239 protein-coding genes, 3 tRNA genes and 2 pseudogenes (1 of these 244 only partly in view) are annotated in these 213,216 nt (G+C 66.4%); 139 read left to right on the top strand and 105 right to left on the bottom strand.

What is annotated here, in order from left to right:
* Window positions 1–183: 183 nt before the first annotated feature.
* A complete protein-coding gene (gene hisA, locus IEY28_RS16615) occupies window positions 184–921 on the bottom strand; it encodes a 1-(5-phosphoribosyl)-5-[(5-phosphoribosylamino)methylideneamino]imidazole-4-carboxamide isomerase (protein WP_189000401.1) in 738 nt (245 codons plus the stop codon).
* 116 nt (window positions 922–1,037) lie between these two features.
* On the opposite strand from hisA, the gene IEY28_RS16610 reads away from it, so the two are divergent.
* The 7 genes from IEY28_RS16610 (at window position 1,038) to IEY28_RS16580 (ending at window position 7,415) form a co-directional block, all read left to right on the top strand.
* Window positions 1,038–1,700, top strand: a complete 663-nt coding sequence (locus IEY28_RS16610) for a hypothetical protein (protein WP_189000398.1) — start codon at window positions 1,038–1,040, stop codon at window positions 1,698–1,700.
* A 72-nt stretch (window positions 1,701–1,772) separates the two neighbouring features.
* Window positions 1,773–2,939: an inorganic phosphate transporter gene (locus IEY28_RS16605; RefSeq protein ID WP_189000395.1), complete on the top strand. Its 1,167-nt coding sequence runs from the start codon at window positions 1,773–1,775 to the stop codon at window positions 2,937–2,939.
* 91 nt (window positions 2,940–3,030) lie between these two features.
* Window positions 3,031–4,227: an inorganic phosphate transporter gene (locus tag IEY28_RS16600; RefSeq protein ID WP_189000392.1), complete on the top strand. Its 1,197-nt coding sequence runs from the start codon at window positions 3,031–3,033 to the stop codon at window positions 4,225–4,227.
* 83 nt (window positions 4,228–4,310) lie between these two features.
* Window positions 4,311–4,700: a ferredoxin Fer1 gene (fer1, locus tag IEY28_RS16595; protein ID WP_166967542.1), complete on the top strand. Its 390-nt coding sequence runs from the start codon at window positions 4,311–4,313 to the stop codon at window positions 4,698–4,700.
* 107 nt (window positions 4,701–4,807) lie between these two features.
* Entirely contained in the window at window positions 4,808–5,836 is a 1,029-nt protein-coding gene (locus IEY28_RS16590; RefSeq protein WP_189000388.1) for an A24 family peptidase, read from the top strand.
* 104 nt (window positions 5,837–5,940) lie between these two features.
* Window positions 5,941–6,303 (top strand): phosphoribosyl-AMP cyclohydrolase, encoded by a 363-nt coding sequence (hisI, locus tag IEY28_RS16585; RefSeq protein WP_166967544.1) that lies wholly within the window; start codon window positions 5,941–5,943, stop codon window positions 6,301–6,303.
* A complete protein-coding gene (locus IEY28_RS16580) occupies window positions 6,303–7,415 on the top strand; it encodes a DUF7118 family protein (RefSeq protein WP_189000386.1) in 1,113 nt (370 codons plus the stop codon). Before hisI ends, IEY28_RS16580 begins: the two co-directional genes overlap by 1 nt.
* Before the next feature lie 6 nt (window positions 7,416–7,421).
* Here IEY28_RS16580 and glmM (IEY28_RS16575) read toward each other — a convergent pair whose 3' ends face one another.
* Window positions 7,422–8,795: a phosphoglucosamine mutase gene (gene glmM, locus IEY28_RS16575; protein ID WP_189000383.1), complete on the bottom strand. Its 1,374-nt coding sequence runs from the start codon at window positions 8,793–8,795 to the stop codon at window positions 7,422–7,424.
* A gap of 228 nt (window positions 8,796–9,023) precedes the next feature.
* Between glmM (IEY28_RS16575) and pyrE the strand changes: the two genes are divergently transcribed.
* From pyrE to IEY28_RS16560, 3 genes are all read left to right on the top strand, one after another.
* Window positions 9,024–9,563: an orotate phosphoribosyltransferase gene (gene pyrE, locus IEY28_RS16570; RefSeq protein WP_189000380.1), complete on the top strand. Its 540-nt coding sequence runs from the start codon at window positions 9,024–9,026 to the stop codon at window positions 9,561–9,563.
* 109 nt (window positions 9,564–9,672) lie between these two features.
* On the top strand, window positions 9,673–11,109 hold the full coding sequence (locus tag IEY28_RS16565) for an NCS2 family permease (RefSeq protein WP_189000377.1): 1,437 nt from the start codon (window positions 9,673–9,675) through the stop codon (window positions 11,107–11,109).
* A gap of 67 nt (window positions 11,110–11,176) precedes the next feature.
* Window positions 11,177–11,434: a glutathione S-transferase N-terminal domain-containing protein gene (locus tag IEY28_RS16560; protein ID WP_189000374.1), complete on the top strand. Its 258-nt coding sequence runs from the start codon at window positions 11,177–11,179 to the stop codon at window positions 11,432–11,434.
* A gap of 112 nt (window positions 11,435–11,546) precedes the next feature.
* On the opposite strand, the gene IEY28_RS16555 is transcribed toward IEY28_RS16560, so the two are convergent.
* Complete coding sequence (locus tag IEY28_RS16555; RefSeq protein ID WP_189000371.1) at window positions 11,547–12,515, bottom strand: transcriptional regulator; 969 nt, start codon at window positions 12,513–12,515, stop codon at window positions 11,547–11,549.
* 126 nt (window positions 12,516–12,641) lie between these two features.
* On the opposite strand from IEY28_RS16555, the gene IEY28_RS16550 reads away from it, so the two are divergent.
* From IEY28_RS16550 to IEY28_RS16540, 3 genes are all read left to right on the top strand, one after another.
* On the top strand, window positions 12,642–13,907 hold the full coding sequence (locus IEY28_RS16550; protein WP_189000368.1) for a tRNA(Ile)(2)-agmatinylcytidine synthase: 1,266 nt from the start codon (window positions 12,642–12,644) through the stop codon (window positions 13,905–13,907).
* 136 nt (window positions 13,908–14,043) lie between these two features.
* Window positions 14,044–14,256, top strand: coding sequence for a DUF7511 domain-containing protein (locus tag IEY28_RS16545; RefSeq protein ID WP_166967561.1), 213 nt, complete (start codon window positions 14,044–14,046; stop codon window positions 14,254–14,256).
* Between the two features lie 58 nt (window positions 14,257–14,314).
* The gene (locus IEY28_RS16540; protein ID WP_166967563.1) at window positions 14,315–14,518 is read left to right on the top strand and encodes a DUF7511 domain-containing protein; all 204 of its coding nucleotides are present in this window, start codon (window positions 14,315–14,317) and stop codon (window positions 14,516–14,518) included.
* A 146-nt stretch (window positions 14,519–14,664) separates the two neighbouring features.
* Here the strand turns inward: IEY28_RS16540 and IEY28_RS16535 are convergent, their stop codons facing one another.
* The gene (locus tag IEY28_RS16535) at window positions 14,665–15,621 is read right to left on the bottom strand and encodes a succinylglutamate desuccinylase/aspartoacylase family protein (protein WP_166967565.1); all 957 of its coding nucleotides are present in this window, start codon (window positions 15,619–15,621) and stop codon (window positions 14,665–14,667) included.
* Between the two features lie 150 nt (window positions 15,622–15,771).
* Between IEY28_RS16535 and IEY28_RS16530 the strand changes: the two genes are divergently transcribed.
* Window positions 15,772–16,023: a DUF7536 family protein gene (locus IEY28_RS16530; RefSeq protein WP_229783171.1), complete on the top strand. Its 252-nt coding sequence runs from the start codon at window positions 15,772–15,774 to the stop codon at window positions 16,021–16,023.
* On the opposite strand, the gene IEY28_RS16525 is transcribed toward IEY28_RS16530, so the two are convergent.
* Entirely contained in the window at window positions 16,020–17,240 is a 1,221-nt protein-coding gene (locus IEY28_RS16525) for a potassium channel family protein (RefSeq protein ID WP_189000365.1), read from the bottom strand. The genes IEY28_RS16530 and IEY28_RS16525 overlap by 4 nt on opposite strands.
* 234 nt (window positions 17,241–17,474) lie before the next feature.
* On the opposite strand from IEY28_RS16525, the gene citZ reads away from it, so the two are divergent.
* Window positions 17,475–18,620 carry a citrate synthase gene (citZ, locus tag IEY28_RS16520; RefSeq protein ID WP_189000362.1) on the top strand — a complete coding sequence of 382 codons (1,146 nt, stop codon included), beginning with the start codon at window positions 17,475–17,477 and terminating at the stop codon, window positions 18,618–18,620.
* Between the two features lie 235 nt (window positions 18,621–18,855).
* Here the strand turns inward: citZ and IEY28_RS16515 are convergent, their stop codons facing one another.
* Both IEY28_RS16515 and IEY28_RS16510 read right to left on the bottom strand, forming a co-directional pair.
* Window positions 18,856–19,344, bottom strand: coding sequence for a DUF6789 family protein (locus IEY28_RS16515; RefSeq protein WP_189000359.1), 489 nt, complete (start codon window positions 19,342–19,344; stop codon window positions 18,856–18,858).
* Window positions 19,345–19,447: 103 nt separating this feature from the next.
* Complete coding sequence (locus IEY28_RS16510; RefSeq protein ID WP_189000356.1) at window positions 19,448–21,082, bottom strand: potassium channel family protein; 1,635 nt, start codon at window positions 21,080–21,082, stop codon at window positions 19,448–19,450.
* 290 nt (window positions 21,083–21,372) lie between these two features.
* Between IEY28_RS16510 and ilvA the strand changes: the two genes are divergently transcribed.
* The 4 genes from ilvA to IEY28_RS16490 all read left to right on the top strand — a co-directional run bounded on the left by ilvA (window position 21,373) and on the right by IEY28_RS16490 (window position 23,311).
* Window positions 21,373–22,584, top strand: a complete 1,212-nt coding sequence (gene ilvA / locus IEY28_RS16505) for a threonine ammonia-lyase (RefSeq protein WP_189000444.1) — start codon at window positions 21,373–21,375, stop codon at window positions 22,582–22,584.
* A gap of 36 nt (window positions 22,585–22,620) precedes the next feature.
* A complete protein-coding gene (locus IEY28_RS16500; RefSeq protein ID WP_189000340.1) occupies window positions 22,621–22,998 on the top strand; it encodes a Rid family detoxifying hydrolase in 378 nt (125 codons plus the stop codon).
* Complete coding sequence (locus tag IEY28_RS16495) at window positions 22,998–23,201, top strand: DUF7981 family protein (RefSeq protein ID WP_189000338.1); 204 nt, start codon at window positions 22,998–23,000, stop codon at window positions 23,199–23,201. Before IEY28_RS16500 ends, IEY28_RS16495 begins: the two co-directional genes overlap by 1 nt.
* Before the next feature lie 28 nt (window positions 23,202–23,229).
* Window positions 23,230–23,311, top strand: a tRNA-Ser gene (locus IEY28_RS16490).
* 261 nt (window positions 23,312–23,572) lie between these two features.
* On the opposite strand, the gene IEY28_RS16485 is transcribed toward IEY28_RS16490, so the two are convergent.
* The gene (locus tag IEY28_RS16485; protein ID WP_189000335.1) at window positions 23,573–23,836 is read right to left on the bottom strand and encodes a DUF7577 domain-containing protein; all 264 of its coding nucleotides are present in this window, start codon (window positions 23,834–23,836) and stop codon (window positions 23,573–23,575) included.
* A gap of 39 nt (window positions 23,837–23,875) precedes the next feature.
* On the bottom strand, window positions 23,876–24,247 hold the full coding sequence (locus tag IEY28_RS16480; protein WP_189000331.1) for a VOC family protein: 372 nt from the start codon (window positions 24,245–24,247) through the stop codon (window positions 23,876–23,878).
* A gap of 114 nt (window positions 24,248–24,361) precedes the next feature.
* Between IEY28_RS16480 and IEY28_RS16475 the strand changes: the two genes are divergently transcribed.
* On the top strand, window positions 24,362–25,756 hold the full coding sequence (locus IEY28_RS16475; protein ID WP_189000328.1) for a PAS domain-containing sensor histidine kinase: 1,395 nt from the start codon (window positions 24,362–24,364) through the stop codon (window positions 25,754–25,756).
* A 184-nt stretch (window positions 25,757–25,940) separates the two neighbouring features.
* Here IEY28_RS16475 and IEY28_RS16470 read toward each other — a convergent pair whose 3' ends face one another.
* Complete coding sequence (locus IEY28_RS16470) at window positions 25,941–26,981, bottom strand: TrmB family transcriptional regulator sugar-binding domain-containing protein (protein WP_189000325.1); 1,041 nt, start codon at window positions 26,979–26,981, stop codon at window positions 25,941–25,943.
* 172 nt (window positions 26,982–27,153) lie between these two features.
* Between IEY28_RS16470 and IEY28_RS16465 the strand changes: the two genes are divergently transcribed.
* Entirely contained in the window at window positions 27,154–27,603 is a 450-nt protein-coding gene (locus IEY28_RS16465; RefSeq protein ID WP_189000321.1) for a hypothetical protein, read from the top strand.
* A 75-nt stretch (window positions 27,604–27,678) separates the two neighbouring features.
* Window positions 27,679–28,347 carry a DUF47 family protein gene (locus IEY28_RS16460; RefSeq protein WP_189000318.1) on the top strand — a complete coding sequence of 223 codons (669 nt, stop codon included), beginning with the start codon at window positions 27,679–27,681 and terminating at the stop codon, window positions 28,345–28,347.
* Window position 28,348: 1 nt separating this feature from the next.
* Here the strand turns inward: IEY28_RS16460 and IEY28_RS16455 are convergent, their stop codons facing one another.
* Window positions 28,349–29,389: a TrmB family transcriptional regulator gene (locus IEY28_RS16455; RefSeq protein ID WP_189000316.1), complete on the bottom strand. Its 1,041-nt coding sequence runs from the start codon at window positions 29,387–29,389 to the stop codon at window positions 28,349–28,351.
* A 269-nt stretch (window positions 29,390–29,658) separates the two neighbouring features.
* Here IEY28_RS16455 and IEY28_RS16450 point away from each other — a divergent pair, with 269 nt between their 5' ends.
* Window positions 29,659–30,108: a PaaI family thioesterase gene (locus IEY28_RS16450; protein ID WP_189000313.1), complete on the top strand. Its 450-nt coding sequence runs from the start codon at window positions 29,659–29,661 to the stop codon at window positions 30,106–30,108.
* Here IEY28_RS16450 and IEY28_RS16445 read toward each other — a convergent pair.
* Both IEY28_RS16445 and IEY28_RS16440 read right to left on the bottom strand, forming a co-directional pair.
* Window positions 30,105–32,051: a cation:proton antiporter domain-containing protein gene (locus tag IEY28_RS16445; RefSeq protein WP_189000310.1), complete on the bottom strand. Its 1,947-nt coding sequence runs from the start codon at window positions 32,049–32,051 to the stop codon at window positions 30,105–30,107. The genes IEY28_RS16450 and IEY28_RS16445 overlap by 4 nt on opposite strands.
* 90 nt (window positions 32,052–32,141) lie before the next feature.
* Window positions 32,142–33,044, bottom strand: a complete 903-nt coding sequence (locus IEY28_RS16440; protein ID WP_189000307.1) for an MBL fold metallo-hydrolase — start codon at window positions 33,042–33,044, stop codon at window positions 32,142–32,144.
* A gap of 193 nt (window positions 33,045–33,237) precedes the next feature.
* Between IEY28_RS16440 and serS the strand changes: the two genes are divergently transcribed.
* Complete coding sequence (serS, locus tag IEY28_RS16435) at window positions 33,238–34,620, top strand: serine--tRNA ligase (RefSeq protein ID WP_189000304.1); 1,383 nt, start codon at window positions 33,238–33,240, stop codon at window positions 34,618–34,620.
* Between the two features lie 3 nt (window positions 34,621–34,623).
* On the opposite strand, the gene IEY28_RS16430 is transcribed toward serS, so the two are convergent.
* From IEY28_RS16430 to IEY28_RS16420, 3 genes are all read right to left on the bottom strand, one after another.
* Window positions 34,624–35,100, bottom strand: coding sequence for an NUDIX hydrolase (locus IEY28_RS16430; protein WP_189000300.1), 477 nt, complete (start codon window positions 35,098–35,100; stop codon window positions 34,624–34,626).
* 207 nt (window positions 35,101–35,307) lie between these two features.
* Window positions 35,308–35,655, bottom strand: a complete 348-nt coding sequence (locus IEY28_RS16425) for a nuclear transport factor 2 family protein (RefSeq protein WP_189000297.1) — start codon at window positions 35,653–35,655, stop codon at window positions 35,308–35,310.
* Window positions 35,648–37,042 (bottom strand): redoxin domain-containing protein, encoded by a 1,395-nt coding sequence (locus IEY28_RS16420; RefSeq protein WP_189000294.1) that lies wholly within the window; start codon window positions 37,040–37,042, stop codon window positions 35,648–35,650. Before IEY28_RS16420 ends, IEY28_RS16425 begins: the two co-directional genes overlap by 8 nt.
* A gap of 89 nt (window positions 37,043–37,131) precedes the next feature.
* Between IEY28_RS16420 and IEY28_RS16415 the strand changes: the two genes are divergently transcribed.
* On the top strand, window positions 37,132–37,647 hold the full coding sequence (locus IEY28_RS16415) for a DUF367 family protein (protein WP_166967604.1): 516 nt from the start codon (window positions 37,132–37,134) through the stop codon (window positions 37,645–37,647).
* A 148-nt stretch (window positions 37,648–37,795) separates the two neighbouring features.
* Here the strand turns inward: IEY28_RS16415 and IEY28_RS16410 are convergent, their stop codons facing one another.
* Window positions 37,796–38,863: an enolase-like domain-containing protein gene (locus IEY28_RS16410; RefSeq protein WP_189000291.1), complete on the bottom strand. Its 1,068-nt coding sequence runs from the start codon at window positions 38,861–38,863 to the stop codon at window positions 37,796–37,798.
* 81 nt (window positions 38,864–38,944) lie between these two features.
* Here IEY28_RS16410 and IEY28_RS16405 point away from each other — a divergent pair, with 81 nt between their 5' ends.
* A complete protein-coding gene (locus IEY28_RS16405; RefSeq protein WP_166967608.1) occupies window positions 38,945–39,094 on the top strand; it encodes a 50S ribosomal protein L40e in 150 nt (49 codons plus the stop codon).
* Window positions 39,095–39,152: 58 nt separating this feature from the next.
* Here IEY28_RS16405 and IEY28_RS16400 read toward each other — a convergent pair whose 3' ends face one another.
* Window positions 39,153–39,764 (bottom strand): MBL fold metallo-hydrolase, encoded by a 612-nt coding sequence (locus tag IEY28_RS16400; RefSeq protein ID WP_189000288.1) that lies wholly within the window; start codon window positions 39,762–39,764, stop codon window positions 39,153–39,155.
* A gap of 110 nt (window positions 39,765–39,874) precedes the next feature.
* Here IEY28_RS16400 and IEY28_RS16395 point away from each other — a divergent pair, with 110 nt between their 5' ends.
* The 5 genes from IEY28_RS16395 to hisH all read left to right on the top strand — a co-directional run bounded on the left by IEY28_RS16395 (window position 39,875) and on the right by hisH (window position 43,057).
* Window positions 39,875–40,594, top strand: a complete 720-nt coding sequence (locus IEY28_RS16395; RefSeq protein ID WP_189000285.1) for a ThuA domain-containing protein — start codon at window positions 39,875–39,877, stop codon at window positions 40,592–40,594.
* 118 nt (window positions 40,595–40,712) lie between these two features.
* Window positions 40,713–40,904, top strand: a complete 192-nt coding sequence (locus tag IEY28_RS16390) for a DUF5786 family protein (protein ID WP_166967614.1) — start codon at window positions 40,713–40,715, stop codon at window positions 40,902–40,904.
* Complete coding sequence (locus tag IEY28_RS16385; protein WP_189000282.1) at window positions 40,901–41,452, top strand: endonuclease dU; 552 nt, start codon at window positions 40,901–40,903, stop codon at window positions 41,450–41,452. The genes IEY28_RS16390 and IEY28_RS16385 overlap by 4 nt, the downstream gene beginning before the upstream one ends.
* 44 nt (window positions 41,453–41,496) lie before the next feature.
* Window positions 41,497–42,084 (top strand): uracil-DNA glycosylase, encoded by a 588-nt coding sequence (locus IEY28_RS16380; protein ID WP_189000279.1) that lies wholly within the window; start codon window positions 41,497–41,499, stop codon window positions 42,082–42,084.
* Between the two features lie 271 nt (window positions 42,085–42,355).
* Entirely contained in the window at window positions 42,356–43,057 is a 702-nt protein-coding gene (hisH, locus tag IEY28_RS16375) for an imidazole glycerol phosphate synthase subunit HisH (RefSeq protein ID WP_189000274.1), read from the top strand.
* 31 nt (window positions 43,058–43,088) lie between these two features.
* Here the strand turns inward: hisH and IEY28_RS16370 are convergent, their stop codons facing one another.
* The gene (locus IEY28_RS16370; RefSeq protein WP_189000272.1) at window positions 43,089–43,385 is read right to left on the bottom strand and encodes a hypothetical protein; all 297 of its coding nucleotides are present in this window, start codon (window positions 43,383–43,385) and stop codon (window positions 43,089–43,091) included.
* A gap of 313 nt (window positions 43,386–43,698) precedes the next feature.
* Window positions 43,699–44,046 (bottom strand): hypothetical protein, encoded by a 348-nt coding sequence (locus IEY28_RS16365; protein WP_189000269.1) that lies wholly within the window; start codon window positions 44,044–44,046, stop codon window positions 43,699–43,701.
* Window positions 44,047–44,141: 95 nt separating this feature from the next.
* On the opposite strand from IEY28_RS16365, the gene IEY28_RS16360 reads away from it, so the two are divergent.
* Window positions 44,142–45,827 carry a histidine kinase N-terminal 7TM domain-containing protein gene (locus tag IEY28_RS16360; protein ID WP_189000266.1) on the top strand — a complete coding sequence of 562 codons (1,686 nt, stop codon included), beginning with the start codon at window positions 44,142–44,144 and terminating at the stop codon, window positions 45,825–45,827.
* Window positions 45,828–45,871: 44 nt separating this feature from the next.
* On the top strand, window positions 45,872–46,975 hold the full coding sequence (locus IEY28_RS16355; RefSeq protein ID WP_189000263.1) for a tRNA (guanine(26)-N(2))-dimethyltransferase: 1,104 nt from the start codon (window positions 45,872–45,874) through the stop codon (window positions 46,973–46,975).
* A gap of 5 nt (window positions 46,976–46,980) precedes the next feature.
* Here the strand turns inward: IEY28_RS16355 and IEY28_RS16350 are convergent, their stop codons facing one another.
* Window positions 46,981–47,400, bottom strand: a complete 420-nt coding sequence (locus IEY28_RS16350) for a hypothetical protein (RefSeq protein WP_189000261.1) — start codon at window positions 47,398–47,400, stop codon at window positions 46,981–46,983.
* 89 nt (window positions 47,401–47,489) lie between these two features.
* Here IEY28_RS16350 and IEY28_RS16345 point away from each other — a divergent pair, with 89 nt between their 5' ends.
* From IEY28_RS16345 to IEY28_RS16335, 3 genes are all read left to right on the top strand, one after another.
* On the top strand, window positions 47,490–48,926 hold the full coding sequence (locus IEY28_RS16345; RefSeq protein WP_189000258.1) for an MATE family efflux transporter: 1,437 nt from the start codon (window positions 47,490–47,492) through the stop codon (window positions 48,924–48,926).
* Window positions 48,927–48,992: 66 nt separating this feature from the next.
* The gene (locus tag IEY28_RS16340; protein WP_189000255.1) at window positions 48,993–50,237 is read left to right on the top strand and encodes a YihY/virulence factor BrkB family protein; all 1,245 of its coding nucleotides are present in this window, start codon (window positions 48,993–48,995) and stop codon (window positions 50,235–50,237) included.
* The gene (locus IEY28_RS16335; protein ID WP_189000252.1) at window positions 50,234–51,124 is read left to right on the top strand and encodes a phosphatase PAP2 family protein; all 891 of its coding nucleotides are present in this window, start codon (window positions 50,234–50,236) and stop codon (window positions 51,122–51,124) included. The genes IEY28_RS16340 and IEY28_RS16335 overlap by 4 nt, the downstream gene beginning before the upstream one ends.
* 13 nt (window positions 51,125–51,137) lie before the next feature.
* Here IEY28_RS16335 and glnA read toward each other — a convergent pair whose 3' ends face one another.
* Entirely contained in the window at window positions 51,138–52,493 is a 1,356-nt protein-coding gene (gene glnA, locus IEY28_RS16330) for a type I glutamate--ammonia ligase (RefSeq protein ID WP_189000235.1), read from the bottom strand.
* Between the two features lie 126 nt (window positions 52,494–52,619).
* On the opposite strand from glnA, the gene lrp reads away from it, so the two are divergent.
* The 4 genes from lrp (at window position 52,620) to IEY28_RS16310 (ending at window position 56,751) form a co-directional block, all read left to right on the top strand.
* Entirely contained in the window at window positions 52,620–53,078 is a 459-nt protein-coding gene (gene lrp / locus IEY28_RS16325; protein WP_166967637.1) for an HTH-type transcriptional regulator Lrp, read from the top strand.
* Window positions 53,079–53,155: 77 nt separating this feature from the next.
* On the top strand, window positions 53,156–53,752 hold the full coding sequence (locus tag IEY28_RS16320) for a TetR/AcrR family transcriptional regulator (RefSeq protein WP_189000231.1): 597 nt from the start codon (window positions 53,156–53,158) through the stop codon (window positions 53,750–53,752).
* Window positions 53,749–55,233 (top strand): MATE family efflux transporter, encoded by a 1,485-nt coding sequence (locus tag IEY28_RS16315; RefSeq protein WP_189000228.1) that lies wholly within the window; start codon window positions 53,749–53,751, stop codon window positions 55,231–55,233. The genes IEY28_RS16320 and IEY28_RS16315 overlap by 4 nt, the downstream gene beginning before the upstream one ends.
* A 135-nt stretch (window positions 55,234–55,368) precedes the next feature.
* Window positions 55,369–56,751, top strand: coding sequence for a protein kinase domain-containing protein (locus IEY28_RS16310; protein WP_189000226.1), 1,383 nt, complete (start codon window positions 55,369–55,371; stop codon window positions 56,749–56,751).
* Between the two features lie 21 nt (window positions 56,752–56,772).
* Here the strand turns inward: IEY28_RS16310 and IEY28_RS16305 are convergent, their stop codons facing one another.
* The 8 genes from IEY28_RS16305 to eif1A form a co-directional block, all read right to left on the bottom strand.
* Window positions 56,773–57,063: a hypothetical protein gene (locus IEY28_RS16305; protein ID WP_189000223.1), complete on the bottom strand. Its 291-nt coding sequence runs from the start codon at window positions 57,061–57,063 to the stop codon at window positions 56,773–56,775.
* A gap of 46 nt (window positions 57,064–57,109) precedes the next feature.
* On the bottom strand, window positions 57,110–58,060 hold the full coding sequence (locus IEY28_RS16300; RefSeq protein WP_189000220.1) for an AEC family transporter: 951 nt from the start codon (window positions 58,058–58,060) through the stop codon (window positions 57,110–57,112).
* A 66-nt stretch (window positions 58,061–58,126) separates the two neighbouring features.
* Window positions 58,127–58,279 carry a hypothetical protein gene (locus tag IEY28_RS16295; protein ID WP_189000218.1) on the bottom strand — a complete coding sequence of 51 codons (153 nt, stop codon included), beginning with the start codon at window positions 58,277–58,279 and terminating at the stop codon, window positions 58,127–58,129.
* A 553-nt stretch (window positions 58,280–58,832) separates the two neighbouring features.
* Window positions 58,833–60,515, bottom strand: coding sequence for a thermosome subunit alpha (gene thsA, locus IEY28_RS16290; RefSeq protein WP_189000441.1), 1,683 nt, complete (start codon window positions 60,513–60,515; stop codon window positions 58,833–58,835).
* A gap of 353 nt (window positions 60,516–60,868) precedes the next feature.
* On the bottom strand, window positions 60,869–61,864 hold the full coding sequence (locus IEY28_RS16285; protein ID WP_189000438.1) for an ATP-binding protein: 996 nt from the start codon (window positions 61,862–61,864) through the stop codon (window positions 60,869–60,871).
* 138 nt (window positions 61,865–62,002) lie between these two features.
* Window positions 62,003–62,551 carry a KH domain-containing protein gene (locus tag IEY28_RS16280; protein ID WP_166967649.1) on the bottom strand — a complete coding sequence of 183 codons (549 nt, stop codon included), beginning with the start codon at window positions 62,549–62,551 and terminating at the stop codon, window positions 62,003–62,005.
* A gap of 249 nt (window positions 62,552–62,800) precedes the next feature.
* Window positions 62,801–63,739 (bottom strand): serine/threonine-protein kinase Rio1, encoded by a 939-nt coding sequence (rio1, locus tag IEY28_RS16275; protein ID WP_189000215.1) that lies wholly within the window; start codon window positions 63,737–63,739, stop codon window positions 62,801–62,803.
* A 42-nt stretch (window positions 63,740–63,781) separates the two neighbouring features.
* Complete coding sequence (gene eif1A / locus IEY28_RS16270) at window positions 63,782–64,069, bottom strand: translation initiation factor eIF-1A (RefSeq protein ID WP_166967653.1); 288 nt, start codon at window positions 64,067–64,069, stop codon at window positions 63,782–63,784.
* Between the two features lie 106 nt (window positions 64,070–64,175).
* Between eif1A and IEY28_RS16265 the strand changes: the two genes are divergently transcribed.
* Complete coding sequence (locus IEY28_RS16265; RefSeq protein WP_189000212.1) at window positions 64,176–64,589, top strand: SCP2 sterol-binding domain-containing protein; 414 nt, start codon at window positions 64,176–64,178, stop codon at window positions 64,587–64,589.
* 38 nt (window positions 64,590–64,627) lie between these two features.
* Window positions 64,628–64,825 carry a DUF7470 family protein gene (locus IEY28_RS16260; protein WP_166967657.1) on the top strand — a complete coding sequence of 66 codons (198 nt, stop codon included), beginning with the start codon at window positions 64,628–64,630 and terminating at the stop codon, window positions 64,823–64,825.
* A gap of 113 nt (window positions 64,826–64,938) precedes the next feature.
* Here the strand turns inward: IEY28_RS16260 and IEY28_RS16255 are convergent, their stop codons facing one another.
* Together IEY28_RS16255 and IEY28_RS16250 are read right to left on the bottom strand one after the other, a co-directional pair.
* Window positions 64,939–66,912 (bottom strand): DUF460 domain-containing protein, encoded by a 1,974-nt coding sequence (locus tag IEY28_RS16255; protein WP_189000209.1) that lies wholly within the window; start codon window positions 66,910–66,912, stop codon window positions 64,939–64,941.
* 66 nt (window positions 66,913–66,978) lie between these two features.
* Window positions 66,979–67,683, bottom strand: a complete 705-nt coding sequence (locus IEY28_RS16250; RefSeq protein ID WP_189000206.1) for an enoyl-CoA hydratase/isomerase family protein — start codon at window positions 67,681–67,683, stop codon at window positions 66,979–66,981.
* A 60-nt stretch (window positions 67,684–67,743) separates the two neighbouring features.
* On the opposite strand from IEY28_RS16250, the gene IEY28_RS16245 reads away from it, so the two are divergent.
* Window positions 67,744–68,400: a DUF7114 family protein gene (locus tag IEY28_RS16245; RefSeq protein ID WP_189000204.1), complete on the top strand. Its 657-nt coding sequence runs from the start codon at window positions 67,744–67,746 to the stop codon at window positions 68,398–68,400.
* A 65-nt stretch (window positions 68,401–68,465) separates the two neighbouring features.
* A tRNA-Thr gene (locus IEY28_RS16240) sits at window positions 68,466–68,537 on the top strand.
* Window positions 68,538–68,670: 133 nt separating this feature from the next.
* Here IEY28_RS16240 and IEY28_RS16235 read toward each other — a convergent pair.
* Window positions 68,671–68,871, bottom strand: a complete 201-nt coding sequence (locus tag IEY28_RS16235; protein ID WP_189000201.1) for a hypothetical protein — start codon at window positions 68,869–68,871, stop codon at window positions 68,671–68,673.
* A 156-nt stretch (window positions 68,872–69,027) separates the two neighbouring features.
* Here IEY28_RS16235 and IEY28_RS16230 point away from each other — a divergent pair, with 156 nt between their 5' ends.
* Window positions 69,028–69,615, top strand: coding sequence for a winged helix-turn-helix transcriptional regulator (locus IEY28_RS16230; RefSeq protein ID WP_189000199.1), 588 nt, complete (start codon window positions 69,028–69,030; stop codon window positions 69,613–69,615).
* 82 nt (window positions 69,616–69,697) lie between these two features.
* Here IEY28_RS16230 and IEY28_RS16225 read toward each other — a convergent pair whose 3' ends face one another.
* Both IEY28_RS16225 and IEY28_RS16220 read right to left on the bottom strand, forming a co-directional pair.
* A complete protein-coding gene (locus IEY28_RS16225; protein WP_189000196.1) occupies window positions 69,698–71,059 on the bottom strand; it encodes an MATE family efflux transporter in 1,362 nt (453 codons plus the stop codon).
* A gap of 64 nt (window positions 71,060–71,123) precedes the next feature.
* A complete protein-coding gene (locus tag IEY28_RS16220) occupies window positions 71,124–71,951 on the bottom strand; it encodes an MBL fold metallo-hydrolase (RefSeq protein WP_189000193.1) in 828 nt (275 codons plus the stop codon).
* Window positions 71,952–72,490: 539 nt separating this feature from the next.
* Here IEY28_RS16220 and IEY28_RS16215 point away from each other — a divergent pair.
* Window positions 72,491–72,745 carry a DUF2798 domain-containing protein gene (locus IEY28_RS16215; protein ID WP_189000190.1) on the top strand — a complete coding sequence of 85 codons (255 nt, stop codon included), beginning with the start codon at window positions 72,491–72,493 and terminating at the stop codon, window positions 72,743–72,745.
* 335 nt (window positions 72,746–73,080) lie between these two features.
* Here IEY28_RS16215 and IEY28_RS16210 read toward each other — a convergent pair whose 3' ends face one another.
* From IEY28_RS16210 to IEY28_RS16200, 3 genes are all read right to left on the bottom strand, one after another.
* Window positions 73,081–73,524 carry an acyl-CoA thioesterase gene (locus tag IEY28_RS16210; RefSeq protein WP_166967666.1) on the bottom strand — a complete coding sequence of 148 codons (444 nt, stop codon included), beginning with the start codon at window positions 73,522–73,524 and terminating at the stop codon, window positions 73,081–73,083.
* A gap of 42 nt (window positions 73,525–73,566) precedes the next feature.
* A complete protein-coding gene (locus IEY28_RS16205) occupies window positions 73,567–74,235 on the bottom strand; it encodes an AIM24 family protein (RefSeq protein ID WP_166967668.1) in 669 nt (222 codons plus the stop codon).
* 116 nt (window positions 74,236–74,351) lie between these two features.
* A complete protein-coding gene (locus tag IEY28_RS16200) occupies window positions 74,352–75,326 on the bottom strand; it encodes a DUF5784 family protein (protein ID WP_189000149.1) in 975 nt (324 codons plus the stop codon).
* Between the two features lie 158 nt (window positions 75,327–75,484).
* Here IEY28_RS16200 and IEY28_RS16195 point away from each other — a divergent pair, with 158 nt between their 5' ends.
* A complete protein-coding gene (locus tag IEY28_RS16195) occupies window positions 75,485–75,658 on the top strand; it encodes a DUF5786 family protein (protein ID WP_220617700.1) in 174 nt (57 codons plus the stop codon).
* Here IEY28_RS16195 and IEY28_RS16190 read toward each other — a convergent pair.
* The 3 genes from IEY28_RS16190 to IEY28_RS16180 form a co-directional block, all read right to left on the bottom strand.
* Window positions 75,645–76,379, bottom strand: a complete 735-nt coding sequence (locus IEY28_RS16190; RefSeq protein WP_189000146.1) for a DUF7530 family protein — start codon at window positions 76,377–76,379, stop codon at window positions 75,645–75,647. The genes IEY28_RS16195 and IEY28_RS16190 overlap by 14 nt on opposite strands.
* Window positions 76,369–77,412 carry an NAD(P)H-binding protein gene (locus IEY28_RS16185; protein ID WP_189000143.1) on the bottom strand — a complete coding sequence of 348 codons (1,044 nt, stop codon included), beginning with the start codon at window positions 77,410–77,412 and terminating at the stop codon, window positions 76,369–76,371. Before IEY28_RS16185 ends, IEY28_RS16190 begins: the two co-directional genes overlap by 11 nt.
* A gap of 85 nt (window positions 77,413–77,497) precedes the next feature.
* The gene (locus tag IEY28_RS16180; RefSeq protein WP_189000141.1) at window positions 77,498–78,358 is read right to left on the bottom strand and encodes a YkgJ family cysteine cluster protein; all 861 of its coding nucleotides are present in this window, start codon (window positions 78,356–78,358) and stop codon (window positions 77,498–77,500) included.
* A gap of 66 nt (window positions 78,359–78,424) precedes the next feature.
* On the opposite strand from IEY28_RS16180, the gene IEY28_RS16175 reads away from it, so the two are divergent.
* A complete protein-coding gene (locus IEY28_RS16175) occupies window positions 78,425–78,640 on the top strand; it encodes a DUF7561 family protein (RefSeq protein ID WP_189000138.1) in 216 nt (71 codons plus the stop codon).
* A 113-nt stretch (window positions 78,641–78,753) separates the two neighbouring features.
* On the opposite strand, the gene IEY28_RS16170 is transcribed toward IEY28_RS16175, so the two are convergent.
* The gene (locus IEY28_RS16170) at window positions 78,754–78,948 is read right to left on the bottom strand and encodes a cold-shock protein (RefSeq protein WP_166967680.1); all 195 of its coding nucleotides are present in this window, start codon (window positions 78,946–78,948) and stop codon (window positions 78,754–78,756) included.
* A 168-nt stretch (window positions 78,949–79,116) separates the two neighbouring features.
* On the opposite strand from IEY28_RS16170, the gene IEY28_RS16165 reads away from it, so the two are divergent.
* Both IEY28_RS16165 and IEY28_RS16160 read left to right on the top strand, forming a co-directional pair.
* Entirely contained in the window at window positions 79,117–80,844 is a 1,728-nt protein-coding gene (locus IEY28_RS16165; RefSeq protein WP_189000135.1) for an ATP-dependent DNA helicase, read from the top strand.
* A gap of 175 nt (window positions 80,845–81,019) precedes the next feature.
* Entirely contained in the window at window positions 81,020–82,171 is a 1,152-nt protein-coding gene (locus IEY28_RS16160) for a tubulin/FtsZ family protein (protein ID WP_189000132.1), read from the top strand.
* On the opposite strand, the gene IEY28_RS16155 is transcribed toward IEY28_RS16160, so the two are convergent.
* The 3 genes from IEY28_RS16155 to IEY28_RS16145 are packed head-to-tail and all read right to left on the bottom strand — an operon-like array spanning window position 82,168 to window position 85,269.
* Window positions 82,168–83,064, bottom strand: coding sequence for a flagellar hook protein FlgE (locus IEY28_RS16155; protein WP_189000129.1), 897 nt, complete (start codon window positions 83,062–83,064; stop codon window positions 82,168–82,170). The genes IEY28_RS16160 and IEY28_RS16155 overlap by 4 nt on opposite strands.
* A gap of 41 nt (window positions 83,065–83,105) precedes the next feature.
* Window positions 83,106–84,143, bottom strand: a complete 1,038-nt coding sequence (locus tag IEY28_RS16150) for a class I SAM-dependent methyltransferase (protein ID WP_189000126.1) — start codon at window positions 84,141–84,143, stop codon at window positions 83,106–83,108.
* A complete protein-coding gene (locus IEY28_RS16145) occupies window positions 84,136–85,269 on the bottom strand; it encodes a 60S ribosomal export protein NMD3 (protein ID WP_189000124.1) in 1,134 nt (377 codons plus the stop codon). Before IEY28_RS16145 ends, IEY28_RS16150 begins: the two co-directional genes overlap by 8 nt.
* 151 nt (window positions 85,270–85,420) lie before the next feature.
* Between IEY28_RS16145 and IEY28_RS16140 the strand changes: the two genes are divergently transcribed.
* On the top strand, window positions 85,421–87,634 hold the full coding sequence (locus IEY28_RS16140; RefSeq protein WP_189000121.1) for a histidine kinase N-terminal 7TM domain-containing protein: 2,214 nt from the start codon (window positions 85,421–85,423) through the stop codon (window positions 87,632–87,634).
* Between the two features lie 136 nt (window positions 87,635–87,770).
* Window positions 87,771–89,807: a thiol-activated cytolysin family protein gene (locus IEY28_RS16135; protein ID WP_189000118.1), complete on the top strand. Its 2,037-nt coding sequence runs from the start codon at window positions 87,771–87,773 to the stop codon at window positions 89,805–89,807.
* Between the two features lies 1 nt (window position 89,808).
* On the opposite strand, the gene IEY28_RS16130 is transcribed toward IEY28_RS16135, so the two are convergent.
* On the bottom strand, window positions 89,809–90,702 hold the full coding sequence (locus IEY28_RS16130) for an NAD-dependent epimerase/dehydratase family protein (RefSeq protein WP_189000115.1): 894 nt from the start codon (window positions 90,700–90,702) through the stop codon (window positions 89,809–89,811).
* 123 nt (window positions 90,703–90,825) lie between these two features.
* On the opposite strand from IEY28_RS16130, the gene htpX reads away from it, so the two are divergent.
* From htpX to radA, 4 genes are all read left to right on the top strand, one after another.
* Window positions 90,826–91,710, top strand: coding sequence for a zinc metalloprotease HtpX (htpX, locus tag IEY28_RS16125; RefSeq protein ID WP_189000112.1), 885 nt, complete (start codon window positions 90,826–90,828; stop codon window positions 91,708–91,710).
* 201 nt (window positions 91,711–91,911) lie between these two features.
* Window positions 91,912–92,529 (top strand): PspA-associated protein PspAB, encoded by a 618-nt coding sequence (pspAB, locus tag IEY28_RS16120; RefSeq protein ID WP_189000108.1) that lies wholly within the window; start codon window positions 91,912–91,914, stop codon window positions 92,527–92,529.
* A gap of 3 nt (window positions 92,530–92,532) precedes the next feature.
* The gene (locus tag IEY28_RS16115) at window positions 92,533–92,973 is read left to right on the top strand and encodes a hypothetical protein (protein WP_189000106.1); all 441 of its coding nucleotides are present in this window, start codon (window positions 92,533–92,535) and stop codon (window positions 92,971–92,973) included.
* A gap of 151 nt (window positions 92,974–93,124) precedes the next feature.
* Window positions 93,125–94,171 (top strand): DNA repair and recombination protein RadA, encoded by a 1,047-nt coding sequence (radA, locus tag IEY28_RS16110; RefSeq protein ID WP_189000103.1) that lies wholly within the window; start codon window positions 93,125–93,127, stop codon window positions 94,169–94,171.
* A gap of 384 nt (window positions 94,172–94,555) precedes the next feature.
* On the opposite strand, the gene IEY28_RS16105 is transcribed toward radA, so the two are convergent.
* The gene (locus tag IEY28_RS16105; protein WP_189000100.1) at window positions 94,556–95,608 is read right to left on the bottom strand and encodes an aldo/keto reductase; all 1,053 of its coding nucleotides are present in this window, start codon (window positions 95,606–95,608) and stop codon (window positions 94,556–94,558) included.
* A gap of 73 nt (window positions 95,609–95,681) precedes the next feature.
* Window positions 95,682–96,695 carry a CPBP family intramembrane glutamic endopeptidase gene (locus IEY28_RS16100; RefSeq protein ID WP_189000097.1) on the bottom strand — a complete coding sequence of 338 codons (1,014 nt, stop codon included), beginning with the start codon at window positions 96,693–96,695 and terminating at the stop codon, window positions 95,682–95,684.
* 192 nt (window positions 96,696–96,887) lie between these two features.
* Between IEY28_RS16100 and IEY28_RS16095 the strand changes: the two genes are divergently transcribed.
* The 6 genes from IEY28_RS16095 (at window position 96,888) to IEY28_RS16070 (ending at window position 100,326) form a co-directional block, all read left to right on the top strand.
* Window positions 96,888–97,790: an acyltransferase gene (locus IEY28_RS16095; RefSeq protein ID WP_189000094.1), complete on the top strand. Its 903-nt coding sequence runs from the start codon at window positions 96,888–96,890 to the stop codon at window positions 97,788–97,790.
* A gap of 94 nt (window positions 97,791–97,884) precedes the next feature.
* The gene (locus tag IEY28_RS16090; protein ID WP_189000091.1) at window positions 97,885–98,133 is read left to right on the top strand and encodes a DUF7577 domain-containing protein; all 249 of its coding nucleotides are present in this window, start codon (window positions 97,885–97,887) and stop codon (window positions 98,131–98,133) included.
* Window positions 98,134–98,163: 30 nt separating this feature from the next.
* Entirely contained in the window at window positions 98,164–98,871 is a 708-nt protein-coding gene (locus tag IEY28_RS16085; protein ID WP_189000088.1) for an Nmad3 family putative nucleotide modification protein, read from the top strand.
* A gap of 73 nt (window positions 98,872–98,944) precedes the next feature.
* Entirely contained in the window at window positions 98,945–99,631 is a 687-nt protein-coding gene (locus IEY28_RS16080) for an RAD55 family ATPase (RefSeq protein WP_166967702.1), read from the top strand.
* Window positions 99,628–100,038 (top strand): DUF8057 family protein, encoded by a 411-nt coding sequence (locus IEY28_RS16075; protein ID WP_166967704.1) that lies wholly within the window; start codon window positions 99,628–99,630, stop codon window positions 100,036–100,038. Before IEY28_RS16080 ends, IEY28_RS16075 begins: the two co-directional genes overlap by 4 nt.
* A gap of 48 nt (window positions 100,039–100,086) precedes the next feature.
* Complete coding sequence (locus IEY28_RS16070) at window positions 100,087–100,326, top strand: DUF7120 family protein (protein WP_189000084.1); 240 nt, start codon at window positions 100,087–100,089, stop codon at window positions 100,324–100,326.
* Between the two features lie 67 nt (window positions 100,327–100,393).
* Here the strand turns inward: IEY28_RS16070 and IEY28_RS16065 are convergent, their stop codons facing one another.
* Window positions 100,394–100,681, bottom strand: a complete 288-nt coding sequence (locus tag IEY28_RS16065) for a DUF5789 family protein (protein WP_189000081.1) — start codon at window positions 100,679–100,681, stop codon at window positions 100,394–100,396.
* Window positions 100,682–100,827: 146 nt separating this feature from the next.
* Here IEY28_RS16065 and IEY28_RS16060 point away from each other — a divergent pair, with 146 nt between their 5' ends.
* The 5 genes from IEY28_RS16060 to IEY28_RS16040 all read left to right on the top strand — a co-directional run bounded on the left by IEY28_RS16060 (window position 100,828) and on the right by IEY28_RS16040 (window position 103,149).
* A complete protein-coding gene (locus IEY28_RS16060) occupies window positions 100,828–101,601 on the top strand; it encodes a PHP domain-containing protein (protein WP_189000078.1) in 774 nt (257 codons plus the stop codon).
* 54 nt (window positions 101,602–101,655) lie between these two features.
* Window positions 101,656–101,820 carry a DUF6757 family protein gene (locus IEY28_RS16055; RefSeq protein ID WP_166967712.1) on the top strand — a complete coding sequence of 55 codons (165 nt, stop codon included), beginning with the start codon at window positions 101,656–101,658 and terminating at the stop codon, window positions 101,818–101,820.
* A gap of 96 nt (window positions 101,821–101,916) precedes the next feature.
* Window positions 101,917–102,384, top strand: a complete 468-nt coding sequence (locus IEY28_RS16050; RefSeq protein ID WP_189000076.1) for a cupin domain-containing protein — start codon at window positions 101,917–101,919, stop codon at window positions 102,382–102,384.
* Between the two features lie 32 nt (window positions 102,385–102,416).
* On the top strand, window positions 102,417–102,557 hold the full coding sequence (locus tag IEY28_RS16045) for a hypothetical protein (RefSeq protein ID WP_166967716.1): 141 nt from the start codon (window positions 102,417–102,419) through the stop codon (window positions 102,555–102,557).
* A gap of 100 nt (window positions 102,558–102,657) precedes the next feature.
* Entirely contained in the window at window positions 102,658–103,149 is a 492-nt protein-coding gene (locus IEY28_RS16040) for an HPP family protein (protein ID WP_229783170.1), read from the top strand.
* On the opposite strand, the gene IEY28_RS16035 is transcribed toward IEY28_RS16040, so the two are convergent.
* The 4 genes from IEY28_RS16035 to IEY28_RS16020 are packed head-to-tail and all read right to left on the bottom strand — an operon-like array spanning window position 103,146 to window position 105,697.
* The gene (locus IEY28_RS16035; protein ID WP_189000073.1) at window positions 103,146–103,859 is read right to left on the bottom strand and encodes a type 1 glutamine amidotransferase; all 714 of its coding nucleotides are present in this window, start codon (window positions 103,857–103,859) and stop codon (window positions 103,146–103,148) included. The two genes, IEY28_RS16040 and IEY28_RS16035, sit on opposite strands and share 4 nt — an antisense overlap.
* Before the next feature lie 59 nt (window positions 103,860–103,918).
* Window positions 103,919–104,374: a DUF2085 domain-containing protein gene (locus IEY28_RS16030; protein WP_189000070.1), complete on the bottom strand. Its 456-nt coding sequence runs from the start codon at window positions 104,372–104,374 to the stop codon at window positions 103,919–103,921.
* The gene (locus tag IEY28_RS16025; RefSeq protein ID WP_220639412.1) at window positions 104,367–104,894 is read right to left on the bottom strand and encodes an NINE protein; all 528 of its coding nucleotides are present in this window, start codon (window positions 104,892–104,894) and stop codon (window positions 104,367–104,369) included. The genes IEY28_RS16030 and IEY28_RS16025 overlap by 8 nt, the downstream gene beginning before the upstream one ends.
* A 26-nt stretch (window positions 104,895–104,920) precedes the next feature.
* Window positions 104,921–105,697 (bottom strand): alpha/beta fold hydrolase, encoded by a 777-nt coding sequence (locus IEY28_RS16020; RefSeq protein ID WP_189000067.1) that lies wholly within the window; start codon window positions 105,695–105,697, stop codon window positions 104,921–104,923.
* An 83-nt stretch (window positions 105,698–105,780) separates the two neighbouring features.
* Between IEY28_RS16020 and IEY28_RS16015 the strand changes: the two genes are divergently transcribed.
* Window positions 105,781–107,643: a cation:proton antiporter domain-containing protein gene (locus IEY28_RS16015; RefSeq protein ID WP_189000065.1), complete on the top strand. Its 1,863-nt coding sequence runs from the start codon at window positions 105,781–105,783 to the stop codon at window positions 107,641–107,643.
* Here IEY28_RS16015 and IEY28_RS16010 read toward each other — a convergent pair.
* From IEY28_RS16010 to IEY28_RS15995, 4 genes are all read right to left on the bottom strand, one after another.
* The gene (locus IEY28_RS16010) at window positions 107,631–108,530 is read right to left on the bottom strand and encodes a DUF4013 domain-containing protein (protein ID WP_189000062.1); all 900 of its coding nucleotides are present in this window, start codon (window positions 108,528–108,530) and stop codon (window positions 107,631–107,633) included. The two genes, IEY28_RS16015 and IEY28_RS16010, sit on opposite strands and share 13 nt — an antisense overlap.
* An 88-nt stretch (window positions 108,531–108,618) precedes the next feature.
* Window positions 108,619–111,402, bottom strand: coding sequence for an alanine--tRNA ligase (alaS, locus tag IEY28_RS16005; protein ID WP_189000059.1), 2,784 nt, complete (start codon window positions 111,400–111,402; stop codon window positions 108,619–108,621).
* A gap of 47 nt (window positions 111,403–111,449) precedes the next feature.
* The gene (locus IEY28_RS16000; protein WP_189000041.1) at window positions 111,450–112,073 is read right to left on the bottom strand and encodes an archaellin/type IV pilin N-terminal domain-containing protein; all 624 of its coding nucleotides are present in this window, start codon (window positions 112,071–112,073) and stop codon (window positions 111,450–111,452) included.
* Window positions 112,074–112,162: 89 nt separating this feature from the next.
* Window positions 112,163–113,140, bottom strand: coding sequence for a replication factor C small subunit (locus IEY28_RS15995; protein ID WP_189000037.1), 978 nt, complete (start codon window positions 113,138–113,140; stop codon window positions 112,163–112,165).
* Window positions 113,141–113,483: 343 nt separating this feature from the next.
* On the opposite strand from IEY28_RS15995, the gene samp2 reads away from it, so the two are divergent.
* From samp2 to IEY28_RS15975, 4 genes are read left to right on the top strand one after another with little or no spacing between them, the layout of a single operon-like run.
* A complete protein-coding gene (gene samp2 / locus IEY28_RS15990) occupies window positions 113,484–113,684 on the top strand; it encodes a ubiquitin-like small modifier protein SAMP2 (RefSeq protein WP_189000034.1) in 201 nt (66 codons plus the stop codon).
* A gap of 58 nt (window positions 113,685–113,742) precedes the next feature.
* Entirely contained in the window at window positions 113,743–114,144 is a 402-nt protein-coding gene (locus IEY28_RS15985; RefSeq protein ID WP_189000031.1) for a peroxiredoxin family protein, read from the top strand.
* Between the two features lie 3 nt (window positions 114,145–114,147).
* Complete coding sequence (locus tag IEY28_RS15980) at window positions 114,148–114,579, top strand: GNAT family N-acetyltransferase (protein WP_189000028.1); 432 nt, start codon at window positions 114,148–114,150, stop codon at window positions 114,577–114,579.
* Window positions 114,580–114,624: 45 nt separating this feature from the next.
* Entirely contained in the window at window positions 114,625–115,188 is a 564-nt protein-coding gene (locus IEY28_RS15975; protein ID WP_189000025.1) for an RDD family protein, read from the top strand.
* A 22-nt stretch (window positions 115,189–115,210) separates the two neighbouring features.
* Here IEY28_RS15975 and IEY28_RS15970 read toward each other — a convergent pair whose 3' ends face one another.
* The 5 genes from IEY28_RS15970 to larB form a co-directional block, all read right to left on the bottom strand.
* The gene (locus IEY28_RS15970) at window positions 115,211–115,663 is read right to left on the bottom strand and encodes a pyridoxamine 5'-phosphate oxidase family protein (RefSeq protein WP_189000022.1); all 453 of its coding nucleotides are present in this window, start codon (window positions 115,661–115,663) and stop codon (window positions 115,211–115,213) included.
* A 24-nt stretch (window positions 115,664–115,687) separates the two neighbouring features.
* Complete coding sequence (locus tag IEY28_RS15965; RefSeq protein WP_189000019.1) at window positions 115,688–117,076, bottom strand: phosphoglucomutase/phosphomannomutase family protein; 1,389 nt, start codon at window positions 117,074–117,076, stop codon at window positions 115,688–115,690.
* A 43-nt stretch (window positions 117,077–117,119) separates the two neighbouring features.
* Complete coding sequence (locus tag IEY28_RS15960) at window positions 117,120–117,407, bottom strand: GIY-YIG nuclease family protein (RefSeq protein WP_189000017.1); 288 nt, start codon at window positions 117,405–117,407, stop codon at window positions 117,120–117,122.
* Window positions 117,408–117,434: 27 nt separating this feature from the next.
* Window positions 117,435–117,584, bottom strand: coding sequence for a DUF7563 family protein (locus IEY28_RS15955; protein ID WP_166967749.1), 150 nt, complete (start codon window positions 117,582–117,584; stop codon window positions 117,435–117,437).
* Window positions 117,585–117,689: 105 nt separating this feature from the next.
* Window positions 117,690–118,463 carry a nickel pincer cofactor biosynthesis protein LarB gene (gene larB, locus IEY28_RS15950; protein WP_189000014.1) on the bottom strand — a complete coding sequence of 258 codons (774 nt, stop codon included), beginning with the start codon at window positions 118,461–118,463 and terminating at the stop codon, window positions 117,690–117,692.
* 254 nt (window positions 118,464–118,717) lie between these two features.
* Here larB and IEY28_RS15945 point away from each other — a divergent pair, with 254 nt between their 5' ends.
* A complete protein-coding gene (locus IEY28_RS15945; RefSeq protein ID WP_166967753.1) occupies window positions 118,718–118,885 on the top strand; it encodes a DUF1931 domain-containing protein in 168 nt (55 codons plus the stop codon).
* Between the two features lie 42 nt (window positions 118,886–118,927).
* On the opposite strand, the gene rpiA is transcribed toward IEY28_RS15945, so the two are convergent.
* Window positions 118,928–119,608 (bottom strand): ribose-5-phosphate isomerase RpiA, encoded by a 681-nt coding sequence (gene rpiA, locus IEY28_RS15940; RefSeq protein ID WP_188999994.1) that lies wholly within the window; start codon window positions 119,606–119,608, stop codon window positions 118,928–118,930.
* Window positions 119,609–119,667: 59 nt separating this feature from the next.
* Between rpiA and IEY28_RS15935 the strand changes: the two genes are divergently transcribed.
* Together IEY28_RS15935 and glmM (IEY28_RS15930) are read left to right on the top strand one after the other, a co-directional pair.
* Window positions 119,668–119,838, top strand: a complete 171-nt coding sequence (locus tag IEY28_RS15935; protein WP_227015706.1) for a hypothetical protein — start codon at window positions 119,668–119,670, stop codon at window positions 119,836–119,838.
* 49 nt (window positions 119,839–119,887) lie between these two features.
* Window positions 119,888–121,210, top strand: a complete 1,323-nt coding sequence (gene glmM, locus IEY28_RS15930) for a phosphoglucosamine mutase (RefSeq protein ID WP_188999991.1) — start codon at window positions 119,888–119,890, stop codon at window positions 121,208–121,210.
* An 82-nt stretch (window positions 121,211–121,292) separates the two neighbouring features.
* Here glmM (IEY28_RS15930) and IEY28_RS21030 read toward each other — a convergent pair whose 3' ends face one another.
* The 3 genes from IEY28_RS21030 to IEY28_RS15920 form a co-directional block, all read right to left on the bottom strand.
* Complete coding sequence (locus IEY28_RS21030) at window positions 121,293–121,451, bottom strand: DUF7563 family protein (RefSeq protein ID WP_044952319.1); 159 nt, start codon at window positions 121,449–121,451, stop codon at window positions 121,293–121,295.
* A gap of 90 nt (window positions 121,452–121,541) precedes the next feature.
* Window positions 121,542–122,120: a DUF7090 family protein gene (locus IEY28_RS15925; RefSeq protein ID WP_188999988.1), complete on the bottom strand. Its 579-nt coding sequence runs from the start codon at window positions 122,118–122,120 to the stop codon at window positions 121,542–121,544.
* Window positions 122,121–122,165: 45 nt separating this feature from the next.
* Window positions 122,166–122,609, bottom strand: a complete 444-nt coding sequence (locus IEY28_RS15920) for a DUF2391 family protein (RefSeq protein ID WP_188999985.1) — start codon at window positions 122,607–122,609, stop codon at window positions 122,166–122,168.
* A 93-nt stretch (window positions 122,610–122,702) separates the two neighbouring features.
* Here IEY28_RS15920 and IEY28_RS15915 point away from each other — a divergent pair, with 93 nt between their 5' ends.
* Together IEY28_RS15915 and IEY28_RS15910 are read left to right on the top strand one after the other, a co-directional pair.
* Window positions 122,703–123,383: a class I SAM-dependent methyltransferase gene (locus IEY28_RS15915; protein ID WP_188999983.1), complete on the top strand. Its 681-nt coding sequence runs from the start codon at window positions 122,703–122,705 to the stop codon at window positions 123,381–123,383.
* 63 nt (window positions 123,384–123,446) lie between these two features.
* Complete coding sequence (locus tag IEY28_RS15910; RefSeq protein ID WP_188999980.1) at window positions 123,447–124,451, top strand: AI-2E family transporter; 1,005 nt, start codon at window positions 123,447–123,449, stop codon at window positions 124,449–124,451.
* Between the two features lie 29 nt (window positions 124,452–124,480).
* Here IEY28_RS15910 and IEY28_RS15905 read toward each other — a convergent pair whose 3' ends face one another.
* A complete protein-coding gene (locus IEY28_RS15905; protein ID WP_188999978.1) occupies window positions 124,481–125,266 on the bottom strand; it encodes a sulfurtransferase in 786 nt (261 codons plus the stop codon).
* Between the two features lie 267 nt (window positions 125,267–125,533).
* Here IEY28_RS15905 and IEY28_RS15900 point away from each other — a divergent pair, with 267 nt between their 5' ends.
* Window positions 125,534–126,388: a sulfurtransferase gene (locus tag IEY28_RS15900; RefSeq protein WP_188999976.1), complete on the top strand. Its 855-nt coding sequence runs from the start codon at window positions 125,534–125,536 to the stop codon at window positions 126,386–126,388.
* 335 nt (window positions 126,389–126,723) lie between these two features.
* On the top strand, window positions 126,724–127,977 hold the full coding sequence (locus tag IEY28_RS15895) for a phospholipase C/P1 nuclease family protein (protein ID WP_188999973.1): 1,254 nt from the start codon (window positions 126,724–126,726) through the stop codon (window positions 127,975–127,977).
* Window positions 127,978–129,194: 1,217 nt separating this feature from the next.
* Here IEY28_RS15895 and IEY28_RS15890 read toward each other — a convergent pair.
* A pseudogene (locus IEY28_RS15890) lies at window positions 129,195–129,506 on the bottom strand (DUF302 domain-containing protein); the annotation flags it as partial.
* Between the two features lie 2 nt (window positions 129,507–129,508).
* Between IEY28_RS15890 and IEY28_RS15885 the strand changes: the two are divergent.
* The 4 genes and pseudogenes from IEY28_RS15885 to IEY28_RS15870 all read left to right on the top strand — a co-directional run.
* Window positions 129,509–129,640: pseudogene (locus tag IEY28_RS15885) on the top strand (sulfurtransferase); the annotation flags it as partial.
* A gap of 116 nt (window positions 129,641–129,756) precedes the next feature.
* Window positions 129,757–130,071, top strand: coding sequence for a WNWW family protein (locus IEY28_RS15880; protein ID WP_476729785.1), 315 nt, complete (start codon window positions 129,757–129,759; stop codon window positions 130,069–130,071).
* Between the two features lie 328 nt (window positions 130,072–130,399).
* The gene (locus tag IEY28_RS15875; RefSeq protein WP_188999967.1) at window positions 130,400–131,044 is read left to right on the top strand and encodes an SOUL family heme-binding protein; all 645 of its coding nucleotides are present in this window, start codon (window positions 130,400–130,402) and stop codon (window positions 131,042–131,044) included.
* A gap of 25 nt (window positions 131,045–131,069) precedes the next feature.
* On the top strand, window positions 131,070–132,302 hold the full coding sequence (locus IEY28_RS15870; RefSeq protein ID WP_188999964.1) for an MBL fold metallo-hydrolase: 1,233 nt from the start codon (window positions 131,070–131,072) through the stop codon (window positions 132,300–132,302).
* Between the two features lie 16 nt (window positions 132,303–132,318).
* On the opposite strand, the gene IEY28_RS15865 is transcribed toward IEY28_RS15870, so the two are convergent.
* Both IEY28_RS15865 and IEY28_RS15860 read right to left on the bottom strand, forming a co-directional pair.
* Window positions 132,319–132,480, bottom strand: a complete 162-nt coding sequence (locus IEY28_RS15865; RefSeq protein WP_166967779.1) for a ribbon-helix-helix protein, CopG family — start codon at window positions 132,478–132,480, stop codon at window positions 132,319–132,321.
* A 105-nt stretch (window positions 132,481–132,585) separates the two neighbouring features.
* Window positions 132,586–133,977, bottom strand: a complete 1,392-nt coding sequence (locus IEY28_RS15860) for a sugar porter family MFS transporter (protein ID WP_188999961.1) — start codon at window positions 133,975–133,977, stop codon at window positions 132,586–132,588.
* A 132-nt stretch (window positions 133,978–134,109) separates the two neighbouring features.
* Between IEY28_RS15860 and IEY28_RS15855 the strand changes: the two genes are divergently transcribed.
* Complete coding sequence (locus tag IEY28_RS15855) at window positions 134,110–134,283, top strand: hypothetical protein (protein ID WP_188999958.1); 174 nt, start codon at window positions 134,110–134,112, stop codon at window positions 134,281–134,283.
* On the opposite strand, the gene IEY28_RS15850 is transcribed toward IEY28_RS15855, so the two are convergent.
* Together IEY28_RS15850 and IEY28_RS15845 are read right to left on the bottom strand one after the other, a co-directional pair.
* Window positions 134,224–135,309, bottom strand: a complete 1,086-nt coding sequence (locus IEY28_RS15850; RefSeq protein WP_188999956.1) for a hemolysin family protein — start codon at window positions 135,307–135,309, stop codon at window positions 134,224–134,226. The genes IEY28_RS15855 and IEY28_RS15850 overlap by 60 nt on opposite strands.
* A 33-nt stretch (window positions 135,310–135,342) precedes the next feature.
* Window positions 135,343–136,296, bottom strand: coding sequence for an oxidoreductase (locus IEY28_RS15845; RefSeq protein WP_188999953.1), 954 nt, complete (start codon window positions 136,294–136,296; stop codon window positions 135,343–135,345).
* 82 nt (window positions 136,297–136,378) lie between these two features.
* On the opposite strand from IEY28_RS15845, the gene IEY28_RS15840 reads away from it, so the two are divergent.
* Entirely contained in the window at window positions 136,379–136,627 is a 249-nt protein-coding gene (locus tag IEY28_RS15840) for a glutaredoxin family protein (RefSeq protein WP_166967787.1), read from the top strand.
* Here the strand turns inward: IEY28_RS15840 and thiE are convergent, their stop codons facing one another.
* Window positions 136,628–137,272: a thiamine phosphate synthase gene (gene thiE / locus IEY28_RS15835; RefSeq protein WP_188999950.1), complete on the bottom strand. Its 645-nt coding sequence runs from the start codon at window positions 137,270–137,272 to the stop codon at window positions 136,628–136,630.
* Between the two features lie 228 nt (window positions 137,273–137,500).
* Between thiE and IEY28_RS15830 the strand changes: the two genes are divergently transcribed.
* Window positions 137,501–138,637, top strand: coding sequence for a site-2 protease family protein (locus IEY28_RS15830; RefSeq protein WP_188999947.1), 1,137 nt, complete (start codon window positions 137,501–137,503; stop codon window positions 138,635–138,637).
* Window position 138,638: 1 nt separating this feature from the next.
* Here the strand turns inward: IEY28_RS15830 and IEY28_RS15825 are convergent, their stop codons facing one another.
* The gene (locus tag IEY28_RS15825) at window positions 138,639–139,994 is read right to left on the bottom strand and encodes an arylsulfotransferase family protein (RefSeq protein ID WP_188999944.1); all 1,356 of its coding nucleotides are present in this window, start codon (window positions 139,992–139,994) and stop codon (window positions 138,639–138,641) included.
* An 87-nt stretch (window positions 139,995–140,081) separates the two neighbouring features.
* Between IEY28_RS15825 and IEY28_RS15820 the strand changes: the two genes are divergently transcribed.
* Together IEY28_RS15820 and IEY28_RS15815 are read left to right on the top strand one after the other, a co-directional pair.
* Window positions 140,082–140,936, top strand: a complete 855-nt coding sequence (locus IEY28_RS15820; protein WP_188999942.1) for a ZIP family metal transporter — start codon at window positions 140,082–140,084, stop codon at window positions 140,934–140,936.
* Between the two features lie 76 nt (window positions 140,937–141,012).
* Window positions 141,013–141,591: an NADPH-dependent FMN reductase gene (locus IEY28_RS15815; RefSeq protein ID WP_188999940.1), complete on the top strand. Its 579-nt coding sequence runs from the start codon at window positions 141,013–141,015 to the stop codon at window positions 141,589–141,591.
* On the opposite strand, the gene IEY28_RS15810 is transcribed toward IEY28_RS15815, so the two are convergent.
* A complete protein-coding gene (locus tag IEY28_RS15810) occupies window positions 141,588–142,463 on the bottom strand; it encodes a DUF7351 domain-containing protein (protein ID WP_188999937.1) in 876 nt (291 codons plus the stop codon). The two genes, IEY28_RS15815 and IEY28_RS15810, sit on opposite strands and share 4 nt — an antisense overlap.
* Window positions 142,464–142,497: 34 nt before the next feature.
* Window positions 142,498–142,797: a CPCC family cysteine-rich protein gene (locus IEY28_RS15805; protein ID WP_166967801.1), complete on the bottom strand. Its 300-nt coding sequence runs from the start codon at window positions 142,795–142,797 to the stop codon at window positions 142,498–142,500.
* A gap of 493 nt (window positions 142,798–143,290) precedes the next feature.
* On the opposite strand from IEY28_RS15805, the gene IEY28_RS15800 reads away from it, so the two are divergent.
* Window positions 143,291–143,941, top strand: coding sequence for a glycine zipper domain-containing protein (locus IEY28_RS15800; protein WP_188999934.1), 651 nt, complete (start codon window positions 143,291–143,293; stop codon window positions 143,939–143,941).
* A 34-nt stretch (window positions 143,942–143,975) separates the two neighbouring features.
* Window positions 143,976–144,335 carry a hypothetical protein gene (locus tag IEY28_RS15795; protein ID WP_188999931.1) on the top strand — a complete coding sequence of 120 codons (360 nt, stop codon included), beginning with the start codon at window positions 143,976–143,978 and terminating at the stop codon, window positions 144,333–144,335.
* Window positions 144,336–144,371: 36 nt separating this feature from the next.
* Here the strand turns inward: IEY28_RS15795 and IEY28_RS15790 are convergent, their stop codons facing one another.
* The 5 genes from IEY28_RS15790 to IEY28_RS15770 all read right to left on the bottom strand — a co-directional run bounded on the left by IEY28_RS15790 (window position 144,372) and on the right by IEY28_RS15770 (window position 149,642).
* A complete protein-coding gene (locus tag IEY28_RS15790) occupies window positions 144,372–144,656 on the bottom strand; it encodes a DUF6360 family protein (RefSeq protein ID WP_188999928.1) in 285 nt (94 codons plus the stop codon).
* Between the two features lie 505 nt (window positions 144,657–145,161).
* Complete coding sequence (locus IEY28_RS15785) at window positions 145,162–146,328, bottom strand: nicotinate phosphoribosyltransferase (protein WP_188999925.1); 1,167 nt, start codon at window positions 146,326–146,328, stop codon at window positions 145,162–145,164.
* A 90-nt stretch (window positions 146,329–146,418) separates the two neighbouring features.
* Window positions 146,419–146,616, bottom strand: a complete 198-nt coding sequence (locus IEY28_RS15780; RefSeq protein WP_229783169.1) for a hypothetical protein — start codon at window positions 146,614–146,616, stop codon at window positions 146,419–146,421.
* A 226-nt stretch (window positions 146,617–146,842) separates the two neighbouring features.
* Window positions 146,843–148,171 (bottom strand): Hvo_1808 family surface protein, encoded by a 1,329-nt coding sequence (locus IEY28_RS15775; protein WP_188999922.1) that lies wholly within the window; start codon window positions 148,169–148,171, stop codon window positions 146,843–146,845.
* A complete protein-coding gene (locus IEY28_RS15770) occupies window positions 148,164–149,642 on the bottom strand; it encodes an Hvo_1808 family surface protein (RefSeq protein ID WP_188999919.1) in 1,479 nt (492 codons plus the stop codon). The genes IEY28_RS15775 and IEY28_RS15770 overlap by 8 nt, the downstream gene beginning before the upstream one ends.
* An 80-nt stretch (window positions 149,643–149,722) precedes the next feature.
* Between IEY28_RS15770 and IEY28_RS15765 the strand changes: the two genes are divergently transcribed.
* Entirely contained in the window at window positions 149,723–150,295 is a 573-nt protein-coding gene (locus IEY28_RS15765) for a cysteine hydrolase family protein (RefSeq protein ID WP_188999916.1), read from the top strand.
* A gap of 1 nt (window position 150,296) precedes the next feature.
* Here IEY28_RS15765 and IEY28_RS15760 read toward each other — a convergent pair whose 3' ends face one another.
* Window positions 150,297–151,118: a DUF8155 domain-containing protein gene (locus IEY28_RS15760; RefSeq protein ID WP_188999913.1), complete on the bottom strand. Its 822-nt coding sequence runs from the start codon at window positions 151,116–151,118 to the stop codon at window positions 150,297–150,299.
* 200 nt (window positions 151,119–151,318) lie between these two features.
* Here IEY28_RS15760 and IEY28_RS15755 point away from each other — a divergent pair, with 200 nt between their 5' ends.
* From IEY28_RS15755 to IEY28_RS15745, 3 genes are all read left to right on the top strand, one after another.
* Window positions 151,319–151,999, top strand: coding sequence for a lipoate--protein ligase family protein (locus IEY28_RS15755; RefSeq protein WP_188999910.1), 681 nt, complete (start codon window positions 151,319–151,321; stop codon window positions 151,997–151,999).
* A 65-nt stretch (window positions 152,000–152,064) separates the two neighbouring features.
* A complete protein-coding gene (locus IEY28_RS15750; protein ID WP_188999907.1) occupies window positions 152,065–153,369 on the top strand; it encodes a dihydroorotase in 1,305 nt (434 codons plus the stop codon).
* Window positions 153,370–153,447: 78 nt separating this feature from the next.
* Window positions 153,448–153,627, top strand: coding sequence for a hypothetical protein (locus tag IEY28_RS15745; protein ID WP_188999903.1), 180 nt, complete (start codon window positions 153,448–153,450; stop codon window positions 153,625–153,627).
* On the opposite strand, the gene IEY28_RS15740 is transcribed toward IEY28_RS15745, so the two are convergent.
* Window positions 153,624–154,013, bottom strand: a complete 390-nt coding sequence (locus IEY28_RS15740) for a hypothetical protein (RefSeq protein WP_188999900.1) — start codon at window positions 154,011–154,013, stop codon at window positions 153,624–153,626. The genes IEY28_RS15745 and IEY28_RS15740 overlap by 4 nt on opposite strands.
* Before the next feature lie 53 nt (window positions 154,014–154,066).
* Complete coding sequence (locus IEY28_RS15735; protein WP_229783168.1) at window positions 154,067–154,729, bottom strand: DUF5806 family protein; 663 nt, start codon at window positions 154,727–154,729, stop codon at window positions 154,067–154,069.
* Between the two features lie 101 nt (window positions 154,730–154,830).
* Here IEY28_RS15735 and IEY28_RS15730 point away from each other — a divergent pair, with 101 nt between their 5' ends.
* Entirely contained in the window at window positions 154,831–155,202 is a 372-nt protein-coding gene (locus IEY28_RS15730) for a universal stress protein (RefSeq protein ID WP_188999897.1), read from the top strand.
* Window positions 155,199–155,720, top strand: coding sequence for a GNAT family N-acetyltransferase (locus IEY28_RS15725; RefSeq protein WP_188999894.1), 522 nt, complete (start codon window positions 155,199–155,201; stop codon window positions 155,718–155,720). The genes IEY28_RS15730 and IEY28_RS15725 overlap by 4 nt, the downstream gene beginning before the upstream one ends.
* Here the strand turns inward: IEY28_RS15725 and IEY28_RS15720 are convergent.
* Window positions 155,717–156,154, bottom strand: coding sequence for a universal stress protein (locus IEY28_RS15720; RefSeq protein WP_188999891.1), 438 nt, complete (start codon window positions 156,152–156,154; stop codon window positions 155,717–155,719). The genes IEY28_RS15725 and IEY28_RS15720 overlap by 4 nt on opposite strands.
* A gap of 104 nt (window positions 156,155–156,258) precedes the next feature.
* Between IEY28_RS15720 and IEY28_RS15715 the strand changes: the two genes are divergently transcribed.
* The 5 genes from IEY28_RS15715 (at window position 156,259) to IEY28_RS15695 (ending at window position 158,771) form a co-directional block, all read left to right on the top strand.
* On the top strand, window positions 156,259–156,726 hold the full coding sequence (locus tag IEY28_RS15715) for a universal stress protein (protein ID WP_188999888.1): 468 nt from the start codon (window positions 156,259–156,261) through the stop codon (window positions 156,724–156,726).
* Window positions 156,727–156,769: 43 nt separating this feature from the next.
* Window positions 156,770–157,861 carry a DHH family phosphoesterase gene (locus IEY28_RS15710; RefSeq protein ID WP_188999885.1) on the top strand — a complete coding sequence of 364 codons (1,092 nt, stop codon included), beginning with the start codon at window positions 156,770–156,772 and terminating at the stop codon, window positions 157,859–157,861.
* Window positions 157,862–157,912: 51 nt separating this feature from the next.
* On the top strand, window positions 157,913–158,053 hold the full coding sequence (locus tag IEY28_RS15705; RefSeq protein WP_188999883.1) for a hypothetical protein: 141 nt from the start codon (window positions 157,913–157,915) through the stop codon (window positions 158,051–158,053).
* Window positions 158,054–158,105: 52 nt separating this feature from the next.
* Window positions 158,106–158,246 carry a hypothetical protein gene (locus IEY28_RS15700; protein ID WP_166967831.1) on the top strand — a complete coding sequence of 47 codons (141 nt, stop codon included), beginning with the start codon at window positions 158,106–158,108 and terminating at the stop codon, window positions 158,244–158,246.
* A gap of 87 nt (window positions 158,247–158,333) precedes the next feature.
* Window positions 158,334–158,771 carry a hypothetical protein gene (locus tag IEY28_RS15695; protein WP_188999880.1) on the top strand — a complete coding sequence of 146 codons (438 nt, stop codon included), beginning with the start codon at window positions 158,334–158,336 and terminating at the stop codon, window positions 158,769–158,771.
* 109 nt (window positions 158,772–158,880) lie between these two features.
* Here the strand turns inward: IEY28_RS15695 and IEY28_RS15690 are convergent, their stop codons facing one another.
* The gene (locus IEY28_RS15690; protein WP_188999879.1) at window positions 158,881–159,312 is read right to left on the bottom strand and encodes a DUF5807 family protein; all 432 of its coding nucleotides are present in this window, start codon (window positions 159,310–159,312) and stop codon (window positions 158,881–158,883) included.
* A gap of 129 nt (window positions 159,313–159,441) precedes the next feature.
* On the opposite strand from IEY28_RS15690, the gene IEY28_RS15685 reads away from it, so the two are divergent.
* Both IEY28_RS15685 and IEY28_RS15680 read left to right on the top strand, forming a co-directional pair.
* Window positions 159,442–159,747 (top strand): Hsp20/alpha crystallin family protein, encoded by a 306-nt coding sequence (locus tag IEY28_RS15685; protein ID WP_188999876.1) that lies wholly within the window; start codon window positions 159,442–159,444, stop codon window positions 159,745–159,747.
* Window positions 159,748–159,804: 57 nt separating this feature from the next.
* Window positions 159,805–160,230, top strand: coding sequence for a dCTP deaminase/dUTPase family protein (locus tag IEY28_RS15680; RefSeq protein ID WP_188999873.1), 426 nt, complete (start codon window positions 159,805–159,807; stop codon window positions 160,228–160,230).
* Here the strand turns inward: IEY28_RS15680 and IEY28_RS15675 are convergent.
* The gene (locus IEY28_RS15675; protein ID WP_188999870.1) at window positions 160,227–160,535 is read right to left on the bottom strand and encodes a hypothetical protein; all 309 of its coding nucleotides are present in this window, start codon (window positions 160,533–160,535) and stop codon (window positions 160,227–160,229) included. The two genes, IEY28_RS15680 and IEY28_RS15675, sit on opposite strands and share 4 nt — an antisense overlap.
* Before the next feature lie 156 nt (window positions 160,536–160,691).
* Here IEY28_RS15675 and IEY28_RS15670 point away from each other — a divergent pair, with 156 nt between their 5' ends.
* The 3 genes from IEY28_RS15670 to IEY28_RS15660 all read left to right on the top strand — a co-directional run bounded on the left by IEY28_RS15670 (window position 160,692) and on the right by IEY28_RS15660 (window position 162,467).
* Window positions 160,692–161,081 (top strand): 30S ribosomal protein S6e, encoded by a 390-nt coding sequence (locus IEY28_RS15670; protein ID WP_188999867.1) that lies wholly within the window; start codon window positions 160,692–160,694, stop codon window positions 161,079–161,081.
* On the top strand, window positions 161,078–161,506 hold the full coding sequence (locus IEY28_RS15665; protein WP_166967839.1) for a DUF7112 family protein: 429 nt from the start codon (window positions 161,078–161,080) through the stop codon (window positions 161,504–161,506). The genes IEY28_RS15670 and IEY28_RS15665 overlap by 4 nt, the downstream gene beginning before the upstream one ends.
* A gap of 82 nt (window positions 161,507–161,588) precedes the next feature.
* On the top strand, window positions 161,589–162,467 hold the full coding sequence (locus tag IEY28_RS15660) for a CheF family chemotaxis protein (RefSeq protein WP_188999864.1): 879 nt from the start codon (window positions 161,589–161,591) through the stop codon (window positions 162,465–162,467).
* Between the two features lie 217 nt (window positions 162,468–162,684).
* Here IEY28_RS15660 and IEY28_RS15655 read toward each other — a convergent pair whose 3' ends face one another.
* Window positions 162,685–163,608: a thiamine-phosphate synthase family protein gene (locus IEY28_RS15655; protein ID WP_188999861.1), complete on the bottom strand. Its 924-nt coding sequence runs from the start codon at window positions 163,606–163,608 to the stop codon at window positions 162,685–162,687.
* Window positions 163,609–163,718: 110 nt separating this feature from the next.
* On the opposite strand from IEY28_RS15655, the gene tenA reads away from it, so the two are divergent.
* From tenA to IEY28_RS15630, 5 genes are all read left to right on the top strand, one after another.
* Entirely contained in the window at window positions 163,719–164,384 is a 666-nt protein-coding gene (gene tenA, locus IEY28_RS15650) for a thiaminase II (protein WP_188999857.1), read from the top strand.
* Window positions 164,381–165,136, top strand: a complete 756-nt coding sequence (locus IEY28_RS15645; RefSeq protein WP_229783167.1) for a TenA family protein — start codon at window positions 164,381–164,383, stop codon at window positions 165,134–165,136. Before tenA ends, IEY28_RS15645 begins: the two co-directional genes overlap by 4 nt.
* A complete protein-coding gene (locus IEY28_RS15640) occupies window positions 165,130–166,656 on the top strand; it encodes a sodium:solute symporter family transporter (RefSeq protein WP_188999840.1) in 1,527 nt (508 codons plus the stop codon). The genes IEY28_RS15645 and IEY28_RS15640 overlap by 7 nt, the downstream gene beginning before the upstream one ends.
* 72 nt (window positions 166,657–166,728) lie before the next feature.
* A complete protein-coding gene (locus tag IEY28_RS15635) occupies window positions 166,729–167,193 on the top strand; it encodes a hypothetical protein (protein WP_188999837.1) in 465 nt (154 codons plus the stop codon).
* Window positions 167,190–169,121 (top strand): hypothetical protein, encoded by a 1,932-nt coding sequence (locus IEY28_RS15630; protein ID WP_188999834.1) that lies wholly within the window; start codon window positions 167,190–167,192, stop codon window positions 169,119–169,121. The genes IEY28_RS15635 and IEY28_RS15630 overlap by 4 nt, the downstream gene beginning before the upstream one ends.
* Here IEY28_RS15630 and IEY28_RS15625 read toward each other — a convergent pair whose 3' ends face one another.
* From IEY28_RS15625 to IEY28_RS15605, 5 genes are all read right to left on the bottom strand, one after another.
* Window positions 169,122–169,991 carry a CheF family chemotaxis protein gene (locus IEY28_RS15625; RefSeq protein WP_188999831.1) on the bottom strand — a complete coding sequence of 290 codons (870 nt, stop codon included), beginning with the start codon at window positions 169,989–169,991 and terminating at the stop codon, window positions 169,122–169,124.
* A gap of 78 nt (window positions 169,992–170,069) precedes the next feature.
* Window positions 170,070–171,302, bottom strand: a complete 1,233-nt coding sequence (locus IEY28_RS15620) for a HEAT repeat domain-containing protein (RefSeq protein ID WP_188999828.1) — start codon at window positions 171,300–171,302, stop codon at window positions 170,070–170,072.
* Window positions 171,299–172,108: a CheR family methyltransferase gene (locus tag IEY28_RS15615; protein WP_188999825.1), complete on the bottom strand. Its 810-nt coding sequence runs from the start codon at window positions 172,106–172,108 to the stop codon at window positions 171,299–171,301. The genes IEY28_RS15620 and IEY28_RS15615 overlap by 4 nt, the downstream gene beginning before the upstream one ends.
* Window positions 172,105–174,075 carry a chemotaxis protein CheA gene (cheA, locus tag IEY28_RS15610; RefSeq protein ID WP_188999822.1) on the bottom strand — a complete coding sequence of 657 codons (1,971 nt, stop codon included), beginning with the start codon at window positions 174,073–174,075 and terminating at the stop codon, window positions 172,105–172,107. The genes IEY28_RS15615 and cheA overlap by 4 nt, the downstream gene beginning before the upstream one ends.
* Entirely contained in the window at window positions 174,075–175,142 is a 1,068-nt protein-coding gene (locus IEY28_RS15605; RefSeq protein WP_188999819.1) for a protein-glutamate methylesterase/protein-glutamine glutaminase, read from the bottom strand. The genes cheA and IEY28_RS15605 overlap by 1 nt, the downstream gene beginning before the upstream one ends.
* A 171-nt stretch (window positions 175,143–175,313) precedes the next feature.
* Between IEY28_RS15605 and IEY28_RS15600 the strand changes: the two genes are divergently transcribed.
* From IEY28_RS15600 to flaJ, 17 genes are all read left to right on the top strand, one after another.
* Entirely contained in the window at window positions 175,314–175,748 is a 435-nt protein-coding gene (locus tag IEY28_RS15600; protein WP_188999816.1) for a chemotaxis protein CheW, read from the top strand.
* 85 nt (window positions 175,749–175,833) lie between these two features.
* A complete protein-coding gene (locus IEY28_RS15595; protein ID WP_188999813.1) occupies window positions 175,834–176,559 on the top strand; it encodes an RAD55 family ATPase in 726 nt (241 codons plus the stop codon).
* A 155-nt stretch (window positions 176,560–176,714) separates the two neighbouring features.
* Window positions 176,715–177,050 carry an ArsR/SmtB family transcription factor gene (locus IEY28_RS15590; RefSeq protein WP_166967864.1) on the top strand — a complete coding sequence of 112 codons (336 nt, stop codon included), beginning with the start codon at window positions 176,715–176,717 and terminating at the stop codon, window positions 177,048–177,050.
* 90 nt (window positions 177,051–177,140) lie between these two features.
* A complete protein-coding gene (locus tag IEY28_RS15585; protein WP_166972900.1) occupies window positions 177,141–177,416 on the top strand; it encodes a DUF7521 family protein in 276 nt (91 codons plus the stop codon).
* 442 nt (window positions 177,417–177,858) lie between these two features.
* Window positions 177,859–178,464 carry an archaellin/type IV pilin N-terminal domain-containing protein gene (locus IEY28_RS15580; protein ID WP_166967866.1) on the top strand — a complete coding sequence of 202 codons (606 nt, stop codon included), beginning with the start codon at window positions 177,859–177,861 and terminating at the stop codon, window positions 178,462–178,464.
* Between the two features lie 111 nt (window positions 178,465–178,575).
* Window positions 178,576–179,145: a DUF7500 family protein gene (locus tag IEY28_RS15575; RefSeq protein WP_188999810.1), complete on the top strand. Its 570-nt coding sequence runs from the start codon at window positions 178,576–178,578 to the stop codon at window positions 179,143–179,145.
* Between the two features lie 63 nt (window positions 179,146–179,208).
* Window positions 179,209–179,667 (top strand): hypothetical protein, encoded by a 459-nt coding sequence (locus tag IEY28_RS15570; protein WP_229783165.1) that lies wholly within the window; start codon window positions 179,209–179,211, stop codon window positions 179,665–179,667.
* On the top strand, window positions 179,664–181,604 hold the full coding sequence (locus IEY28_RS15565; RefSeq protein ID WP_188999804.1) for a hypothetical protein: 1,941 nt from the start codon (window positions 179,664–179,666) through the stop codon (window positions 181,602–181,604). The genes IEY28_RS15570 and IEY28_RS15565 overlap by 4 nt, the downstream gene beginning before the upstream one ends.
* Window positions 181,605–181,712: 108 nt before the next feature.
* On the top strand, window positions 181,713–182,072 hold the full coding sequence (gene cheY / locus IEY28_RS15560; protein WP_166967876.1) for a chemotaxis protein CheY: 360 nt from the start codon (window positions 181,713–181,715) through the stop codon (window positions 182,070–182,072).
* A complete protein-coding gene (locus tag IEY28_RS15555; RefSeq protein WP_188999801.1) occupies window positions 182,073–183,290 on the top strand; it encodes a chemotaxis protein CheC in 1,218 nt (405 codons plus the stop codon).
* On the top strand, window positions 183,290–183,811 hold the full coding sequence (locus tag IEY28_RS15550) for a chemotaxis protein CheD (protein ID WP_188999797.1): 522 nt from the start codon (window positions 183,290–183,292) through the stop codon (window positions 183,809–183,811). The genes IEY28_RS15555 and IEY28_RS15550 overlap by 1 nt, the downstream gene beginning before the upstream one ends.
* A gap of 239 nt (window positions 183,812–184,050) precedes the next feature.
* Window positions 184,051–185,676, top strand: a complete 1,626-nt coding sequence (locus tag IEY28_RS15545) for a FlaD/FlaE family flagellar protein (RefSeq protein ID WP_188999793.1) — start codon at window positions 184,051–184,053, stop codon at window positions 185,674–185,676.
* Window positions 185,660–186,103 (top strand): archaellum stator protein ArlF, encoded by a 444-nt coding sequence (gene arlF / locus IEY28_RS15540; protein WP_188999791.1) that lies wholly within the window; start codon window positions 185,660–185,662, stop codon window positions 186,101–186,103. The genes IEY28_RS15545 and arlF overlap by 17 nt, the downstream gene beginning before the upstream one ends.
* Window positions 186,104–186,562, top strand: a complete 459-nt coding sequence (arlG, locus tag IEY28_RS15535; RefSeq protein ID WP_166967885.1) for an archaellum stator protein ArlG — start codon at window positions 186,104–186,106, stop codon at window positions 186,560–186,562. It begins immediately after the preceding gene.
* Entirely contained in the window at window positions 186,559–187,320 is a 762-nt protein-coding gene (gene arlH / locus IEY28_RS15530) for an archaellum protein ArlH (RefSeq protein ID WP_188999788.1), read from the top strand. Before arlG ends, arlH begins: the two co-directional genes overlap by 4 nt.
* Window positions 187,321–187,335: 15 nt before the next feature.
* On the top strand, window positions 187,336–189,009 hold the full coding sequence (locus tag IEY28_RS15525; protein WP_188999786.1) for a type II/IV secretion system ATPase subunit: 1,674 nt from the start codon (window positions 187,336–187,338) through the stop codon (window positions 189,007–189,009).
* Window positions 189,010–189,011: 2 nt separating this feature from the next.
* Complete coding sequence (gene flaJ, locus IEY28_RS15520) at window positions 189,012–190,760, top strand: archaellar assembly protein FlaJ (RefSeq protein WP_188999783.1); 1,749 nt, start codon at window positions 189,012–189,014, stop codon at window positions 190,758–190,760.
* Window positions 190,761–191,080: 320 nt separating this feature from the next.
* On the opposite strand, the gene IEY28_RS15515 is transcribed toward flaJ, so the two are convergent.
* Window positions 191,081–193,054, bottom strand: coding sequence for an aconitate hydratase (locus tag IEY28_RS15515; RefSeq protein ID WP_188999780.1), 1,974 nt, complete (start codon window positions 193,052–193,054; stop codon window positions 191,081–191,083).
* A 137-nt stretch (window positions 193,055–193,191) separates the two neighbouring features.
* Here IEY28_RS15515 and IEY28_RS15510 point away from each other — a divergent pair, with 137 nt between their 5' ends.
* The 4 genes from IEY28_RS15510 to IEY28_RS15495 all read left to right on the top strand — a co-directional run bounded on the left by IEY28_RS15510 (window position 193,192) and on the right by IEY28_RS15495 (window position 195,435).
* Complete coding sequence (locus tag IEY28_RS15510; protein WP_166967895.1) at window positions 193,192–193,656, top strand: deoxyuridine 5'-triphosphate nucleotidohydrolase; 465 nt, start codon at window positions 193,192–193,194, stop codon at window positions 193,654–193,656.
* Between the two features lie 313 nt (window positions 193,657–193,969).
* The gene (locus IEY28_RS15505) at window positions 193,970–194,632 is read left to right on the top strand and encodes a helix-turn-helix domain-containing protein (protein ID WP_188999777.1); all 663 of its coding nucleotides are present in this window, start codon (window positions 193,970–193,972) and stop codon (window positions 194,630–194,632) included.
* A gap of 99 nt (window positions 194,633–194,731) precedes the next feature.
* The gene (locus IEY28_RS15500; protein ID WP_188999774.1) at window positions 194,732–195,010 is read left to right on the top strand and encodes a HalOD1 output domain-containing protein; all 279 of its coding nucleotides are present in this window, start codon (window positions 194,732–194,734) and stop codon (window positions 195,008–195,010) included.
* A gap of 41 nt (window positions 195,011–195,051) precedes the next feature.
* Window positions 195,052–195,435 carry a methylglyoxal synthase gene (locus tag IEY28_RS15495; RefSeq protein WP_188999770.1) on the top strand — a complete coding sequence of 128 codons (384 nt, stop codon included), beginning with the start codon at window positions 195,052–195,054 and terminating at the stop codon, window positions 195,433–195,435.
* 18 nt (window positions 195,436–195,453) lie between these two features.
* Here IEY28_RS15495 and queC read toward each other — a convergent pair whose 3' ends face one another.
* From queC to IEY28_RS15480, 3 genes are read right to left on the bottom strand one after another with little or no spacing between them, the layout of a single operon-like run.
* Entirely contained in the window at window positions 195,454–196,152 is a 699-nt protein-coding gene (gene queC, locus IEY28_RS15490) for a 7-cyano-7-deazaguanine synthase QueC (RefSeq protein WP_188999754.1), read from the bottom strand.
* Between the two features lie 23 nt (window positions 196,153–196,175).
* On the bottom strand, window positions 196,176–196,964 hold the full coding sequence (locus tag IEY28_RS15485) for a 7-carboxy-7-deazaguanine synthase QueE (RefSeq protein WP_188999738.1): 789 nt from the start codon (window positions 196,962–196,964) through the stop codon (window positions 196,176–196,178).
* Window positions 196,964–197,413: a 6-pyruvoyl trahydropterin synthase family protein gene (locus IEY28_RS15480; protein ID WP_188999734.1), complete on the bottom strand. Its 450-nt coding sequence runs from the start codon at window positions 197,411–197,413 to the stop codon at window positions 196,964–196,966. Before IEY28_RS15480 ends, IEY28_RS15485 begins: the two co-directional genes overlap by 1 nt.
* A 109-nt stretch (window positions 197,414–197,522) precedes the next feature.
* Between IEY28_RS15480 and IEY28_RS15475 the strand changes: the two genes are divergently transcribed.
* Window positions 197,523–198,215: a hypothetical protein gene (locus tag IEY28_RS15475; protein ID WP_188999731.1), complete on the top strand. Its 693-nt coding sequence runs from the start codon at window positions 197,523–197,525 to the stop codon at window positions 198,213–198,215.
* Between the two features lie 426 nt (window positions 198,216–198,641).
* On the opposite strand, the gene IEY28_RS15470 is transcribed toward IEY28_RS15475, so the two are convergent.
* From IEY28_RS15470 to IEY28_RS15450, 5 genes are all read right to left on the bottom strand, one after another.
* Window positions 198,642–199,397, bottom strand: coding sequence for a DICT sensory domain-containing protein (locus tag IEY28_RS15470; protein ID WP_188999728.1), 756 nt, complete (start codon window positions 199,395–199,397; stop codon window positions 198,642–198,644).
* Window positions 199,394–199,813, bottom strand: coding sequence for a DUF7344 domain-containing protein (locus tag IEY28_RS15465; RefSeq protein WP_188999726.1), 420 nt, complete (start codon window positions 199,811–199,813; stop codon window positions 199,394–199,396). The genes IEY28_RS15470 and IEY28_RS15465 overlap by 4 nt, the downstream gene beginning before the upstream one ends.
* Before the next feature lie 151 nt (window positions 199,814–199,964).
* The gene (locus IEY28_RS15460; protein WP_188999723.1) at window positions 199,965–201,287 is read right to left on the bottom strand and encodes a M28 family peptidase; all 1,323 of its coding nucleotides are present in this window, start codon (window positions 201,285–201,287) and stop codon (window positions 199,965–199,967) included.
* A gap of 72 nt (window positions 201,288–201,359) precedes the next feature.
* Window positions 201,360–202,391, bottom strand: a complete 1,032-nt coding sequence (locus IEY28_RS15455; protein WP_188999720.1) for a Gfo/Idh/MocA family protein — start codon at window positions 202,389–202,391, stop codon at window positions 201,360–201,362.
* A 29-nt stretch (window positions 202,392–202,420) separates the two neighbouring features.
* Window positions 202,421–204,637 (bottom strand): TrmB family transcriptional regulator, encoded by a 2,217-nt coding sequence (locus tag IEY28_RS15450; protein ID WP_188999716.1) that lies wholly within the window; start codon window positions 204,635–204,637, stop codon window positions 202,421–202,423.
* Window positions 204,638–204,755: 118 nt separating this feature from the next.
* On the opposite strand from IEY28_RS15450, the gene IEY28_RS15445 reads away from it, so the two are divergent.
* The 6 genes from IEY28_RS15445 to IEY28_RS15420 are packed head-to-tail and all read left to right on the top strand — an operon-like array spanning window position 204,756 to window position 211,953.
* A complete protein-coding gene (locus tag IEY28_RS15445; RefSeq protein WP_229783164.1) occupies window positions 204,756–206,885 on the top strand; it encodes a glycoside hydrolase family 32 protein in 2,130 nt (709 codons plus the stop codon).
* 50 nt (window positions 206,886–206,935) lie between these two features.
* On the top strand, window positions 206,936–208,075 hold the full coding sequence (locus tag IEY28_RS15440; protein ID WP_188999711.1) for an ABC transporter ATP-binding protein: 1,140 nt from the start codon (window positions 206,936–206,938) through the stop codon (window positions 208,073–208,075).
* A 42-nt stretch (window positions 208,076–208,117) separates the two neighbouring features.
* A complete protein-coding gene (locus tag IEY28_RS15435) occupies window positions 208,118–209,506 on the top strand; it encodes an extracellular solute-binding protein (protein WP_188999707.1) in 1,389 nt (462 codons plus the stop codon).
* A 6-nt stretch (window positions 209,507–209,512) separates the two neighbouring features.
* Complete coding sequence (locus tag IEY28_RS15430; RefSeq protein WP_229783163.1) at window positions 209,513–210,436, top strand: carbohydrate ABC transporter permease; 924 nt, start codon at window positions 209,513–209,515, stop codon at window positions 210,434–210,436.
* Window positions 210,429–211,298 (top strand): carbohydrate ABC transporter permease, encoded by an 870-nt coding sequence (locus IEY28_RS15425; RefSeq protein ID WP_166967932.1) that lies wholly within the window; start codon window positions 210,429–210,431, stop codon window positions 211,296–211,298. The genes IEY28_RS15430 and IEY28_RS15425 overlap by 8 nt, the downstream gene beginning before the upstream one ends.
* Before the next feature lie 4 nt (window positions 211,299–211,302).
* Window positions 211,303–211,953 carry a YesL family protein gene (locus IEY28_RS15420; RefSeq protein WP_188999689.1) on the top strand — a complete coding sequence of 217 codons (651 nt, stop codon included), beginning with the start codon at window positions 211,303–211,305 and terminating at the stop codon, window positions 211,951–211,953.
* A 21-nt stretch (window positions 211,954–211,974) separates the two neighbouring features.
* Here the strand turns inward: IEY28_RS15420 and IEY28_RS15415 are convergent, their stop codons facing one another.
* The 3 genes from IEY28_RS15415 to IEY28_RS20840 all read right to left on the bottom strand — a co-directional run.
* Entirely contained in the window at window positions 211,975–212,688 is a 714-nt protein-coding gene (locus IEY28_RS15415; RefSeq protein ID WP_188999686.1) for a CPBP family intramembrane glutamic endopeptidase, read from the bottom strand.
* Between the two features lie 234 nt (window positions 212,689–212,922).
* Window positions 212,923–212,995: transfer RNA gene (locus IEY28_RS15410), tRNA-Arg, on the bottom strand.
* A 49-nt stretch (window positions 212,996–213,044) separates the two neighbouring features.
* Window positions 213,045–213,216 carry the end of a 2Fe-2S iron-sulfur cluster-binding protein gene (locus IEY28_RS20840; RefSeq protein ID WP_244995585.1) on the bottom strand. 413 nt of this gene lie beyond the right edge of the window, so the window shows 172 of its 585 coding nt (coding positions 414–585); its start codon lies beyond the right edge, outside the window; its stop codon occupies window positions 213,045–213,047.

The following is a 213,216-nucleotide window of genomic DNA, read 5'->3' as shown; positions in this document are numbered from 1 at the left end:
AGAAGCGCAGCGGTGACTGGCAGGAACCGCGAGCAGGCGGGGTGGTGTGGGCTGTGCGGATGGGACCGACGGTCGCGGCCCTCGGAGAAGCGCAGCGGTGACTGGTAGGAACCGCGAGCAGGCGGGGGTGGTGTGGGCTGTGCGGATGGGACCGACGGGAGCGGCCCTCGGAAAAGCGCGGCGTTAGGCTCGCTCGGCGACGGCGTCCATCGCCGCTTCGAGGGTGAACGCGCCCTCGTAGAGCGCGCTGCCGACGACGACGGCGGCCGCCCCGGCCGCTTCGAGGGCCACTACGTCCTCGACGGTGGCGACGCCGCCGCTCGCGACGACGGGCATCTCGACGGCCTCGACGATGCGGCGGACGGGGTCCGTGCGTACGCCCTCCAGTTGGCCCTCGACGTCGACGTCGGTGAAGAGGACGCCGCCGGCACCCAGTTCTTCGTACCGCTGTGCGGCCTCGGCGGGGTCCAGTCCGGTCCCCTCCGTCCACCCCGAGACGACGACTTCGCCGTCTTTCGCGTCGAGGCTGACGAGGACGCTTTCGGGATGGGACTCGCTGATTTCGGCGACGATGTCCGGGTTCTCGACGGCGGCGGTGCCGAGGATGACCCGATCGACGCCGCGGTCCAGCAACGAGACGGCGTCTTCGGCCGTGCGGATGCCCCCACCCAGTTGCACGTCGACGTCGTCGCCGACGGCCGAGAGGACCGCGTCGATGGCGTCGGCGTTCTCGCGTTCGCCCTCGAACGCGCCGTCTAGGTCCACGAGGTGGAGCGTTCGGGCGCCGGCCTCGACCCAGCGCTCGGCCGCCTCGACGGGGTCGCCGTACGTCTTCTCGGTGCCACGCTCGCCGCCCACCAGTTGTACGACCTGCCCGTCCTGCATGTCGACGGCCGGAACGACCTCGAACTCGGGAAACATGGCCGAGGCTCGGGCGTCGGCGGGCGAAAGCGTGTCGGTCCGCCCCGTGGCGGGTCGGCGGCGGTGCTGGTCTGTCGCCGGATTACTTTTATACGATGCCATGTGAATAGATAACTATGGCCACTTCGATTCCGGTCCTCTCTCCGATAGCGCGTCGTCTCGAAGCCATCATGTTCGGGCAGTACGAGGATCAGTATCGGGTGTTCGCACAGGCGGTACTGGTCGTCGCTGTCGGTCTGTCGCTCGCGTGGGGGCTGGCCGCGTTCGGTCTCGTGCCGCTTTCGGACGGTACGACGTTGATGCTCGCGACCGCCGCGAGCATCGCTATCTCGGCGTTCGTCGTCGTCGGCCTCCTCCAGTTTCTCGTCATGGCGAACGTCCTCGAACGGACCAACGAGGACGTCGCCACCAAAGCGGCCGAACTCGAACAGGCCGCAGAGCAACTAGAACAGACCGCAGAGGAACTGGAGACGACTGCTGGTTCGGTCGAGGACGCCGCAACGACCGTCGACGAGGCGGCCGAGGACGTCGAACAGACTGCTGACGAGGTCGAACAGACCGCGACAGCGACCGGCGACGAGGACGCCGCGGAGAAGGCGACCGAGGCCAAAGACAAGACGACGGAAGCAAAAGACAAGACCAGCGACGCCAAGGAGACCGCCGAATCGGTCACCGAAGAGGTCGAGGCCGCCAAAGAGACCGCGAGCGACGTCGAGGAGACGGCGGCGGAGAAGCGCGAACGGTTGGCGAACGCCGACAGCGAGGACGACACGGAGTGATCTGCACGGACCGGCCGTGCGGTCGCGACTGTGGTCGGTAGTCTTTAACCGCCGCCCGGTCTGGCGTCTTGTATGGTCGAGGCTCTCTTTGTTCTCGGATTAGCTGTTGCCGTCTTCGTCGGCTTCAACATCGGAGGTTCCTCGACGGGGGTCGCCTTCGGCCCCGCTGTCGGGAGCGACACGATATCGAAGACCATGGCGGCCGGCCTGATGACGGTTTTCGCACTGCTCGGCGGCGCCACCGTCGGTACGGAGGTCATCGAGACGATGGGGGGCCGCATCGTCCCGAGCAGCGAGTTCACGCTGCTTGCGAGCGTCACGGTCCTGTTTTTCGTCGGCCTCGCCTTGCTCGTCTCCAACCTGTTTGGTGTGCCCGCCTCGACGTCGATGACGGCGGTCGGCGCCATCGCCGGTCTCGGCGTGGCCAGTGGAACCATCGACTGGAACGTCATGGGCCGCATCGTCTCGTGGTGGCTGGTCGCCCCGATCGTCGCCTTCTGGCTGTCGGCGGTCGTCGGTCGCTACCTCTACCCGCATCTGGCGGCCCGCATCGTCTTCGAGAGCGACACGCCGGGGACGTCCCGGCGGGAGCGCGTGGGACAGTTCCTCGTGGTCGCTATCGGCTGTTACATGGCCTTCTCCGCGGGGGCGTCGAACGTCGCCAACGCCGTCGCACCGCTGGTCGGGAGCGGAGAACTCGCACTGTATCCGGGCGTCGCACTCGCTGGCGCGGCCATCGGTGTCGGCGCGTTCACCATCGCCCGCCGGACGCTTGACACCGTCGGCAACGACCTCACCGAACTGCCGATTCTCGCGGCGCTCATCGTCGAGACGGTGAGTGCGACCATCATCAGCCTGCTGTCGCTGGCCGGTATCCCGGCGAGCCTCGCCGTCTCGGCGACGATGTGCGTCGTCGGCCTCGGGTGGGGTCGGGCGACGCGGACGACGCGGCTGGCCGAGGCGGCGGGGGCCGCAGTCACTGGTGCCGCTGCCGGCGGGAGCGGCGGGAAAGGTGTCTCGGTCAGTGCGCTCAACGTCGACACCGAAGAGAACCCCACGTCATCGGGGTCCGGTGAAGCGAGACCGGTCGCCAAAATCGGCGAAGAGGACCCCGAGTCGGTGACGACCGCCGCCGACCTGTTCGACCCCTCGGCCACCGGTCGGGTCGTGATGCTGTGGATACTGACGCCGTCTATCTCCGCGCTGGCGTCCTACCTCGTCTTCCAGTACGTGTTGTAGCGAGAGCCTGACCGACGGGAAGAGTATCGCACGCGAACGGGACGCGGTAGCGAGACGGTAGGCTTTACCGGCCGCCGGGCTTGCATCCCGTATGGTCGAGGTTCTCTTCGCGCTCGGACTCGTGGTCGCCGTTTTCGTCGGTTTCAACATCGGGGGTTCCTCGACGGGCGTCGCCTTCGGCCCGGCTGTCGGGTCGAACACTATCACCAAGCTCTCTGCGGCGGCGTTGATGACCGTCTTCGCGCTCGCGGGGGGCCTGCTCGTCGGCCCCGCGGTGGTCAAGAGTCTCGGGAGTGACCTCGTGACGTCGCAGTTCTCGCCGCTCGTCAGCATCGTCGTCCTCTTTTTCATCGGGACGGCGCTGTTCCTCTCGAACGTCGCGGGCGTGCCCGCCTCGACGTCGATGACGGCGGTCGGCGCCATCGCCGGCCTCGGACTGGCAGAGCAGACGCTCAACGAGGGGCTGATGCTCGAAATCGTCTCGTGGTGGCTCGTCTCGCCGATTATCGCCTTCTGGGTCAGCGGCGTCATCGGCCGGTACTTCTACCCGACGCTCGTCGAGTGGTTCGCCGTCTCCCAGAGCGAGGGGTCATTGCTCACGGTAGACCGCTCGGGGAGTCTCCCGCGCCCGGAACTCGGTGAGAACACGACGCCACGGGAGTTCGTCGGGACCGTCGTCGTCATCGGCATCGGCTGTTACATGGGGTTCTCTGCGGGGGCGTCGAACGTCGCCAACGCCGTCGCACCGCTCGTCGGCAACGGGTCGCTCGACCTCTACCCGGCCATCCTGCTTGGCGGCGGCGCCATCGGCCTCGGCGCGTTCACCATCGCCCGCCGGACGATGGACACCGTCGGCAACGACCTCACCGAACTGCCCCTCGTCGCGGCCATCGTCGTCGCCACCGTCGCCTCGACCATCGTCACGTTCCTCTCGGCGCTTGGCATCCCCGCGAGTTTCGTCATCATCGCGACCATGAGCATCGTCGGCCTCGGGTGGGGCCGTGCGACCCGGACGACGACGCTCTCGGAGACGATGAAAGGCGAGGTGCCGGCGGCCTCCGTCGGGTCGTTGACTTCGGACGCCGCACCGACCGTCGGCGACCAGACGGAGGACCCGCCGGCCGACGACCCCGCACCCATCGGCGAGGAATCCCGAGAGGACGTCCCGACGGCGTCGGACCTGTTCGAACCCGGGACGACCGCACGGGTCATCTTCCTCCAGAACGTCGTCCCGTCGATTGCCACCGTCGCGGCGTACCTCGTGTTTCGGTTCTCACCTGTCGCCTGACCCCCTCGCCGTCCCTCACAATCGTTCATGCGATCGTCCTGAAGGGCAAAGTCTAACAAGTCGGCCTCCGAACCACGCAGGTGATGCCCACGGTAGAGTACCTTAATTACGAAGTAGTGGACGACAACGGCTGGGACATGTACGACGACGACGTCTTCGGCGAGGCTGCCGACATGGACCTCGACGACGAGGACTACGGTTCCCTCGAAGTCAACGAAGGCGAATACATCCTCGAAGCCGCCGAGGCTCAGGGCTACGACTGGCCCTTCTCGTGTCGCGCTGGCGCCTGTGCGAACTGCGCTGCCATCGTCATCGAAGGCGACATCGACATGGACATGCAGCAGATCCTCAGCGACGAGGAAGTCGAAGACAAGAACGTTCGCCTGACCTGCATCGGCAGCCCCGACGCCGACGAGGTCAAGATCGTCTACAACGCCAAGCACCTCGACTACCTGCAGAACCGCGTCATATAACGCTGTTCTGCGGTTCTTTCCGCTTTCTTCCCGGGGAGCCGCTGCTGTACCGTGGCGCGTTTCCCCGACCCGGAACCATTAGGGCCGTCGCCGTGAGACCACAAGGCGTGCTGGGGTCGATACCGGACCTGTTGCGACTGCTCGCGGTCCCCGTGTTCGGGTGGGCGGCGTACCGCGACGTGAAGACCCGCCGGGTCCCGAACCGGGCGTGGGTGCCGCTGGCGGCGCTCGCGGTCGTCTTGCTCCTGTGGGACAGCTATACGGTCCTCACCGGGCCGACGGCCGGCCGGGCGTTCCTGCTCCGGGTGGCGATCAGTCTGGGCTTCGTCGCACCGCTGGCCTACGGGTTCTGGCTCGTCGGCGGGTTCGGCGGCGCCGACGCGAAGGCGTTCATGCTCGTCGCCGTCCTCTTTCCCGTCTACCCCGTCTACTACCTCCCGACGGCGGCGCTCCCGCTGGAGCCGTCGGCACTGGGCGTGTTCTCGCTGACCATCCTCTCGAACACCGTCCTCGCGGGGGTGGTCTATCCGCTCGGCATCGCCGTGAGCAACCTCGCCCGCGGCCGCTTCTCGCTGGCGATGTTCATCGGCAAACCCGTCGCCGTCGACGCCGTCCCCGAGGAGTACGGCCGCCTGCTTGAGACCACCGACGGGTTCACCCGGAGCGGTCTCGATATCGACGCCCTCCGGATGTACCTCCAGTGGCGCGGGGCAACACTCGCCGAAGTGCAGGCCGACCCGGACCGGCACCGGGACCCCGACTCGCTCCCGCGGGTTCCCAACGACCCCGGCGACGGGGCTATCGTCACCGACGGCGGGGAGCCGAGCGACGCGAGGCGACCCTCGTCGGAATCCCGTTCCGACGGCGGCGTCTCGCCCGACACCGCCACCGAGTTCGGGACCGCCGCTACCGCCGACCCGTGGGGGGCCGAGCGCTTCCTAGACGACATCGAAGGATCGGCCTACGGCACCTCGCCCGAGCAGTTACGCGAGGGGCTGGAGGTGCTCGTCAGCGAGGACGACGTGTGGATATCGCCGGGCATCCCGTTCCTCGTCCCGATGTTCGCCGGTCTGGTCGTCTCGCTGGTGTACGGCGACGTGCTGTACGCCCTGCTCGGACTCGTCGGCGTGGCGTGAGTCCGCTCGGGACGCGACCCGGACCATCACGACGGCGGCGTCTCCGGACCGAACGCGCTGGCCACGACAAAAGACCTATCTTCGGGACAGGCGACCTCTCGGGTATGACCGACGTCGCCCTCGCGTTCGACGAGCAGGAGTACATCCCGGCGGTCGCACAGGACGCCGACTCCGGCGAGGTGCTGATGCTCGCCTACGTCACCGAGGAAGCGCTCGAACGGACCCGCGAGACGGGCTACGCCCACTACTACTCCCGGAGCCGCGACGAACTTTGGAAGAAGGGCGCCACCAGCGGCCACACGCAGGCAATCGAGGAGGTCCGGGTCGACTGCGACGGCGACGCGCTCCTCTATCTGGTCGAGCAATCGGGCGGAGCCTGTCACACCGGCTACGAGTCCTGTTTCTACCGCACCGTCGACGGCGAGGAAGTCGGTGAACAGGTGTTCGACCCCGACGACGTGTACTGATGACCGATGCTGCCGCGGCCCTCCGGACGGCTGCCGAGGAACGCGACCGGGCCAGAGAGCGCGTCGAGGCGGTCGGCGAGGAGCGCTTGCGGGCCTGTCAGCGCGCCTACCGGGAGCTACGGGACTTACTTGACCGCTACGAGGACACGGCGACGGGCAGCGGCGACTTCAAGGCGTTCACGGAGTTTCAGGGCGCCGTCGCGACGCTGACCGACGGACTGGACGAGGACCTGCCCGAGCGCGAGACGTTCGAGGCCATCGACGAGTCCCTCCAGAAGCGCCGGCTCACCGAGAGCGACTTCGAGTCCGCGCGGTCGCGACTCGACCCGGTCGCCGACCTCGTCGGCCGTCTCGACGAGTGGGCACAGGCCCGCGAGGACTACGCCGACGCCCGGCGGGCCGCCCGGAAGCGACTGGATGAGATCGACGCGCGAATCGACGAGCTGGACCGCCTCCAGCGTCTCGGCGACGCGGATTTAGACGCCCCGGTCGACGACCTCCGAGCGCCGATCGACGCCTACGACGCGTCGGCCCGCGAGGCCTTCAGCGAGTTCCGGGACGAAGCACCCGCTCGCGAGGTGCTGTCCGCGGTCGAGCGAGCGGAGGCGTTCCCGCTGGTCGACTTTCAGTCCCCGCCCGAGGAGTTGCTGGCTTACGTCCGCGACCACGAGGCGGGCACCGAACCGATTCCGAAACTGCTGGAGTACGCCGACTACTCGGCGTCGAAACTGGACCACTACGTCGACGATACGGCGGCCCTCCGGCGGACCGTCGCCACGCGCCGGACCTACCTCCGGAATCTCGACGCCGAACCGCTGACGGTCGGGTGGCCGCCGCCGCCCGGCGACCACTTGCCGTGGCTCGTCCGCGAGTACCGCTCCGTACTCGCTGGCTTCGCCGACGACTCGGTGATCGCGTGCCTGCGTGACGTGCGAGCGCTCGCCGACCGCGAGGACTACGAGACCCTGCGAGAGAGCGCGCTCGCTCGCGAGGAACTGTCCACAGACGAGCGCGAGCGACTCGAAGACGGCGCCGTCGACCGGGAACTCGACTCGCTCCGAGCGGAGCGGGACGCTATCGAGTCGGCGCTAGACGAGTACGGCCCGCTGTAACGTGGCTCAGGCGTCGTTCGTCGCCGTCTGGTTCGTGGCGGCGTCGACCATCTGCGCGGCGAGTTCCTCGGCCCGTTCGGGCGAGCGGGCCTCGGCGTAGACGCGGACGACCGGTTCCGTCCCCGACGGGCGAGCCAACACCCAGCCGTCGCCGTAGTCGAGTCGCCAGCCGTCGGTAGTATCGAGGTCGGCGCCCGAGTCGTCGGCGCGGGCCTCGATGCCGTCGAGCATCGCCTCGCGCTGGTCCTCGTCGTCGACGGTGAGGTTCCGGCGGACGTTGTAGTACTCGTCGTAGGGGGCGATCAGTTCGTTGGCGGGCGTCTCCGCGACGAGTTCACAAAAGCGCGCCGCGGTGTAGGCCCCGTCGCGGGCGATGCGGTACTCCGGGAAGAGGATGCCGCCGTTGCCCTCGCCGGCGATGCTGACGCGCGTACCCGTCGATTCCAGTTCGCGGATGCGGCTGACGATGTGCGTCGACCCGATCGGTGTCAACGAGAGGGTGGCGTCGGCGGCGTTCACCACGTCGACGAGCCGCTGGGAGGCGTTGACCGCCGAGACGACGCCGTCGCCGGGGTCGAGTTCCGCGGCCGCCAGCGCCGCCAGCGCGGCGTCACCCTCGATGTGTTCGCCGGTCCCGGCGACGAACATCGCCCGGTCGGCGTCCCCGTCGTGGGCGATGCCGAGGTCCGCCTCCGTCGCCTCGACGTAGGCCCGCAGGTCCCCGAGGTTCGCTGCGACCGGTTCGGGGTTCCGTCCGGGGAAGTGGCCGTCCGGTTGGGCGTTGACGGTGTGGACCGTACAGCCCAGTTCCCGGAACAGGTCGGGACTGATCAGCGACCCCGCGCCGTGGCCGGGGTCGACGACGACGGTGAGGTCGGCGTCGGCGATGCGCTCGCGGTCGACCGCCGACACAACCGCCTCGCGGTAGGACCGCCGCGCGTTCTCGATGGGGCGGTCCTCGCCCACGCGGTCCCACGTGGCCTGTTCGATGTTGCCGGACAGCGCCGATTCGACGCGGTCCAGCGTCTCTCGGGTCAACTCGACGCCGTCGGAACCGACGAGTTTCACGCCGTTGTACGCCGGCGGGTTGTGACTGGCCGTAATCATCACGCCGGGAATCGCCTCGCGTTCGCAGTAGGCCTGTAACCCCGGCGTCGGGACGATGCCGAGTCGGTCGACGTCGAACCCGATGCCGGTGAGGCCGCCGGTGGCGGCGTTGACGTACGTCCGACCGGTCGTCCGCGTGTCCCGCGCGACGGCGATGCGGTCGTACTCCTCGGTCCAGACGCTCCCGGCCGCCTGTGCGACCCGCAGGACGTACCGCGGCGTCAACTCTTCGCCCGCGACGCCCCTGACACCGCTCGACCCGAACACGTGCATTCACGCAGGACTGCGTCGCCGACCGGCTTATGAATGTCGCCGCTAGCTCGTGGCGATGGTTCGTTCGTCGTCGGCGATCGGCCCGCTTCCGACAGCCAGAAAGTCACCCGTCGGGTGTTCCACGGGGCTTTCTGACTGTTCTGACCCTCGTCTTCGTTCGCGCCGAGACCACAGCCGTGGCGAGAGCGATTCCAACAGCCATTAGCCACCGGCCCCGAACCAGAGAGTATGGCCAACGACGAACTCATCGCGGCGCTCCGTGACGCTGACGCGGTCAAGTACGGGGAGTTCGAACTCTCCCACGGCGGGACCTCGAACTACTACGTCGACAAGTACGTCTTCGAGACGAACCCTCGGTGTCTGGAACTCATCGCCGAGGCGTTCGCAGAGCGCGTCGCGGACACGAAACTCGCCGGCGTCGCGCTCGGCGGCGTGCCGCTGGTGGCGGTCACCAGCGTCGAGACGGGACTGCCGTACGTCATCGCCCGCAAACAACAGAAGGAGTACGGCACCGGCAACCTCGTCGAGGGGAACCTCGAAGACGGGGAGGAGGTCGTCGTCGTCGAGGACATCGCGACGACGGGCCAGAGCGCCATCGACGCCGCGAAGGCGTTGCGAGACGCGGGTGCGGTGGTCAATCGCGTCCTCGTCGTCGTCGACCGCGAGGAGGGAGCCCGCGAGAACCTCGCCGACCACGGCCTCGAACTGGAGGCGCTGGTCACGGCGTCGGACCTGCTGGCCGACGCGCCCGAGGACGTCGACGTCTAACCGCGAGCAAACGACAGGACACGCCCGGCGTCCGTCGACTCGTCGTCCAGCCGACCATTATTAGCCACTCTCGCCACGCTTAAGCCGGTCTGTACAGAGAGTGGGATAAATGGCGGGAACACTCGAAGAGTTGTTTGGTCTCGAAGACCACGGCACCGACGTACGAACCGAGATTCTGGCCGGGATAACGACGTTCCTGACGATGAGCTACATCGTCGTCCTGAACCCGGCGATTCTCACGGCGTTCCCCGACGACAACACGCCGGGTGGCATCGCTATCTCCGGCTACGGCCCCGGCGAGATATTCCAGATGCTCGCCGTCGTGACCATCCTCTCGTCGGCGGTGGCGATGTTCGTGATGGCGTTCTACGCCAACCGGCCGTTCGGCCTCGCGCCCGGCCTCGGCCTCAACGCCTTCTTCGCCATCACCGTCGTCGGCGTCCTCGGCGTGCCGTGGCAGACGGCACTCGCGGCCATCGTCGTCGAGGGCATCATCTTCATCGTCCTCACGGCCGTCGGTGCCCGTGAGTACATCATCAAACTGTTCCCCGAACCCGTGAAGTTCGCCGTCGGCGCGGGTATCGGCCTCTTTCTCGCCATCATCGGCCTGCAGGCGATGGGCATCGTCGTCGACGACCCGGCGACGCTCGTCGGTACCGGGCAAATCGCCAGCGACCCCGTGGCCATCCTCTCGGTGGTCGGCCTCTTTCTCACGTTCGTCCTGTACGCGGCGGGCCTGCGCGGCTCTATCATCGTCGGCATCCTCCTGACGACGCTCGTCGGCGCACTCGCGACGTTCCTCGGCCTCGTCGAACCCGGCGTGCTGGCGACCGACGCCGTCCGGAACGGCGGCTTCGACGCCTCCCGCCTCGCCTCCGCACAGTACGACATCACGCCGCTGGCCGGCGCGTTCCTCACCGGGTTCGGCAACGTCGAGGCGTTCTCCTTCGCGCTCATCGTGTTCACGTTCTTCTTCGTGGACTTTTTCGACACCGCGGGGACGCTCGTCGGCGTCGGGCAGGCCGGCGGCTTCCTCGACGAGAACGGCGACTTCCCCGACATCGACAAGCCGCTGATGGCCGACGCCGTCGGCACCACCGTCGGCGGGATGCTCGGCACCTCGACGGTGACGACGTTCATCGAGTCCGCGACCGGCGTCGAGGAGGGCGGCCGGACCGGGCTGACGGCCCTCGTCGTCGCTGTCCTGTTCCTCGCGTCGCTCGCCGTCGTGCCGCTGGCGAGCGCGATTCCGCTGTACGCCTCTCACATCGCGCTCGTCGTCGTCGCCGTCCTCATGCTGCGCAACGTCGTCGACATCCAGTGGGACGACTTCGCCCACGCCGTGCCGGCCGGCCTGACCATCATGGTGATGCCATTTACCTACTCCATCGCGTACGGTATCGCCGCCGGAATCATCTCTTACCCTATCGTCAAGACCGCACAGGGTGAGTTCGACGACGTCCTCGTCGGCCAGTGGATACTGGCCGCCGCGTTCGTCCTCTACTTCGTCGTCCGAACCGGTGGCGTCCTCTCCAGCGCGCTCTGACGGCGCTGTTCGACCGACACACACCACCGACGCCCTTTTTCCGGTCGACCGTCTATGCACCTCCGAGATGGCAAACCTCGAACTCTACGAACTGGAAGGCTGTCCCTACTGTGCGAAGGTCGTTACGAAACTCGACGAACTCGGACTCGACTACGAGTCTCACATGGTTCCGCGCTCGCACAGCGAACGCACGGAAGTGAAGGACGTCTCCGGCCAGACAGGCGTCCCGGTCCTCGTCGACAACGACAACGGCATCGAGGGGATGCCCGAGTCCGACGACATCGTGGAGTACTTAGAAGAGACGTACGGCGGCGGCGCGGCGTAAGTCCGGACGAACTTTTCATTTCATTGTAGCCGGTCGGTGAGCGACCGCCATCGGCGACCGGGCGTCGTACCACCGGCTATCTGCGTGTTATCGGAAAAACGCAGGCGGCGGGTCAGGCCACTTCTTCGGGGTCCTCGCCGCGTTCCATGATGAGGTCCCGCAGGTCGTCGGCGTCCTCTATCTCCTCCATCTCTTCTTCCTCGATGAGCGCCGTCCCCTCGACGGACTCGCGGGTGAGTTCGTCGACGACGTACACGGAGCGCGTGCGAGTGACCTCGCCGACGGAAGACATGATGCGCGCCCGTTTCTCGGCGGCCTCGGTGAAGGTCGAGTGGCCAGTCAGCACCTGCTCGCGCCGGCGAGCGTTCTCGTTGACCGTCTTGAACGGCGCGCGGTCCGTGGGGTGGACCTCGAAGCCGATGCGGGTAAAGACGGTGGCGATGGGTTCGTCCTCGGGGGCCACGTCCGGGTCCTCGGGCGTGGGTTCGTCGTCGCGGATGTCCTCGGTCCCCTCGAGGACGCTGACCGGCGAGGTCAGCGGCGCGTCGAAGAGGTCCTCCAGTTCCGCGGCGACGTCGACGGAGGCGTCCATGCCGTCCTCGTACTTCGAGACGGTGCGGCGGGAGACGCCCAGTTCCTTCGCCAGACGGCCCAGCGACCACTCTCTCTCCTCGCGGGCGTCCGCCAGTACTTCGGAGTCGATGTTGACGTACAGGCCGCCCGGCGCGGCGTAGATGAGTGGCGGGACCTCCTCGACGAACAGGTCGAGCGCCGTATCGGGCGAGAGGACGGGGACGCCGTGGCGGAAGTAGACGACGCCCGGTTTCAGTTCCTCGTCCCGGGTTCGGAGGCCGACGACGATGGGCGTCGCGTTCAGGTAGGTGCCCAGACGGCGCATCTCGCCGCCGGTGCGGGCGTCGAAGGCGTCGATGTTGCCGAGTATCTTCACGAGCAACACGTCCTCGCCGCGGCGGGCCGCGACGTCGAAACTCTTGGGTCGAATCGCACACCGGTCGCTCACGAGGAATCCGGCGTCCTCGAGCATGGCGGTGACGTTGCCGACCAGTGCCGACCGTGACATAGTACTCGGTACCTCTATTGATGGTAAGCCAGTCACCGGATATATGCGTTGTGCCGCCAGCGCGGTGTCTCTCGGCCGACACGACACTGCGAAACAGACTTGCCTGACAGTCGGATACGTCCGGTCGTGACTGTCGTCGGGATAGACGATACGGACTCGCGCGAGACGGGGATGTGTACGACCTACGCAGCGGCCCAGTTAGCCGACGCCGTACGCGACGCTGGTGGCACCGTCGACCGTGTGCTGTTGGTCCGCTTGAACCCCGCCGTCGAGCACAAGACCCGCGGCAACGCCGCACTGGCGGTCCACACGGACCTCGACGCCGACCGAGCGACCGCGCTCGTCCGTGAGACGCTCTCCCTCGCACGGACCGACGACCCGAAGACGAACCCGGGTGCAATCGTCGCCGACTGCGCCCCCGACGCCGTCCCGCCGCAGGTGGCCGAGTTCACACTCGACGCCATCCGCGAGATACAGGACCACGTGACGGCGACGACCCTCGCCGACTTCGCGGGGTTTGCCCGCGTCGAACGCGGTAACGGCCGGGGCCTCGTCGGTGCGCTGGCGGCCGTCGGGGCGTGGGCCGCCCTCTCCGATTGGACGTACGAACACATCGCCTACCGCGAGCAGTCGCGCTGGGGTACCGAGCGGGACGTAGACGCAGAGAGCGTGCGGGCCGCCGCCGACGCGCACTACCCGGCGGTGTGGGACACCGTCGACCACGAGTCTGGCTATCCGGTGTGTGTCCCCCGAACGCCGTGTCCCATCCTCTATGGCATCCGCGGTGACGACGCCGACGCCTGCCGGGCCGTCGCCGACGCCATCGAGAGCGAACCCGTCGCCGACAACGCGACGTTCCTCACGAATCAGGGCACCGACGTCCACCTACAGGACGCTCCCCTCGGCGAGGTCAGGGAAGACAGCGCCTTCCGCGTCACCGGGACGGTGGTCGCCCCGCCCGAGACGCGACGGGGTGGCCACGTCTTCCTGACGCTCGCCGACGGCGACGCACGCCTCCAGTGTGCGGCCTTCGAACCGACGAAGCGTTTCCGTGACCGCGTGCGCGCCCTCCGGGAGGGCGACCGCGTGACGGCCTGTGGCGAGGTGTCCGACGGGACGCTGAAACTGGAGAAGTTCGCCGCCCGCGAGTTGGTGACCACCGAACGCGTGACGCCGACGTGTCCCGACTGCGGGGGGTCGATGTCCTCGGCCGGTCGGAATCAGGGGTACCGCTGTCGGGACTGTGACACCAGCGCGGACGGCAAGGTCGAACGGCCGGTCGACCGAGTCCTCGAACCGGGGTGGTACGAGGTGCCGCCGGTGGCGCGTCGCCACATCGCGAAGCCGCTGGTTCGCGGCGGGTTCGACGGGCCGACACACCCGGAGCGGTGAGCGTCGGCGGGCGACCCAGCGCGAGGGCGTGCGCGACCGTTTGGGCGGCGGTTGGCTCGGCATATCGCCGGTCGGGACGGTCGAAACTCGGGTTATGCGTGTTATAACAAGGATTACACCCCCGTTAGTGACGGGTATGAGTATCGAGCGGCGGCTGGCCGAGAAGGACGGACTACCGCTACCACAGGACGATTTCGCCGAGACGACACTGGTGGCCGAACTGGAACCTGCGGCCGACGGCGGACAGCGCGTGCTTCTCTACCCGAAAGACAGGCCCGGCCACGAGGTGGCGACCCGCTGGCTGGCGGCTCCCGCCGACGCCCTCGTCGAACTCGACAGCGTTCGGTAGTCCCTTCCATCGTATAACCGACTTGTAACAATACCGTCCCTCAGCGACGCCTCTCGGCATGGGAACGGACCACTGGTCCCCGACTGGCGGGACCCCCTCGCCCGCTCCAGACGAGGGGGTCCTCCCCGCCGTCGTGCGGAGTCGCTCCGACGGGACCGAGCGGTACATCTGCTATGCCGCCGACGTGGACCCGTCCGACGTCGAGACGCAGTGGATCTCGGTCGACGCCGACATCCCGGTTTCTCTGCGCGTGTGGCGCTAGGCGTTCCGGCCAGTGAGCGCGACGGCGACTACGTCACGCCCTCGGACACATGTGGGTTCCGACGAAACGTCCGAGCGTCAGTGACTGACGGGGGTACCCGAAGGGCCATCGGTCCGAGGACACCCCCTGCAGGAAACAACGGGTGTCTAGTAGGTGTCCAGATTCGTCCCGACCGAGCAGACGTACTCGCCGGTGGCGACCTGCGGGAGGCGGCGCGAGCGCCAGAAGACGCCGTTCGAGTCGGCGGTAATCTCGGCTTTGGACTGGCCGAACACGTCGGTGATTTCGAACAGCGTCTCGCCGCGGGAGACGCGGTCGCCGAGGTCGACGTGGAAGTCGACGAGGCCACCGGCGGGCGAGCCGTACTGCTCGAACCCGGTGGCGCGGGTCTGGGCGCGGGGGCTGTACCGGCCATCGAGGAAGCCGTAGTAGGTGAGGACGTTGAACACGCCGTCGACGCCCTTCTCGATGGACGTCTCGTCCCAGCCGACACAGCCGCCGAGTTCGGGGTCGACGGTCGGAACGCCCTCGTCGGGGGCCGCTCGGGCCAGTTGGCCGTCGGGCCCCTTCTGGTCGAGGATGTAGCCACAGCCAAAGACCTTCGCGAGTTCGAGACACTCGCTGTGGAGACGGTGGCGGGTGCCACAGCGCACCCGGACTTCGTCTATCATCCGCGAGGTCGAGCCCTGATGGAGGTCCAGGACGAGGTCGGCGCCGACCGCCGCGTCGTACGTTGCGGCGGCGATACGCTCGCTAGAGGTCCCGTTCGCGTCGCCGGGATAGGCCCGATTCATCTTCGTGTCGTCGACGGGGTTGCGGTGTTCGGCGACCTGGAAGGCGTGGTAGTTGACGATGCCACACACCAGAATCGTCCCCGAGAGTTCGGCCGGGTCCAGTTGCGGGAGGACCCGCTGGATGACCCCGACGCCGTTCAGTTCGTCGCCGTCGCTCGCCGCCTGCATGTAGAGCGTCTTCCCGTCGGCGGCGCCGTTGACGACGGCTACCGGGAGTCCAACCGGGCTACCGTCGCGGGTTTCGCCGACCTCCAACCGCCCCGTATCCATCTCACCGGGAGCGGCACTCGCTGTGCCGAGAGTTACCATTACCGGCACGTTCGGCTTGTCCGCCTTTACTGGTTCGGATTTCCCGTGCTGGAGGCCCGACGGCGGACGGTCCCCGGCGTCCGGCGGGTGTTTCGCGGGCGGCGAGCGCGGACCGACGGGGATTTTTGCGGGCAGACCGTACGTGCGTCCGTGTCAGAGTCCGAGCAACAGAGCGGCCCCGCCGCGATGATAGCGGCGCTGAACGTCCCGCGGAACGCCAAACTCGGCTTCGGTCTGGCGGTGCTCGTGACCGCCGCCATCGTCGCCGTGTTCGTCCTGCCCGGTACCGCGCGTCCCTCGGTACTGTACGTCGCGCTGGCGTTCGTACTGGTCGTCTCGCTCGGCGGCTTACTGACGACCGTCTTCACCATCGTCTCGGCGGTCCGACTCGCCCGGAGTTAGCCCTCGGCGAGTTCGGTGAACCGCTCGGCACCGGTTCGAGTCCCCTTCGCGATGAGCACGTCGCCCGCCTGCAGCGGCGTCTCGGGGCCGGGCGAGACGACCCAATCGGCGCCTTCGCGGCCGGTCCGTTCGCTCTCGCTTGCGGCCCGCCGGACGGCGATGATGCGCATCCCGGTCGCGGTTTTGATCGCCGCTTCGCCGATGGTCTGGCCCGCGAGGTCGCTCGCCGCGTCGACGGTGGTGCGGACGATTATCTCGTCGGACTCCTGTACGGCCTCGGCGACGACCGGGTGCGTCGAGAGGCCGCGCAGGACGCCCTCGCTGATCTCGAGGGCGGCGTCGGAGATGACCTCCGTCGACCGGGCCAGATGAACCAGCCCCCGCAGAGAGACGGGGTCCGCCACGTCCGCGGCCGCCCGCAAGGTCCACGCCTCGAACCGGGACTGGAGGGCGTCGACCTCCGCTTCGAGTTCGACGACCTCCTCGGCGACGGCTTTGCTGTCGAACAGCACCGCGCCGTAGGCCAGATCGACCGCGAGTTCGCCCATGTCCTTCATCAGGATTATCGAGTCGATGGCGCGTTCGAGGTCCTTGTCCTCGCCCTCGGGCGGTGCCGGCGGTTCGTAGGCCGCTCCGGTGGCGTCGGCGTACACCTCGCTGACGCCGGCCTCGGGGCCCCGGAAGAGGACCACGTCGTCGGCTTCGAGTCGCGTCTCCCGGTCGGGGTTGAGAAGCCAGTTGCCCTGTCGGCGAATCGCCAGCGCACGGACGCCCGTCTCGGTCTCTAGGTTCAACTCGCCGAGCGTCTGGCCGGCCAGCGGCGAGTCGGCGGCGAGAGTCGCCCTGACGAGCGTCTCGACGGCCTCCGGCAGAGCCGCCCGCAGCGTATCCGGCAGGCCGATGTCTTCGAGGACGATCTTCGCGATGTCGCCGGCGGCGTCGCTGATCTTCTCGGCGGCGCCGACCATCCCGAGTACCGGGGCCAGCGTCTCGGCGTCGTCGGTCGACCGGCAGGCCATTAGCAGGCTCATCCGCGCTCGCATCTGCAGGACGTCCATCTTCGCCTCTAACTCCAACACCTCGGCGGCCACGTCGTCGCTTCGCAACAGCACCGCCGAGTACGAGAGGTCGATGAGCAGCTCCGCGGTGTCTTTCATCTCTGCCAGCACCGCCTTCACGCTCACCGGTTCGTACTCGACGGTTCCCGTCAGCTCCATGTACGCTGCTTTGACAGCACGTCTCAAAAGCGTTCGCCGTCCCGTGACAGCCGGTCACGAGCGACAAGTCGGCACGCGGTACCACAGAACGAGTGTTAGGTGGCGGATATCTACCATCTATTCACGCAAATACCTACAGCAGTGGTGGAATGTCCAGTTTCACTCCCGCCGACCGTGTGACACAGACGCCCGGAAAGAAAATGCTTTTCCCGGCAGGTCGGGAACCATTGTCGTATGTCCGACGACCTCAAGAAAGGGCTGGAGGGAGTCCTCGTCGCCGAGTCTGACCTCAGTGTCATCGACGGTGACGTGGGTAAGCTCGTCTACCGGGGGTACACGATAGAGGACCTGGCGAACGGTGCCAGCTACGAGGAGGTACTGTATCTGCTCTGGCACGGCCACCTCCCCAACGCCGGGGAACTTGCGGAGTTCGAATCCGAGATGGCAGCCGAACGGGAGGTCGACGACGGCGTCATGGCGACCGTCCGCGAACTCGCAGAGGCCGACGAGGAACCGATGGCCGCGCTCCGGACCGCGGTGTCGATGCTCTCGGCGTACGACCCCGCTCCGGCCGAGGCCGACCCGACAGACGAGACGGTCAACCTCGCGATGGGTCGGCGCATCACCGCGAAGATTCCGACTATCGTCGCCGCGTTCACGCGTATCCGCGACGGCGAGGACCCCGTCGAACCGCGTGAAGACTTAGACCACGCCGAGAACTTCCTGTACATGCTCAACGGCGAGGAACCGGACGACGTGCTGGCCGACGTCTTCGATCAGGCGCTGGTGTTGCACGCCGACCACGGCCTGAACGCCTCGACGTTCGCTGCGATGGTCACCGCCTCGACGCTGTCTGACGTCTACAGTTCGGTGACCTCGGCTATCGGGACGCTCGCCGGCCCGCTCCACGGCGGCGCCAATCAGGACGTCATGGAGATGCTCAAGGAGGTCGACGACGCCGACCAGGACCCGCTGGACTGGGTGAAAGACGCACTGGCAGAGGGCCGCCGCGTCTCCGGGTTCGGCCACCGCGTCTACAACGTCAAGGACCCCCGTGCGAAGATTCTCGGCGAGCGCTCGAAGGAACTCGGTGAGGCCGCAGGCTCCCTGAAGTGGTACGAGATGTCCACCACTATCGAGGAGTACATGGCCGAGGAGAAGGGCCTCGCCCCCAACGTCGACTTCTACTCCGCGTCGACGTACTACCAGATGGGTATCCCCATCGACATCTACACTCCCATCTTCGCGATGTCTCGCGTCGGTGGCTGGGTCGCCCACGTCATCGAGTACACCGAGGACAACCGCCTGATTCGGCCGCGTGCCCGGTACACCGGTCCGGATCCCGACGAGACGACGTTCGTGCCGCTGGACGAGCGGTAGCACAGCCCACGCGAATCGCTCTGCGATTCGCGCCTTTTTCGCCCACGTTTTTCGAGGAGCGGTGTCCGAGCGACGCGAGTACACCCGACGACGAAAAAGGTGGAGGACAACCGCCTGATTCGGCCGCGTGCCCGGTACACCGGTCCGGATCCCGACGAGACGACGTTCGTGCCGCTGGACGAGCGGTAACGGCGACAGTTCACGATCCCGTTTTCCCGGCCGGCCAGTCGCGACGTTATGGACCCGCCTCGACGACGAGGAGCGTCCGGTGTTCGGCCAGATAATCGTACGCGCCGCCGAGGACGACTCCGTAGAGGACGTACGCGAGTACCGTGACGAGGAGGAGGCCGACGTCCGGCCGAGCGACCTGACTGGCCGGCCCGAGTCCGACGAGGGCGGCGGCGAGGTATCCGGTCGACAGGACGAGGCCGAAGACGACACCGTGGGTTGGACCGGATTCGCCGGGCAGGCCCCACGTGAACCCGGCGAACAGCAGGGGCCACGCGAGGGCGAACAGCGCGAGGAACCAGACGGCTGTCAGGGCCGTCGCCGTCGGCGACCCGAGTTCGCAGTACGGGGGGCCGCCGACGGCGCACAGACTCGTGAACGTGGCGAGTACCAATAGGGTCGTCCCGTCGAAGACGACGCCGGCGAGAAGCAAGAACGCGGTCAGGACGGCGGTGGCCGCGACGCCGGCGACGAGACTGCTCCTGACGGGGTCCATACCCGGGGGACGGCGGCGACCCTCAATAGTATACACAGAATTGACAGGATAGTGGGGGCTTTCCGCGGCCGTCAGCGACGCTCGCCGCCGTCCCGAGGGCGTGTCAGTTGTAGATGTCGGTGAACAGGTTGACGCCGTCGTCGGTGCCAGCGATGACGAGTTTGTCGCCGTACTCGACTTCGACGTCCGGGCCGAGGTCCGTGAGGACGGCCCCGTTGCGTTCGACGGCGAGAACGGTACAGCCGGTTCGCGAGCGCACGTCGGCCTCGCCCAGCGTATCGCCGGCGAGGTGCCCGGCGTCGGTCCGGACGATTTCGACCTGCTGGTCCATCGAGATGACGTTCTCGTCCTCCAGAATCGTCGAGGCGAGCATCCGGCCGCTGACCGTCGCCAGCGAGAGGACGTAGTCGGCGCCGGCCCGGTACATCTTCTTGACGTTCTCCGTCTCCTCGGCGCGGGCGATGACCTCCACTTCGGGGTTCAAATCGCGGATGACGAGCGTGGCGAACTCCGTGTCGGTGTCCGACGAGAGCGCGAGGATGACCGTGCGGGCGTCCTCGACGCCGGCGGCCCGCAGGTCGTCGGGTTCGGTGGCGTCCCCGACCACGTCGACGCCGGCCTTCTCGGTCCGGTCGAGGACCGTGTAGGGGACCCCCGCGACGGCGAGTTCTTCGGCGATAGTCTGGCCCACCTCGCCGTAGCCGACGACCACCGTCTGGCCGCGCCGGAACCCCCGGACGCTGGAGAGGGTCTTCGACTTCAGCCGCTCTAACTGGGCGGCCGTCCCGGAGACGAGGAGGACCGTACTGCCGTCGAGTTCGGCGTCGGGGCCGGGCGGACTGACGAACTGGCCGCGGAACCACGCCCCGATGACGTTGACGCCCGTCTCCTCGCGGATGCCGCTCTCGGCCAGCGTCGTCCCGACGAGGTCGCTCCCGCGGTGGATGGGGAGTTCGGCGATGTCGAAGTCGACGCCGATTTCGAAGTCTTCGCCGAGCGTCGTCGAGACGCCGGTCGTGACTTTGCTCGCCAGACTCTCGCCGAGCAGTTGTCGCGGCGAGACGACGGCGTCGGCGCCCGCTAAGTCGTGGTACTTCGCTCGGTTTGGTTCCTCGACGACGCTGACGGTCCGGACCGCCTCGTCCACCTCGCGGGCGGTGAGGACGATACTGGTGTTGACCTGGTCGGAGGCGTCGGCGACCAGCGCTCGCGCACTTTCGAGGTGGGCCTGTTTCAGTCCCTCGACGGACTGGGGGTCAGCGTTGATGACGTGGTACCCCTCGTCGTAGAGGTCGTCGGCCCGGTCCCGGTCCGGTTCGACGATTACGTAGTCGACGTCCCACGTCTCCAGTTCGGTCACCAGCGTCTCCCCGCGCGGCGTGAAGTGGCAGATGACGATATGGTCCGAGAGAGATTGCTCGACGTGGCTCGGGGCTTCCGTCTCCATCGCCTCCTCGAACAGCGGAAAGAGGAGGACCGGCAGGGCGAGGAAGATCGAGACGACGCCGGTTATCTGCATCACGATAACCAACAGCCGCATACCAGTACTCTCCCAAGACGCATCGGAGCCGTACCCCGTGGTGGTGAACGTCTCGACGACGAACGCCACCGACTCCAGAAAGCTCCGGGGGTCGTTCTCGAAGGCGCTCATCCCGTAGTCGTAGGCGACGGCGTAGCCGAGCATGATCCCGGCCAGTCCGACGACGTACAACAGCGTCCGTCGCTGCCAGGTATCCATCTACCACATAGTTGCCGAGGCGGTGTAAAACAGTTCTGACAGCCGCGACGACGGCTTGATTCGCCCGTGTGGCCGGTATCGGTCCGACGGCCGTCTGACACCGGGCTGACGGGCGATCGACGGCGGCTCTGTCGTGCGGTTACACTTTCGCTCCGCTACGACGGAGTTTAAGTGTTCTCGCACGCTCGATTCGACCGCAGTCACACGCTCCCCACCCGTTTTCCGCCGACGCCGTCGCCGTGAGCGCTGTGGCCCGACAGTATAACACGCACCAGCGAGTAGGCGGGGCCATGCTGACCTTCGAGGACGTACTGGCCGCTCAGGACCGGGTCGCCGAGACGGCCCGGCACACGCCACTTGACTACTCGCACACGTTCTCCGCGATGACCGGCGCCGATATCCACCTGAAACTGGAACTGTTCCAGCGCACCGGCTCGTTCAAGATTCGGGGCGCGACGAACCGCATCGCCACGCTCTCGGAAGAGCAACGCGAGAACGGCGTCGTCACGGCCAGCGCCGGCAATCACGCACAGGGCGTCGCCCTCGCTGCGACCCGCATCGGCGTCGACTCGACCATCGTGATGCCGAAACACGCCCCCATCTCGAAGGTGAAGGCGACCAGAAGCTACGGCGGCGAGGTGGTCCTCCACGGCGAGGACTACGACGAGGCCGCCGAGAAGGCCCACGAAATCGAGCGCGAGGAGGGTCGAACCTACGTCCACGCCTTCGACGACGACTACGTGATGGCCGGGCAGGGGACTATCGGCCTCGAAATCTACGAGGACCTTCCGAGCGTCGAGACGGTGGTCGTCCCCATCGGCGGCGGCGGCCTCATCAGCGGCATCGCTACCGCACTCAAGGGCAAAGACGAGGACATCCGTGTGGTCGGTGTACAGGCCGAAGGCGCGTCGAGCGTGGCCGAGTCCCTAGAGAAGGGCCACCGCATCGAACGCGACGGCGTCGAGACCATCGCCGACGGCATCGCCACCCGCACCGTCGGCGAACGAACCTTCGAGGTCATCACGGAACGGGTCGACGAGGTGGTCACGGTCTCGGACTCCGAGATCGCGGTGGCGCTGACGACGCTGTTGGAGCGCTCGAAGACGCTCGCGGAGGGGGCCGGCGCCGTCGCGCTGGCCGCCGTCACCGAGGAGACGTTCGACTACGCCGACGACGAGACCATCGTCCCGGCGCTGTGTGGCGGGAACATCGACCTCAATACGCTGACGAACGTCATCATGCGCGGCCTCGTCGAGACGGGTCGGTACCTGAAGATACGGACCGTCCTCAAGGACCGACCCGGTGCCTTAGAGGAACTCGTCCAGATTCTCTCGGCCCAACAGATAAACATCTACGGCATCGAACACGACCGCACCAACCGCGACGTGGCGATGAACGACGCCGAGGTGGAACTGGACCTCGAAACCCGCGGCCCCGACCACGTCGACCAACTGCTTGCAGCCCTGCGGGAGAACGGCTACGAGGTCGAAGTGCTGGTCTGACGGTCGTTTTATACGGCTGGCGCGACCCCTGCCAGTATGAAACGGACCGTCCACACCGACGACGCGCCCGCTGCCGTCGGCGCGTACAGTCAGGCGACGACCACCGACGACCTCGTGTTCACCTCGGGCCAGATAGCGCTCACACCCGACGGCGAGATGCGCGACGAGGCGTCGGTCGCCGAGCAGACCGAACAGGCCCTCTCGAACCTCCGTGCCGTCCTCACCGAGGCGGGAACGAGCGTGGACGACGTGCTGAAGGTGACCGTCTATCTGGCCGATATCGAGGACTTCGACGAGATGAACGCCACCTACGAGACGTTCTTCGCGACCGACCCGCCCGCCCGGTCGGCCGTCGCCGTCGACGCCCTGCCGAAGGGTGCCGCCGTCGAGATCGAGGCCGTCGCCACGAAGTGATGGACGCACAGACGAAATCCAGCCTCCTGTGGGGCGTGGTCGCCGGTCTCGCCTTCCTCGTCCTCCTGCAGGGGTACGAACTACTCGCGGCGACGCCCGTCTCGGTCGGGGCCAAGGTCGGCGTTACCCTCCTCGTCGCTGTGGCGGCCACTGTTCTCACCTACGCGGTCGACGGCCGTCTGCCCGGAAACGAAAGCCCTTAACCGACCGACCACGCACACTCGGTTGCGTGCCAGGATGGCCGAACGGCAAGGCGCACGCCTGGAAAGCGTGTTCCCTTTCGGGATTCTGGGTTCAAATCCCAGTCCTGGCGCTTTCTGCCACTGACTGCGAGTGAGGAGCGGCAGCGACGAACGAGCCAGCAGTCCTGAAACGGTGGCGACTGGGATTTGCGCACGGTAGTCGCAGCCCCGGAACGGCCGAGCGATACGAGACGCGAGCGGAGCGAGGGGTCTCGAATAGGCGAACGGCAACGCCGTGAGCCAGTGAGGCCGCACGCCCGGAACGTCTACCATCTGTTCAAATCCCAGTCCTGGCGTCCCACCTTTTTCGTCGTCGGGCGTGCTCGCGTCGCTCACAACTGTTCTAGACACACCCGACAGTAGACGAAGTCGGCGTCGTTCTCGGTGCCACAGTGGGGGCATCGCGGGCGATCCGGGTCGGCTGACTGGCCGCCCTCGCCGGGGGTCTCCCCCTCGTCTGCGTGGGTTGGCGGCCCCTCGCGCCACCGCTCGCGGCCGTCGACGACGATACGGAGCAAGACCGGAATCGCCACGGCGAGGGCGATAAACGCCAACCCGGTCACGACGAGGACGTACATCTCTCCGGGCGTGACCATGGCGGCGTTACGGGCCGAAGACGGGTAGCCCCATCGGGGCTACTGGGTGCGGTAGAACTCCAGCGTGTATCCTTCGGGATCCTCGATGAAAGCGGCGTAGGCGTCTGCGGCCTCGATTTCCGTCGGTTCGAGGACCGGAGCGCCGCCGGCGTCGACGGCCGCTTCGAACTGCGCCTCGACGTCGTCGACGGTGAAGGCGATGTGGTCGACGTCGGCCCGGGTCGGCGCGATGGGCGTCGTTCGGTCGGCGTCGTAGCGCAACTGGAGGGACGGATCACCGTCCTGACCGAGGTACACGTTCTCGACGCCGTCGAGCGTAAACCGGTGGGTCTCTTCGAAGCCGAGCGCCTCGTAGAACGCCATCGCGCGGTCGAGGTCCGAGACGCAGACGGCGACGTGTGCGAGGTCCATGGCTCGCCGTTCGCTCGCCTGTGGAATGATTGTACCGGTCGGTGTCGCCGAGTCCCCGCGAGCACTGTGCTCGCCGCCGGTACTTTGGGTCTTCGCTACGAGTACGTGAGTAGAATGAACGATACGGCCCCCTCGGCGATCCTGCTGGAGTACACGCAGGACAAGATCGCGGTGCTCGACGAATCGGGGGCGTACACGTACGTAAACGCCGCCGCCGAGCGTATCCTCGGGTTCGACCCCGACACCCTCGTCGGGCAGAACGTCTTCGAGTACATCCACCCTGAAGACTGCGCCGAGGTACAGGCGCAGTTCGAGTCGATCGTCAGGACTGACGAGGCGTTCCTTGCCGACACTGCGACCTACCGCCACCGGGCCAGCGACGGGTCGTGGGTCTGGCTCGAGAGTCGGATGTCGAACCTGACCGACTCGGAGCTAAGCGGGTACGTCGTCAGTTCGCGGGTCGTCACCGACCGCGTCGAGGCCGAGCGCGACCGCCGCGAGACGCGGGAGCGGTTGCAGGAACTCGCCGATACGACCGACGACGTGCTGTGGATGTTCGACGGCGACTGGTCGGAACTCCTGTTTTGTAACCCGGCTTACGAGGACGTCTTCGGTCGCCCCATCGAAGAACTGGAGAGCGACCCACAGAGCTTCCTCGAGGCCGTGTACCCGCCGGACCGGCAGGTCGCCGAAGAAGCGATGGAGCGCCTCTCGAACGGGGTTCAGACCGACCTGGTGATGCGAGTCAACCCGTCGACTGACTACAACCGCTGGCTCTGGGTGCAAGGCGAACCGATAGTTCGGGACGGCGAGGTGGTTCGTATCGCCGGGTTCAGCCGAGACGTCACCGACCGGCGCCGTCGGGAACGCCAACTGCTCGTCATCGACAACTTCCTCCGGCACAACGTCCGCAATCAGTTGAACGTCGTCATCGGCAACGCGGCGGCTCTAGAAGCCGACCTCGACGGCGAACGCGAGGACCGCACTGCGATGATTCGGCGGGCGGGCGAGACGCTTCTGGAGACGGCCGAGAAGCAACGCGACATCGTCAACGTCCTCACGACGATGCCACAGTCCACGACGACGGATGTCGCTGCCACGGTCAGAGACGCGGTCGCACCCCTCCGCGACCAGTACCCCGACGCGACCATCGACACCGCGGCTTCGGAGTCTGTCATCGTCGAGGGGCCCGGGGAACTGTCGATCGCGGTCGCCGAACTCGTCGAGAACGGTATCCGTCACGCCCGCTCGGACCGCCCGACCGTCACCGTCAGCGTCCGAACGACGGCTGACGACGTCGAACTGTCGGTCACCGACGAGGCTCCGCCTATCCCGGAGTACGACCGGCGAGTCTTGCTCGGCGATCACGAGATGACGGCTGTCAACCACAGCCGCGGCTGTGGCCTCTGGCTCGTCTACTGGATCGTCGACCTGGCTGGCGGGAGCATCGACCACACCGCCGACGAGAGCGGCAACACTGTCACGATCTCGTTGCGACGAGCGTTGTAGGCGACGACCGCACGGCGACGGTGGGACGTTCTGCCTCGCTGACACTGATGCCGCTACCACGACCGAGCGGTGTGCGAGCGACGCGAACGCACCCGGCGATGAACACGGTGACGCGCGTAGCCAACGAGCACCACCGGCCGTCACAAGGACCCAAAGCGCCCGTGAACGCGAGTGGCGTCGCCGCTCAGTCCGTCTGTTCCCGAACTGTCACCGTCTTCGCGGAGTAGTCCTCGACGAACGCCCCGGGACCGCCGACGCTGACCTGTTCGCCGTCGACGTCTAGAACGAGCGTGTTCTGGACGGGGAAGTCGTAGGTGGCCGGTTCGAGCAGTCCCTGTTTGATGTCGGCGACGGTGCCGGTGAGCGTCCCGTAGTCCTGCCCCGGAAAGAGGTCGACCGTCACCTCGATGTCTTTCTCCGCCGCGTGTTTGGTCGCGACGAAGACCCCGTGTCGGAACGAGAGGTCTTCGGCCGGCAGTGAAAGCGGGTCCGCGCTGGCGACCTCGTCGCCGGCGGCCCAGAAGTTGAACCACTGCGACCCGATGGCCCCGGACGCCTTCGGACTCTGTTCGAGGACGAGGCCGTAGTCGCCGTCGCGGTGTTCGCCCCGCAACAGCGAGGAGTCGCTGGTGACCGAGACTTCGTTGTCTATCATGACGATGCTCTCGACCGGCGGTTCCCACGTCCGGACGACGTCTGCGACCTCGGCCGTCCGGTCGACGGTCTCGTGGTCCTCCCCGCCAAGCAAGAGGGCGATGAACACCCCACGGTCGCGGGCCCGTCCGAGCGGTTCGGTGAGGCGGTCGGCGACGGGGGCCGGCACCATCATGAATATCTCCTCGTCGGCCCCGTCGATGAGCGTCTCCAGTCGCTGATAGAGCGTCTGTCTCGCCCGAACGAGTTCGATAGCCGGGTAGTCACGTTTCGTGTCGGTAAAGCGTTCGGAGAGGTTCGATTCGAGGTCGGTCAGTTCCTCGGTCATCGACTCGATGGCCGACTCCGGGTCGACGGCACGTACCTGCGTCGGCGTCCGGTGGTCGTCGACGACGACGAATCCGCGCTCGGCGAGGCTCTCGACGAGGTCGTAGACGTACCCCGTCGAGATGTCCGTCGCAGACCCTATCTCTGCGACCGTCGCAGATCCCCGTTCGAGGACCGCGAGATAGGTCTCTGCCTCCGTATCGGAGAGACCGAACTGCGTCAGGCGGTCGACTGTCGAATCCATTTACGCCATCCGAGGACAGCGACCCTCTTTATTGCACCGTTCACGCGGTTTCTCCGGTAGCCCTCGCTGATTGCATCTCTGGCGGAATTCTCCAATAATATTTATGAAAACATTTTTCATCACGCCTTGTGACCGGTGTGGTATGTGTGGGCAATTGGGGGGAGGTGGTCGGATGGACGATACCGAACCAAACGTCGTCGGGGTCGTCAGGGTCGTTCGCGCCGCGGCGGAAGACCCGTGGGGATGTGGTGGCATCGCACTCAGAGACGGTGAGAGCGCCGCCGACGATCCGAGTATCGTCGCAGTGTGGGCGTCACCGGCCCACGGGGTCGCCATCGGCCGAGGAGCGTCGCCCTCGCGGCCGCCGGACCCGACGACCACGCTCGACGTCTCGCTCCCGGTCACGCTCGAACTGACACTGACCGGCCGCCGGTGTGTCGGCCGGTACAGCACGGACGGGACGACGTGGCACCGCATCGCGCCGTCGCTGACGGTTCCAGACTCGTTCCGACCGACGCTCGTGCCATTTACCGCGACGTCCAGCGGGACGGTCAGGATCGAACCGCTGTCGCTGTCGCACCAGCGACCGACCGGCGGGTCGATGACGACGACGCTCGGATAGCTCTCGGCCGGTCGCTGTACGGCTATATATCGGTCATAGTAGCGTTTTCAACTGGGATTTCGAAACAGGTCGGTGATGGCAATACCGACAGCGGAGTACGCGGACACCGTCACGACGCGGACGGCGACCTATCTCGATGCAGTCGCCGACTGCGTCCTGTTGCTGCCACAGATACTCGCCGCGTACGACGACGACCCGGCGCGGCGCGAGGCACTGACGACGCGACTCGCCGACCGCGAGTCGGACTGTGACGACCATCTCCGGTCGCTCCGGACCGACATCGCCAGAGCGACACCGAACTTCACGGACGTCTACCTCCGGGCCGACGCGCTGGTGGAACTGTACGCCTGTATCGACGAGATACCGAACGCGGCCGAGACGTTCGTCCGTGACCTCGATGCCGTCTCGCCCGAACTCGACCCGCAGACGCTCGCGACGTTTACCGACGTCGCCGCGTTGGCGGCCAGAGCGACTCGGCTCCTCGTCTCGACGACGCGAGGCTACGTCCAGTCACTGACGACCGCCGGTCCGTCGCCCCACGTCTCGGGGACCGTCGACCGCATCGCGGGTATCGAATCACAGTGTGACGACCGCCGCCACGCGGTCACCTCGCGGGCGTTCGACGACCTCGCTGTCGCGGACGCACTGCTCGTCCGGGACCTCTCACGGTCGCTGGATACGGTGCCCGACGCCGTCGAAGACGCCGCAGATCACCTCCGATTTTGCTGGAGCGGGGACTGGTAACTCAGTTGTCGTCCGCTCGCCGCAACCGCACCACACCGGCGCTGTACTCCTCGACGAACGCGCCGGGGCCGCCCACGCTCACCGTCCCGTCCGCCGTCGACAGCACGATCGTGTTCTGCAGCGGGAACTGTGCGGTCATCGGGCCTAACAGGCTCTGCTCGACGTCGACGACGTGGCCCTCGATAGTCGCCCCGGACAGCAACTCGGCCGTCGCGTACAGGTCGCTTCCCCCCCGCAGGTGCAACGTCGTCTGGAAGACGGCCTCGCTGAAACTGTCGTACGTCGCCGGCAGGTCGTCGGGCGGGGCGACGTAGGCATCGCTGGTGCTCATCCAGAAGTTCGTGAACAACGCGCCGATCGCGCCCGACAGTTTCGGGCTGTTGCGGACGAGGAGCGCGAACTCCGACCGGTCGTGTTCGCCGTACAGCACGCCGGCGTCACCGACCATCGCCGTGCCGCCGTCAGTCATCGTCACGAACGGGATGTCGCACGGACAACGCCGGGCCGCGGTGACCCGGCCCTCGACGCCGTCGGTGACGGACGCCGGGCCACAGTCGCTCAGCAACAGCAGGACGAACACGCCGCGGCCGACGGCCGCTTCGAGCGCGTCGACGACCCGTTCCAGCGCCGGGTACGGCACCGAGAGGTACAGTTCGGTCTCGGCGGCATCGATTGCCCGCCGAAGCCGTCTGCCGGCCGGCTGACGTGACTTGACGACCTCTACCTCGGGGTGGTCCGGGTCGGTGTGTGAGTAGTGGGTTCGCAGGGACGACTCCAGTCGGTCGAGGCCGGCCGCCAGGTCCCGTACCGTCTCTTCTGGCTGTTGGGCTCTGACCTGTGTCGGTGTGAGGTGGTCGTCGACGGTGACGACGCCTCGTTCCTGCAGGTCACCGATGACCTCGTAGGCGTACCCCTTCGAGAGGTCCGCCGCGGTCGCGACCTCACCGACTGTCCCCTGACCGAGTTCCAGCACCGCTCGGTAGGTTTCTGCTTCCGTCTGCGAGAAGCCGAACTGTTCGAGTTGGTCGATGAGTGGCCCCATGCCTCTAGTGGGTCCTGCAATCCAGTCGGCAAAGAGGTACCCCTTTGCCGCCTTTGCGATGTCGTTGTATATCTGATGAGAGAAATAATAGAAATACTTACACGTAATGCGTTCCATACTGCCGGTGCCGGGGGCTGTCAGCGTTCGTCGTCGTCTGACGACGGCGGACGACGAGGCATGGCACCTGTCGGTGGACACACCATCGACCACGTCTCTTCGGTTGTTTCGCGTTCGCTGTGACTTATACGGACGGCGGTACACTGCTCGGTATGAGTCTGCAGGCCCTGTTCAACGACATCCCGTTCGTCGAGGAACTCGGGATAGAGCTAACCGACGTCGGTGACGGACACGCCGAGGCACGCCTCCCGTTACGCGACGCCCACTCCTCGAATCCCAACGCTCGCATCGCCCACGGCGGCGTTACGTACTCGCTGGTCGACACCGTCGGCGGGGCCGCCGTCGTCTCGCTCTCGGAGCGTATCTCCCCGACGGTAGACATGCGTATCGACTATCTCGCGCCCGCGACGGACGACCTGCGAGCGACGGCCGAGGTCGTCAGAAACGGCGGGAGCGTCGCCGTCGTCGACGTAGAAGTGTACGACGCTGACGACCACCACGTCGCCAGTGCTCGCGGGACGTACAAGACCGACGGCGATGGTGGGCAGTCCCCGTGGACCGAGGGCGTCGACGCGGAGTCGGTCGAAAAACTCTCCGACTAGTCGCCACCGACCATCCGCATACCGTCGCGCACCGACTCTCGGCGACCCAGTAGCGTCACCATATCGCCCTTCTGCAGGACGTAGTCGGCGGTCGGCACCTGCGCTTCCGTGTGGTCCTCGCCGCTGACGAGCGCGATGAGACAGGCTTCCGGGAGCATCGGCCCGATGTCACGCACGGCCTCGCCGATGAGTGCCTCGTTGCGGACCTCGACTTCCTGTACGTCGCCGGTCCGTCCCACGTCCGTCATCCAGTGGGCGATGGCGGGCCGTTCTATCTGGTTGTCGATGGCCCACGCCGTCGCCATCGCCGAGGAGATTGTGCGGACCCCGAGGTCTTCGAACGCCTCGACGTTGTCCGGGTTGTTCGCCCGGGCGATGACGTGGTCGATGCCGAACTTCGAACTCGCTAGCTGTGAGACCAGCAAGTTCGCGTCGTCGTTGCCCGTGGCGGCCACAATCGTCTTGGCGTTTTCGGCGCCTGCAGAGCGCAACACGTCCGTATCGGTACCGTCACCGATTTCGACGGTGTACCCCTCGTTGCGCCCTCGTTCGACTATCTCTTCGTCCTCCTCGATGATGACGACGTTCTCGCCTCGGTCTTCGAGGCGTTCGGCGAGCGCCCGGCCCACCTTTCCGCCGCCGACGATGATGACTCGCATTGGTATCACGTCCAGTTTTTCCGCGATGTATCGCGCCAGCCCGCCTTCCAGCAGGGCGGTCGCGAAGATGACCAGAAACACCGTTCCGAGCAGAATCTCGGCCTGACTGGTCAGCAGGTCCGCCTGCGCCAGCAGTTCGGTCGCCTCCTGCCCGCTCGCTTCGGCCGCCTCGTTCCGAAGTTCCCCCGCGACGCTGTTCAGTTCCACCGCAAAGAGCGTCGCGACGGACGCCGGGATGATGCCGCGCGGCCCGACGAAACTCACGAACAGCTTCTCGGCTCGGGTAAAGCGGTCGCCGACGGTGGAGATGAAGACGAGTACGGGCCGGATGATCAGCGCGACGGCGAGGACGACGGCGATGCCGGCCAGTCCCACGTCGATGAGGGCGTCCAGACTCAACTGGGCCGCCAGCGCGATGAAGACGAACGAGAGCACCAGCAGCGTGATGTCGCCTTTGAACGCCTCGATGTCCTCCTCGTAGGGGTGGTCGACGTTCCCCAGCGCTATCCCGGCCGTGGCGACGGCGGCGACGCCGGCCTCCGTCGCGATGGTGTTTGCGGCCGCGTAGGCGACGAGCGCGCCGGCCAAGACCAGGAGGCGGGAGTTCCGCGGGGCGTCGCCCGGCGAGAGGTCGATGTACTGCAACAGGTAGTACAGCAGGCCCGCGACGATGAGACCGACGAGCAGGCCGGTCCCGAGTCGGAGCGCGAACGCCTGCAACAGGCCCTCGCTGCTCGCCCCGGGGTTGACCGTCTCGAAGACGACGACGGCGATGATGGCCGCCGTCACGTCGTTGACGATGCCCTCCGTCTCTAAGGCCGTCGCGACCCGGTCACGGACCGGGACGACGTTCAGGATGGGCGTGATGACCGTCGGTCCCGTCGCGACCAGTAGCGCGCCGACGAGGAACGCGAGGTTCCACGAAACGGCCTCCTCGGCGAAGGCGAACTTCACCGCGACGGCCGTCCCGACCAGCGCGATGGCGGCCCCCAGCGTCACCAGTCGGAACGTCGCCGTCGGCGCCTCGCGGATGCGCTCGAACCGGAGGTGATACGCGCCTTCGAAGACGATGATGGCGACGGCTAGCCCGACGATAGCCGACAGCGCACCGCCGAACGTCTCACTCCCGACGAGTCCCAGTCCCGGTTGGCCGATGACGACGCCGACCAGCAGGTAGAAGATGATACTCGGAACCTGCAGTCGGGCGGCGAGCACCTGTGCGAGGACGCCCAGCCCGATGATGCCGGCAACCAACGGAATCAGGAGTGTCGAGCTACCAGCCACTGCTGTCCTCCATCTAGCCCGGACAAGGGTACCCCCCTGTATAAACGCACTCACTCCGGCCGAACGTACCGTTGTCGCCCGCTTCGACTCTCAGTCGTCTCGGTCGAGCGCGACGATGATGCCCCGAACGTTCATCGCCACCTCCGCGCTGGCCTTGCTCTCGCCCCAGATGTCCGGCGTCTCGACCGTCTCGACGAAGTGGTCGACGACCGCGTCGTCGTCGCCCAGTTCCGCCCGTTTCGACTCGACGGCGGCCACCCAGTCGGCGAGCATCTCCGCGTAGACGTCGAGTTTGTCGCCGGTCGGCGCCGGGCCGAAGTGGCCAAACAGCAGCGTCTCCGGGTCCAGTTCGGCGATGGTCTCGACGTCGGCGAGTGCCTGTTCGAGGTCGAAGTTCACCGGCGGACTCGTGACGTGCATCTCGTCGGTCGAGGGCGTGTAGATCCCCGCGGCATCGGCGGTGAACACGCCGTCTATCGTCGGGTCGTGGAAGACGACCTGATGCGGGGCGTGGCCGGGCGCGTGGACTACCTCGAAGGTGTGATCGCCGAGGTCGATTTCGTCGCCGCCGCTGACCTCGACGAGACGGTCCTCGGGAACCGCTTCCGGTTCGACGTAGTGTTCTATCTGGTCCCCGACGGCACCTTTCGTCCCCTCCCAGATTCGTTCGGGATCGACGAGGTGCCGGGCGCCGAGTTCGTGGACGTACACCGTCGCGTTCGGACACGCCTCGGCCAGAAACCCGGCCCCGCCGGCGTGGTCGAGGTGGATGTGCGTGAGCGCGATGACCTCCAACTCCTCGGGTGCGAGACCCACTTCGGCCATCGCATCGAGGATGCGCTCGTAGTTGGTGCCCAGACCGGTGTCGACCAGCGCCGGTCGCTCGGCGTCGACGATGTACACCGATCCGTACTCCGGCACGTCGTACATCCCGGTGTCGACGTAGTAGACGTCCTCGCACGCCTCGGCCTCGTACACGTCACCGATTGCCATAGGTAGGGTGGTGATTGGGGTGCAGAAAACGGTTGTGTTCGCCGGGAACGGCCGTCGGTCGTCGTCGTCCCGACGGGACGACGCCGAACAGCGAGTGGGGGCTTTCTGGCTGTTCACTTCCCCTCTCCGGGTCCGGCCTGCCGTGAATGCTAGGACCGACACGCCTAATTTCGCCCGTCGAGAACCGTCGGCCATGTTATCGAGACAGTTCGTCCGGGAGAACCCCGAGACGGTCCGTGACGCCATCGAACGCAAAGGCGTCACGGGCGTCGACCTCGACGAGGTGCTGGCTATCGACGAGGAGTGGCGCGAACTGAAGGCGAAAGGCGACGGCCTGCGACAGGAGCGCAACGAGATTTCGAGCAAGATAGGGGAGTACAAGCAGGCGGGCGAGGAGGAGCAGGCCCAGGAGGCCATCGACCGCTCGCAGGAACTCAAAGACGAACTGCAGGCGGTCGAGGACCGCGCCGACGAACTGGAGTCCCAACTGGAGGCGGCGCTGCTGGAACTGCCGAACGTCCCCCACGAGTCCGTGCCGACCGGCGAGGGCGAGGCAGACAACGTCGAGGCCTACCGCGAGGGGTTCGACGACCTGCGTGATCTCCCCGAGGCGGTCATCCCGCACTACGACCTCGGCGAGGAACTGGATATTCTTGACTTCGAGCGGGGTGCGAAGGTCACCGGCGGCGGCTACCAGTTCGTCAAGGGCGAAGGCGCACGCTTAGAGCACGCGCTCATCCAGTTCATGCTGGATGTCCACCGCGAACAGGGATACTCCGACATCCTCCCGCCGATTCCCGTCAACTCCGCGTCGATGGAGGGGACCGGCCAGTTGCCGAAGTTCGACGACGACGCCTATCGGGTCGGCGCGCGACAGGACGACGACTACGACGAGGACGACCTGTGGCTCCTGCCGACGGCCGAAGTCCCCGTCACCAACATGTACCGCGACGAGATCCTGCTGGACGACGACCTGCCGGTGAAACATCAGGCGTTCTCGCCGAACTTCCGGCGCGAGGCCGGCGAACACGGCACCGAGACACGCGGGTACGTCCGCGTCCACCAGTTTCACAAGGTCGAACTCGTCAACTTCGTTCGCCCGGAAGACAGCTACGACCGCCTCGAATCGCTGCTGGAGGAGGCCGCAGAGGTGCTCGACCGCCTCGAACTGCCCTACCGCGTGCTGGACATGTGCACCGGCGACATGGGCTTTACGCAGGCCAAGAAGTACGACATCGAGGTCTGGTCGCCCGGCGACGACATGGCGGACGGCCCCGATATCGGCGGCCGCTGGCTGGAAGTCTCCTCCGTCTCGAACTTCGAGGACTTTCAGGCCCGGCGCGCCGGACTGCGCTATCGACCCGAGCGCCACGAGTCCGCGGAGTACCTCCACACGCTCAACGGGTCCGGCCTCGCGGTACCTCGCGTGATGGTCGCCATCCTCGAGTACTACCAGAACGAGGACGGCACCGTGACCGTGCCAGAGCCGCTTCGGCCGTACATGGGCGGTCAGGAGGTCATCGAGGGCTCCGAACCGGTCGGCGAGAGCGCCGTCGGCGCCGGCGAGAAAGAGTAACGGTCAGTCGTCACCCGCGGTCGAAGCCGACAGGTCGGCCACCTGCTGACAGACGTGTCGCACTTGCGGAAGCGTCGACGCCGGGAGCGCGTCGGGGTCGACCCACCGACACTCGAAGATGCCTTCTCGCTGGTCGGCGTCCGGTTCCGAGAGGACCGAGCAGTCAAACACCGTGTACACCGAGACGGTGTCGTCGAGGCTGTCGTGGGCGTACCAGAACTCTGTCACCGGTCTGCCGACTCGGGCCCGGCAGTTGAGTTCCTCGCCGAGTTCGCGCCGGAGTCCCTCGGCCGCGTCCTCGTGTCGATGGACGCCGCCGCCGGGGAGCGTCCAGAACGGCGTCCCGTCGGCGTGGCGCTCTCTGACCAGCAGCACCTTCGATGCCGACGTCACCAGCCCTTTCGCACCGTCTCTGAGGCGGAATGACCCGTGGCGGCGCTCGGACGCCGGTTCGCTATGGGGACTCGGCCGTCTCGCCATGCACTACTCAGACCCGTCTGGAACGTATAAATAAACGCTTCCTAATGCTCACCGGGCGACGGCAGGACTCGGCGCCGCGATGGAATAGTATGACGGCCGTACCCCGTCTAGCCCCGTATTATGCGTTACCGTTGCTGACCCGATACCGGTCCGTCGGTACTGACTCGGCCGCCGTGACACGTTCTCCCTGTCGGTGAAACCGGCGCTTCACTTCGTGTACGTCTCGATTCGCTCGATGTGTCCCTCGGCGAACTGGAACACGTCGACGAAGCGGGCGATCGGGTCGCGGTCGGCGTCGAGCAACCGCCCGCGCACCGCGACGCCGCTGCCGTCCGCCTGTCGGAAGACTCCGTCGATCGGGTGGCTGGTGTCCGTCTGGGGTCGCTCCTCGCGCATGAACTGGACGAACCGCTCGCGGCCTTCGATGGTCCGGTCCGGCCGGTCGTGGACGAACTCCGGCGCGAGCAGTCGGCTCAGCAGGTCGTAGTCGCCCTCGTCCAGCGCCCGGTAGTAGGCGCGAGCGGGGTCGGCCGGCGTCTCGTCGCCGTCAGTCATCGGCGCCTCCGTCGCCCTCGCGCTCGTCGGACGCGGGGTCGGTCAGGTCCAGTTCACCGTCGACGGCCGTCTCGTCGTCGACGGTCGCCGCACCGTCGCTCTCGTCGGTGTCGTCGGTCGCCTCGTCGTCACTATCGGGGCCGTCGTCCTCGGCGGCCCCCGGCAGTGTCTCGACCATCGTCGCTGGCTCTTCGGCCCCCGCCTCCGTCGATGGTTCGGACTCGGGGGTACTCGCCGCTAGTTCGGCCTGTATCTCGGCCAGTTCGTCGTCGTCGATTTCGCCGTCGCCCTCGCTGTCCGCAGACGCCGCCGTTTCAGACGTATCAGACGCCGCTGTCTCGGAGTCGCCCGTCGTCGGTCCCGGGTCGTCGGTGACGGTTGTGCTCTCGTCCGCGGCGTCGCTCGTCTCGGCCACCTCGTCGTCGATGTCCACGTCGAGTGCCACGTCCGCCGTCTCCGGAGCGGTCGGGAGGATGGTCGATAGCTCCGCCTCGGCCTTCTCTACGTCGTCGACTGCCGGCGGCCACTCGCCGTCCGGGTCCGGCGGTTCCTCGTACCCGCGGGCGGTTTCGAGCGGTCGCTCGGCGTCGTCGCGGAGTTGCTGTCCCTCGGCACCGCTCCCGCTGGAGTAGGCGCTCGCGGCCTGTGTCAGCCAGTCGGCGGCCTGCCACAGCGAACTGGCTTTCGTCCGGGCCCCGTCGTAGATGGGTTCCAGCGACTCGTCGTCGACGAACCGAACCGCGGTGTCGAACTGGGACTCGGCCTCCTCGAACGCCTCGCGGGCGCGCTGGAAGTCCGACTGGGCCAGCATCCACTCGGAGTCGCCGAACTCGTGCATCGCCGCGGTGAACGCCCGCCGTCCCTCGGTGTAGTGGGCGTAGCCGATGCGGTAGCGGGCGAAGGCGGTGTCGTCGCCGCCGGTGTCGGCGATGGCGTCTTTGAGTTCCTCGACCCGAGGGAGTGCCGTCGGGTCGTCGGTGTGCCACGCGTACCGGACGACGCCGTCGTGGTCGACGACGGCGACGGCCCGTTCGACCAGTCGCTGACCGATGTCGTCGACCATCGTCAGATCGTACTGCGCTGCGACGTCGCCGGCGGTGTCGGCCAGCAACGGTACCTTGAGGTCGTAGTGGTCGGCGAACGCCCGGTGGCTGTACACCGAGTCGGGACTGATGCCGAGGATGGTGACGTCCTTTTGCATCGTAAAGAGGTCGAGTTCGTCGAGGTCACACGACGTCTCGTCACAGGCCTGATTGAAGTCGGCCGGGTAGAACGCGAGGATGACGACGTCGTCGCCCAGGTACTCCTCTAAGGCGACCCGTCGGCGCTCACCGTCGACGAGCGCCGGTAACTCGAACGTCGGCGCTACCGTCCCCTCCCCAATCACAGTTGCATCTATACCTACCGATACTTAAGGGTGGTTGACATCGACCCGGCGAACGAGCCGCTTTTGCCCGCTGAGGTGGAACTGACGGTGTGGAACTGCACGTTCGCTACGAGGGTGACGACGACCCTGATAAGTGTAGCGCCCGGAAACTCGCACGCTTCGACCTCGCCGAACTGCACCGGGCGACCCGCTCGACACCACCGGGTATCGTCCTCAACCCCTTCGCCGAGCAAGCCCTCTCGCCGGCGGACGCACCGACGGCCGGCGACGGCGCCCGCCACAGCAGACTGGTGGCACTCGACTGCTCGTGGGAGACGGCCGAACGCGAGGCGTTCGACTTACAGGGCGTCCACCGCTCCCTTCCGTTCCTCGTCGCCGGCAACCCCGTCAACTACGGGACGGCGTTCCAGTTGAACACCGTCGAGGCCTTCGCCGGGGCGCTGTGTATCCTCGGCGAACGCGACCACGCCGAGGAGATTCTCTCGAAGTTCTCGTGGGGCCACACCTTCCTCGAACTCAACGAGGAACCCCTCGCCCGCTACGCCGACTGTGCGGACTCCTCGGCCGTCGTCGCCGTGCAGGACGACTATCTGGCCGAGGAGTGAGTCAACTGATTACCGGGTCACGAAGCGACGCGTCGCAGTGCGGGCACGCTTTGCGGGTCTCTGCCTCGATGACGTCGTCGATTCGTTCGCGGCAGTTCGGACAGCGCATGCGATGGGCTACCACGCCGACGGTCTTGTAGATTCCCCATCATTTATCAGGGTCGCCGAACCCGACGCCGATACCCGACGGGTCCGACGGCGGGGCGAGTGGACTGGCCGGCACGTCCGGCGACGGGTCCGGGTCGTTATACCCGCCCGGTGCCACGTCGTTGGGCGCGTCGGCGTAGCACAGCGACGCCAGCGCCTGGATGTGTTCGCGGCCGACGCCCAGTTCGAACTGACCGCCGCCGTAGAGTCGAATGCCCCGCGTCTCACAGTGTGCGACCGTCTCCAGCACCGACTCGACGGTGCCACACCGCGACGGTTTCATGTTGAGCCACTCGGGTTCGAACGGCAGCGCCTCGACGCTCTCGACGCCGGTGATGGGCACGTCCCACGTCACCCGGTCCTCTCGCCCGTCGAACACTGGCCGCGTCTCGTCGGTCAGGTTCGGGTCCTCGATTAGTGCGTCGGGCAGGGCGTCGACCACGCGGCGGTAGAAGTCGGCGTCGACGGTCACTTCGACGCCCTCCGTCTCGTACAACCCTTTCAGGTCGAGGACGCGGACGTCGTACGCTGCGAGTGCGGTCAACAGGTCGTCGCTCCAGTCCGGCGTCGGGTCGAGTTTGAACGCCAACTCGTCGTGGACGTCGAGCAGTGCGTCCAGTCGGTCGGTCGTCGGCGGGTCGTCGTCCTCGGACTCGGCGAGGCGCGTCGAGACGACGAACGAGACGGGGTCGTACTCGCGGCCGAGCGCGGCCCCGAGGCTGGTGTCGGCCTGCTTCAGCGCCAAATCGAGCGCGGCGCTCTCGAACGCCCACCGGCGGTAGTGGTAGAACCGCTCTTCGTCCGGGGGCTCCGGCCAGAGGTCGGCGTCGTCGAGTACCGCCGAGAACGAATCGAGCGTGTACTCGCCCGACAGGTCGACCGCGTGGTCGGCCAGCGCGTAGTGGGCCTCGTTCGTGTAGGTGACGTCCTCGCCCCGGCCGGTCTCGCCGCCGCCGGAGAGTACGACGGTGGTCGTCGCTCTATCGAAGCCGCTGGAGGTGGCTCGCTCGCGCAACTCGAACGCACAGTCCTCGACGTGTAGCGGGAGGTCCGCGACTCGGTCGTACATGGAGGCAGGAGGGCCGCCCGCCTGAAAACCGCGCCGGTCGGAAACTCAAAGCTTAAACGGCCACGCTGGCAACCGACTCGCATGGCTAGCTTCGAGGAAGCATCAGATCGAATCCTGAACAAACAGATTTGCATGCGCTGTAACGCCCGGAACCCCCAGCGCGCACAGCAGTGCCGGAAGTGCGGCTACGGGAACCTTCGCCCGAAGGCGAAGGAGACGCGCAGCGCCTGAGACAGTCTCACTTCTCACTCGCCGCGAGTCGACCAGCGACGGCGCTCTCTACCGACTCTCACTCGTCGGGGTACTTCGGCTCGCGGCGCTCGGCCCGATCTAAGGCCCGTTCGACCACTTCACGCACGTCACCGTGGAAGACGCTCCCGTGACCCGAGTACATGTGCTCGACGCCGTCGGGCATCCGGTCTAACAGTTCTCGGATGCTCTCGATGAGTCGCTCGCGGGACTGGCCGGGGTAGTCCGTGCGGCCGAACGACCCGTCGTCGAACGCGCCGTCGTCGTGGACCACCACGTCGCCCGAGAACAGCGAGTTCGCCGAGACCAGCGAGACGTGGTCGTCGGCGTGGCCGGGCGTGTACACCACGTCGCAGGCCTCGTCGCCGACGAGCAGTTCGTCGCCGTCGACGAGTGCGTTGTCCCGGCGCGCGTGGTCGCCGTAGGCGTACAGCGGCGCGTCGAACGCGTCGAGCACCGCGTCCAGTCGCTCGACGTGGTCGCCGTGCTGGTGGGTCAGGACGACGGCGTCCAGCGAGTCGGTGTGGTCTCGAATCGCGTCGACCACGCCCTCCATCGCGCCCGCGTCGACGAGTGTGGTGCGCTCGCCGATGGCGAGGTAGGCGTTACAGGTGAACGTCTCGGCGTCGGCGGTGACGTTGTGGACCTCCATGTCCGTGCCGTGTGGCGGGAGTCGCTTGAGTGTTTGTGGCGGCGCGGTGGCGTCGCCGTCGGGCCGTGCCAGTCGCCGAAGCTATACGTCGAGAGGCGGAGGGTCACCACATGGCATCCGTCACGGTCTGGAACGAGTTCGTCCACGAACGCGAAGGCGGGGACGCCGCCGAGGTGTACCCCGACGGCATCCACGCGACCATCGCCGAGGCGCTCGACCAACGGGGTCACGACACCCGCACGGCGACGCTCGACGACCCGGAGCACGGCCTCACCGAGTCGGTACTCGACGAGACGGACGTGTTGGTGTGGTGGGGCCACGTCGCCCACGACGAGGTCGACGACGACGTCGTCGAGCGGGTCGCCGAACGCGTCTACGACGGGATGGGTCTGCTCGTCCTCCACTCGGCACACGCCTCTAAGCCGTTCAAGCGACTGCTGGGGACGCCCTGTGACCTGACGTGGCGCGAGGTCGGCGAGCGCGAACGCTGCTGGGTCGTCGACCCCGGACACCCCATCACCGACGGCCTCGACGACTCGCTGGTCATCGAGGAGGCCGAGATGTACGGCGAGCCGTTCGGCGTCCCGGAACCCGACAGGCTCGTGTTCACCTCGTGGTTCGAGGGCGGCGAGGTGTTCCGGAGCGGGTGTTGCTACCGGCGGGGCCGCGGGAACATCTTCTACTTCCGGCCGGGCCACGAGACGTATCCCATCTACCACCGCGAGGACGTCCAGCAGGTGTTGGACAACGCCGTCCGGTGGGCCACGCCGAACGAGGGGGCCGACGCCCACGCCGGCAACCGCAACGTCGACCCGCGCGAGTCGCTGTAGCCCGTCCGCCGCTTCTGGTCGATATTTCCCTCTCTCGCGCCCATGCGTGAGATACACGATTCCCCGTTCGAAACGGCGAGTGATTTTTCACGGTGAACTACATAGTTGTACACGTACCATGGGGTTCGGGAGCTACGACGAGTCGGAACAAGACAATCAGGAGTACGACACAGAGTTCGACGACGAGGATGGGCTTGACGCCGAGGAGAACGCCCACGAGGGCGCCGTCGAATACGAATTTACCGCGTCGAACGACGAACTACTCGACCGGCTGAAAGACATCAAGGAGGACGAGAACACGAACACGTGAAAGCCGGCGTCCGTGCGCTCGGCGTCGCCGAATCGTATCGCGAGTCGACCAGCCACCTCGCGGGCACCGTCGTCCGCGCCAGCCGCGTCGTCGACGGGTTCGTCTTCGACACCTGCACCGTCGGCGGGCGCGACGCGACCGAGACTATTTGTGCGATGGTCGACCGACTGGACCGTGAGGACGTCCGCTATCTCTTGGTCGCCGGCATCGCGCCGGCGTGGTTCAACGTCCTCGATTTGCACGCGATTCAGGGCCGGACCGACCTGCCGACCATCTCGGTCACGTTCGAGTCCTCGCCGGGACTGGAGAGGGCCATCCGCGAGGCGTTCGACGACCCCGACGCCGTCGCGGCCCGCCTCGACACGTACCGCGCCCAGCCAGACCGCCGCCCGGTCACGGTCAACGGCGAGACGGTGTACGTCCGCGCGGTCGGTATCGACGACGACGCGGCCGCCGACGTCGTCCGCGGGTTCACCCCGGAGGGCGGCCGGCCCGAACCACTGCGTGTCGCCAGACTGGCCGCCCGTGGGCTTGTCGACGCCGAGTGACCGACAACCGCCGGTCTTGATACGACCCGGGCCGAACGACGAGTATGGAGCAGATGGACGGGTTGGACGTGGTCGCCTGCGAGCGCTGCGAGGAACTCTGTGCGTCGCGGTCCCGAATCGTCAACGGCGTCGGCCCGGCCGACGCGGACCTCCTGTTCGTCGGCGAGGCGCCGGGCGCCAACGAGGACGAACAGGGCGAACCGTTCGTCGGCCGCAGCGGCGACGTGCTGGACGACGGCCTGCGCGAGGTGGGACTCGACCGCGGCGACGTCCGCATCACGAACTGCGTGCGCTGTCGCCCGCCGGACAACCGCGACCCGAGGAAGGGGGAACTCGCCAACTGCCGCGAGTATCTGGAGGCCGAAATCGACCGCGTCGACCCGGAACTCGTAATCACGCTCGGGAAGGTGCCCGCCGAACACCTGCTGGGCCGGGACGTGGCGGTCACCGGCGAGGCCGGCGACGTGGTCGACGTGACCGTCGAGGGCGAACCGCGGCGCGTGATGGTCTGTGTCCACCCGGCGGCGACGCTGTACGACCCGGGTCAGAAGGAGACGTTCGCGTCGACGCTGGCGAAGGCGGCCGACTTCACGGACGGCGAGAGCGGCCAGCGACGGCTGGGGGACTACTAGACCACTTTTTGCTGCGTCGGGTGTCCTCGCGCGCTCTCCGAGCGCTTTCCGAGCGCGCTGCGGGCACCACTCCTTGCAAAAACCTGGGGAAAAAGGCGGGACCTCGCTTCGCTCGGTCCCGTGAAACCGTGCCGCCGGCGCGGGATGCTCACACTTCGGGCCTGCCCTTCCCCGCCGGCGCGCGACGGAGCGCGCGCCTGGCCACCACATACCGCTCGCGAAACCTGACCGAAGGGGAACGCACTTAGCCCGCCTCGGCCTACTCGCGCACATGAACACCAGACAGACCGCCGCCGAGGTGGTCGTCGTCGACTACGGACTGGGGAACCTCCGGAGCGTCACGCGCGGCCTCGAACGCGCCGGCGCGAGCGTCACGCTCTCGGAGGACCCGGCCGACTTCGACGCCGCCGACGGCATCGTCCTCCCCGGCGTCGGGGCCTTCTCCGAGGGCATGGACAACGCCGGGCCGTTCCGCGACGCACTCGTCGAACAGGCCGAGGCCGGCAAACCCCTGTTCGGCATCTGTCTCGGGATGCAGATGCTCCTGACCACCAGCGAGGAGGCCGACCACGCCGGTCAGGGCGACGCCGAGGGACTGGACCTCGTCCCCGGGAAGAACGTCCGCTTTTCGCGCGACCAGACGGTGCCCCACATGGGCTGGAACGAACTGCACGTCCAGCGCGACCACCCCCTCGTCGAGGGCGTCGACAGCGTGGGGTCTTCGACCCCACGGGCAGACGGAACCCGTGGTTCCGTCGACGGCCAGTACGCCTACTTCGTCCACTCGTACTACGCCGTCCCCGACGACGAGGAGAGCGTCGTCGCCACCACCGACTACGGCGTCGACTTCGCCTCCGTCGTCGCCAACGAGGCCGGCAACGTCTTCGGCACCCAGTTCCACCCCGAGAAGTCGGGCGAGACGGGTCTGCGTATCCTGCGGAACTACGTCGACTACTGCGTCGACCAGCGGTAACCACACGGTCGAGCGGGAGTGGACGGCCGACTCAGTTTCGCCCTCGGTGGATCAGCCACCGACTGATCGGCCCTTCCCGCTCGGAGTCCCGCTCACTGACGGTCAGATAGAGAAAGAGGACGACCCAACTCCCGAACGCGAGCGCGTCGCTGAGGCCGGCAAACAGCGTTGCGACCGGCCAGGCGAGCGAATGGGGAACGTCGTTCTCGGTCGCGCTCACACGGACGAACAACGCTAGCGTCACTGCCGGCACGATCGTCAGCAGTCCGGTGACGAGGAAATCCGACTCGCTCGGCATCGGACCGAACAGGAGTGGCAGTCCGGGCATATTTCCAACACACGAGGTGCGAATAAAGTAGTGTCGTCAAGTACCGGACCGTACCGTCCCCGTGGCCGACGCTCCCTCGGTCTACACGCCTGCTGTCGGTATCCGGGATGCCGTTCGTCAGTGGCGAGCATACCGCGCCGGCGGTGCGGTTTCACCGTCAGAGCAAGCTCTGACGAGCCCTGCGTTCACGCTGTTCACGCAGGACACCGGAATCGCCGCCGGCGATTCCGGCCTTTTTAGCGTAGATTTTTGCGGCGAGTGGTGCCCACAGGCCGCCGGAGGCGGCCGAGGACACCCGAGCCGGAAAAAGGTACTATAGGAAGTCCCGCACGTCCGAGTACCACATGTCGTGGTCGTCGACGGCGTCGATGGCCTCGGCGATGCGGACGGCGATGGCGTGCCAGCACAGGTCGTCGGGGTCCTCGCTGTCGAGGTTGTACTCGGCGTCGGCACACGGACAGCCGCCGTTCTCGACGATGTACTCGTCCTCGTAGCCGACGACGACGGTGAAATCGCGATAGCCTTTGACGCGACTCTCGCCGACGGCCTCGATGGCGCGCTGTCCGCGGTCGCCGTGGGCGTCGACGATAGCTGTCACTGCCTCCGGGGAGAGTGTCCCCTCGGATTCCAGCAGCGCAACCCAGTCGTCGACGGCGGTCACACGCTGGCTAGGCAGAGGTGTGACAAAACAGCGTCGTCTCCCTCGGTCCGCGAGGGCCCCGGAACCATAAACAGGGAGCGAACCCACGATGTGTCATGGTCGGCGCTGTCCCTTGGCTCGCACTGGGATCGTTCGCGTCGGGGGTGGGGTCGCTGTATCTGCTGGCTCAACTCCGCGACCACTGGGACAAGCCGGGTGCGAAGTGGTTCGTCGCGACCATCGCGACCATCACGGTCTGGTGTGGCACCTACGGCGTCGCCGTCCTCGCCTCGACGCCGCTCGTCCGCCGGGGACTGGAGGCGGTGACGTGGGTGTGTCTGGTGTGGATCGGGTTCTTCTTCCTCGCGTTCGCGCTGGGGTACACCGGCCGGACGACGATTCTCGAGAGTCGGCTGTTCACCGGTTTGGCCGCCGTCCCGGCCGCTGGCTCCCTACTGGCGCTGACGAATCCGTTCCATACGCTCCTGTGGGACGACTTTCGTCCGCTGGCGGTCGATGGGGCCTCGCTCGTCCAGTACACCTTCCAGCCGTTGGGGTACGTCGTCGTCTTCGTCGCCATGCTGTTCGTCGTGTTCGGGACGGTGCTGGTGTTCGACACCGTCATCAGCTACGGCCCGCTGTACCGTCGCGAGGCCATCGCCGTCGGACTGAGTCCGGTCCCGCCCGGCCTCGCGGTGCTGGTGTGGGCGCTGGGCATCGGCCCGACGGCGAACCTGACGACGCTCGCGTTCCTCCCACACATCGCGTTGGACTCGTATGCCTTCATTCGGAGCGGTATGTTCGAGTTCCACCCGGCGACTCGTCGGGCGGGCGAGCGGGCGGCCATCGACGACATCGCGACGCCGGTGGCCATCGTCGACGTCGACGGCCGCATCGTCAACCTCAATCCGGCCGCCGAGTCGATGCTGGGCGTCGAGAAGCGGTCGGCGCTGACCGACCCGCTGGACGGACTGCTCGTCGGTGATACGTTTACCGTCGGCGAGGCCTACGACCGGTTCGCCGTCGAGAACGGCGGCCGGCGGGACGTCTACAAGGTCCAGCAGACGGAGTTACGCGACGCGGGCGACACCCATCTGGGGTACACCGCCGTCTTTCAGGACATCACCGACGAGATACAGCGCGAGCGCAGACTGGCGGTGCTGAACCGCTTTCTCCGCCACAACGTCCGCAACGAGAGCGTCGTCATTCAGGCCCGCGCCGAGTTGCTGGCGGCGGAACTGGAGGGCGAACCGGCCGACCACGCCGCGACCATCGAACGGGCCGTCGACCGCCTCGTCGAATCCGGCGATAAGGCCCGCACGCTCTCGACGGCCGGCGTCGACGCCGAGGATATCGAACCGGTCGCCCTCCGTGAACGCATCGAGGACACCGTGAGACCGCTCGCCGAGGAGTACGGGGGGACCGTCGACGTCGAGGTACCCGACGGCCTCACGCTCCGGACCCAGCCAGTGTTACTTGGCGTCGTCGTCACCAACCTCGTCGAGAACGCGCTGCAGCACGTCCCCGAGGCGACCGTCGAAGTGAGTACTCGCATCGAGGGTGACGACGTGGTCCTCACCGTCGCCGACAACGGCCCCGGCGTTCCCGAACACGAACTGTCGGTGATCGAACGGGGGCGGGAGACGGATTTGGACCACGGAAGCGGCATCGGTCTGTGGCTGGTTCACTGGGCGGTCCAGACGCTCGAAGGCGACCTCGCCTTCGACACGAGCGACGGGACGACGGCGACGGTCCGACTCCCGCGCGAACGCGCCGTCGTCAGCGATCCCGCCGCGGCCTGACCCACCTTCGAACGACTTAACGGCGCCCGCACGGAGAGACGGGTATGCGCGTCAGCGAGGGGCAGGTCACCGTCTCGGTTCCCGAACAACCGGATGCCGGCAAGGGAGCGGACGTGTTCTTCAACCCCGTACAGGAACTGAACCGTGACCTCACCGTGGCGGCGCTGCGGGCCTACCGGGAGCGCGACGACCGCGTCGAGCGCTATCTGGACGCCACCGCCGCCAGCGGCATCCGCGGGGTGCGAGCGGCCGCCGACGGGTGGGAGACGACGCTGTGTGACGTCGACGACGACGCCGTCGCGCTCTGTGAGGACAACCTCGCTCGCAACGACCTCGCGGCCGAGGTTCGCCACCAGAACGCCAACGTCCTCATGCACTCGGAGGCGTTCGACGTGGTCGACGTCGACCCGTTCGGGACGCCGATTCCATTCGCCGACGCCGCCGTGCAGGGGACGAAACACCTGCTCTGTGTCACGGCCACCGACACCGCGCCGCTGTGTGGCGCTCACTTCGAGAGCGGCGTCCGGAGTTACGGTGCCGTCCCGCGAAACACCGAGTTCCACGCCGAGATGGGGATGCGCGTCCTGCTCTCGGCGATGGTGCGGACCGCCGCCCGCTACGACATCGCGGCCCGGCCGATTCTCAGCCACGCCACGAAACACTACGCTCGCACGTACCTCGACTTCGAACACGGCGCGCGGGTCGCCAACGACTGCATCGACGAACTGGGCTACGTCCACCACTGCCAGCACTGCCTGTGGCGCGACCACGACTACGGCCTCATCGCCGACGCGCCCGACGCCTGCCCGGTCTGTGACGAACACCTTCAGACCGCCGGCCCCATCTGGTTAGGTCGGACCTGCGACCCCGACTTCGCGGCGTCGGTCAGCGACCACCTCACCGAGGACATGGGAACGGCCGAGAAGGCCGCGGAACTGCTGGCGACGCTCGGAGCCGAACTCGACACGCCGACCCACTACGACCAGCACCGCCTCTGCAAGCGGTGGGGTCGCGGTGCCGAGGCGATGGACACCTTCATCGAGAAACTCCGAGACGCGGGCTACGACGCCTCCCGCTCGCACTACGGCGGGACGACGTTCAAGACGGACGCCGACGTGACGGAGATTCGGGACGCGACGGCGGAGTAGCCGGGTTATCGCCCGTTGACCTGCCGGCCGCTATCGCCCGTCAGCGATCGGACGAGGCCGTAGGCCAGCAGGTACACCGGTCGAAGGAAGTAGTTCGCCATCCCGGCCAACCCGAGCAACCCGCCGAGCGCCTGTACCTCTTCGGGCGTCGCGCCCAGTTCGAGGACGAGCGGGGCGGCCGCGATAGCCGGCGCCAGCCACAGCGAGTCCAGCAGGCTGTCGACGTCGATGCCGACGACGAAGCCGACCCCGCCCTCGTCGGGACGGGTGAGATACAAGCCGCCGGCCAGCGCGAGCAACAGGACGACCAGCGGGAGCGACGCCGGTACGCCGGCGACGCCGAGTGCGAGCAACAGGCCGGCCGCGACGAGCAACAGTATCGTCACCTGCATCGTCGCCGACCGGATGGCCATCTCCGTCTCCATGTCTCGGTGCTCGCTCGGCCCGAGTATAAACCCTGTGTGGCCGGGTCGGGTCTTAACCCATTTGAGGGTCGACCGACAAGGTGGTGTTCGTGTCGTCCCGCTACAACCCCGTCCGTGCCCTCCTGCTGTTCGTCGGCGGCCTCCTCGCTCGCGCCGGCCTCGCCGAACGCGAGCGAATCGCACGGGCGACGGACCTCTCGTGGCCCCGCATCGTCACGGGACTCGCCCGGATGTCGAAGTCGACGGCGGACGTGGCGATGGTGGGGCTGGCTATCGGGCCGACGGCCATCGCCGGTGTCGGGTTCGCCTCGCCGTTCTGGGGGCTGGCGTTCGCGCTCGGCGGCGGCGTCGCTGGCGGGACCATCGGGATGGTGTCCCAACGGTTCGGCGCCGACGCCCGCGAGGAACTGGGGTTGACGGTGACGACGAGCGCCGCCGTCGTCCTCGCCATCACGCTCCCGGTGACGGCGGCGTACTGGCTCTACCCCGGGTTTCTGGTCGAACTCGTCGGCTCCGGAGACGCCGCCGTCGGCTACGGCGAACGCTATCTCAAAGTCGTCTCCATCGGCGTCCCGTTCGCCGCGCTGAACCTCGTCGGCAGTCGCACCCTCGTCGGGGCCGACGACGCCTACGCGCCCATGCTCGTTCGCGGGGGTGGCGCCGTCGTCAACGTCGTGTTCAACGCCACGCTCATCTTCGGGTTGGGGATGGGCGTGGTCGGGGCCGCCGTCGGCACCGTCGTCGCGAACGTCCTCGTCACCGCCGCCTTCGCCGTCGGCCTCGCCCGCGGCGGTCTGCCCGGCGTCGAGTTCCCCGTACAGATTCCGCTCTCGCGACCGTTCCTCGATGCGTCGCTGGCCCGTGACCTCGCGTCGATGGGGACGCCGCTCGTCGGAACGAACCTCGCCCGGACGGGCGCGCAGTTTCCGCGCCTGTTCATCGTCGGCCTGTTCGGCCCGACCGTCGTCTCGGCGTACGTCGTCGCTCTGCGGGTCCGAATGCTGCTCGACACGCCGAACTGGGGGCTGAGTTTGGCCTCCAGTAGCCTCGTCGGGCAGGCGCTGGGCGAGGACGACGAGCGCGAGGCGACCGAGTGGGCGCGGACCGTCCTCCGTCTCGGCATCGGCGTCTACGTCCTCGTCGCCGCCGCGCTCACGCCCTTCTCCCGCCAGATTAGCCGTCTGTTCGTCGACGACCCGGCCGTGATCGGACTGGTGACGGTGTTCGTCGCCGTCGCCTGCGCCAGCGTCGTCTTCCGCGGCGTCGACGGCGGCGCGACGGGACCGCTCCGGGCCAGCGGCGACACCCGGTGGCCGCTGTACTCCCAACTCGCCGGGATGTACCTCTTTGCGCTCCCAGTCGCCTACGTGGGTGTGCTCGTCCCGCGAATCGGCCTGTTCGCGCTGTACGCCTCCCTGCTCGTGGAGACGGCCGTCCCCGCCGCTATCACCTACTACCGGTTCGACTCCGGGACGTGGCGGGTGGTCAGTCGGGCCTATCGGCCCGACGCCGCGCTGGACGACTAGCGAGCCTCACCGGCGACGCCGTGGCGTAGCGCCGACATATTTGTATCGGCCGCCCGAGACACCGACGTGGACCGCAAACGCGCCGTCGCCGTCGTCAGCGAACTCGTCCAGACGGTTCGCGAGGACCAGATCTCGTTTCTGGCGGCCAGCATCGCCTACTACATGTTCGTCTCCGTCTTCCCGCTCCTGTTGCTCTCGCTGGTCGTCGGGTCGATAGTCGGCGGCGAGGCGTTCGCCGAGAGCGTCGTCGGCGCCGTCGGGTCGGCGCTGTCGCCCGCCGCCGCCGACCTCCTCGAAGACGCCCTGACGAGCGCCGTCGGACGGGGCGGTGCGACGGTGTTCGGGTTGGCCGTGACCGTCTGGGGCGCGCTGAAGGTGTTTCGCGGACTCGACCTCGCGTTCTCGCAAATCTACGGTACGTCGGGGGACGACTCCTTCGTCGGCACGGTGGTCGACGCCGCGTCGGCACTGGCGGGTATCGGACTGGCGCTCGCGGGTCTGTTCGTCGTCGGGTCGCTCGGCGCGTTCTTCGGCGTCACCGTCGCTCTCGGCGGACTGGCGCTGATCCCCGTCCTCACCGTCGCCTTCCTGCCGCTGTACTACCTCTTTCCGGACGCGGACCTCTCGCTCCGCGAGGCCCTGCCCGGGGCGTTGCTCGCCGCCGTCGCCTGGACGGTGTTCGGGACCGCCTTCAGCATCTACGCCTCGCAGGCCGGGAGCTTCCAGTTGTACGGCGTCATCGGCGGCGCGCTCTTGCTGGTGACGTGGTTTTACTTCGCCGGCCAGATTCTGCTCGTCGGGGCGGCGTTCAACAAGGTCCTCCTGGGCGATATGGACCGGCAACTACAACAGGAACCGCTTCGACGGTCCAGCAAAGCGATGAGCGAGGACGCCGACAGGCCGTCGGGCGAGACGCCACCGCCGGACGCTACCGGTGCCGGCGACGACCTGACCGACGAGGAACTCGAACAGTTACGCGAGGAGTTCGAGTCGTTCCGCGACGACATCGAGGACCGCACGCTCCACCAGGACGACGTCAAAGACGACCTGAAGCAGTACGTCCGTCGGCGGATGCGCCGGGGACACGCCCGTGGCTGGGGTCCCTACGTCGTCCTCCTCTATGGCACGATTATGACCCTCGGGGCGTTCTACTACCTGCAAGATCAGGGGCTCTGGGCCGTACTGGCGATGCTCGTCATCTGGCTCTCGACGCTCGGTCTGTACGTCGTCATGTTGCTCGTCGGCGTCACCTTCCGCGTGACCGGGCTCCCCGGCATCGCCATCGACAAGGTCCGCGACTGGCGTAGATGAGCCGAACCGTCGGCGTCACGGACCTCCTCTCGGAGCTTCCGGATGTGGCCGTCGTGGGCTTCGCGCTGGTCACGCAACTCGGCGACTTCTGGTTCGCCGCGTCGGCCTGTCTGCTCGCCTACTGGGTCGGCACGCAGACGCCATGGCTCGGTCGGGGCTTGACACGCGACCGAGCGGCGCGACTCCTCGGTCTGCTTTCCTGTGCCGTCGCGCTCGCCGTCGGACTGAAAGCGGTGTTCGTCCTCCCACGACCGCCGGGTGCGGGGACGGCGTCGAACGCTCACCTCGTTCCAGCCGTCCTCAGAGGCGTCTACGAGTCGATGGCCACCGGCGACGGCTACGGCTTCCCGAGCGGCCACGCGACGACGGCCGTGCTGGTGTGGGGCGGGTTCGCCGCGACGCTCCGAGCCGGCACCCGCCGCGCCCGCTACGCCGTGGCCGGGGTCGCCGTCGTGCTCGTCTCTCTGTCCCGACTCGTAATCGGCGTCCACTATCTGGTCGACGTTCTGGCCGGCGTGGCCATCGCGGGGACGGCGCTCTGGGTGGTCCTGACGTACCTGCGACGGCCAGACCGAGTGTTCGCGTTCGCCGCGGCGCTGGCGCTCGTCGGCGTCGCGGCCGGCGGACTGACCCGCGACATGGCCGCCGGACTGGGGCTCGCGGCGGGCGGCGCGCTCGCGTGGCCGTTCCTGCCGAGCGTCCCCGAACCGACCCGGCGGGGTGCGGTGGTGACGGTCGTGCTTGGCGCACTCTCGATAGCGGTGCTCGCGGTCGGCATCGCCGCCGCCGAGTCCGTCCCGCCGCTGGTCGCGCTCTTGGCAGGTACCGGGATGGCGCTGTCGCTGGCGCTGCCGCTCGTCGGCGAGCGCGTCGCGAAAAAAACGTGAAGACGGATCCCGCTTAGAACTTCTCGAGGTACTGGTCGAGTTCCCACTGGGAGACGTCGACGAGGTACTCCTTGTGCTCCTGGCGCTTGGCTTCGACGAAGTTCTCGAAGACGTGTTCGCCCAGTGCGTCCTGTACGACTTCGTCCGCTTCGAGGGCGTCGACGGCCTCGCCGAGGTTCTCCGGCAGCGTGGTGATGCCGTACTCCTCGCGCTTCTGCTCGTCGAACTCGTAGATGTTCTCGCGGACCGGGTCGTCGCACTCGAGCTCCTTCTCGATGCCGTCGAGACCCGCGTGGATGAGCGCGGCGAGGGCGAGGTACGGGTTACACGACGGGTCGGGGAAGCGAGCCTCGATACGCGAGGCGGCCGGCGTGCGGGCGGCCGGCTTGCGGATGAGCGCCGAGCGGTTGCGGTCGGACCACGCGACGTAGACGGGTGCCTCGTAGCCGGGGACGAGTCGCTTGTAGGAGTTCACGGTCGGGTTCGTGACCGCGGCGAGCGCGGGGGCGTGCTCTAAGATGCCGGCGGTGAACTGCTTGGCCTCCTCGCTGAGGTTGAACTCGTCGTCCTCGTCGTGGAACGCGTTCTCGCCGTCCTCGGTGAACAGCGAGATGTGGGTGTGCATCCCGGAGCCGTTGATGCGCGGGATGGGCTTTGGCATGAACGTCGCGTGCAGGTCGTGTTCGGCCGCGATGGCGCGAACGACGGATCGGAAGGTGGCGACGTTGTCGGCCGTGGTCAGGGCGTCGTCGTACGTGAAGTTGATCTCGTGCTGGCCCTGTGCGACCTCGTGGTGGGACGCTTCGATGTTGAAGCCCATCTCCTCGAGGCCGTAGATGATGTCACGGCGGACGTCGGAGGCGAGGTCCTTCGGCGCGAGGTCGAAGTAGCCACCGGCGTCGTTGGTCTTCGTCGTCGCGCGCCCGTCCTCGTCCTCCTCGAAGAGGAAGAACTCCGGCTCGGGGGCGGCGTTGACTTCGTAGCCGAGGTCGTTGGCGCGCTGGATGGCGTCTTTCAGGACCCCGCGCGGGTCGCCCGAGAACGGCTCGCCGGTCGACGTGTTGATGACGTCACAGATGAGGCGAGCGCTGGAGCCGCCCTCGACGCTCTCGCGCCACGGCAGGACCGCGAACGTCGTCGGGTCCGGGTCGAGTCGCATGTCGGACTCCTGAATGCGGACGAAGCCGTCGATGGACGACCCGTCGAAGTAGATGCCCTCGGTGAAGGCCTTCTCGGCCTGATCGGCCGTGATGGAGACGTTCTTGACGGTGCCGAGGATGTCTGTAAACTGCAGTCGCAGGAAGTCGACGTTCTCTTCTTCGATCTCGTCGAGTACCTCCTGTGCTTCCGGTGAGAGTTCGCTTGTCATCTTTGGACACCGGGTAGGAACATTGCTACCACTAAAATACTGCCGTTTTACGCAAGGATTCCGAGGCTGTGCCCAGCAGTTGGACATTCGTAAAATTCTAATCCCCCGAGAACGTGTGTGGGTGTAATGACGTACGAAAATCTCGACCGCAAGTTGGTAAATGCGCTTCTGGGGGACGGACGGGCGAGTCTCCGAAGTCTCGGTGAGGACCTCGACGTCTCCGTCACGACCGTCTCGAACCACCTCTCCGCGCTCGAAGAGGACGGCATCATCAACGGCTACACACCGAAGGTCGACTACGACGCGCTGGGGTACGACGTCACGGCTATCATCCAACTCAAGGTAGAGGGGTCCTCGCTCCCCGACGTGACCGAGAGTCTCAAACAGCACAAGCAGATGATATCGGTGTACGAGGTCACCGGTGACTACGACATCATCGCCGTCGGGAAGTTCATGGACACCGATGGGATGAACGCCCAGATCAAAGAACTGCTCACCGACCCCGAGATAAACGAGTCCAACACGTCGGTCGTCCTCAATACGGCGACCGAACACGAGCAGTTCGAACTGGACCTTCAGGAGTAACCCTTTCTGCCGTTCGTCTGCCCGGGGACCCGTGAGACCGATGGGTTCTTGACTGACTGGTCAGTTAGTTACTGATAATGAGCGACGGCGACACCTCCGAAGAGATCATGGGCGCGACCTACCGCGCGCTGTGTGCCCACGGGTACGCCGACCTGACGATGCAGGACATCGCCGACGAGTCCGAGAAGAGCAAGGCGGCGCTGCACTACCACTACGACAGCAAGCACGACCTGCTGTGTGCCTTCCTCGACTACCTCTACGACGGGTTCGTCGAGCGAACGTCCGACGTCGGAGGGGAGGACCACCACGAGACCCTCCTCGAACTCGTCGACGCGGTGCTGGACAAGCCCGACGACGACAGCGAGCAGTTCGGGACGGCGATCCTCGAAATCCGGGCACAGGCACCCTACGAACCCCGCTTCCGCGAACGGCTGACGCGGTTCGACGAGTACCTCGCGGACGAACTCACGACCGTCCTCGAAGCCGGCGTCGAAGACGGGACCTTCGATCCGGAGATGGATCCCGAGGACACCGCGCAGTTCGTCGTCACGGTGCTGACCGGTGCGGCCACCGAACGCGTCACGTCCGGCCGCTCCGTCGAGTGCACGCGGCGGATGCTCGCCGAGTACGTCGAGACCCACGTGCTGGCGACCGAACGGGAGGTCGAGGCGTGACCGTCCGCGACCGGATGGCCGCCCTCGGCGAGCGACTGGGCGGTCTGTTCAAAGGCCAAGAGGACCTCGAACTCACCAGCGGCCCCATCGGCAAGCCCCTGCTGTATCTCTCCTTTCCCATCGTCATCACCAACCTCCTGCAGGTCGCGTACAACCTCGCGGACACCTTCTGGCTGGGGCAGTACTCCACGACGGCGCTGGCGGCCATCTCCTTCGCGTTCCCGATGATATTCCTGCTCATCTCGCTGGGGATGGGCCTCTCGGTGGCCGGGAGCGTCCTCGTTGCCCAGCACACCGGGGCCGACGAACCCGAGGAGGCGGAGTACGCCGCCTCCCAGACGCTCACCTTCGCCGTCGGGGCCTCGGTCGTCCTCGGCGCCGTCGGTTACTTCTTCGTCGAGGACTTCCTCGCGTTGCTCGGGGCCTCACAGCAGGTCCTGCCGGGTGCGACGGGCTACCTGCAGGTCGTCTCGCTTGGCCTGTCGACGATGTTCGGCTTCTTCGTGTTCATCTCGCTGATGCGCGGGGCCGGCGACACCGTCACGCCGATGCTCGTGATGTTCGGCACCGTCGTCCTCAACATCGCCCTCGACCCGTTCCTCATCTTCGGGTGGGGGCCGCTCCCCGAACTCGGCGTCGTCGGCGCGGCCGTCGCCACCGTCTTCTCCCGTGGGCTCGCGTTCGCCGTGGGCGTGGCACTCATGCTCCGCGGGAACCGTGGCATCCGCGTCAACCCGAGAGACATGGTGCCTGACTTTACGTACTTCCGGAAACTGCTCGAACTGGGCATCCCGGCCTCCGTCGAGGGGACCGGGCGAGCGCTGTCGGTCAACGCGATGCTGTTCATCGTCGGGACGTTCTCCGTGACCGTCGTCGCCGCGTTCGGCGTCGGCATCCGCGTGTTCTCGCTGGTGTTTATGCCCGCCATCGCGATGGACCGCGGCGTCGAGACGATGACCGGCCAGAACCTCGGCGCGGACCGACCCGACCGCGCCGCGAAGGCCAACCACTTCGCCGCGAAGTTCTCCTTCGTCATCCTGACCGCGCTCGGCGCCGTCACCATCTTCGCCGCGCCGACCGTCGTCAGCGTGTTCAGCGACGACCCCGCGGTCGTCGAAATCGGCGCCGAGTTCCTCCAGTGGGTCGCGCCCACCTTCGGGTTCATCGGCATCGTCCGCTCGTACTCAGGCGGGTTCCGCGGGTCGGGCAAGACGCTCACCGCGGCGGCGCTCGCGGTGACGATGCTCGGCGTCATTCGCTTGCCCGTCGCGTGGGTCGCCTCTCGGTCGGTGGTGGTCCCGGCGTGGCTCGGCCCGACCGTCGTCGACGCCTTCGCCTTCTCTCTGGCCGAACAGGGCATCTGGCTGGCATTCAGCGTCTCGAACGTCCTCGCGGCCGGTATCGCCGCCGCGTGGTTCCTCCGCGGGACGTGGCGCGAGGCCGACCCCCGTGCCGAGGGTGTCGCTATCGCCGACGACTGACGGGGACTGCTGTGGCCGTTTCCCGGTATTCGCCGACCCCGTGAGCAGATACCGACGACGGTCGGTCTGCCGCGCCACGTCGTGTGACGGCCGTCTGACGTACGTTCATGGGGGAACGCCCGTAATCATCGACGCATGAGTAGCGGCGCACAGTCGGGGGACCGGGACGGTGAGCGACTGCTCGCGGTGTTCGGGCGGCCCCTGCTCGCGGCGCTCGACGGCGACGCCCCGCGCGAGGCCGCCCGCGCACTCTGTCTGCTCGCCGACGCCGACGAGTCGCTCTCGCGCTCGCTCGCGACGCGACTCCTCGACCACCTCTCGGCGGCCGACGACCGCCGCCCGTTCGTTCGGACGCTGGCGACCCTCGCCACGGACCACCGGGAGTCGGTCCGGACGGCGCTGGCCGACTGCGACGCGCCCCGCCGGGTCCGGACCGCTATCGACGAGGCCGACGGCTGGTCGTTCGCCGAACGGGCCGACGGCGGCAGCGTCACCGACGCGGTTCGGCAGGTCGTCGAGACGCACGACACGCGCGACCCCGGTCCGGGCGTGGCACAACGAGCGAGTACCGACGACGGGCCGGCCGCCGATGCGGACCGCGCGGCCGAACGGGCACACCGCGGCGACCCGGCGGCCGTCGACAGACGCGACCGACTGGCCCGTGCCGAGCAGTCCCGCGCCTTCCGGGCCATCAAACTGTTCGGCGAGTTCGACGACCTCGCCGTCGTCGAACCCGAGCAGGCGATTCGATACGGGTCTGTCCTGCGTACACGTGCGACCCTCGACGGCGAGGAACGCGGCGTCGCCCTGCGCCTGTTCGACCTGCCCGACGAGGCCGACGCCCGCACCGAGTTCGCCGCCGGCGTCGCCGAGTCGCTGGCTCGCTGGGCCGGCGTCGCCGACCACGACGGGTTGGTGACTGTCCACGACTGGGGCGACCATCCGCGGCCGTGGGTGGCGACGCCGTACCTCGACGGCTCGCTGGCCGACCGGGGCCGGCCCAGCACCGAACGCGCCCTCCGCGAGGTGGCTCACCTCGCGGGCGCGCTCGCGAACTGCCACCGAAACGGCCTCGTCCACGGCGGTATCGACCCCGAGACTGTCGTCTACCCCGTGTCGTCGCTGGAGGGGGTGCCGGCCCCACGGCTCGACAACGTCGGCCTGATGGACACCGTGCGCGCACACTTCGAACCGTCGGCGTACTTAGACCCCCGCTACGCCGCTCCGGAGTACTTCTCGCGGGAGTACGGGGGTATCGACGCCGCGACGGACGTGTACGCGCTGGGGACGGTGTGTTACCGCCTGCTGACCGGCCGCCCGCCGTTTTCCGGCGAGTACGATGCGGTTCGCCGCGGCGTCCTTCAGGAGCGACCGCCGGCCCCGACGTCGGTGGACCCGCGACTCCCGGCGGCCGTCGACGAAATCGTCACGAAGGCGACGGCCAAGGACAAACTCCGGCGCTACGAGACGGCCGCCGCAGTGCGGCGTGACTGTTGGCGACTCGTGCAGTCGCTGTAACCGCGACGAGCGAGGGGGCGGTCACGTCCGGGTGACCCGCCAGAAACGGCACAGCCCGGCGACCAGCGCAGCGACACCCACGGCGACCAACAGGAGCGCCGACTCGCTGCCGGCGAGGGGCGTACACCCGAGGACGTGCCCCCTGAGGCTCGTCTCACAGACGCTGCGAGCGGCAGCCAGACCCAGCACGATGGCGCCGGCCGCGACGAGCGAGAGCCCGGCCAGCAGGTCGGTCGTCAGCGTCCGCTGGCGCTCCATGGCCTCCCAGCGGTCCCGAACCGCTGCCCGTTCCCTGTCGGTGCCACGCTCCATACCGGATTTGTTTGGTACGAGTTGACATAACGATAACTGTCGTATCTCACACCACCTGCCCGGACTGCAACGCTGCGACCAGTAGCGTCACGGTCAGCACGCTCGCCACCGTCGTCACCAGCACCGTCGCGCTGGTGAACTCGCCGGGGGCGACACCGTCCGTCTCGCGGCTGAACGCGCCGACGAGGATGAGCGTCGTGACGCCGGTGGGCGTCGCGAGCAGGAGGACGACGACGCGGGCGACGGTGGGGTTCGCGAAGCCGGCCAGCAGGACGACACCGGTGGCGACGACGGGCGCGAGCAGGAGGCGAAGCCCGCTCGCCGTGCCGACCGGGCGGAGCGTGTCCGTCCCGTCGACAGTCGAGAGTTGGATGCCGAGGATGAGCAACATCACGGGGATGGAGGCGTTGCCGAGCAGTTCCAGCGTCGTCATCAGTGTCGAGGACTCGGGCGGAACGACGCCGAGCCATCGGGCCGCCAGCGCGACGACGACGGCGTACACCAGCGGCACGCCGAACACCCGGCGCATGTCCGACAGCGGGTTGCTGTCGCCCCCGCGGGCCGCGACGTAGATGCCGAGGGTGTACAGGAGGACGCCCTGTAACGCTGTCACCAGCACCGCCACGCTCCGCCCTGTCTCCCCGAACGCGAAGTCGGCGAGCGGGATGCCGTAGTTGCCCGTGTTCGGGAAGACGGTGACGAGGACGAACGCCCCCAACAGCGGCTCCGAGTGGCCCGAGAGGCGGCCGACGAGTTCGGCGACGAACAGCATCGCCGCGGTGAACCCGAAGACGGCAAGCACCACCTGTACGATGGTCCCGCCGGCCAGTTCCGAGGTGGTCAGACTGTGGACCACGAGCGCCGGCGCGAGGACGTACACGGTGACGGTGGTGAGGCCGTCTGCCTCTATGCCCTCGTGGCGACCCAGCAGGAAGCCGATGGCCGCGACGCCGACGACGGGAAGGATGGCCGACGCGAAGATACTCAGCAGTGACACGCGCACACTCTCGTAGCGACGGCAAGAACCCTTTCGACTTCGCTCGCTACCGTCGGCCGCCGATGGTCAGCAGAGCTTGTACCGTGCGATCTCTCGCGACCCGCACTCACGGCAGGCGTCCAGTCGCTGGTCCATCGTCGACCCGCAGATGCGACACTCATAGAGGATGCAGGACTGTGCCCCGTGTAACACTCGCGTGACCCACTTCACCACCGACATCGTGTCTCGCTCCGTTCCCCGCCGACTGTTGACCCGACCATAGCGGAGGCAGCCAGCCCGGAGAAAAAACTGTATGTACCGGGTACACACTTTTGCGTGCCAGCTATCGCAGTATCGCTCCTCGCCGATGGCGATCTCTATCCCAGCTGATTTCGTCGTATCGTCGATTACTCACCGGATACCTATCATATCGATACTGACAGTGCGTAGATGTCTCTGGCATGGTGCCCAGTCACACACCAGTGTCCGTGCTGTCGTTCCAACCGACCGGCAGTGTGACTCGGCCCGGACGGCGCGTCGAGACGTCGTCGGTCGAGTCCGGGAGGGGACTGGGGCCTCGTCACTGGACGGGCCACCGGCTACGGACGCGAGGGACGGAGAGAAAATCGTTCGGAAGCGATACAGCGGCAGGCGGTCGGGGGATGGCTCGATGGGGCTCGCGGGCTACTGACCGTGTGCGCGCCCGAGGGGTCTGGAGCCCCGGACCCGCACTCGGCTCACGAGACGACGGCCCGTTCGCCCGTTCGAAGAGACTCGCGTACGCTCGCCTCTCTTACATCATGCCGCCCATGCCGCCGCCCATGCCGCCCATGCCGCCGCCCATACCGCCGGGCGCGCCGCCGGGGCCGCCGGGGCCGCCTTCCTCGTCGTCGTCGTCGCCCTGGCCACCCTTGAGGTCGCCAGCGGCGATGACGTCGTCGATGCGCAGGATCATGACGGCCGCCTCGGTGGCGGACTCGATGGCCTGGGTCTTGACGCGGAGCGGCTCGACGACGCCGTCTTCCTCCATGTCGACGACTTCGCCGGAGTAGGCGTCCAGCCCGAAGGTGACGTTGCCGCCGTCGTGCTTGCTGCGGAGGTCGACCAGCGAGTCGATGGGGTCGTGACCCGCGTTCTCGGCGAGGGTGCGCGGGATGACGTCGATGGCGTCGGCGAAGGCCTCGACGGCGAGCTGTTCGCGCCCACCGACGGAGTCGGCGTAGTCACGCAGGCCCAGCGCGAGCTGGGTCTCGGGGGCACCGCCGCCGGGGAGGACCTTGCCGTCCTCCAGCGTGGCGGCGACGACGCCGAGCGAGTCCTCGATGGCGCGCTCGACCTCGTCGACGACGTGTTCGGTGCCGCCGCGGAGGATCATCGTCACGGCCTTTGCGTCTTCGACGTCCTCGACGAAGATGCGCTCGTCGCCGGCGATGTCCTTCTGGGCGACGGAGCCGGCAAAGCCGAGGTCGTCGCTGGTGACGTCGTCGATGTTCGAGACGATGCGGGCGCCCGTCGAGCGCGAGAGGGCCTCGATGTCGGACTTCTTCGCGCGGCGGACCGCGAGGATGCCCTCCTGTGCGAGGTAGTGCTGGGCCATGTCGTCGATGCCCTTCTGGCAGAAGACGACGTCCGTGCCGGCCTCGACGAGCTTGTCGACCATCTCCTTGAGCTGGGCCTCTTCCTGATCGAGGAACTGCTGGAGCTGGTCGGGGTCGGTGACGTTGACCTCGGTGTCCAGTTCCGTCTCGGGGACCTCGATGGCCGTATCCAGCAGCGCGACGTCGGCGTCCTCGACGGCGAACGGCATGTTGTCGTGGACGCGCTCCTTGTCGACGATGACGCCCTCGACGAGTTCGGACTCGTCCGTGGCGCCGCCGACGACGGTCTCGAGCTGGATGTTGTCGGTGTCGACCGTGCCGTCGTCCTCGGCGACGGACTGGACGGCGCGGACGACGAGGTCGGCGAGGACGTCCTTCGAGGATTCGGCGCCCTTGCCGGTCATGGCCGTGCCGGCGACCTTCTCTAGGGTCTCGGTGTCGTCGGCGTCGACCTCGATGGCGTTCTCTTCGAGAATCTCCTTGGCCTTCTCGGCGGCCTGACGGTACCCCTGCGCCAGGATGGTGGCGTGGATGTCCTGATCGAGGAGTTCCTCGGCCTTCGACAGCAGTTCACCGGCGATGACGACGGCCGTCGTCGTGCCGTCCCCGACCTCGTCCTCCTGGGTCTGGGCGACTTCGACGATCATGTTGGCCGCCGGGTGCTCGATGTCCATCTCGTCGAGGATGGTCACGCCGTCGTTCGTGACGACGACCGACCCGGAGTTGTCGACGAGCATCTTGTCCATGCCCTTCGGGCCGAGTGTCGTCCGAACGGCCTCTGCCACGGCCGTGCCGGCCGTGATGTTCATCGACTGGGCGTCCTTCCCTGAGGTGCGCTGGGACTCCTCGGAAAGTACGATCATGGGCTGGTTGCCCATCTGCTGTTGAGCCATAGTCAGACGATGATTGAATGTGCTTCTATATAATGCTTTTGCTGCCGGACGATGTATCACCGTACTGTCTATCGCTCTCGGCGGTGTGGCACTGTCTGTCGTGGTGTGTTTAAATAGTCTCTCTCGGACGTCTGGGCGGGTAAGCGTGAACTGTCGAGAGGATTCCTCACGCGTTCGTCCGAACGAACGCACGGAGGGCACGTGGGCGTCCTCGACAGCATCACCGACCTGTTCGCATCGAAGTCGGTCGGTACGTCCCGCTGTGACACGGCGTTCGAAGTCGAGGCGGTGACGTTCATCACCCGCGTCTGATCAGGCTGACGTGGCGTCGGCGCTTCTCAGTGCCCCATCCCGAACCGCCGGTGGCGCAGTTCCGGCGTCACCTGTATCCGGTCGACGTCCTGTCCGGTGCGGTACCAGACGAACGCCGCCCGCGTGAACAACTCGCGGCACTCGATGCGCACCTCTCGGGGGACCCCCTCGGTTCGCTCGTGGATGTCCGCTATCGCGGCCCGAGTGAACTGGTCCGGGGTCTCGCCGTCGTACGGTTCTCCGCGGAAGTACGCCAGCGAGCGAGCGACGTACTCCGCGACGTCGTCCGGGGAGAACGGTTCGATGCCCTCGTAGTAGCGCAGTCGGGAGTCGAGCGTCCCGCGAATCTCTGCGACCCGGCGTTTCCCCTCGGGGGTCCCGGTCAGGAACAGACGGACGCCGGCGTCGCCGGCCACCTGCAACGGCGAGAGCAGGTCAGCCTCCAGCACCTCTATCTCGTCGACGACCAACAGGAGCGTCTTCCCGTGTTCGCGCACCCGCTCGACGATTTCACGGACCGCCGTCTTCGCCTCCGCCGTCGCCCACGGGATGCCGTTGCGCACCTGCGAGTAGTGTCCGAAGTCGACCGAGAAGCCGGCGGCGTAGGCCGCTTCGAGCACCGTCTGGTACAGCGCCCGCGCCGTCGTCTCTCGGGGATTGTCCAGATGCGTCACGACGAAGTCGTCGTGCTTCGAGAGGTCCCGCAGGACGATTTCGCGGAACGCCGACTTCCCGGTCCCGTAGGGGCTCACGAGGCCGATGTGCTGGTCTTGTAACAGCCACGAGGTGACCTGATTCAGCATCGCCGTGTCGTGGCGGACGTACAGCGGTTCGGGCATGTGATCGAGGCCGGCCTCCTCGGTAAAGGGGAGGTCCGTCACGTCCTCGGGGTCGCCGCCGAGCGCCTCCCCGAAGGCCAGCAGACGCTGTTCGACCTCGCGCAACTGGTCCAGCAGGACGCCCTCCGAGACCGTCTCCGAGCGCTCTTCGTCCTCGGCCCGAAGCCGTTCCAGCCGGTCCATCACGTCGCCGACGCTCTGGCCGGTGTCGGTCCCGCCGGCGCCGTCGCTGTCGTCTGACACGGTCGTTCTCCGCTATCGTTGACGGCCCGCGGCGTTATATGTTACGCCCGAACGGGAGGAAAAAGCCGCGTCGCCCGCTCACCCGGTGAACTGGTGGTACTCCAGTCCCTTGTGTTTCATCTCGTTGTGTTTGCGTTCGAGGAACGAGTAGACGGAGCCGTGGGGTGCGCCGTCGAGCAGCATCTCGGCGGCCTCGCGGACCGCGTCGACCTGTTCGGGGCCGCCGATGATACCCAGCGTCGACCCGTAGATGACGACGGCGGCGCCGGTCAGTTCCTGCATGAGTTCCCGGGTCCGCCCGCCCTCGCCGATGAGTCGGCCCTTCTGGCGACGGAGGTCGTTCTTGTTGCGGGCGGCGGCCTCGATGTCGATCATCTCGAACATCATCATGTCGTCTTCGAGCAGCGCCAGCGCGTCCTCGGGCGCGAACCCGCGGCCGATGGCCTTCACGATGTCCGGCCCCTTCAGCGCGGTCACGGGGTCGCCGACGGACTCGACCTTGACGGTCCCGTCCTCGGAGTCGATGTCCAGACGGACTTCCGCCCGCTCTTCGATTTCGCGCATGGTCTCACCACCTTCGCCGATCAGCACGCCGATTCGGTCCTGCGGAATCTTCACGTGTTTCATAATATGCTTCGGAGTACGGGGTTCTGCCTGTTTAAGACTTCGGCGTCTAGTCTCGGCGGTGTCTCCGGACGAACAGCCGACTGCAAACCACCAGAAAGCCCCCGGACGCTCGTACCGCCGCGAGTCGCTGTGCGCGCTCGCTTCGCTCGCGTGCTTGCTTCCTCGGGGCGGCGACGAGCGTCCGGCCCCTTTCAGTCCCACCCGTATCTCGTCTCCGGGCCGTCATGCGGTCGCTGGAGAACGTCTCGGTTAGTCCTCGCGTCGGTCCTCGGGCGTCCCCTGCGGAACGGCGTCGTCGTCGCTGCCGGGTGCGGTGTCGTCGTCGTCTTTCGGCGTCGCGTACTCCTTGACGTAGGCGAGCAGCTCGTCGGGCGTGGCGTCGACGCCCTGCCGGGCGAAGAAGTTCGCGACGTTCCGGCAGTCCCGTTCGAGGAACTCGTCGGCGTTGGGGTGGTGGATGGTGACCGCCTGCCCCAAATCGATGATGTACAGTTGCCCCTCGTGGAAGACGACGTTGTACTCCGAGAGGTCCCCGTGGACGAGGCCGGCGTCGTAGAGACGGCGGACGTACTCCTTGACGACCTCGTAGGCCGTCTCGGGGTTCTCGATGTGGACTTCGTTCAGCCGTTTGGCCCGGCCCTCCTCGGTGCCCAGATACTCCATCACGAGGACGTTGCGCTCGACGGCGATGGGTTCGGGCGTGCGAACGCCCGCGCGGCGGGCGCGCTTGAGGTTCGAGGACTCCTTGCGGACCCACGCGGTGACGACTTTCTTCTTGTCCGAGCCGATGCCCTCGAACCGGGGGTCGCCGTCCAGATACCCCCGCATGTCCTTGAAATCGGAGGCGTTGATGCGGTACACCTTCACCGCTACCTCCTCGTCGCCCGAGAGCGCGGTGTAGACGTTTGCTTCTTTCCCCGTCGAGATGGGGCCGCCGAAGGCGTCGATGTGGCCGTCCTGCACCAGTTTGTACAGCGCGCCGTAGGTGGCGTCGTCGAAGACGCTGGCCTCGACCTTGAACTGGTCGGCGTCCTTGATGCGTTTCCGGAACTCGCTGAACTCGCGGTCCCGCTTTCTGGCGATGCGGTCGGCCTCGGTGTCGGAGACGTCGATCTCCTCCCACTCGTCGCCGACGCCCTCGGCCTCGTCGGTTTCGAGCAGCCCGAACTCCGCCTCGCTGTCGCTCACGTCTGGGCCTCCGTCGAGGCTGTGGCGCGGTGCATTACGGCGCTACTCCTTGATGTGGCCCTCCTCGCGGAGCTGGTCAGCGTCTTGCTTCTCGTAGCGCCACGTGATGTCTGCTTTCTCGTCTTGCCAGTCCCACGGTTCGACGAGGACGACGTCGTCCTCGCGGATCCAGATACGCTTTTGCATCTTGCCGGGAATCCGGGCTGTGCGTTCGACGCCGTCCATACAGCGTACTTTCACGCGATTCGCGCCGAGCATGTTCGTGACGACGGCGAACACCTCGTCGTCGTCCGGCATCCGCAGGTCTTTCCGGCCCTCGTTGTCGCTCATAGCTGAGTGTTCGGCCCCGGGAGGGTTAAGTTTTGTACGATTGCCCGTCGCCAAGCGAGACGCCCGAGTGGTAAGGCACAAGGTCTGGCCACCGTAAGCGCCGCGCATGACTCTCAGGCTGCCCGCCGAGGCCGACGACTGGGCGCAGGCGTGGCGCGACCGGATCAACGACCGCGACGCCTTCGCCGAGGCCGCTGCCGACTTCGACGCGACGTTCTGCTTCGAGATTCAGGCCGACGACGTCTACGACGGTGACCCGATACGGTTCCTGGTCACTATCGGCGACGGCGTCTGTACGGACGCTCACCTCGTCGACGGCGACGCCGACTACGAGTTCGCGCTCCGCGGGCCCTACGAGGCCTGGGTGGCGATGTTACAGGGTGACCTCGACGTCTCCGAGTCCGTGATGAACGGCACCTTCGACGTGACCGGCAATACGATGACGCTCCTGCGCCGACAGGACGCCGTCGCGGAGATGGTCGGCGCAGCACAGGGCGTCGACACCGAGTTCGAGTACTGACCGACGGGCTTTTGTCCGCCCGCCGGGCGAACTCGGGTATGCTCGACAAACTCGGTGCCGCCGGTATCGCGGGCGTCGTCGTCCTGTTCGGTGGTATCGGCCTCGTCGCATGGAAGCAACCGATCGTAGCGGCCGGTATCGCACTCGTCGTCGGCGGCCTCGGCCTCGTCGTCTACGGCCTCGTCACGAGTCTGCTGGCCTCCTTCGGGATGGGGATGGGCGGCGGGATGCCCTAAGCGGCCCGCAAACCGAACGCGAAGCACGCCCCGCCGTCCGTCTCGACGGCCGGTCGTCGGATTCCTCGACGACGTCCGTCGGCACCATCCCGTCGCGTTCGCTCAGTCACTCCCTAGTCCTCCACCGGCCTGTCGGCCCGGTGTTCGCTGATTATCTGGTCGACCATCTCCGCCTTCTGTGCTTGCTCCCGGTCTTCCGCCCGGTCCTCCCAGTCGGCGATGGCGGCCTCGACCTCTGCCTCGCGAGCGATGGCGAGTTCGTCTATCTCCTGTACGGTGACCATCTCGACGGGCGCGACCGGGACGTCGTGGTCGAACAGCACCTCGTCGGCGGCGTCCGAGAGGTTGCCGTCGCGCAGGACGACGCGGGGGTCGGCCTCGGCGAGGCGCTTCGCCGTCGACCGCCCCGCGCCGGAGGCGTCCCGGAGCATGACGACGTCGCCGGCCACGAGGCCGAACTGCTCGTCGGCGGCCTCGATGGCGTCGCGGGTGAACTGCTCGACGACCTTGACGGGCACCAGTCCGTCCCGTTCGTCGGCGACGTCGGCGAAGTTCGAGTGGTCGAGTTTCCACAGCGACTTCAAGCGGTCGAGTTTCCCCGCCAGTTCCTCGCGTTTCGCCTGTTCGTCCTCGACTTTCCGTTCGAGGGCCTCGTTACGCCGTTCGAGTCTGGTGACCTCGCGGTCCTTGCGGACCTCCCGGCGGCCCTCCTGTCTGGCCTTCTCCAGTTGCTTGTCCTTCTCGCGTAACTGCTCGTCTTTCTGCTGGATCGTGTCTTTCAGGTCGTCGACGTGGGATTCGAGGCGGTCGATGCGGGCCTCCAGCCGTTTGATCTCCTTCTCCTCGTCGCTCAACTCGCGTGGCTGGTGGCTAGTCGACTCCGCTTCGCTCTCGTCGTCGCCCTCGATGTCGCGAAGCACCGACTCGACGGACTCGTCGCCGGCGACGACGCGGGCGACGACCGGGCCGACCTCGTGCTGCGGGGGGACCTTCCCGGCCACGCGGTCGAACTGGCTCTCGTGGTGGTCGAAGGCGTACAGCGCCGCCGCCATCGCGTCCCGTTCGTGGTCGTTGTCGTAGGCCTCCTCGCGGGTCCGGTGTTTCTTCTCGTCGACGGGCAGGTCGCGTTCGGGTTCCCACCCGGCGGCGTCGAACGACCGGCGGAACTTCTCGACTGTCTCGGGCATCGGCGTCACGTCGGCGGCGACGACGACCGGCCGCCCGCGTTCGATTATCCACTCGATGACGTCGGCCCGGTCGTTCGTCCGGGAGGAGTAGACGTCCAGCACCTCGCCGTCTAACCCGACGATGGCGACCGCGGTGGTGGTGCCGGGGTCGACGCCGACGACGACGTGGTCCCGGCGCTTCGCCAGCGGCCGGAACTCGATGCCGTCCCGGCGGACCCGCTCTATCTCGACGCGCGTGTCGCCCGAGCGGTGTGTCGAGACGGGGATGTCCTGTGGCCGGGCCTGGACGCGGAAGACGGCGCTGGAGAAGCCGCCGTACTTCTCTGTCACGTCGCGTTCGTACGCCAGTCCTGCGCCGTCGAGTTCGGACTCGACCTCGCGGGCCTGCTTCTTGACGGCGCCGTGGATGCGGCGGGTGTACCGGTCCTCGGACCAGCCACCCTTTCCGGTCGAGCGGCCGCGCGAGACTTTCACTTCGGTCGTGTCGGTAAAGGCCGACACCTCCTGTCCGACGTTCGCGGCGGCGAGTCGGGCCGCGGCCTCCGCTTCCTTCATGGGCTTCTTTCCGTAGGGCACGCCGTGGCGCTTGGCGACCCGCGAGAGCGGTTCCGGGCGCTCGTCGCCGGTCACCTGTACGAGTTTCGTCTCGTCGGGGAGGCTGCCCAGCAAGTGGACCAACTGGTCCTTGTCGGCCGCCAGTTCGTACATGTTGTCCGTCGCGAGGATGTCCGGCTCCTCGTCGTCGACGAGGCGCCGGAGCTTCCGCCGCGACACCACGTCCCGCGCTATCTCTTCGCCGTCGAACACCACCAACGCGTAGGAGGGGGCGTCACCGCGCACGTCGCCGCTCTGGATGTCTACCCCGAAGACGACGGCGTCGAGCGCTGCCGTGCGGTTCACGCACCCCGCTAGGTGATGCGTGACTATAAATCTCGTTCCGGCGGGCGGGTCCCGACCGCCGACGCGCTACTCGCCGTCGTGGGCAGCGGCGCTTCCGAAGTCGGCGGTCTCGACCAGTCGCGCGAACGCCGCCTGCTCGCGGTCCTCTAACGTCTGCTGGTCCGACGCGTCGCGCATCCGCGCCTTCAGTTCTCTCAGTGCCCCGCGGTCGACGGCGGCCACCTCGTCGGCGACCGCTCGTGGGTCGGAGACGACCCGCGAGACCAGTCCCATCCGCAGAGCCGTCTCGGCGTCGACGGTGCGACCCGACAGCGCGAGGTCCAGCGCCTCGCCCTCGCCGACGATTCTGGGGAGCCGTCCCGTGCCGCCCCACGCGCCGAACAGACCGAGTTTGACGCCCGTCTCCGCGAACGTCGCATCCGGCGTCGCCACCCGGAGGTCACAGGCCAGCGCCAGTTCGACGCCGCCGCCGCGGGCCGCCCCGTCGACGCCGGCCACGACCGCGCCGTCGTACTGCTCGATGGTGGTCGCGACACGCTGTCCCAGCGCCGCGAACTCGCCGGCACCCTCGGCGTCCAGCGTCTCGACTACGTCTAAGTCCGCGCCGGCACAGAACGCCTCGCCAGCGCCCTGGAGGTAGACGACCGGTTCTGTCGCTTCGGCGACTGCCGTCTCCAACTCGCCGAGCGCCTCGTGGTCGAGGGCGTTGCGTCGGTCTGGTCGGTCGAGTGTCAGCACCCGAACGTCACCCTCGGCCGTCGTTCGGACCATGCGCTGTCTGACTCCGCTGTTTCCAAAGGTCTTTGCCCTTGCCGCCGCTAGGTCACACCAATGGAGGAAGTGGCGGCGGTCCGCCAAGCCGCGCTGGCGGCGGTCGACGACGTCGAGCCCGAACGTCTCCGCGAACGCATCACGGCACGCCTCGACGACGCCTCGCTCTCGCCCGGCGTGCTGACGCTGGTCAGCGCCAGCGCCGCCAGAGAGCATCCCACCGACCCCGCCGACGGCGACGCCGACCGCGCCGCCGGCGTACAACTCATCTACGAGGGACTCCGGCTCACTCGCCAACTCGCCCACGAGGACCCGTGGGCGGGCGGCGACCGCGACGCCGCCGACCTCGACATCCTCATCGCCGACATCCTCGTCTCGCGGGGGTTCTACCTACTGGCTCGCACGGAGGCCGCCGACGCCGCCGTGCAGGTCGTCCGCTCGTTCGGCCACGACCAGACGGTCCAGCGGACCACCGGCGACGAGCGCCTCGACGGCACTCTCGAGGTCGACATCTGCGAACTCGCCGTCGTCGCCGGCGTCACCGCCGGCGGCGTCCACCCCACGCCGACGCTGCGGGAGTTCGCTACCGACCTCGGGAGCGACGGGCTACCCGAGAACGGCCGTCTCGTCGGCGACGAGATAGCGGACGCGCTGACGGCCCACACCCGGACCGACCACCCTCCGAGTGACGGCACCGAGGCCGCCGCCGACCACTGAGAACAATCGCCACGCCGGCACCGAATCGAAACGCCTAAAGACAATTGCCGGGTACATCGAAACGCGCCTGGGTAGCTTAGCGGTAAAGCGCGTCCTTGGTAAGGACGAGACCCCGGATTCAAATTCCGGCCTAGGCTTTCTGCGACGAACGGACGTGAGGAGCGAAATCTGTACGCGGGATGTGAATCGAGAGAAGACGCAGCGCGAACACCGTGAGCGACCGTCTTCGCGTGGTTCAAATTCCGGCCTAGGCTTCTTCTGACCACACTTCTACGAGGTGATCCGCCGCCGAGCGACCGCTGTGGTCAGAGATGCCGGCAGCGGGATTTGACTCCCTGTCAGTCCCAGCGCCGAACGGAGTGCGGCGTCCGTCAGGACCTCGATCGAGCGACCGAAGGGGTTCAGCGAGTCGTCGGATTTCGAGAGCCCACTTGCCTCGATGACTGTCTCCGTCGAGCTATTCTCTGTCATCTGTGCCGCTGGAGTCGTCGTCGAATCCGTCGACATCACGCTAGTACAAACGGTTCAATGACCCAATGCGGTTTCACTAGAAAATATAGGGGTCTGGTGTGAAAATCTGCATATTCTAACCAGCGTTTATTTCTCACCTCACTTTCTATGTTGGGTATGGCATCTCTCGATGAAACTGACATCGACATTTTGCGACTCCTCAGTCACGATGCTCGTCGGACGATTACCGACATCGCCGAAGAGGTAGACATGTCCGGCCCTGCCGTCACCGACCGCATCGACCGGCTGCAGGACGCAGGGATCATCAACCGGTTCACGGTCGAGATCGACCGGACACAGCTCGGCGCTGGCGTGCAGATTTTCGTCCAACTCGACCCGGGAAATTCGTTCGACCAGCTTCGGTCCCGCCTCGACGGATCCGACGCAGTCGAGCACGTGATGGTCACTGCCGACGGGGAGCTCTGGTTCAACGCACGAGCGGATGTCCACAACGTTCACTCGTGGCTCAGCGCTCTTCTGGAGCCAGCTGAAAACGCGGAGTACAGCGTGACTCTCATCGACGAGATCGAATGGCAACCGTCACTCGACGGGACGGACTTTGCGCTCACCTGTGCAGAATGCGGGAACACCGTCGACAGCGAGGGCGAATCTGAGTGGCTCGACGACCGGATGTATCATTTCTGCTGTTCCACCTGCCAGAACGAGTTCAAAGCCCAGTTGAATCAGCTCAAAGACGGTGTCTGAGCGGTTCGAAACTCCGGATACGGGGCACTACGACGCTTGATTTGCTATCGCGGGGGTGAAAAATCGGCCACCACTGCTTCCGTCAGTCTGCAACTGACGGACGATGGGACCGACCCGTCCACGTCTCGGAGCGAACCCGATAGCCAGTCACGAGGGCGGCACCCCACGTTTCAGCGATCAGCGCTGCATACACAGCAGCGAACCCCAACGAAGTCACTGCCCCGACATATGTCAACGGCAGGAGCAGGAGATACAGCCCGAACAGCCGTCCGTACATCGTCCACCGGTTGTTTCCCGATCCTTTCAGAATGCCCTCGTACGTCCGGAAGACGCCGAGTCCGACGAAGCTGATGCTAGCAACCCGAACGAACGGGGTCGTTCGAGCGATCGTCTCCGGATTCGTGCTGAAGAACCGAGCGACGACTGGAGCGAGCGCGAAGACGAGCACGCCCGAGAGCACGTACACGACCGTCGAGAAAACAACCGCGTCGTGACCGAAGTCGACGGCCAGCTGTTCGTCCGATCGTCCCAGTGCCTGGCCGACGAGACTGCTCGCGGACATCGAAAACCCTGCCCCAAATGCGTTCAACAGGTTCCGCACTCGGCGAGCGACCTCGAACGAAGCGACGACGGTCGGCCCGACCATCGCGAGCAGTGCCAGCAGTGGGAATCGAACGATGACGTTCCCGAGCCGGTAGCCGATCAACGGCGCCGACGTCTCGATCAACTGTCGGAGTGTACGAACGTCGAGATGTGGGCCTGTTACCGAAACAGAGAGTGGGAACGAGCCGATTCCGGGGAACTCGCCGTGGACCAATCCATACGCGAAACTCGCCGCCACCAGCCCTTCCGCAGTCACTGACGCGAGTGCGGCTCCGAACACACCCAGGTCAAGGCCGAAGATGAATATCGCGTTGAGGCCGATGTTTCCGACCGCACCCGTCGCCCGAATCGACATCGGGATCCACGTGTTATCGGCTCCGGCGAGCGCGCGGCTCACGATGACAGTGAACGTGACGAACAGGAGGGCGATCGCACTCAGCCGCAAATACGTCGAGCCGTATCGGAGCGTTCGACTGTCCTCGGTGAACACACCGATCAACTCCTCAGCACCGAACCAATACGCGACGACGAAGGGGATGCCGAGCCCGACACCGAGGAGTACGCTCTGTTTGACCACGAGACTCGCGTCTGTATTCCGGTCGGCACTGTAGCGCTGTGCGACCAATCCGATCGTGCCACCAGCGATACCAATTCCGAAGGCGAACGCGAATTGCCAGTAGACGACTGCGAACGAGATGCCCACGATTCCTGCGGAGCCGACGGCCAGCCCGACCATCGCAATGTCAGACGCACGGAGCGAGAATCTAGCAATCATCGTCAGGATCCGTGGCGACGCGAGGTCCGCGATCCGCTGTCCGCGCTGGCCATCGATGATACCCACGCCGGCTAGTCGACGCGCGAGCCACCGGAACCACCAAACGACGGGGTTGAACATGAGTGCCGCGTCAGACTCTCTGCGGAAGCTCGATCGAACTCCCGACGCCGACGGAGCGGAACGCACCAGGGAGACGCTCCGAGAGGATTTTCTCGGCTTGGAAGCCAGTGCAGTGGGTTCCGGCGAACACGTCGAGTTTGCCCTCTACCCAGTCCGCCAGGTCGTGGATTTCGTCCGCATCACAGGCGACAAGGTGGGTGCCGCCGATAACGTAGCGAACTTCCTGACCGGTGACAGTCTCGGCGTGCTCGATGGTATTGCGAAGGCCCGCGTGACAGCATCCGAGGACGAGAGCCGTACCGTCGGTAGTTTTGACAGCGACCGATTGATCATCGGGCACCGAATCCTCGACTAGCTCACCGTTCTCCTCGCGAAGATGGGCGGGGTTGTCGGCGTGAGTCCGGGGAATCTCTCCGAGTGCGAACACGCCATCGCTCACCGCTACTGGGTCACGGTGTTCGACGATGTCGGCGCCCGTTTCGACTTCGGCCCGCGAATAGGGGATACCGATGTGGATCGGATCGGCCAGTGTCCTGCCGTCCGCGGGTTCCCGGATGAACCGCTCGTTCCAGATGTCGGGATGGCAGTAGACGGTCGGACTGTCGAACGGGTCGAGAAACGCTTCGAGACCTTTGGTGTGATCGTAGTGGGCATGGCTCAACACGATGTCGTCGAATTTCGTATCGACGTCGAGCAACCGTGCATTGTCGAGTGCGGCAGTGGATTGACCGGTATCGAACAGCACATCGTCTATTGCGGCCGCGAACCCCCACTCGCCACGGAGGCCTTTCGGGATCCCCGTTGCAACCGTGTTGTCGGCCAGCACCGTGACCTTCATCTCTGCTCACCCAGCGCGACGCGGAGCATTTCGTCACGGCGATCTGGCTTCCAAGTACGGTCACGGACGACGTGCGGTCTCGACTTTGCAATCATCGGATTCCTCACAAGAACAGGTACGTCGTACTGTCTGATTGCGATTTCCACTATAAATTCGAGGTCTAAGACAACCTTCAGATAGGAATTCAAGATCCAAATATCGCACTACGGCAAACACCGACGACAAAACCCTTGCTCACGTGTCACGCGAGATATTCCCGTCTGTTCTTTAGATCGCCGTTGGTGATTCATAGAGGAACAAGGTGAAGAGAGCCGGCTTAGACCGGTTTATTAGCGCCTGAATAGCTCGGCCGAGTGCCTTGAATATCTAGAACCTCGGCTTGAGAACCTTGTATTTCTAGTGAAAATCGCATTAGATACCCATCCCGTTTGTAGTAACGTCATGTTCGAAGCTCATCCAAGCGGAGATACCAATCGCGACTGGAATACGATCGCAACTCGGGACGGCCCTTCCGGAGTGGCTAGACAGGAGGGCAGAGTATGGTAGCACGCTCGCAACTCGCTCGGAACGTGGCCACAGCTGGTTTGATGGCGATGTTCATGAGCCTCACCATCGCACTGGCCCTGCGAGCACTGTTCGATGGCATCGGGCCAGGGTTCGTTGGCGAATGGCTGCAGACGGCCACGGTCGCGTTTGTCGTCGCATGGCCGTCAGCAGCGGTGTTTTTCCCGGTTGTGAACACGCTCGTTGACCGTCTTCCGATTTCAGCCAATGACGACCACAGCAGAGAATAGCTGATACATCACGGACTGAATAGCATGATCTTACAGGAGTTCTCTCCTCGTCACGCACACAAGCGGGAATAGTTCTGGCCCGTCTCTGTGTCGTTTGCGGTTGTCTCAGGAGTAGTGAGACAGTTCGATAGCACGAGATGGCAGCTGAATCCTGACCCAGAGACACGGACCTGTGTAGCTGCACATCGGAAATCCCGTGTTGTCAGAACACGGATGGAATTTCGTCCTTAGTACAGACGAGACCCCGGATTCAAATTCCGGCCGAGGCTTTCTGCGACGAACGGACGTGAGGAGCGAAAGCTGTACGCGGGATGTGACTCCCTGTCAATCGCCGCTCACTCCCGCTCGGGTTCCTCGGCGAGCGCTCGGTCCCGCAACTCCTTGCACTTCTCGCCGTGCACGGTCAGTTCGGGCACCGGGACCGGCGTCCCGTCCTCGACGGCGACGAAGGTGGCGTAGGCGCTCGTGGTCTCCTCGGTCTCGCCGGTTCGGGGGTTCTCGCGCGACACTTCGATGCGAACACGGACGCTCGTCCGGCCGGTGGCGTAGGCCCACGACTCGACGAGGGCGGTGTCGCCGATGGGGATGGGGCGCTCGAAGTCGACGCGGGACATCTGCGCGGTGACACAGGTCTCTTCAGCGGCCCGCATCGCGGACATCGCGCCGATTTCGTCCATCCACTTCATGACGATGCCTCCGTGGGCGCTCTCGTAGTTGTTGGCGTGGGTCGGCTGAACTCGCTCGCGATTGACGATGTGCGTGTCCGCGATGTGGGGCATGGCCCGAGGTACGACGGCCGGGACTAAAAGCGGCCCACCGACTTACTGCTGCGGGCCGACTTCTTCGAAGGGCTGGACGATGACGAACCCGTCGGGGTTCGAAAACTCCAGTTGGTACTGCTCGCCGGAGGACTGGCCGATCATGTCCGAGAGGCTCCGGTTGACGCTGCTAGAGGGGGAGTTGTCGGCGCTCCAGGCGACGGTCGCCGCCGGGTCGGTCTTGACCGGCGGGGTGAGCACCAGCGGGTCGCCGTGGGTCGTGATGGCGACGCTGCCAGGGCCTTCGAGAAAGACGTTCGTCAGGCCGCCGGTGGCGGACCCGGCGAGGCTGCCGATGGTGGAGATGCTGTAGTCGATGCTCGACTCGAAGGCGAGTACGTCGTTGCCGTTGACGGAGATGGACTCGTCCTCGTTTAGGTCCATTATCTGTATCTCTTTCCCCTGATCGGCGACGTAGAGGTGGCCGGTGCCTTCGACCTCCATCACGGGGGTGCCTTCGCTGGTCGCCTTCGACTTGATGAAGCCAGTCAGGCCGCCCTCGGCGTTGGACTTCCCCGTGAAGGTGAGGTCCCCGTCGTGGGCGACCATCGCGCCGGCTTTCGTCAGTACAGTCCCGTCGACGGCGATGTCGAGGAGCTTGCTGCTCTCTAGCTGGAAGGTGTCGCCGCCCTCGTCCGGTCGGTTCGCGTTGATGAATGTATCGACGTCCATGGTATCTCGGCCGATTGCTCGGCCACGGCCACCGATTCGACGCGGGGGGTTGAAACCTTTCTCCCGTCGGGCGGCGTCATTTACCGGGACAGCGATGAAACAAACGGGAGCGCACGTCAGAACGGGAGCGGGAACGGTACCGACCCGCGGGAGTACCCCTCGACGCGGCCGTCGGGGCGGTAGCGAAACACCACGAGCGGTTCGTAGCCCACGCCGGGTTTCTCGGCGTGGACGCGGTGCCACTCGTCGTCGCGGAAGGAGGTGCAGTCGACGACCAGTACGGCCCCCGGATGGGCGGCCAGTTGGTCGCGGGTCTTCGCGTCGCCGGAGGCCTTCAGCGCGCCGATGGCGGTGTCGACCTGCCGGCGAGTCGGCGGGCGGGGACGCGTCACCTCCACGAGAGTGTCCTCGACGCGGAAGTCGACGGAGTGGCCCGACCCGAGTTCCACCTCGGGTTCGATGTCGTTGCCCGAGTCGACGAGCAGTTTGGCGGTGTTGAACTCCCCCATCGTCGCCTGCATTCGCGAGAGGTCGAACCCCTCGCTGGTCCCGAGTTTGCTGGCCATGGTGTAGCGGTACTCGTCTAACACACCGGTCGCGAGGAAGTCGTCGTAGAACCGAAGGCCCTCGGCCTGACTGGCGTCGGGGAACCCCCCGGCGTGGTCGCGGAAGAACTCGCGGGTGGACTCCCGGCCGTCCTTCGAGAGGAAGACGGGGAGAAAGAAGTGCGAGACGGTTTCGTACTCGGTGAGCCACGGGTCCTCGACCTCCAACTGGGCCAGCAGTTCGCGCTGGGCCCACTCGGAGATGGGGTCGGGGGACTCCTCGAACGTGCGCTTGTTCGTCCGCCAGAGGGTCTCCGGCGTCTGTGTGTTACCGAGCCAGTAGGCTTCGTTGCCGTTCCAGCAAAAGAGCGCGAGGTCGCCGTTGTCCATCTCCAGCCGGCGGGCCGTCCACCCTTCGGGTGGGGCGAACCACGGGCCGTTCAGTTCGGCGCCGAAGGTGCTCTGCAGGGGAGAGAGGAGGTCACGCCGGACGCGGTCCTCGCTCCAGCGCTCGGTCGAGTAGCGAAATCGAAGTGGGCCAGCCACACCCGTCAGTAGTCGGTCGGTGGTCTTGTGCGTTCCGCATCCGGGGCATCACACGGGACGAAATGGCTGAGAACGGCAGAGATAGGGTTCGAACGTCGAAAATCGCTCCGACCGTTACATTGATAGGTACTAACACGCAAGTTCGAGTGTGGTAACGCATGTCTATGGGAGCGTATGACGACGACGAACACGAACGCCGTGAACGCAAGAACAACGAAGTCGACCTGTCGGAGGACGACGACCGCACAGCGTATCACGGGACTGTCGACTACGACAGTGGGGAGTCCACCGAGGAGCTGCTGGACCAGTTCAAGCAGATCAACTCCGAGTAACGCCGGCCTTTCTCGACCGGACCTGTAGCAACGTCACCGACACGGCCGTGACCACTGTCACCGCCACGACGTGAGCTATCAGCGCCGCGAGCAGGACTGGCTGGTTCAGCACGAACGGCACCAGTACCAACTGGAGTACGCCGAACCCCCACGTCTCCAAGTCGGCCCGCTGGAAGACCCGTGCCGTCTCCGGGTCGAACCGGAAGCGCAACGACCGCCAGAGGCCGGTGACGCTGGCCCACCATCCCGTGCCGATGCGGTAGCTCACGTCCCAGAGGATGAGCAGCGTCAGGTACACCACCAGTACCGGCGGCTCCTCGCCGAACAGCGTCGTGACGAGCGGGACTTCTCTGGTCTGTGGGTCGAAGACGAACAGGTGGGTCAGCATCGCGATGTACGCGAGCACCGACAGCACCACCTCCATGTTCGAGGAGAACAGCAGCGCTCGATAGGTCGGCGGGACGTCGATGCGGCGGATGAGCGTGCTGATGCGCAGCATCTCGATGCTCCCGATGGTAGCGACGAAGACGACGGCCGTCGCTGCGATGGCGGCGTTCCAGACGTCGTAGTACCACGCCATCGCGACGACGGCCACCTCGAAGACGACAAGTTGGATGGCCAGTGCGGCCCACGTCGGGAGGTGGATACCGGGAAGCGCGCCGACGATGCTCTCGTACACCCACGTCTCGCCGTAGTCGGGATGGGGACTCTCACTGCTCATTCGACTCACCACCGTCGGGCTGCTGGTCTGTGGGCGCTCGGACGCGCTTCGCGTGCTCGCAGCCGTCGGGCCGGGGCTCTGAGGAGGTTCGCCTCGCTTCGCTCGACGCACCACCGTCGGCGACGGCGGGGATGCGGGCACTCTCTCGGGTGCCCTGCAGTGCCCGGTCGACGGCCTCGTCGAACGGCGTCAGCGTCACCGGAACTGACTGCTGGATGCTGTCGTCGCTCGCCACCACGGGGGTCTTCAGCCCGCGGATGAGCGGTCTGGCGACCGTCGAGGGTACGTCGGTCACGAGTCCGATGGAGAGTGCCGACAGCCGCGGACTCAGTATCGGGATCGGGACGATGCGTGGCTCTTCGTCGTGCATCACCTGTCCGGTCCGGCGGAGTATCTCCGCGTAGGTCATCACCTCTGGGCCACCGACCTCGTACGTCTCGCCGGCCGTCGACGGCGTTTCGAGGACGCCGACGAGGTACTCGACGACGTCCTCGATGGCGATAGGATGACAGTCCGTGCGGACCCAGCGCGGGGTCAGCATCACCGGGAGTCGCGCGTTCAGTTCCCGGATGAGGCGGAAACTGGCGCTCCCGGTACCGATGACGATGGCGGCCCGGAGCGCCGTCAGGTCGTACGCGCCGTCGGCGAGGAGGTACTCCACCTCGCGACGCGAGCGGAGGTGTTTCGAGCGCATCTCGTCATCCTCGCCGAGGCCGCCCAGATAGACGACGCGGTCCACCCCGGCGGCGTCGGCGGCGGCCCGGAAGTTCCTCGCGGCCCGACGGTCACGCTCGGCGTAGTCGGCCCCGGCCCGCATCGAGTGGACGAGGTAGTAAGCGACGTCGACGCCGTCCAGTGCGTCCTCGAAGCTGCCCGTCTCCAACAGGTCGCCCGTCGCCACGTCGACGCCGTCCGGTGGATCGTACGCCGACGGGTCCCTGACGAGCGCGCGGACGTCGTGGCCGGCGGCGCGGAGTGCGGGGACGAGGTGGCTCCCCACGAACCCCGTCGCGCCGGTCACCAGCACGTGCATGCTCCACTCACAGCGCGGCACGAGGTTAAAAGGCTCCCCTGTCGTGTGGCCAGTTCACCCGGCGGGCTCTCACCCGGCCGCCCGCTCACCACCCGGGCGTCGGCGGTGCGCCGTCGTCGTCTTCGACTCGGCGGGCGACGTCGGGATCGGGCGCACTCGCACCGAATCCACCGGCCCTTTCGGTCCACCGCTCGATGGCTCGGCCGGCCCACGAATCGGCGTTCGAGACCGCCTCGAGCGCCTGTTCGTATCGCTCGTCGTTGACGACGAGCGTCCCCGGACTGGACGCGGTGGCGACGGCGACGAACTCGGCCCGGTCTTCGGCGGTGAGGTCGTCGTCGCGGAATCGCCTGACAGTACCCGCGACGCGCTCTGGCTCGGGGTGGGCGAACACGCGCTCACCGACGGCACCCGGCCCGAACAGCGGCGTCACGTCCGGCGGGTCGTCGTCGAGCAAGCGGCGACCGCCGTGGACGGACTCGACGCGTTCACACTCCGTTTCGGTCTCTAAGAGCAGATTCTCGCCGGGGTAGGTACTGCACGCGTGGGGGTAGTGGTCGCCGTCGTGGATGCGACACTGCAGCGTCGTCGGGTCCAGAAACACGCAGGCCCGGAGCCACGTCGACGGCCGGTCGAACGGCGCGACGGGTTTCGGCGGCTTGCGCAGGCCCACGAAGAAGACGGGCCGGTCGTCGATGGCGGCCACGTCGACGCCGTCGAGCGTGACGCTCCGGTCGTCGTCCTCGGCCCGCCACAGGCGCGGTCGGAGGGCGTCGCCGTACCCCGCGTCGACGAATCCGCGGACCTCTTCGCGGGAGAGGGGGACGAGGTTGTAGGTGTCGTCCAGCGGTTCGAACGGCCCGCGGCGCTCGTGGTCGATGTCGCGGCCGGTGAGCGGGCGCCAGTCGATGCAACACCCGGCGCAGCCTTCGCAGTCGACCTCCATACCGTGGTGTTCGATACCGCGCAGCAAAAAGAAAAGGTCCTTACCGCCGTCCTCGGTAGCGAACCTATGGCATCACAGCCCTGTGACGGCTGTGGCGACCGCGTCTCGATAGGTGGCGGTATCGCCAACATCTGGACACAGGAGAGCAGACCGACCGAGGGTATCGTCCTCGAACTCGGCGACGGCACCGAACACTTCCTCTGTTACGACTGTATCGACCGGCTTCCGGACGACGCCGAGGTGACTGCCGAGGACGTGGCGGCGCTCACAGAGGAGTCGTAAGTCGCCGTCGCTCGCTGTCGGTCGTTGTCGTCGGCGGCGCGACGCTGCCGCTCTGGATGGAGTGTTCGATAAAACGCGTCAGACGTGGTCGCTAACGCGACCGGAAATCTGCGTTAGTTGCGGACGACGTTCGTCGCGCGGGGGCCCTTGTCGGCCTGTTCGATGTCGAATTCGATCTCCTCGCCTTCTTCGAGGTCCGGGCCGCCAACGTCTTCCATGTGGAAGAAAACGTCCTCGTCCGCGTCCTCAGTCGAGATGAAACCGTAACCGCCTGTGTCGTTGAAGAAATCAACCTTACCGTTTGCCATTGCAAACAAACATACAGGGGGTATATGTATAAGACTTCCGAGGGTACCACTACCACGACCGTGTGGGTGTGAACACGCACCACTCCGTCGATGGGGCGGGACCCGCCGCCCGTCGCCGCCGGCGCCTGACAAGAAAGGTTTACCCCCACCGGTGCGTTGCCTTCTCGCGTGTACCCGGCGCGGATCCACGACGAGTTCCCCGCTCCGAGCTACCGCGGTAACCAGAAGCAGGCCCTCTCGGACATTCGCACGGCCTTCGAGAGCGGGAAGGACGTCGTCCTCGTACGCGCGCCGACGGGGAGCGGCAAGTCCCTGCTCGCCCGGGCCATCGCCGGGTGTGCCCGCACCGCGGGGGAGGCGAGCGCCGAACAGGTGGTCGACGCCTACTACACGACGCCGCAGGTGTCCCAACTCGACGACGTGGCCGAGGACGACCTGTTAGAGGACCTCTGTGTCATCCGCGGGAAGAACAACTACGACTGCATCCTCCCCGGGGAGACGGACACGCCGGTCAATCAGGCCCCCTGCGTGCGCGAACGCGAGTTCGACTGTCAGGTCAAGCACCGCTGTCCGTACTTCTCGGACCGCGCTATCGCCTCGAACCGCCGCATCGCCGCGATGACGCTCGCGTACTTCATGCAGACGGCCGGCAGCGACGTGTTCGGGAAACGGGACGTGGTCGTCGTCGACGAGGCCCACGGCCTGGGCGAGTGGGCGGAGATGTACGCCACCATCGACCTCTCGCCGGAGACCATCCCGATGTGGTCGGACCTAGACGTGCCGACCCTCGACGGACTGGACGAGGCCGTCGCCTTCGCCGAACGTCTCGAACACCTCACCGAGCGCCGCGTGAAGGAACTGCGGGGCAACGCCGAACTCACCCCCGACGAGGTGGCAGAACGCGACTCGCTGAACAAGCTCCGGAGCGACCTCTCGTGGTTCCAGGAGGACTACCGCGACCCCGAGAGCGCGACGACGTGGGTGGTCGATCAAGCCGACGGCGAGGGCGCACCGGTCACCATCAAGCCGATGAACCCCGAGCGGTACCTGAAACACACCGTCTGGGACCGGGGCAACAAGTTCGCCCTCCTCTCGGCGACGATTCTGAACAAGGACGCCTTCTGTGCCAACGTCGGGTTGGACCCCGACGACGTCGCCCTCGTCGAGGTGGGCCACACCTTCCCCGTCGAGAACCGCCCGCTGTACGACGTCACGCAGGGGAAGATGACCTACGACCACCGCGACGACACCCTGCCGAAGGTGGCCCGGAAAATCGTCCGCATCATGGCCCAGCACCCCGACGAGAAGGGCCTGATTCACTGCCACTCCTACGCGATACAGGAGCAGTTGGACGACCTGCTGACCGAGTTCGGCGTCGGCCCCCGAGTCCGAAGCCACGACAAGGCAGACCGGGACGGCGCGCTGTCGGCGTGGAAACGGAGCGACAACCCCGACGTGTTCCTCTCGGTGAAGATGGAGGAGGCGCTGGATCTGGAGGGCGAGTTGTGTCGCTGGCAGGTCCTCTGTAAGGCCCCCTACCCGAACACGCGGGACTCGCGGGTCGCCCGGCGACTGGAGGACGGCCAGTGGGGGTGGTACTACCGGACGGCACTCAGAACGGTGATTCAGGCCTGCGGGCGCGTCGTGCGGGCGCCTGACGACTACGGCGCGACCTACCTCGCCGACACGTCGCTCCTGGACCTGTTCGAACGCGCCCGTCACGACATGCCCGACTGGTTCGACGAACAGGTGGTGCGGATGTCCGAACCGGAGTTGCCCGACTTCGCGCCGGACCGGGCGCTTTCGGGCGTCAGTGCGAGCGCGAAACGCCGGCACGACCGCTCTCGCTCGCGGTCGGGCGGCGGCAGTCACCCCCTCTCGGACGTGTGGGACTAGAAGAACGCGAACGCGAGTCCGTAGACGACGGCCGACCCGACCATCAGGAAGGCCAGAAAGACCGCCATCACCTGTTGTCTGTCCATACACGCCGTTCGGCTGACGGCTAATTAGGCGTTACGACGGGCCACGGGCGCGGGCATACTGTTAAGGCGACCCTACCGTACAATCAGGCATGCGTCTCGCACTCATCGGGGTCGGTCAGGCTGGTGGCAAGGTCACGGACGCCTTTCTGGAGTACGCCGACCGGACGGACAGCGACGTCGTCGTCGACGCGCTGGCGGTCAACACCGCCAAAGCGGACCTGCTGGGCCTCCAACGGGTCCCCGTCGGCAACCGCTTGCTCATCGGCACCGACCGCGTGAAGGGCCACGGCGTCGGCGCCGACAACGAACTGGGGGCCGAAATCGCCCAAGCCGACAGCGAGGAGGTGCTGGACGCCGTCGCCGACATCCCGACCCACGAGGTGGACGCGTTCATGCTCGTCGCCGGCCTCGGCGGCGGCACCGGGTCCGGCGTCGCGCCGTACCTCGCGAAGGAACTCGGCCGGCGGTACGAGGAACCGGTCTACGGGCTGGGACTGCTCCCCGCGAAGGACGAGGGCGGCATCTACGTGCTCAACGCCGCCCGGTCGTTCACGACCTTCGTCCGCGAGGTGGACAACCTCGTCGTCTACGACAACGAGACGATGAGCGGCGCCGGGGACAGTCTCGCCAGCGGGTTCGCGCGGGCCAACGAGCAACTCGCTCGCCGCTTCGGCGTCCTCCTCGCCGCCGGCGAGACCGACGGCCGCGCGGTCCCCGAGCAGGTGGTCGACGCCAGCGAGATAATCAACACACTCGCCTGTGGCGGTGTCTCTTCGTTCGGTTACGCGGCCTCGCCCGTCGAGCGCAAGCGCGGGTTCTTCGGCGGCAAGAAGGCCGCCGACGCCTCCGACGCGACGCCACGCATCCTCTCGACGGTCCGGCAGGCCACGCTGGGGCGCCTCTCGCTGCCCTGCGAGATAACGAGCGCCGAGCGCGCACTCGTCGTCGTCGCCGGGCCGCCGGAGCTACTGAGCCGGCAGGGCGTCGAGAAGGCCCGCAACTGGCTGGAGGAGGCGACGGGGACGATGGAGGTCCGGGGTGGGGACTTCCCGGTCCCGGACGCCGACGAGGTGGCCGCCGCGGTGGTCCTCTCGGGGGTCAGCGACGTCCCGCGCGTCAAGGAACTGCAGGGCATCGCCATCGAGACCCAGCAGTCGATGCGCGAGTTGAGCGATCGCTCGGAGACGAAGCTCGCGGACCTGCTGTCGGTCACCGATGGCGACCTCGAACCGCTCTTCTAACCCCGCATCTCCTCCGGATACCGGACCTCGGCCCACCAGTCCGCGCCGTCGTAGGCGAGGAGCCACGTCCCGCTGTACTCGGACACTTCGACGGCCACGTCGTCGTGGGCGCGGAACCGCTCGACGAGCGCCGTGAACGCTTCCGACGGCGGGTCCTCGGACTCGGCCTCGCCGTTCTTGGCGTCGTCGAGGATGGCTCGCTGGTCCGCCGAGAGGCCGTCGAACGAGAACCGGAACCGCTCGCGGGCGATGGCGGCCAACCCGGTCGCGTCTCGGGCCAGCAACTCGGCGCGGTAGCGGTAGTCGGCGACAGTCACCTCTCGGCTGTCGCGGACGGCGACCCCGAACGTCGCCCCGTCCCGGGTGACGCCGTCGTACTCGGGTTCGGGGACGACGACCGACTCGGCGGCCTCGGCGTCCGTGTAGCGCACGCCGACGCCGAGCGTCTCGCCCGGGTCCCGCGCCGTGTCGGAGTCGAAGATGCGGTCGAGTTTCTCCCGGTCGACGGCGGGGAGGTCGGCGTATGCGACCGTCCGCTCGGGTGGCGGGTCCGGGTCGAACGTCGACTCGACGCCGTACTGCGTCCGGGTCCGCTCGTTCGTCGCCTCGGAGTCGACGGCGTAGTACGACCCCTCGTACGCGATGGGCCACGTCGGGTCGAACGGCGGGTGCGTGTCGGTCACCGTCGCTCGCTCGGCGTCGTCCTCGATGGCGCCGACAGTGAGGTCACGGTACGAGTCGGCGAGGTCGCCGGTGGGAATCGCCCACCGGTCGGCGAGTGCGGCGTCGTCGCTCACGTCGGTCAGGCGGATGGACCCACGGGGGTCCGAACAGCCAGCGAGGGGGAGGGTCGCGCCGACGGCGACGGCGGCGAGGAACTGGCGGCGTCGCATACGGGGACCTGTCGGACGGTTGGTGAATAGTTTGTGGTCGGTTACTCGATCCGGGCGTCGACGACGACGTGGGCGACCCCCTCGCTGTACCCCTTCACGCGTCGGGTGTCGAGCACCTCGACCGACCGGCCGGCGTCGTCCGCGGCGGCCTCCAGGCGCTCGATAGGGCGCTCGAAGACGAGCGCTTCGGGCGTCGCCTCGTGCATGTGGAGAACGCCGCCGGAGGCCAGCGCGTCGAGCGCGCTGTCGAGGTACTCGTGGGCCTCGTAGTAGCCCATCAGCACGCGGTCGGCGCGGGCCTCCCTCGCGAACTCCGGCACCACGTCGCGACAGTCCGCTCGATACGGCTGGACGTTCCGGTCGACGCCGTTTTGCATCACGTTCTCGACCAGATACCGGAACGCCGTCGGGTTGCGCTCGACGGCCGTGACGCTCGCGCCAGCGCGGGCCATCGGGAGCGTGAAGTAGCCGATGCCGGCGAACATATCGAGGACGCGCTCGCCCGCTTCGACTGCGTCGCCCATCCGCGCTCGCTCGGTCTTGTTCCCCGGCGAGAACATGACCTCGGCGAGGTCCAGTCCGTACTGGGTGCCGTGTTCGGTGTGGACCGTCTCGGTGTCGCCCTCCCCGGCGACGACGGTGACGTTCGGTTCGCGGTGGTCCCCGGAGATGCCGCCCCGGTCGAGCACCGTGTCGGCCTCGCCGTGGAGGGCGAGCAACGCCTGTCCGACCTCTTCGGGACGTGGGGCGTCGCCCACGTCGACGAGGACGACCGACCCGACGACGGCCCACGAGGACGGGGCGGCGTCGAGTTCGTCGTCGGTCCACCCCCGCTGCCGGAGGTGGTCTTCGAGGGTCCGCAGGCGTGGCTCGCCGACCTGCTGGACGATTTCGCGAACGTCGACCGTTTGCGGCGGAGCGGTCACGGGGACGGCGACGCCGTCGTCGTCCCACGAGCGGACGCTCCGGTCGGCGTCGTAGACGCCCTCGTCGGTCAGCGCGTCGATGACGGTCTGGGCGCGCGGTTTCGCCACGACGACGGCGAGACGCTGGTCGCGGTCGGCGTCGTCTTCAGGCATCGTCGCCGGTCCCGTTCTCGGGCAGGACGTGCAGGCCGGCGGCGCTCTTGAACACGGTCAGTTCGTCGGCGCCGGTGTCCAGATAGTCCGGTCGCGGAATCGTCACGCTCTGGAAGGTGTCCGGGTCGAGTACCTGTACGGCGTTCTCGTCCTCGACGGCGACGAGCGTCGTCGTCTGGCCGTCCTCGCGGAAGCCCAACCGCTCGCCGTCGGGGGCCTCGCCCGCCTCGAAACTGGCCTCGTAGTGGTCGCCGGTCGCCAGTCGGACGCCCTTCAGGTTCCCCTGTATGGAGCGGACGAGGACTGGGCCGCCGCCGTCCTCGGGGTCGATAATCTCGCCCTGCTGGTAGCGGGGCAGGCGGACGGCGTAGGTCATCCGGTAGAGCTTCTGGCCGTCCTCGTCCTCGGTGATGAGGCGTTTCGAGTCCGAGTACGTCCCGCCCAACTGGGCGGTGATGCGCTTGGCGATGCCCAGTCCCATCTGGTTCGTCGATATCTTCATGTTCAGTCCCTCCGGGACCTCCTTCGTCTCGGTGATGAACGCGTTGCGGTCGCCGGTCTCCTCGCGGTCGGCGACGTACTCCTCGGCGGTGGTCTTCGCCCGCTCGATCTCCTCCTCGGTCGGGTCGCGTTCGTCGGCCCGCACCTGTACGACGCTGGCGAAGGAACCCCCGGCTATCTTCCCACAGCGCTCGCAGGTCTGTCGAGAGATGCTGACGGGGACGACGACCTCCTCGGTGACGGGCGTCTCGCGGACGACGCCGGAGAACTCGGCGTGCATCCGGATGTTGTTCTTGTCGACCTGTTCGGGGGCGACCTGCCACGCGATGGACTGGGCGTCGACGTGGATGCCCAGCGCCTCACTGACCTGTTCGACGGCGATATCCGTGTAGTCCTCGGCGCCGACGTCCACCCAGCGGTTCCCCTTGTGGACCGCGCCACACTGCGAGCAGACGCGGACCTGTATCTTCTCGGGGGCGTCCACGAGGTCGAACTCCTCGAAGTAGCAGGCGTCACACAGCACGCGCTCGGAGTCCCGCTGTGCGCCCGGAAGGTCCGGGCGGTCCTCGGGGTGTGCCGCCATCTCGTCCCCGCAGCGCGGGCAGAAGGCTCCAGACCGGCTCATTGTGCGCCGCTAGGCCGCTGTCGTGTTTAAACCGTGTGTTCTCGGAGTCGACCTGACTGTGAGCGGGTAGGTTAAGAACCGGGCCGTAGAACGTGCTGTCAATGGGATATCGGGGTCGGGTCCGGTATCGGCTACGAGGGTGCGCCGAGTCGTGACGCTCGCCACCGTCGCGCACGTGCTGTTGCTCGCCCTGTCGGTCCTGACGACGACGGCGCTGACCGGCTACGCGTGGCGGAACCGGGCCGAACACGGTGCCCGCGCGTTCTCGGGGCTGGTGGCAGCGTTTACGCTGTATGCGGGCGCACACCTCGTCGGCCTGCTGACCGCCGACCTCGGCGCGCGACTGCTCTGGGAGTACGTCCAGTGGACCGGCACGGCCGCGATTCCGGTACTCTGGATGCTGTTCGCCCTCGAGTACACGGGCCACGACGAACTGATTGACCGACGGACCGTGGCCGCGCTCTCGGTGGTTCCGGTCGTCACCGCCGCGCTGGCGTGGACGAACCCGTGGCACCACCTCATGTGGACGGACAACACGCTCGTCGTCGTCAGCGGCCTCGCTATCTTCGACCAGTCGTTCGGCCCGTGGTTCTGGGTGTTCACGGTCTTTACCTACGTCCTTATCACCACGGGCGGCTTCCTGCTCCTCCGTCTGGTGTGGTTCTCGGACCACCTCTACGCCGACCAGGCCATCCTGCTCGTCGTCGGTGTCACCGTCCCGATTCTCGCCAGCGCGCTGTCGGTGCTCCCGGTGGTACAGATCGGACGGCCCCTCCTCGACCTCACGCCCTACTCCTTCGTCGTCTCCGGGTTCGCCTTCGGCCACGCGCTGTTTCGCCACCGACTGTTCGACTTGGTCCCGGCGACCAGACAACTCGGTCGGAGCGCGGTCATCCACCACCTCGAAGACGGCGTCGTCATCGTCGACACCACCCGGCGAGTGCTGTACCTCAACCCGACGGCGGCCGACTTGTTCGACTGTTCCTCGTCGGCGGCGCTCGGCCAACCGGTCCGCTCGCTCGTCGACGAGTCGGCCATCGACTTCGACACCGAGGACGCCCTCGCGGAACTGGGACTCGACGGCAACGTCTACGAGATACGCACGTCGCCGATTCACGACCGACACGGGCGACTGACCGGCCACACGCTCGTCATCCAAGACATCACGACCCGGAAAAACCGGGAGCGCCGCCTCGAAACCCAGCGCGAGGAACTCGAACGACTCGACAGCCTCAACGCGGCGATTCGGGGCGTCCACCGGGCGCTCGTCACCGCCACCAGTCGGTCGGAGATTCGCCGGGCGGTGTGCGAACGTCTCACCGAAGACGGCATCTACCGGACGGCGTGTGCGGCCGACCTATCGACGTTACAGGGGGAGGGAGCGGGATGGACTATCGCCGGGGCCGACGCCGACCCGTCGGCGCTTCCGGCGGACATCGCGAGCGCCGTCCCGGCCGAGTCTCGGGCAGCGGCGACTCCGGTCGTCGTCGACCCGGACGACCAGCGGGGGACGTGGACGGTGGTTCCGCTGGTGTACGGCCCGACGGTGTACGGCGTCCTCGCCCTCCGCTCGGCGGAATCGAGCGACGGCGATTCGACGGCAATCCCCGACCGGGAGCGCGAGGTGCTCGCGGAACTCGGCGAACTCATCGGCCACGCCAGCAACGCCGTCGAGACGCGCCGCCTCCTCAGCGCGGAATCGGTCGTCGAACTGGAGTTCGCCAGCCGCGACACCGACGGGACGCTCCTCGAACTGGCCGCGGAGACGGAGTGTTCCCTCGAACTGACCGGTATCGTCCCGAACGCCGTCGACGGCCACCTCGCGTACCTCCGGGTGGCGTCAGGGGAGGTCCCCGACGAGGACGCGCTGACGGCGACCCACTCCGACCGGATTCGGACGATTCGCGAAGACGAGGGGGGACTCGTCGAGTGGGCGGTCCCCGACGGGACGCTGGTCGGGACGCTCGTCGACAGCGGCGCGCAGGTCGTCTCCGTGACCGTCGAGGACAGGGTCACGACGGCCGTCGCCGAGGTGGCCCCCGACGCCGACGTTCGGAGTCTCGTCGAGGAGGTCAAAGCGGCGTTCCCCGAGACGCGCCTCGTCTCGAAGCGAACCCGCGACCGGCCCGTCGGTCGGCCCGACGGCATCTCCCGGGGAACCGTCGGCGAACTCACCGACCGCCAACAGGAGGTGCTGGAGACGGCCTACCGCGCCGGGTACTTCGACTGGCCCCGCGGGTCGACGGCCGAGGAAGTCGCGTCGACGCTGGACATCTCCGCGCCGACGCTCCACGGCCACCTCCGCAAGGCCGAAGCCAGACTGCTCACGGACCTCTTCGACGGCGACCGACGCGCAGACGACTGATCTCGAAATAGGGCGTTTACGGCTGTCTCTGTCGGTTTTGTGCCGCTCTATCGCCACTCCCTACATACGTAGTGCCAACGTAGTAGCCAGCAGTTCACCATGTGGGTATCGAGATATGACAGACGACGAGCCAACGATGAGCAGACGACGACTCTTGGCGACTGCGGCCGCGGTTTCTGCGGGCGGCCTCGCGGGCTGTACCATCTCGACCCCCTTCGGCGACTTCGGGGCGTCGACCGATGGCGACAGCGGTGGTAGCGATAGCAGCGGGGCCGCGACGCCCTCGCCGACGCCGGTGACGACGACCAGACAGCCCAGTACGCGGACGACGACGCCGACGCCCACGGCCTCGCCGACTGCGGTGCCGACCAGTACACCGACTGCGGTGCCGACGGCGACGCCGACCACGAACCAGACCGACCTCCAACCGCTGACGCCCGACCCGTGCGTGATGACGGGGTCGTGTGTCAGTACGCCCGAACCGGTGGAGACGGTGACGATTTCGGACGACCCCATCTTCATCCCGGACGACCCCATTCTCTCGCCCGACATCGTCCTCGACCCGACGCTCGTCAACACGACCGATTCGACGCTCGGCGAGCCATCGAGCGTCGAGGAGGGCGGTGACCTCTCCGTGACCGTGACCCCGGAGACGAACAAGGCCGAGAACACCGCGCTCGGCGGGACGAACACCGAGCGCAACGGCGACATGATCTGTACGACGCAGCGCCGACAGGTCACCTCGGGGAGCGGGACGAACTTCCTGCTGGACCCGCAAATCGGGACCATCTGGCCGGGCGCGATACTCGAAGCCGAGAGCATCGCCCGCGGGCAGTTCTCGCCCGCGCTCTCCTCGACGCGGCGCAACGGTGTTCCGGCCAGTCAGATACGGAACCCGCTCGAACTCTCCATCTCGCTTCGCAACATCGACGGGCAGAACACCCGACAACTCCAGACCCCTTCGCTGGGGTCGTTCCGGACCGCGCTCGACGACATCCTCGGGCAGTACGACCGGAACGCGAACACCCCCGCGAAGATGAACTTCAGCATCCACCAGATTCACTCCTCGAAGCAACTGGACGTGACGCTGGGGGCGCACTACGACAGCCTGAAACTGCAGGTCGACAACGAGTTCGACTTCTCGACGGAGTCCGAGACGAACAAGATATTCGCGCAGTTCTACCAGCAGTACTACAGCGTCGACGTCTCGCTGCCCAACCCCATCGCCAACGGCGTCGTCTCCGACCAAGCGACGTACCTCAAGCCGAACGACGTGGTCGTCAAGAACGTCTCCTACGGCCGCCTCCTGCTTTTCTCGGCCGAATCGAAGTACGAGCGAACCGACATCGAGAACGCCCTCAACGTCGCGCTGAACGCCGGGTCGGGGCGCGCGACGGCGTCGCTCGACATCAAACACAAGCAGGTCCTGCGCGACACGCAAATCAACGTCCAAGTGCTCGGCGGGGCCGCCCAACAGGGCGCACAGACGGTGAGCAAACCGGGCGAAGGCGCGTTCGAGGCCATCCGGAACTTCATCCAAGCGGGCGCGACCTACGACCCGAAGACCTCTCCGGGGGTCCCCATCGCCTACCAGACGAAGTACCTCAGTAATCTCGACACGGCGAACACCTATCTCACGACCTCCTACACCGAGCGCAACTGTCGGCCGACGACGCGGGGCTACCGGGTCCACAACATGTCGCTGGGCGTCATCGAGGAGAACGACCCCGGCAACGAGGAGGAACTGTACGGCGACGTGTACGTCGTCGCCTGGCCCGTCCCGAAGGGGAGCCAAGTCGTGGGCATCGACGACCGCATCGAACCGAAGGGCGGTCGCAGCGACGGCCGCGTCTGGCACCGCTCGAAGTCCTCGAACATCAACGTCACGCAGGGCAGTCGCAAGGACCTCGGCGTCGACGCCACCATCGAGTTCGACGACGCCCACGACCTCGACAACTCGCGGACCTATATCCAAGTGACCGCGGTTCCGCACGAACGCGACCCCACCTCCGGCGACGAGTTCGGCAACAAGAAGGCCGTCAAGTGGTTCCTCAACGAGGCCCCGAGCGACCCGGACCGCGCGGGCCGAGAGAAGGGGAAGTTCAGAGAGCGCTGGAACGACCGCAACAGCGAAATCGAACTCGCCTTTGACATCTCGCCCGTGCCGCTCTGAGTTACTCGCCTACCAGACTCGGTTCCGGCACGTCGGCGTCGGCCGCCTCGCGCCACGTGTGGGCCGGTTCCCACTCTAGCAGTCCCCGTGCCTTCGCCGTCGAGAGCGCCGACTGCTCGCCGTCCAGTTCGCACCGCTCGGGGACGTCGCCCCAGTGTTCCTCGACGAGGTCGGCGGTCGGTCGGCCGACGTAGTTGTCGGCGGCGGCCGCGTGAAACGCCTCGTGGCCCCCGAGGTCGGCGTCTAGCGCTGCTGCGACCAGCGAGGCTACGTCCCGCACGTCGACGTAGGACCAGCAGTTGCCCATCCCGCCGGCGAGGTCGCCCTCGGCCACGTCCCGACACGAATACTCGCCGGGGTACTGAATCCACGAGGGTCGTACCGAAGCCACGTCGACGCCGTCGCGCCGGACGACCATCTTCGCTATCTCCTCGCCGGCCACCTTCGAGGTGCCGTAAGGGTCCTCGGGGGCCATCGGGTGGTCCTCGTCTATCGGCAGATAGGCGGGCAGCGGCGTCTCCTCGGCGAACGCGAGGCCGTACGCGCTTTCCGAGGATGCCCAGACGATATCGGCACCGGCCCGGCCCGCCGCGTCGAGGACGTTGTACGCCCCAGAGACGTTCGTATCGAAGACGCGGGTCCCGGCGTGGCGCTCGGGGGCCGGAATCGCAGCCCAGTGGACGACGGCTGCGGGGTCGTACTCCGAGAGGAGGTCACGGACCTCCGCGCCGTCGGTCACGTCGACGGCTTTGAACTCGACGTGCTCTCGCTCGGTGACTTCCCAGCCCGGGTGGTCCAAATCGACGCAGACGACGTGGTACTCGCCCGCGAGGTGGTCGCAAATCCAGCGTCCGGAGCGGCCGCGCCCGCCGGTGACGACGACTGTCTCGGTCATGGCTTCCGTTGTCGGTGACGACACATAGGTACACGGGCGCCTGCAAACGCCGCTCCCCGACGCCCCATGACAGATGAACGCACGATGGCGGGGTTTTAGACCGTTCGTCGCATACCCCCGGACATGCAGTGGCAAACCGACTGGGGACTCCGAGGGCGGATGGCCCTGACGATGTTCCTGCTGTTCGGGCTCTACATCGTCTTCTTGGGCCTCCTCACGCTGTACTTCGGGGACCGACTGCTCCCCATCGTCCTCGTGATGGCGCTGTTCCTCGGCGCTCAGTTCTTCTTCAGTGACAAGCTCGCGCTGTACTCGATGGGGGCTCGCGAGGTCGACCCCGACGAGTACCCCGAACTCCACCGGATGGTCGACCGCCTCTCCCAGCAGGCCGACCTTCCCAAACCGAAGGTGGCCGTCGCGGACTCGCGCACCCCCAACGCCTTCGCGACCGGCCGCTCGAAGAAGAGCGCGGCCGTCTGCGTGACGACCGGGCTGATGCGCATGCTCGACGACGAGGAACTGGAGGGCGTCGTCGCCCACGAACTCGCCCACGTCAAGAACCGGGACGTGATGGTGATGACCATCGCGTCGTTCCTCTCGACCATCGCCTTCCTCATCGTCCGCTGGGGGTGGCTGTTTACCGGCGGCCGCGACCGCGGCGGCCAGCAACAGGCCCCGGTGTTCGTCGCCATCCTCGCCTCGCTGGTGGTGTGGATAGTGTCGTTCCTCCTGATTCGGGCGCTCTCCCGGTACCGCGAGTTCGCCGCCGACCGCGGCGGGGCGTCTATCACCGGCAAGCCCTCGGCGCTGGCGACGGCGCTGATGAAGATAGACAGCGGCATGGAGAAGGTGCCAAAAGACGACCTGCGCGGCCAGTCGGAGATGAACGCGTTCTTCATCGTCCCCATCCGCATCGGCTGGATCGGTCGCCTCTTTAGCACCCACCCCCCGACCGAGAAGCGCATCGACCGCCTCCGGGACATGGAACGCGAACTAGAGGGTCGCTAGAAATACGTACTGGCGCTTTCTATAGCGCTGTTACCGCTAGTTACAGCCGGAACGCTCGGCCTCTTCCAGTCCCACCTCGACGGACGTTCCACGTACCGGGGCTTTCTGGCCGTTCAGAGACTCCTCGTTCCCGATGCCATCCTCGACTCACAACGCTGCTAGCACGAAAACCGCCTTATCCCCCGCCGACCACGTACGGGTATGGGATTGCTGGACGGACTCAAGAGCGTCCTCGGCGTGAAGGCCGAGGCCGACGCCACTCGCGACGCCGACCCCGAGGACCTCTTCGGGATGTCGACGGCGTTCATCACGATGGAGGCCGACCTCGGCTATACGCCCACCGGCGACGCCGCCCTCTGTTTCGGTGACGTGGACAGCACGGACTTTCAGGACGCCAAAGACGAGGTCGAGACCATCCTCGAAGCCGGGGAGGCCGAGACGGGCACCGTCGCGGAGTTCACGGAGGACGCCCACGGCTACCAGTGGGTGGTCCTCCACGACGACGACTTCGAGGATCTCGTGACCTCCATCCACTTCGCCGCCGACACGCTCATCGAACGACGCTACGGGTCTCGGCTGCTGGCCGCCCTCTTTGGCTTCGAAGACGAGCGCACCGGCGACCCCGTCTACTGGGTGTACTCCTTCCGCCGGGGGGCGTACTACCCGTTCGCGCCGGACCCCGACCACGACCACGAGCGCAACACGACGGCGGAGTTCAAGTTAGAGAGCAACTTAGACGGCGAACTCACCGTCGAAGGGGACAAGGAGTTCTGGTACCCGCTCTGGCCCGACCGCGCCGGGGACCACCCGTGGGAGTAGCGCGTGGCTGACACCCCCGCCGTCTACGACCACTACCGACCGAGCGGGGCCGACTACCCCGACGGCGTCTACCGCGTCGTCGGCACCGACGACGACGGCGTAACGCTCCTGCGCGTGGCGGACGCCGGCGGCCGCCGGCGGCACACGGGCGAGGTGGTCACCGTCCCGACCGCCGACCTCTCGGGGTTCGAGGCGACCGAGAACCCGGACGGGAACCGCTCCCCGACGACCGTTGTCCGCTCGTCGCTCGACGGCCTCTACTGGTCGACGCGGGCCTTCGTCCAGACGCTCGCGGAACGCCCGCTCCTGTCGACGGCCGCCCTCGCACTCTTGCTCGCCGGCGAGTTCGGACGGGGCGCGCTCTCGCTGTCCGGGCTACAGGCCGGCGCACTCATCGTCGTCGGTGGTCTCGCGTTGGTCTACATCGGGAGCGGGCGTCTCTGACACCGTCGCCGCCGCGTCACTACCGGCCGGTTGCCCCCTTCCCTTCTAAACGTCCCGATACCGCTCTTCCCTGTCCTGCCGCCCTCCCACAGTTTCACTTTCACTCCGGTGTTAACGGGGGTTTATATGCCACCGGGCAAAACTCGTATCCATGTCCGCAAGCGAGGACCTCGAAGACCTGCCGGGCGTCGGTCCGGCCACAGCAGAGAAACTCAAAGAGAACGGTTTCGACTCCTATCAGGGGATCGCCGTCGCCTCTCCCGGGGAACTGTCGAACACGGCCGACATCGGTGAGTCCTCGGCCGCCGACATCATCAACGCCGCCCGTGACGCCGCCGACATCGGTGGGTTCGAGACCGGTGCGACGGTCCTCGAACGGCGCGAACAGATCGGGAAGCTCACGTGGGGCGTCGACGAGGTCGACGACCTCTTAGGCGGCGGCGTCGAGACCCAGTCCATCACCGAGGTGTACGGTGAGTTCGGGGCCGGCAAGTCGCAGGTGACCCACCAGCTAGCCGTCAACGTCCAACTGCCCGCCGAACACGGCGGGCTGGAGGGAAGCGCCATCTTCATCGACTCCGAGGACACGTTCCGCCCCGAGCGTATCGAGCAGATGGTCGAAGGGCAGGACGACGAGGTACTCGAGGACACGATGGAACTCCACGGCGTCGCCGAGGAGGGCGAGGCCGACGCCACCGACGAGGCGATGTTCGACGCTCTCGTCGAGTCGGTCCTCGACAAGATTCACGTCGCGAAGGCGTTCAACTCTAACCACCAGATTCTGCTCGCGGAGAAGGCCCAGGAGATAGCCAGCGAGACCCAAGAGGAAGAGTTCCCGGTCCGCCTGCTCGCCGTCGACTCGCTCACCGCGCACTTCCGCGCCGAGTACGTCGGCCGCGGCGAACTCGCAGAACGCCAGCAGAAACTCAACAAACACCTCCACGACTTGATGCGCGTCGGCGACCTGAACAACACCGCCGTCGTCGTCACGAATCAGGTCGCCTCGAACCCGGACTCCTTCTTCGGTGACCCGACCCAGCCCATCGGCGGCAACATCCTCGGCCACACCTCCACCTTCCGGATCTACCTCCGGAAGTCGAAGGGCGATAAGCGCATCGTCAAACTCGTCGACGCGCCGAACCTGCCCGACGGCGAGGGCGTCATGCGCGTCGAGGAAGGCGGCCTGATGAACGAGTAACGCGGCTCCGTCTTTCCCACGCTGTCTCTCCTATTTCTCACCGTCTAGTGGTTGCGCCGGGACGGCGACGTGTCGCTCGTCCGAACTATGTGGCGTGTCCCCGCGACCCCTTCGTTTCACCTCGAACCCGCTCACGTCCGGCGTCTGTCGGGCGTCAGACGCACCGGAGTGAAAGTGAACTGAGGAACGGAGAACCACCAGAGGGCGACACATCTCCTGTCGAAACCGAGGGGTTGTGAGAGAAAACCACACGACGACGGCGCGATTCCACACGTCATCGGGGGTTAGGCTATCATCTGCAGATTCTGGGACGTTCGCGCGTCGCCGTCTGTCGCCAGCGCCGGCAAAAGGTGGTCGTCGGTCGTCCCGTCGTCGATACCGCCGTCAGTCGCCGGCCGATTTCATGCCGGTGTCTTTCAGGTCCTCGCCGCCCACCGAGGAGCGCAGGGCGTCCATCCCGTCGTCGCGGTCGATGCCGAAGTTGTCGGCGTACAGGTCCTGTACCCGCTCGAACTCCGCGTCGCTGAGCGGCGGTGTGTCGGGGGCGGCGGCCCACTCGTCGATGTCGTCGGTGGTGCGGAACGTCGGCGTCACGGAGGCGACCTCGTCGTGGGCGAGAAGCCACTGGATGGCGGCCTGTCCCATCGTTCGCTCGCCGTCCCGTTCGAGGAAACGGATGGACTCGACCTTCTCCCACCCGGTCTCGTACCACTCGGTCGGTCGGTGCGCGCGGTGGTCGCCCTCGCCCAGTTCCGTCTCGGGGGTGACCTGCTCGTTCAGCAGGCCCGAGGAGTGCGGGACGCGCGCGACGATGGAGGTGTCTGCGTCCTGTTCGCGGATGGTGTCCACGAAGTGCCGACCCGGCGTCTGCTCGAAGAGGTTGAACACGGTCTGGAGGACGTCGAACTCCTCGGCGACGGCCGCGTCGCCCTCGGCCAGCCAGCCGATGGAGGGGCCCAGCGCCCACCCGATGGCGTCGACTTTCCCCTCCTCGCGGAGTTCGTCGAGCGTCTCCAGGACGTCTTCGTCCACCTCGTCGACGTTGGCGTTGTGGAGCATCAGCACCTCGACGTGGTCCATGTCGAGGCGGTCGAGCGAGCGGTCGAGGGCCGTGCGAATCCACTCCGGCGTGACCTTCTTCGGCAGTTCGCCGTGGCCCGCCTGCGGGTTGTTGTAGAAGTCGTAGCCGACCTTCGTAGAGACGGTCACTTCCTCGCGCACCTCAGAAAGCGCCTCGCCGACGAGTTCCTCGCTGTCGCCGTGGCCGTAGACGTCGCCCGTGTCCACGAACGTGACGCCCCGGTCGACGGCGTGTTGGACCATCTCGATGGCGTCCTCGCGCGTCCGGTCGCCCCACCAGTCCGTGCCGACGACCCAGGCACCGAAGCCGACTTCCGAGACTTCGACGCCCGAATTCCCGAGGGTATCGTACTTCATAGTGACGTGTTGGGGGGCTCCGCACTTATCCGTCGTGGTTCACCACCGACAGCGAAGTCGACGCTCGCGTACACTACGAGTCTATCGAGCGCGTCCGAATCCGGAGGTCCGGCGTGGCGATGGCCTCCAGTATCTCGACTTCGCCGTACTCTCTGTGGACCCACCACGCCAGCGCCGCCGTCCCGACGACGAGCAGTGGGAGGGCAACGAGACCGCCTTCGATACCGAACCGACCACCGGTCACGACGGCCGGGCCGGTCGATTCGGTACTCAAAAGCGCGGCGCCGGTGTCGAGGCCGCTGACTGGGAAGTCCCACAGCGAGAGGGTGTAGTTCCACGCGACGTGAAAGCCACAGGCGATTGCGAGACGGCCGGTGAGGACGTAGCACGCGCCCAGCAGGATTCCGTAGAGCGTGATGTTCACCGTGCTGAGAAGTGAGGCGCTGGGGTTGGCAAAGTGGAGGAGGCCAAACAGCGCGCCCGTCGCGGCGGTGGCGGCGACGACCGCACGCCACTTCCCGAGCGTGCCCGCCAGCCCTTCGGCGAGGTTCGTCAGGAGGTAGCCCCGCACGATGATCTCCTCTGTGGAGGCTTGCACGACGAAGAAGGGGACGAGCAGTGCGAGTCGAACCAGCGCGCCAGTGGTCCCGAACACGAAGCTATCGGTGGGGCTCGTCGACAGGACGCCCGTAACGGTGGTGAATCCGACGGCGACCTGTCCGGCCAGTGCGAGCGTCGGGAGGCCGAACCCGAGCGCGAGGCCGAACCCGGCGTCGCGCCACCACTGGCGGTCCGGGTCGAGACCGTAGTCGGCCAGCGTCCGGCGGTCCAGCAGGTAGCCGATGCCGAGACCACCGACCGAGAGCGCGAGAAAGCCCCACGTCTGCTCGGCGATGGCGTAGAGGGCCGGTGTGAGTCCGGTCGCGCGCTCCGGAGCGGGAACGACTCCGAAGAGGGCGCCGAGGACGATGCCGACAAAGCCCGCGAGAAACACCCAGACGATGAGCCGCCACGGCGTGCGCAACCGTCGCTCCGCGGGATTGATGAGGTACCCGCGTACTTCCATGATGAAGTCCGACCTGACCATGTCGGGGCGTCGGCCGGCGGCGGTTTATACTGTTGGCTCCCGACCGGACGACGGCGCGACCCTCACGCGACGGCCATCGAACGGTGGCCCACGGCGACACTGGCGGCCCGGTCGGCCGCTGCTGACGTCGGTGTCTCCCCGTCACCGACCGGTAAGGAAACCCCTATTGCCGGCCACGCCGTTCGACGCCGTATGACCAAGCGCCACGTGTCGTTACCACCGCTCGCCGAGGAGGGACTCAGAGCGTTCATCGACGAAGTCGACGAACGACTCTCGGGCGAGGAGGACACCTGCGACGTGGTCACTGACGTCCTTATCGACCTTCACGGGGACCGGGACGCCTACGAACGCTGGCAGTCCGGCGAGGACGTCTCACCTGCAGAACGGGTCCGTCTGCAGGGGTACGACCCGTGTAACACCACGCTGGAGAGCGAGTATTACGCCGAGAAAGACGAAGAGCGGTTCAAACGCTCGAAACACCTCCAGTGGCTCTGGCGCCAGTTCGACGCGACGCCGATGGCCGACAACGTCGAGTTCGCGCTTCGTTTTCGCCGGATGCTGGCCGACCACCTCTTCGAGTCCTGCGGAGAGAACTGCCGATTTTTCAAGGGCATCTCGTTTACCTACGGCCACAACATCGAGGTCGGCGACAACGTCGTCGTCCACGACGACGTCCACTTAGACGACCGCGGGAAACTCACCATCGGCGACCGGGTCTCCATCTCCGACGACACCCACATCTACAGCCACGACCACGACGTCGTCGACCAGACGCACGTCGACAACTTCCACACCGTCATCGAGGACGACGTGCGCCTGACCTACGACTCGATGGTCCGGGCCGGCGTCCGCGTCGGCGAGAACGCCATCCTCGCCGCCAAATCCATCGCTGGCAGCGACATCCCCGCACACCACATCGCCGCCGGCACCCCCGCGAAGTCCATCGCCATCAAGGACGGGTGGGAGTCGGTGGCCGACCCGCTCGAAGACGCGAACGACGACCGCCGCGACGAGCGACGACTCGACTACGACCTCCCCGACGACATCGACCCGTTCGACGAGTTCCAGCGCGACCTCACGCCGCCGGACCGCTGAGCTCCCGCCTTCTTCGGCGGACGGGCGTCGCTGACAGTATCACACCTGAAACTGTGGCCCGAACACCGAAGTAGCAGTTCGACAGAGAACGCCCATGGACACTTGGGTGTGGCTCACCGCGTACGTCGTCGGATTCGGACTGCTACAGGTCCTGCTCTACCGGTACTTCCGGCGGAGCGACCCCTCGCCCGAGACCACCGAGGGACGCGTTGACCGCCACGGCGGTCACGGGTCGCCGGGCACCGACGTACAGGGCGTCGTCCCCTGTGACCACTGCGGGACGGTCAACGAGGCCCACCGGATGGTCCGGTACTGCCGGTCCTGTACCGAGTCGCTCCGGTAGCCCTTTGTCCGCCCACAGCGACGTCCGGCTATGCGGAGCGTCGCCATCAACGTCGCGGCCAACACCAACGAACCCGGCTTTCGCGGCCCGTGCTATCCCGACGGCGGGTTCGAGTACGTCCCGATTCCGGAGTCGAAACCGACCGCCGACCCGGTGCCGACCTACGCCGACCTCGATTTGGCGACCGACGTCAGCGGCGTCGCCGACTGGCCGGTCCACTTCGACCCCGAGTTTCCCGAGGCCGGCGGCGAGCGCTACACCTACGGCGACGAACACGGCGTGAAGGCCGGGCCGCTCTCGGAGCTCTCGGCCGGCGACTACCTCTTTTTCTACGCCACGCTGTCGACCACCGACGAGGTACCTGACTGGGCGCCGCCGTCGTGGGGTGCCTTCGTCGTCGGGCACTTCCGACTCGCCCGGGACGCCGTCACCGGCGAGCAGTACCGCTCGATGGCCGACGACGACCGGGCCGTCTTCGCCTCGAACGCCCACGTGAAACGCGCCGAGTTCGACGCCCGCGTCCTCGTCCTCGGGGACCCCGACGAATCTCGGCTCTACGAGACGGTGGTGCCGCTGTCGGAATCGACCGGCGGGACGGACGCCAACTGGCTGGTGACCGAGCGCTCCTCCGACTCGGGGAAGGGGCCGTGGTGGCGCCGGCCGATGCGGTTCGACGAGTCGGGGACGGAGACGTTGCTGGACCTCGCCGACCGCGACCCGGGCGCTGTCGAGCGGTGAGTGCGGCGAGGGAGTTATCACCGGTGAAAACGGAGTACCAAGACATATGTCCAGACGCGCGCATGCTGGTGGTATGCGTATCTCTAGCGGTGTGCCCGGCTTCGACGAACTCGTACAGGGGGGGTTGCTCACCGACCGCCTGTACGTCGTCAGCGGGCCGCCGGGCAGCGGCAAGACGACCTTCTGCTCGCAGTTCATCACACAGGGGGCCAAAGAGGGCGAAAGCTGTCTCTACGTGACGATGCACGAGACGAAAACGGAACTGATGCAGGACATGTCCGGCTACGACTTCGGCTTCGACCGGGCCATGCAGTCCGACGCCGTTCAGTTTCTCAACCTCGTCACCGAGAGCGGTAAACGGACCATCACGCAGTTCGGCACCGACGGCGGCCTGACCAACCGACTGGTCGCCTACATCGAGCAGAACGACATCCAGCGGGTGGTCATCGACTCGACGATGCTCCTCCAGCACTTCATGAACGACGTCGACAGCGAGATTACCGGCTTCCTCTCGGCGCTGAAACAGACCGAGGCGACGACGCTGCTCATCTCCGAGATGACCGACCCGTCTTCCTACAGCGACGAACACTACCTCGCCCACGGGGTCGTCTTCTTCCACAACTTCCTCGAAGGCGGGAGCATGACTCGCGGCGTGCAGGTCATCAAGATGCGCGGGACGGCCATCGACTGTGACATCCGCGAGATATCGTTCAGCGACCGCGGGTTGCAGGTCCACGCCGACACGAAGGTCGAGACATGAGCCGTTACGAGCGCGAGTTCGACGCCGACTGGGACACGCTCGGCAAGGACGAGGCCACCGATAGGGCCTACGCCATCGGCGTCGCCGAACGTCTCGGTGAGTACAACCGAGAGGAACTGGAGGCCATCTACGCCGAGATGGGGTCGGCGTACCACCGGAGCATGGTCGAACTCGCGTACGACGAGGGCCGCAACGAGGCCAAGGCGGCCGCCGAGAGCGGCACCGACAGCGCCGACGCCGTCTGGGCCGAACTGGTCGAAGGCGAGACGACGTTCGTCGAACCCGACGACGTGCCGACGGGCGGCCGCGACGGCCTCCCGAAGGCGCTGGAACCGACGGAACTGCTCGACCGGCAGTCCGTCGACAGCACCGAGGCCGTCGACCGGCCGGACTTTCTGGAGCGGTAGCGCACGTCCCCAACAAGGTTATAAGCCAGACCGGACAAGCCGCCGCGTATGAGCAAAATCAAAGTCGAGTTACCGGATCAGGTCGACTCCGATATCCAGCGTCTCGTCGAACAGGGCGAGTTCCTCAACCGCGATCAGGCCGTCGAAGACCTCCTCTCCCGAGGCATCTCGGCGTACAACACGACGACCGAGGAGTCCGAGACGGAGATGGACGACGACATGTTCGGCCAGACGGCGGCCGAACAGCAGGACCCCGCCTTGCGGGACGACGACGAGTTCGGCTTCTGAACGCCGCTGTCGCTCGGCGGTGATCGCGCGAAAACGGTTGAGCTGGGGTTGACTGGGCGGTGTGCCTTCAGAACGAGACTTCTTCGGGGCCGTCTTCGCCCATGCAGACGGGGTCGCGGTCCGAGTAGCCTTTCCGGCCGATGGCCTTACTGGAGACGCCCGCGTACGCCGTCAGTCGCGCGTCTTCGGCCGTCTCGAACGTCTCCGGCGCCGAACGACTGAGCGCGTCGCGCAGCGTCTCGGTGCCGTTTGGCAACTCCAGTGTCATGTCGCCTTCGGCCTCGATGAGTTCTTCGGTGGTCATGGGGTAGTCGTACGCTTCGAACGCCTCTGCCGCGTTGGACATCATTCGCATACGACGGAAAAGTGCATGGTAGATAATAAACCTTCACTATTGATAATGTTAATACACCTTAGTGCGTTTAAGGTACACGCGAGAAACGCTCACACGACTCACGACTCGGTAGGAAGTGGCTTGTCGCTGGCGCCGGACCGGGCCGTATGGTCGTCGCGGATCTCCACGTCCACACGACACGTTCCGACGGGTCGCTCACTCTCTCGACGCTCCCCGACGCCGCCGACCGCGCCGGCGTCGACGTCGTCGCCGTCACCGACCACGACCGGGTCCATCCGTCCCTCGATGGCCCACTGACGACCCGGGACGCCCTCACCGTCGTCCACGGCATCGAACTCCGCGTCGAGGCCGACGACCAGCGACTGGACCTGCTGGGATACGGTCTCGATCCGACCGCGGAACTCCGCGAGGAGTGTGACCGCATCCAGCAGAACCGCCGCGAACGCGGTATGCGTATCGTCGAGTGCGTCGAGGACCGCCTCGACGTCTCGCTCCCGGTCGAACCCCGTGCGGGGCTGGGTCGCCCGCACATCGCACGGGCCATCGCCGACGTCTCCGAGTACGGCTATCAGGAGGCCTTCGAGGAACTCATCGGCGACGACTGTCCGTGTTACGTCGCCCGCGAGGTCCCCTCGTTCGAACGCGGACGGCGGCTGCTCGCGGCGGCCTGTGGGCTCGTGGGCCTCGCCCACCCGTTCCGGTATCCGGACACCGAGGGCGCGTTAGCCCGCTGTGCTCGCCTCGACGCCGTCGAGCGGTGGTACCCCTACGACCGGGCCGTCGACACCGAACTCGTCGAGAACGCCATCGCACGGTACGACCTCGTCCCGACCGGGGGGAGCGACGCCCACGACGAGACGCTGGGGCGGGCCGGCCTCGACGCGGCGGCGTGGGAGCGCGTCCGGGCCGAAATCGTCTGACGGCTGGCAGACGGAAACCGAGGGTTCAATGCGGTACAGTCCCAAGTCTGTCGTATGCAGTGTCACTACTGCGACCGCGACGCGGACATCGCTGTCGAGAGCGACGGCGTCAAAGTCGGGGTCTGCAAGACGCACTTCCGCGAGCAGATGGCCGAACTCGAGAACGCCGACTGGCTCGACGAACTCGACGAGGAACTCGACATCGACCGTCGGGAGTAAGCAGTCGCCCTCGCAGTACGGATCCGGCGGCGTCGACCCCTTGAGGGGACGGTCAGCCCGGACCAACGTTTTATCCCTCCCCGCACAGACCCGACCATGGAACGGGTCAGTCTCGACGCCCTCGACGACCGGATGGGGCCCGCGACGGTCAAGCGCGCCCTCTCGACGGCGCTCTCGACCACGGAACTCGCGCTGAACTACTACGAGCTAGCGCCCGGTGAGACGTTCGGACTCGGGTATCACCGCCACCCCGAGCAGGAGGAGGTGTTCTACGTCCAGTCGGGAACCGCCACCTTCGAGACAGAAGACGGTGACGTCACCGTCGACGCCGGCGAGGCGATCCGCTTTGCGCCCGGCGAGTGGCAACTCGGACGCAACGACGGTGAGGACCGCGTCGTCGCGCTGGCGATGGGTGCGCCCAAAGACGCGAGCGAGACGGAGATGGTCCGCCACTGCGAGGACTGCGGTGAGCGGACCACACAGCGCGTCGCACTGAGCGACGACCGCGACGCGCTCCTGACGTTCTGTACAGTGTGTGACGCCCAGACCGGCCGGTTCACCTAGACTTACGTATCGGGCCGCCGACGCTGTGGCCGATGCTCTCCATCGGCCAGAAACTCGTCGCCCTGATTACCCTCGTGTTGCTCGTCACCGTCGTCGCCGTGTTCTCACCGGTGTTCGCGCTCGTCACGCTGTTCGTCGCCGTCCCGCTGGCTATCGCGATTCTCCGGCGGTAGCGTCGGTACGGCGACACCGCCGTGATGGGCCGCTCGGCCGAACGAGCGGCCCGTAGCGGAACGTCACCGTTTTGTCCGGCCACGGGGACGTACGGCCACCGTGGTCGAACCGTACACCCGCCGCGCGTGGATCCGACAGGGCATCCGGGTCGGAGCGCTGCTGTCGGCGCTGGGCGCCGTCGTCTGGCTCAGCGGCCTCCCGTTCCTCTTTCCCAGTCTCGGCCCGACGGCGTATCTCTTCGCGACGCGGCCGGCCGCCCCGGAGTCGTCGGCTCGTCGCGTGCTGGGCGGCCATACCGTCGGCGTCCTCGCCGGTCTCCTCGCGTACCACGTCGTCGCCGGCGGCGTCGTCATCACCGCGTCGATGGGAGCCGCGACGCTCGGCACGCTCCGTCTGGCGGCAAGCGGCGTCGTCGCCGTCGCGCTGACCACGGCGGGGATGCTCCTCACCGACACCGGCCACGCGCCGGCCTGTGCGACGACGCTCATCGTCGGTCTCGGCATCCTCTCCTCGCCGCTACAGGCCGGTATCATCGTCGTCGCCGTCGCCGTACTGGTCACAGAACAGGCACTGCTGACCCGACTGGGCTAGTCGTCGCTGGCGACGCGGGCCGCGTCGCCCTCCGCCGTCCGCCGGGTTCGGACGTAGTCCGTGAAGTTGTCGAACACCTGCTTGGCCTCACAGGCCGCCCGGTAGTTCTCCTCGGTGATACCGTCTAACACCCGCTGGATGCGCTCGTCGGGGAGGTCTTTCCCCTTCGTCACTGTCTCCGCCGTCACCGGGTCGTACTCTGGGTGGAACTGCACCGCGAACACGTCGCCCTTCCGGAAGCCGTGGACCCCGTAGTCGTTCTCGGCGAACAGTTGAGCGCCCGGCGGAATCTCGGCGACGTGGTCCGAGTGGGTCGTGAACACGGTGAACTCGTCGTCGACGCCCGAGAGCAGCGGGTTCTCCCCGTCGTGTTCGACGGTCCGGTAGCCGATCTCGTACTCCGGCATCGCCTCGACGCGGCCGCCCAGCGCGTGGGCGAGCAACTGGTGGCCGAAACAGACGCCCAGGAACGGCAGCCCTCGGTCGACGGCCTCGCCGACCCACGCTTCGAGGTCGGCAATCCACGGCTCGTCCCAGTAGACGGAGGCCCGCGAGCCAGTGAGCAGACAGCCGTCGAACGCGAAGGTGTCGGGTAGTTCGCGTTCGGTCACGTCGTACTCCACGAGGTCGGCGTCGAGTTCCCGCCGGAAGTTCCGGCGGTTGTCCTCGCCGTCGTGGGCCGCGTTCAGCAGGGCGATGCGCAGACTCATCGACTCTAGAAAACGGGTGGACAACCAAAAATGCCTGCATCCACGGCAGGAACTGCCGTTCACTCGGACGTCAGCCACAGGCCGGCCGCCACCAGCGCGCCGTATCCGACGGCAATCGCCAGCAGGACCGGTCGCCACGTGGTCAGGACCCACGGGAGCGCGAGGCCGTACGCCACGCCGAGCAGTCCGCCCGTCACCGTCCTGACGGCGTTCGTCCCGCGTCGCTCGGTGACCGTCGTCACTGCCCAGTCGACGAGCGCGGGGAGCGGTCCGAACGCGACGACCGGGAGCCACGCTCCGCGGCCGACGCCGAGCAGAAAGACGCCGACCCCGAGCGCGATACCGGGATAGATGCCCGAACAGCGGGCACAGAGGTGGAGCGTCCGCCCACCGACGGCGAGTCGGTGACAGCGATGCCGCTCCGCGGGGATGTGATGCGAGAGGAGGTACGGGAGCGTCGCGGCCAATCCGCGACGGAGTTCGCGACGGCGGTCCACGCTCGCCGCCTCACTCACCGCCGTACTGGCGCTGAAACTCGTCGTCGGTCTTCGTGAGGTAGATGATACCCTCGATGACGCCGACGAGCGCCGGGATGAAGGTCCACGAGAAACAGAGGTAGAGGACCCCCAACCCGACGTTCCCGAGGTAGAAGTGGTGGATGCCGAGGCCACCCAGCAGAATGGCGAAGATGCCCGCCGTGACGCGGTCCACGTCGCGGCCGTCGCCCGACTCACCCGCGTCGACGTCGCTCTGTCGGGCGCCACAGTCCGGGCAGTACGCCGCGCTCGCGGCGATTTCGGTCCCGCAGGCGTGGCAGTACTTCGAGCCGTCGCCCGGCGAGGACGCCCCGGTCGCGCCGCCCGTCGATTCGTCGAGTCGCTCCCCGGTCTCGGGGTCGTACTCTGCCATCGAGTCGGTGTCCGGCGTCTCGTCGGCCGTCTCGCGCTCCTCGGGGTCTGGGTCGGTCGCTCCCTCGTCCGGCGTCTCGTCCGCCGGGTCCTCGTCGTCGGAGGAGGCGTCGTCGGCAGGGGACATATCTACCGCAATCGACGGCGCACGGGTTAAACCTCGTGGTCGGTGTGCTCGTCGAGGAACGCCGTCAGGCGGTCGGTCAGCACCGTCGCGTGTTCGACGTAACAGCAGTGCCGTCCCTCGACGGCCTCGCCGGTCCCACGGGGCAGGTCGTCCGCGAGTGACGCGGCTGCCTCGACGGGCACGACGGGGTCCTCGACGCCGTAGTACACCTCCGTCGGCTGGGTCACCTCGTACAGCGGCGGGGCCTCGAACCCGGTCGCCGCCGCGGCCTGTGCCGCGAACGCCTCGCCCGTCGCGTCGTCGGCCCGCCGCCACTCGGTGACGCGCTCGACGAGGGCCGGGTCGGCCTCGCGCAACGCCGGGGAGAACGCGCCGTCGAGGGACGCCGTGTCGCCGGCGTCCAGCGAGAGCGACCGGAGCGCGTCGGCGTCGACGGCGTCGCCCGACGCCGCCGTACAGTACAGCGTCAGCGTCCGCGCCCGGTTGTACTCGTGGGCATAGCGGAGCGCTATCATGCCGCCGAGGCCGGCGCCGACGAGGTGGGCACTGCCGACGCCGTGGTCGGCGAGGACGGCTTCGAGGTCGGCCGCCAGCGTCGGCACGTCGTACGGGCCGGCGGGGGCGTCGGAGTCGCCCGTGCCGCGCAGGTCCCAGACGACCGTCTCGTAGGGGCCGGCCAGTGCGTCGTAGTGCCACCCCCAGAGCCACGCGCCGTACCCCACGTCGCCGACGAAGACGACGGTCGGTCCGTCGCCGTCGGTCTCGTAGTGCAGCGACACGCCGCGGTTCGTTGCAGTCGGCATCACCCGGCGGTTCGTCCGGCCCGCCGGTGGCTCTTTCGATCGCTACCGCTTAACACGTATCACCACCAACCCCCTCCCGAGTCGTGTCCACTGCTACGTCACTCGTCGGTGCTGTCGTGCTCGTCGCCGGACTGGGGGTCACCGCACAACTCGTCGCCGACCGGCTACAGGTCCCCAGCGTCGGATTCCTGCTGGTCGCGGGGGTTCTCGTCGGCCCGCAAGGGTTCGGCGTGGTGCGCCCGGAACTGTTCGGCGAAGCCGGGCTACAGGCCATCGTGGGCCTCAGCGTCGGTATCATCGTCTTCGAGGGCGCGTTTCACCTCACCGTCGACCGGGTTCGCGAGGCATCCCGCGAGGCGCTTGGACTCGTCACCGTGGGGGCGCTGCTGTCGCTCGTCGGCACGACGACCGCCGTCCGAGTGGTGTTCGGCGTCGACTGGGCCGTCGCCGTCCTCGTCGGATCGTTACTCGTCGCGACTGGGCCGACCGTCATCACGCCCATCCTGCAGGTCGTCCCGGTCCGTGACCGGGTCGCCGCCGCACTGGAGACCGAGGGCATCATCAACGACGTGGTCGCGGCCATCCTCGCGGTGGCTACCTTCGAGTTCGTCGTCGCCGACAGCCCGACGCCGCTGGTCGTCGTCGAGGCGTTCCTCCTCCGACTGTTCGTCGGCGTGGCCGTCGGGGCCGCCGTCGGCTGGTGTGTCGCGACGTTGCTCGACCGCCTCCGACTTGCCGCCGACACCGCGACCCAGAGCGCTCGGCTGGTCGTCCTGACCGCGGCGCTCGCCGCGTTCGCCATCGCCGGGTCGCTGCTCTCGGAGGCCGGTATCGCCGCGGCGGCGACGGCCGGTCTCGTCCTCGGGAACAGCGACATCCCCCACCGGGAACTCATCGCGGAATTCAAAGGCGGGGTGACGCTGTTCGTCCTCTCGTTCGTCTTCATCGTCCTCGCGGCGCTCCTGTCACTCGACGACCTCCGTGCGCTCGGCGTCGCCGGACTGGGTGTCGTCGTGGTCGTCGTCGTCTTCGCCCGCCTGCTCGGCGCGCTCCTCGCGACGGTCGGCGGGTCGCTGGCCACCAACGAGCGCCTGTTCATCGGCCTACTCGGTCCTCGGGGGATCGTCCCCGCGAGCGTCGCGACGCTGTTCGCCATCGAGTTGCGGCCGACGAACCCGACGGCCGCAACGGTGCTCGTCGGGACCGTCTTCTCGGTCATCTTCGCCACCGTCATCTTTCAAGGGGGATTGGCCCGTCATCTCGCACAGGCGCTGGATATCGTGCCAACACACACGCTCATCGTCGGTGCCGGTCGTGTCGGAACAGAACTCGCAGACAGATTCGAAGCCCGCGGCGAGGAGGTCGTCATGGTCGACAGGGACGCCTCGGCCGTCGAGCGAGTGCGCGCCGCCGGCCACCGTGCGGTCCACGGCGACGCGACCGACGCGTCGACCCTCGACGCCGCCGACGCCAAGCGGGCCAGCGTAGTCGTCGCGGCCACCGCAGACGACGACGTGAACATGCTGGTCGCCCAACTCGCGGCGACCCGATTCGACGTCGACACCGTGGTCGCGCGGGCGAACCAGCCGGACAACCTCGCGGCCTTCGAGGACCTCGACGTCGAACCCATCTCCGCCGGGTTCGCGGTGGCCGACGCCATCGACGACGCCATCGAACGGCCGGCCCTGAGCCACTGGCTGGCCGACGCCGGCCGGACCGGCGACGTCCTCGAAGTCGAACTCCGGAACGACGCCCTCGCCGGCCAGCCCGTCGAGGCGGTGACCGACGACCTGCCCTCGGGCTGTCTGGTGGCGATGGTGAGTCGAGACGGCGAGGACCGCGTCCCGGACGGCGCGTTCACGCTCTCGACCGGCGACCACCTCACGCTCATCTGTGAGACGAACGACGCGCTCCGAGAGGCCCGGGAGTACTGTCAGGGCGACTGATTCGTCGGGCCGATGGCCGCTTGCTCCCGTTCGTCGTCGGCCGCGAGTGGCGGGACGACGCCCGCGTTGGCTGCTTCCCGGTAGTGATAGCCCCAGAACGCCGCGAAGGCGTAGCTCGCGTACGTCGCGACGAACGCCGGCCCGACGAGCGTCAGTATCGACGCCAGCCACAGCACCGTCGCCATCACGAGGAGGAGGACCCACGCGGCGAACGCCTCCAGATACTCCTTCGAGGTGGCAAAGGCCCCGGTGTAGCGGCCGGAGAACGCGCGGGGGAACCGCCCGGTCGCCGCGTAGGCGGTCAGCACGGCCGGCGTCAGATAGAGGCCGGCGAACGCGACGAGCGCCACGGCGAGGTCACGGACGCCCCCGGCGAGGCCGACCTGTTCGGCCACCGCCGCGACGGCGGCTCCGACGATGGCGGTCCCACCCCAGAGGACGAGGAGGGCGACGGTGGCTCTGAGGCCGTCGACGAACAGGTCGACGAAGGCGTCGAACCCGGGCGGGTCGGGCCGTCCGCTCGCGGCCGCGCCCGCCAACTGGAAGGCGTAGCCGTTGGTGAACAGGCCCACGAACGGTATCATCGACCCGACGAGTGCGAAGATGCTCCCCAGGAGAAACGGTTCGTACCCGTCACTGACTGGATACGAGAGCCCGAACGAGAAGCTATCGCGCTCGAACGGACTCGCCTCCTCGGCCGGTTCGGCCGTCTCGCCGGGTCGCTCGTCGGCCGCCGAACCACCCGGCTCCGCGGCGCGCTGGTCCGCTCGCTCGTCGGTCGACGGCATCGACACCTCTCCGTCCGGCTCGTGGCGCTTCGTGCCACACTCCGGACAGAAGGCGTCGGTGGTCCTGACGGCGGCCCCGCAGGCCGTACAGTACGGCATATGGTGCTAGTATCTGGGGGCAGGCGTATCGTTCTTTCCCCGCGAGAGGTCGCGGTACGAACTCGAACGGCGGCGACTCGCGTCGCTTTCAGACGTTCGCGACGGACTGGAGAATCTCCGCGGCGTCGTCGAGTGCGTCGTCGAGTGCGTCGCCGTCGGGGCCGCCGCCCTGTGCGAAGTCCGCGGGGCCGCCGCCGCCGCCGCCGACGCGGCCGGCCAGTTCGCCGACGACTTCGCCGGCGTCCACGTCGACGCCGTCGGGAACGGCGACGACGAACTGCGCGCCGTCGCGGCCGGACCCGAGGACGGCTATCTGCCCCTTCTCTACGAGGGCGTTGGCCTGTGCGCGCAACTCGTCCATGTCGGCGTCGATGCGCTGGACGACGGCCGTCGTCCCGTCGACGTCCACCTCCTCGGTGTCGGCGCCGCCGGACGCTCGCGCCTCGGCGAGTTGCTCCTTGAGGTCCTCTATCTCCTTCCCGCGGGCCTTCCACTCGTCGAAGAACCGCGCGGCGGTGTCGGGTACTTCCTCGGGCGCGACGTCGAGGACGTCGGCGGCCGCATAGAGGGCATCCTCGGTGCGCTGGGTCGCCTCGATGGCCGCGTCGCCGGCCGCGAAGGTAAGCCGGATGACGCCGTCCTGGATCCGCTCGGTGCCCAGCAGTTTGATGGCGCCGATGTCGCCGGTCCGGGCGACGTGGGTCCCACCACACGCCTGGATGTCGTCTGCGACCTGAATGAGCCGAATCTGCTCGCCAGCCGGGATGCCACCCTGATACAGGTCGAAGCCGTGTTTCTCCTCGGCCTCGTTGCGGTCGGGCCACTGCTGGGTGACCGGGACGTTGTCCTGGACGAGGTCGTTGGCGTACCGCTCTATCTCCTTGACTTGCTCGCGGGTCACCGACTCGTAGTGGCGCACGTCGATGCGCGAGGAGTCGACGCCCTTCTGGGCGCCGGCCTGCCGGACGTGCTCGCCCAGCACCTGTCGGGCGCTGTGGACGACGATGTGGGTCGCCGTGTGGTGTTGCATCAGGCGTTTCCGGCGGGTGGCGTCGACCTGCCCGCGGACGAACTCGCCCTTACCGGGGTCCTCGTCGGCAGTGTGGAGGATGACGTCGTCGTAGCGCTGGACGTCCTCGACTTCGGCGGTCACGTCGTCGGTGGCCAGCGTCCCGTGGTCCGGCGGTTGTCCACCGCCCTCGGGGTAGAACATCGTCTGGTCCAGCACCACGTCGAATCGGCCGTCGTCGCGGTCGAACACTTCCAGTACGACGGCCTCGAACTCGGTACGCTGTTGGTCCTCGTAGTAGAGTCGGTCGGTGTTCGGAAGCTCTGCGAGGCGGTCGGCGTACGGGACGCCCTCGGCCGTTGCGGTGTCGTCCCCGCCGCCGTGGCGGGAGGCGACGACGGAGTAGAAGTCGTCGGGCACGTCCACGTCGACGCCGCGTTCGGCGGCTATCTCTTCGACCATGTCCGGTTGGATGCCGTGGGAGTCGTACAGTTCGACCAGTTCCTCGGTCGGAATCGGTTCGCCCGTCTCGGCGTACTCCTCGGCGAGTTGGCGCACGCGGCGGCCGCCCCTATCGAGCGTCTCGCGGTACTTCTCGACCTCCGTGCGGACGATGTCGCGGACGGTGTCGCGGTTCTCGTAGTTCAGGCGCTCGGCCTGCATGTCGACCAGCTCGTCAAGCGGGGCGTCGACGCCCACGCTGTCGACCAGTCGCTTCGTGCGGCGCAGCACCATCCGGGCGAGATAGCCCGTCCCGACGTTCGAGGGGACGATGCCGTCGCCGAGCATGTACGCCAGCGTCCGGCAGTGGTCGGCGATGGCGTAGATGTCCTCCAGTGGCCCCATCAGGTCGCGCAGTTCCTCGACGCTGACGCCGACAGCCTCGGCGATGGTGTCGCGTTCGGCCTCGATGTCCTCGGCCTCGTCGATGTCCATCCGTCCCGCGAGTTTCGCGGCGTTGTGGACGATGGCCTCCTCCTCCTCGGACAGTTCGACGCCGGCGTTGTCCTTGAGGAACTGTATCATGTCGGGGTAGACGGCCTCGTAGACGGTGGGGGTGCCCTGCGAGACCCACGTCCACCGCTCTAGCCCGTAGCCGGTGTCGACGACGTAGGTGTCCATCTCCGAGTAGCGGTTGCCGTCTTTCATCTCGTACTCGCCGTCGGGGTCCTGCTCTAGGGACATGAAGACGAGCGTCGCCAGCTCCGCGCCCTCGTAGATGACTTCGAAGGCCGGCCCGGCGTTGCCGCCGCCGACCCACGGGTCCTCGATGAGGGTGAGTTCGTCGACGTCGGCGCCCAGTTCCTCGAACAGTTCGACGCAGTACGCGACCGTCTCCTCTTTCCAGTACACTTCGCCCTGATAGGCGTACTCCTCGGGGTCCTCGATGTCCTCCTTGGCGTTGAACGCGTGGTGGGCCATCATCTCGAAGGCCATCGTGTGCCGGCCCGTCTTGCCGACGTTGTCGATGTCTTGCATCCGGATACACGGTTGCGAGATACACAGCGGGTTCGCCGGCGGCGGCGTCGTCCCCGAGGTAACGAGTGGCTGGAAGTCGTAGATCGAGGCTTGGGTCAACAGGACGTCGTCGCGCCAGCGGTTGGCGGCGACCGGGTACGGGTCGATGCGGGTGTGATCACGCGCTTCGAAGAAAGAGAGGAACGCCTCGCGCATCTCCGAGAGGGAGAACTCCTCGTCGAACCCGGGGTTGTCGATGAAGCCGTACTCCGCACAGGGCGGTTCGCCGCAGGTGTCGCGGTCCGCGCGCGACCAGAACATGTCGCCACATTCCAGACACTCCTGTCGATGGAATCCGGCCTCGTCGAAGTAGTCGAGTTGGTAGGCCTCGTCGAGGTCACTCATTGGCGTAGTGTTGGCCCAGCAGCGGGTAAAACAGTTCCGAAGGGGGGCTACACCGCGACGGCCGACCCGCCGGAGAGCGTCTCCGGGACGACGATTCGCTTCACCGTCGTCGCGCCGGAGGTGGTCGTGATGCGGACTGTCGCCGTCTCACCTTCCGCTAAGTTCTTGCCGAACTCCGTCGCGCCGGGTAGGTCGGGGTTCCCGAGGTCCAGCGCGATGGTGAAACGGTCTTCTGTCGAGTCCAGCACCGGCGACGACGCGGGCGAGTCGTCGTCCTGCACGACGGCGACCCCGAACCGGCCGTCGGGGTTCCCCGAGGCGCCGTTCTCTGCGAGTTGGTAGTACGACCCGCTCGGCCCGACCCACTGCACCGTCGCCTGTCCGAGGTCGACGTTGCCCGCTCCGGGGGATTTCTTCACCGTGATGTTCACCACGCCGACCGCGTTGTTCTCGAAGTGACTCCCGGTGGCACTCACCACCTGTACCCGGTTCGTCGTCGAGTCGCTCGCACCCTGTCCCGTCGCTTCCGCCGAGTTCTGCAGATAGCCGGACGTGTTGATGAGGACGCCCGCGGCGATGGCCGCGACCAGCACCATCGCGATGAACACGACGAGGGTCCCGATACCCACCTGCCCGCGCTCGCCCCGGCGTCGATTGCTCGAACTGTGCATTTCCGTTGGTGATAACTAACCGACTACTCTCGTATAAACTTGCGTGAGCAATTATCGCGGGTGAAAACGACGCTTTCGGGGCGAAGCCGCTACTGCCCTTTCGCGAGACTCGCCAGCATCGCCTCCAACTGCACCGTCTCGTTGGCGCCCTGCGTGATGCGGTAGTCCGTCTCGCCGACGCGTTCGAGGATGCGCACCGCCGCCTCGTCGTCGACGTCGAACTCCCAGACCGACCGGTGCAACTGGTCGATGATGTCGCCGCCAGCGATGCCCTCCTCGGTGAGCAGTCTGTCCAGCGTCGCGCGGGCGGCCGTGAAGTCGCCGTCGAGCGCGGACTGGACCATGTCGTGAATCTCCTCGGGGCGGGCCGTCGAGGTGATGGCGTACACCGCCGACTCGTCGACCACGTCGCCGCTGACCGAGGCGGCCTGCAGGCCGTTGATGGCCTTGCGCATGTCGCCGGCGGCGGCGTAGACCAGCGCGTCGACGCCGTCGTCGGTGAGTTCGATGTCCTCCTCGGCGGCGATGTGGCGTATCTCGGACTCGACGGCGTCGTCCGACAGCGGCGAGAACCGGAAGACGGCACACCGAGACTGGATGGGATCGATGATCTGGCTAGAGTAGTTACACGAGAGGATGAAGCGGACGTTGTTCGAGAACTGCTCCATCGTCCGGCGGAGTGCGGACTGGGCGTCGCTCGTCAGCGCGTCGGCCTCGTCTAAGAAGATGATGCGGTACTCGACGCCGCCGAAACTCGTCCGTGCGAAGTTCTTGATGCGGTCCCGGACCACGTCGATACCCCGCTCGTCGGAGGCGTTCAGTTCGAGGAAGTGCTCGCGCCAGTCCTCGCCGTACAGTTCGCGGGCGATGGCCGTCGCGCAGGTGGTCTTGCCGGTGCCCGCCGGCCCCGAGAACAGCATGTGCGAGAGGTCGTTGCGCCGGACGTAGCTCTGCAGGCGGCCGACGATGTCCTCGTGGCCCATCACGTCGTCTAACGACTCCGGGCGGTACTTCTCTATCCACACCTCTTCGCGTCCCGCCCGCGACTCGGACTCGGCCTCACTCATGCTCGGTGGGAGGCGCGGGCTAGCCTTAAACGCCCCGCTAGCAGTGTTCGGATGCAGCGTTCGTGAGCACTCCGTGACCCGCCAGAAAGCCCCGGACGGCTACGCTCCCGCGGCTCGCTGCGCTCCTCGTCACTCACTGCGTTCGTTCCTGCGGTCCTTGCGTCGCCGGGGTTCGCGTAGCCGACCGCCCCTTTCAGTCCAACCCCATGGACCGTTCAATCGGGTTGGACTGAAAGCCTCCGGGCTCTCTGGCTGTTTACGATCTCGCTCCCTCTCGACCCCGTCCACTCGTCGCCTACTGCTAGCCGACACACTCAAGCCGTCCATCCCGATACACACGGCCATGGACGTCACCGTGGAGGTGGCCGGCGAGGAGACCCACGACCTCACGGTCGACGACGACGCCACCTACGCCGACTTGCTGGCCCCCCTAGAGCTCTCGCCACACGCGGTGTCGGTGCTCGTCGACGACAAGACGGTCCCGACGAACCAGCCAGTCGAGGCCGACCACGTACGCGTGGTCAGACTCATCAAGGGTGGCTGAGCGGGCGGCGAGCCACTCACGACCCCCCGTTTTTGCCCGTCGAGCCCTACGCTACGCTATGTCCATCGAGGCGACCGACTTCTCCGTGCCCAACGTCGGCCCCGGACCGGACCCGCCGTCGGCGCTCGCCGCCGACAACGAGTTCGCCGACCGGGACACCGAAGCCGTCTCCATCGTGTCGGAACCCCACGAGCGCGTTCGGGAGTGGCAGGACAGCTACGACCCGCCGTATCCCATCGTGGCCGATCCGGAGGCGACGGCCGGCAACGCGTACGACCAGCCGGTTCGCTTCGGCTTTCCGGGCGACTGGAGCGACTTCCTCGGCCGGATGCCCGAGGCCGTCCTCGTCGACCTTCGGGACGGCCCCGCGGTAGCGTGGTCCTACCGGAGCAAACCGACGTTCGACCGGCCCAGCGTCGACGACTTGTTCGATGCCGCCGACGAGGCTCGGACTCGCTGACCCATGTTCGTTCGTGACGCCACAGTGGCCGACCTGCCGGACGTGATGAACGTCCTCGACGGCGCGGCGCTCTCTATCGACGTCGAGACGGTCCGGGCCAGTATCGCCGAGGACGGGGCGCTCGTCGCGTGCGAGGGCGGGGAGCGCACTCGGTCTGACGAGCGGGCCAGCGGCCCGCGGGCCCCGGCGGACGGCGAGCGAGTGCTGGGCGCACTCGTCCTCGACGACGAACACGTCGCGGCCGTCGCAGTTCGCCGCCGTCGCCGCGGGCAGGGCATCGGGACAGCGCTGGTCGAGGCCGCAGTCGAGCGCCGAGGACGGCTGACGGCGGCGTTCGACGCCGACGTGAAACCGTTCTACGAGGGCCTCGGGTTCACGGTCGAGGCAGTCGACGAGGCCGGTCGCTGGCGGGGGACGCGCTCGACCGACGGCTGATTGCGATAGTCTTTCCACACTCGGACGAGACGAAATTATCGAGCCATGTCCTCACAGAACCCCGACCCGGCGTCGGTGCGTGACGACCGGGTCCTCGGCTTCCTCCTCGATTTCACCCTCCTCACCGTCGCGACGGTCGTCGTCTGGGTGGTGTTCACCGGCGTCAGGATGCTCGTTACTACCGGCGGGGCGATGGGTGCGCCCACCGTCGACAGTCCCGGGACGATGCTGGGGATGGTCGCCCTCGGTTTCGCCCTCTCCTTACTTCAGTGGGCCGTCATCGGCCTCGTCGTCGGCGGGTACTTCGTCTACTTCCTCACCGACGGCGGCCAGACGTTGGGGATGCGCGTCGCCGGCGTCGTCCTCGTCGGCGAGGACGGTGGCCCGGTCACGCGAGACCAGACGATACAGCGGACCGCCGTGTTGCTCGCGCCCCTCCCGCTGATGGCGCTCGCCAGCGTCTTCATCCCCTTCGTTGGGTTCGTCCTCGCACTCTTGCTGATGGGTGGGTGGCTGACCGTCGAAGCGCTCTTGCTGTTCACCGACGACGACGCCCAGCGACTCGGTGACCGAATCGCCAACACGCTCGTGGTCGAATCGACGGCCTGACGGCGTCTCACCGGAAGAGCTGTCAGTTCGACCGACCGGCCAGTTCCTCGATGCGCAACTCGTAGAGCGTCAGTTCGACTTCGTCAAGCGCCTCGTCGAACACCCGAATGGGTGCGAATCGGTCGTTGATGGTGACGGCGTCGTAGGCGGGGTCGTCCGGCGGGACTGCCCGTATCGGCCCGCGGGCGACGACGCTCCAGCCGTGTTGTTCGGCGTCGTCGCTCGTCGTCTCGGCTTCGTAGACGACGTACGTCGCGGTGTCGGTCGTCTCGACGTAGGCGGCCTTCCGGCTGTCGGGCGTCTCGCCCAGTCGGACGTACAGCGACCCGTCCTCGTAGTGGTGAAACACCGGAATCGCGTAGGCGTCGCCGTCGTCGGCCAGCGCGAGGACGCCGTCCGTGGCGTCGCGCAGGCGCGTCTCCACCTCGGCCTCGGTCAGTCCCTCGGTGTACGCGAACTCGACGTCGGGGTCCATGCCCGACCAACGCGCGCTGTCGGGTTAAACCAGCGGGGCGACCAGTCCGCGGCCCGCCGACAGCAGTTCCGTGACCCGCGTATCGCTGCCCGCCTCGGCGTAGACGCGGAGTTTCGGCTCCGTCCCCGATGGCCGGACCAGCACCCACGTATCGTCCGCGAGCCGTATCTTGAACCCGTCGACGGTGTTGACATCGGCGACGCTCTCGCCGGCCACCGAGTCGGGCAGTTCGTCCTCCAGTGCGTCAAGCACCGGCTCTTTCCGGTCGTCCGGACAGTCGACGCTGACCCGTCCCTGATGAATCTCGCCGTGGTCGTCGAGCAAGCGGTCGACGCGGGCGTCAAGCGACTCCTCGGACTCGGCGGCGGCCGCCACCAGCGCCAGCAACACGCCGTCCTTGTTGCGGAGGTGGTCGGTGAGGCCGAACCCGCCCGACTCCTCGCCGCCCATGAGGGCATCGTGGTCGGCCATCGCCTCGGCGACCCACTTGAACCCGACCGCCACCTCGTGGGCAGACTGGCCGTGGGCCTCCGCGACCCGGTCGACGATGCTGGAGGTGGAGACGGTCCGGACCACGTCGCCGGACCGCGACTCCAGCAGGTAGTCGTACAGCGCCGCGAAGAAGAGGTTCGCGTCGAGATAGCCGCGCTCGGGCGTGACGACGCCGATGCGGTCGGCGTCGCCGTCGTTGACGACGCCGAGGGCGGCCTCGCCCTCGCGTACGCGGGCGATCAACTCCTCGACGTTCTCGGCCGCTGGCTCCGGGGACCCGCCGCCGAACTCGGGGTCTCGCTCGTCGCGCAGGGCGGTCACGTCCGCGCCGGCACGTTCGAGGAGGGTGTCGGTGACGCCCCGACCGCTCCCGTGCATGGCGTCGTAGGCCACCGAGAGGCCCGAGAGGTCGGCGTCGACGTAGTCGATGGCGTGGTCGGCGTAGTCGCCGACGAGGTCCGTCTCGGTGACCGTGCCCCACTCGCTCTCGGGCAGCGGGTCGGGGTCGCCGAGGTTCGCCACGATGTCCTCGGTCATCGCTGGGAGTGCGGGAGCGCCGGACGCGGGGACGAACTTCACGCCGTTGTACGCCGGCGGGTTGTGACTGGCCGTTATCTGGAGCGCCCCGGCGAGGTCGCGCTCTGTGACCGTCCACGCGACGACGGGCGTCGGCGTGTCCCGGTCCGGGACGAGTACGTCGAATCCATTGGCACACAGCACGCGAGACAGTTCCTCGGCGAACCCGCGCGACGTCTCGCGGGCGTCGTAGCCGACGGCCACCGTCCCGCTCTGGCCGTGTTCCCGCAGCGCCGTCGCGACGCCCTGTCCGACCATCCGCACGCGCGGCGCGGTGAACTCGTCTAAGGTCGCTCGCCAGCCGTCGGTGCCGAACGTGATCGCCGCGGCGTCGTCGTCGTCCATACCCGATACCTCTCGGTGGGCGGTGAAAAAATCACCCGTCGGCTCACGTGTCGAAGTCCGCTTCGGCGTCCGAGGACTCGACCAGCCGTTCCTTCTGCGTGCGCGAGAGCTGTTTGATCTCGTACTCGCGGCGCATCGCCGCGGACTTCGACTGGAAGCGTTCGACGTGGACGAGTTCGACCGGCGTCCGGCCGCGGGTGTACTTCGCCCCGTCGCCGGCGTCGTGTTCACGCACTCGGCGCTCGACGTCCGTCGTGTAGCCGGCGTAAAAGCTTCCGTCACTACACCGCAGCACGTAGGCGTAGTGAACAGGGCTCCGCGTGGTGGTCATCGCACGATGCGGGCGGCCCAGTGGGCCTCACACTTGGTGGGCGCGCTCTCTCGATACCTCGGCGATGCCAGCGTTGGCCGAGCAGTTCGGGCAGGCCCGGATGTGTCCGCGCTCGTCAGCGAACACACGGGCGAACTGGTCTGAGACGTGCGCGCCGCAATGGTCACATTCAGGCATCGTGTTCGTCGGCGACACCACCGCCGACGTACGTGAGAAGGGTTGCCAGAGGGATATTCGTTTACCCAAATGTGTGGGTATTCTCTCCCAGAAACGGGTCTGCTCTTACACATCGTCACCCCGTGCATCGGCGACCTGTCGTGCGATGAGGCCCGCCTGTGCGCCCGCGGTGAAGCCCGCGTCGATGTTGACGACAGAGAGCGTCGTACAGGACTGGATCATCCCCGAGAACGCGGCCTCGCCCGCGCCGTCGTGCCCGTAGCCAGTCGAGACGGGCAGGCCGATGACGGGGGTGTCGACGAGGCCGGCGACGACGGTGGGAAGCGCCCCCTCGCGGCCCGCGGCGACGACGAGGACGTCCTGATCGCGAAGGCGGTCCACGGCGTCTATCGTCCGGGCGATGCTGGCGACGCCGACGTCCGAGATACGGGTGACCGCCGCGCCCATCTCGGCGGCCAGCATCGCCGCTTCGCCGGCCGGGACGGCGTCGGAGGTGCCGGCGGTGACGACGCCGACCGTCGCGTCCAGGTCCGGACGCTCGAACTCCGGGGCGGTCGCGACCAGCCAGTTCGACCGCTCGGACCAGCGGACCGTCGCCTCGGGTGCGTCGGTCGCCAGTTCGCGTCGGACGGCGGCGGCCGCTGGCGGGTCGATTCTCGTTACGATCGCTCTGCCGGTCGTCTCGACGGCCGTCGACGCGAGGTCGGCGATCTCCCCGGGCGTCTTGCCGTCGCCGAGCACCGCCTCGGGGACGCCTGAACGGGTCTCCCGGGCCGCGTCGAACCGGCCAGCACCGCTGGTGGCGTAACCGGCGAGTTCCGCTTCGGCCTCGGCGGGGGTGACCTCGCCCGCCGCGACTGCATCGAGTAGGTCGCGCATGTCCCCTCTTCGGGGGGCCGGCTACTCCTATCCGTCGGTCCGGGCCGGGCGCGCGCGAGCACTCCAGACGCCGATACTCGGCGTATCTCGTTTCGATTCCCGCCCGTGGAGGGCTATCGACCCTGATATATCCGACTCAGGGGCTATTTATATAGGGGCCGACGGCCAAAAACGTCTCAGACCCCCGTGAATACCGGCGAGAGCCATCGCATTGGGGAAAGTATATAAGTGACCCCTACGCTACACAGGGTTGTATGGCAGACCTAATCGTCAAAGCCGCCGTCAAGGAAGAGCTCGACAACATGAACGTGGCCTCGGACTTCTACGATGCTCTCGACGCTGAGGTCGAGGAGCTGCTCGCCGACGCCGCTCGACGAGCCGAGGAGAACGACCGCAAGACGGTCCAGCCGCGCGACCTGTAAGGTCGTCTCCGAGCAGTCTTTCTTTCGACGTCAGCCGGACAGCTACAGCTCTCTGACCGTCACGCCGTCTTCGCTGCCCACGTAGACGGCGTCGGCCACGTCGACGAACAGGCCGTGTTCGACGACGCCCGGCAGTGTCGCGAGGTCTGCCGCCAGCGCCGCTGGGTCGGCTATCTCGCCGAACGCACAGTCCAGCACGAGGTTGCCGTTGTCGGTGACGACGGGCCCGTCTTTCCGTTCGGCCCGTCGAAGGTCCGGGTCCCCGCCCAGTTCCCGGACCGACTCGGCGACGGTGGTCCGTGCCGCGGGGAGCACTTCCAGTGGAACCGGGTACGATAGCGTCTCGGCCATCTTCGTGGGATCTGCGACGACGAGGAAGCGGTCGGCGCTCGCGTCCACGATCTTCTCGCGGGCGTGGGCCGCGCCGCCGCCTTTCACGAGGTCGCCGCCGGCCACCTCGTCAGCGCCGTCGATGGCGAGGTCGACTGTCACCTCGTCTAGGTCAGCCAGCGGGATGCCCGCGGTACGGGCGAGTTCGCGGGACTGGAAGGAGGTCGGGACGCCGACCACGTCCAGTCCGGCGTCGACCTGCCGGCCGATGGCCCGAATCGCGTGGGCCGCGGTGCTACCGGTCCCCAACCCGATTACCATCCCGTCTTCGGCTGTCTCGGCCGCCGCCTCGCCGGCCGCGCGCTTCGCCGCGTCGGAGCCGCCCTGTTTCATGTGCGGAGATGCCGCGGACGCGGACAAAACGTTTGTTGCTCGGACCGCTCGGCCCAGATATGGAGTGTACGTACTGCGGGCGCCCGGTCGAGGACCACGATCCGCTGTATCTCTCGGCCGAGGCGGGTGGCACACCGACGGCGCAGTTCTGCAACTACGGCTGCCTGTCGGCCCACGTCGATGCCGAGGACCTGACGACCGGTGCGGCCTGCGAGTGGTCGCCGGAGTGACTCGTCCCGTCCCGGTATCCTTTTTCCGCCGCCACTCGGGGACCCGAGTATGACACTATTCGGGACGAGTGGCATTCGCGGACCGGTCGGCGAGACGGTGACTGCTGACCTCGCGCTCTCCGTCGGCCGCGCACTGGGTGTCGACAGCGACCGCGTGGTCGTCGGGCGGGACCCGCGCGAGAGCGGCGAGTTCCTCCAGTCGGCGCTCGTCGCGGGCCTGCGCGAGAGCGGGACAGACGTCGTAGACGTCGGCCTCGCCTCGACGCCGACGGTCGGTCGGGCGGTCGGGTGGCAAGCGGCCGACGCCGGCGTCTCCATCACGGCGAGTCACAACCCGGCCGAGGACAACGGCATCAAACTCTGGCAACCGTCCGGACAGGCGTTCGACGCCGAGCGACGCGAGACCATCGAGGAGCGTCTCGAAGACGGCGCGTTCGACCCAGCCGACTGGGACGAGTGCGGGACCCTCGAATCTTGGGCGACGGGCGCTCGCACCCGCCACGCCGAGACGATTCGCTCGGAACTGGACCGCGACTCGCTTTCCAGCCACGTCCTCGTCGACGTGGGTAACGGCGCTGGCGGCGTCACCGCCGACGTCTTGCAGGCGATGGGCTGTCACGTCGAGACGCTGAACGGCCAACCCGACGGCGCGTTCCCCGGCCGACCGAGCGAACCGACCCCGGAGAACTGCCAGTCGCTCGCGACGCTGGTCGCCGAGTCCGACGCCGACGTGGGTATCGCCCACGACGGCGACGCCGACCGGATGCGTGCGGTGGCCGGCGACGGCACCTACCTCTCCGGTGACGTCCTGCTGGCGCTCTTTGCACGGGCCGCCGCCAGCCCCGGTGACCGGGTCGCCGTCCCGGTGGACACGAGTCTCGCCGTCGGCGACCACCTCGCCGAAATCGACGTCGACGTGGAGTACACGCCCGTCGGCGACGTCTACGTCGCGGAGGCCGCAAGCGCCGAGGGCGTCGCCTTCGGCGGCGAACCAAGCGGCGCGTGGATATGGCCCGACCACACCCTCTGTCCCGACGGGCCGCTTGCGGCCTGTACCGCGGTGACGCTGGACGCCGACCGACCGCTTGCCGACCGGGCCGCGGAGGTCCCGAGTTACCCCATCCGCCGGGACAACGTCGGCGTCGACGCGAAGGGTGCGGTGATGGACCGGGTTCGAGAGCGGGTCCTCGACGAGTTCGACGACGTGACCACGCTTGACGGCGTGCGCGTCGACCTCGGGGACGCGTGGTTCCTCCTCCGGGCCAGCGGGACCCAACCGCTCGTTCGGATCACCGCAGAGGCCCGCGACGCCGACCGCGCCGACGACGCGTTGGCGACGGCGCGGGACCTGCTGTCCGACGCGCGGACCTGACGCTGTCGGCATTCACCGCCAGTGAGTACACCCGAAAAGAGACAGTCCGGGCGAGAGAACCGACCGTTCGGCCCCAGTTCGATTACCCGCGTCGCGTGGACCTGGCCTCGCGGACGTCGGCCCCGTCGCGAATCTTGTCTTCACACTGCGGGCAGACCCGCGGTTTCTCGACCCCATTCGGCGTGAAGACACGCGCGTAGTCGGCCGTTACAAAATTGCCGCAGTTCTGGCATTCCGGCATACAGGTACGAACGACGGTCTATAGCGCCTTAATTGTTGGCACTTTGGTAATTGATGACACACCCGACGATTGGGGGTCGGCGCCGTGGCCTCAGAACTCGCTGGTGACGGTGCCGTCCTCGACGAGTTCGACGACGCCGTCGAACAGGGCCCGAAACTCGTCGACGGTCGCCTCGTCGTGGACGCCCTCCGCGAGGTGGAACATCCCGACGGCGTCGTACTCCTCCAGCAGTTCGAGGATGTCCTCGACGGCCTCCATGGCCTGGTCCTCGTCGGCGTAGTAGATGAGTTCGGTCAGCGAGTCGAAACTCACGCGCAGTTTGCCGTCGTGGTCCTGTAAGAACGTCTCCGTCTCGGCGACGATTCCCTCCAGGTCGTCCGGAGCAGAGGCATAACGGACGCTCTCGGACTGGCGGCGGGTGTACCCGCGCTCGACGGAGAGGGTATCGAGGATGGTGGCCGTGTCCTCGTCGACTTCGTAGTACTCCAGTTTCTGTTTGACTTCGCGAGCAGTGGTCCGCGTCGAGATGACCAGCATCGCGTCGGTGTCCGTCGACAGGAAGTCAGTGTCGAGTCGGTCCGTCTCGCCGGTGCTGGGGTGCAGGAGAAGGATACCGGTCCCGCCCTCGACGGTGTCCGGCGTGTTGTCGATGGCCAGCGTATACTCCATGTACCCGAAACGCGGGGCGACAGTCATTAAGTCTGCGGGTATCGCTCAGAACACGCTGTCGGCGGTGGCTGCGCCGACGACGCTGAAGATAGCGCCGACGGAGATGGCTTTCAGCGTCGTCACCGTGACGGCCATCGGCGTCGGGTCCGGGAGAATCCCGCCGTCGACGAGAAACGTATCGGGGGCGGTAAACACCATCGCGAGGACGGCGACGGACCCGAAGGCGACGACCATCAGCGAGACGAACCGTATCGGGACGCCGGCGACTTCGGCCTCGCGGTCGAGGTCGCGGTCCGCGTCGGCCTTGTAGAGTGCGCCGTAGCCGATGGCGAAGACGATGCCGGCGACCAGTCCGGCGTGGAGCGTCGTCATGTTCGCAGCCAGCACCCACACCTCCTCGGTGACGACGAACGGACCGGCCAGCAGGAACCCGCCCACGACCTGCTGTGCGGTGTCGGCGATACGGTACCGGGGGCGACGGCGGCGCATACCCGTTCGTGGACGGCCCGGTGTGATAACGTTCCCGGAGCGGTCGCCGGACGGAGTCGAAGGGCGTTTTGCCCGGCCACACACAGTACGCGTATGAGCGTCAGCGACGAGTTCGACGACTGGGCGGCCCGTGGAAAAGACCGCGGGATGGAGGACCGCCACTGGCACACCGCCAAGCACGTACTGGCCCGGATGCCCGTCGAAGCGGGCGACACCGTCCTCGATTTGGGCTGTGGGAGCGGCTACGCCGGCCGCGCCCTCAAAGAGACGAAGGACGCGGGCCGGGCCTACGGCATCGACGCCTCGCCGGCGATGGCCGAGAACGCACGATCGTACACCGACGACCCGGACGTGGGCTACCTCGTCGGGGACTTCGAGCACCTGCCGTTCGAGACTGACAGCGTCGACCACTGCGTCTCGATGGAGGCGTTCTACTACGCGAGCGACCCCGACGCCGTCCTCGAGGAGGTGGCCCGCGTCCTCGGTCCCGACGGCACGTTCCACTGTGCCGTGAACTACTACGAAGAGAACGTCCACTCTCACGCGTGGGACGAACTGGTCGACGTCCCGATGACTCGCTGGAGCGCCGCCGAGTACCGTAACGCGTTCCGCGAGGCGGGACTCGCCGTCGCCGTACAGGACAACGTTCCGGACCGCGACATCGAGATTCCGCCCGAAAGCGAGTTCCCGACCGAGGAGTGGGACACGCGCGAGGCGATGGTCGAGCGCTACCGAGAGTTCGGGACGCTCGTGACCGTCGGCGTCGCCCCCTGAGTCTCGTTTCGCTTGGCTGTCAACTGCGGGAACGTTTTTGACGGGCGATACGAAAGATAGGTCGTGGTTACTCGCCAGCGGACGTACGTACTCGCGGGCTTGCTCGTTGCGCTGTCGCTCCTGACGACTGTGTTGCTGTCGAGCGTGCTGGCGACCGTCTTCTTCGCGATCACCGTCGCTTACGTCCTCTTTCCGCTCTCGGAGTGGTTCGTACGCCACGGCCTCTCGAAGCGACTCGCCGCCGCAGTCACGACGGTCATCGCCTTCGTCGGGGGGTCGCTCGTCCTCGTCCCGCCGGCCGCCGTACTGTACCGTCGCCGCCGCGACCTGTTCGCGTTCTTCCAACAACTCCCGGACAGTGTCACGATCGTCGTCGGCGGATTCCGGTACCCGATAAACATCGAGAGGACGCTGGCCGGCCTCAGCGAAAGTCTGCGGGCCGTCGCTGTTGCACTCGCCAGCGAGACGCCGATCATCGCGCTGAAGATCGTCCTCTTTACGATACTCGTCTACGCGATGCTCTGGCGACCCAGCGCGCCCGGCGAGGTGCTGTATCGGACGATTCCACGACCGTATCACGACCTCGTCACGCGCTTTCACGAGCGCCTGCGCGGGACGCTGTACGCCATCTACGTCTTGCAGGCCGCGACGGCCTTCGGAACCTTCCTGATGGCGTGGGCGGTGTTCGGGATGCTGGGGTACAACAGCGCGTTCTCGCTCGCCGTCGTCGCTGGCATCCTCCAGTTCGTCCCCGTCGTCGGGCCGAGTGTGGTGGTCGTCGCCATCGCCGCCGCGGACGTCGTGACCGGCGACGTCGTCGGCGCACTGCTGGTGACGGTGCTGGGACTGGCCCTCGTCGGTTTCCTGCCGGACGCGGTCATCCGTCCCCGCCTCGCCCGCTACACGACGGGGATGCCCGCCAGCCTCTACTTCGTCGGGTTCACCGGTGGGGTGCTGTCGCTGGGGCTGGTGGGGTTCATCGCGGGTCCAGTGGTCGTCGCGCTACTGGCCGAGACGGCGAATCTGCTCGCGGCGGAACGGGGACCAGAACAGCAGGCGCTGGGATAAGCGAGGACGCTTCGATGCGAGGACGCGTCTTACTCGTCCGTGCCCGTCTCTAACGGTCGGTCCTCGGCTTCCCACTCGGTCAGACTCCCCTCGTAGAAGTCGACGTCCTCGAAGCCGAGGTGCCGGAGCACGACGTAGGTGTGACTGATGCGACGGGCGGTATTACAGTAGAGGACGACGCGTTTCTCCGGGACGATGCCCACCGATTCGAGGACGGCCAGTGCGTCCTCGCGGGCGAGGAGGCCGCGCGTCTCGTCGTCGACGAGTTCGCGCCAGTCGAGCAGGACGGCCCCGGGGATGTGGCCCTCGGCGTACTCCTCGTCCTCGCGGGTGTCGACGAGGACTGCCTCGGGGTCGTCGGCCGCGGCGGACACCTCGTCGGGGCCGACCAGCGGCGACGATTCGGGCGGGGAGACGACGTATTCCGTGGCCGCTACCTCGGGGGCGTCGCTCGTCGTCTCGCGTTCGAGTTGCCAACTCGAAAAGTCCCCGTCGAGGAGGTGTAGCTTCTCTGGGTCGTGGCCGAGCAGTTCCGCCGTGACGAGAAAGCGCGCGGCGAAGACGCCGTGGTGGTCGTCGTAGGCGACGACGTCGCCGTCGCCGGTGACTCCGATCTCCGAAAGCAGCGACGCCCAGTCGTCCTCGCTCGGGAGCATCCCCGCCTCGCCCTCGCCGGTGCGGAACCGGTCGAACGGGACGTTCACGGCGCCCGGCAGGTGGCCGAGGGCGTCGTACTCCCACGCGTCGCGCACGTCGACGATGCGACAGTCCTCGCGGTGGTCGGCGACCCAGTCCGCGGAGACGATGTCTGTCATTGGCCGTCCGTACCCACTCGGGCCGCTTGAAGACTCTCATCGGGGCTGGTCGAAGGTGGTGGCAACTGTTGCCGGATGTATGCCGCGCTGGCTCTGTGGACTGGACAGGTCGGGGCCGCATCTTCCGGTCCGCTCTCTACGGATGCGTGCCGTTCACAATATGCGTTCGCGTGATAGGGGCAACATATGCCGTCACGGGGGAGGAGTGGCCGTACATGCCGCCACTCGTGGTAATATATGTGTGGTAGTCGAATGGTTGATCGCACAATGACTGATTACGCCAACGACGTGCTCGTCTCGGCCGACTGGGTCAGCGAGCACCTGGACGAGTTCCAGAGCGACGACCCCGCCCACCGCCTCGTAGAGGTGGACGTGGACACAGAACTGTACGACGAGAGCCACATTCCCGGCGCCATCGGGTTCAACTGGGAGACGGACCTGCAGGACCAGACCACCCGCGACATCCTCTCGAAGGAGGACTTCGAGGACCTGCTGGGTTCCCACGGCATCAGCGAGGACTCCACCGTCGTCCTGTACGGTGACAACTCCAACTGGTTCGCCGCCTACACCTACTGGCAGTTCAAATACTACGGCCACGACGACGTCAAACTGCTGGACGGCGGCCGCGAGTACTGGGTCGAGAACGACTACGAACTCACCGACGAAGTGCCCGAGTTCTCCGCCGTCGACTACGAGGCCTCCGGCCCGCGCGAGTCCATCCGCGCCTACCGAGAAGACGTCGACAACGCCATCGAGCGCAACGTTCCGCTCGTCGACGTTCGCTCGCCCGAGGAGTACTCCGGCGAGATCCTCGCACCCCCCGGACTGCAGGAGACGGCCCAGCGCGGCGGCCACATCCCCGGTGCGGAGAACATCTCGTGGGCGGCCGTGACCAACGACGACGGCACGTTCAAGAGCTACGACGAACTCGAAGACCTCTACGGCGAGTACGGCATCGACGGCGACTCGACGACCGTCGCTTACTGCCGTATCGGCGAGCGCTCCTCCGTCGCCTGGTTCGCGCTCCACGAACTGCTGGGCTACGAGGACACCATCAACTACGACGGCTCCTGGACGGAGTGGGGCAACCTCGTCGGCGCTCCCATCGAGAAGGGCAACTGAGCTAGCGAAGTAACCCGAATCGGAACGGGGTGCCCGCAGGGCGACCCGTGGTGAAGGTGGAACTAGTGGTTGACGACCGGTCCTTGAAGTACGGCTGGGTGTCTGTAGGGCGCCTTCGGCGCCGAGTAACTGGGTCGCTCGATCGCGCTCGATTTTCTTTCGTGGCGGGGAATTGAAGATAGTGCGCCGTTCGTCTCCAGTCCGCCATAGCAATTCGTTGCGTCGAAGACGAGACAATTACTAACAGACAATTTCGCCACAACCTAACAAAAATATACGGAAAAATATATGGAAAAATCATACTGGACAGACATGATAGATGAAATGGAGATAAAATGGACAAGAGATCCTGCTCCAGACGGCACGCGTTGAAATCACTTGGAATCGTAGCAACCGGCCTCGCGAGTGCCGGGACGGTCGCAGGTTCGCCGGACGGGGACGGGGGCTCCAAATCCCCTGTCGACGCTGAGCCACTCGATCCGGAAACCTACGAACCGCTTCACCCTGACGTTTCGGAAGTTCACGTCGGTCAGGAACTGAAGTCTCTCACTCGTCACTGGCCGCTGCTCGCCGCCTCGGACGACGTCGTTTTCGGGCACCTGGCGGAAACTGGCTATTCGGATCGACGAGCGGACGAGGCCAGCGACGCCCTGAAGGAACTTCGACGGAAGTACCCCGTCACACAACGAACGAAGAACGGAGACACGTACCTGAACCTAGCCTCGGAATCCTCTCGCGGAGGTCGTCGCAGTCACGGCGGACGGACCGGTTCTACTGACCGGTCCACTGCGATCGTTTCAGCTGATGGTGGCGAAACCGACATCGCAGAGGTAGCAACAGTCGTCAACGACGGTCTCGCTCGCTCGCGCGGTGAGAGATCTGTCGACGTTCAATGGAAAAGGGGCCATCACGACGGTATCACATGGCTATCTGCAAGTGCTGTTGGGGTCAGTAGTACGTATAGGGATGGGATCAAGGAGAACGCCCGGCAACCGGACATAGATGACTACTCGGCACCCGATTGGACGAGTGGGTTCATCGGGAGGAACTACTTCAAGAAGACGATCCACTCGGAGAAGCACTATTACAACCCAGATATGGGTCTCGGCCGGGCCCCGAAGATGGCCAAGCAGAACATGCAAGCCGCCGAGTCGGAACTCGACGTCTCCCACCCTAACTACGACGATTGGGAGGACGCGTACAACAAGACCGCGTACGCGAGCCACTACGTGGCCGACTGTGCGCAACCGCTCCACACCGGGATGGAGTACCAGCAAGCCGGCAACTACGCGGCACAGGAGTCGACGGGTGGCACGCCGATTCACCACGCGTATGCGAAGTGGGCCATGAACGATGTCTGGGGGGACGTGAAATCCGACTTCGAGAACGGATCTCACTTCGACGTCCTCAATCTCGACTCCGCTACCAAGGACCTCGCAGACGCGTCTCACAAGGCCGAGACGGTCTACTGGACGATCTACAACACTGATAACTGGAGGCACGACTACAATCTAGAGCAAATCACCGAGAACAGATTGCAGGCGGCCACGTTGTATATCAAGGGGATGTTCAATCGGCTTCGAAGCTAGAGTGGACGGTAACAACAGAGCTATTGCTTCAAATATTTTGACGGAAGAGGCAACTGCACAACCCATTCGTATTACTTCGATATCAGCTAGAACTATTTCCTCTACTGCTGGGATGCGCTCGTCACTCTGACAGTTCCGTTCGCCAGTAACGCTGGGGACCATCCCGGTTCCCCTTCGTCTGTCACAAGTTTATATTTATAATGCCCAGGGTAAGCATCTTCTGGGACGACGATCGGGATGTGTAGCGTGACGTTCTGTTGCGTTTTGCCCCAATTCCAGTATAATTCACTCGAAATATTTGGGTTCTCTGTAGTCACTGGTGCGTGGGGGTCGACGGTCGCGTTGGCGACATCTAACGTGATTTCGGGTCCATGGTTTGGTCCGTCCATTAAACGGGGTGGGCTCCACACTCCAACGTTAGATACGTGGTGGGCCGTCACCTCGACCGTCACGGTACTTCCCTGTGCGGCGGTCGTTGGCGGTATCTCTATCGAGGGTTCTGGCGAACTAGCCCACCCGAGACACCCCGCGGTGAGCATGAGGAGGGCGGCGAGTCCGACCAATCCAGCGGAGCGCATATTTTTGCGGTGTGTGTTTCAGCAAAATTTTTGTGGTTGACGGGTCATCGCGGTACAACGACGTGACTGTCGGATCAACCAGTTGAGCGCTGGTAAATAGATAGTAGTTGCTTTGCTCATCTTCGAGAAGCATTCGACACTCTGACAGTTCCGTTGACGACTTCGGACTCGGACCACCCGGGTTCCCCTGCGTCTGCTACGAGTCTGTACTTGTACAGCCCGGGGTGGGCGTCCCTTGGGACGACAATCGGAAGCTGTAGTGTGACGTTCTGCTGCCTTTCGTCCCACCTCCAATACGCGTCATTCGTTGTATTTGCACTCTCCGTAATCACTGAGGTATGCGGTTTAATGGTTGCGTTGGTTACGTCTAATGCCACCTCTGGTTCGCTGTTTCGTCCATCTATTAAATATGGAGGTCTCCACACTCCAACGTTAGATACGTGATGGGCCGTCACCTCGACCGTCACGGTACTTCCCTGTGCGGCGGTCGTAGGCGGTATCTCTATCGTGGGTTCTGGCGGATTAGCCCACCCGAGACACCCGGCGGAAAGCACGAGGAGAGCAGCGAGTCCGACCAATCCAGCGGAGCGCATGTTTTTTGCGGTGTGCGTCTCAGTAAAATTCTCTGTGGTTGATGGATCATCGCGGTCTGACGACGTGACATCGGCTCGACGAGGGATCGGTAGCCGGTGAACCAGGAGTCGTTGCTTTGAGCGAGACAGCTCCGGTTCGGGCCGCCGGATCGACGGCGCTGTCACCGACGCCGTCGCCGCCCTCGTCGTAGACGGTCACGTTACACGGGAGCAACGCGCCGAGTTCGAGCTCCGCCTCCAGTGCCTCGTGAACGAGCGATGGATTGCACGCGCCGAGAATTCTGTCGTCGCGGAAATCATCGCGGAGCTTCACTTGTAGCGTCGCCCGCACGTCAATGTCACAGAGGACGCCGAACCCTCATCCGCGAGCGCTCCTCCGTCGCCTGGTTCGCGCTCCACGAACTGCTGGGCTACGAGGACACCATCAACTACGACGGCTCCTGGACGGAGTGGGGCAACCTCGTCGGCGCCCCCATCGAGAAGGGCAGCTAAGGGTTCTAACGTCACTGCTTTCTTTGCGCGCAGGTCGGTGAGTTTCGACTAACAGCAGTCACGACACCGACACGCTCGTTCCGTTCAGCACACACGCTGACGTATCCTAGCCGTGGATTGAAGAGCACGGCCGCCAAGCACACCGTGTGGACCGACAGGAACTCGAAGCGGTGCTGTGCGAGACGTTCGACGCGGACGACGAACCGGTCGCCGTCGTCGCGCGACAGGCCCGCGACTTGGCCGAGGCCGGGCAGTTCGACGCCGACTTCGACGGCGAACTGACCGTCGACACCGTCGTCCGGAACTTACAGGACGCCCCCGGCGACTACACGCTCGTCGAGCGGTGGAACTGGTGGCTGGGGGCGCTCGACCTCTCTCACGGCGGCTACGCCCGGTTCAGCGTCAGACCGGACGTCGATACGCGGTCGTAGCCGTCGCTCCGAGGTGTAAAAAAAACGGGGACCGCGACGCCAGTCAGAATACGCTCAGTCCGTGCGCCTCTCGTGCGTGTTCGAGGAGGTCCTCGGTCGTGTCGAAGTCCTCACCGCAGCTGCACGTGTGGTACGTCGTCGGTGTCTGCTGGCGTGTCGCCATGACAGGTTCACCTTATCGCCCAATCATAATAATTGTTTATGTGCTATTGGTACCGCGCCTCAATCCGGGTGCTAACAAGGAACACATACCGCGAGACTGCGACGCTACGCTCCTGAACCATTAGCTCGCCTACATTCTTTGTGACCGGGGTGCGTCTCTCCTCGTATGGCCGCACGAACCCGCAAACTCTTCGCGACGCTCACCGCCGCCGTCATGCTCTGGGTCGGCTGGGGTCTGTATATAACTAGAACGACAGAACGCGTCCCCTACGAGACGCTCGACGAGTTCGACGGCGTCGAGATACGCCGCTATCCCCGCACGGTCCTCGTCGAGACGACGGCGCCCACCGCCGGCGCGGCGTTCCGCCGCCTGTTCCGGTACATCTCCGGCGAGAACGAGGCGGGCGAGGATGTCGATATGACGGCACCCGTCGCGACGGACGGCGCGACCGTCGAGATGACGGCGCCGGTCCGCACGGACGACGCGGACGACGGCCCGGTCACGATGGCGTTCTACCTCCCCGCGGAGTACACCCCGGCGACGGCACCGGCACCGACGGACTCCACCGTCCGCCTCGTCGTCGACCCGCCGCGGACGGCCGCGGTCCGCGCGTTCGGGTGGTACGCCACCGCCGACCGCGTCGCCGGCGAACGCGAGGCGCTACTGGAGACGCTCGCCGACCGAGGTATCGAAACCCGCGGCGACCCCGTCGTCCTCCAGTACAACGACCCGTGGACGCCGCCGTTCATGCGGCGAAACGAAGTCGAGGTCGACGTCGCCGACGGTGGCAACTGGACCGACGAACACTAACCGACGAGGGCCGTACTCGACGCCGATGGAGGTCCAGTTCCTCGGTGGTGCCGACGAGATCGGCCGGAGCGCCGTGCTCGTCGACGACAGTCTCCTGCTGGACTACGGAATGGCAAGCGAGTCACCGCCGCAGTACCCCGTCGGCGACGTGGACCCCGACGCCGTCGTCGTGAGCCACGGCCACCTCGACCACGTCGGGGCCGTCCCCGCACTGATGTCGAGTGGCGACCTGCCGCCGGTCCACTGGACGCCGCCGACCCGTGACCTCGCGACGACGCTCGCCGAAGACACGCTGAAACTTCACGGCTCGACCCCGCGCTGTCCCTTTACCGACACCGACGTGCGCCGACTCACACAGGCCTCCGTGACTCACGGCTACGGCGAGTCCTTCGAGGCGGCCGGCTACGAGGTGACGCTTTACAACGCCGGACACATCCCCGGGAGCGCACACGTCCTCGTCGACGATGGGGACACCCGTCTCCTGTACACCGGCGACTTCCACACCGGCGACCAGCGACTCGTCGCTCCCTCCACCGCGCGTCCCGAGGCCGACGCCGTAATCTGTGAGTCGACCTACTCCGACGTGACCCACGAGGCCCGTGACGCCGTCGAGCGACGGTTCGCCGAGAGCATCCAGCAGACCGTCTGGCAGGGCGGTACCGTCGTCGTCCCCGCCTTCGCCATCGGCCGCACGCAGGAGGCGATGCTCGTCTGTGCCGCCCACGACGTGGACTGCTACGTCGACGGGATGGGCCAGCGAGTCACGACGCAACTGAAGCGTCACCCCGAGTTCCTGCGTGACGCCGACGCGCTGGCCGGCGCGACGTCGTCTGCGCGCTTCGTCGACGGTCGTGACGGCCAGCGAAAACGCATCGCGAAGCAAAACACCGTCATCATCACGACGAGCGGGATGCTCTCGGGCGGCCCGGCGATGACCTACGTCCCAGCCATCCGACAGCACCCGACGAACAAGGTGGCGCTGACGGGGTATCAGGTCGAGGGGACGCCCGGTCGGGAACTGCTAGAGACGGGCAGCGCCGAACTCGACGGGCGCGTGATGCCGGTCAGTGCGCAGGTGGAACTCCACCAGTTCTCGGCCCACGCCGACCGCGACGGCCTGCTCGAATTCCTCGATAGCTACCGGGAGACGCCGGTCCTCATCAACCACGGCGACCGGACGGCGGCCTTCGCAGAGGAGTTGCGTGCCGACGGCTTCACGGCCAGCGCGCCCGCACTCGGCGAGGCCGTCGGGCTCTGACCGTCGACGACAGCCCTCACTCCTCGTCGCGACGCTTCAGCCACTCGTCGAGCAGGTCCCGTATCGCGGCGTCGCGGTTGTCGCGGTGGTCCGCGAACGCCTTCTCGTCGACCGCTTCGAGCAACGCCTCGTCCAGTTCGAGTTCGACCTCTTCGAGGTCGAGGAACGTCTCGTTCATCGGATTCGAAACAGGGTACGGGTGGGTAAATACTCTCGTCAGACGGGTGTCCTGCGTTCGTGTGACACGGCCCGTCTGCCGGTCGAGGACAGGGGTGACCGCGCTTCAGTCCGCGGCTTCTGTGGGTGTGCCGATGTTCTCGCGGAGGTCCGCCTCGATGGCCTCCAGCGAGCGCCCCTTCGTCTCGGGGACGAGTCGGTAGGTGAACAGCAGTGCGACCAGACTGCAGGCGCCAAACAGCCAGAACGTCGAGGGCTTGCCGACGCCCGCGGTCAGCATCGGGAAAGTCAGCGAGACGAGCAGGTTCGCCCCCCAGTTGGCGACGGTGACGGTCCCCATCGCGCTCCCGCGGACCGCGAGCGGGTAGATCTCCGAGATGAGGAGCCAGAACACCGGCCCGAGGCCGATGGCGAAGAACGCGACGAACAGCATCAGGCTCGCCGTGGCGATCCAGCCGAGTGCGCCGCCGAACCCGGGGAGGTAGAACACCGTCCCGAGGACGCCGAGCGTGACGACCATCCCGCCGATGCCGACCTGCAACAGGAGGCGGCGGCCGACGCGGTCGATGAGCGCGATGGCGACGACGGTCATGACGACGTTGATGACGCCGATGCCCACCGTCGCGAGGATAGAGGTGGTGCTCCCGAACCCGGTCGATTCGAGGATGGTCGGCGCGTAGTAGATGACCGCGTTGATGCCGGTGATCTGCTGGAAGACGGCCAGTCCCAGACCGACGATCAGCGCCGGGCGGAGCCACGGTTTGAGGAGTTCCCGGACGCCCGTGCCGGACTGCTTCGAGACGGTCTCGGCTATCTCTTCGAGTTCCTCGTCTACGTCACCCTGTCGGGTCCGCTGGAGGACGGCCTCGGCCTCGTCCTTCCGTCCGTGTTCGAACAGCCAGCGGGGGCTCTCGGGCATCTTGAGCATCCCCACCGCGAGGATGACGGCCGGAATCATCCCGGTGCCGAGCATCCAGCGCCACGCGCCGGCGTCGGCGAAGGCGTAGTTGACGAAGTACGACGCCAGAATCCCGACGGTGACCATCAGTTGGTTCAGCGAGGTGAGCGCCCCGCGGATGCGCGGCGGCGCGATTTCGGAGATGTACAGCGGGCCGACGATAGAGGCGAAGCCGATGGCCACGCCGTCTATCAGTCGGCCGGCGACGAGCACCGGGACGGACGGGGCGATGGCCATCGTCAGCGACCCGACGAAGAACACGCCAGCCCCGAGGAGTATCAGTCTGCGACGCCCCAGTCTGTCTGCCAGTTTTCCACCGACGGCGGCGCCCAGTGCGGCGCCGGCCATCGCGCCGCTCATCACGATGCCCTCGACCAGCGGCGACATCGTGAATGTGTCGTTGATGTAGAGGAACGCCCCCGAGATGATGCCTGTGTCGAACCCGAACAGGAGACCGTTCAGTGCGGCCAGCGCGGACGTGAGGTAGATGAACCGGTCTCCGCCTCCGCGCAGGACGCTCCGGATGTCTGCTGTTGACATGATGTACATCTTCCACATAGTTGGAAGTCCGTTATGAATCGTTCGGATCTATCAATCATATTTAATAACATATGACCCATCACGTACGGCGATTTCGAAACAATCTATGTATATAGTATACGTTATTTCTACATGAAACATCCGGGTCCCGTGGTCACGGGAGCGGCGGTACCGATCAGTGACTCCCGCGCGCTGGGCCACGTCGGGCGCGGCGTCGGCGGCCCGGAGAACGACCGCGTCGACGCGCTAGGCGACGCCGGCCTGTTCGTCCATCGGGTCACGGATGTCGCCGACGACGGCCTCTAGCGCGTCGGTGACGGTGAGCATCCCGAGTACTTCGCCGTCTTCGAGGACGAGCGCGAGTTCCTGACTCTCTGCCTGAAACCGGTCGATGGCGTCGCTGACGCTTGTTTCTGCGGTCATCGCCATCGGCGGGGCCGCGATCGATTCGAGGTCGATACCGCCGAGTACGGTGCCGTCGATCGGTTCCTCGCCGTGTTCGCGGACGAGTTCGGGCACGTAGACGATGCCCAGAAAGTCATCGAGGTCCTCGCCGACCAGCGGGTACCGCGTGTGGGGCGTCTCGGCGACTCGGCGGGCGTTCTCGGTCTCGTCGAGACTCGTCGACAGGACGACCATGTCTTCGGCGGGGACCATCACGTCCCGGACTTGTTGGTCGCCGGCGTGGAGCGCCGCAAGCACCTCCTCGCGGCGTTCTTCCGAGAGGCCGCCCTCGTTCAGTACCGACCCGAGTTTGTTCCGGAGGTCGGCCCGGGACTCGATGACGTCCTCCTCGGTTTCGAGCCACGCGCCGGTCATCTCGATGCCGAACAGTCGCAGCGTCCACTTCGCGACGGCGTCCCCGAGCGTGATGAGCGGCGAGATGAGCCAGTTGAACCAGTACAGCGGCGTCGCGCCGTAGCGACAGACGAACCGCGACCGCTCGACCCCCAGATACGTCGGCGTCTGCTCGCCGTGGGTCAGGTGGACGAGGTTGATGATGAGGAAGGCGATGGCGGCTCCGAGACCGATACCGGCGAGTCGCGACTCGGTGAACACCGGTTCGAACAGTACGGCGAGCGCGGGTTCGGCGACGATACCCACCGCGATGGAGGAGGCGGTGATGCCGACCTGACAGGTGGTGAGATATATCTCGAGGTCGTTCGTCATCTCCCACGCGCGCTCCAAGGCGGCGTTGCCGTCGCTGACGAACTCGTCTTCGGTGAACTGCCGAGCCCGCGTCAGGGCGAACTCGATGGCGACGAAGAAGCCGTTGGTGAGGATGAGCCCGACCCCGGCCAGCAGTCTGACCGCTATCTCGACGGGTTGCATCGCCCGGCAGTTCAGCCGCGTCCGTGGAAAAAGCTAGTGTTGTATCGTCGCCGTCTCGAAGTCGTACGCGACGCCGGTCAACTCCGCTGAGACCGCCCAGAGACGGTCGGCGTCGCCCTCGTCTCTGGACGCCTCGTTGGACTGCTGGAACTCCGGATGGCCGCGCATCTCCAACAGGCCGTCTGGGCCGACGTACTCGCCGCCGAGGACGTCGTCGGCCGTCGCGGCGTACAGCATCGGGAGCGCCCCCTGTGCGGCCGACTGGCCGAACAGCGCGTTGGCGACTTTCATCCCGGCCATCCGGAGCGACGACCCCATCTCGCGCGGGCCGCGGAACTGGAGGTCCGTGTCGGCGTAGCCCGGGTGACAGGCCACGCTGCGGACGTCGTCGATGCCGTGGTCGTCGAGTCGCCGGTCGAGTTCGTAGGCAAAGAGGAGGTTCGCCAGTTTGCTCTGGCCGTAGGCCGCCCACTTCCCGTAGTCCCGTTCGGACTGGAGGTCCGAGAAGTCCATCTCGCCCATCTCGTGGGCGCCCGAGGACTGCGTGACGACGCGGGCCTCGCCGTCGCTCGCCCGCAAGGCTGGGAACAGGCGGCCCGTCAGCGCGAAGTGGCCGAGGTGGTTCACCCCCAGTTGCATCTCGAAGCCGTCGGCCGTCTCCTGTCGGGGGATGGCCATCACGCCGGCGTTGTTACAGAGGACGTCGACGGCCTCGTAGTCCTCGCGAACGCCCTCGGCGAACGCCGCGACGCTGTCGAGGTCGGCGAGGTCACACTCCCGGACGTCGAGGTCGGCGTTGCCGTCGACGTGGCGAATCTCCGAGGCCGCCCGTTCGCCCCGGTCGACGCTCCGACACGCCATCACGACGGTCGCGCCCTTCTGGGCGAACGCTTTCGTTCCCTCGTAGCCGAGGCCGCTGTTGGCCCCGGTCACGACCACGGTCCTGTCCTCCATCGTCGGCATATCGTCGGCGGTCCACCCTGCCATAGCCCGTCGTTGGGGACGAACACACAGAAACCCCTCGGCGAAACAGATGGGCATTTGCCCGTCGAGCGGGTACGGCCGGGTGATGAGCGACGTGTCGGTCACGGTGTACACGCGCGAGGACTGTCACCTCTGCGAGGAGGCTATCGACACTATCGAACGAGTCGCCGACGACGAGGGCGTCGCGCTCGACCTCTCGCTGGTCGACGTCGACACCGACGAGGAACTGCGCGAGGAGTACGGCGAACGGGTCCCGTACGTCCTGCTCGACGGGTCCCCGGCGTTCAAGTACCGCGTCGACGAGCGGCGACTCAGACGGAAACTGACCGCGTAGTCACCGCTCGACTCTCCCTCGTTCGACGGCCTCGCGGAGCGCCGCCGTCGCCGCTTCGGGGTCCTCGGCCCGCGTGATGGCGGTGATGACCGCGACACCGTCGGCCCCTGCCGCGCTCACCTCGGCGGCGTTCTCGGCCGTGATGCCGCCGATGCCGACGATGGGGATGTCGACAGCGGCGGCGATGTCTGCGACTCGCTCCGGGCCGACGCCGTGTTCCTCGTCGGGGATGTCGTCTTTCGACCCGGTTCGGTACACCGTCCCCACGCCCAGATAGTCCGCGCCGGCCGCTTCGGCGGCTTCGGCGTCCGCGACGAACGACACCGAGCGGCCGATGATGGCGTCCTCGCCCAGTATCTCGCGGGCGACCGAGACCGGCAGGTCGTCGTCGCCCAGATGGACGCCGTCGGCGTCCAGTGCCTGTGCGAGGTCGATTCTGTCGTTGACGACGAAGGGAACGCCGGCCTCGCGGGTGAGGGCCCGGATCTCGCGGCCCATCTCGTAGCGCTCGCGGACGGTTCGGCCCTTCTCGCGCAACTGGACGACGCCGACGCCGCCTTCGATTGCCCGCTGGACTATCTCGCGGGTGGTCCGGCCCGCCGACAGCGACTCGCCCGTCACCAGATACACGTCCCAGTCGACCATATGGACGGCTCGGCCCGGCATCGTTCTCACTCTTGTGCTCTCGGCCCGGCAAAGACGCTGTTCGTTGGTCGCCGAACGGTGTCGCGTGGTCCTCGCTGCTCTCGCTCGTGGTCGGCCTGCTCGTCGGCGCACTGTGAGACACCTCGCGGCCACCACCGCCGCCCTCGGGGCCCGAGTCCCCGGGATCTGAGCCGAAGATATTACCGTTTCCCACCCATCCGTTCGAGCGTGCGAAACTACCACATCACGACAGTGTGGGGGATTCCTATTCGTGTCAACATCTCCCTACTGGTTTTTCTGCCGGTACTCGCGTGGCTCATCGGGAGCGGTGCACAGATAGAGTTCTACGCCGGCATCGTCGGTGGTCTCGCCGGGACCGAACTCGACCTCGTCCGCCTGCAGGCCGGAACGACCCCGTGGCTCGTCGGCACGCTCGCCGCCGTCGGCCTGTTCGTCAGCGTCACCCTCCACGAACTCGGCCACGCGTGGGCGGCGATGCGCTACGACCTCGAAGTCGAGTCGATCACGCTGTGGATTCTCGGTGGGCTGGCGAGTTTCAAGCAGATGCCCAGAGAGTGGAACCGGGAGTTCTGGATCGCCGTCGCCGGCCCGATAACCAGCGTCGCCGTCGGCGCGGTCTGTTACGCCGGAGTGCTCGCGCTCCCGGCCAGTGCGACCGTCACGCTGTTCGTCGTCGGGTGGCTGGCCGTGACGAACGTCCTGCTTGCGGTGTTCAACATGGTCCCGGCGTTCCCGATGGACGGGGGGCGGGTCCTGCGGGCGCTGCTCGCGCGGAACCGTCCCTACGCCTCCGCGACCCGCATCGCCGCCCGTATCGGGACGGCCTTCGCCGTGCTCTTTGCCGTCTTCGGAGCGCTGACTTTTAGTCCGCTGTTGATTCTACTGGCACTGTTCATCTACGCCGCCGCCACCGGCGAGTCCCGGACTGTCGCCCTGTCTGACCTGCTCGACGGCCTCACAGTCGGCGACGTCGCCCGACCCGTGGCTCTGACCGTCGAGGCCGACGCCAGCATCGAGGACTTGGTCGACCGGATGTTCGCCGACCGCTCCTCGGAGTTCACCGTCACAGAGAACGGCGAGGTGATCGGAGTCGTCACCATCGAGGACTTCCGCGCCCTCTCGAAGGCCGAGCGCGAGGCCGACACCGTCGCCGACCTGATGGAGACGGACCTGCCCCGGATGGCCGCCGACAGTCCCGCGTTCGACGCGCTTGTGGAACTCGATACGGCCCGGGCCAGCGCGGCCCTCATCGAGGGCCCCGACGGCGTTCACGTCGTCACCCGGGCGGACTTCGCGTCGGCGATGGAGATGCGACGGCTGGTCGGGACGTCGGGCCCGTTCTGAGTCAGTCCCGCTGGCGATACCAGTCGACGCTCCCGGCGGCGACGCCGACTATCGCGACGAACGAGAGGGCGAGGTGGGCCTCGCCGAACCAGAACGGTATCCACGGGGCCACCGCTCGGACGCCGACCAGCGCCAGCGAGAGGCCCGGAATCCGCCCGCCGTCGGTGGCCGTCCCGGTGCCGGTCGCCGCTTCGGTGGCGGTCCCGGCCCCGCTCTCGCCGTCTGCCGTCCCGTACTGTTGTGCCCCGGCACGCTCGCCTTCCGGCAGTCGCTCGGCCTCGTAGGGAATCGGCGAGTCGCTTGGGGTCCCCGTACTCCAGACGACGGTGCCGTTCGGCGTCACCTCGAAGACGCGCTTGTTCAGGGTGTCCGTGACCAGCGTGTTGCCGTTGTCCAGTCTGTCGGCGTCACGGGGCCAGTGGACGTCGATGCCGCCCGCCCGTTCGAGCGTCCACGCCGGTTCCCAGCGGCCGTCCTCGCGGTGGAGTTCGACCACGCGGTCGTTGTCCGAGTCCGCGACCAGAACCGCGCCCTCGCCCAGCCACTGGGGATTGTGTTGGTGGTCGAGTAGCTCGGGGTTGCCACAGCGCACGTCGCCGTCGCCGTCGAAGTCCGAGAGTTGCCCGTTGCCCAGACAGGAACTGTCGTCGCCGCCCCGGTCCTCGTTTATCACTTCGACGACGCCCTCGCCGCGTTCTATCAGGAGAATCTGGTTGGCGTTGCGAACCGAGACGAGGTAGTGGGTCTGGTTGACGGCGTCGACGTCGTTGATGTGGAGCCAATCGCGCTCGGTCACGTCCGGCGGCGCGTCGTAGAACGACGAGGCGTTCCACTGCCACGTCACCGTCTCGTTCCGGACGGTGAATATCCGCTCGTGTTCCATGTCCGAGAGCAGGTACTCGCCCGAATCCAGCCGTTCGACGTCGTGGGTCTCGCTGTTCTTCGCGGTGCGGACCGGGAAGGCGTACTCGGAGACGACGCTCGGCCCGCCCTCGGCGTCGGGGTCGATGATACGGAACCCGGTCTTCGTACAGGGGTCGTCGTAGGGGCCACACCCGGACTCGTAGCCCGAGTGCATGAACCCGGCCATCACGGTGCCGTCCGGCAGCATCGTCACGTCGAAGTAGCTGTCGGCGCTGCCCTCGCGCCACGCGATAGAGCCGTCTTCGACGAGGTAGACGCTCCCCTTCTCGTGCCATCCGGGGCCGCCGCCCTGTGACCCGACGAGCGTCGCGCCCTCGCTGCCGTCGCCGCCGATACCGCGGTCCGGTGCCGTCGCCGCGCCGACCGCGAGCGTTCCGACGAGGAGGAGGAGGCTGAGGCCGACGAGAGCGACACCGCGCGTGGCACGTTCCATCACCCCCGTCTCCGCCGACGGCAGAAAAAAGCCTTCCGGGGTCCTCGGACGGTAGCTACAAAGGTCGGCGTCCCGCAGGCAACGACCATGCAGTCAGGATTCGCCGAGACGTTCTCGTCGCTCTTTGGCACCGACCCGCTCGTGTTGGGACTGGTCGGCGGCCTCGTCATCGCGACGTTGAACCTCTTCGGGGCGTCGCTCGTGTTGGTGTGGCGAGACCCCTCGCAGGAGGCACTCGACACCGCGCTGGGGTTTGCCGCCGGCGTCATGCTGGCGGCGGCGTTCACGAGTCTCATCATCCCCGGCATCGAGGAGTACTCCGGCGGGAACCCGATTCCGACGCTGGTCGGCGTTGGCCTCGGCGCGCTCTTTCTGGACCAGGCCGACCGCTTCCTGCCCCACGCCCACTACCTCCTGACCGGGAGTAAGCGGACCGATGCCGCCGGCCAGAGCGAGACGCTGCCAGTCGACGACCAGCGACTGGCCGGCGTCGTCCTGTTCATCCTCGCCATCACGCTCCACAACATGCCCGAGGGGCTCGCTGTCGGCGTCGGGTTCGGCGCGGCGGCCAGCGACCCGTCGCAACTCGGCGGCGCGCTCGCGTTGATGCTCGCCATCGGCATCCAGAACATCCCGGAAGGGCTGGCGGTGTCGGTGGCGGCCATCAACGCCGGCCTCGACAGGCGCCTGTACGCCGTCGTCGCGGGCATCCGAGCGGGCGTGGTCGAGATCCCGCTGGCGGTTCTGGGCGCCGTCGCCGTCACCCTCGTCGAACCGCTGCTCCCCTACGCGATGGGCTTTGCAGCGGGTGCGATGCTGTTCGTCATCTCCGACGAGATAATCCCCGAGACCCACCGGAACGGTCACGAGCGCATCGCGACGCTGGGGCTGATGGGCGGCGCTATCGTCATGTTGTATCTGGACGTCTCGCTGGCCGCCTGAACTGAGTTTCAGTAAACGCGGCTACAGAACTGTAGGTCTGGAAACATTAAGGGAGGGGTCGCCCCTCGACTCTCCTATGTCATCGACCCCGTCCCGGCCGTTGGTCGTCGGCGTCGCCGGGAGCCTGAACGACGGAAGTGTCACCCGCAAAGCGACCGAGTGTGCCCTCGCGGCCGCCCGTCAACGCGGTGCCAGAACCGAATTGCTGGACCTGCGTGAGTACGACCTGCCCGCGTTCGACCCGAACGCGACCCCGCCCGCCGACGTCGAGGCGCTCACGGACCGTATCGAGGCCGCCGACGCGGTACTGCTGGGAACGCCGATGTACCACGGGTCATACTCGTCGCCGCTGAAGACGGCGCTCGACTACTGTGGCTTCGACGAGTTCGACGACACCACGGTCGGTCTGCTGGCCGTCTCCGGTGGCAGTTTCCCCCTCCCCGCCCTCGAACATCTCAGAAGCGTCTGTCGGGCGTTCGAGGCGTGGGTGCTCCCCCATCAGGCCGCCATCACCGACTCGCACGCTATCGACGGGGCACTCCCCGACGCGGACCGCGAACGACTGACCGAACTGGGCGAACGGGCCGTCGCCTACGCCGGTATCGACCCCAGCCATCCCGCCGAGCAGTGCCCCGGCGCCCCCGCTGACGACTAATCGAACGCCGTGACCGTCGGCGTCTCGTCGACGACGGCCACACGCTCCTCGTCCCCGACGGCGACGGTCACCGCCACCTCCCACGGGTCGTCGTCGCGCACCGTGACGGCGTCCGGGTCGACGACGAACGGCAGTTCCCACAGCGGTTCGCTCCGGAGGTCGACCCCGTTCTCGTAACAGAAGCCCCGTACCGCCGGGTGTGACAACAGGAGTACCCCGGTGGGGACGTTCCCGTGGTAGCTACACTGCCGGCAGTCGAAGCCGACGGTGACGGGATGCCCCGGCACGGCGACGGCCTTCGGTGGTGCGTCCGTTCTGAGCCACCGCCTGACGTGTCCGGCACAGACCGGACAGATGTCTGTCTGTGCCTGTGCCCACGTGTTGCGTGCCACCCGGTCGAAGACGCGCCCGATCTCGTCGCCGCTCCGGTCGACCAGTCCGCCGGGGTCGAAGGGGTGACGCAGATGCCGCCGCCCACACTCGACGCAGGCGACCCGACCGCCTTCGAGCGTGTCGTAGGTAAATGCCAGCCCACCCCCGCAGTCGAGACACGACCCCGACACTGGCTCGGCGTCGACGCCGTCCTGTCGGTGGAACGCGCCGTTGTGGATGGCATCGACGACTCGGTGACCGGGGTAGGTCAGCGCGTACACTCCTCGGTCGGTCTTCGCGACGAACCGCCCCTCCAACTTCGAGAGGTGGTAGTTGAACTTCCCGCTGTCACGCTCACCGATACGCTCACGCAGTGTCGAAAACGAGAGCCGCTGGCCGTCGGCCTCGCCCAGCGCTCGAAGGATGCTGATGCGGAGTTCGTGGCCCACCAGCGCGAACGCTTCCTCCGGCGAGATGTCCGCCCGTCGCTGTTCGCCCATACCCGGCGCGTTGCCACCGGTCGGTAATAGTGATTTACCTGTCGTACGGCCAGTTGGGGTCCCGGTCGAACCCGTCGGGCGAGACGCAGGACTCGACTTCGTCGGGGTCACAGGCCCCGTGTTCGCGGAAGTTCTCTCGCGCCGCCGCCAGTGAGACGTGGTTGGTGTCGCTGACGCAGTCGACGTCGCCGAACTGGGTCGGGTCGTCGAGCCAGTGACACACCGGGCAGACCTCGTAGGACCCCGGCCGTCCTTTCGGTAGTGTCCGGTAGCCACAGCACGGGCAGTACCCCAGTTCCCGTGCCGCGGGGTTCCCGGGCGCGTCGGTCGACATGGCCCGTGGTAAGTGGCGACACATCAAAGAACCACCGGGTCGTTCACACGCCGACAAACCGCAAGAAAGCGCTCTACTCGGACTGTGCGGCTTCGACTTTCTCCGCGTACTCTTCGAGTTCGCAGGTCTGCGCCGAAGAAATCACTATTTCTCACTTCAGCAAATACTAATAATTAAATGCAGCTTCAAAAGCTCGCTTTGAATACCATTTCATGGTCACAGACCTCCTTTTCTCATAGCTGATAAAAGTAACTGAATATGAATGTTTCACTGGTAAACTCTTTTTTTTTGACAGTACCGAAGTTAATGTAATATGCCTACGATGGCTAATACCAGACGAAGCTTCCTTCGAAAAGTCGGTGCCGCTGCCGGGATTACTACCGTTTCAGGTACTGTATCTGCCTCCAACGGAGAACGCGCTCCGTCTAACCGCACTGAGCGTGGTCGTCGCTCCCACACTCCTCGGCAAACTAAGTCCCGCTGGGTGTTTGAAGTGGAACCACAGGTAGATAATGGGGTTAACGCAACTAGCCAGACAACAGTAGAGTCCGTACTCGTAACAGCACACGATAGAAAGGAAGACACTACTACCCGATTCGTTGGAGCAGTAGAGAACGGTCAGTTGAAACTCGACAGAGTAGACGAGTCAACCCAGGCAGCTATGCGCCAAGACGGAGTCACAACGCAAGATATCGGCCGGTTACCCTCTGCTCCGGATTGGATTGACCGGTGGGATGCCTACGACTTCCCCATTGGTCAAGAATGCCAATCGATTAGTGGATATCCAGAGCACTACTTTGCTGGTGGGACAATTGATGCTACCAAACCACTATCAGTGGTCGGCGGAGCGGCGGTTGGTGGTGCTTTCGGTACTCTCGTTGGAAGCATTGTTGGTCCAGAAGGGAGTACAGCTGGTGCGGCCTTTGGTGGGTTTATTGGGGGTGCCGTTGGCGGCCTCATCTCGATGGGATATGACACTGAAACGGCAACTATTGCTGCTGTTGATCAGGACATCGGTGGATATGGGGCTTATGCTCCCGCGATACGATACCAGTACTCCGGATACTGGAACGACCGAGATGCAGATGGAATGATTCCGACCGCTGTCAAGCCTGACAGCCATATATTTATACCTAATCCATAACAGTATCTAAAACAACACCTGAAACTTGAATTTCATGCCTGATTCGGAGTATCCACCGTGGGTGCTGTGTATACTTATCGGCCCAATAGCTGAAACTATTGGGAGTGGATTGTTGATCCATTACAATGTCGGATTCGATAGCGTTGCATTTCAGACTGGCATCTTTTTTGGAGTCTTCTACGCGGTCGGCATCTATGCACTCTATTCGCTGTACTATAAATTGTCTAAGAAGTACCTCGCGTACGCTGGCGTCGTGTTTATCGTTCTCGTTCAGACACTCATCTGGTTGTGGGGCGTGGAAGTGCAAGGAGCGAACTACTTTGTCGCCGGTGTGCTCCTCACGGCACTTGCGGGACTCGACAAGATTGCCCGAAGCGTCACAGCAACACGGTAACTCGCCTGCGCACGGTAGAACCCCTTCCCGACGCCCCTACTCGGACTGTGCGGTCTCGACTTTCTCCGCGTACTCTTCGAGTTCGGCGGCGAGTTCGCGGGCCTGTGCCGCCGAGAGCGTGACCGTGTCGGCGTGGGGCTTCACCGCGTCCAGTTGTGTGTTGTCCATCTCCAGTTGCAGTTCGACGTGGTCGGGGTTCTTCCGGGGTGCGGTGACGTTCAGCACCGCCAGCGCCTCCTCGTCGAAGCCGTGGCCCTCCACCGTGCCGTCTAGCAGGTCGAAGGTGGTGTACGCGTTGACTTTCATGATGCGGTCTGCCATGTCCGCTCGTAGCGTCGCTGTGAACTTAACCCCGGTCACTCGGTTCGGTTGCGAACGTGGACAACCGCTCGTCCGGTGTGACAGCGATACCGCTCCAGCGGCGTAGAAAGCCCCCGGACGGTCCGCTGAGAGCGTTTCCGTGACCGTGCTGTCGAAAGCCCCCGACCGGTCCGCTGAGAGCGTTTCCGTAACCGTGATGTCGAAAGCCCCCGACCGGTCGCGGTCGCTGCCCGACATATCCTCGCTCGTGCCTCGCTCGGATAGTGGTCGAGCAGGCGACTTCTCTCCGACGCGACCGCCCGGCCCCTTTCAGTCCACCCAGTCGGTTTGCGTCACCGGCGGAAACAGTCGGTTGCGTCGTCAGCAGAAACTGGGCGGCTGTGTCACTGGCAGAAACAGTCGGTTGCGTCGTCAGCAGAAACTGGGCGGCTGTGTCACTGGCAGCAACAGTCGGTTGCGTCGTCGTCAGAAACCGTCGGTCATCCCGCCGGCGACGAGTGGTGGGTTACTCCGCTTCGCGGTTCTCGCTCGCAAACCCGACCGCCTCGGCGTCGGCGGCGGCGCGCTCGATGGCCGCGTCGAGGTCGAACTCGCGGACTAGTTCGCCGTCCCGGAGCAGGGGTTCCATGAGCGACTCGGCGTCTGCCGGTCCCTCGCGGCCGGCGAGACCGACGTGGTGGCCGCCGTCTGCGGTCCGGTACACCGACTTCTTCCCCGTCAACTTCCCGCGCTTTGCGGCCGGTTCGTCGTCGACTTCGACGATGTCGAGCGAGAAGTCCAGCGGGTCGGCGTTCGAGACGTAGCTTCCGACGCCGAAGCCGTCGGCCACGTCCCGCAGATTCCGGAGCTGTTCGGGGCCGAGGCCGCCCGAGAGGAAGACGTCCACGTCTTCGTGGCCGTGGGCGTCCAGCGTCCAGCGGACCTCTCGGGCGATGTAGCGGAAGTCGCCGCGCCGAGAGCCGGTCGTGTCGAGGCGCACGCCGTCTAGGTCCTCGACCGCCGCCGCGGCCCGCAGGGCCTCGTCCACCTCGTCAGAGTAGGTGTCGGTCAGCGCGATGCGGGGCGTCTCTTCGGGGACGGCTTCGTCGAAGGCCCGCCACGCGGCCTCTTGGTGGCCTCGACCGAAGCAGATGACCAGCGCGTGGGGCATCGTTCCGCCGGCCTCGCGACCGAGGACGTCGCCGGCGGCGACGTTCGAGAAGCCGTCCAGTCCGCCCAGCAGGGCCGAGCGCTCGATCATCGCGCCCAGCGACGGGTGGACGTGCCGCGAACCGAACGACAGCACCGTCGAGTCGGGCGCTGCGTGCCGGGTTTCCAGTGCCCGAGTCGCTACGCCGGTCGGGTGCGAGAGAAAGCCAAGCAGCGCCGTCTCGAGCCGACAGAACTCCTGATAGGGGCCCTCAATTCGCATGACTGGGCCGCCGTCGAACAGTTGGCCCTCGGGGAGGGCGTCGACGTCTATCGCGCGCCCCGCCAGCAGTCCGGCGGCGTCTTTCAGCCCCGCCAGTAGCTTCCACGTCCCGGTAGCGAACTGGTTGGCCGTCACCTCTGCGACCACGTCGGGGTTCTTGCCGGCGTGGTCCAGTGCCTCCATCGTCCGGTCGAAGTAGGCGTCGGTCGCCCGCCCCTCTCGGATGGCCTCGGGCGGCACGACGTCGAACTCCTCGCTCATACCTCGCTTTCGGCAGGTAGTTCAAAAAGGACCCCGGTCCACGGGTCGTCACGGTCACACTGGTTCGATAGCGGTCGCAGCGCCGTTCGACTACTGTTCGGCGAGTTCGGACCGAGTACGGTCGTCGGTAATCGCCTCGATGAGCGCCTCGCTTATCTCGCTCTTGCGGTGTGAGACCTGCAGGTGGACGTAGACGTCCGTTGCCGTCTCCCCGGAGTGGTCACAGAGGGGGCAGGCGTACGACGCTTCGTCTCGGTCCGTCGCTGATGCGGACATCGTCGGTTGCATCTACACTATAGATGTAATTCGATCTATATGAATCTGTGCAATCAGCTAACTGATAGCATCGGTGACGCCGTCGCGCTGCGTGCACGCTGGACCAGATACCACGCTGGCGACTCGGTCACTGTCTACTACGGCCCGGACGCCACAGCCCCGCTGACGGGCCGAGCGGGACAGGCAGCGTGGGTCGCCGACCTTCGCGATACTCGTCGTCGCGGGATTCGTCGTCCGCTCATCCGCGCGGCCGATGGATGTCCGCGAGGTCGTCGACGGTCGGCCCGTTGACGATGCGGACGGTATCGCCAGACCGGCTGATTCGGAAGGCGTCCGCGAAGGGACTTGGGTCGGGGACGACGTAGACGTTCGCCCGTGGCTGGGTCGCGCCGTGTTCCTCGACCAGCGCGGCCCGATAGGCCTGTGCGAACTGGCGGGCGTCCTTTTCGGAGTCCCACGTGCTCACCCAGACGTAGCCGCCGGCACCCGACCCGTTGTGGTAGGGGACGACGCTGTCACCGGCCCACCCCGCCGACGGTTCGCTCTGGTAGCGGTAGCGGTTGGCGTCGGTCTGGTTGTTGTGGTACATCGTCGCGAAGATAGAGGCCTCGCCGACGGTGTCGGCCACCGGGTCGTGGTCGAACCGGTTCCACTCGCCGTTCGAGCGGTCCGGGACGGTGACGTTCTCGGGCTCCTCGTCGGGGTACTTCTTCGGGTGGATGACCTGTTCGGTGCTCTCCGGGTACTCGTCGTAGATGGCGTCGACGGCGTCCCACCCGCCGTCGTCGTAGATGGCGTCGATGAAGAACGGTCCCGTCGCGTAGGGCTGGTAGATGACCGTGAACAACCCGGGGTTCTGCGGGCCGCCACCGCCACCGCCACTGTTCCGGTCGGGGCGGGTGATACAGTTCCAGTCGCCCTCACACTGTCGCTGATACAGTGCCTGGACGTAGTTCGCCTCGCCCTCGATGAGGCCGTCGCGGGCTAGCTGCTGGTCTTGGGTCTCGGCGGACCCGTTCAGTCCGAACTGCTGGTCCTGCAGGGCGTGGACGAGTTCGTGTGCCAGCGTCCGCCGGTCGATGTGGGGCGTCTCGGTGGGGCTGACGATGACTATCTCGTCACGACTCGGCGAGTAGAAGCCCTGCACGGAGGTCGAGAGCGTGTCGTCGATGGTCTCGCTGCTCCCCGAGTCCTCGCCGATGAGCAACAGCGACTCCCACACTTGATCGTTCCACGGGTCCTCGGGCGGGCCGGCACCGCTGCCGTTGCCCCGCGAACGGTTGCGGTACTCGGCCCGCGAGACGACCTCGACGGGGACCGTCTCGGTGAACTCGCGGTCCCGAATCCGCTCTACGCGGGCCATCGTCCGGGCGGTGACGGCCTCGCGTTCGCTCTCGTTGAGGCCGTCGTCGGTCGTCACGTCGACGGGGTCGTCGTACCAGTACCCGTTCTCCCAACCGATGCTGTCCTCGCCGTTCGGGGCGTCGGGGTGGTCGTTGCCGCCGAAGGCGGGGACGGTACAGCCAGCGAGGACGACAGTCAGTGCGAGTAGTAGTTCCTTACGCATCGTAGACCTCGTTCAGTTCGCGCTCGGTCGGCGCGTTGACGACGGTGACCGTGTCGCCGGAGACGTGGACGGCGACGGCGTCGGCGAACGGACTCGACTCGGCCAGCACCCACGTTCCGTCGGCAGTCCGTGTCCCGCCCCAGTGGCTGAGGACGGCTGCCCACGCCCGGGCGAACGCCTCGGCGTCGCGCTCGGTCGACCAGACAGTACGCCAGGTGTAGGCCGTCTCCGTGCCGTTCGTGTAGACGTGCATCCGGCCGCCCGACCATCCGGTCGTCGCGGGGAGGGCGTAGTCGTACGGGTCGGCACTGTCGAGTGACCGCCCGTCGTAGTTGAACACCTCGTCGGGGGCGACGACGGCCGACTCGTTGTAGTCGTCGGCGAGCGTGTAGGCCATCGTCGCGGCGATGGCCGAGGGGCCGACGACGGCGTAGTCCGGGCGGCCCGAAGGCCTGACTCGCTCCCACTCGTCGGTCGACCGGTCGGCCAGTTGCACGTCGCGTGGCTCCCAGTCGGGGTACTCGCCGGGGGCCATGACCTCGCGAGCGCCGTCGGGCGCCTCGTCGTACGCGTCGTTCACCGCCGCCCAGCCACCGCGCTCCCGGCGGTCGTCGACCAGCCCAGTGCCGTCGCTGTACGGGAAATACAGGAGAAAGCCAAGTCCGAAGTGCCGGTCGCCGCCGCCGCTTGCACCGGGTTCGCTCGACAGACACTCCCACTGGACGCCACAGCGAGCGGTGTAGCTATCGGTCGTCGCCACCGCGTCGCCCTCGACGAGGCCGTTGTACCCCTGTACGGCATCGCGAGTCCGGGCGTCGCTGTCGAGACCGAACTGCTGATCCTGCAGGGCGTGGACGAGTTCGTGTGCAAGCGTCGACTCCGAGACGGTCGGCGTCTCCGCGTCGGAGACGAGGACGATGGCCTCGCGACTGGGACTGTAGTACCCCAGCACGCTCTCGCCGAGTTCGCTCCGCTGGACCGCGATAGAGTCCCGGCCCTCGCCGACGAGGAACAGCGCCTCGAACTTCGCGTTGTCGAACCGGCGGAGCGACTCGCCGGGGTCGCTCCCGCCGGTCCGATTGCGGTACGCCTCACGGGAGATGACCTCGACGGCCACCGTCCGCTCGAACTCCAGTTCGCGGACGAACTCGACGCGGGCCATCGACCGGGCGACGACGGCGGCGCGTTCGCTCTCGTTGAGGCCGTCCTCGCTGGTCACCGCCAGCGTCTCGTTGTGCCAGACCCCGTTCTCCCAGCCACGGACGTCCGTCTCGGGGTCCGGTCGGGCCGTCTCGCTCGCGTGGGCGTTGTCGCCGCTCCCGCTCGATACGAGTTCCAGCGTGAACACCGTGTCCGCTGTCGGCGTCGCTGTCGCCGGCTGTTCGGGAGCGCCGAGGCTGCTCTCGAACCCGTGACACCCGGCGAGGAGGAGCGTCACGGCACACAGAAGGGCGACAGACTGGCGGCGCATCTACCGTATCGAGGGGGAGCGCGGTGAAAAGTCACACGCTCAGAGTAAGGTTCGTAGGCCTCGCGGCCGAACCGTCGACTATGCAACTGGACCCGACCCAGACGGCCGTCGTCGTGGTGGACATGCAAAACGGCTTTTGCCACCCCGACGGCAGCCTCTACGCACCGGACAGCGCGGCGGCCATCGACCCCGTGAACGAACTCGTCGACCGGGCCCGCGACGCCGGCGCGAGCGTCGTCTTCACCCGCGACGTGCACCCGCCCGGACAGTTCGAGGAGACCCACTACTACGACGAGTTCGAGCGGTGGGGCGAACACGTCGTCGAGGGGACCTGGGAGGCCGAACTCGTCGAGGAACTCGACCTGCGAGCGGACGACCTCGTCGTGGAGAAACACACCTACGACGCCTTCTACCGGACGCAACTGGAGGGGTGGCTCGACGCCCACGGCGTCAAAGACCTCGTCGTCTGCGGGACGCTGGCGAACGTCTGTGTCCTCCATACGGCCGCCAGCGCGGGCCTGCGCGACTACCGCCCGGTGCTCGCCGAGGACGCCGTCGGCTTCATCGAGGAAGACCACCGCGAGTACGCCTTAGAGCACGCCGACTGGCTGTTCGGCGAGGTCACCGAGCGCGACGCCGTCGAGTTCGCCTGAGTTAGCGTCGCTCGACGGTGACGTCGACCCGGTCGCCGACCGAGAGATCGACCCCCTCCCCGACGAGTTTCACGCCGGCGTCGTCCCGCGAGCAGAACAGTGCCAGCCCCGTCACGGGGTCGCCGTTCGCGGAGACGGTCACGCTATCCCACGCCACCGTTCTACCGTCGGCGGTGCCGACCTGCTGGCCGGCGACGCTCGCTCGCGTCGGGCCGTCGTCACCCAGTAGCCCGCCCCACTCGTAGTGCGGGAGGCCGCCGTCGAGGACGCCGCCCCGGTCGTTCGCCACGCCCGCGAAGCGTTCGCCGGGGGCGGGGTGTTCGGGGCTGTCGAGTCGCGCCCACGTCTCACCCGTCTCGACGACGGTGCCGGTGCCGTCCCACGCCAGCGGTTCGACGTCGACGCCCACGTCCACGGGCAGTGACCCCGACGCTCGATAGGGGTCGGCGTCGTGGTCCCGAAAGCCCAGATGGACGTGATTCGGGACCCACGGCGCGAAGAACCCGGCCCGAACCAGTTCGCCGATGTCGTCCCCGACGGCAACCGTCTCGCCCGGTTCGACGCTCGGGTCGACGTGGAGGAGGCGGGCGACGAACTCTCCGGTGTCGATCAGAATCAGGTGGTCGTGTTCTGCGGCGTAGGGCTTCGGCGGGGCACGGACCGCCTTCGTATCGAGCACCTCGCCGGCCACGGGCGACGGTGCGCGCTCACCCTCGGGGTAGAGGTCTATGGCACACCCGTCGTCGTGGGCGTCGAACGGCGAGTTGTACAGCGAGAATCGGTAGTAGCGGTGGAGTACGTCCCGCGGGACGGTGACGGCCATCGGCGAGAAGTTGGGCACGCCGAGGTATGTGCCTATCGTCCGAGGGTTTACGTCCGAAGGCGGGGCCACGATCGGGAGTGCGCTGACCGACACCGCGACGGGGGCCGCGGGTGTGCGACACGTCCCGTCGTGACCGCCGTGTGTCGCCTGTTCGCCACCGGTTGCGAGAGCGTTTAATCCGTCGCTGTCCTACGACCGCCATGCGACTCCTCCGCGGTCGAGCGAGCGACCACGAACGCGACTACGAGCGCACGCGAGCGATGGTCTCCGGCGTCGCCGACGACGGCACGCCTGCGCTTCGCGTCTGGACGCCACACCGACAGGTGGCCTTTGGCCGCCGTGACCGCCGCGTCGAGGGGTACGACCGCGCTCAAGAGGCCGCCGAATCCCGGGGCTACCCCGTCCTCGAACGGGCCGTCGGCGGGCGGGCCGTCGCCTACACCGGGTCCACCGTCGCCTTCGCCCTCGCGGAACCGGTCGCCGATTCCCGGGGAGATATCGGCGGGCGCTACGACCGCGTCTCGGCGGCGGTCCGGCGCGGCCTCGCGACCGTCGGCGTCGACGCCGTCGAGGGCGAACCACCCGACTCCTTCTGTCCGGGAACTCACTCGTTGCAGGCCGACGGCAAAGTGGCGGGCCTCGCCCAGCGTGTTCGACAGCACGTCGCACTCACCGCCGGCATCGTCGTCGTCAGCGACCACGAAGCCATCGCGGCAGTGCTCGACCCGGTGTACGACGCGCTCGGCGTCCCGTTCGACCCCGACTCGGTGGGGAGCGTGTCGCGTGCCGGCGGCCGCGGCGACCCGGCAGAGGTCGTGGACGCGCTCGAACGCGCCCTCGTCGGGGAGCGTTCGGTCTCCGAGCGGCGGACTGTCCAGTGAGACGGGGGGTCGCCCCCCGGAACCACATCCGAGACACTTAGGGGTGCGCCCGGACGACAGACGGTATGCTCATCCGCAACGCGACGCTCGCGGACGGCCGGCAACGGGACGTCCGGGTGCGTGGTGAGACCATCGCCGAGGTCGGCCGCGACCTCGAACCCGACGACGAGGGAACTATCGAGGCGACGGGCAAGCGACTGTTTCCCGGTATGATGGACGTCCACGTCCACTTCCGCCAGCCCGGCTACCCACACAAGGAGACGTGGGAGAGTGGGTCGCGCGCCGCCGCCGCAGGCGGGGTCACCACCGTCGTCGACCAGCCCAACACCGACCCGCCGACCATCGACGGCGAAGCGTTCGACCAGAAAGCCGAGTTCGCCGCCGACTCGATAATCGACTGGGGAATCAACGGCGGTGTCACGGCCGACTGGATTCCGAACGTCCTCCTGCGCCGGCGCCTGTTCGCGCTGGGTGAGGTGTTCCTCGCGGACTCGACGGGCGATATGGGTATCGAGACGGCTCTCTTCGAAGCGGCGCTGGAACTGGCGACCGAGGAGGGCGTCACCGTCACGGTTCACGCCGAGGACGCCGACCGCTTCAACGACGACGCCCGCGCCCGCGACGACGCCGACGCGTGGAGCGCCTACCGCACCGCCGAGGCCGAGGCAGCGGCCGTAACGCGGGCCTGCGAGGCCGCCGAGCGGATGGGCGCCCGCATCCACATCGCTCACACCTCGACGCCGGAGGGCATCGACATCGCCGCCGACGCCGGGATGACGACGGAGGTGACGCCACACCACCTCCTGCTCTCGCGGAAGGACCTCGGCGAGTTGGGCACGTTCGGCCGGATGAACCCCCCGCTTCGCCGCGAGAAGCGCCGTCGCGAGGTGTACGACCGCGTCGTCGACGGCACCGTCGACATGATCGCGACCGACCACGCGCCCCACACCCGCGAGGAGAAAGACGCGAGTATCTGGGACGCCCCCTCCGGCGTGCCGGGTGTCGAGACGGTCCTGCCGCTCCTGCTAGCGGAGGCCCGGGACCCCGACACCGGCCTGACCTACGAGCGCGTCCGTGACCTCACCGCCGCGAACCCCGCCGACGTGTTCGACGTGCCCCAGAAGGGGCGTATCGAACCCGGCAAGGACGCCGACCTCGTGCTGGTCGACACCACCGAGACGACCGAAATTCGTGCCGGGGACCTCCACACCGACTGTGGCTGGACGCCGTTCGAGGGGTTCGAGGCCGTCTTCCCCGAGTGGACGATGGTCCGTGGGACGATGGTGTACGAGCGGGACTCCGATGAGGACGTCTTCTACGGCCATCAAGGCGAGAACGTCCGCGACGCCGACGGCGAAGTGCTGGAGTGATCCCGCCGCTCATTCAGGGTGTGTGAACACAACACATAATCGCGTTGTGGTCTTAGGTCAGTCCGGTGATAGAGACGTATGCCACGCTGTGAGAACTGCGGCGCGGAACTCGAAACCGCCGACGACCTCGAACACGAAGCGGTCGACGAAGTGACGCTCGTAGACGAAGACGAGGGGCCGCCACGCATCCAGATCGGCGTCGACATCCGCGACGTCTACCGGTGTAAGAAGTGCGGGAAGGTCCTCGGTGTGAGCTAGACTTGCCGCTCGCTCGCCCGTCGCAGCCTCGTCTCCGGGACCGGGCGGACGAGACCGAAGTAACACCGATACAGGAGGATGCCGCCGCCGAGACCGGTCAGCGACGCCAACAGCACCGTCTCCACAGCGTCGGGTCCGAGACCGAGACCGAGCGCAACGATGCCGGTCCCGGCCACCGCGACGAGCGCGACGGTCTGGTGCAGTCGCGTTCCCGGTAGCCGGTCCAGCACGCCGTGTTCGTCGACGTAGTAGGCGAGGACGGTCGTCGCCGTGAACAGCGCCGCGAGCGGCGGCGAGACGCCTTCGCCGAGGGTGAGCCATACCTGCGCGAGCGCCAGAACGGCGAGGGCCCCGTCGGTGAGGAGGACTTTCCTGCGAGGGTCCATCGCCGCAGCGTTCGGGCGACCGACAGAAAACGGTGCCGGGGACCGCCGCCGACTCACTCGTCGACGTCGAACTCGTGGCCGCACTCCGGACAGCAGACCTCGTCGTGTCGGAGCGCCGCCGAGTGCTCGCGCACCTCGCGCATGACCGAGGAGATGCGGTCCTCTGCTTCCATCTCCTCCTCGACGGCGAGGTCGACGCCCTCGACTTCCAGCAGGAACTTCGCCACCTCGGTGGACTCGTACATCACGTCGTCTAGTTCCTCGGCGGTGAAGAAGTCAGACATCGCACCGTAGAGGAACGTCGCGCCGGCCTTGCGGACCTTCTCCTCGAAGGACGCTCGGGCCTGATTGACTGCCTGTGGCGTGTACGTATCGGTCATGAACGGGACGAGTTCGGGGAGGTTCTCCCCTATCTTCGTCATCTCGACGCCGGTCTCGGTCCGGAAGTCCGCACACAGGCGAGCGATAGCCCACTCGCGGGCAGTGACGTACGTCCGCTCGCGCAGGAACTCGTTGGCCCGGTCGTAGGTGCCACCCTCTATCTTCGTAAAGCGCTCGTACTTCCGGACGTCCTCGGGCACGTCGCTGGCCGGCGTGACGCCGCCGTCTGCGGCGTCCTCGGCGACCGACTCCTCGCTGTCGTCGTCGGGCACATCGTCTGGTTCGTGTGGCGTGACCACCCGTGTCGGCTCCTCGTCGCTGTCCGGCGGTGTCATGGCCGTCTGTGTGTGCCCGCGCCGAAAAAGCGTATCGCCCCCGACCGCTCCGTCTCGCTCGTCAGGTGGATTTTTGAGCGATGCCGACCGAGTGACCGCGTATGCACATCCTGCTCGGCGTCGGGGGCAGCCAGTTGTCCTACCACGCACTGGACGAGACGATAGCACGCGCACAGGAGACGGACGACGACCTCACTATCGCCATCTTCGACAACGAGGAGGCAGATACAGACGCGGAGGCGGTCAGAGAACGCGTCGAGTCGACGCTCTCGGAGACCAACTTCGAGGCGTCGATACGAACCATCGGCGGCGAGTCGCCCGGGAGCGAACTGGTCGACATCGCCGAGAGCGAAGGGTTCGACCGCATCGTACTGGGCGGCGGTGAGCGCTCCACGCTGGGGAAGATTCAACTCGGCTCCGTCGTCGAGTTCGTCCTGTTGAACGCACAGACGCCGGTCACGCTCATCCGATGAGCCGGACCTACCCCGACGAACCGGCCAGCGAGTTCCCCGCGCCGCCCCGGACGGTCACCGACAAGGAGGGTCGCGAAGTCGAATTAGTCCCCGCCGACGAGGCCGACCGCGAGGCCATCGTCGCGATGTACGTCGACTTCGACCCGGCCGACCGGGCACAGGGTATCCCGCCTGCCAAGGAGGAGGGCATCCGCAACTGGTTGGACACGATTCTGGACGGCGACTGTGTCAACGTCGTCGCCCGGTACGACGGCGACGTCGTCGGTCACGCGACGCTCGTGCCGGACCGACACGGCGAACACGAACTCGCTATCTTCGTCCTCCAGTCGTTTCAGGGGGCCGGCATCGGCACTGCCCTCGTCGAGACGCTACTGGGACAGGGCCAGCGGGCGGGCATCGAGAAGGTGTGGCTCACGGTCGAACGGTGGAACGACGCCGCCGCCAGCCTCTACCGGAAGGTCGGGTTCGAGACGAGCAACGCCGAGAGCTTCGAGATAGAGATGGCGATACGGCTCTAAACCGAGAGGACTGGCTGGCTCGCGTACTCTAAGACGTACAGCGCCGCGCGGCCGACGGGCTCTTCGCTGTCGCCCTCTCGCGGGATGACGATGAAGTCCGCCGCGACGTCCTCGGCGACGTCTAAGACGACGCTGCCCGGCGTCTGCATCAGGCGGTGTTCCGAGAACGCCGTCGCCGTCGACGTATCGAGGGTGCCGTCGTGGCCGGTGCCTCGGAACTGCTCGCGCACCCGATCGGTGAACGCGCGGTGTTCCTCCGCGATGGTCTCGGCGTCGACGTGGCCATCGTCGATGTCCCGTCGGAGTCGCTCGTCGAGAACGAACAGGAGGTGGAGGTCGGCGTCGTATCGCTCGGCGATGGCGATAGCGTACTCGGCCGCCCGCTCGGACCGGTCGCTGCCGTCGACTGGGACGAGCACGAGGTCGATGTCCATCACCTGTCTCTGTGACCGGCCCGGACAAAAAGCCACCTCATCCCGCAGTGGGCACTGTGATCTGATGGGGCGGCTTTTTGGTCGTGCCCGCGGTAGGCCGGGGTATGTTCGACACGGTGGTCATCGCGACAGACGGGTCCGGCAGCGCAGAACGGGCCGTCGAAGCCGCCCTCGACCTCGCCGCACACTTCGATGCGACCGTCCACGCGCTGTACGTCGTCGACTCCGGCGAAGTCGAGTCGACGCCCGAGGAAGTGCGTACCGAACTGGAACGTGCGCTGGCGACCACCGGCGGGCGCGCGCTCTCGTTCGTCCGGGAGGCCGCCATCGCCGAGGCAGACAGCGACGACATCGTCACCGCTGTCCGGCAGGGCGACCCCGCCGACGAAATCTGCCAGTACGCACTCGACCACGACGCCGACGTCGTCGCCACTGGAACCCGGGGCCGGCACGGCGAACACGGCTTCCTGCTCGGCAGCGTCGCCGAGGAGATCGTCCGACAGGCCCCGATGCCGGTGCTGTCGGTCCGCCAGTTAGAGGGTGCGGTCAACCCCGAACGCGAACAGGTCTGAGACGGACCGCGGGGTTCATTGCTGACGGTCGGCATGAACGGGCATGGACGATTGGCTCATCGACGACGACCGTCTCTCTATCGAGCGTAAGTCTGTCCTCCCCGGCGAGGGCTTTTTCATCCCGGACTCCTACGAAGAGGAGCAGGCCGAGGCCGAGGCCGCCGAGACGCTTTCCGACGCCGGCGTGGTGGTCATCGCCGACCCCGACGCCGACGGACTGGCTTGCACCGCGTTGATTCGCGAAGCCCACGGCGAGGGCGCACTGCTGCCCGCCGGCCCGCACGAACTGCAGGAGGCGCTGGCGTGGACCGCCGAGTACGCCGAACCCGAGGCGACCGTCTTCGTCTGTGACCTCTGTCCCGACAGCGAGTCGGACCTCGGCGCGCTCTCGAACCTCGTCGCCCGCGTCGAACGCGTCGCGTGGTTCGACCACCACCAGTGGGACGCCGAACTCGGCGGTATCGTCGACGACGCGGGGGTCGAGCGAACCGTCGGGGAGAGCGACGAGGTGTGTACCGCCGACGTCGCGCTCGAACAACTGGACTACGACTTCGAGGAGCGCTGGGCCGACCTCGCGGCGGTCACGCGGGACCACGACCTCTGGATTCGCGACGACGAGCGCAGCGACGACCTCGCGGACTTCTCGTACTGGTCGGACCCCGAGGAGTACATCGAGGCCGTCGCCGAACACGGTCCCGATCTCTCCCCGGAGGTTCAGGAGTTCCTCGCCGAGAAGCGCGTCGAGAAGGAGGCCCTCATCGAGAAGGCCGTCGACCGCGCGGAACTGCGCGAGGTCGGCGAGTGGACCGTCGGCGTCACCTACGGTCGCTGTTCGCAGAACGAGGTCGCAGAGGCCCTGCGCGAACAGGGCGCCGACGCCGCAGTCATCGTCAAACCCGCCGGGTCCGCGTCCATCCGCGGTACCGACAACTTCGAGCGCGCCCACGAGGTGGCTCGACAGGTCAACGGCGGTGGCCACCCGAAGGCGGCGGGGTGTAAGCCGGACATCTACGACGACATGATGGACTACGCCCACCACTGGACGACCCACGGCGCGGTGGCGAAACAGGCGATCGTGGACGCGTTCAAGCGGTTGCCCGAAGAGGAGGACGAAGGCGTCGACACCGAGCGGTAGACCGGACGCGAGCGGAGCGAGGTCTTTTTCGCCCACGTTTTTCGAGGAGTGGTGGTCGAGCGGAGCGAGACCACCCGACGAAGAAAAAGGTGGACTCGGACGACCCACGACGCGGTGGCGAAACAGGCGATCGTGGACGCGTTCAAGCGGTTGCCCGAAGAGGAGGACGAAGGCGTCGACACCGAGCGGTAGACCGGACGCGAGCGGAGCGAGCGTCTTTTTCGCCCACGTTTTTCGAGGAGCGGTGGTCGAGCGGAGCGAGACCACCCGACGAAGAAAAAGGTGGACTCGGACGACCCACGGCGCGGTGGCGAAACAGGCGATCGTGGACGCGTTCAAGCGGTTGCCCGAAGAGGAGGACGAAGGCGTCGACACCGAGCGGTAGCGGCAGCCGAGTAGACGCCGACGGGCGCGCTCGAACGCGAGCGCCGGAACGCTGATGTGGCCGCCGGCGGATGCTCCGACCAGCGCGATGCCCTCCGCCCTCCCTACGTGGTGGCCCGACCGCGCGACGCTGGCCGGGGAACTTCTCAGAGGCGTCGCCGTCGGCGGCACGCTGTTCGTCCTCGGTGAGACGCCGTCGTTCGCCGTGGCGGTAGCCGCGCTGTTCGTTCTGTTGCAACTCGTGACCGACGGTGTCGAAGCCATCGTCGGCGACTACGCCGACCACGTCTTATTCGGCGGTCTCGTCCTCGTTGGGGCGGGCTACGTGACGACGCTCTCGGCCCCGTGGTGGACGCCCGCGGCGGGTGCGCTCCTCGGTGGGTGGTTTCTCGTCGACGGCGTCCAACACCTCCGCCACGGCGTCACCCGCGAGGAGGTCGGGTCGCCGTACGTCCACGACGGCGGCGTACTCACGGGGCTACTGCGGGCGCTGGTCGCGCGCGTCGCCGAACCGTTCCGCCTGTAATCGGCCGTCCGGCGGCGGGACCGACGAGGCGCTCAGAACGAATGGCGTGGCGTCGGTGGACTCGTGGCGGACGTCCATGCGCAGTGTCTCGACCCGATGTGCGACACCGCTACTCGTCGACGACCCACTTGTCGCTGTACCGCTCGCCGCAGGCACAGACGGCGTAGGCGTGAATCACGTCGCCGTCGGCGTAGAGGCCACCGACCTCCTCGTTCTGGGCCTCCGCGAAGGCGAAGACGAACCGCGTGGTGTGGTTCTCCTCGGGTTCCTCCTCCTCGACCGGACAGACCGCGCCGGTCAGGTCGTCCCGAACCGTCCCGTCGGTGCCCATCGCCTCCTGTGCGAGCCCCATCGGATCGATGCCGGTGGCCGACTGGAAGGCGCTACGCCCGTCGTCGCCGGGGAGGACGAGGACGTGGCCGTCGTCGACGGCGTCGGCGTACTCCGCCAGCGCGCCGGGGTTCGAGACGGCGTCCTCGTGGAGGAAAAAGAGGACGTCGTCGGGCCGCTCGCCCGCCAGAAACTCCGTGTGCTTGCTCATACTGGCTCCGAGTCGTTCGGAACGCAAAAGCACGGCGTTCTCCCAGCCAGCGCTCGGGCCGCCCGAAGCCGTCTCCCCTGCTGGGAACCGCCTGTGCCCTTTTTCCATCTAGTTGCCGAAGTAACACGTATGGTGACGCACCATCCCGCCAAAGGCGTCGAACTGTACCGCGAGGACGATGCGTTCGTCGTCCTCGTCGAACTGTCGGGGTTCGACCGCGAGGACGTCGACCTGCGGTGGCACGACCGGCACCTCCACGTCGAGGCCGAACGCCACGACCCGGGCGAGCGCTCGCGGGTGTTCCACCGGTCGATTGGTCTCCCGCGGTCGATTCGCGAGGCCGATATCACGGCGACCATCGAGGACGGTGTGTTGGAAGTCACGCTCCCTCTCGACGACCGGGAACGGGAGGGCCGGCGTATCGATATCACCTGACTGTTCGGTGTCGGTCCGCCCCCATAGTTTTGCGCCGCCGGGCCGACACGTCCACGTATGGCCGACCTCAGCGAGTACGTCACCGACGCCGTCCACGAACAGACACAGACGGACAGTCCCGGCTTCGACTTGACCGTCGCCGAGGTGTACGAGGTGGTCGACCCCGGTCGCATCGACTTCGGCGGCGGCGAACTCGAACCGGCCGGGACCGCGCCCCACGCCAGCGCGAAGCGCGACCCCGAGGACGACTACGACTGGTGGACGCTCCGGGCCGGGCAGTACCTCGTCGAGTTCAACGAGTCCCTGACCGGTGAGGCGACGGTGACCGTCCAGCCACGGACCGAACTCCTCGAACGCGGCGCGACCCACCCGACGCTCCACGTCGACGAACTGCCAAGGATTCCGCTGTCGGTCGGCGGTGCCGGACTCCGCCTCAAGGCGAACGCCCGCGTCAGTACCATCGTCGACGCCGAGAAACGCTAGTCGTCGGCGACCATCGACGTCTTCGCGGCCGTCGACTTATCGCTCACTCGACTGGCACGTTGTTCGTCCGCCGACGGTTCGCCCGCCAAACTGTCGGCGGCGCGGTGTAGCGACGCCGACACTGCCCGTTGGTGCTCGCTCGCTCGCCGGGTCGAGTCCTGCAGGTCCGTCACGGCCCGCTGGAGCGACGTCAGTTCGTCGCTGAAGTCGCCCATCGACCCGCTCAGCGTCCCCATGGCGTCGCCGAGGTCCCGTACCGACTCGCCGTCACCGACCCGCTCCGCCGCCCTCGTCGTCTTGCTCATACTCCTACCGACACACCGGGTGGTGGAGCCAGTAGTACCTAACCAGTTAGCGTCTCGCCGTCGCTGTCGGCCTCCGACAGACCGTGGTGGACCGTCACGAGGTGCTGGCCGGGACGCTTCGATGCGCTTTTGAAGCGCGATAGATACGAAATAGGTATGGCTGAATTCACTGTCGCTGTCTCCGACCCGGAGAGCGGCCACACGTACCAGATCGACGTCGACGGACAGGACGCAAACCGCTTCATCGGCCGCGAACTCGGCGACGAGGTCGACGCCGGTGCCGTCGGCCTCGACGGCTACACGCTCGAACTCACCGGTGGCTCCGACACCGCCGGCCGACCGATGCGACCCGACGTCCGCGGCACCCAGACGAAGTCTATCATGTCCGACGGCGGTATCGGCTTCGAACCGACCACCGACGGCGAGCGAAAGCGCATCACCATCCGCGGACGCGAAGTCAGCGACGAGACGCGCCAGATCAACGCCACAATCGTCGGCCGCGGCAGCGAACCGGTCGACGATCTGCTCGGTGCCGACGACGAGTGAGCGAGCGCGTTCCGAGCGACCACGACGCCGTCGAGACACACCGCGTCCCCGTCGAGTCCATCGGGCGCACCGACCGCCCGCGAGTCGTACTCCCGGACGCCGTCGACCTGCAGGAGGGCGACGTCGTCGGGATGGCGCTGGACGGCGACACCTACCACGCGGCTATCGAGACGAGCATCGAGGGCGACGTCGTCGTCACGCACGTCGCCGACAACCGGCGCGTCGCACGCGACCACGAGGGCGAGAACCGCCTCGCCGAGTGGATCGCCGACGGTAGCGTCTCGCTGGGCGGGTCGGCTCACTTAGACGTCGTCACTGCCGGTCACCAGTACGGCCTCCGAACGCCGGGGACTCGCGTCGTCTACACTGCGACCGACTCCCCGGACTCCTCGCTGTCCGACATCGCACGGGACCTCGACGGATGACCGCGTCGGCCCCGGTTTTCCCGACTGATACTGGCGCGAAACGCTCAATAGACCGGCGGCTGTAACCGGTACCACGAGCGACATGTCGGAATCAGTCATCGCGGATTTCGTCGGCCAGTTCAACTCGGAGGTGGCCAGCCGTGGTGATCCTGTCAAGGGCCGCGTGGTCCTCTCGCAGAAACGCCTCGTTCTCGCCGCCAGCGAGGACGACAAACTGACGATTCCCCTCGATGCCATCTTCGACATCGCCATCGGGCAGGTGCCGCCCGACCTCGGGGACTTCTTCGACTCGACGGTGACCATCGCCTTCGAGAAGGGCGGTCGTCGACTCGTCGCCGCCATCGAGGCCGACGACGAGAAGATCGAGAAGTTCGGGACGCTCCTGTTTAAGGCCATCATCAACGGCACCGAGACGACGGTCAAAGAGCGCGCCCGCGTCGGTGGTCGCGTCACCGACGACGAGTTCCAGTCGGCCCGCCTCTTTCTCACGCCCGGGTCCGTCGAGTTCCGTCGCGGCGACGACACCTTCGCCATCGACCTCGAGACCGTCTCCGACTTCGACCGTACGAGCCGGGAGATAGCCGGCGGGACCCGGCCAGTGCTGGTCGTCAGACACATGCAGAACGGCACCGCGGTGACGACGCTCGCGGCGCTGGCCTCCTCCCGAAAGATGTCCATCCTCGGTCGATACCTCCGCCGGGAGTACTCCGGCCTCATGGAGGAGCTACAGAACGTCGACCTCACGAAGGACAAAAAGGAGGTACTGGTCGCGATGTACTCGACCGGCGACATGGAGGGGATGCCGCTGGCGGGCATCCTCGGGAAGGACTCGGCGGCGGTGTCGATGCTCCTACAGGACCTCGAAGCCGACGGCCTCATTCAGGACGGGTCGGACGGCCCGACGCTCACCCCGAAGGGACAGGTCGTGGCGAGCCGGTTCTTAGAGGACGTCAACGTCTAAGCTCCCACTTTTTACTGCGAGGGGTGTCCTCGCGCCGGAGGCGCTGCGGGAACCACCCGTTGCAAAAACTTGGGAAAACCGCCGGCCACTCACGCTGTTCGCGTCCGGTGAAACCGCGCCGGAGGCGCGGTCTGCTTCACAGGCAGGCCTGCCTGTCCCCGGGTCGCGCGACAGAACGCGCTCCCGGCCACCGCACCGTGCCCACTCTCGACGACGCCTAGGACTCCGTCGCCGCGACCAACTCTGCGACCAGTCGCGCCGCATCGGCACCCGTCTCCGAGAGGACGTACGTGATCGGTTCGATACCGAACGCGCCGCGGTGGAAGACGATGTCGGGGACGCTCCCGCGTTCCTCGAACTGTTCGCTGAGGCGGTCGCCGCGGTTCTCGTAGCCGGCGTCGAACTCCATGGTGTCGAGGCCGCGGTCCCGGGCGGCCGCGAGGAAGGCGTCGTCGGTAGCGAGGTTCAGCGCGCCGCGGCGGTCGGGGTCGACGGTCATCGCCGCGAGAATCGTCGTCGCGACGTGAGCGGAGGCGCCGAACTCCGGGTTCGCGGGGACTTCGATGCTGTTGTCCATCACGTAGATGCGGCCGGGCACCGCGGCCACGTCCGACCGACTCTCGGCGTCCGGGAGCGCCGTGCCGACGTTCGTGCCGACGTTCGGGACGAACGCGGCGAGGCCCGGCGTCGTCGCGAGGACGCGACTGGCCTCCCGGACGCTGTCGAGTACTGCGCGCTCGGTCCGGAGTTCCGGGTTGACGCCGCGGACACAGAGGTCACACCCCAGTCCTTCGAGGCCCGGCATCGCTTCCTCGTGGAGTTCACAGATGGGGCCGCGGTCCTCGAACGCACGGACGAGTTCCAAGACGGCCGCGAGCGCGTCGTAGGCGTCCATCTCGTCGTTTGCCAGTCCGTCGGCGACTCGCTCGACGGTCGCCGCGGTTCGCGGGTGGTCGGCGATCCGTGCCTCGACGCTCGGGTCGCCGCTTACGTACGTCGAGACGGCCGCCTGCGTCACGCCGAGGTGTGCCGCTATCTCCTGCTGGGTCAGCCCGTGGTCTGCGAGTTCGCGGGCGAGCAGTACCCGGAGCGTCGGCAACACGTCCTCGACGACGATTTCGCTCGGCAACCGGAGCGACATACCACGGGGTTGGACGACCCACGGCTTAACAGTTCGACATCGACGGCGCTGCGGCCTATAACTGGATTGTATCGGGAAGTTATATCACCGTGGGTCGACGATGCACGTCTATGAGCTTCACCGACGAGCTGGCCGACGTGGGCGATCCGATTTGGGACGCCGTCGTCGACCACCCGATGGTCGAACAGCTGGGGGAGGGGACCTTAGACGAGGCCCCGTTTCGCTACTGGGTGCGACAGGACTACGTCTACCTCGTGGAGTACGCGCGGGTGTTCGCGCTGGGAGCCGCCAACGCCCCGGACCTCGCCCGGATGGGTACGTTCGCTACGCTTCTCGATACGACCATCAACACGGAGATGGACCTCCACCGGGAGTACGCCGCCGAGTTCGGCATCAGCGAGGCCGCCCTCGAAGCCACCGACCCGTCACCGACGACGCGGGCATACACTGACTTTCTCGTGCGAATCGCCGCCACCGGGACGTTCGGCGACCTCGTGGCCGCGCTGCTGCCCTGTATGTGGGGGTTCAACGAGACGGCCCGGCGACTGGACGAACGGGGCCGACCAGACCACGAGCAGTACGCCGCGTGGATCGAGATGTACGCCGGCGAGGAGTTCACCGACCTCGCCGAGTGGTGCAAGGACCTGATGGACGACGTGGCCGCCGACGCCACCGCGGCCGAACGCGAGCGCTATCGCGAGTTATTCGAGACGTCGGCGCGGTACGAGTACCGCTTCTGGGACGCCGCGTGGCGAGAGGAGACGTGGTCGGTGTGACGGGCGACTCGTCGGCGGTGCCGGACACCTACGCCGCCTACGCCGAGGGCCGCGAGGACCCCCGGTTCACCGAGTGGCTTCGCGCACAGGCGGGGCCGTCGTGGGACGCCGCCACCGACCACCGGTTCACCCGCGAACTCCACGCCGACACGCTCGACGACGCCGTCTTCCGGCGGTATCTGGTGCAGGACTACGCCTTTCTGGAGACGCTCGTCGGGACGTTCGGGCATTCGGTCGGCGACGCGCCGTCGATGGCCGCCAAGTCCCGACTGGTCGATTTCCTCGGGACGCTCACGGACGACGAGAACGACTACTTCGAGCGGTCGTTCGACGCCCTCGGCGTACCCGAGTCGACCTACGAGGACCCGGCACTGACCGAGACGACGGCGGCGTTCCGGGACCTGCTCCTTCGGGCCTCGCGCGAGGGCGGGTACGCCGAGACGCTGGCCGTCCTCGTCCCCGCGGAGTGGGTGTACCTCGCGTGGGCGACCGCCGAGGGCGACGCCGACCGACCGGAGCGGTTCTACCTCGCCGAGTGGGTCGACCTCCACGCCGTCCCGGCCTTCGAGTCGTTCGTCGAGTGGCTTCGGACGGAACTGGACCGTGCCGGTGCGGCCGCGAGCGAGCGCCGTCAGGCCCGCCTCGCCGACCTGTTCTGCCGGACCGTCGACCTCGAAGTCGCGTTCTTCGACGCGGCCTACGAGGGCGACGATGCTGGCACGGCGACCGACGGAGGTGACCGCTCGTGGTGACCACCGCCGTCGCGCTGGGACTGACCGTCGTCACACTGGCCGCCTTCGCCGGGTTGGGCGTCTGGTTCACCCGCGGGCAGGACCGCTCGGCCGACGACTTCCTCACCGCCCGCAACTCCGTCGGCGAGGGACGGACGACGGCGACGCTCGTCGCGTCGGTGATGGGCGTCTGGATTCTGCTCGCCGCGCCCGAGGCCGGTGCTGGCTTCGGCGTCGCCGCCGTCGTCGGGTACGCTATCGGTGAGGCCCTCCCGATGCTGGCGTACTCGAAACTCGGCCCCCGAATCCGCGAACTCCTCCCCGAGGGCCACTCGCTCACCGAGTACGCCCACGCCCGCTACGGGTCGGCGATGTACGGCTTCGTCGTCCTCATCAGCGCGCTGTACATGTTCGTCTTCGTCGCCGCGGAACTCACCGGCATCGCCGGGGCGCTCTCGCTGGTCGCTGGCGTCCCGCAGTGGCAGACGGCCGTCCTCGTCGGTGGGTTCGTTCTCCTCTATACGGGGTATGGCGGTCTCCGGGCGACCATCGTCACGGACACGGTACAGGCCGTCCTCGTTCTGCCGCTTCTCGCACTCGTCGCCGGTGGCGTCGTCCTCTCGCTGGGCGGCCCCAGTGCGGTGTACTCCGGCGTCGCCGCGACGAACCCCGCGCTCGTAGACGTCGGCTTCCTCCCCGGCCTCCAGTTCGGACTCGGCCTCGCCTTCGCCATCCTCGGCGCGGAACTCATCAACCAGACGTGGTGGCAGCGCATCTACGCCGGGCGCGACAGCGAGACGGTCGCTCGCGGCTTCCGTAACGCCACCGTCCTCAACGGCGCTACCGTCTTCGTCGCGGCACTGCTCGGCGTCGTCGCCGCCGGGCATTCGGACGTCGTCACCGACATCTCCAGTTCGGCGTACAACGCCGACGTGGCCTTCTTCGTCCTCGTCGAGAGCGCGTTCGGCGAGTGGCTCTTGCTGGCCGTCGTCCTGCTGGCGCTCTTACTGGTCGTGAGTTCCGTCGACTCGCTGTTCTCGGCGCTTGCGAGTCTCGTCACCGCTGACCTCCCGCGACTGCTCGCGGACCCGGACGACCGCACCCTCCGACTCGGCGCTCGGGCGCTCACCGTCGTCGTCGCCGTCGCCGCCATCTACGTCAGCCTGCGCGCTCGGAGCGTCCTCCGCCTGTTCTTCTTCGCGGACCTGCTGGGGGCCGCCGTCGCCTTCCCCCTCGTCTATGGGCTCTACTCCCGGGGGCTGACCGGTCCCGGTGCGCTCGTCAGCAGTCTCGCCGGCCTCGCCGTCGGTCTAGCGTACTTCCCGGACCTGCGCGGCGTGACGACGGCGATTCCCGTCGTCGGGGGCCTCCTTCCGGCGGCGGACCCGCTGTATCTCACCTCGTTCGCCGGCGCCTTCCTCGTCTCGACGGCCGCCGCTCTCGTGGCTGCTCGCGTCTCCGGCGCGACGTTCGACTTCGACCGCCTCGCCGACACCGGCAGGGCGTCGATGACCGACGGCGGGGCCGAGTCCGCCGACTGACCAGTCGGTTTTCTCCGATCTGATAACTGCCCCACCACAGTCATATACCGCGCTCGCCAACCGCCGGTATCCATGGAGCGGCGCCTGCTCGTCGGGTTTTCGCTGGTCGTCGTGGTCGCCGCCGTCGCCGTCGGACCGCTCGGCGTCGCGGGCGAGTCGACCCGCTCGACCACCGACGACGCGAGTGTGACCGTCGAGTCGATACCCGACGGCAGTCTCACGCTCGAACGCGGGCGATTCGGGAGCGGGCGCTACCACATCGACGCGCCGCCCGCCGTCGTCTCCGTCTCCGGCGTCACCGGCACGCCGGTGCTCCGGTACACTATCGACGTCCCCGGCGTGTGGCTGACCGCGACGAGCAGATACGAGATCGCCGGCCGTGAGGGCCGTCTCCAGTTGCGCCCGAGTCCCGTCACCGTCAGTCCGGACCGGGTCGACCGGCGACAGTACGACGCCATCGTCGCCGTCTGGGTCCAGTCCGGCGAGCGTGACCGCGCCGTCCTCCAGCGGCGAGTCACGCTGGAGGTCGTCTCGTGAGCGTCGCCGACCGCCTGCTGGCCGGCGAGACGGTCGACGTATCGGAACTGCGGGACGCGCTCTGGCGGGCCGTGCTGGGCGACCGAGTCGGCGCGACGCTGGCGATGGGGTCGCTCGTCTGGGTCTGCCTGACGTGGCACCTTGGGTTCTTCTCGAACGACCAGTACACCTTCGCAAACGCGCTGTTGGCCGTCGCCGACGGCCACCTGCACGTCACCGAGGCCGTCTACGGCCCCGCGTCCGGTGCGACACCGGGGACCTATCTGGTCGACGGTCGCGTCTACGGTCGGAACTACGGCGTCGTCCTCGTTTCGGCGGTGTGGTACGTCGTCCTGCGCGCGCTCTCGCTCGTCGCCGACGTTCGCGTGTTGCTGGTCGGCCTGTGGTCGCTCGCCGTCGCCAGTGTAGGCGTGGGCGTCGGCCGGGTGGTCGGCCGCCCCGACGCGGGCCGCCTCGGCGGCGTCGTCGCCGCCGCGGGGCTGTTCGTCGCGTCGCTGGCCCTCACGACGCCGCTGTCGACGTTGTGGCTCCCGCTACTGGCCCTGCAACTGACGACGGCGCTGGCTGCGGTCCTCCTGACCGTCGTCTGCTATCGTCTCGTGACTCGGCTGTACGACCGCCGTCTGGGCGTGGCCGCGGCCGTCGCGACGATCGCCGCGACGCCCGTCGGGTTCTGGGCGACGATTCCGAAACGCCACAGCGTGACGGCGCTGCTGGTCGTCTGTGCGATGTACACGCTGTACCGGAGCCGCGAAGCCGACACTCGTCGGGCGGCGACTCGATTCCGGGCGCTGACGTACGTCTGGGCGGGCGCGACGGCGTGGGTCCACGCGCCGGAGGGGTTCGTCTTGCTCGTCGCCGTCGGCGTCGTCGACCTGCCGACAGCCCGGTGGAACGGGGTCCGTTCCCTCCTGTCTGTCGGCGCGGCGCTAGCGCTCTCGTTGCTCCCGTTCCTGCTGACGAACGCAGTCGTCTCCGGCAACCCACTGCAACCGCCGCGATTGCTCTCAGAGTACACCGGCGACGTGCTGCGGTCCGAGGCCGACGCGCCAACGTCGGCGGGCGGTTCCGGCGGGGGCGGTGGCGGGGGCAGTGGCGCTAGCGGTGGCGGCGGGACCGCGACGGGCGGGTCGCTGTTCCCCGCACCGCTGTCGCGTATCACCTCGCAGTTCGTCGACTCCTACCGCCTACTGTTTGACCCTGAACACCTGTTCCGGGTGTTCGTCCGAACCGGTTACGTCCCGTCCCTCCGGCCTACGCAGGACGCCGCGGTCAACCTGAGCGTACTGGCATCGATGCCGCTACTGGGCGTGCTGGTCGGCTATCCGGTACTCGCGATACGGCGCGGAGTCGCTCGGTCCGACTGGCCGCTCCCGTCACCCCGACAGTGGTCGCCCGCCCGCGTCCTCGACGCGTTTACCGTCCTGTACGCGCTCTTGCTCGTGGGACTGTACCTCAAGACGCTCCCGTCACACCACATGTTCACGGTTCGGTACCTCCACCCGCTGTATGCCCTCGGCGTCTACTGGCTCGTCCGCATGCCGACGGTTCGCCGTGTCGTCGCCACCGAGCGTCGGACGCTGACGTTCGCCTACGCCGCCACCGTCATCCTCGGCACGCCCGCGTCCCTCGCCGCCGTCGCCGTCGGTCGATTGGTGCTCTCCGAGGCCGTCCAACTGTTCGCGCTCGTCGCGCTGACCGTCGCCGTCGGTCTCGCGGTGTGGACCGTCGCCGCGGTGCTGACGGACGTCGGGTTCCGGATCGGCGCGTGTACCCTCGGCGTCGCCGCCGGCGCGACGACGGTGTACCTCCTCGTGGCGGGTCTGTCGCTGTTCCCGACCAGCGGCGAGTTCCTGTTGCCGCTCTCTCGGGCGGTCAGTGAAACCGTCCACTACGCGCGGTTGCTGGGCAGTTCGCCGCCGCCCTGACTACTGGTCGGCGATGGCGTCCCCGGCGATAGACCGCCCGCGCGCTTCCAACTCGATTTCGCGGCGGGTTCGGACCGGTTCGAGGATGTCGGCCTCGATGAGTCGGTCGTAGACGTCCTCTACCTCCTCGACGTCCATGCCGACGAAGTCGGGAATCTTGAACGGCGAGATGCCGGAGTAAAGCGCCATCAGCACCTGCGTCTCCTCGGGTTCGAGGTCGACGTCGTCGGCGGCGTTTCGCTGCTCGCCCTGTCGGACCAGCCCCTCGATGAGCGAGACGTGCCGTCGTCCGCCGGAGATGTGCGTCTCGACGCTGGTGCCGTCGATGGTGTGTTCGACCTCCAGCAGGGGGCGTTCGGCGCCGCGAATCTCCTTTTGCTTGGCCTCGACGGTGCCGACGTCGTCGATGTCCAGTTCGACGAAGGTGCCACTGGCGATGGCGAGGTTGAGCGTGTCCTCGTTCTCGTCGTCGAGTTTTAGGCGGGCTTTCTCCCACCCGGTGTCCTGTACGACACCGCCCTCGACGGCGGGGTGTTTGACGAGGACGACGATCTGGTCTAACAGCGCCCGGTACAGTTCCTCCTGGAACTCCTCGGCCGTCGCCGAGACGAGCGTGACGTCCCGGCCCGCCTGTAGCTTGACGTAGCTGTCGACCTGTGCCAGCGACTGGTTCATCTGGCTGGCGGTGACGCTGGTGAGTTTCGAGAGCGGGATGGTCCGCTTGCCGTCGTTGGTCGCGAGCACGAGGCGCTTGTTCGACAGGAGGATGCGACCGGGTAGCCACTCGATGTCGTTGCGCTTGCGCCCGTCTTTGACGACCTGAACGAACTTCCCCTTCGTATCGACCAGTGCGTGTTCTCCGTCGGCCATCGCTCTATTCAGCTATGGCCGGGTGATACGACCCGCTCGGCCTTAATCGGACCGGCCGTCCAGCCGGTCGGGGCCCGCTCATCGACGCCCACCCAGCTTCGAGATGGCCGAGAACGCTTTCTTCCGGACGATGTCGTGGTCCGTCTCGTCGATGAGTTTGTCGAGGACCTTTCGAGAGCGCTCGCCGCCGACCTTCCCCAGCGTGAAGATGGCCTGCCCGCGAACCTCGGGGTCGACGCTGTCGTCCTGGACGAGTTTCAGCAGGCGGCGTTCGACCATGTTGTCCTCGCCGCCGAGTTCGGCGAGGCTCGTCGCGGCGAACTGCCGGAGCATCTGCCCGTCGTCGGCCAGTGCGCTCACGAGGGCGTCGATGACGCGGTCCCGTTCCGCCTCGCTGGTCGCCCGGCCCAGCAACCACGCGGTGTTCCGCCGCTGGGCGTCCTGCGTACTTTCTTCGAGTATCTCGACCAGCGGGACGACGACGCTGCGGTCGTCCGTATTCGAGAGCTTTTCGACCACCGTCTCGCGGATGTCGTGGCTCTGTTCGGTCGGAACGTTCGAGAGCAGTTCGACGAGCGAGTAGACGGCCGTTCGACGGACCCCGGCCGAGTCGTCCGACAGCGCCTCGACCAGATAGTCGACCGGGCGGTCGTTCTCGAAGTTCCCGAACGCGCCGACGGCGATGCGCCGGACCTGTTGGTTGTCGTCCTCGTACATCGGGAGCAAGGCCTGTAGGGCCTGTCTGTTCCCGATGTTGCCCAGCGCCTCGGCGGCCTCCCGACGTACCGCGACTTTCGGGTCTGTCAGCAGCGACTCCAGCGGGCCGGTCGCCCGCGAGTCACCGATCTTTCCCGCCGACCGGGCGGCCCGCGCCCGTACGCGCGGGTCCGGGTCCTCGAAGCGCTCTGTGAGTTTCGGGACGGCGTCCGTCTGGTCGAGTCGGCCCAGACCGTTGGCGGCGGCCATCCGCAACTCCGGGACCTCGGCGTCGAGCGCCTGCATGAACGCCTTCGCCCGCACCCAGTCGGCGGCGTCGTCGTCGAGTTCGATGCCGGCCATCCCCCCGATGAGTTGCTCGATGGCGTCGCCGCCGAGTTCGTCGAGCGAGTCGATAGCCGCCGCCGTGACGGCGTCGTTGTCGGTCTGTACGGCCTGTACGAGCGCGCTGACCACGTCTTTGCGGTCGTCGTGGTCCGGGAAGTTGCCGAGCAACTCCGCGGCGCGAACGGTCACTCGCTCGTTGTCGCTCTCTCGAAGCAGACGGATGAGTTCCTGTACCTCGCCGTCGCGTTCGAGTTCGTAGAGGCTCATACCCGTCGGTAGATGCGGTGTTGTTTATCGACCGGTTCGAACGCGTCCCGACACTCCGTGGGCAGCGTCTCGGTCATCCCGATCATCAGGTAACCGCCCTCTCGTAGCGACCCGCGGATGGTCTCGAAGATGGGGACCTTGTACTCGGTGTCGATGTAGATGAGCAGGTTCCGGCAGAACACGAGGTCGAAGTCCCGTTTCGGGTCCCCACGGATGAGGTCGTGTTGCTGGAACGTCACCATGTCCGTCACGTTGTCACGGACCCGGAACGTGTTGCCGTCCTCCTCGACGTACTCGCTGTAGTCATCAAGCGGCGCGAGTTCCTCGGCGATGTCCGTCGTCTGTGACGTCTCGTAGGTGCCGCGTCTGGCCTCCCGAAGGATGTCGGCGTTGATGTCGGTCCCGGTTATCTCGATGCGACTGTCGTCCACTTCGGGATCGTCGAGCGCCAGCATCGCCGCCGAGTACGGTTCACGACCGTCGGCGCTCGGCGCGGACCAGAGTCGCACTCGCCGGTTCTCGGCGGTCAGGTCGCGCAGGACCGGCCGCAGGTGCTCCCACGCCTCCGGGTTCCGGAAGAACCCGGTGACGTTGATAGACAGCGAGTCGAGCAACTGCTCGCGCTCGCCGTCGTCGCGTTCGAGGAGGCGCTTGTACTCCCGGTAGGTCTCCGTGTCGGTCCGGCGCATCCGCGCGGTGATACGTCGGTCGAGGTACGCGTCGTTGTAGAATCCCGACTCGAAGTCCATCTCCGACCCGATGAACTCAAGCAGGCGGTGAAACTGGCGGTCGTTGCCTTTGCTCATAGGGTCACCACGTCGAGGATGTGGACGATGTTGCCGTCGCCCAGCACGGCCGTCCCGGAGAGGCCGGGCGTTCCGGAGAGGATCCCCTCGAGGGGTTTGACGACGACCTCCTCCTGACTGTTGACCGAGTCACAGTGCAGCGCAACCTGTCGCTCGGACTCCCGGATGCGAATCAGCATGCCGTCACCGTTCGCCGTCTCTCCCGGGACGTCGAACGTATCGTCGAGATGGATGACGGGGTAGATGTCGTCGTTGTGCTTGATGACTTCCTTGCCATTGACCCGTTTGGTCGCGTCCGTCGCGGTGATCTCGTCGACGTTCTTGATGGGAACGCCGTACTCCTCGTCGCCCACTTCGACGAACAGCACCTTCACGATAGCCATCGTCACGGGGAGGCGGAGTGCGACCGTCGTCCCTTCGCCCTCGGTGGACTCGACGTTGACAGAGCCGTCGAGTTGCGTGACGGTGTCGTGGACGACGTCCATCCCGACCCCGCGACCGCTGGTGTCGGTCACCTCGTCGGCCGTCGAGAACCCGGGGTGGAAGACGAGGTCGTAGATGGCCGAGTCGTCCATCGCCTCTATCTCCTCGGGTGAGCGGACGCCCTTCTCGATGGCTTTCTGCTTGATGCCCTCGACGTCGAGGCCCGCACCGTCGTCCTCGACTTCGATGATGACGTGGTCCCGTTCCCGGGTGGCCCGGAGCGTGATGTGGCCGGTGGCGGGCTTGCCTGCCGCCTCACGCTCTGCCGGTGGTTCGATGCCGTGGTCCACCGAGTTTCGCAGGATGTGCATCAGCGGGTCCGAGATCTCGGTGAGGATGGTCCGGTCGAGTTCGATGTCCTCGCCCTCTATTTCGAACTCGACGTCCTTATCGAGTTCGCGGGCGAGGTCACGGACCAGTCGCGGGAACTTCCCGACCACTTTCTTCAGCGGAATGAGCCGCATGTCCATCACCGTGTTCTGGAGGTTCGCCGTGATCTTGTCCAGTTCGTTCAGCGTCTCGCCTGCCGAGTCGACGTCTTCCTGTTCGACCGAGCGGCGGAGCTTGATACGGCTGGTCACCAGTTGCTCGACCAGTCCGTGCAGGTCGTCCAACTGGTCGACGTCCACTCGGACGGACTTGATCTCGTCGACACTGTGTTCTTCGTCCTCCGTCGCGGCGGGGTTCAGGTCGGTGTCGGTACCTGCCTCGGTCGTGGCCTCGCCGGCCGGTTCGAACCTGTCTGTCACGTCGGTCGCGGTGAAGGTGTCGACCTTGCCGAGAGTCCCCAGTTCCGCATCGACCGTCGAGGCGTCGGCGGCGTCGAGATAGAGGTCGAACGTCTCCTCGAACTCGCCGTCCTCGACGCTCGGTCGCTCGGGGTCCGAGGCGAGGATGTCGAAGACGTCCTCGATGGCCTCCAGTGCCAGCATCGCGTCCACGCCGAGCATGTCGGAGTCGCCGACGCTGACCGAGACGTGGACGACTTGCCCGTCGGCCGCACTCGGGTCGAGGTCGATGTCGGTCGGCGCGATGTCGGTGGCGTCGCCGCTGTCGTCCGTCTCGGTGGTCTCGCCCCCGGCCGCCGTTTCGCCGGCGGCCTCGGCGCCCTCTTCGAGGACGGACCGCAGTTCGGTCACCATCTCGTCGGTCTGGGTCTGTGACTCGCCGTCGGCCTCTATCTCTTTGACGATGACCTCTATCTGGTCGACACCGGCGAAGACGAGGTCCATCACGTCCGGCGTGACCTCCATCTCGCCTTGCCGCATCGCGTCTAGGAGGTCCTCCATCGCGTGGGCGAGATTCGCCGCGTCGTCGAACCCCATCGCGCCGAAGTTCCCCTTCAGCGTGTGTGCGGTCCGGAAGATAGCGTCCATCGCCTCCTCGTCGGAGGGGTCCGATTCCAGGTCGAGCAAAGAGTTGTTGAGTTCCGTTATCGCCTCCTCGCTCTCGCGGATGAATGCGTCGAGATACTGGTCGTCCATTATGAGGTCACCTCTGTCGTAATCGTATCTAAGATACCGTTCGCGATGTCGTCTATCGGGAGCACGTCGTCCACGCAGCCAGTCTCGACCGCTCGCTTTGGCATCCCGTAGACGGCCGACGTGGCTTCGTCCTGTGCGATGGTCCGGCCGCCCGCCGCTTTGATGCGCCGGATGCCGTCCGCACCGTCCTCGCCCATCCCCGTGAGGATGACGCCGACGAGGGGGTCGTCGATGACGTCGGCGGCCGTCGCCATCGTCACGTCGACGGCCGGTCGGACGCTGTTGACCGGGTCCTCCTGCGTCAGTTTCACCCGCAGGCGTCCGTTCCGGTAGTTCTTGATCTCCATGTGGCGGTCGCCAGCAGCGACGAGCGCTTCGCCCCCGCCGATTCGCGCCCCATCCGTCGCTTCCGTCACGTCGTAGTCGCTTCGCGCGTCGATGCGCTCTGCGAACCGGCCCGTGAACCCTTCCGGCATGTGCTGGACGACGAGGACTCTGAGGTCGGCCGACAGCGGCAGGGCCGACAGCACCTGTTCGACCATCTTCGGGCCGCCCGTCGAGGACCCGACGACGAGCGTCGGGTTCGCCGTGTACGACGCCGACTCGGGCCGAGACCGGTCGCGCTGTCGCGCCGTCGTCGTCGCCGACTGGCCGCTCCCGCCGACATCGACTTCGGCTACGGAGGAGACGATGTCGACGAGTTGGTCTTTCAGCCGGGACATCTCCATCGACACCTCGCCGCCGGGTTTGGTGAAGAAGTCGACCGCGCCCTTATCGAGCGCCTCGAAGGTGACGTCGGCGTTCTCGTCGGTGTGGGCCGACAGCATCAGGACCGGCGTCGGTCGCTCGGCCATGATTCGCTCTGTGGCCTCGATGCCGTTCATCTCGGGCATCTCGACGTCCATCGTCACGGCGTCGGGTTCGTGCTGTACGACTGCCTCGACGGCCTCCCGTCCGTTCCGGGCCTGTGCGACGACGTCGATCCCTCCCTCAGCTAAAATGTCGGAGATGACACTTCGCATGAAGTGGGAGTCGTCTGCGACGACTGCGCGCACACCACCGGCCATCGTCACACGGACTCCCGTGACGTGGGCGTCGTTTGCGGGCGGAGCATCTGCATTCCTGTGCCGTACTCCCGTTCGGCCCGAAATAAAGACTCCGCCCACGTAATCAAAGTTGATAGTCCAGCAGACATCTTTATACACACCTACCGACCACGTTCTGGTACTCCGGGACCCATGTCAGCACAGTCAGCCACGACCGGCCAGGTACTCGAGTTCGAACTTGGCGAGGAGACCTACTGCGTCAGCATCGATTACGTGACCGAAATCGTCGACGTCGGTGACCTCACACAGGTCCCCAACGCGCCGGCGCACGTAGAGGGGGTCATGGACCTCCGCGGTCGGACCACCTCTATCGTCGACCCGAAGACCGTCTTCGGTATCGACGACGACACCGACGGGAAGCGAATCATCGTCTTCGACCCGGCCATCGTCCAGAATCAGGGGGCGGCGGGATGGCTCGTCGACGAGGTGTTTCAGGTGGTCCAGATATCGCCCGAACAGGTCGATCAGTCCCCCGCCAACGACACGGGATCTATCCGTGGCGTGGTCAAGCGCGACGACGACTTCGTCATCTGGGTCGACCCGGCAATCGTCCACAGCGAGGGCTGAAAACCGCTATTCCCGGGCGTTCGTGAACAAGACTTTTTAACATCTGCGACACAGGCTTACACAACCTCCTTCCGACCCAGATACAATGATAGAGCAAACTAAAACGGGCATCGACGGCCTCGACGACATCCTCAACGGTGGTATCGTGACAAACTCGACGACCCTCATCAGCGGGAATCCAGGTGCCGGGAAGTCGATTCTCTGCCTCCAGTACCTCTACAACGGTGTCGAACAGTTCGACGAGAAGGGGATCTACCTCTCTTTCGAGGAGAACGAGTCCGACCTCCGGCAGGCCGCCGAATCGCTCGGGTTCGACAAGTGGCCCGAGTACGTCGATAACGGCGACATCAAGGTGTACGACAAGCAGGTACTGCTCCGCGAGAACGACTTCTCCTCGTCGCTGGAACTCCTCCTCGACGACCTAGAGGACGACGAGTACGACCGGCTAGTGTTGGACTCGCTGGCGATGTTCGAACTGTTCTTCGAGGACGAGACCGAAAAGCGGACCTACCTGCTGAAGTTCACCGACATCCTCCGCGAGAACGGACTGACGTCGCTCCTGACGAACGAGCAGGGGGCGGTCTTCCCCGATACGGAGATCGGGCTCGAGAACTACCTCACCGACGGGAACATCTACCTGATCCAGACGCCGACCGACACTGGTGTCAACCGCTACGTCTGGGTCGCGAAGATGCGAAAGCAGAACATCGAGACCGACATCTATCCGATGGAGATCGACTGGGGCGGGATCAAAGTCCATCAGAACGCCAGCGCGTTCTCGATGATGAGCGAAGAAGAGTCCCCGATATAGGGGTCGCTTAAGCCGTTATTATTGGGTGAAACGCCCGACTCAGGTCCCGTAGGCCGGCTCCTCTCCGTTTTCACGTTACTCGATCATTACGGCCGAACTCACGTAGTATCACCGGCGATAGTTTTATAAAAATCTAAATTCATGATTTGATAACGATGGCTTCAGCGGATCTTCTCCAGACGCTGGGGAACAAATACAGCGCCGAGATACTCGACGCTACCGACGAACCGGTCTCAGCGCAGGAGTTGAGCGACGAACTCGGTATCCCTATCGCCACCTGTTACCGCCGTATCGACGAACTCACCAAACACGACTTGTTGGAACTCCACGACAACATCCTCTCGGACGACCGGCGCCGAATCAAGGTGTACCGACGGAACGTCGACGAGGTCAGCGTGGACTTCGAGGAAGATCTGACGATCAACGTCGAAGAGCGCTCGGAAGTGACCAACAAACTCGACGAAGCGTGGCGGACGCTTTCGGACGGATAGCGTCTCTCGTCGGTTTTCTCCTGATTATCAGGACAGATATTTTAGAAGGTGGATTTAATAACGGGTTTCGCATAGCCGTACTCAGTGCCGATGATAGAACTCCTCTATGCCATCTCGACGCTCGTGTTTGTCGTTGCCGGCCTCACTATGGTCGGGATGGCGATGCGGGCGTACGTCCAGACGTCCCGGGAAGCGATGCTCCACCTCTCGCTGGGGTTCTCGCTGGCCGTCGCGGGTGCGGCCGCGACGATGATCAGTGCGTTCGTCAACGACTTCGAAGGGGTGCGCTCACTGCTTCTGGTCAACAGCGGGTTGACGACGTTCGGATATCTGTTCGTGATGTACAGCCTCGTCACCTACGAGTGACTAGAGTAACAATTGAAACGATTCACACACCGACCGCACCGCCGTCGTGCGGTCAGGTGTGCATCGATTTTCAATGGCTACTATCCCTGTCGACACACGCCAATCCGGTCGTGTTGACCGACCCTTTCTCGCCGTCGCTCGAATCAGGACTCTCGCGCACATGTGCGAGGAATTAATGACGCGTTTTCTACCGAGCTGCCGATGGTGGCGGGCGGATACTGGACCGAGCGTACGCTATCGACGGGGCGATTCAGAGGCGCCTACCCGTTCGTTCACAGACGTATTCACATCACGCCTCGGTCTGATATCGAGGGGATAAATTCGGGTAAACCGGATTTTCAGGGGCTGAATGCCCTGTTATCAGGATGGATATTTTGGGGGGAGGTATTATTACTGGTGAAAGATTGACTGTTGGTAGGGTCAGACAGGCCCGGAAATATCAATGTTCACGGAATTACGAAACGACGACGACCGCGGGCAGGTCGGTATCGGTACCCTCATCGTGTTCATCGCGATGGTGCTGGTCGCCGCGATCGCCGCGGGCGTCCTGATCAACACGGCCGGATTCCTCCAGAGCAGTGCCGAGGAGACCGGTCAACAGAGCAGTGACCAAGTGACCAACCGTCTCGAAGTGGTGAGTACGGTCGGGACCAACATCGACTCCAGCACGAAGGAAGTCGGGACCGTCGAAATCACGGTGAAGAAAGCGCCCGGTGCGGCGAACATCGACATCGGAAGCACGATCGCTCAGTGGGTCGACTCCTCTGGGTCGTACGATCTGACGCAGGGCGATACCGCCAACTCGACCAATTTCAACGTCTCGACCGTTCAGGACGACGACACGTCTATCACGGACAGTAACGTCCTGAACGATCCGTCCGACCGTGCCACGCTCCAGTTCGACTCGGCCGCACTCGACAGCGGGGGGAACGGCCTCGGTGAGGGTGCGACCGCGACGATCCAACTGAACACGCAGTCCGGTGGCACCACGACCGTCCGCCTGGTCGTTCCGGAGACCCTGTCCGGTAACTCCGCCGTCACGCTGTAAGCCGGCTACCATTTCTCTTTTCTCGATAGCGAACCCCCACCAGCCACGCGTCTCCTGACAGTGGCCCCTACCAGCGACGGAATTATACCACTCCCTCACGCACTAGTGCGTATGACCCCGGGGTCAGACGAACCGAATCCGGAAGACGGCAAGATACTCTCCCCGGAGGAACTGGATATCGCGGACGACGACCACGTCACGGAGATAGACGAAGGGCGATACGTCGTTTCACCGGACGTGCGGACCGACGACTCCTACGGCAATCAGGTATCCGCAGATTCCGACCCGGGCCCACAGCCTGTGCCGGACCCGGAACCCGAGACCCCGGAGTTCACCGACGCGAACGTCCACGAGTGGCTCGCCGAACAGATGGCCGACTCGAACAGCCGGTACGGTTTCGACGTGACGGCGAAGTTCGACGGCGACGTCGACCAGCAGCAGCTCGTCTCCAACGACATCGTCACCGCCTTCGAGAGTTTCATGCTCTGGTACGGCCGGCAGATGGACGGGTCGACGCCCGTCGAAGACGTGTTGGGCATCCTCCTTTCGGAGTCGAACGTGCCCGTGAAGTATCCGCCGGGGAGCTTCAAGGAGATGGTCCGGTCGACCGGTCTCTCCCCCGACGACAGCATCGCGGACCTCGTCGAAGCGGTCGAAGAGCGGGACGGTGCGGAGTTCTGAGCGGCGAGAGTTTTAACACCGGTGGGGGCGGTTCTCCGGCAGACGATGGTCCGACGGTATCTGGTGGCTGGTGTTGCACTCTTCGTCGTCGTCGTCTCGCTGTCGACGGGCCCGCTCGCGGGCAGCGACGTGACGGCCGAGCGAGTTTCCGACTTCGGTGAGGGGACCGCGACGGTGTCGTCGGTCCGCGCCGAGACGGCAGCTATCCGTGTCACGGACGGCCGATTCGGCACTGCGGTCGAGTATCTCCGGCCGCCGACGGCGACGGTCCACGTCGCGTCGGTCACCGGCCGGCCACGGCTGATCTATCTCGTCTCGGTGCCGGATATCGACGTCGACCTCGTTGAGACGACGGTCGTAGGAGGGCCGGGGACGTACCGACTCGTCCCTGAAGACGAGGGGCTGGCGCGTGGCACCGCAGCGGCGGAGACGTACGACGGCACCCTGACGGTCCGCGTCCAGAGTTTCACCGCCGACCGGACGGTCTATCGCGAGAACGTGACCGTGGAGGTGGCGACGTGAGCGACGGTGCCGCCGTGCGGCGGCGTCTCCGCACCCTCGCGCGCTGGGCGTTCGCCGACCGGTACGGACTGGTCCTGTGGCTGGGCCTGTTCTGCTGGTTCGGGCTGACGTGGCGCGTCGGCATCTTCCTCCAGGACACCTACGCCACGGCGAACACGCTGGTCGCACTCGCCGACGGCCAGTTACACGTCACGGAGATTCGCTACTCGCTCACGCTGGGGTCACAGCCCGGCCTCCACCGGGTCGACGGACTGCTGTACGGGCGCAACTACGGCCAACTCGCGCTGGCGGTGCCGCTGGTCTGGGCGCTTGAAGGGCTCGCCACGGTGGTCGACCCGCGGCTTCTCCTCGCCGGCTTGTGGGCCGGTTTCGGACTGGCGTTCGTCACGCAGGTCGGCCGACTCGACGGTGTGGACCGGGAGCGAACGGTCACCGTCGGTTCGATGACCGTCGCGCTCCTCTTTGCCGGGAGCGTCCTGACGGCGACGGATCTCGACCCGACCCGACTCGCGCTGGCGGCCTACCAGTTGTCGACGATAGCCGCGGCGGCGACGGCCGGACTCGTGCTGTACCGACTGGTCGCCGACTGGCACGGGCGACGAGTCGGTCTGGCCGCCGGCGCCGCACTCGGTCTCGCGACACCCGTCGGCTTCTGGGCGACCATCCCGAAACGACACACGCTGGTGGCTGCGTTGGTCCTCGCGGCGGTGTACGCCTTCGCCGTGAGCAGGCGGTCCGAGGGGCGGGCGGCGCTCCGAGCCAGAGCGGCGGCGTACGCGTTCGCCGGCGTGATAACGTGGGTCCACGCCTTCGAGGCGTTCTTCGTCGTGGGGGTCCTCGGCGTCGTGGACCTCCTGACGGCGCGGTCGAACCGCCCGCGAGACCTGCTGGTCGTCGGCCTCGTCCTCCTGCTGGCGGCGACGCCGATGCTGGCGACGAACTCCGCTATCTCCGGCAATCCCGCGGAACCGCCGCGCCTGCTACCGAACGTCGAGGGCGGTGGCGGTGTCGAGTTCTCGCCGGCCACAGACGGCGAAGCGAGCGGAAACGCGGGTGCTGGCGGTGAACGCGGCGGACCGGCGGACGGTACCGACTCCGGTGGCGAGGGTGCCAGCGGGGGACCCGATAGCTCGCCGCTCGGTACGGTACTGGACGCGACGGGGCCGATAGGCGAGTTCGCCGGCGGGGCGGTCGTCGACGGGGTCAGAACCCTCGACGACCCGGCCCGCCTCTCGAACGTCTTCGTCCGGAGCGGCCACATTCCGGGGGTCAAATACCGGCTCAACGAGTACGAGGTGATAGAACTCGCGTTGCTGGAGGCGACGCCGATACTCGGGACGCTGCTGGCGTTGCCGGTGCTCGTCGGCCGGCGGTTGGTCGGTACCGAGCGGCGGTCGCTCCGCCCGTCACAGCCACGACGTCTCTCGCCCCGACGCCAGACAGACCTCTTCGTCGTGGCACTCGCGGTGGTCCTGACCGTCATCTACCTCCCTCGCTTGCCGCTCTACAGTCAGTTGACGGTGCGGTACCTCCATCCGGTCGTCCCGCTCGCGGTGTACGGCGTCTGCCGGGTGCCCGCGGTTCGGACGGCCGTAACCGACGCGACCGGGTGGCTGATCCGGGCCTACGCCCTCAGTCTCCTGTTTGCAGTGGTCGTCGTCCTCGGCGGCATCGTAGGTCTCGGGCTGGCACTCGGGGAGGCCGTGCAGTATCACGCGCTGTGGAACCTCGCGGCGGCGGCCGTCTGTGCTATCGCAGTCGTCGGTCGGACGGCCGCGCCCACGCGGGTGTCTCCCCGTGCTGTCGCGGTCGGACTCGCACTGCCGGCCGGGTTCACGACGGCGTTGCTGGTGCTGTCGGGACTGGTGTACTTCGAGTACGGAGCCTACGCCTTCGACCTCGTCCGGGTCGTCGCTGACCTGTTGCCGACGCTGTGAGCGGGGCGACGACGAGCGTGCCGTCCGCCCGCAGTACACCGGTATCAGAGGCGATAATTTACGGGACACCTTTATTTAGCTCATCACGGTACTTCGTGTCGATAGGTCATGCCAGACGTACTGATTGCTGACGATTCGGAGTTTATGCGTAACCTCCTCCGGGAGATTCTCGAAGAGGACCACACTATCGTCGGAGAGGTCGAGAACGGCGTGGAGGCCGTCGAAGTGTACAAAGAAGAGACGCCGGACCTGGTGATGATGGACATCGTGATGCCCATCCGGGACGGTATCGAGGCGACCGACGAGATAAAGTCCAGTAACCCGGACGCGAACGTCATCATGTGTACGAGCGTCGGTCAGGAAGAGAAGATGAAAGAGGCGGTCAAGGCCGGCGCGGACGGGTACATCACGAAGCCGTTCCAGAAACCGAGCGTCATCGAGGCCATCGAAGACGTCGTCCCGACATAGATGAACGTCGACATCCAGTCGCTCGGCACGTTCAACCAACTCGCCCACGAGGGGGCCCAGCAGGCCACGCAGTCGCTGGCACAGATGACGGGTATCGACGCCGTCGTCGACGTGACCAAGATCACGCTGCTGGACCGGGCCGACGTCGGTGAGGGTCTCACCGGATCGGAGTTCGTCGGCGTCCAGTTCGGGTTCGAGGGGGCACTAGAGGGGGAGACGGTACTCGTCTTCGATACGGAGTCGGCAGACACCATCGCCGACTCCCTGATGCCGGGAGCGAGCGACGACCCGGCGATGGCCCAAAGCAGCGTCACAGAGATCGGCAACATCATGATGAGCGGGTTCATCGACGGGTGGGCCGACTACCTCGACTCGACCATCGACCACTCCCCGCCCGAGTACATCGAGAAGTCGGGCAAGGACGTGTTGCCCGAGGCACCGGAGTCCGACGAGCACCAGCAGGTGTTCGTCTTCAAGTCGGAGATAGAGTGGGTCGGCGAATCGGTCAACTTCTACATCTACATGCTCCCCGAGTACGAGCCGCTCGCGGAGATGATGATGGAACACGGTGACCCCGAGGCCGACGCTATCCCCATCGACAAACTCCAGACGTTCAACGAGATGACCACGAACGGCACGCAACAGGCCGCGGGCAACGTCGAGATGATGACGGGGATCCCGACGGACGCCGAAGTGACCGAAATCAGCTTCGCGCCGATAGAGGACGTGCCCAAACAGATCGGGACCGACACCTACGTCGGGACCGTCGTCGAGTTCACCGGCGTCCCGAGTGGCTACCTGATGGTGCTGTTCGACGAAGTGTCGGCGGTCAACGTCGCCGAGGCGATGATGCCCGTCGAGACGGACGGCGACAGCGTGACAGACCAGCACAAGGCTGCTATCGAGGAACTCGGCAACATCATGACCAGCGGGTTCGTCGACGGGTGGGCGAACGTGCTCCAGACGTCGGTCGACCACACGCCGCCGCGACTGGTCCACGACATGGGCCGGTCCATCGTCGACCCGCTCGCGGCACAGGTCGGCCAGCACCAGGAACACGCGTTCATCATCAACTCGACGATGCGGACCGACGACGTCGAGTTCAACGCGGAGATACACGCGTTACCGAACGAGAAGGAACTGCGAGAAGCGCTCGAAGACTTAGACGTCGAGCGTGCCGACGAGACCGAGGCGGACGTCGAACAGATATTCGAATAATGAAGGTGTACGACGGCAGCCAGACAGAGAGTGCCCAACAGAGCCAACCTGAGCGTATCAAAGTCGGCATCGCCGAGTATCGGGTGGCCACCGACTCGGCCGTGCTGACGACCAGCGGCCTGGGGTCCTGTATCGGCGTCGGCATCTACGACGAGGCGTCGGGTGTCGCCGGCCTCGTCCACGTCATGCTGCCGACGGCAGAGGACGTCGAAGGTGGTAACCGGGCGAAGTTCGCCGACACGGGCGTGGCGGCGCTCGTCGAGGCGCTCGAAGCCGAGGGTGCCTCGCGTGACGGCATGCGTGCGAAGATAGCCGGTGGGAGCGACATGCTCGACTTCTCGGAGAACGGTCCCTCTATCGGCTCTCGAAACGCCGATCAGGTCCGGGAAACGCTGACGGCGTTCGACATCCCGCTTCTCGGCGAAGACGTCGGTGGAGACCACGGCCGGTCGCTCAGGTTAGAGGCCGACACCGGCGACTTCGTGGTCAAGAGCGCGAACACCGAGTCGACGACGCTTTGATTTCGCTTCCTGATAGTGGGGGGCCACGGTAGCACGAACGTTGTCTGACGCCTGTCTGCCGGAAACGCGGACTTCAGACGCCTTCACGGTGGATCTCCACTCGAAACGAACCTCTGCCAAAGAGTGTGAGGGGTTAGACGAGAAATTTACGGCCAAAACGAGGAAATTATCGCCTTTATTATCAACTATGATAGGCTAGACGGAATATTCAAGGGCATTTGCGGCAATTGACAGAGACAATGAGTAGTCTCGCTCTCCTACCGACGCTGCAGGCACTGGCCCCGGACGTGGTCACGCTCGTGCCTGCGCTGCTCGTCGTCCTCTCCGGGGGCCTCGTCGGTATGAGCATCAAGAACATGTTCGACTCCATCATGTCGGACGACGAGAGCGACGACGGCGACGACGAGATGGCCGACGGCGGTGGGTTGATGGCCGAAGAGGGTGGCGGCGACGACCTCGGCGGCCTCGGCGGACTCGACGACGGCGGCGACGACATGGGCGGGTTCGGTGACGACGAGTTCGGCGACATGGAGGATGCGACCGGGCCGGACACCGACGAACTGGAACACCGAATCGACGAACTGGAAAACGAGGTCGGCAGCCTCTCCTCGACGGTCAACACGGTCCGTACGGAGAACGAATCTATCTCCGAATCGGTCGACGAAGTACAGGAGAACGTCCGGAAGTTACTCGACATCTACGAGATGGTCACCCGCGGGGTCAACCCCTTCGCCGACGACGTCGACGCCGGGATGGGCGGCGGCATGGGTGGCGGCGGGTCGTTCGGTCTGTTCGACGACGACGGCGATGACGAGGAGGAAGCGGACATCGACGACGACGTCGCCACCGCGGACGCCGAGGGCTTCTTCGACGAGGACCTCGTCGAGGACGACGGCGGTGGGATGTCGATGGACGACGGCGACGATATGTTCGGCGACGACGACTTCGGCGGAGACGACTTCGAGGACGACGGCGGGTCGTTCGACGAGGGATTCGACGATTTCGAGGAGGAAGACGACATGAGCATGGACGATGGACTCGACGTGGACGAGGGTGGTAGCGACGACAGCGAGGGCGGGAAGTCCTTCGCCGAACTGAAAGACGAGTACGAGTCGGGCGACGCCGACTGGGCCAGCGGCGACGAGGCCGACGACGAGGCGTCGATGGATGCGGACGAAGAGCTACTGGAAGACGACGACGGCGACGACCTGCTGGAAGACGACGACGGCGGCCTCGAAAACGACGACCTGTTCGACGAAGTCATCGAGGACGACGGGCTGGGCGACACCGACGACGAAACGGCCGAACCGACCGCCGACGCGGTCGAACCCGACCCGGAACCCGAGGTCACGCCCGATCCGGAGCCGGAACCGGAACCCGAGGTCACGCCCAATCCGGAGCCAGAGCCGGAACCCGAAGTTACGTCCGACCCGGAGCCAGAGCCGGAACCCGAAGTTACGTCCGACCCGGAACCGGAGCCGGAACCCGAAACGACGACTCAGGCGGACGCAGACGCCGACAGCGACGGCGGCAAACCGTACCTCCAGACGATGCCCGAGGGCTTTGCCGCTGACCTCATCGTCGTCGAGTGGCTGGAGTTCCTCGTCAGTCAGGCGGGCTACCGCGAGACGTCCCGTGCGATAGACTACTACGAGACCATCGGCTGGATAGACGCGTCCGTCGCCGACACCCTCTCGGAGTACCTCCGTGGGTTCGACGACGTAGACGATACCGGCAGTGGTCTCACCATCGACCACCACACCGAGAGCCTCCGCTACATCTCGCAGTTGGACGACGACAGCGGGGCCGACGCCGTCGCGCTCTCGAAACTCGTCGGAGGTGGTGCCGATGGGCTTCAGCGTTAGTGGCTCGGCGGCCCTCATCTTCGTCGCCATGTTCATCGGCTTCGGGATGTTCTACTCGGCGACGGCCAACGGCTTCGAGAACGTCAACGACGCCCGCGACGCACAGGCCGACCGGACGCTCGAACAGCAGAACACGGCCATCGACGTGACCGACGTGACCTACAACACGACGGCGGACTCGCTGAACGTCACCGTCGTCAACACGGGGTCGACGGACCTGACCGTCGCCGACGTGGACCTGCTGGCGAACAACGCCTATCTCATCGGCTACCGAACCGCCGTCGACGGCGACGAGACGACGGACATCTGGCTCCCCGAGGAGCAACTCGTCGTCAACGCCACGGGTCTGACGACGGACCCCGGCCGGGTGAAGATAGTCACCGGCCCCGGCGTCTCGGCCGTCGAGACGACGAAGGTGGTGAGCTAGATGGCGAGCGTCTCCGTCTCTCACCTCATCATCTTCATCGCGTCGATGATGATCGCGGCGAGCGTCGCCGGCGTGTTCACCGACAGCATCGGCCAGTTGAGCAACGCCGTCTCCGAACAGGGACTGGACGTCAGTCGCGACGTCCGGACCGACGTCGAAGTCATCTCCGACAGCGGCAGTAGCGCCGTCTACAACAGTGACGGCAACGAGAACGTCACGCTCCACGTCAAGAACACCGGGTCCGAACCACTCGGTGCCGACCCCGGACAGATGGACCTGTTCCTCGACGGGCAGTTCGTCTCGAACTTCGGGGTGACGCTGCTCGACGGTACCGACGGCGTCTGGCGACCCGGGACGGTGGTCCGCGTCGAGATAGCGACGTCCGGACTGTCGGCGGGTGACCACCGCGTCAAGATAATCGTCAACGGCGACGAGGAGGTGTTCAGGTTCCGAGCATGAGTCTCGCAAGTACCGACCTGTTCTCGCTGGGACTGGACGACCACGACCGACTGAACAAGGAACTGGGTGGCGGCATCCCGCCGGGCAGTATCATCCTCGTCGAGGGTGACTACGGGGCCGGCAAGTCCGCGATGAGCCAGCGGTTCACCTACGGCCTCTGTGAGGAAGGCCACGACGTGACCTACCTCTCGACGGAACTCACCGTCGGGAGTTTCTTAGACCAGATGCACTCGCTGTCCTACGACATGGTCGATCACATCCTCGACGAGAACGTCCTCTTTTTGCACGCGGACATCGGGGACTCGAATACGTTCTCCGGCGGCGACGAGGAACAGGAGCGAAAGGAACTGCTCCGCCGCCTGATGGAGGCGGAGGTGATGTGGGACGCCGACGTCGTCGTCATCGACACGTTCGACGCTATCCTCCGGAACGATCCGAAGTTCGAGGCGCTGGTCCGTCAGAACGATGAGCGACAGGCGGCCCTCGAAATCATCTCCTTTTTCAGGGACATCATCTCCGAGGGCAAGTGCATCATGCTCACCGTCGACCCCTCGACGCTGGACGAGGAGGCCATCGGCCCGTTCCGGGCCATCGCCGACGTGTTCATCGAACTGGAGATGATCGAAGTCGGCAACGATACGCGCCGGCAGATCAACGTCCTCCGCTTTGCCGGCATGGGCGAACAGGTCGGTGACACTATCGGGTTCTCGGTGCGGTCGGGGACCGGCATCGTCATCGAATCGCGGAGCGTCGCCTAAGAGGTGTTCTAAGATATGACAGATCACGGACGTGCGAAACCCTCGGACGAACTTCGACAGATAGCGGCCCGTCGGCCGCATCTCCGGGATCACCTCAAGAAGTTCAAACAGATTACCGGGGAGTTCCCGATGCTCATCGACGAGGCCGACAGCGAGTACGAGTCCAAGCGCCCGAACGTCCTCTACCCCGTCGGGGGCCCCATCTTCTGTCACATCTACGGCGACATCGGGCAGGACATGAAGTACTACGCCATCGAACCGGAACTGGACCAGGAGGAACAGGTCGTCTTCGGGAAGGTCCGCAACCGACTCCTCCAGAAGAGCGTCAACAAACCCGCCCCGGAAGACGAGGCGGAGTACGACGACCGAATCGAGGAACTCCTTCAGGAGACGACACGCGTCCGCGACGAAGACGCCGACAGCGGCGTCCTCACCCGTCTGTCGAATCTCACCGACGTCGGCAGCGTCGAGGTGACTCAGTCCACCTACGAGAACATCCTCTACCGACTCAACCGCGACATCGTCGGTCTCGGGCCGCTCGAACCGGTCATGCGGGACCCGGCCAACGAGGACATCCACGTCATCGGCCGGAGCGAGTGCCACGTCGATCACGGCGTCTACGGGATGCTGGAGACGACGGTGGAGTGGCAGAGCGAGGAGGCGTTCGACCAGTGGCTTCGGAACATGGGCGAACGGATGGGCGACCCGGTCTCTGACTCGGACCCTATCGTCGACTCGACGCTCCCGGACGGGTCGCGTCTGAACCTCATCTACTCCGACGACGTGAGCCTCAAAGGCCCGTCGCTCACCATCCGCCAAGGCGATGAGATTCCCCTCTCCATCTTCCAGATTACGAAGTGGATGACGCTCTCGCCGGAACTGGCGGCGTACCTCTGGCTCTGTCTAGAGAACGAACAGACGGTGTTCGTCGTCGGGGAGACCGCCTCCGGGAAGACGACGACGCTGAACGCCATCACCTCGTTCATCCCCGACGACGCGAAGATCTACACCGCAGAGGACACCGCCGAGGTGCTGCCGCCACACAACACGTGGCAGCAACTCCTCACTCGCGAGGGCGAAGACGAGGGGACCAGCATCGACATGTTCGACCTCGTCGCGGCCGCACTCCGGTCGCGCCCCGACTACATCATCGTGGGGGAGGTTCGTGGCGAAGAGGGTCGGATGGCGTTCCAGGCGGCCCAGACCGGCCACCCGGTGATGCTGACCTTCCACGCCAGCGACATCGTCTCGATGATTCAGCGCTTCACCGGCGAACCAATCAACGTTCCGGAGACGTTCATGGACGTCGCCGACGTGGCGCTGTTCCAGAACCGCGTCAAGCAGGGCGATAAGGTCTTGCGCCGTGTCACGAGCGTACAGGAGATCGAAGGCTACTCCAAGGAGATGGACGGTGTCGTCACCCGGCAGGTGTTTAACTGGGACCCCGTCGAGGACGAAATCGTCTTCCAGGGGATGAACAACTCGTTCGTCCTCGAAGAACAGATCGCGACGCTGCTCGGGTACGAGGACACCCGTGACATCTACGACGACCTGCGCTTTCGCGCCGACATGATCGAACGCGCGATCCAGGAGGGGATTCTGGGATACCACGAAGTCAACGACTTCATCTCCGACTTCCAGCGTGACGGCGTCGAGGGGATTCCGTTCAACATCTCGCGGCCCAACTAACGATGGCCCAGAGCGAAGCAGAGAGCGGGATCGACCTCACCATCACCGAGACCGTCCAGAGTCTCGTCGAGTCGTACCGCCAGATGACGATTCCGCTGGAGCGGTACCTCTTTTTCATCCTGTTGCCGTCCGTGGCCTTTTTCGTCGTCTCGACGGTTGCGGCGCTGTTGCTCGACCTCCCGATGACTATCCGTGCGCCGATTCCGCTGTTGGGCTTTCTCGCGATGACGTCGGCCATCTTCTACCCGAAGATTCTGCTGAGCCAGCGAAAGCGCGAACTCAACAACCGCTTTCACCTCTTGATCACCCACATGACCGTGCTGGCGACGACGAAAATCGACCGCATGGAGGTGTTTCGCACCCTCGCACAGGAAGAGGAGTACGGCGAACTCGCGATGGAGATGCATCGTATCGTCCAGTTGGTCGACACGTGGAACCAGAGCCTCGATGACGCCTGTCGTCGCCGCGCCAAGGAAGTGCCCAGCGACGCCTTCTCGGACTTCCTCGACCGCTTGGCCTACACGCTCGGGGCCGGCCAGTCGCTGGAGGACTACCTCCTCTCCGAACAGGAGCAGATTATCCAGCACTACACCACCGTCTACCGGAGTTCGCTGGACAGTCTGGAGGTCATGAAGGACCTCTACCTCTCGATGATCCTCTCGATGACGTTCGCGCTGGTGTTCGCCGTCGTCCTCCCGGTGCTCACCGGGACGAACCCGACGATGACCGTCAGCGCCGTCATCGTGATGTTCATCTTCGTCCAGTCGGGCTTCTTCCTCGCGATTCGCTCGATGGCCCCCTACGACCCGGTCTGGTTCCACCCCGAAGAGTACCCCTCGCCGATAGAGGAGCGACTCGACAAGTCGATGTACGCCGGCGTCGGACTTTCCGTGGTGCTCGCGTTCGTCACCGTGGGCGGCATGTTCGGCATCTCGCCGATCACGCTGGGTGACTTGCTCTTCTTCCTCGATACCGTCCCCCTGCCGTTCTACGCCGTCGTTCCCATCACGCCGATGATTATCCCCGGCATCGTCTTCCGGCAGGAAGAACAGAAGGTGAAGGCCCGCGACGACGAGTTCCCCAGTTTCATCCGCGCGCTGGGGGCCACCGAAGGCGCCAAGCAGTCGACGACGGGGATGGTGCTTCGTACCCTCCGCAAGAAGGACTTCGGGCCGCTGACCGCGAACATCGACGACCTGTACAAACGGCTCAACATGCGTATCGAACCGACGGCGGCCTGGCGATTTTTCACCGCCGACTGTCGTTCCTACCTCATTCAGACGTTCTCCGAGATGTATCTCATCGGGCGAGAGATGGGTGGGTCACCGAAGCAACTGGGCGAACTCATCGCCTCGAACATGAATCAGGTGCTCCAACTGCGACAGAAGCGCAAACAGGCGACGACGACGCTCGTCGGTCTGCTGTACGGGATTACGGCGGCCTCGACGTTCGCGTTCTTCATCGGCCTGCAAGTCGTCAACATCCTCGCACAGATGTCGCTGAACCTCAACGCCGGGAGCCGACTGGACGTGAACTCGCTCATCAACACCGGCGTCTACAACATCCCGCTCATCGAGTTCCTGTTGGTCATCATCATCATGTTCTCGGCGATGCTGTCGTCGCTGATGATCCGGACCGTCGACGGCGGCCACAAGGCCAACACCTACATGCACTTCGTCGTCCTCTCGTGGATCGGCGCCATCACCGGCACCTTCACGAAGTGGCTGGTGACGCAGTTCCTCGCCATCTAGCGACCACTTTTTACTTCGTCGGGTGTCCTCGCGGCGCTACGCGCCGCTGTGGGCACCGCTCTCTGCTCACGGGCGCGGAGCGCCCGTTCGCATGGTCCGCGGGACTGTAGGTCCCGCTCGACTCGCAAAAACGTGGGGAAAAACGGCCGGAAGTCGCGGCTTCGCGCGCTTCCGGGGCACCCGCTCGCCACTGGCGAGCGGTATGCTTCTCTCGTCAGCCTGCCCTCCCCCGGGTCGTGCGACGGAGCGCACTCCCGGCCCCGAAGCAGTCGCGACGCTCACAGACGGTCGCGAAAGAAAGACGAGATGTTCGAGACTCCTCAGTCGTCGGCTGGCGCGGCGCCGCCTTCTTCGTGCTGTGCCTTCGTGTGTGGCAGTTTGCCACCGGCGGCGAGGATTTCGCGCTCGCGGTCGGAGGCGTCGAGCGCCGCGGTCGCCTCCCAGTCGTCGTTCACGCGGATGGTGAACGCTTCCTGCCCGGAGCGGACGGCCTCTGCGACGTCGTCGACGATCTCGACGTCGTCGCCCTGTTCGATCTTCTCGTAGGTCTCCTCGTCGATTTCGAGGGGGACGATACCGAAGTTGAAGAGGTTCGCCTTGTGGATGCGGGCGAAGCTCTGGGCCAGCACGGACTCGATGCCCAGATACATCGGACAGAGGGCCGCGTGCTCACGCGAGGAGCCCTGCCCGTAGTTCTCGCCGGCGACCAGCACGCCGCCGTCGGACTCCAGCGCGCGCTCTGCGAACGTGTCGTCGACACGGGAGAGCGTGAACTCCGAGAGCTTCGGGACGTTCGACCGGTACATCAGGATGTCCTGCGTGGCCGGGATGATGTGGTCCGTCGTGATGTTGTCCGCCATCTTGAGGAGGGCTTCACCGCCGACTTCGGCCTCGAGCGGGTCCTTCAGCGGGACGTCGCCGATGTTCGGGCCCTTGATGAGGTCGTCGTCGACGGCCTCGTCGGGGGCGATGAGGTCCGATTCGGAGTTGCCGATGTACTCCTCAGGCATCTCCAGGCCGGGCGCCTCGAGGTCGCCGAGGTCGTCGGCGAGGTTGCGCGGGTCCACGATTTCGCCCTTGAGCGCCGCCGCGGTGGCGACTTCCGGCGAGCAGAGGTAGACGTTGTCGTCCTCGATGCCGGAGCGACCCTCGAAGTTGCGGTTGAAGGTCCGCAACGAGACCGAATCCGAAGCCGGGACGTGGCCGATGCCGATACAGGCACCACACGTCGCCTCGGAGAAGTTGACGCCGGCGGCCATCATCTCCGCGGTCCAGCCCTGTCGGGCCAGCATCTCGGAGGCCTGCTTCGACCCGGGGGCGACGATCATCTCGGTCTTCTTGTCGATGTTGCGCCCTTCGAGCATCTTCGCCGAGGGCAGGATGTCCTCGTAGGCGCCGTTCGTACAGGAGCCGATGATGACCTGCTCGACGTCGACGCCCTCGACTTCGCTGACGGGGACGACGTTGTCCGGCATCGACGGCTCGGCGATGAGCGGTTCGAGGTCCGAGAGGTCGACGACGATCTCGTCGTCGTACTCGGCGTCTTCGTCGGGACCGATCTCGACGAACTCGTCCTCGCGGCCGAGGCGTTCGAGGTAGTCCTCGGTCTGCTCGTCCGTCGGGAAGATCGAGGAGGTGGCACCGAGTTCGGTACCCATGTTGGTGATGGTCGTCCGCTCGGGGACGGTCAGCGTCTCGACGCCGGGGCCGGTGTATTCGAGCACCTTGCCGACGCCGCCCTTGACCGAGAGGCGGCGGAGCAGCTCTAAGATGACGTCCTTGGCGGTCGCCCAGTCGGGCAGTTCGCCTTCGAGACGCACGTTGACGACCTCGGGCATGTCGATGTAGTAGGCGCCGCCACCCATCGCGACGGCGACGTCCAGCCCACCCGAACCGATGGCGAGTTCGCCGAGGCCACCGGGCGTCGGGGTGTGAGAGTCCGAGCCGAGCATCGTCTTGCCGGGCGCGGCGAAGTTCTCCTTGTGGACGTTGTGACAGATACCGTTGCCGGGGCGCGAGAAGTGCGCACCGAACGTCCCCGCGGCCGAGCGGAGGAAGCGGTGGTCGTCCGTGTTCTTGAAGTCGAACTGGTAGGTCTGGTGGTCACAGTACTGGGCGGCCAGTTCCGTCTGGACCTCTTCGAGACCCAGCGCCTCGAACTGTAGCCAGACGAGCGTGCCGGTCGTGTCCTGTGTGAGCACCTGATCGATCTCGATACCGATCTCTTCTCCGGGTGTGAGTTCCCCTTCGACGAGATGGTCGTCGAGAATCTTTTCCGTGAGCGTCTGTCCCATAACGTCCCCATGTCGATTGCCAGCGCGTATAAATCCCGCGTATTCCGCCCTATTTTTCATCGACCGCTACCGATGTCCGTCGGTTTTTTGCTCGGACAAACAGCAGCGTTTTCGCCGTGGGCGTTCGACCCACCGCCATGTTCAAGAGTGGCGCGTTCGTCGCCGACAGACTCGGCGACGTGCGGGAGGCACAGGTGCAACCGAACGGCGTCGATCTGACGCTGGGCGCGGTGTACGAACAGATCGAACCCGGACGCATCGAACAGGGCGGCAAGACGGTCGGCGAACGCAGGGAACTCGACGCCGAGGACGGCGTCTACTCGCTGGAGCGAGGCGGCTACGTCGTCGAGTACGCCGACCGGGTGGTCATCCCGGAGGGACACGTCGGCTTTCTGTACCCTCGATCATCGCTGCTACGCAACTCCTGTATGCTGGATACGGCCGTCTGGGACGCCGGCTACGAGGGGCGCGGCGAGGGCCTGCTAGAGGTCCACCATCCCATCGAACTGGCGGAAGGCGCCCGCATCGCCCAACTCGTTCTCGCGGAGGCGGCCCACGAGGGGACCTACGAGGGGTCGTACCAGCGCGAGAACCTCGACTGATTCTGGTGGCTGTAAGTTCGTAACGATATTCGCCACCCCGGAGTGGCGAATTACTTCAGTTTGTTACAGCCACCAGTATGAGCCGTCGACGCCGGACCGGCACGCACGTCCCCGGCCGACGGGACTGTCCGTGCCACGGTAAACCGTCACGCGTAGCGTGTATGTTTAAGTAATATCACTCGGTAATATCATCTGGTGTCTCGGGTCGCCGGGCCATGCCTCTGACAGCACGTTCCCCGCTCCCCGGACACCGTTTTCCCGTCGGACGGTCGTCTGCCTGAGTTTTATGTCATCACCGCCCGGACGTGACGACATGATTGTCGAATTTCACGTAGAGACAGGGTTCCTTCGTGAGGTCGGTGGGTCGGCCGCCGACGGGGTCACGATGCAACATCTCCAGTGTACCGAAGACGGGTGCCGAACCGTGGTCTGGGTCGGGACAGACGAGAAACGTAGCGTCGACGCGACACTGGTAAGCGACGACCGCGTCGACAGAGCGGTCCACGTCGGGCCGGAGGCCGGCGGCCACTGGTACGTCGTCCACACGACGGACGGACCGCTGACCACTATCGGCAACGGGCTATTGCGTACCGACGGCGTGTTCGCCCGTGGGGCCTGTGACGAGGGTGGCTGGTCGATCCGCGGGCGCTTCCCCGACCGGAGCGCCGTCCTCACGTTCCGCGAACACGTCGTCGCGGAGAATCTGGACGTGGACGTCCGCTCGATGATGGAGGACGACGCCGACGAAGCGACGGAGACGTTCGGCGTGACCGACCCGCAGCGAGAGGTCCTCCTGCTCGCACTCGAAGAGGGGTACTTCACCGTCCCGCGGGACGCGTCGCTCTCGGATCTGGCTGGCGTCCTCGACATCTCCAGCCAGGCGGCCTCCGAACGACTGCGACGCGGCACTGGGACGCTCGTCGAGCAGACGCTCGCCGCACCGGACCGACTCCAGCTCGGGTTACCGAACAAATGACTCCCGTGCGTCTCGACGACCGCTCCGGAGAGGACCGGTTATTTCACGTTCTGAAACCACGCACAGCCCGTTATATCGATTGACGGAGTAGATGCTCGCATGAAATCGGACGACGGAACAGTGTACATGATACGGGGCGGTGCCGCTGGTGAGGGCAGTGACGAGTGGATCAGCCCCGAACCTGCAGCCGAAGTAATCGTCGACGCTGTCGCGGCGGCGACAGATCTCGACCGCGACGACGTCGCCGCTATCGAGTCGTACGTCGACGCCGCCGACCTCCGTGCGGTCGTCGGCGACGGTGACCGCGAGTCGATCACCTTCGACGTGGAGAACCACGAAGTGACCGTGACGGCCACCGGGGACGTCACCGTGGCGTAGGCGTCGATACCACTTTGCCGGCGGCCCACGTTGACCGCGATATGGTACGCGTTGCACTCATTGCTCACGACGACGAGAAGCCGGAGATGATAGACCTCGTCGAAGCCTACGAGGGTGTCCTCTCGGAGTTCGACCTCGTCAGTACGGGCACGACCGGAAAGCGGATCATGGAGGAGACGGACCTCACTATCGACCGCAAGCAGAGCGGCCCCCTCGGCGGCGACACCCAGATCGGCGCGCTGGTAGCCGAAGACGAGATGGACGCCATCGTCTTCCTCCGCGACCCGCTGACGGCACAGCCACACGAACCGGACATCTCTGCGCTCTTGCGTATCTGTGACGTTCACGACGTGCCGCTCGCGACCACACGGACCGCTGCCGAGTACGTCTTAGACGGCGTCGCCGCCGACATCGAGATGGAGTGACCGACCTGCCGACGTCGTTCAGTCGGCGTACTCCGGCCGCTCTTCGTACGGTATCGGATCCCGTTCGCCGAGTCGCTGGAACGCTTCGAGGCGGAACGCACAGGCGTCGCAGGTGCCACACGCGGGCTCGTCGCTGCGGTAACACGACCACGTATCGGCGTACGGGACCCCAAGCTCGAGCCCGCGCTCGGCGATGTCCGTCTTCGACCACTCGACGAACGGTGTGACGAGCGTTATCTCCGTCTCGGGTTTCGTTCCGACGTCGACGACTCGTTGGAACGCCTCGAAAAAGGCAGGCCGGCAGTCGGGGTACCCCGAGAAGTCCTCGCTGTGGGCGCCGATGAACACCGCCGAGCAACCGTTGGCCTCCGCGTAGGAGACGGCCATCGACAGCAGGTTGGCGTTCCGGAACGGGACGTAGGAACTCGGAATCTCGTCGCTCTCCGTGTCGGCGTCGGCGACGGCCATCTCCTCGTCGGTGAGCGAGGACCCGCCTATCTGCTGGAGGTGGCTCGTCTCGACGTGACAGAAGTCCGCCGCGTCGACGTGGTCGGCCAGCGCTCGCGCGCACTCGAACTCGCGTTGCTCGGTGTTCTGGCCGTAACTGGTGTGCAGCAGGTACAGGTCGTCGTACCCGCGGGACTGTGCTTCGTAGGCCGCCGTGGCGCTGTCCATCCCGCCGGAGGCGAGGACGACAGCGCGGTCGTCGTGTATCATCGGTCGGTGTCGTCGTTCGGTGGTCACGTACCCGGTGCGTCGTTCCAGAGGTCGACGTGCAGGCGCGGCGTGTAGCGGTAGCCGTACTCGATGGCGAGGTCGGCGACGACCTCCCGAGTCACTTCGAGTCGCTCGCGCGTCTGGCCTTCCGGCATCAACAGGACCCGGTCGTCGGGGACGGCGGCGTCGGCCGCCTCGCGTACGCGAGAGACGAGACGCTCTATCTCGTCCATATCCTCGGGACCGGTGACGACGAACTTCAGTTGCGTCTCGTAGGTGTCGACCAGTTCGGCGAGCGTCGGCACGTCGAGTCGCCGGTCCTCGTGGCGGTCCGCCCACTCGCCGTCGCCTTTCGGATCCCGGCCGGCGGTGGGCGTACTGGAGGCGAGTTTGGGGCTGACGCTCGCGAGGTCGATGGCCGCGTCCCGGTAGATGGTCCCGTTGGTCTCGACGGTGGTGTGGTACCCACGGTCGCCCAGTTCGTCCAGCAGGTCGACGCTGGCCTCGTGGACGAGCGGTTCGCCGCCGGTCAGGACGACGTGGTCGGCGTCGTACGTCTCGACGGCGGCCGTGACGTCGTCGACGCTGTACCAGTCACCGGTCGGTTCCCACGAGGTGTGATAGGAGTCACAGAACCAGCAACGGAGGTTACAGCCGCTCGTGCGGACGAAGACGGATGGGACGCCGGCCAGTCGACCCTCGCCTTGGAGCGAGCAGAACAGTTCGTTGATGGGCAGGTCGCCCCCGGGCCCTGCGTCGTCCGTCCGTTCGACCGCCTCGTCGAGGCCGTCGGTGTCGCTAGCGACGGGCATCAGCGAGTGCAGAGTTCGCTCGTCTCCCGGACCGACACCGAGACGTCGGAGACGGTGTCCGGGAGGCGGTCGCTCAGTCGCGATTCGAGGACGACGGCCATCACCTCGGCCGTCGGCGGGTGGTTCAGCACGACGAGGGCGTCGCCGTCGCCGCTCGTCTCGAACGCCTCGACGAGCGGATCCCCGCGTTCCAGCAGGAAGCGGTGGTCCCACTCCTCGACGACGCCCGTCACGTCGCCCTTATCGACGACCCACCCCTCGTCGGTGAGTTCCCCGGTCACCCGAACCGTCACCTCGTAGTTGTGGCCGTGAGGGCGCGAGCACTTCCCGTCGTGGTGCATGAGCCGATGGCCCGCCGAGAGACGGATGGGGCGGTCGCCGCCGACGACGAGCTCTCGCTCCCCGGCCGCCGCGACCGGCTCCTCGACCGACGATATTCGTTCAGTCATACCACGAGATTATCGGTAGTGGAAATAAATGGTTCGGACGGCGACCGGCACCCGTGTCGACCGCGTACTCGCCGCAAACGATAGGTCGGTGCAGTCCTCAGGAGGGTGTGTGACACGACGAGCGGTCGAAGACGGGTTCGAGACGTACCTCTCGGACCTCGTCGACGAGACGTACGCGGCGTTCGACGTGGCCGCCGTCCTGCGTGGGGCACGCAGCGGCGGGAGTCGCGCCGCGAGCAAACTACTGAAGAACAGCGACCCTCTCGAACGCCACGTCGTCCGGCCGAAACTGCGGGAGTACCAGCGGACGCTCCTCCACCAGTTCGATCCCGTCCTCGACTACGCGGCCGATCGCGGGGCGTCGTTCGAGGCGTACGAAGACGAGATTCTGGACCGGGACCTGTACTGGAACGCGCTCCGGCCGTCGGTCCACGGCGAGCGACGCGACGCCATCCGGCAGCGACTGCTAGACCGCCAGCGGGCTTTCGGGGACGACATCGCACCGCTGGTGGCCGCCGACAGCGACGACTTCTGGACGGCCGTCGTCGCGACGTACGACTACGACCGGGCCGTCGACGTCGTCGAGGACCACTTCGAGTTCAGTACGCCGCTTCGAGACGAACGAGACGCCTTCGCGTTCGAGTTGGAGATAGACCCCGGTGAGGTGCTGGGCGGACTCGCGCGGGCGCTCCCGTCGCTGAGCGTGGAGTTCACCGACGAAGCGGCCCGGGCGATGCGTCGGGCCGAACAGCGCGTCATCCCGCAGGCCAAAGCGGACGCTGAACGCGCGTTCGGCGACTAACTGCGACGCTTTACAGGAACGGTTGGCAGGTCGGTGCCACGCCGTGGTGGGTCGGCGCGGCACCAGCGATTGGATTGGTGTACGGGACCGCCCCTGACACGAGGGCGGCCACGTGGGGCTGACTGACGACGGCAGGCATGGGTCGGCCGTGGAAATGGTGTAGACGCCATGTGGGAATGGGGTCTGGTGACCGGGCGGTGGGTGGGGGGTGACCGGTCACCGAGGTCGGCCTGATGGCCCGCCATCGGTAGACAGTCGCCACTCAGATAAATAATCTACGAAATATGTTACTTTCGAACCGAGTAAGTTCTTTCACCGCCGTGGACGTGAGCTATACGCTATCTATCGGGGAAAACTATACCTAGACTACTGTCTCGTTCATTATATAAGATATCGAACCATCGTCTTTCGGGTTCGGCTACCCGGTCAGGTCACGGCCTCGAACGCTCGCGCGACCCGGTCGGGGTCGTACGTCCAGACGCCACGGTAGCGGTCTGGACCGGTCGCTTCGGCGATGAGCGCACAGCTCTGGGCGCTCTCAGTGCCGTCGTCGGCCAGTGTCTGGCCGTCTGGGAGGCCCGCTTCACCGTGGCCGTCGAACAGGATGAACCAGTACCGGGCGAGGTCCTCGTCGACGTCCGTATGCGCCGTCAGCGGCGCGTCGTCGAGGTAGCCACTGGGTGCGCCCGCGGGGACGTAGACGTGGACGTCGACGTCGGTGGTTGCTGCGAGGTCCCGATAGAGGCCCGCCTGTGCTTCGAAGGCCGCCACCGACTGAAAGCCGACGTGGAGTCGTCCGCGGCCGGTCCGCCACGCCCGGTCCTCTATCTCGCGAGAGGTTGCGAGCAACTGCCGCCGGTCGAGTGTGACGAACACCGTCTGGTCGAGCAGTTCGAACAGGGCGCGATACGCGGCGTCGACCGAGTCGAGGTCTTCGGGCCGGTGGATGGGCGGAGAGAGAAACACGAGCAAGTCCGACAGCGAGAGGGCACCCCGAAACCGACTGCCGTCTCGGACGACGACGAACGCGTCGGCGCTAATCGAGGGTATCTTTCGGTGGTCGACGTGTAGATTTCGCGTCGCCAGTCGCTCGGCTAAGTCCTCGCCGGTGTCGTCGGGCGAGTAGACGACGACCGTCTTCTCTTCGGCGGCGACCTCGGAAAGAATCGAACCGAGTGTCACGAGTCCGTTGGCTGGGAACGACCTGTCTCGACGACGCGTTCGTACTCGGTGGCGAACCTGAGCAAGTCACGGATCGGGTCCGAAACCGACTCGAGGCGGACCTCCCCGGCGGCCTCGTCGTGGACCACGAGACCGGTATCGGCCAGCAGCGGGAGGTGTGCGTGAACGAGTTCTATCTTCATTCGAGCCCACTCGTCGGGGCCCGCAGGACCGCTGTCGGTGGCCTCCCAACCGACGAGTACGTCCGTCAAGTCGTCCAGCGAAATCGTCGCCTGCTCGGTGAGTATCGCGAGGAGTCGCCGTCGCTTCTCGCTCGCTAGCGCTTTGAACAGGTCGTCGGGTGGCGGTCCCGCCGCGCCCTCGAGTTCGCCAGCGTCGAGCGAAAGGTCCGTTCGCGGGTCTTCAACGGGAGTCATACGGCATCACACACGGAAAACTACGGTCGATGGACTAATAGCTGTTGCCCAGGTGTTACCTTCCGACCGCAAATTCGCTAGCAACCGGTGACCAGTACCGGCGTCGAGACGGTGTGTGGGTCCCGTCGGACGGGAACCCGTCGCCCCCCGCTCAGTCGTCGTAGGGCCAGTCGCCGGTAATCTTCATCCCTGCCGCGAGGTTCTCTGCTTCGAGTGCGGCGGCTATCGTTTCGGGGGCCGTCCGGTCGTACGACTCCTCGGTGAGTGTGACGGCGAGGTCGGTCAACAGGATGGCCTGTTCGCGGAGGGTTCGTGGTTCGAGTTTGTCCAGCGTATCGGCGTGCGTGTGGCCCCAGCCACGACCCGTCTCGCCCGTCTCGCTCGTGACGTGGACGCCGGGCACGCCCCACGTGACGAACGGCCAGTGATCGCTGTGAGGGCTCTGTTCGGGGCTGGTCGTCACCGGATGGTCGAACCGGTCGGCCACCGACTCGGCGGCCTCGCCGAGCGCGTCGAACCCGTGGGTGAAACACTGGAGGGTCCGGCCGCGGACGATGCCGTCGAGGTTCAGTATCGCCCGTATCGAATCGAGGTCGCGCTCCGCTGCCAGTCGACCGGAGCCGACGAGTCCGACCTCCTCCGCCCCGAAGGCGACGAACTCGACGCGACTCGCTAGCTCGTCTTCGCGGGCGGCGAGTGCGCGCGCTATCTCGACTACGGTCGCGGTGCCGGCGCCGTTGTCGCTCGCCCCCTCGGCGATGTCGTGGGCGTCGACGTGGCTCGTCACCAGCACTCGCTCGTCCGTGTCCGGGCCGAGTTCGGCGTGGACGTTCTGGCTCGTCGCGGCGGGCGTCCCGCAGTCGACGGCGACCGTCACCGGGTCGCCCGCGTAGCGCCGGGCCAGTCGCGCCCCCGTCTCGCTGGCCACACCGACGGCGGGGATCTCGCCTATCGGGGCGTCCTCGGTGCCGACGCTCCCCGTCGGCGGGAGCATCCCCTCGACGTGGTTCCGGTAGACGAAGGCGACTGCCCCGGCCTCGACGGCGTGGTAGTACTTTTCGCGCCGGTGGATGTATCGCTCGTACCACTCGGGTACGTCCGACCGGACCAGTACCACCTTTCCCTCGCAGTCGGCGTCCTCGAAGTCCGTCGGCAGGCCGTAGCCCACGTCCACGAGGTCGCCGGTGGCCTCGCTGGCCGGCGAGCGCGGCAGTGCGATGACCTCGTGGTCGGCCCCGGTGACGGTGGTCCCGTCGGCAGCGATGCTGCTGTCGCCGCGGACCCAGCCCTGAATGTCGAACCGTTCGAGGCGGGCGTCCTCGGCGTACTCGGCGAGGGCGTCACGCGTCGCCTCCGCGGCCTCGCGTTCGCCCGCGCTGCCGGCCATCCGGTTCCCGACGTCGACCAGCGTCTCCAGATGCGACCAGCCAACGTCGCTCGTGAACGTCTCGCCGATCCACTCGCTGTCGGTCATGTCGTCTCCTCTGGGCCCGACCGGTTTGAATCTACGCCCGTCTCGCTTTCCGCGCGCCGACGAGCGACTACGTCACCCGTCCGTGAGGTCGTCGACGTGGACGGTTTCGCCCCGCTGGGCCGCCTCGTAGGCGCTTTCGAGGAACGCTGTCACCGCCAGTCCGTACTCCCCGGTGACGACGGAGTCGGCCGTGCCCTCGACGGCGTCGACGAAGTTGCGGAGTTTCCGGCGGGTCAGCGTCTCGAAGTCCCGGTCGCCGTCGACGCTCACCTCGCGAGTCGACTGTGGCGTCGTGACGGTCAGGTCGCCGTCCGAGAGCGAGACGTGGCCCTCGGTCCCCCAGACCGTGATACCGTCGTCGGGTGCGATATCGGTGCCGGCACCGCTGACACAGACGCTCGCCGTGATCCGCTGGCCGTCCGCGTCCAGCGTCGCCGCGAGGGCGCTGTTGACGTCCACGTCGTGACCCCGTTCGTCGACGATGCCGGTCACCGCCGTCGGGTCCGCGTCAAGCACCCACAGCATCGCGTCGACGAGGTGCGTCCCGGAGTCGAACAGTTGTCCGCCGCCGGAGAGCGACGGCGTGGTGCGCCACGTCCCCTCGTGGTCGGTTATCCACCGCTGGCCCAGATAGGCGTTGACGGTGTGGGGCGTGCCGACCTCGCCCGACTGGACGATACGCCGGAGTTCGGCGAACAGCGGGTCGAAGTGGCGCTGGAACCCGACCTGCAACACCCGGTCTCGGTCGGCCGCCGTCTCGACCAGTTCACGCGCCGTCGACAGTTCCGTCGTCAGCGGCTTCTCGACGAAGGCGTGGCAGTCCGCCTCCAGCGCCGCCATCGTGTGGTCGTGATGGAGGGTGTGGGGCGTACAGATACTGACCGCGTCTAGTTCGTCGCCGTGGCCGTCGAGCAGTTCCTCGACCGACTCGTAGGCCGGTCGGTCGAACGCGTCTTCGAACGTCTCGCGGGCGTCGGCCGAGACGTCGACGCCGCCGACGAGCGTCACGTCGTCGAAGGCGGTGTACTGTCGACACTCCTGACGGCCGAGTCGCCCGAGGCCGATGGCTCCGATAGCAACTGTCACGTCCGGTGTGACGACCATCGTGGTGATAAAACCAGTTCCGTGGGCCGCTACTCCGCGAAGAACGCCTCGTACTCGGAGATAAACGTCCGAATCTCCCGAGATTCAGGGGACTTCTTGTGTCGCATGAAGTAACTGGCGACGGTGTTCGCCAGTACGAGGGCGGCACCGTCGGAAAGTCCCTCGGCCAGTGCGAGCGTCATCCCGCTGAGGAAGTGCTCGTCGACGTTCCGGAGTTGATGTGGGTTCACGACCTGCGGAGCTTTCACCGAAAGCACGTCGTCACGGGAGGCGAGCGTCGCGCCCCGCTGTGAGTGCATCACGTACCGGGTCACGTCGAACCGCTCGCGGACGCGCTGGACGGTCGGTACCGTCTCCTCGTCGGAGCGCTGTAACAGGATGTCACGGAACCGGCGGGTCTGGTTTCGGTTCGCCGTTATCGTCACGGGGACGACGTCGTCGAGCGCACCGAGCGCCTCACAGCCGCGTTCGAGTTCTTCGGCCGATAGCTGGTCGACTTCGCCGGGGACGAAGTGGACGTGTTCGGGTGGAGAACTGAGCCGCGGCCAGATGTCGTCTCTGAGGTGGTCGACGATGTCCACCAGTTCCGGCGTCGAGTACCACGACCCCATGTTGACGACGGACCGTCCGTCGATGTACTCGGCGAACGCCGAGGCCCCGATTCGGTCCTCGATGCGCGCCCAGTTCAGCGGTTCGGGGTTCGGTTCCGTCAGCAGGAACTTCCGGTCCTCGAACCAGACGTAGTCGGTGCTGGTAGTCCGGCCGAGGCTGACGAGCGTCTGGTCGCGGAACTTTCGGGCGAACTCGGCCCGTATCGGGTCGCCCATCCGCCCGATGAGCGTCACGTCGTACCCGAGTTCGTCGAAGACGCCACCGACGTGGGCGATGAGGCCGCCGGGTTCGGTGCGGGTCTGGCGCCACTCGACGCGGGGCGGCGTCTCGCTGGCCTCGTAGCGGACGAGCGCCTCCCGGAAGGCGTCGAACTGGCGAATCTGCTCGTACTCGCCGCCGGGCCGACGCTGGATGAACTCGCGCATGCGGTCGATGAACGCATCGAAACAGAGGGCGACGGACCCGTTGCCGAACTCGGGAGGCAGTTCCGCCTTGCACGCCTCCAAGTGGCGTCGCGTCTCGTCGTCGATTTTGGCTGCGTGGCTCGTCCCGTTTTGCCGCAATTCGATGCTGTAGGCGGTGTAATCGACGTTGCGCGTTCCGACGCCGCCGACGGTAATCTTCGGGGACGTGAGCGATTCCGTCGCCGTGTCGACGCTGAGTGTCAGGGACGAGCGGACGTCGTACTCCGTGTAGTAGTAACTGGTCAGGGTCCCCGTCTCGGTCACCTCCTCGCCCGTCTCGGTGTCGTATCCCTCGAAGGTAATCTCGAAGGCGTCGACCGGTTGGCTGTCGGTCAGGACGGAGACGTCGGCGAGGCAGTCACGGATGCGCATGTACTGTCGCGGCAGCGTCGGGCGCTTAGACGACCGCTCCAGCGGTTGCGCGAGCGGCCATATCGACTCGGAGACGAACCGGTCGAGGACCATCGCCAGACTCGGGTTCGTGACGTAGTAGCCCTGTCCCTCGTCTTCGACGTAGTCGCGGCCCTCCTGCACCCAGTAGAGCCCCCGGCTACGGTCGGTAGTCAGAGCGAAGTCCTCCCGCGTCGAGACCACGCGCGCCTCGTCGACCGTGCCGGGGATAGACTCGTGCAAGGACTCCTCCTCCAGTTCGTCCGGTGACGCGTTCGAGAGCACGAGACGCACTTGCTGGTCAGCGCACTGTTCGAGGTCGTCGACGACCGCGGAGAGTCGGTCGACGGGGAGGAGCAACAGGATGTCGTGTTCGGCCGTCTGCAAGAGGTCGCTGACGTACCGCTTGATGGTGCTCTCGCTCTTGAACAGGGCGACGCCACTCTCGACGGTCTCGACGGTGTCGTGGAGTTCCTCCAGATACTCCTCGGCCCGGGAAATCTGGTCGCGGATGGAGGAGAGCGCCTCGGAGGGGTCCACGGCGTAGGCCTTCCGCGGGTAGTCGTCGATGACCTCCACGAACCCGCGCTCACGGAGGCCGTCGACGATGTCGTAGACGCGCTGTTTCGGGACATCGCTGGTCTCCGCGATGTCGGTCATCGTCTGGGTCCCACCCCGGACGAGTGCGAGATACACCTCCGTCTCGTAGGTCGTCAGGTCGACGTTGTCTTCGAGTGTCTCCCTGAGGAGGGCGAGTTTCGCGTCGTCCTCTGCAGTCATTGTCGTGTGCTAGAGTTTCCGCAATAAGCCGTTTGCTGAACACGACCGGTGCCCGGAACCATGGTGGACAATGACGTGACCGACACACATAAACCTAAAGAAAATCCTCACGATAGTTGTGAAAATAGATAACTCGAACGCCACTCTCGGGACGGGCCCTCGTCCCCAGACGACGCTTCTCGTCACCGAGACGCCGATTGAGCCCGATTTGCCGTACGAGACGCACCCGCTCGCGGACCTCTCCGTCGAGGCGCTCGACGAGTACGACGTCCTCTGGATGCACTGCGAGTCGGCGCTTGACGACGCCGCTAGACAGCGACTCGCCGCGGTCGGTGGGGAACTGACAGCGTTCGTCGCGGACGGCGGTGGTCTCCTCCTCACCCACGGCGCCGTCGAGGCGGCGGCCGAACTCGGTATCGAGGCGCACGAACCGGATTCGGTCGGACGCGTCGACGCCGACGAGACGGGGTTCCTCGTCCGCCGCCTCTTCGAGGATCACCCGATATTCGGCGGCATCGACGGTCTCCGCCCCAACGGCGCACCCGCCACAGACGCCGTCTCGGTCCACTACGACTCGCTCCATCCGAACGACGCCGACGTTCTCGCGGCCCGACGCGACGACGGCACCGACCGGCCAAATCTCAAGTCGCTCCTCTGCTGGGAGGTCGGTGACGGTCGGGTCGTCGGCGTCGGCCACGGCCTCGCTGCCCTCCAGACTGACGTACAGGAGACGCTCCTCGACAACTGCCTCGCCTACGCCGCGGGCGAGGGGTCGGACCCACGGACTGTCGGCCGGTCGAAGGGACGCGAGGAGTTCGAGGCGATGCGCGAGGCGGTCCCCGACGCGAACCACCGCCCCGCCTATCACTTCACGCCGCCCGCGAACTGGCTCAACGACCCCAACGGCCTCGTCCAGTGGAACGGCCGCTATCACCTCTTCTATCAGTACAACCCGGCGGGGCCGTTCCACGACAGCATCCACTGGGGCCACGCCGTCTCCGACGACCTCGTCCACTGGGAGGACGAACCGATAGCGCTCGCACCCGACCCGGACGGTCCGGACGCCGTCGGCGTCTGGTCCGGGTGTTTCGTCGACGACGAGGGCACGCCGAGCGTGATGTACACCGGCGGCGACGACGGGGACCAACTGCCGTGTCTCGCTCGCGCCGAGGACGACTCGCTGCGGACGTGGACCAAGGCGGCCGAGAACCCGCTCATCACGGAGATGCCCGCCGACGTGGACGTGTTACAGAGCATCGACTGGCGCGCGGAGTTCCGCGACCACTGCGTCTGGCGGACGGGCGAGACGTGGTACCAGATTGTCGGGTCAGGCATCGAGGGCGAAGGGGGTGCAGCCCTCCTGTTCGAGTCCGAGGACCTCCTCGAATGGGAGTACTGCCATCCGATTCTGACCGGCGATTGGCGCAAGACCGGCCCGATATGGGAGTGTCCGGAACTCCTGCGGTTCGACGAGGGGTCGCTGCTCCACGTCTCGGACTACTCGAAGGTCGCGTACTTCAGCGGCGAGTACGACGAGGCGGCGAAGCGGTTCGAACCCGAGGACCACGGCGTCCTCGACCACGGCGTCTTCTACGCGCCGCAGTCGTTCGCGGCGGACGACGGCCGGACGCTCATGTTCGGGTGGCTGAAGGAGGACCGAGACAGAGAAGCCCAGTGGGACGCCGGGTGGTCCGGCGCCATGTCGCTCCCGCGCGTCGTCTCACTGGCGGCGGACGGCACGCCGGAGTTCTCGCTCCCGACAGAACTCGAAGCCCTCCGCGAGACCCATCACTCGTTCAGTGACCTCACCGTCTCCCCGGACGGGACGAATCCGCTCGCCGATATCGAGGGGGACACGCTGGAGGTGAAGATGACCGTCGACGCGCGGAACGTCGGCGAGTTCGGCCTCGTTCTGCGTGAGACGCCCGACGGCGAGGAACGCACCGTCGTCCGCTGTAAGATTCGCCATCGCGAGGTAGTCGTCGACCGCTCTCAGTCGTCCAACAGCGACGCGGCGGCCGACAGTTCGGACTCGATGCCCCTCACGCTCGACGAGGACGGGACGTTCTCGTTGCACCTGTTCCTCGACCGGTCGGTCCTCGAACTGTTCACGAACGACGCGCAGGCGCTCACCTCCCGAATCTACCCGACACGCCCGGATAGCACGGGGGTCGGGCTGTATGCCGACGACTGCGAAGTTACCGTCAGGTCCCTCGACGTCTGGGAACTCGCCGCTACAGAAGATTAATCACTCTAGTTGGGAAAACTTGAAATAGTAGCACACGAGTGTTGTTGTCGATGGGTCGTATCACAATAGACAATGTACGAAAGGAGTACGACTCCGACGCTGGGACGATTCGGGCCGTCGACGACGTGAGCCTGAACGTCCAAGACGGGGAGTTCCTCACGATAGTCGGTCCCTCCGGGTCCGGCAAGTCGACGCTCCTCCGGATGATCGCCGGACTGGAGGACATCACTGGTGGGGAGATACGTATCGACGACACCGTCGTCAACAACATCGCGCCGCAGAACCGTGGCGTCGCTATGGTGTTCCAGAACTACGCGCTCTACCCGCACATGAGCGTCCGCCAGAACATGTCCTACGGGTTGAAACTGACCACAGACCTCGGTGACGACGAGATCCGTCGGCGCGTCGAGGACACGGCGGAGATGATGGGCATCGGCGACTTGCTGGACAAGAAGCCTAACAACCTCTCCGGCGGGCAACAACAGCGGGTCGCCACCGGTCGCGCCATCGTCCGGCAACCGGACGTGTTCCTGTTCGACGAACCGCTCAGCAACTTAGACGCCAAGCTTCGCCTCCACATGCGCACGGAACTCCAGCGCATTCAGGAGGAACTGGAGACCACCTCCGTCTACGTCACACACGACCAGACGGAGGCGATGACGATGTCCGACCGCATCGTCATCCTCAACGACGGGACGATTCAGCAGGTCGGGACGCCGGCCGAGGTGTACGCCGACCCGGTCAACAAGTTCGTCGCGGACTTCATCGGGTCGCCCTCGATGAACTTCTTCGACGTCTCGCTGGATGACGGCGTCCTCTACGGCGACGACTTCGAGTACGCGATTCCGAGCGACTTAGCGAACGTCGTCCGCCAGAACGCGCGGAGCGACGACCTCGTCCTCGGCATCCGACCGGAACACGTCACCGTCGACACCGACGGCGCCGACACCGTGGCGGCGACGCTGGACGTCCTCGAACACGAGGGCAGCGACAACTACCTGTACCTCTCGGAGGGCGACACCGAGTGGACGGTCCGCGTCGACGGCAACACGCGGTTCGAGTGGGGCGAGACGGTCGAGTTCTCGCTCCCGCCGGAACACCTGCACGTCTTCGACGCCGAGACGGGCGAGAACCTCGTCGTCGACGAGGGCGTGACGGCCGACGTCGACGGATCCTCGGTCACCGCATAGCGCGATAGGAATTACCAACGATAGTAAATAATACGACAACTCATGTCACGAAACACCACCGAATCCGACGAACCGAACAGCACGAAACTCACTCGCCGCCGCGCACTGAGCGCTGGTGGGGCCGCACTCGCCACCGGTATCGCCGGGTGTGCCGGCCTGACCGGCGGTGGCGGTAGCGGTGGCGGCAGTAGCAGCGACGGGAGCGGCGACGGCGGGTCCAGCGGCGACGTCGAGATCGACTACTGGATGTACTTCGGTGCACAGGAGCGCGAGGAGATGACGGCTCTCATCGAGGATTTCAACGCCCAGGACAACGGTATTCACGTCAACGCACAGGGCATCCCGTTCTCGGAGTTCCTCAACAAACTGTTCACCGCGGTCAACTCCGGCAACGCACCGCACGTTGCGAGTTACTACGGCTCCTACGGCCGCCACCTGAAACCTATCACCCACTCCATCGACGACTACCTCTCCGACGGGGCCGCGAACAAGTACTTCGACATCGCGTGGGAGAACCTGCAGGTCGACGGGTCCACCTACGCGCTCCCCATCGACATCCACGGGAAGGCGCTGTACACGAACGACAGCGTGCTGGAGTCGGCCGGCGTCGACCCGGACTTCTCGGACTGGCAGGCGTTCTCCGAGGCCTGTGACACCATCGTCAGCGACACCGACTCCCGGGCGTTCTCGTTCCTCAACTGGAACTCCGGGCAGGCCGCGTTCCGCGCGTACATCATCGCACTCACGCAGGCCGGCGGCGACATCGTCACCGGCGACCCGGGGAGCTACGAGGTGGCCTACGACGACGACGTCGGGATGCAGACGGCCGAACTGATGAGCAAGGTCACGGGCGACTTCGGCTGGGACACCCCGCAGTTCCAGAGCGACTCCGCACGCGTACAGGACTTCCTCGCCGGCGACCTCGGGATGTTCATCGCCGGGACGTGGTCGGTCAACAACTTCGAGAACGAGAGCGGCGAACTCCCGGAAGGCCTCGACTTCAGCTTCCAGAAGCCGTTCATGTTCCCGGGCGACGGCGACGAGGTGGCGTGGTGTGAGTCCAACTCGCTGTACTTCCCGACGAACTCGAACCACACGGACGCCGAGAAGCAGGCCGCCGTCGAGTTCGCCGAGTACGTCACACAGAACAACACGCTGTGGGCGTCGGCCGGCGGCCACCTGCCCGCGGCCAAATCCGTTGCCACCTCCAGCGAGGTCAAGAACACCGCGCTCTGGCAGGACTACGGCACCATCTCGACCATGTACGAAATGGTCTCCGACGGGCAGGTCCGCTACCAGCCCAAGACGTCCGTCCACATCAACAGCAACCGGTTCTGGGGGCCGTTCATGGACATGTACCTCCAGAACACCGACGTTCAGACCGGTGTGACTAACAGCGCCAACGCGCTCCAGCAGGCTCTGGACCAATAAGCAATCATGAGCAACGTCGAAGCGACCACAGACAACCGGACCGCGAGCCGCTGGGAACAGCTGTTCGACCGGTCCACCCGGGAGTTGCTCGTGGGGTTGCTGTTCGCGGCCCCGTACCTCGTGTTGTTCTCGGTGTTCCTGCTGTACCCCCTGCTGAAGGGGCTGTACATGAGCCTCCACGAGTGGAACTTCCTCGAACCGTCGAAGTCGACGTACGTCGGCTTGGAGAACTACGCCAGACTGCTGGAAGACCCCGCGTTCTGGAACGCGCTGTGGAACACGCTCGAGTTCGTGGGCATGACTGTCCCGCTCATCGTCGGTGTCAGTCTCGTCCTCGCACTCGGGTTGAACAAGGAACTGAAAGGCAGTCGCCTCCTGCAGTTCGTCTACTTCAGCCCGTACGTGCTGACCGTCTCTGTCGTCGGTATCGTCTGGGCACAGATGTTCGCACAGGGCGGCGTCGGCACGCAGTACTTCGGGTGGCTGTTCAGCGGATCGCCGCTGAACTCGAAGTTCTGGGCCATGCCGGTCATCGTCGTGACGACGGTGTGGTGGCAGGCCGGCTTCTACTTCGCCGTCCTGCTCGCGGCCCGACAGAACGTCCCCGAGCGACTGTACGAAGCCGCCCGCCTCGACGGGGCCGGTCCGTGGCGCATGTTCCGGGACATCACGCTTCCGCACATGAAGAACGCGCTCCTGTTCGTCGTCATCGCCTCGACCATCTTCCAGTTCCAGGTGTTCGGCCAACCGTACCTGATGACGAAGGGCGGTCCGGTCGGCAACACGGAGACGCTCGTGTACTACCTCTACGAACTCGGGTTCCAGACGCGCGAACTCGGGTTCGGGGCCGCCGTGGGCTACACGCTGCTGTTGATACTGGTCGGCGTGTCGGTCCTGAACTACGTCCTCGTCGGAGGGAACGATGAGTAACGCCGACGCCACCCAATCGGTGACCGAGCGTCTCACCGACCGGGACACGCTCTACCGAATCGGCCTGTACGCCGTGATGTACGGGCTGGCGGTGGTGTTTTTCGTCCCCTACTGGCGGATGTTCCAGTTGTCGGTGACGCCTATCGCCGTCCTCTCGCAGGGCGGGTTCAACTGGATACCGCCGGAGATTACCTTCGCGGTGTGGCAGCGCTACCTGATCGAAGAGCCAATCATCTACCAGTGGGCGTTCAACACGCTCACCATCGCCAGCATCACGACCGCTATCGTGTTGCTCGTCGACTCGATGATCGCCTTCTCGATCACTCGGCTGGAGTGGCCCGGACGAGGACTGATTCTGGGTATCATCATGGCGAGCTTCATGATTCCGGGCTACGTGAACATCATCCCGCTGTACACGCTCATCAACGACCTCGGCCTGATGAACTCCTACTGGGCCATCATCCTCCCGTTCGCGGCCGGCCCGCTGGGCGTGTTCCTGCTCGTCCAGTTCTTCCGGGACATCCCCGAGGAACTGGAGGAGGCGGCGCGGCTGGACGGCTTCTCGTCGCTGCGCATCTACGCACGCATCATCCTGCCGCTGTCGACGCCCATCCTGACCGCGCTGGGCCTGTTCGTGTTCATCTGGAGCTGGAACCAGTTCCTCTGGCCGCTCATCGTCCTGAACGACGACGCGCTGTACACGCTGCCCGTCGGCGTGGTGACCCTGCGGGACGTGAACGCGCTGGCACCGAACGTCATCATGACGTCGCTCGCGCTGGCGTCGCTCCCGCTGTTCATCGTCTTCCTGCTGTTCCAGGACAAACTCATCTCTAGCGTCCAGATGCAGGCGGGGACGGGATGACGTCATGACCGGAGAAACCGATCAGGCGGCGTTTCGACGCGCTATCGCCGAGGTGCCGGGGTTCGTCTATCACAACGGCCTCCGGCTCGCGCTGGTCAGCCTCGCGTGGGTCGTCGCCTCGCTGCCGTTGGTGACTATCGGCCCGGCCACGCTGGCGGCGTACGCCGCGATTCGCGGCCTCCGGAGCGACCGCAACCGCATCGACCGAGCCAACGTGTGGGCCGTCGTGCGCCGGAACGGCGTGGCGAGCGCGCTGTTCAGCGGCGTTCCCGTCGCCTTCGGCGCCGTCGCCGTCACCTACGGCGTGACAGCGCTCCGAGAGGGGTCGCTGGCCGGCGAAGTCGTCGCGCTCGTCGCGGCCTACGTCGCGCTGTACGTCGCGCTCGCGCTGATTCCCGCGTACGTCGAACTGGCGCGCGGGTCCGACCCGGTGGCAGCGTTCCGCTACGGTGTCGGCTGGTTGGCTCGCCACCCCACGCCCGCGCTGGCAACCGGACTGCTGACTCTCGTCGTTCTCGCGGTGACCGCCGTCCTCACCGTCGCGTTCGTCCTGCTGTTCGCCGGCGTCGCGTTCTCGCTGCAGGTGGCCGTCGTCGAGACCGTCGACGACCGGACCAACGAGACGTCGGTCGCGGCGGGTGCCACTGCCTGCTGACCGCCCGCATTTCTCCCCCGTTCAGACCGTGAGGAAGGTCGCGACCAACAGGAGCGCGTTGTAACTGCCGTGGGTGACGATGGGAACCAGCAGATTGCCCGTCCGCTCGTAGATGGTGCCGAAGACCACGCCGCCGACGGTGACGACGGCGACACCGGTCAGCGCACCGACGACCGACCCGGTGAAGTTCAACAGGTGGATGCTCCCGAAGACGAGACTCGACAGCGCGATTGCGACGGCGGGGCCGAACGACCGCCGGAGTCGCCCCTGAATCGCGCCGCGAAAGAGCAGTTCCTCCGCGGGCGCGACGAGGACGACCGAGAGCGCCGCCAGTCCGAGCGCCACCCGCGGGTCGGCCGTGATGGGGTCCTCGAACACGCTCCCTTCGGGGGCCAGCCCCAGCGACGCGAACAGCACGCTGAGACCGAGCGCAGCGACGAGGGTGACGACGAGTCCGCCGACCATGTACCGGACGTCCCGCCGCGTCGGCCAGCGAACCCGCACGCCCTCGTGGCGTCGGACGTAGAGATAGCCGACGGCTAGGAAGGCGAGTTGCCCTGCCGCGGCGAGTACGAGGAACCCACCCGGACTCCCGACGGCCGGGCCGAACAGCACGAGCGGGACAGTGAACACGACACCGAAGACGACGCTGACCGCCAGGCCCGCGATAAGCAACCCGACGGCGACGCCGAGGGCGCGGAGCGACTCACTCACGTTCGCCCGTTTGCCGACCATACGTCACTCTGTGTGGCGGGCTGGCAAAAGTATGCGCCGCGTGAGCCGCGGGCGTGGCCCCCGCCCGCGAGGGTCTGCACCGACGCCAGACGTGCTCACTACTCACGTTCTTGCAGGAAGAGCGGGCGGCGAGGGATTTGAACCCGACTGCGAGACTCACTTCGCTCGTCTCGCGTGGTTCAGAATCCCTCGCTGCCGGTTCGCTCACCGCTCGTAGAACTCGGGTTCGCTGCACGGGCGGCGAGGGATTTGAACCCCCGACCATCTGGTCCGGAACCAGGCGTTCTGTCCGCTGAACTAGCCGCCCACGTACCGAGATACTCCGAAACCGCTTGTAAGCGTTGTGAACCCGCGAGTCAGGGCGATTCGCTCGTCTCGATGGTGAAGTCGTCGACGGGGTAGGCGACACAGGTCAGACAGTAGCCGTCCTCCATGTCGTCCTCGAACAGCGACTCGTTCTGGCTGTGTCGGATGTAGTCCTCGGCCGGGCCGTCCTGAATGTGGCCGGCACAGGAGATACACTGGCCC

The organism is Haloarcula pellucida, assembly GCF_014647235.1.
Classification (GTDB): Archaea; Halobacteriota; Halobacteria; order Halobacteriales; family Haloarculaceae; genus Haloarcula; species Haloarcula pellucida.
This window is presented reverse-complemented; position numbering and strand designations above follow the sequence as displayed.

Coding starts and splice junctions, on each gene's coding strand:
- hisA (WP_189000401.1), bottom strand. CDS start 921: ATGTTTCCCGAGTTCGAGGTCGTTCCGGCCGTCGACATGCAGGACGGG.
- IEY28_RS16610 (WP_189000398.1), top strand. CDS start 1,038: ATGGCCACTTCGATTCCGGTCCTCTCTCCGATAGCGCGTCGTCTCGAA.
- IEY28_RS16605 (WP_189000395.1), top strand. CDS start 1,773: ATGGTCGAGGCTCTCTTTGTTCTCGGATTAGCTGTTGCCGTCTTCGTC.
- IEY28_RS16600 (WP_189000392.1), top strand. CDS start 3,031: ATGGTCGAGGTTCTCTTCGCGCTCGGACTCGTGGTCGCCGTTTTCGTC.
- fer1 (WP_166967542.1), top strand. CDS start 4,311: ATGCCCACGGTAGAGTACCTTAATTACGAAGTAGTGGACGACAACGGC.
- hisI (WP_166967544.1), top strand. CDS start 5,941: ATGACCGACGTCGCCCTCGCGTTCGACGAGCAGGAGTACATCCCGGCG.
- IEY28_RS16580 (WP_189000386.1), top strand. CDS start 6,303: ATGACCGATGCTGCCGCGGCCCTCCGGACGGCTGCCGAGGAACGCGAC.
- glmM (WP_189000383.1), bottom strand. CDS start 8,795: ATGCACGTGTTCGGGTCGAGCGGTGTCAGGGGCGTCGCGGGCGAAGAG.
- pyrE (WP_189000380.1), top strand. CDS start 9,024: ATGGCCAACGACGAACTCATCGCGGCGCTCCGTGACGCTGACGCGGTC.
- IEY28_RS16565 (WP_189000377.1), top strand. CDS start 9,673: ATGGCGGGAACACTCGAAGAGTTGTTTGGTCTCGAAGACCACGGCACC.
- IEY28_RS16560 (WP_189000374.1), top strand. CDS start 11,177: ATGGCAAACCTCGAACTCTACGAACTGGAAGGCTGTCCCTACTGTGCG.
- IEY28_RS16555 (WP_189000371.1), bottom strand. CDS start 12,515: ATGTCACGGTCGGCACTGGTCGGCAACGTCACCGCCATGCTCGAGGAC.
- IEY28_RS16545 (WP_166967561.1), top strand. CDS start 14,044: ATGAGTATCGAGCGGCGGCTGGCCGAGAAGGACGGACTACCGCTACCA.
- IEY28_RS16540 (WP_166967563.1), top strand. CDS start 14,315: ATGGGAACGGACCACTGGTCCCCGACTGGCGGGACCCCCTCGCCCGCT.
- IEY28_RS16535 (WP_166967565.1), bottom strand. CDS start 15,621: ATGGTAACTCTCGGCACAGCGAGTGCCGCTCCCGGTGAGATGGATACG.
- IEY28_RS16525 (WP_189000365.1), bottom strand. CDS start 17,240: ATGGAGCTGACGGGAACCGTCGAGTACGAACCGGTGAGCGTGAAGGCG.
- citZ (WP_189000362.1), top strand. CDS start 17,475: ATGTCCGACGACCTCAAGAAAGGGCTGGAGGGAGTCCTCGTCGCCGAG.
- IEY28_RS16515 (WP_189000359.1), bottom strand. CDS start 19,344: ATGGACCCCGTCAGGAGCAGTCTCGTCGCCGGCGTCGCGGCCACCGCC.
- IEY28_RS16510 (WP_189000356.1), bottom strand. CDS start 21,082: ATGGATACCTGGCAGCGACGGACGCTGTTGTACGTCGTCGGACTGGCC.
- ilvA (WP_189000444.1), top strand. CDS start 21,373: ATGCTGACCTTCGAGGACGTACTGGCCGCTCAGGACCGGGTCGCCGAG.
- IEY28_RS16500 (WP_189000340.1), top strand. CDS start 22,621: ATGAAACGGACCGTCCACACCGACGACGCGCCCGCTGCCGTCGGCGCG.
- IEY28_RS16495 (WP_189000338.1), top strand. CDS start 22,998: ATGGACGCACAGACGAAATCCAGCCTCCTGTGGGGCGTGGTCGCCGGT.
- IEY28_RS16485 (WP_189000335.1), bottom strand. CDS start 23,836: ATGGTCACGCCCGGAGAGATGTACGTCCTCGTCGTGACCGGGTTGGCG.
- IEY28_RS16480 (WP_189000331.1), bottom strand. CDS start 24,247: ATGGACCTCGCACACGTCGCCGTCTGCGTCTCGGACCTCGACCGCGCG.
- IEY28_RS16475 (WP_189000328.1), top strand. CDS start 24,362: ATGAACGATACGGCCCCCTCGGCGATCCTGCTGGAGTACACGCAGGAC.
- IEY28_RS16470 (WP_189000325.1), bottom strand. CDS start 26,981: ATGGATTCGACAGTCGACCGCCTGACGCAGTTCGGTCTCTCCGATACG.
- IEY28_RS16465 (WP_189000321.1), top strand. CDS start 27,154: ATGGACGATACCGAACCAAACGTCGTCGGGGTCGTCAGGGTCGTTCGC.
- IEY28_RS16460 (WP_189000318.1), top strand. CDS start 27,679: ATGGCAATACCGACAGCGGAGTACGCGGACACCGTCACGACGCGGACG.
- IEY28_RS16455 (WP_189000316.1), bottom strand. CDS start 29,389: ATGGGGCCACTCATCGACCAACTCGAACAGTTCGGCTTCTCGCAGACG.
- IEY28_RS16450 (WP_189000313.1), top strand. CDS start 29,659: ATGAGTCTGCAGGCCCTGTTCAACGACATCCCGTTCGTCGAGGAACTC.
- IEY28_RS16440 (WP_189000307.1), bottom strand. CDS start 33,044: ATGGCAATCGGTGACGTGTACGAGGCCGAGGCGTGCGAGGACGTCTAC.
- serS (WP_189000304.1), top strand. CDS start 33,238: ATGTTATCGAGACAGTTCGTCCGGGAGAACCCCGAGACGGTCCGTGAC.
- IEY28_RS16430 (WP_189000300.1), bottom strand. CDS start 35,100: ATGGCGAGACGGCCGAGTCCCCATAGCGAACCGGCGTCCGAGCGCCGC.
- IEY28_RS16425 (WP_189000297.1), bottom strand. CDS start 35,655: ATGACTGACGGCGACGAGACGCCGGCCGACCCCGCTCGCGCCTACTAC.
- IEY28_RS16410 (WP_189000291.1), bottom strand. CDS start 38,863: ATGTACGACCGAGTCGCGGACCTCCCGCTACACGTCGAGGACTGTGCG.
- IEY28_RS16405 (WP_166967608.1), top strand. CDS start 38,945: ATGGCTAGCTTCGAGGAAGCATCAGATCGAATCCTGAACAAACAGATT.
- IEY28_RS16400 (WP_189000288.1), bottom strand. CDS start 39,764: ATGGAGGTCCACAACGTCACCGCCGACGCCGAGACGTTCACCTGTAAC.
- IEY28_RS16395 (WP_189000285.1), top strand. CDS start 39,875: ATGGCATCCGTCACGGTCTGGAACGAGTTCGTCCACGAACGCGAAGGC.
- IEY28_RS16390 (WP_166967614.1), top strand. CDS start 40,713: ATGGGGTTCGGGAGCTACGACGAGTCGGAACAAGACAATCAGGAGTAC.
- IEY28_RS16380 (WP_189000279.1), top strand. CDS start 41,497: ATGGAGCAGATGGACGGGTTGGACGTGGTCGCCTGCGAGCGCTGCGAG.
- hisH (WP_189000274.1), top strand. CDS start 42,356: ATGAACACCAGACAGACCGCCGCCGAGGTGGTCGTCGTCGACTACGGA.
- IEY28_RS16370 (WP_189000272.1), bottom strand. CDS start 43,385: ATGCCCGGACTGCCACTCCTGTTCGGTCCGATGCCGAGCGAGTCGGAT.
- IEY28_RS16360 (WP_189000266.1), top strand. CDS start 44,142: ATGGTCGGCGCTGTCCCTTGGCTCGCACTGGGATCGTTCGCGTCGGGG.
- IEY28_RS16355 (WP_189000263.1), top strand. CDS start 45,872: ATGCGCGTCAGCGAGGGGCAGGTCACCGTCTCGGTTCCCGAACAACCG.
- IEY28_RS16350 (WP_189000261.1), bottom strand. CDS start 47,400: ATGGAGACGGAGATGGCCATCCGGTCGGCGACGATGCAGGTGACGATA.
- IEY28_RS16335 (WP_189000252.1), top strand. CDS start 50,234: ATGAGCCGAACCGTCGGCGTCACGGACCTCCTCTCGGAGCTTCCGGAT.
- glnA (WP_189000235.1), bottom strand. CDS start 52,493: ATGACAAGCGAACTCTCACCGGAAGCACAGGAGGTACTCGACGAGATC.
- lrp (WP_166967637.1), top strand. CDS start 52,620: ATGACGTACGAAAATCTCGACCGCAAGTTGGTAAATGCGCTTCTGGGG.
- IEY28_RS16320 (WP_189000231.1), top strand. CDS start 53,156: ATGAGCGACGGCGACACCTCCGAAGAGATCATGGGCGCGACCTACCGC.
- IEY28_RS16310 (WP_189000226.1), top strand. CDS start 55,369: ATGAGTAGCGGCGCACAGTCGGGGGACCGGGACGGTGAGCGACTGCTC.
- IEY28_RS16305 (WP_189000223.1), bottom strand. CDS start 57,063: ATGGAGCGTGGCACCGACAGGGAACGGGCAGCGGTTCGGGACCGCTGG.
- IEY28_RS16295 (WP_189000218.1), bottom strand. CDS start 58,279: ATGTCGGTGGTGAAGTGGGTCACGCGAGTGTTACACGGGGCACAGTCC.
- thsA (WP_189000441.1), bottom strand. CDS start 60,515: ATGGGCAACCAGCCCATGATCGTACTTTCCGAGGAGTCCCAGCGCACC.
- IEY28_RS16285 (WP_189000438.1), bottom strand. CDS start 61,864: ATGGACCGGCTGGAACGGCTTCGGGCCGAGGACGAAGAGCGCTCGGAG.
- IEY28_RS16280 (WP_166967649.1), bottom strand. CDS start 62,551: ATGAAACACGTGAAGATTCCGCAGGACCGAATCGGCGTGCTGATCGGC.
- eif1A (WP_166967653.1), bottom strand. CDS start 64,069: ATGAGCGACAACGAGGGCCGGAAAGACCTGCGGATGCCGGACGACGAC.
- IEY28_RS16265 (WP_189000212.1), top strand. CDS start 64,176: ATGACTCTCAGGCTGCCCGCCGAGGCCGACGACTGGGCGCAGGCGTGG.
- IEY28_RS16260 (WP_166967657.1), top strand. CDS start 64,628: ATGCTCGACAAACTCGGTGCCGCCGGTATCGCGGGCGTCGTCGTCCTG.
- IEY28_RS16250 (WP_189000206.1), bottom strand. CDS start 67,683: ATGGTCCGAACGACGGCCGAGGGTGACGTTCGGGTGCTGACACTCGAC.
- IEY28_RS16245 (WP_189000204.1), top strand. CDS start 67,744: ATGGAGGAAGTGGCGGCGGTCCGCCAAGCCGCGCTGGCGGCGGTCGAC.
- IEY28_RS16235 (WP_189000201.1), bottom strand. CDS start 68,871: ATGACAGAGAATAGCTCGACGGAGACAGTCATCGAGGCAAGTGGGCTC.
- IEY28_RS16230 (WP_189000199.1), top strand. CDS start 69,028: ATGGCATCTCTCGATGAAACTGACATCGACATTTTGCGACTCCTCAGT.
- IEY28_RS16220 (WP_189000193.1), bottom strand. CDS start 71,951: ATGAAGGTCACGGTGCTGGCCGACAACACGGTTGCAACGGGGATCCCG.
- IEY28_RS16215 (WP_189000190.1), top strand. CDS start 72,491: ATGGTAGCACGCTCGCAACTCGCTCGGAACGTGGCCACAGCTGGTTTG.
- IEY28_RS16210 (WP_166967666.1), bottom strand. CDS start 73,524: ATGCCCCACATCGCGGACACGCACATCGTCAATCGCGAGCGAGTTCAG.
- IEY28_RS16205 (WP_166967668.1), bottom strand. CDS start 74,235: ATGGACGTCGATACATTCATCAACGCGAACCGACCGGACGAGGGCGGC.
- IEY28_RS16195 (WP_220617700.1), top strand. CDS start 75,485: ATGTCTATGGGAGCGTATGACGACGACGAACACGAACGCCGTGAACGC.
- IEY28_RS16190 (WP_189000146.1), bottom strand. CDS start 76,379: ATGAGCAGTGAGAGTCCCCATCCCGACTACGGCGAGACGTGGGTGTAC.
- IEY28_RS16185 (WP_189000143.1), bottom strand. CDS start 77,412: ATGCACGTGCTGGTGACCGGCGCGACGGGGTTCGTGGGGAGCCACCTC.
- IEY28_RS16180 (WP_189000141.1), bottom strand. CDS start 78,358: ATGGAGGTCGACTGCGAAGGCTGCGCCGGGTGTTGCATCGACTGGCGC.
- IEY28_RS16175 (WP_189000138.1), top strand. CDS start 78,425: ATGGCATCACAGCCCTGTGACGGCTGTGGCGACCGCGTCTCGATAGGT.
- IEY28_RS16170 (WP_166967680.1), bottom strand. CDS start 78,948: ATGGCAAACGGTAAGGTTGATTTCTTCAACGACACAGGCGGTTACGGT.
- IEY28_RS16160 (WP_189000132.1), top strand. CDS start 81,020: ATGCGTCTCGCACTCATCGGGGTCGGTCAGGCTGGTGGCAAGGTCACG.
- IEY28_RS16155 (WP_189000129.1), bottom strand. CDS start 83,064: ATGCGACGCCGCCAGTTCCTCGCCGCCGTCGCCGTCGGCGCGACCCTC.
- IEY28_RS16150 (WP_189000126.1), bottom strand. CDS start 84,143: ATGCCTGAAGACGACGCCGACCGCGACCAGCGTCTCGCCGTCGTCGTG.
- IEY28_RS16145 (WP_189000124.1), bottom strand. CDS start 85,269: ATGAGCCGGTCTGGAGCCTTCTGCCCGCGCTGCGGGGACGAGATGGCG.
- IEY28_RS16135 (WP_189000118.1), top strand. CDS start 87,771: ATGAGCAGACGACGACTCTTGGCGACTGCGGCCGCGGTTTCTGCGGGC.
- IEY28_RS16130 (WP_189000115.1), bottom strand. CDS start 90,702: ATGACCGAGACAGTCGTCGTCACCGGCGGGCGCGGCCGCTCCGGACGC.
- htpX (WP_189000112.1), top strand. CDS start 90,826: ATGCAGTGGCAAACCGACTGGGGACTCCGAGGGCGGATGGCCCTGACG.
- pspAB (WP_189000108.1), top strand. CDS start 91,912: ATGGGATTGCTGGACGGACTCAAGAGCGTCCTCGGCGTGAAGGCCGAG.
- radA (WP_189000103.1), top strand. CDS start 93,125: ATGTCCGCAAGCGAGGACCTCGAAGACCTGCCGGGCGTCGGTCCGGCC.
- IEY28_RS16105 (WP_189000100.1), bottom strand. CDS start 95,608: ATGAAGTACGATACCCTCGGGAATTCGGGCGTCGAAGTCTCGGAAGTC.
- IEY28_RS16100 (WP_189000097.1), bottom strand. CDS start 96,695: ATGGTCAGGTCGGACTTCATCATGGAAGTACGCGGGTACCTCATCAAT.
- IEY28_RS16095 (WP_189000094.1), top strand. CDS start 96,888: ATGACCAAGCGCCACGTGTCGTTACCACCGCTCGCCGAGGAGGGACTC.
- IEY28_RS16090 (WP_189000091.1), top strand. CDS start 97,885: ATGGACACTTGGGTGTGGCTCACCGCGTACGTCGTCGGATTCGGACTG.
- IEY28_RS16085 (WP_189000088.1), top strand. CDS start 98,164: ATGCGGAGCGTCGCCATCAACGTCGCGGCCAACACCAACGAACCCGGC.
- IEY28_RS16080 (WP_166967702.1), top strand. CDS start 98,945: ATGCGTATCTCTAGCGGTGTGCCCGGCTTCGACGAACTCGTACAGGGG.
- IEY28_RS16075 (WP_166967704.1), top strand. CDS start 99,628: ATGAGCCGTTACGAGCGCGAGTTCGACGCCGACTGGGACACGCTCGGC.
- IEY28_RS16070 (WP_189000084.1), top strand. CDS start 100,087: ATGAGCAAAATCAAAGTCGAGTTACCGGATCAGGTCGACTCCGATATC.
- IEY28_RS16065 (WP_189000081.1), bottom strand. CDS start 100,681: ATGCGAATGATGTCCAACGCGGCAGAGGCGTTCGAAGCGTACGACTAC.
- IEY28_RS16060 (WP_189000078.1), top strand. CDS start 100,828: ATGGTCGTCGCGGATCTCCACGTCCACACGACACGTTCCGACGGGTCG.
- IEY28_RS16055 (WP_166967712.1), top strand. CDS start 101,656: ATGCAGTGTCACTACTGCGACCGCGACGCGGACATCGCTGTCGAGAGC.
- IEY28_RS16050 (WP_189000076.1), top strand. CDS start 101,917: ATGGAACGGGTCAGTCTCGACGCCCTCGACGACCGGATGGGGCCCGCG.
- IEY28_RS16045 (WP_166967716.1), top strand. CDS start 102,417: ATGCTCTCCATCGGCCAGAAACTCGTCGCCCTGATTACCCTCGTGTTG.
- IEY28_RS16035 (WP_189000073.1), bottom strand. CDS start 103,859: ATGAGTCTGCGCATCGCCCTGCTGAACGCGGCCCACGACGGCGAGGAC.
- IEY28_RS16025 (WP_220639412.1), bottom strand. CDS start 104,894: ATGTCCCCTGCCGACGACGCCTCCTCCGACGACGAGGACCCGGCGGAC.
- IEY28_RS16020 (WP_189000067.1), bottom strand. CDS start 105,697: ATGCCGACTGCAACGAACCGCGGCGTGTCGCTGCACTACGAGACCGAC.
- IEY28_RS16010 (WP_189000062.1), bottom strand. CDS start 108,530: ATGCCGTACTGTACGGCCTGCGGGGCCGCCGTCAGGACCACCGACGCC.
- alaS (WP_189000059.1), bottom strand. CDS start 111,402: ATGAGTGACCTCGACGAGGCCTACCAACTCGACTACTTCGACGAGGCC.
- IEY28_RS16000 (WP_189000041.1), bottom strand. CDS start 112,073: ATGCACAGTTCGAGCAATCGACGCCGGGGCGAGCGCGGGCAGGTGGGT.
- IEY28_RS15995 (WP_189000037.1), bottom strand. CDS start 113,140: ATGAGTGAGGCCGAGTCCGAGTCGCGGGCGGGACGCGAAGAGGTGTGG.
- samp2 (WP_189000034.1), top strand. CDS start 113,484: ATGGACGTCACCGTGGAGGTGGCCGGCGAGGAGACCCACGACCTCACG.
- IEY28_RS15985 (WP_189000031.1), top strand. CDS start 113,743: ATGTCCATCGAGGCGACCGACTTCTCCGTGCCCAACGTCGGCCCCGGA.
- IEY28_RS15980 (WP_189000028.1), top strand. CDS start 114,148: ATGTTCGTTCGTGACGCCACAGTGGCCGACCTGCCGGACGTGATGAAC.
- IEY28_RS15975 (WP_189000025.1), top strand. CDS start 114,625: ATGTCCTCACAGAACCCCGACCCGGCGTCGGTGCGTGACGACCGGGTC.
- IEY28_RS15970 (WP_189000022.1), bottom strand. CDS start 115,663: ATGGACCCCGACGTCGAGTTCGCGTACACCGAGGGACTGACCGAGGCC.
- IEY28_RS15965 (WP_189000019.1), bottom strand. CDS start 117,076: ATGGACGACGACGACGCCGCGGCGATCACGTTCGGCACCGACGGCTGG.
- IEY28_RS15960 (WP_189000017.1), bottom strand. CDS start 117,407: ATGACCACCACGCGGAGCCCTGTTCACTACGCCTACGTGCTGCGGTGT.
- IEY28_RS15955 (WP_166967749.1), bottom strand. CDS start 117,584: ATGCCTGAATGTGACCATTGCGGCGCGCACGTCTCAGACCAGTTCGCC.
- larB (WP_189000014.1), bottom strand. CDS start 118,463: ATGCGCGACCTACTCGATGCAGTCGCGGCGGGCGAGGTCACCCCCGCC.
- IEY28_RS15945 (WP_166967753.1), top strand. CDS start 118,718: ATGGCAGACCTAATCGTCAAAGCCGCCGTCAAGGAAGAGCTCGACAAC.
- rpiA (WP_188999994.1), bottom strand. CDS start 119,608: ATGAAACAGGGCGGCTCCGACGCGGCGAAGCGCGCGGCCGGCGAGGCG.
- IEY28_RS15935 (WP_227015706.1), top strand. CDS start 119,668: ATGGAGTGTACGTACTGCGGGCGCCCGGTCGAGGACCACGATCCGCTG.
- glmM (WP_188999991.1), top strand. CDS start 119,888: ATGACACTATTCGGGACGAGTGGCATTCGCGGACCGGTCGGCGAGACG.
- IEY28_RS21030 (WP_044952319.1), bottom strand. CDS start 121,451: ATGCCGGAATGCCAGAACTGCGGCAATTTTGTAACGGCCGACTACGCG.
- IEY28_RS15925 (WP_188999988.1), bottom strand. CDS start 122,120: ATGGAGTATACGCTGGCCATCGACAACACGCCGGACACCGTCGAGGGC.
- IEY28_RS15920 (WP_188999985.1), bottom strand. CDS start 122,609: ATGCGCCGCCGTCGCCCCCGGTACCGTATCGCCGACACCGCACAGCAG.
- IEY28_RS15915 (WP_188999983.1), top strand. CDS start 122,703: ATGAGCGTCAGCGACGAGTTCGACGACTGGGCGGCCCGTGGAAAAGAC.
- IEY28_RS15905 (WP_188999978.1), bottom strand. CDS start 125,266: ATGACAGACATCGTCTCCGCGGACTGGGTCGCCGACCACCGCGAGGAC.
- IEY28_RS15900 (WP_188999976.1), top strand. CDS start 125,534: ATGACTGATTACGCCAACGACGTGCTCGTCTCGGCCGACTGGGTCAGC.
- IEY28_RS15895 (WP_188999973.1), top strand. CDS start 126,724: ATGGACAAGAGATCCTGCTCCAGACGGCACGCGTTGAAATCACTTGGA.
- IEY28_RS15875 (WP_188999967.1), top strand. CDS start 130,400: ATGGCCGCACGAACCCGCAAACTCTTCGCGACGCTCACCGCCGCCGTC.
- IEY28_RS15870 (WP_188999964.1), top strand. CDS start 131,070: ATGGAGGTCCAGTTCCTCGGTGGTGCCGACGAGATCGGCCGGAGCGCC.
- IEY28_RS15865 (WP_166967779.1), bottom strand. CDS start 132,480: ATGAACGAGACGTTCCTCGACCTCGAAGAGGTCGAACTCGAACTGGAC.
- IEY28_RS15860 (WP_188999961.1), bottom strand. CDS start 133,977: ATGTCAACAGCAGACATCCGGAGCGTCCTGCGCGGAGGCGGAGACCGG.
- IEY28_RS15855 (WP_188999958.1), top strand. CDS start 134,110: ATGAAACATCCGGGTCCCGTGGTCACGGGAGCGGCGGTACCGATCAGT.
- IEY28_RS15850 (WP_188999956.1), bottom strand. CDS start 135,309: ATGCAACCCGTCGAGATAGCGGTCAGACTGCTGGCCGGGGTCGGGCTC.
- IEY28_RS15845 (WP_188999953.1), bottom strand. CDS start 136,296: ATGGCAGGGTGGACCGCCGACGATATGCCGACGATGGAGGACAGGACC.
- IEY28_RS15840 (WP_166967787.1), top strand. CDS start 136,379: ATGAGCGACGTGTCGGTCACGGTGTACACGCGCGAGGACTGTCACCTC.
- thiE (WP_188999950.1), bottom strand. CDS start 137,272: ATGGTCGACTGGGACGTGTATCTGGTGACGGGCGAGTCGCTGTCGGCG.
- IEY28_RS15825 (WP_188999944.1), bottom strand. CDS start 139,994: ATGGAACGTGCCACGCGCGGTGTCGCTCTCGTCGGCCTCAGCCTCCTC.
- IEY28_RS15820 (WP_188999942.1), top strand. CDS start 140,082: ATGCAGTCAGGATTCGCCGAGACGTTCTCGTCGCTCTTTGGCACCGAC.
- IEY28_RS15815 (WP_188999940.1), top strand. CDS start 141,013: ATGTCATCGACCCCGTCCCGGCCGTTGGTCGTCGGCGTCGCCGGGAGC.
- IEY28_RS15810 (WP_188999937.1), bottom strand. CDS start 142,463: ATGGGCGAACAGCGACGGGCGGACATCTCGCCGGAGGAAGCGTTCGCG.
- IEY28_RS15805 (WP_166967801.1), bottom strand. CDS start 142,797: ATGTCGACCGACGCGCCCGGGAACCCCGCGGCACGGGAACTGGGGTAC.
- IEY28_RS15795 (WP_188999931.1), top strand. CDS start 143,976: ATGCCTGATTCGGAGTATCCACCGTGGGTGCTGTGTATACTTATCGGC.
- IEY28_RS15790 (WP_188999928.1), bottom strand. CDS start 144,656: ATGGCAGACCGCATCATGAAAGTCAACGCGTACACCACCTTCGACCTG.
- IEY28_RS15785 (WP_188999925.1), bottom strand. CDS start 146,328: ATGAGCGAGGAGTTCGACGTCGTGCCGCCCGAGGCCATCCGAGAGGGG.
- IEY28_RS15780 (WP_229783169.1), bottom strand. CDS start 146,616: ATGCAACCGACGATGTCCGCATCAGCGACGGACCGAGACGAAGCGTCG.
- IEY28_RS15775 (WP_188999922.1), bottom strand. CDS start 148,171: ATGCGTAAGGAACTACTACTCGCACTGACTGTCGTCCTCGCTGGCTGT.
- IEY28_RS15770 (WP_188999919.1), bottom strand. CDS start 149,642: ATGCGCCGCCAGTCTGTCGCCCTTCTGTGTGCCGTGACGCTCCTCCTC.
- IEY28_RS15765 (WP_188999916.1), top strand. CDS start 149,723: ATGCAACTGGACCCGACCCAGACGGCCGTCGTCGTGGTGGACATGCAA.
- IEY28_RS15760 (WP_188999913.1), bottom strand. CDS start 151,118: ATGGCCGTCACCGTCCCGCGGGACGTACTCCACCGCTACTACCGATTC.
- IEY28_RS15755 (WP_188999910.1), top strand. CDS start 151,319: ATGCGACTCCTCCGCGGTCGAGCGAGCGACCACGAACGCGACTACGAG.
- IEY28_RS15750 (WP_188999907.1), top strand. CDS start 152,065: ATGCTCATCCGCAACGCGACGCTCGCGGACGGCCGGCAACGGGACGTC.
- IEY28_RS15745 (WP_188999903.1), top strand. CDS start 153,448: ATGCCACGCTGTGAGAACTGCGGCGCGGAACTCGAAACCGCCGACGAC.
- IEY28_RS15740 (WP_188999900.1), bottom strand. CDS start 154,013: ATGGACCCTCGCAGGAAAGTCCTCCTCACCGACGGGGCCCTCGCCGTT.
- IEY28_RS15735 (WP_229783168.1), bottom strand. CDS start 154,729: ATGACACCGCCGGACAGCGACGAGGAGCCGACACGGGTGGTCACGCCA.
- IEY28_RS15730 (WP_188999897.1), top strand. CDS start 154,831: ATGCACATCCTGCTCGGCGTCGGGGGCAGCCAGTTGTCCTACCACGCA.
- IEY28_RS15725 (WP_188999894.1), top strand. CDS start 155,199: ATGAGCCGGACCTACCCCGACGAACCGGCCAGCGAGTTCCCCGCGCCG.
- IEY28_RS15720 (WP_188999891.1), bottom strand. CDS start 156,154: ATGGACATCGACCTCGTGCTCGTCCCAGTCGACGGCAGCGACCGGTCC.
- IEY28_RS15715 (WP_188999888.1), top strand. CDS start 156,259: ATGTTCGACACGGTGGTCATCGCGACAGACGGGTCCGGCAGCGCAGAA.
- IEY28_RS15710 (WP_188999885.1), top strand. CDS start 156,770: ATGGACGATTGGCTCATCGACGACGACCGTCTCTCTATCGAGCGTAAG.
- IEY28_RS15695 (WP_188999880.1), top strand. CDS start 158,334: ATGCCCTCCGCCCTCCCTACGTGGTGGCCCGACCGCGCGACGCTGGCC.
- IEY28_RS15690 (WP_188999879.1), bottom strand. CDS start 159,312: ATGAGCAAGCACACGGAGTTTCTGGCGGGCGAGCGGCCCGACGACGTC.
- IEY28_RS15685 (WP_188999876.1), top strand. CDS start 159,442: ATGGTGACGCACCATCCCGCCAAAGGCGTCGAACTGTACCGCGAGGAC.
- IEY28_RS15680 (WP_188999873.1), top strand. CDS start 159,805: ATGGCCGACCTCAGCGAGTACGTCACCGACGCCGTCCACGAACAGACA.
- IEY28_RS15675 (WP_188999870.1), bottom strand. CDS start 160,535: ATGAGCAAGACGACGAGGGCGGCGGAGCGGGTCGGTGACGGCGAGTCG.
- IEY28_RS15670 (WP_188999867.1), top strand. CDS start 160,692: ATGGCTGAATTCACTGTCGCTGTCTCCGACCCGGAGAGCGGCCACACG.
- IEY28_RS15660 (WP_188999864.1), top strand. CDS start 161,589: ATGTCGGAATCAGTCATCGCGGATTTCGTCGGCCAGTTCAACTCGGAG.
- IEY28_RS15655 (WP_188999861.1), bottom strand. CDS start 163,608: ATGTCGCTCCGGTTGCCGAGCGAAATCGTCGTCGAGGACGTGTTGCCG.
- tenA (WP_188999857.1), top strand. CDS start 163,719: ATGAGCTTCACCGACGAGCTGGCCGACGTGGGCGATCCGATTTGGGAC.
- IEY28_RS15635 (WP_188999837.1), top strand. CDS start 166,729: ATGGAGCGGCGCCTGCTCGTCGGGTTTTCGCTGGTCGTCGTGGTCGCC.
- IEY28_RS15625 (WP_188999831.1), bottom strand. CDS start 169,991: ATGGCCGACGGAGAACACGCACTGGTCGATACGAAGGGGAAGTTCGTT.
- IEY28_RS15620 (WP_188999828.1), bottom strand. CDS start 171,302: ATGAGCCTCTACGAACTCGAACGCGACGGCGAGGTACAGGAACTCATC.
- IEY28_RS15615 (WP_188999825.1), bottom strand. CDS start 172,108: ATGAGCAAAGGCAACGACCGCCAGTTTCACCGCCTGCTTGAGTTCATC.
- cheA (WP_188999822.1), bottom strand. CDS start 174,075: ATGGACGACCAGTATCTCGACGCATTCATCCGCGAGAGCGAGGAGGCG.
- IEY28_RS15605 (WP_188999819.1), bottom strand. CDS start 175,142: ATGGCCGGTGGTGTGCGCGCAGTCGTCGCAGACGACTCCCACTTCATG.
- IEY28_RS15600 (WP_188999816.1), top strand. CDS start 175,314: ATGTCAGCACAGTCAGCCACGACCGGCCAGGTACTCGAGTTCGAACTT.
- IEY28_RS15595 (WP_188999813.1), top strand. CDS start 175,834: ATGATAGAGCAAACTAAAACGGGCATCGACGGCCTCGACGACATCCTC.
- IEY28_RS15590 (WP_166967864.1), top strand. CDS start 176,715: ATGGCTTCAGCGGATCTTCTCCAGACGCTGGGGAACAAATACAGCGCC.
- IEY28_RS15585 (WP_166972900.1), top strand. CDS start 177,141: ATGATAGAACTCCTCTATGCCATCTCGACGCTCGTGTTTGTCGTTGCC.
- IEY28_RS15580 (WP_166967866.1), top strand. CDS start 177,859: ATGTTCACGGAATTACGAAACGACGACGACCGCGGGCAGGTCGGTATC.
- IEY28_RS15575 (WP_188999810.1), top strand. CDS start 178,576: ATGACCCCGGGGTCAGACGAACCGAATCCGGAAGACGGCAAGATACTC.
- cheY (WP_166967876.1), top strand. CDS start 181,713: ATGCCAGACGTACTGATTGCTGACGATTCGGAGTTTATGCGTAACCTC.
- IEY28_RS15555 (WP_188999801.1), top strand. CDS start 182,073: ATGAACGTCGACATCCAGTCGCTCGGCACGTTCAACCAACTCGCCCAC.
- IEY28_RS15550 (WP_188999797.1), top strand. CDS start 183,290: ATGAAGGTGTACGACGGCAGCCAGACAGAGAGTGCCCAACAGAGCCAA.
- IEY28_RS15545 (WP_188999793.1), top strand. CDS start 184,051: ATGAGTAGTCTCGCTCTCCTACCGACGCTGCAGGCACTGGCCCCGGAC.
- arlF (WP_188999791.1), top strand. CDS start 185,660: ATGGGCTTCAGCGTTAGTGGCTCGGCGGCCCTCATCTTCGTCGCCATG.
- arlG (WP_166967885.1), top strand. CDS start 186,104: ATGGCGAGCGTCTCCGTCTCTCACCTCATCATCTTCATCGCGTCGATG.
- arlH (WP_188999788.1), top strand. CDS start 186,559: ATGAGTCTCGCAAGTACCGACCTGTTCTCGCTGGGACTGGACGACCAC.
- IEY28_RS15525 (WP_188999786.1), top strand. CDS start 187,336: ATGACAGATCACGGACGTGCGAAACCCTCGGACGAACTTCGACAGATA.
- flaJ (WP_188999783.1), top strand. CDS start 189,012: ATGGCCCAGAGCGAAGCAGAGAGCGGGATCGACCTCACCATCACCGAG.
- IEY28_RS15515 (WP_188999780.1), bottom strand. CDS start 193,054: ATGGGACAGACGCTCACGGAAAAGATTCTCGACGACCATCTCGTCGAA.
- IEY28_RS15510 (WP_166967895.1), top strand. CDS start 193,192: ATGTTCAAGAGTGGCGCGTTCGTCGCCGACAGACTCGGCGACGTGCGG.
- IEY28_RS15505 (WP_188999777.1), top strand. CDS start 193,970: ATGATTGTCGAATTTCACGTAGAGACAGGGTTCCTTCGTGAGGTCGGT.
- IEY28_RS15500 (WP_188999774.1), top strand. CDS start 194,732: ATGAAATCGGACGACGGAACAGTGTACATGATACGGGGCGGTGCCGCT.
- IEY28_RS15495 (WP_188999770.1), top strand. CDS start 195,052: ATGGTACGCGTTGCACTCATTGCTCACGACGACGAGAAGCCGGAGATG.
- queC (WP_188999754.1), bottom strand. CDS start 196,152: ATGATACACGACGACCGCGCTGTCGTCCTCGCCTCCGGCGGGATGGAC.
- IEY28_RS15485 (WP_188999738.1), bottom strand. CDS start 196,964: ATGCCCGTCGCTAGCGACACCGACGGCCTCGACGAGGCGGTCGAACGG.
- IEY28_RS15480 (WP_188999734.1), bottom strand. CDS start 197,413: ATGACTGAACGAATATCGTCGGTCGAGGAGCCGGTCGCGGCGGCCGGG.
- IEY28_RS15465 (WP_188999726.1), bottom strand. CDS start 199,813: ATGACTCCCGTTGAAGACCCGCGAACGGACCTTTCGCTCGACGCTGGC.
- IEY28_RS15460 (WP_188999723.1), bottom strand. CDS start 201,287: ATGACCGACAGCGAGTGGATCGGCGAGACGTTCACGAGCGACGTTGGC.
- IEY28_RS15455 (WP_188999720.1), bottom strand. CDS start 202,391: ATGGTCGTCACACCGGACGTGACAGTTGCTATCGGAGCCATCGGCCTC.
- IEY28_RS15450 (WP_188999716.1), bottom strand. CDS start 204,637: ATGACTGCAGAGGACGACGCGAAACTCGCCCTCCTCAGGGAGACACTC.
- IEY28_RS15440 (WP_188999711.1), top strand. CDS start 206,936: ATGGGTCGTATCACAATAGACAATGTACGAAAGGAGTACGACTCCGAC.
- IEY28_RS15435 (WP_188999707.1), top strand. CDS start 208,118: ATGTCACGAAACACCACCGAATCCGACGAACCGAACAGCACGAAACTC.
- IEY28_RS15430 (WP_229783163.1), top strand. CDS start 209,513: ATGAGCAACGTCGAAGCGACCACAGACAACCGGACCGCGAGCCGCTGG.
- IEY28_RS15425 (WP_166967932.1), top strand. CDS start 210,429: ATGAGTAACGCCGACGCCACCCAATCGGTGACCGAGCGTCTCACCGAC.
- IEY28_RS15420 (WP_188999689.1), top strand. CDS start 211,303: ATGACCGGAGAAACCGATCAGGCGGCGTTTCGACGCGCTATCGCCGAG.
- IEY28_RS15415 (WP_188999686.1), bottom strand. CDS start 212,688: ATGGTCGGCAAACGGGCGAACGTGAGTGAGTCGCTCCGCGCCCTCGGC.